This is a genomic window from Deinococcus psychrotolerans, from assembly GCF_003860465.1.
GTDB lineage: Bacteria > Deinococcota > Deinococci > Deinococcales > Deinococcaceae > Deinococcus > Deinococcus psychrotolerans.
This window is the reverse complement of sequence record NZ_CP034183.1, coordinates 1,072,254-1,296,332: the sequence shown is the minus strand read 5'-3', so window position 1 is coordinate 1,296,332 and position 224,079 is coordinate 1,072,254. Positions and strand designations below refer to the sequence as shown.

Below are 224,079 nucleotides of genomic sequence, written 5' to 3'. Positions count from 1 at the left end.
GAAAATGCCCAGCGCCGAGCAAGCTTTATCGGCTTACGGCGGTGAGTTCAGAAGCGTACCTGCGCTGAGCGTACTGGGGGCGCTGCGTCAGGAAACGGGGCGGCCCAACGTGCTGCACTGTTCCAGCGGCCTTGTTTTTGCCCTTTATCAGCAGCCTGAGCAACTGGTGCTGATCTTGGGCGGCACCAACACCAGCCACTCCGACTCGCAGCTCCACACCTTTCCCGCCGAGGCCAAGCAATTTCGTGCCGACGTGCTCAACGTGCTGGGCCGTTTGCCCCGCCTCTTCTCGGTGGCCGCTGAATTCACCCAGCTCCTGCTCGCCGAGCGTGGCCGCGCTCTCCCCGACTTGCCGCTGACGGTGGCCGGGCACTCGCTGGGCGGCGGGCTGGCGCAGTACGCGGCGGGCCTGTGTGGTGTGCCGGGAGTGGCTTTTAGTCCGACTGCGCTGGGCCGAGCAGTGGCCGCTGCGCTGCCCAGCGCTCCCGAGGTGCTGTGCTTGTCGCTGCACGGCGACCCGATTCCCCTGATCGGCACTCAGCATTTGCAGGCGCGGCTGTTGGGCCATCATCTGCGCTTGCCACTGCACCCCAGCGTGCCGCCCGCCCGCCACATCACCAGTCACGGCCAGATTTATTTGCATTTGCTGGCGTGGCTGCGTGAGGCCTGGCCGGAGTTGCCCAGCGCTCTGGAGTCGTGAGGGCCAAACGGGCCGGATGTCTCGTTACCACCCCACAGGTGGCCCCTCGCCTCTCATGCAGCCGCTGCCACAGGCTGAATTGCTCTTGCTACACTACCCCCCGTGTTCAAGATCGCCGCTCTTTGTAAACTCCACTTTGACTTCAAGTCGGCGCTCAAGCCCGCATGAGAGGTCTTTTTTCACGCTATTTGTTTAAGGAAATCGCGCCGCTCTACGCGGGGGGCGTGCTGCTGTTTTTGTTTTTGAAGATGACCGACATTATCAGTGGCACGGTGGGGGCGATGCTGTCGTACCACACCAGCCTGCTTAGTGCACTGACGCTGCTGAGTTACCAATTGCCGCTGGTGCTCAATATCTGCTTGGTGGTGTCGGTGCCGTTCGCAGTGCTGATGGCCTTTGGGCGGCTGGCTAAAGACAGCGAAGTCAAGGCGGCCTACGCGGGCGGGGTGCGCCCCCTGAGTATGCTGTGGCCGCTGCTGCTTCCAGCGCTGGTGGTGGGCGCGGCGGTGTATTTCAACGCGGCTTACCTGACGCCCAGTGGCAACCAGAAGTACATCAAGTATTTTTACACCGATATTTATAAACTGGCCGTGCCGACGCCCACCACCCAGAACTACGCCCACGCGGAAGGCGGTAATTTTTTTACGGCGGGGCGGATTGACAGTTTGGGCAATGGCAGCCCCAAAACTTTATCCTCGCTGACTGGCGTGGTGGTGCAGACCCCGCAGGGCACCTACAGCGCCAGCGGCGGGCGCTGGGACGCGGCGGCCAAAACGTGGACGCTTTTCGGCGGCTACCGAGTCGACCCTCAGGGCGTGATCACGGCGCTGAGTGCGCCCATCACCTTTGCCCAAACCGACGTGGTGGCACGCCCGCCGCCGCCCACCGATCAGAGCACCACTCCGCAGCTTCGCGCCCAGCTCGCAACGCTCACCCCCAACACCGAGGATTATCGCCGCGCCGCTTACGAACTCAGCCGCCGGGTGGCCGATTCGTTTACGCCGCTGATCTTTGTGCTGGCCGCCGGAACGCTGGGGCTGGCGCTGACCAACCGGGCCTGGGCGGTGGGAGCGGTGATTCTCTTTCTGGTGACGTTTTACGCTCTGTGGAACACCGCGCCGCAACTGGCCGCCGTGGGTGCGCTGCCTCACCTGCTGGCCGCTTGGCTGCCCAATCTGGTGTTCGCGCTGTTCGGCCTGCTGATGGCCTGGAGGCTGCGGTGAGTCGGGCCAGCCGCCCAGCTGCCGCGCCGGCGGGCTTGTTCTCAGGGCGTCTCAACCGCTATTTGCTGGAAGAAATCTTGCCGTTTTTGTTCGCGGGGCTGGCGGTCACCATTTTGCTGCTGCTGCTGGGAGCGCTTCAGGCCATTATCGCGCCGCTGCTGGCCAAGGGAGCCAATCCCGCACTGGTCGCCAAATTGGTGGCCCTGCAACTGCCCGACGCGGTGGCGCGGGGCCTGCCGATTGCGCTGCTGTTTGCCACTTTGCTGGGGCTGTCGCGCCTCTCCGCCGATTCGGAAATCAAGGCGATGCAGGCCGGGGGAATCTCGCCCACCAAGTTGTTCGGGCCGGTGATGGGGCTGGGCCTTGCCGTCACGCTGCTGAGCTTCGCGGTGGGCGAAACCCTGACTCCACGTGCCAAGGTGCAGTCGCTGAGTGTGCAGCGCGAGATCGTCCTCGACAATCCGAGGGTCGCCGGGCTCGGTGTGGCGGGCGGCAAAGCACTGGTGCTGCGCGACGCTTTCGGGCGGGCCATCAGCATCGCCTCGGTGGAGTCCGGCGGTGAGTTGCGCGGCCTGAGCATCGCCACCCTCAGAAACGGCGACGTGGCCCGCGAGATCATCACGGCTCAGCGTGGGCGGCTGAGTGCGGGCAGCAACGTCCTCGAACTGTTTGACGGCCAGCGCATCACCTACCAAAACGAAAAGCCCTCCACCGTGCTGAGTTTTGAGCGCGGCACCTTGCCGGTGCAGGATTTGCAGGCCAGCTTCGAGGGCGGCGACGAACTCAAACCGGTGTATTTGCCGCTGCGTGACCTGTGGCAAAAAGTTCGCGAGTACAAAGCCCAGAACATCAACGCCCCGCAGGAATTTACCGCCTTGCAGCGCAAGTTTGCCGAGCCGTTCGCCGCGCTGTGCATGGCTTTTTTTGCTGCCGCACTGGCAATTTTCTCGTTCAGAAGCAACCTTAATATTGGGCTGGTGTGGGTGCTGCTGCTGACTTTCTTGTATTACGCCACCTGGAGTGTATTCAGGGTGATGGGCGAAAACGGAGCGCTCTCGCCGCTGCTCTCGGCTTGGACGCCCGATGCGCTGTATGTCGTGGCGGGAGCGGCGCTGCTGTGGGTGGCAGCGCGGCGGTAAGCGCGGGTTCGTGGGAAAGCTGGGAGCATGATCAGCCCAGCACGGTGGGTAAAGCTCCGCAGAAATAAGCAAGAAGCGGGCTGACCATCTCCAGAAACAAATCCAAGTTCGTTGCCATCGCTCTCCACTGCTCTTAGGCTTGCGTTAAGAAAAAGCGGGCTGCCTTGCCGTTTGGCCTGCGCGTATGATGCCAAAGAATGAAGCTTCAGCCGGAGGGCGTACGTACTCGGTGCCAGTGTCCGGAAGAATTTCGAGCAAAGAACTTTGAACAAGCATAAGGAGATCACATGAAAATAGGCATGATCGGTTTGGGCAAAATGGGCGGCAACATGGTGGCGCGTTTGCTGCAAGGCGGACAGGAAGTGGTGGCCTACGACCTCAGCGAAGACAACATCAAGCTGGCTGAGGGGCGCGGAGCCGAGGGAGCCCGCACGCTTGAGGAATTGATCGCCAAGCTGCCTACCCCCCGCGCCGTGTGGGTGATGGTGCCGAGCGGGGCCGCCACCGAGAGCACCGTGATGAAGCTGGCCGACCAGATGCAGAAGGGCGACATCATCATCGACGGCGGCAACAGCAATTACAAAGACAGCCAGCGCCGCGCTAAAACGCTGGCCGAGCGCGGCATCGACTTTGTGGACGTGGGCACCTCAGGCGGCGTCTGGGGCCTTAAGGAAGGCTACGCCATGATGGTCGGCGGCGAAAAGGCGGCGGTAGACAGCCTGACGCCGATTCTGGAAGTGTTGGCCCCCGCGCCCACCCAGGGCTGGGGCCGGATGGGGCCAGCCGGCAGCGGCCACTACGTCAAGATGGTTCACAACGGCATTGAGTACGGCATGATGCAGGCCTACGCCGAGGGCTTCGAGCTGATGCATGCCAAAACGGAAATGCAGCTCGACATGGCCCAGATCGCTGAGCTGTGGCGGCACGGCAGCGTGATCCGCTCGTGGCTGCTTGATTTGACCGCCGACGCCCTGAGCGGCGATCCGGAATTCAGCGACCTCTCGGACTACGTGGCCGACTCCGGTGAGGGCCGCTGGACAGTGGTGGACGCCCTCAACGAAGGCATTCCGGCTCCAGTCATTACCCTGAGTGTGCAGATGCGCCTGCGCAGCCAGCAAAAGAGCAGTTACGCCGGCAAAATGCTCTCGGCCATGCGCCGCGCCTTTGGCGGTCACGCCGTCAAGAAAGTGGAGACGGAGGCCGAGGAAAGCATCGTGCCCGAAGCCCACACCCCAGAAGATGCCAGGCCGCAGAACATTCCGGCGTCGGGTACCAAAGCTGCCGGCGCTCAAAGTGACGGTGACACGGCCCGCCAACTCGGTGAAAGCGGCAAAGCCCCCGTCAACCCCAACCCTGAAGACACCGGGAACAAGGCGGCGGGCAACAAGAACGAAGGCCAGTCGTAATGGCAATCAAGAAAACGCCAGCGGCCAAGCCAGCAGCCAGATCAGCAACCAAAACCGCTCAGTCCAAAGCGGACGCCAAGCCGCCCAAGGCCAGCGCCACCGCCAAAAAAGTCACCCAAAAGCCCCAGCCAGTCAGTGCGCTGCCGATTGACAGCAGTGACGTGTTGCCGGGCGCGGCGGGCCACCAAAGCGCGGCAGTTCCAGCATCCAAGAAAGTGGGTTCCAAAGCGGCAGCATCTAAAGGGGCTGTGCCTAAAACGGCTGTGTCCAAGACGGCAGCATCCAAAGCGCCTGTATCTAAACCGGCCCCATCCAAAACGGCTGCTCCCAAAACAGCGGCAACCAAAAAACCAGCCACTACCAAGCCGGTGCAGGGCAAGGCTGCCGATCCCCTGCTGACGCCCGCTGAGGCCAGTGCGCCCAATGCCGCTATGGCCGCCGAACTGGCCGCCAACGTCAATCCATTCCGGGCTGGAATGCGCCGCAGCCGCGCTCCTGAACCGGCCACTCTGGTCATTTTCGGCGCGACGGGCGACCTGGCCAAGCGCAAATTGCTGCCCGCCGTGTTCGGTCTGTGGCAAGACGGCCTGCTCGGCAGCGCCTTTAACATCGTCGGGGTGGGCCGTCAGGAGATGACCGACGAGCAGTTCAAGGACTACGCCATCGAAGCGCTTAAAACCAGCAAGGAAACCGACACCCCGCAGCCCGGAGCGCTGGAAAAGTTCCGCGAGCTGCTGTATTACGAATTCGGTGACTTCGGGGCCGACGAGGTCTACGGCAAAGTCAAAGCGCAGCTCAACGAAGCGGAGGACGCGCACGGCGGGCGCAAGAACGCGCTGTTTTACCTGTCCACCCCGCCGAGCTTGTTTGAGCCGATCAGCAACGGATTGGGCCGACTGGGCCTACAAGACCAGACGGAGGGTTGGCGGCGCATCATCGTCGAAAAACCGTTCGGAACGGATCTGGCCTCGGCGCGGCACCTCAATGACACCCTTCACGGCGTCTGGAACGAGTCGCAGGTCTACCGTATCGACCATTATCTCGGCAAAGAAACCGTGCAGAACTTGATGGCGATCCGCTTTGGCAACGCCATCTTCGAGCCGCTGTGGAACCGCTCGTTCGTCGATCATATCCAGATCACCAACGCCGAGGACTTGGGCCTCGAAGGCCGCGCCGGGTACTACGAGGAAGCCGGTGTGGTGCGCGACATGCTGCAAAACCACCTCATGCAAGTGGTGGCGCTGACCGCCATGGAGCCGCCCGCCGCTTTTGACGCCGACGCCATCCGCGACGAAAAGGTCAAGGCGCTGCGGGCCATTCGCCGCATCCCGGTCGAGCGCGTCTCCGAAGTGGCGGTGCGCGGGCAGTACGGCCCCGGCACCCTCGACGGCGAACACGTGCCCGGCTACCGCGAAGAACCCAACGTGCAGGAAGGCTCCGGCACCCCGACTTACGTGGCCGTCAAGTACGAGATCGACAACTGGCGCTGGCAGGGCGTGCCGTTTTATGTCCGCAGCGGTAAGCGGCTGCCCAAAAAAGTCACCGAGATCGCGGTGGTGTTCAAGCGCCCGCCTTTGGGCCTGTTTCCGGGCGGCCTCGAGCGCAACGTCTTGGCCTTCCGCATCCAGCCGGACGAAGGCGTGAGCCTCAAGTTTTCGAGCAAAACCCCCGGACAAGAAAACGTGCTGCGTGAAGTGGTGATGGATTTCCGCTACGACGCTTTCGGCGCTCAACTCGAAAGCCCCTACTCACGCTTACTCCTCGACGCGATGGTGGGCGACGCGACCCTGTTTCCGCGTGAGGACGAAGTGGATCAGGCTTGGCAGATCGTTTCGGGCATTCTGGAAGCCTGGGATCCCGCCTCGCCGCATTACGTACCGCCCACCGATTTCCCCAACTACGACGCCGGAACGTGGGGGCCGGACGAAGCCGACCAGCTGATCGGCCCGGATCGGCGCTGGCGGCGCTTGTGACGGCCCGGCTCAGTCTCGCTCCGCTTGGCCCGCTGCCCACCAACGTGCGGGGAGCGCAGCGCACCTTAGACGAGCTGTGGGCGCAGACCGACATCGAAACGCGGGCGTACACCGGCAACATCATCGCCCTGACCACGCCCAACTACCAGGGCCGCGTTCAGGAAGCCCTGACCGGCTTGGAGGGCCGCTACGCCGGACGCCAGATCATCGCGGTGATGGAGCCGGCGGCCTCGGGGCGCATGAGCATTGACGCCCAACTGGTGCCGCAGCAAGGGCTGTACATCGAGCGCCTGACGTTGCTGGCCAACCCCGGCCAACTGCGAGGAGCGATTTTGCCACTGCTGCGCCCCGCCACCGTCAACCACGTGTGGTGGGCCTCTGACGATCCGCCCGGCGGGCCGCTGCTGCGCGAACTCACCGACGTGGCCGATCAGGTGATTGCCGACAGCCTGCGCCTCGATATTCCGCCGGCCCGCAACTACGCGCTGGCCGACCTGGGGTGGTCGCGCTCGGCGGCGTGGCGCGAGGGGCTGGCCCAACTGTTTGACAGCAGAGACGCCGCCGGAATGCTGGGCCACGTCAACCGCCTCAAAATCTGGTCGGGCGGCAGAAATGACCGCGCGGCGCGGCTGTTCGCTTCTTGGGTGGCCACCACCCTCGGCTGGAAAGACCTCAGCCCGGTGACCTTTGTGAGAGGCGACTGCCAGCGTCAGCACGGCGATTTGTGCGGCGTGGAGCTGGCTGGAAAGGGGGTGAGCTTCCTGCTCAAATCCATTGGCCCGGAACTGGTGCAGTCCAGCGTCAAGTTTGACAAAGTCAACCGCAAAACCACCTTGATGGTGCCGAGCATGACTTTGGCCGAGGGGCTGGCCCGCGTGATGGCCCGCCCTGAGCGCGGCAGCGAATTCGAGGCGGCTTGGAAACTGGCCCGCGCCAGCATGGACGAAGCGGCACCCGCTCAAGCCGGCTCCTTATGAAACTTCAGGGCGAAATCCAGATTTATCCGACGCCGCAGGCCACCGCGCAGGCCGCCGCTGAAGCCTTCGCGCGGGCCGCTCAGGAGGCCGTCGGTCGGCGCGGGGCGTTTCATGTCGCGCTTTCCGGCGGCAGCACGCCCAAGCTGATGTACGCCGCTCTGCGGGGCCTCGAAGTCCCTTGGCCGCAAGTTCACATCTACTTCAGCGACGAGCGCACGGTGGGGCCACAAGATCCGCAGAGCAATTACCACACCGCCAAAGTGGGCCTGCTCGACTTCGTGCCTCTTCTGGCTGGGCAAATTCACCGAATGGAAGGTGAGCGCGACCCCGCGCAGGCGGCTGCCGATTACGCGGCGCTGCTGCCCGCCCAGCTCGATCTGGTCTTGCTCGGCATGGGCGACGACGGCCACACCGCCAGCCTCTTCCCGGGTACGGCGGGCCTGAGTCTGGGCGGGCGGGTGATTGCCAATCAAGTGCCGCAGCAAGGCACCTGGCGGATCAGTTTTACCTTCAGCGAAATCAACGCTGCCCGTGAGCGCTGGCTCCTCGTCACGGGCGCGGCCAAAGCGCCGGTACTGGCGCAACTCCGGCGCGGTGAGGGCGAGTATCCGGTGAGCCAAGTCAGCGATCCGGTTTGGTACTTGGACGAGGCAGCAGCGGCGGATTTACCGAGCAACTTGGACTCGGCTGGCTCTTGACGCCCGCTTCCGATTCCAAAATGGAGTTGCAAGAATGACCGGAGTTCGTATGGAAGCTAACTGATCTGCGCTATGACACGGTTTTTGCCGCTGGTTTTGGCGTGATAAAGTCCGATGTCGGCGCGGCGCACCAGTTCCTGAACATCGTCTTTGGGCATGCGGCTAGACACGCCGATACTGATGGTGACTGAGCCGGACGGCAAGGCGAGTTCCTCCACCGCTGCCCGCAGCGCTTCGGCCTCGCGCAGAGCGTGGGTGAGGGTAATGCCGCTGAGCAGCACCAAAAATTCTTCGCCGCCCCAGCGCACCAGCACGCCGGATGTGCCGAGGGTTCGCTGCACGGCGGCGGCAATGGCCTGCAGCGCCGCGTCGCCCGCTTCATGGCCGTGGCTGTCGTTGATGCGCTTGAAGTTGTCGATATCCAGCAGCAGCACGCTGACAGGCGTTTGAGCGCCGCGCATCGCTTTTTCAAAATAGCGGTAAGCCGCGCGGCGATTGGGCAGGCCGATCAGATCGTCGGTGTGGGCCATATCGCGCATGGCTTTGGCGCTGTCGTAAGCTCCGCGCCAAGCGCTGCGGTGATTGCCCAACAAGACAATCAGCAGCAGCGTAGCCAAAAAGACTGAATCGCGGGTCAACTGCGTTCCGAGACTCAACCAATTCGGCTCAAGCAGCAGCGGCTCCCATCGGCTGATGAAATGTCCGGCCAGCACGGCGGTCAACCAGTACTTGGCCCGGTGCAGCGGCAAAAAGACGTAAACCCCCGCCGCCAAGGCCAGCGCTCCCAACTCGTTCAGGCCCGCGTTGTCGAGGCGCTGAGGGCCGCCGAAAAGCGGCTGTAAGGTGAAGGTGAGATAGAGGCCGACACACACCAGCAGTACGGTTTTCTCAATAAGCGGAAGGGCCAAGTTTTTCTGTCTCAATGCCCAGATGGTCCAAAAAGACAGCAGCAGCAGCAAGGTACTGAGCGCCACACCGAGCGGGTTGAGCGGCCCCACCGCCAAGAGCGTCGCCAAGCGCACGCTGCTGAACAAAAGTAAGCAGCAAGCGGTGGCCAAATACGTCGAGCGTTTCGGGCCGTCAAGTGAAGTGGGCTTTGGAAGAGGAGTGGGCATCAGAAAGTTCACTTCAGAGTCTGACAGGTTTGCCTGACAAACCTCTGAATTCATTTAAGATGAACTTAAAAAATGCAGGAAATATCAGCGAATAGCTTTACTCCATCAAGCGGTAGACGCTGCGGGCATTGGCGTCGGTCTGCTGCTGCATGGCTTCCTCGCTGAGGCCGCGCAACTTGGCCAAAAACTGCAAGGTGTAGCGCACGTAGCCGGGCCGGTTGGGCTTGCCGCGTTTGGGAACAGGAGCCAGGAACGGAGCGTCGGTTTCGACGAGCAGGCGCTCAAGTGGTACATAGCAGGCGGCTTCCTGAATGGCGTGGGCGTTTTTGTAGGTGAGATTGCCCGCGAACGAAACGTGCCAGCCCGCATCCAGCGCGGCCCTGAGCAGTCCGGCGTGGCCGTTGCAGCAGTGCAAAATGCCTTTGCTCCAACCTGAGGCCGCGATGATCTCGGCGCAGCCCAAACTGGCCCGCTCGCCGCCCGCCGCGTCGCGGGTGTGCACGATGACCGGCATATCGCGCCGCCGCGCCAAGTCGAGTTGCCACTCGAACGCTGAGCGCTGCACCTCCAGTTGGTCGTGTGCCCAGTAATCGTCCAGGCCGGTTTCGCCGATGGCCACGACTTTGGGCATCAAGCTGAGGGCTTCTAGGTCGGCTCTGGTTTCGGGGCTGTCTTCCTGCGCCACATCGGTGGGATGCAGGCCGACGCTGGCCCATACTTCGGGGTACTGCTCGGCCAACGCAAGGGCGCTGCGGGCGTGCTGCACATTTGCGCCGACGCAGATCATGGCGCTCAGGCCCAGCTCAAAGCGGGCCGATGCGGGGTCTTCGAGGTAATCGAGGTGGCAGTGGGTGTCAATCATGCTGCTCAGGGTAGCGTTCAAGCGGCCCTAATCTGACGCCCACCCTCATCTGCGCCGCTTGTCATCACACCGCCCTAAGCACTCTCATGAGCCGTGGCGGCTATCATGCCAGCGTGTTACGAAGCGTTGGGGTTCAAGATTTGGGCGCAGGCCTGGCCAAAAGGCGGCTTTATGCTGCGCTTTAGTGCGGCGGCTTTGCTGGCGCTGGTGCTGTTTGGCCTGATCTTCGCGCTGCTGCCCGCCGCTTCCAGCGTGCGCGGCTCCGGCGTCAAGTTAGAGGGCGTCAAGTTGCGGTTGTATCCGGCGCAGGATCCCAAAGCCGAGTGGCGATTTGCAGCGGGGGAGATCAGCGTCGATCCTGAGAAAGGCGAAACGGCGCTCGATCAACTCGGTCAGGGCGAACGCTGGGCGCAGGACGCGGCAGGCAACCTGCAAAAGGACATGACCATCAAGGCCACCAATCTGGTGATTGACGGCCAAGACAACTTGCACGCCAAGCAAGCCGAACTCTATACCTTGGCGGATTGCAGCACCTTTACGTTGTCCTCAACGGGCAACAAAGAAGTGGTCATCAATCAGCAAGGTGGCTACAGCGCTCCTGCGGGTGAACTCAACTCACCTATTACCAAGGGAAGGTTCATCAACATCACCGCCAATTTTGATTTCAGTAACTTTCAAGCTGAGCAGCCCAAAAGCCGCCAAGATGAAGGACTGCACACTTACCCATCGACTCGCTGTGTCAACGGAAAAGTGGAGCCGCGCTGAAGAGGGTTCACTTCGATGTTTATTCCAACAATCAAATGCACACTGTTTTCAAGGAGATCTAATGAAACGTCCTGCTCTTTTTTTGACCGCTGCACTTCTGACTTCCGCCTTCGCCGCTCAAGTTGACCGCGTGTTGCGCTTTGATACGGCGGCGATGGTGCAAGGCAACTTGCGAAACGGCCCGATCAATTACACCGGTAAAAATGGTGGGTCGGTCAAGGCCAGCGTCAATAGCATCAACATTTCAGCGAACTCGGCTGTGCTCACCGCTCCGGCGAGCAGCACGTTGGCTGAATCCGAGGGCAAGCGCACCGCGACCTTTAGCGGCGGCGGCGCGGATGTGAGCGTGGTGCGGGGCCGTTTGACGGCCAAGGGCGGACAACTCGCCTACAGCGAAGCGACCGGTCAGGGTGTGCTGACCGGCACGCCCAGCGCCATATTCGTGCCGGAGAAAAAAGACGACGGCGATCCGGTGAATATCAAAGCCGCCCAGATGAGTTTGGATGTGGACAACAACATCAGCACTTCGACCGGAAATGTGCAACTCGTCAGCGGCACGCAAACCGGCAAAGCCGACAAGCTGGTGTTTGACGAAGACAAGGAAGTGGGCCTCTTGACTGGCGATCCTAGCCTCAGCCGCGCCGCGACCGCCAAGCAAAAAGAACTCAACATCATGGGCGACGTGGCCCGCCTCGCCACCAAGGGCAAGCTGCTGTATGTCAAAGGAAATGTCAAACTGACGCAGGGAACGAGCACCACCACCGGCGACGCGGTGTATTACGACGATAAAAACAACGTGGCCTACGTGGTGGGCAATGCCGTGAGCGTGGACAGCAAGAGTGGCACCAAAGTAAAGGCCCTGCCCAACGGCTACTTGGAGCAGCGCACCGATTTGGGCCGTGTGCGGGCGCTGAGTAAGCCTTACGTAATTCCGGCTGAGCGCTTTAAGCTGACCGGCGAGAAGTAACGGCTCAAATGAAGGATGCGGACGTGAAGGCGTGAACAAGCGGGGTCTGATACTGGGGGCGCTGTTGCTGAGTCTGGCGGGTGTGGCGGATCTGCCAAATTTGGCCTTGGCGCAGAGCCAGCCGCCGAGCAGTCCGGCCCTGACCAGTCCTACACCGCCGAGTGCACCCCCGCCTCCAGCACGGCTACCCGCGCAGACGCCACCTACGCAGACGACGCCCGCTGATCCCGCTTTTCCAGCCGAAGAGGGGAGTCCAGAACTGACAGCTTCGGACTCGGCCAATCCGGACACGCCCCCCCCCGACCCTGCTTCTCTTGATGGGCCGGACTCGGTAGACAGCGTGAATTCAACTTCAACGGATTCAACGCCAGCCGACCCAAGCCCAGCCGCCGATCAGGAAGGAGCCAGCGTCACCCTGACCCGCAAAGCCAAGGACGGCAAGCAGCGGGTCATCAAAATTGTCCGCACCGGCCTGACCGACGACACCGGCATTTTTGCGTCCTGCACGCCGCAAGACAGCGACCCGCCGGGGAGTCCCACAGAATCGGTCTTTTCGGAGACGGGGCCGGGCGGCATTCAGGTCACGGTGGACAAAAATCTGATCCGCGCTCCGCTGGCCCTGGTGACCCAGCAAGAAGGCGGCGACGGTCACATCGAAATGAGCGCCGGAACCGCTCAGTTTTTGGACGAGCCGCCGCAGGGCAAAACAGACCGTCTCAGCCGCTGCGCCGTACAGGCGGATTCCAAACCCGCGCCCGATACGGTCTTCGTCAATCAGGGCCGCACCAATTTGAAAGGCAAAACGCTGGTTTACGACGAATCCGACGGTGTAGCCCGCATCGACGGCCCAATCACCTTTGACCGCGCTCCCGCTGCGGGCAAGTCCGAAACCGAGCGGCTGACCGGCACCAGCGAGCGCATAGATGTGAATGTGGACAACGAAACCACGACTTTGGTGGGAACAGTGGTGCTGAAAAATGCTGGGCGGGTCAGTAAGGCGGCGCGGGTAGATTACGACGACGCCGCCAATGTCGCCATTTTGCGCGGCAGCCCCGACAAACTTGCCGAGTCGGTCAACGGTGAGGAAGTGATTTGCGCTTTGGTGATCCGCTACAACCTCGACCTCAATACCGTACTGGCGGAAGGACAGATCGGCGGTCAATTTCCTGATGATGGGGGCAGCGCCAGTAGTTCCAGCAGCCTGAGCGGCAATCCCACCCCTGTTCCGGCTTCTCCTGCCAATTCGGGAACGTCAGCGTTGGGCTGCTCTGGTCAGTAAAAACGCCACAGCACCCTAAGCCAATTGGCAGGGCAGTGGGTTAGCATAGACTTTATGCGCTTCCTGCCTCTTTTTCTTCTGCCTGCCCTGCTCCTGAGCGCTTGCTCGACGCCCACACCGCCCGCCGCTCCTGATCCGCAAAAAGAACTGCGCGGCACGGTGACAGATTGGAAGGGCGGAGCCAGCACCGTGACTTTGCTGGTGGGCGACCAAAGCCTTGCCAGCACGCCGCTGAGTGTGGGCGGCACATTTGCCTTGACCTTGCCGCCAAGCGCGGCCCTCGCTGGACTGGGCGTCAAGGCCAGCAGCTACCCGGCCTTTAGCGCTGGCTGCACCCGTGACCTTCAAGTGAGTGCCCCTGACGCCAGTCTGGTGGTCGTCAGCAGCTTGCAAGTCAAGACCGCTTCTGGTACGCAAACCATCTCACGTTTTGAGCGCAGTTATGACTCGGTATTAGACGCCAGTAACAGCGCCCAAGATGTGCTGGTCTACGCTTCGGCAGACACCCAGATTTACGGCGAAGTAAGCTGCTCGGATGCCAGCAAACGCGCCAGCTATAACGTGCTGCTGCGCCTGAATGCGGGCTGGAACACCGTGCGGCTGACCCAAAGCATTTTGCCCAGCCCTGCCATTACCCGCGCCGTGACCCAGTTTGTCAGCGTGCCGATCACTGTCGATTCCATTTGGAAAGTCGGCAGCCTGCAAGCCCTGTCCCGCTAGAGACAGCGGCAAAAGAGCAGAGCGGTGCCGCTGGGGGCTACCTTTTTTGCGGTCGATCTGTTATGTTATTTGCGTAAGGCGCTGGCCCCTACACCTTCAGATACCCGCTGCTACGCCTCTTTTCAAGGAGCCATTATGTCCATTCAGATTCACCTCGTGGGGCCGCTGGGCACCAACATCACCATCGAAGTTCAAGAAGAGCGCGAAATCTTTCCGACGCTGCGCAAGTACGGCAAATCCGGCTGGAGCAGCGGCGACTTACCCGCAGGCGGCGTGTCGTTGCCGCTGGCGATGGCCGATATTTTTGATTGGAGCCTGATCGGCGCACGCCCCTACACCAATGCCGACGGCGAGCAGGCCGTGATGTACAGAGGCCAGAGCTACAAGCGCCGCGAGCTGGAAGAAGTCGACACCAAAAAACTCAAGCTGCCCAAAATCGTCAAGTATTCGCGCGGCGCACGCCCCACCGATTTGCCGCACCTCAAAGAAGGCGAGGACGGCGGCGTGCAGTACATTACCCTGATTTCTTTCAGGGGCGGCGGCAAAGTGCTGGACGCTTATGTCGATGCGGCGAAGGCGGCGGGAACGGCAGGATAAAGAAGCTTGTGGCCTGTGAGCAGGGAAGCGGGCGCTGAAGAGGGCCGCGCTTCCCTGCTTTTTTGACTCAGCTTTTTATCTCAGCGCTCCCAGCAAAAACGCGTACACGTCTGCCTTCTCCTCAATGACCAATTTGGTGGGCTTGCCCGCGCCGTGTCCGGCTCTGGTCTGAACCCTCAACAAAATCGGAGCGCCGCCCTGCTGGACGTGTTGCAGCTCGGCGGCGAATTTGTAGCTGTGGGCCGGAACCACCCGGTCATCGTGGTCGCCGGTGGTCAGCAGGGTTGGCGGATAGGCCCGCTGCATCAGGTTGTGAAGCGGACTGTAGGCCCGCAGCACGGCAAAGTCTTCGGCGTTGTCGCTGCTACCGTAATCGCTGACCCAGGCCCAGCCAATCGTGAAGTTCTGGAATCTCAGCATATCCATCACGCCGACGTGACCCACCGCCGCGCCGATCAGTTCTGGATGCTGAGTCAAGGTCGCGCCCACCAGTAGGCCCCCGTTGCTGCCGCCCTCGATGCCCAGATGCTGCGGTGAGGTGTACCCGCGCTGGGCCAAATGGCGGGCGCAGGCGGTGAAGTCGTCAAAAACGTTTTGTTTGTTGGCCTTCATCCCGGCCTGGTGCCAGCTCTCGCCGTACTCGCCGCCGCCGCGCAAGTTGGCCACCGCCAGCACCCCGCCCGCTTCCAGCCAGGCCAGCCGCGAGACTTCAAAGCTGGGGGTCAGCGAGATGTCAAAGCCGCCGTACCCGTAGAGAAGCGCCGGGTTGGAGCCGTCCAGCACCACGTTTGACTGACTGACGATAAACATGGGCACTTTGGTGCCGTCCTGACTTTCGGCAAATTCTTGGCGCACCTCGTAGCCACTCAAATCGGCGCTCAGATCGGGCGACCAAAGCACCGTCAGCTCGCCGTTCTCGGTGTTCAGCTGATAACTTGCCGCCGGACTCAGGAAGCTGGTGAACACCAAAAACACTTCGCTTTGATCGGTGTGTCCGCTGAGGCTGCCCACCGTGCCGAGGCCGGGCAACGTGACTGGCTGGGCGTTCTGGCCTTGCCGATCGACCACGCTCAGGCGGCTGGAAGCGTCCGCCAGGGTATGCAGCACGAAGCCGCCCTCCACCATCAGGACTTCGAGTAAGCGGTGTTGGCTTTCAGCGACGATCTCACGGCGCTCGCCCGTTTCCAAATGATGCGAAATCAGGCGGCCCATCGGAGCCGCGTCGTCGGTCAGGAAGTAAAACACGGGGCCGTCGTTGCCGATCACCTGATAACTGGCTTCAAAGTCGGCCACCACTTCGGTGAAGGGGCCGCGCTCTTCTAACGGCCGCACCCAGATCAGGTTTTGGCGGGCGGTGCCTTTCCAGACGTTGACGATCAGGTAGTGCCCGTCCTCGCTGACCATGCCGCCAAACCCCCATTCCGGCTGGTCGGGGCGCTCCAAAATCAGTTCGTCTTCGGCTTGCTCGCTGCCGATGCGGTGGCGGTACAAGCGCTGATTGAGGTTCGCGCTGCTGAGTTGCTGGCCTTCGGGCGGGCGGTCATAGCGGCCATACAAAAAGCTGTTGCCGTCAGGGAGCCAACCCGCGCCGCTGAACTTGCTGTCGCCGACGGTGTCGGGTAGGTCGTGCCCGCTGACGATGTCGCGCACCCGCCAGTCACGCCAGTCGCTGCCGCCCTGCGAGAGCGAGTAGGCCAGCAAGCTGGCGTCCTGACTGATGGCCAGTTCGCCCAGCGAAACCGTGCCGTCGTCGGAAAAGCTGTTGGGGTCGAGCAAAATCCGGCCCTCGTCGGCGGGCGAGTCCATCACGTACAGCACGAATTGGCTTTGCAGGCCGCTGTTGCGCATCTGAAAGTATTTGCCCCCTTCTTGCCAAACCCCGCCGCGCCGCGCATAGTCCCACAGCTCGGTCAAGCGGCTGCGGAGTTGCTCGCGCTCCGGCAAGGCGTCCAGTACTGTGCGGGTCAGCTCGTTTTGAGCGTCCACAAAGGCCTTGGTTTCGGCGCTGTTAGCATCTTCTAGCCAGCGGTAGGGATCGGCAATGATCTCGCCGTGATAAGTGTCGGTGTGGTCGCTGCGGCGGGTTTCGGGCGCGGACTTGGGAGAAATCAGGGGCATACTGCTAGGCTACCCGCTCAATACGTTTTGCCTTGTAGCCGGGAACAGAGCCTTAAGATCAAATGAGGACGACGGCCTTTTGAGGGCTGCTGAGGCGGGTAATTTTATGGGTATTGATAGCGCAGCAGTTTGTGTGGTGGATGCGGCCCATACGCCCTGCGTTGCGGGTAGACTGAACTCAGTCCAAAATCCCTGCTCTTACCTGTCACCCGCCTTTGGAGGTTTTATGACCGCGTCCCTCACGCCCACCGACGGTACTTATTTCCGAGCTTGTAACCTTTGCGAAGCCATCTGCGGCCTGCAACTCACCGTCAGAGGCGGCGCAGTGGTGGACGTGCGCGGTGACCCCGATGATCCGCTGAGTCGTGGCCACATCTGCCCTAAAGGCGCGGTGATTGCCGACATTCACACCGACCCTGACCGCCTCAAGCGCCCACTGCGGCGCGACGGCGAAACTTGGACAGAACTCGGCTGGGACGAAGCGCTGGACTACGTGGCCGCCCGCTTGCGCGAAGTGCAGGCCAAGCACGGCCCCGACAGTGTGGCGGTGTATCAGGGCAACCCCAGCGTTCACAACTCCGGCACGCTGCTCTCGGCGGGCGGCTTCGTGCGCTCTCTGGGCAGCCGCAGTCGGTACTCGGCCACCAGCATGGATCAGTTGCCGCACCACTTCGCCGCCGCCGAGATGTTCGGCCACCCGCTGCTGCTGCCGATTCCCGATGTGGATCGCACCGATTATTTTTTGATGCTGGGCGCAAATCCGCTGGCCTCCAACGGCAGCATCATGACCGCGCCAGGGATGGCGGGCCGCCTCAAGGCCGTTCGGGCACGCGGCGGCAAGGTGGTGCTGCTTGACCCACGCCGCACCGAAAGCGCCGCCGCTGCCGACGAGCATCACTTTATCCGGCCCGGCAGGGACGCTTTGTTTTTGCTGGCCCTGCTGAACGTGATTTTCGCGGAGGACTTGGCCGAGGTGGGGCGCTTGGCCGAATTCACTGACGGCTTAGACGAACTCAGAGCCGCCGCCGAGCCGTTTACGCCGCAGCGGGTCGCCGCCGCGACGGGTGTGGACGCCGCCACCATTCAGCGCCTCGCCCGTGAGTTGGCTGGAGCTGAGCGCGGTGTGATTTACGGGCGCATCGGCCTGAGCTTGCAGGCGTTTGGCGGGCTGTGCCAGTGGCTCCTTAATGCACTTAACTTGGTGACGGGCAACCTCGACAGGGAGGGCGGCGCGATGTGGCCGCTTCCGGCCTTTGATCTGCTGGGCCGTGCCAAGAAAGGTCAGAGCTATCACCACCGCTTCTTCTCACGGGTACGCGGCCTCCCCGAGTTTGACGGTGAGTTGCCAGTGGCGGCCCTCGCGGAGGAGTTTCAGACGCAGGGCGAAGGTCAACTCAAGGCTTTCGTGACCATCGCGGGCAATCCGGTGCTGAGCACTCCCAACGGCGAAGCGCTGGACGAAGCACTGGCAAGCGCCGAATTTATGGTCAGCATCGACCCGTACCTGAACGCCACCACCCGCCGCGCCGAGGTGATTTTGCCGCCTGCTGTGGGTTTGGAAACTCAGCATTATGACGTGGTCTTTCACCATTTCGCAGTTCGCAATACGGCCCGCATCAGTGACCCCATTTTCCCGATTGCCGAAGATCAGCGCTTTGACTATCAAATTTTTGAAGGGCTGCGCCAGCGTCTCAGCGGTGAAATGGGCAGCTCACCGGACGAGCGGTTGGAGCTTGGCCTCAAGCACGGCCCGCGCCGCACCAGTTTGGCCGAGCTGAGGGCCGCCCCGCACGGCAGCGATTACGGGCCCATGCAGCCCTGCTTGCCGGATCGCCTGCTGACGGCCAGTGGCCGAATCAACGCCGCGCCCGCCGTGATGCTGGCCGATTTGCCGCGCCTGGAAAAAGTCCTGAATGCCCAAGTCCCCGAATTGGTGCTGATCGGGCGGCGGCAACTCAGGAGCAACAATTCGTGGATGCACAATGTCCCCCGCTTGATGCGCGGCGCGAACAGATGCACCCTGATGCTCAGCGGCGCGGATGCGGCTCGCCTCGGCATTACGGACGGGCAGAGCGTGGAAGTCCGCTCACGGGTCGGCGCGGTGACGGTGCCTGCCGAAATCACCGACACCTTGATGGCGGGCGTGGTCAGCCTTCCGCACGGCTTCGGGCACGGCAAGGCGGGCGTGCGCTTGGGAGTCGCTATCGCCCACGCTGGAGCCAGCCTCAACGACTTAACCGACCCCGAATACTTGGACGAACTCACCGGCAACACGGCGGCAAGCGGGGTTGCGGTGACGGTGAAAGCGACTGGCGCAGTGGGGGAGAGCGCGGCAGACTGAGTTTTAGGTGTCTCTCTTTTTCCTTACTACGCTACACTAAAAAGTAAGGAATCTAGGGAGCCTGAGATGAAAAGTACCGTCACGAGCAAAGGACAAACCACCATTCCCAAGTTCATACGCGAGCAACTGCGCTTACGTATCGGCAGCGAAATTGATTGGCAGTTGGAAGGCGGCACCTTAACAGTGCGTTTGGCTGAGCCATCGAACCTGACCAACCCATACCATCGCTTCCTTGGCGCGTTCCGATTGCCCGAAGGACAAACCACAGCTGACGTTTTGTGCGAACTGCGCGGAGAGCCAGAGATTTACGCGCAACAGGGTGAGGGCGCAAAGATCATGACGTTGGAAGATGTTTTGGCTGAGCAAGCTTGATCATCGCGCTTGACACCAACATTTTGGTTGATTTGTGGGCCGCCACGCCGCAGGGTCAGCTCGGCGCTCAGCAGATTGGCAGCCAGCGGGCATAGCTTCGTGGTTTGCGGAGTGGTTTATGCCGAACTCCACGCGGTTCCCACTATCACCAAAGTGGCGCTTGACCAAGCCCTTTTGCAAATGCTGATCAGTGTCGATTCCAGCAGCACGCTCAGAATGTGGGAAGAAACCGGGCGGGTTCACGCTTTGATTTGCCAGCGCCGCCGCTCGGCTGGTGCTGTGGGTAACCGCAGACCATTGGCTGATCATTTGATTGGTGCCCATGCACTTTGCCGCACGGACGCTTTACTAACCCACAATGCCCGCGATTTCAGTGATTTTACGACGCTCAACATTATTGGTATTTGACTTTCAGCCCATCCCCTCGCCAACTGAAAGCCGAAAATTCAGACTTTGGAGATGAGCCAAATTCAACTGGATAGCCTGCAAATGAACGACCTCGCTGCCGCCCGTGCCCTCAGGCAAGACAGCAAATTCCTGGCACACTTTATCGTGCCGCTTTCGCCCAGCGAAGTGGCCCCACGCCTCGGCATGGCGGCCAATCTCGCCCACCACCACGCCCGCAAATTGGTGGATGTAGGCCTGCTGTTCGAGCAGAGCCGTGAAGGTGGCAAAGTCTTATATCAACTCGCGGCCCGTGAATTCCGCGTTTCTTCCGATCTTCTGCCTCCCGAAGACGAAGCGGGCAACGGCAGCGCCAACATGCGCGGGCTGTCCGCCGGATTTTTGCAAGCCTACGAGCGTTCTTGGCGCAACATGAACGAAGGTCAAGAAGATGTCTACGGCTTCGGCACCACTGAGCGGCCCGCTCACCTCAATCAGCTTTCATATCCAGTTTCGGACGAAGCTTACCCGACCCACTCCGACACGCTCACCCTGCGCTTGACGCCGGAGCGCTTTCAACAACTGGCCCGCTCACTGAGTGCCCTGCTGGACGAAGCCCAGGCCGAGGGCGTACGCGAGGAAGGTACGGCTTGCACGTTGGCAGTGCTGGTCTTCCAAGCCGAGCCGTCTCAGCCCGAGCAGCTCAGCCGCAACCAAGACAGCTTTTTGGGGTGGCCCCCGGTGAAAGCTCGGCGGTCTTGATGTGCCATGACGCTGAGGGGCTCTACACCAGCAATTCTTCTTGGTGCTTGTCCGGTGTGCGCCTGCTCTGCCAGGTCGCTCCAACACTCGCGCCGATCACGCAGACAATCGCCAGCCACTGCGTCAGGCTGAGGGATTCGTGCAAGATCAGCCACCCCAGCAGCGCGGCGGCGGCAGGTTCCAAGCTCATCATGATGGAAAACAGTTGGCGCGGCAGTTGCCGCAGCGCGATCATTTCTAAGCTGTACGGCAAAGCGCTCGACAAAATCGCCACGCCGAGGCCGAACAGCAGCAGGTGAGGCGTGATCTGCGAAGGTGAAAACCCCAGCGGTGCAGCGCAGAGCATCACCGTGATGGCGGCGCAAATCATGCCGACGCTGACGCCCTGCGTGCCGCTGAAATGGCGGGCCATCCTTGCCCCGATGATGATGTACCCACCCCACAGCGCTCCGGCAACGGCGGCCAGCGCCACACCGATGGGCGAAATCGGCGTGTTTCCACCCAGCGGCGAAATCAGCACGATGCCCAGCAGTGCCAGCCCTGCCCAAATCAGATCGGCGGCCCGCCGACTGGTCGCCACCGCCACCGCCAGCGGCCCCAAAAACTCCAGCGTGACCGCCAAGCCCAGTGGAATGTAGAGAATGGCGTAGTAAAAGCTCAGGTTCATCAGGCCCAGTGTCGCGCCGTAAATGGCGGCGGCTCGCCACTGCCGCAGCGTCAGGCTCAACAGATTGGGCCGGAAAATTGCCAGTAAAATGATGGCGCTCAGGCCCACCCGCATGACTGTCACCCCGGCTGGCCCCAGCACCGGAAACAAGCTCTTGGCGATTGCCGCGCCGCCCTGAATGCTGAGCATACTCAGCATCAAGGCGGGAATAGGTGGCAGACGCAGGCGGGGGAGAGGCAGCAGACGGCTCATGGGGCAGAGTCTAGCGCCCGCATGCCAAAATGCTTCATGCAGCCGACCCCCGCCGCCGTTTCCGCTTCCAACACCCAAGCGTCGGGTTGGTGGTGGGCTGGACTGGGCATGTTGTGTTTCAGCTTTACCTTGCCGGCCACTCGCCTCGCCGTGCCGGAATTTGGAAGTTACCTGGTCGGGTTTGGCCGCTCGGCGCTGGCTGGGGTGCTGGCTTTGGGGCTGCTCTTGCTGCTCAAAGAAAAGCGGCCAGAGCGCCGTCACTGGCTGGGGCTGGGGGTCGTGGCGTTGGGTACGGTCTTCGGCTTTTCGGTGTTCAGTGCGCTGGCGCTGCGGAGCGTGCCTTCCTCGCATGGCGCGGTGGTGGTGGGCCTGCTGCCTGCGGCCACTGCCATTGCCGCCGTGCTGCTGACGCGAGAACGGCCCCGAGCCGCATTCTGGGTGGTGTGCGCCCTGGGCGTGGTGGCGGTGCTGGTTTTTGCGGTGGTTCAGGGCGCTGGGCAGGTCGCGGCTGGCGACATTTATCTGCTCCTGGCCGTCATCTTTGCGGCGGCGGGCTACGCCGAGGGTGGACGGTTGGCCCGCGAGATGGGCGGCTGGCGGGTGGTGAGCTGGGCGCTGGCCTTCTCGCTGCCGATCACTTTAATAGCCACTTGGCTTTCACCCTGGCCCACTCAGATGCCTTCGGTCACAGCTTGGGCGGCGTTCGGCTACGTGTCGGTCTTCAGCGTCTTTCTGGGCTTTTTTGCTTGGTACAAGGGGCTGGCGCTCGGCGGCGTCGCCCGCGCCGGACAAGTCCAACTGCTTCAGCCCGTCCTGACGGTGGCGTGGTCGGCGCTGCTGCTGGGCGAACACATCGGCGTAGCTACAGTCGTGGCGGCTGTATTTGTGGTGGGCATCGCGCTGCTCAGCCGCCTGACGCGCTGAACGTCAGCTCCAAACCTGCTTTACGGGTGGATGGACGAATGCCACAGAAGGTAAGTCATCAGCAGCAGAGCGCTCAGCAACAGGACAAGGTGAATCAGACGGTAGTTGAGAGATCGGGGCAGGGCAGCTTGCCTCGGTCTACGCCACACCAAGCTGCCCTGCCTCGCTTCATAAGGGGAAGCGGGTAAATCGCGGCGGTAACAAGGCGAAGTCGCCCAAACATTCGGCGGCGGCTCCACTTGCCTGTCCCATGAAGTCAAAGCTGGTATGGGGAAATCCAGCGCTGCCACACGCCGAAGGAGTTGTGCGCCGTTGAGAGGCCCAGCCAGTGCAAAGCGCTTGGTGTCGGAAACTTGTAGAGGATTGCTCTTCATACCTTTTCTTGACGGTAACGCACTGAAGTGTGCGGCAAGATGAAGCCATTACGAGACTGGGGCGGTTGCCGGCCCGGTCTCCGCGCTGAAGCGGTTAAACGGCCAACGGGAAGTGAGGTCGCCGCCCCACGCCCAAACCCACTACAGTAACCTCCGTGAAACGCTCTCTGTCTTTTTGGCTGCTCGGCACGCTGCTGGGTGGTTTCCTCCTAGCGGCGCTGCGCTGGCTCTCGCCGCTCCCGCCGCCGCCGAGTCCGGCTTTGCCCGCGCCGACTTTGCTGGTACTGGGCGCTTCTCAGGTGGCAGGTTTGCCGTCTCCCGCGTTTCGGCGGCGGCTGGATGAGGCATTCAGGCTTTACCAGCAGGGCGGCGTCATGCGCATCATCGTGTCCGGCGGTGTGGGTGAAGGTGATTTGTTTAGCGAGGGAGAAATCGGCGTACGTTACCTCCGCGCTCAGGGCGTGCCAGTCGGAATTTTGCGGGCCGAGGAACAGAGCCGCACCACTTACCAGAACCTCCGCAACAGCCGCCCGCTTATTGCTGGACGCGTCACCTTGGTCACGGACAGCGTTCACGCCCGCCGCGCCCTGTCGCTGGCGCTGGCCGAGGGGCTGAGCGCCGATGTCAGCAGTGTCAGCTTCAAGGCGGCCCCGCGTTATCTGCTGCGCGAAACGGCGGCGCTGCTGATGTGGCGGCTGTTTGGGTATACGGGTGGCCGCCCGGCTCCTCGCGCCCACCCCGGAGCATAAAGTGGGCCTTCCTGCGCTAGATGAGCTGACCCCTGACCAACAGGAATGGTGTGGCGGTCGTGTAAACTGAGCGCCATGAATGTGATTGGCAAAGTGACTGTCCTGCCGCGCCTGCCCAAAGCCCTGGCACGCTTAGAAGAACTCGCTTACAACCTGTACTGGTCTTGGACGCCCAAAGCCCAGGCGCTTTACCAAACGCTCGACCCTGCCAACTGGGAGCGCTTCCAACACAACCCCGTCCAGACGCTGTTGGAGACGCCTTCAGCGCGTTTAGAGTCGCTGGCTGCCGATCCTGATTATTTGGGCAATTACCACGCTGTTCTGGCCGATTTCGACGCTTACATGAACAAGGGCGCGTGGGGCAAAGGTGAGGTGTGGGCCGCCACCAATGCCGCCGAGTTGCCGCCCGTCGCTTATTTCAGCATGGAGTACGGCTTCCACGAATCGCTGCCGATTTATTCCGGCGGCCTCGGCGTGCTGGCGGGCGATCACTGCAAAAGTGCGTCTGATTTGGGCCTGCCCTTCACGGCAGTCGGGATGCTGTTTCATCAGGGCTACTTCCGCCAACTGTTCAACAAAGACGGCTGGCAAGAAGAAGCTTACGACGAACTCAACCTGACCACCTTGCCGATTCGCCCGGCGCTGACCAAATCTGGCGAAGTCGCCAAAGTCAGCGTTCGGGTGGCGGGCCGCGACGTCGTGATGCAGGTCTGGAGCTTACGGATTGGCCGCATTCAGGTGCTGCTGCTCGACGCCAACGTGCCGGAAAACAGCGAGGATGACCGCAAGATGACGGCCCGCCTCTACGGCGGCAACCAAGAACTCCGCATCCAGCAGTACGTGCTTTTGGGCGTCGGCGGCATTCGCGCCCTGCGTGCTTTGGATGTTCCGGCCAGCGTCTACCACATGAACGAAGGCCACGCCGCGCTGATGGGTTTAGAGCGGATGCGCGAGTACGTCGCGCAGGGCCTGGACTTCCGCACCGCCTTGGAGGCCACCGCCAGCAGCACGCTGTTTACCACCCACACGCCGGTTGCGGCAGGCAACGACGCCTTCGCTTACGAGATGATGGACAGGTATATCGGTGATTGGCCCGCGCAACTGGCCACCAGCCGCAGCGAACTCTACGACCTTGCCGAACACGCCCAGAACTGGGACGGCCACTTGGTGCCGACTTTTTCGATGACGGTCTTCGCGCTGCGGATGTCGCGGATGGCCAACGGCGTCTCGGAACTGCACGGCGAGGTCAGCCGGGGCATGTGGAATTTCCTCTATGAAGGTGCGGACGAAGAAGAAGTGCCGATCGGTCACGTCACCAACGGCGCACACAATTTAACCTTTCTCGCTCAGCAGTTCCGCGACCTCTACTCCACCGTGTTGCCCGGTAACTGGATCGAGCGCCTCGAAGACAAGCAGATGTGGGACGATATCAACACCATCCCCGACGCGCAGCTCTCGGCCACCCAGCACGAACTCAAAGAAGAGATGATCGCCTTCGTGCGTGTCCGGCTCCAAGAGCAGCTTCGCCGCACCGGAGCGCCCGCCGCCGAGGTGGCCGCCGCTGGCGAAACCCTGAGCGCCGATGCCCTAACCATCGGCTTTGCGCGGCGCTTTGCCACCTACAAACGGGCCACTTTGCTGTTCCGTGACCGCGAGCGCCTCAGCAAAATCGTCAACAACCCTGAGCGCCCGGTGCAGTTTATTTTCGCGGGCAAGGCCCACCCCGCCGACAACCCCGGCAAGGCCTTTATTCAGGAAATCTACAAGCTCTCGCGTGATCCCGAATTCGCCGGAAAAATCATCATCGTCGAAAACTACGATATGAACGTGGCCCGCCACCTCGTGCAGGGCGTGGACATCTGGCTCAACAACCCGCGCCGCCCTCTGGAGGCCTCCGGCACTTCCGGCATGAAGGCCAGCTTCAACGGTGCGCCCAACTTCAGCATTCTCGACGGCTGGTGGCGCGAGGGCTACGACACCACCAACGGCTGGCCGATTGGCGAGGAGCGCGAATACACCGATCTCAACATTCAGGACGACGCTGACAGCTTCAGCATGTACGAAACGCTGGAAAATACCATCGTGCCGCTGTATTACGGCAAAGATGCACAGGGCCAGAATCACGGCTGGCTCAAAACCGTGCGCCGCGCCATCATCACGGTTAATCCTGAGTTTGCCATGCAGCGTCAGGTCATCGACTATGTGCAGCAATTTTACTTGCCACTGGCTCAGCGTGCGGCCAAAGTGGATGCCAACAACTTTGAGAAGGCCCGTACGCTGGGCAGCTGGAAAAGCTGGGTGCGTCAGCAGTGGCAACACGTCCAGATTCACGCCACCGCGCAGCTTCCCGCCACCGTGCAGCCCGGCGAGGAAGTCAAGGTCAGCGCTCAGGTCACTCCGGCAGGTATTCAGGAAAGTGAGCTGCATGTAGAAGCCGTTCTCAAGCACGGCGAAGACACCCTGCACGTGCCGATGAAGGCGACGGGCGGCGGCAATTATGAAGTCAGTATTCCCCTCACCGACAGCGGCCTCTACAGCGTCGGCGTGCGGGCTATGCCTTACTCGGCGGACTTGAGCAACCCGATTGAGCTGGGCCTGATTAAGTGGGCCTGATTAAGTGGGCCTGAGCAGGAACTGAAGGTGTTAAGCCAGAAATAAAAAGAGCGGCTTTCGGGCCGCTTTTTCTATACTGCGTGATTGTTGGTCTTGGAGGCCAGCAATACCGATTACTGCCACTACGCGTCTTCCGCCTTACTCTGCATTCCCCGTTAAAGCATTCAGCAATCTCAACGCTTCATTGAGGCGGTGGGCCTGCACGCGGGCGGCGAGGCGGGCCTGCTCGGCATCAAAAGCATGGCGGGCCAATGTCAGAGCGTCGGCCCCTGAGCGGCTGAGTTGGGCGTGGCCCAGCTGGGCGTCGTGGAAACGGTTCATCAATTGCTGAAAAGCGGCTTGGTGGGCGCGGGCGGCTCCCAACGTGTTTTCGGTTTGAGCAGTGGCCTCGCGCTCGGCCTGAACAAGGGCGGCGCGGGCGTTTTGCACCCTGCCGTCATTGACGCCTCCGGCTTGCCACTCGGCGTAATTGAGTTGGTGGCGGGCCCGCAGCACGTTGGGGTGCATCGGCACGGCCAGCGCAAAGCGTGAGGAATCCAAATTGATGTTGGGGGCCTTGGGGTCTTCTGCGGCTACAGTTTCGTCAATCAGCGGCGCGAAGGCGTCCAAAAAGGCGTCTGTTTGCGAGAGCATCAATTTGTTGTGGGCCATTTGCGGCCCGACTTTGCGCCCTGCTCTGGCCTCGCCCTCGACTTCTTCGACTGTCAGGCGCAGCACCTCGCGCTGAGAGCGGGCGCTGCGAACCTGGTCGGCCACCTCGACGCGGGCGTGATCGGCCCGCAAATTGCTGAGCAGTTCCTCGGTTTCCCAGCGCCGCACCTCGGCTTGGGTGGCCTGCACGTCCCATTCAGCGGCGCGTTCCAAGTTCTTCAAATCAGGATTGGCCCGAATGCCCTCCAAACTCCGAACCGCGATTTCGGCGTGGGCGCGGGCCAGCAGCAGCGGCAGATCGTGGGCACGCCGTCCCCAGCGCACTGGCCCCGGCGCGGGCGCGATGGTGCCGGTGCTGGCCGGAGCGGGACTGGGCGTTGATTCGGCAAACGAGGCCAGCGCGGTGGTCGCGCCTTCCAGCCAGCGGTCGGCGCGGGCGTCACCCATGGTATTGCGGAAGCTGGTGTACACGTCTTGCAATACCGCGACCACGTCCCGCGATCCCAGCGGACGCATGGCAGGCCAGCCCCGGCGCACGATAGAGCTTTCAATCGTCTGCTCAGCCTCACGCACGCCGACTTCGGCGGCCAGTTGCAGCCTGAGCCATTCACGGTAAGAGTCGGTCATGGTCGGGCCTTATGGAGCAGGCGAGGAGAGAGAAAAAAACGAGAGAAAGTCAGCATTGGTGCGGTTATTCTAGCGGCTGGCGGCCTGCGCGTTGACGCAAAGCTTCATACAGCACCAACGCCCCCGCGGTGGCTACATTCAGGCTGTCGGCCTGACCCAGCATCGGGATAGAGAGGTGAAGGTCGGCGGCTTCTTGCCAAAAGGCGCTGAGTCCGGCGTGTTCGGTGCCCAGCAGCAGCGCCACCCGGCCTGAGAGCGGCGCGTCCCAATAGTTCTGGGCGGCATGCGGGGTGCAGGCCAGCAAGGTAAAGCCGCGCTCCCGCAGCCAGTTCAGCGCGTCTGCCTGACTCAGCGCGGCGGTAGGCTGAGTAAACACGCTCCCCTGAGAAGCGCGGATCAAATTGGGGTTGCCCAAGTCTAAGCCGTCTCCGACCAGCAAGGTGGCGTGCGCTCCCGCGCCGTCGGCGGTTCGCAGCAGCGCACCGACGTTGCCGGGTTTCTCCAAGCCGTCCAAGACCAGCACGGCGGTGCTCCCAAGCGGTTCGGGCAGGGGGCGCGGCTCGCTGCGGGCCACCGCCAACACCCCGTCTGGGCCTTCTCGTCCACTGACTTTTTCAAACGCGGCCCGGCTGAGTTCTGTGGCGGGTTCGCTGACTGGCAAGCTGGCCCAGGGCAACTCGCGGGCCTCGGGGCTGTGGAGTTCGGGACAGATAAAAACCTGTTCGAGCGGCACACCTGCTTGGAGGGCGCGGCTGAGTTCGCGTGCGCCCTCGATCAGAAAAACGCCTTCTCTGAGCCGTTCGCGCCGGTCTCGCAGCCGCACGAGGCGCTTGAGCTGCGGGTTTTGCAAGGAAGCAATCAGCGCGGGCGTCACAGCTCGGCGCTTTTGCCCATCGCCAGCAAGGTGGCTTTGACGGCCTGCCAAATTTGCTGCTCCAAGATGTCGGCACTCTGGGCGGCGTCCAGCACCAAAAAGCGCTCCGGCGCGTTGGCGGCGATATTCAAAAAGCCCTGTCTGACCCGCACGTGGAATGCCAAGTCGGCACGCTCCAAGCGGTCAGGCTGCCCCCGCGCCGCCGCCCGCCCAAGGCCCACCGCCGAATCGAGGTCGAGCAGCACGGTGATGTGAGGCAGCAGTCCTCCGGTGACTTCCCAAGTCACGTCCCCGACCAAGCGGGGATCTAAGCCGCGCCCCGCGCCCTGATAAGCGGCGCTGCTGTCGGCGTAGCGGTCGCAGATCACCACCTCGCCGAGTTGCAAACAGGGCCGAATTACGTCCTGCACCAGTTGGGCGCGGCTGGCGCTGTAGAGCAGAAATTCGGAGAGCGGATTGACGTCCAAATCGGGGTCGAGCAGCACGATCTCGCGGATGCGGCTGCCCAGCGGCGTGCCGCCCGGTTCGCGGGTGAGCGTGTGGCTGACCCCCGCCGCTTCCAGTCTGGCCGCTAGGCGGGTGATCTGGGTGGATTTGCCGGAGCCTTCGGGGCCTTCAAAGCTGATGAAAAGGCCCGTCATTGCGTTCCTGCGAAGGGAGAGAGGGAGTTGAGTTCCGCTTCTAAAACGTCAACCGCCAGCTGTTTTTCCACTCTCAAAGCCCCGTTGGAAGGTGCAAGAACTGCCACGGAATCCCAAATTCGTCTTCAATTTTGGCGGCCAAGGCCCGCACCCCGAAGACTTCAGTTTCGTAGTGTCCGGCATACAGCACGTTCACGCCGTACTCGAAGCCGTCGTGGAAGTATTTGTGTTCGGGTTCGCCGGTCAGCACGGTGTCTAAGCCCATCGCGGCGGCCTCGGCAATACTTCCGGCTCCGCTGCCGCTGAGAATGCCCAGCCGCTCCACGTTGGGCGAGCCGCCGCCGTGAACGAGGCAGATTTCGCCGGTCAGCTTTTGCACCCGGTCAGCGAAGTCTTGCAGGGTCTGGGTAAACGGCAAGTCGCCGGCCAGCCCGATTTTGCCGCCGGCCCACTCGCCGAACGGCTCCAAATTTTGCACGCTCAGGGCGCTCGCGATCATGGCGTTGTTGCCGACTTCGGGGTGGGCGTCCAGCGGAATATGCGCGGCGTAGAGATTGAGCCCCGCACTCAGGGCAATCTGGAGGCGGCGGGCGTGCGGGCCGGTCACGGCGAGCGGCTGGCCCCAAAACAGGCCGTGATGCACCAGCAGCAGGTCGGCTCCGCTGTCGGCGGCGTCTTGCAGGCTGCGGGCGCTGGTGTCCACGCTGGCGGCAATCCGGCGAATCATGGGCGCACCTTCAATTTGCAGGCCGTTTAAGCTGGGGTCTTTGAAAGCGCTGATCTGGAGGTAATCGCCCAGCCAGGCCACCAATTCGTCGCGGCTGATCTCGCGGGGTTTATTGGGTTGTTCGGATAAAGTCATGCCGAGCATTCTAAAGCGCTCGGCTCAGCCGCTTTGTCGGTTGGGTGGCTCTGCGCTCAGGTGGGCCGCTCCACCACTTCCAAGCGGTTGCCCCAAGGATCGGTCAAAAAGACCCGCCGCAGCGGAGCCAGTTCGGTGTCGGTCTGAACCGGGACACCGAACGCTGTCGCCTGCCGCGTGAAAGTGTCCAAGTCGGTGCAGCGCAGAGCGGGGTGGCCTTTTTCCCGCGCCACAAAGTCCTTCGTCACGCCGATATGCAGTTGCCGTCCGTCGGGCAAGGCGAACCAGACGCCGCCGCGTGCGGCCAATACGGGGGGCTTTTGCAGTTCCGGCAAGCCCAGAAATCCGCCGAAAAAAGTGCGGGCGGCGTCCTCGCAGCCAGCCGGCGCTTCAATCTGGATGTGGTCAAGGCCAGTGATAAGCGTCATGGCCTGAGGATAAGTCTCCGATTCGGGGTGTTCCCACCGCAGTCACCAAAAAGCGCGGCCCGCCATCCATCTGGGGCGGGCCACGCTTTTTTCAGAACAGATTCAGGGGAAGTTGATGACCATGCTGGGGGTTCCGGCAGGCTTGCCGGTGGCGGCGTCGCCAGTCACGGGATCGCCCATCTGGTTAACCACGTGGTCGATGATGCCCATGCCTTTGTTGAGCTGCACCGTCAGGAGGCTGTGGAGCTTGACGCCGGCACTGAGCGGCACACTGAAGGCGGTGCTGGCGTGAACGCTGGGATCGACATTCATGAAAATGTAGCTGCCCATGCCCCAGCCTTCGTGGTTTTGCACTGAGTCGGCCACTTTGTAGGCGGCGTAGCCCAGCGCGGGGCCATTTTTCCAAGCGGCCTGATTGGGTGGGTCATACGGCATTTCGTTTTGGAAGAAAATGGTCTTGCCGCGCTCACCGTTCCAGAGGACTTCTTCTTTCTGGAAATGCTCGACAAATAAGCCGGTGGCGGTGACATCGTTGCCGTTGACGATCACGCCGTGGTCGGCGGTGTTGCTGTCCCAGCCCACGCCCGTACCGTGATCGGCCCGCCAGACCCACAGGTGATCGAGCAGCGTACCGGAGCGGTTGACTTCTAGGCTGTTGCTGGCCTTGCCGAGGTGCGGCCCGCCGATGCGGAAGAACACATCGTGCAGCGCCACCGGATTGGTGATCGAGCCACCCGTGCTGGTGGTGCCGATTTTGAGCAGCGTGGGCGAGTTCACAGCTCCGGCGTCAAAGGTCAGTCCGGCAATGTCAACACCGTCCACGTCAGCGACCCTCATCGGCACGGCTCCGTTTTGGGTCGTCAGGGTGGCGAGGCCCAGTCCCAGCACGACGGTATTGGCCTTGGTGATTTGAATGCTCTGGCTGACGGTATAGATGCCCGGTGTAAACAGCACATTGCGCCCGCCCGACAGCGCCGCGTTGATCGCCGCCGCGCTGTCGGTGGGCCGGGCGATGAAGAAGGAAGTCAGCGGCAGGCTGCGCCCATCACTTTCCGCGCCGCTGCCCCAGCTCACGCCGCTGGTGTTTTGCCGGGTGGCCGGCACGTACACCTGATACGCCCCACTGCTGTCCAGGTACAAGTACGGCTTCTCCCGCGAGACGGGCGTACTGAGCAGCGTGGTGTAGGTGCCCAGCGTTTTGCCGTCGCTGGAAAGCGTGCCGAAATTGGTGGTGGGCGCTCCCGTGACGCCGGAAAACACCTGATTCCAAACGCCGTTCGACCAGCCGGGAACTTCGCTGTTGCGGATATAGAACTGCTGCTGTGAGCCGTTGACCACCGCGTCAGTTCCGCTGAATCTGGAATCGGCAATAAAGCCGCCGCTGGCGTACTGCGGGCCAGCCGAGCAGTAATCCATGAGGCTGAATTTGCCCACCACATTCATGCGCCGCAGCGGAGCGGCCTGCGAGACTGCCCAGAAATTGGTGGCCGCCTGACAGCCTTCGCCGCCCGCCACCTTGATGGTCATGTTGGACGCTGAGCGCCAGAAGTTGTCTAAAGCGATGCAGTTGCTGGGGTTGCCGTCAGTGCCGGTCTCCAAGCAGCGGTTGTAGACATTGACGTGGCCGTTGATGACCACGTCATTCGGCGTGCGGCCCAGGCCCACGACCTCGGTGTAGTAACCGACATCGATGAGCAGCGGCTTGTCGGGCGTGCCGTAAGTGCCGGGCTTGAAAAACAGGGCGTAGCGGCCATTGCCAAACTCGGCGTTGAGCTGCTGGGCCTTGACAGCGTCCACCGCCGCCTGAATGTCGGCGGTGGACATGCTGGGATCAAAGACCTTGACGTTCTCGCCCAGTTCGCGGTTTTCCGGCTTGGGGTCGGTGCCGGGGCCGGGCTGGGCACAAGCTCCCAGTGCGAGCGCCAGACCTATAAAGAGCGCCTTGGCAGGCCGTGCAGTCCTCCGCCCAGATTCGAAAGAAACGCCGCTTGATGTCCGCCGTTCGTTCATGTATTCCCCCCTGCCAACTTCCGGTACGCCGAAACGGCAAGCCCACCAAAAAGCAGTGGTCAGCCGCGCTGAGACGTTGGGTTGACTTTGTTCCTCAGGTATCCTAGCGGCTCAGCGGGAAAAGTCCAGTGCGGCGCTCAACCGTCCACTGAACCCAAAATCGCCGCCACGATCTGCTCGCCGTAAGCGTCGATGCGCTTTTCGCCCATGCCTGCTAGGCCGTGGAGTTCGGCCACGCTGCGCGGCTGGCGCTCGGCCAGTACGTCCAGCGTGGCATTCGGAAAAATCAAAAAGGCGCTGATGTCACGCTCCTTGGCCAGTGTGCGCCGCAGTTCGCGCAGCCGCTCGGCCACGCCTGAGTCGGGAGTATTTCCTGCTACCGTCTGCGAGAACAAGCGGCCCGCAGGCAGGGCGGCGCTCGGCCCAGTTTCACTGTCTGGCTTGCGGTTCAAAATACTCAGCAAGGCATTGTTCTGCTTCGCGCCCAGTTCTTCAACGGGCGCAACATCGCTGCGCAGCACCTCCAAGAACGCCTCACCGTACTGCGTCAGTTTGCGGGTGCCGACACCGCCGATGGTGCCCAGCACCGCCAGCGAAGTCGGGCGGCGCTCGGCCATTTCTCTGAGGGTGGCGTCGTGAAAAATCACGTAGGGCGGCACCTCGCCTTCGCGGGAGAGCTTGAGACGCAGCGCACGCAGCGCTTCAAACAAGCCGCCGACTCCAGCACTGACGGGCGCAGAGTTGCGGCGATCCTTCTTTGCTTTGCTGGGTGTGGTCAGCATTTCTTCGCGCAGCCACAAGGTCTGCTCGCCTTTCAGCAGGGGACGCGACTTGCCTGAGGCGATCAGTGAGCCGTGGCCGGCGGCGTCGGTGGTGAGGTAGCCCAGCGCCACCAATTGCCGGATGATGTTGCGCCAGGCCCGCTCCGGCAGCGCTTTGCCGACGCCGAAAGTGGGCAACTGGTGGTGGCCCAGCCCGCTGACCCGCTCGGTGAGATTGCCCAGCAGCACGTCAGTCAGGTGCGCCGCGCCGAAGCGGTTGCCGGTGCGGATCGCCGCCGAGAGCGCCATCTGCGCGGGCTTGGTGGCGTCAAAGGTCTGAGGTGGGCTCAGGCAGGTGTCGCAGTTGCCGCACGGCTCGGCCAAGTCTTCGCCAAAATAGGTCAGCAGCACCTGTCGGCGGCACGTTGCGGTTTCACAGTAAGCCAACAGCGCGTCGAGTTTGCTGGCCTCCACCCGCTTGATGTGCTCCGGCGCGTCGCTCTGGGCCAGCATCCGGCGCACGTTGACCACGTCCGCCAGGCCGTAGGTCATCCAAGCGGTGCTGGGCAGGCCGTCGCGTCCGGCGCGTCCGGTTTCCTGGTAGTAGCCTTCCATGCTTTTGGGCAAATCGAGGTGCGCCACGAAGCGCACATTGGATTTGTCGATACCCATCCCGAAGGCGACGGTGGCGACCACGATCAGGCCTTCTTCTTGCAGGAACCTTTCCTGAGCCGAGTTGCGCTCACGCGGCGCGAGTCCGGCGTGGTACGGCAAGGCTTCGACTCCTTGCCTGCTCAGCCACTCGGCGGTTTCTTCCACACTTTTGCGCGACAGGCAGTAGACGATGCCCGCTTCCTTGGGGTGCTCGGCCTGAATGAAGGCCAGCAATTCAGACTTGGGGCCAGCCTTGCCCACTCCTTTTTGCTGAATGCGGTACTGGATATTGGGCCGGTCGAAGCTGCTGACAAACAGGTGGGCACCTTGCAGGCCCAGCACCTGAATGATATCGGCGCGGGTGCGCTCGTCGGCGGTGGCGGTCAGGGCCAGACGCGGCAGTGCCGGGAAGCGCTCTTGCAGCACGCCCAACCCCTGATATTCGGGCCGGAAATCGTGCCCCCACTGACTGACACAGTGCGCCTCGTCAACGGCAAAGAGAGCGACTTCTGCTTGTTCGAGCAGCTCCAGCATGCGCGGCATCAGCAGGCGCTCCGGCGCGACATACAGCAAATCAAGCTCGCCGGCCATCAGCGCGGCTTCCACCTCGCGCACGCCCTGCAAGCTCAGGCTGCTGTTGAGGTAAGCGGCCCGCACTCCGTTTTGGCGCAGGGCGTCTACCTGGTCTTTCATCAGGGCGATCAGCGGGCTCACCACCACGCCCACCCCGCGCCGCAGCAAGCTCGGCACCTGATAGCACAAGCTCTTGCCGCCACCGGTGGGCATCAGCACCAGCGCGTTTTCGCCGTTGGTCACCGCCCGCACGATGTCGGCCTGCACGCCCCGGAACTGATCGTAGCCCCACACCGATTTGAGAAGGCTGAGTGCGGTGGCGTTGGCTGGTTGAGCGGCGGTCATGGCCCGATGATAGCGCTTATGTTGGAGGCGTAATGGAAAGCGCGGCGGTTCCCAAACCGGTGCTGTGTTTGGAGGGTTTTCCCTGCGCCTGAATCTGCTGGCAGGCGGCCGCTTCAGTGACGAGGTTGCGCTCGAAGGTGGGACGGCTCAAACCGTAGCCCTGCCCCAAATCGGCTCCCAGTGCAGTAGCGGCGGCGAGTTCGGCGGCGGTTTCCAGTCCCTCGGCCACCACCTGCACGCCGAGTTCGTGGGCGTAGCGAATCAGCGCTCCCACCAAAGCCGTGCGTGGGTCGTCGGACGTAATGCCGATCATCAGGCTTTTATCAAGTTTAACGATGTCGGGGCGCAAAGCTTCCAGATAGACCAAACTGCTTTGCCCCGCACCTAGGTCGTCGAGGGCCACCTGCATTCCCTCGCGGCGGTAGCGTCCCAGCACACTGCGGAGCAAGTCCAAATCGGGGAAATGCTCGGTTTCCACCACTTCAAAAATGAGCCGCGCCGGATCAATGCCGCTTTCCCGGCAAACGGCGAAGGTGGTGTTCAAACAAACTTCGGGGTCATACACCACGCCCGGCATAAAGTTGATCAGCAGGTGGCCGCTCTGAGTCAGCGCCGCGCCTTGCCGAATCGCCGCTTGCCGGGCCTGCCGGTCAAACAGGTGCAGGCCGCCGTGCGCTGGGGCCGCGCCCAGGAGTTCTCCCGCGCCGTAAAGCTGCTGCCCGACTTGGGCGCGAATCAGGGCTTCAAATCCGAAGACTGCGCCGCTCCTGAGATCAAATACCGGCTGAAAAGCCACCTTCAGGTGAGAGAGAGCTTCTGGAAACCAAGTGGTTTGAGCACGTGTCAGCCACTTCGGCAACGTCATGGCTTGCCAGTAAACGGGCTGACCATCCCGCACCGGCAAGACTTGTACCTGCGCCCATTCGCTGGATTTGAGCGCTTCCAAGATGGCCCCGAATCGGGCGCTCAACTGCTCGGCGCTGCCTGTGAAGTGCCAACCGGGGCCGCTGGTGTGCCGCTGGGCCGCCCCGCACAACCAAGTCAGCCGCCTGGTGACGTGCCCGGACGAGCTGAACTACAGCCAATCGCCGCTGAGGGCAGCAGAATCGAGGTGTTCGCAGTCGCAGCTAAAGGTCATCTTGAGATGCAGTTTAAATTGGCTCCCTTTCCAGAGCCTTACAAATCAGCGGAGAATGATCAGTCTTCACTCAGTCCATAGCGCTGAGCAACGGTTCGGGCTCAAACACCGCCTTCAGAAAAGCTTAAGGGCCGGGACATCTCGGCAAGTTGTCTGGACGGCGCAGCGGCCATCTTCACACCACTACTGGACTCACAGTGAGTAAGGTGTGTAAGATGCAACAGGGAAATGCGGACGGAGCAAACTCAAGATTGCTTTCCTTCTTTCTCTGCGCCGCTTCAAGCTCGACTTTACCCTGACTTATCTCCGGCCCCTGCGCCGTCAAAAAGGACACATCCATGCTGCAAGTAACTCCTCTGCATATCACCGGTGGCCGCACCCTCAGCGGCGAATTCGCGGTTCAACCCAGCAAAAATGCAGCGCTGCCGATTATCGTCGCGGCGCTGCTGAGCCGTGAACCGGTGACGTTGCACGGGATTCCGCGCCTTTCTGATATCTACACCATCTTGGATATCGTGGGCCACCTCGGCGCTCAGCACGCTTGGGTCGGCCCCAACAGCGTGACCTTGCACACCCCCGAAATTCTCAACACCACCGCGCCTTACGCGCTGGTCAGCAAAATGCGGGCCAGCTTCATCGTGATGGGTTCACTCATTGCCCGCGCTGGAGAAGCCACCGTAAGTATGCCCGGCGGCTGCGCCTTCGGCTACCGGCCAGTCGATCAGCACGTCAAAGCCTTTCGGGCGCTGGGCATCGAGATGGACGAAGAGGGCGGCAATTTCGCGGCGCTGCGAACCCGTCCGCTGAGCGGCTCCTACGTCTTCGAGATGCTGACGGTGGGCGCGACCCAAAACGCCATTTTGGCGGGGGTGCTGGGCAGCGGCCAAATCATCTTGGAAAATGCCAGCATCGACACCGATGTGGTGGACATGATCAATTTCCTCAACTCGCTGGGCGCGGACATTCGCGGCGCGGGCACCAACACCATCACCGTGCAGGGCGTCGGCTCGCTGCGCGGCGGCGAATACACCATCATTCCTGACCGCATCGAGGCCGGGACCATCATGCTGGCCGCCGCCGCCACCCGCAGCCACATCACCCTGACTGGCGTGCGGCCTGCCCACCTGCGGGCCGTCAGCATGAAACTCACGGAGATGGGCGTCAGCATTTTGGAATCCGGCGATTTTATTACCGTGGACGCCACCCGCGCCGCCTTAAAGCCCATCAGCGTCACCGCCCTTGAGTTTCCGGGCTTTCCCACCGACGTGCAGCCGCAGATGAGCGCCCTGCTGGCCACCGTGCCCGGCACCAGCATCGTCGTGGACAAAATTTATCCTGACCGCCTGACGCACGTGGTCGAGCTCAACCGGATGGGCGCACGGATTCAGGTCAGCGAACACACCCAGATTATTCAGGGCGGGCGGGTTCATGGCGCACCGGTCAAGGCCGCCGACATCCGTGCGGGCGGGGCGCTCATCGTGGCCGCACTCGCCGCCGAGGGCGACACCATCATCGACGGGATGCAGTACATCAACCGGGGCTATGAGCGCTTCGCTGAGCGCCTGCGGGGCCTCGGCGCGGACGTAACGCAGTCGGAGTTGTCGCTCGCCACCGCGATGGACTGAATCCGCTCCATCAACAAGCGCCCCAGTCTGCTGCAATGGACTGGGGCGCTGTGTTGGCAACCGGATTCAAGTTAGCCTGAGGAGATGCCCCATTCTCCCGATTTGTCGCCCGCGCTCCAAAGTCTGCTGAGTTACTTCCGTCCGCTGGCCCTGTATTCGCATGGCTGGCCCGCAGGGGAGTCGCTGTTGTCGCCGAGCGTGAATCTGCTCGGCGCGAACGCTTTGTATGCGGCAGACGACTTGGACGAAGTGACGCTCAGCGCCGCCCGCACTTGGGCCAGCGAATACGGCGTGCCTGCGCTGCGGGCTGTGCGGGGAGACAGCGGCGAAGCGGGGCATCTGCGGGTAGGCACTTTTCAGGTGCTGCCTGTGCCCAGCGCCATTCAGGTCGAGCAAACCTCGCGCCTGCACCTGCCGCGCTGGGCGGCGGTACTGGCCGAAGCGCACGGACAACCGGAGTGGGCCACCCCGATCTCGCGGCATCTGGCGGCGCGGTTAGAAAGCTCACCTGAGGCTGTGTTGTTGCTGGCTTACGCGGGCAGTGAGGCGGTGGGAGCACTGCTGTGGCAAGCCGGCGCAGCACATTTGTGGGGCACACTGGACGAAGCGGTGGACGCTCCGCTGCTGAGCGCCGCCGCCGAGCTGAGCGGGGGAGAAGTGGTGGTCAGCTTGCCGGATTCCTCGCCGCTGACGGTTTACGGTGGGCAGGCTGTCAGCTTCGTTCACCTAGACTGGCCACATGATCTTTGATGCAGTTCTTTTTGATATGGATGGTGTGTTGGTCGACAGCGAAGTGGTTTCGGGGCAGGTCTGGGTGCAAACCCTCGGTGATTACGGCCTCACTCTGGATCACGGCGATTACATGGCGCGGGCGGTCGGCCACACGGCGTCCAACCTCTACGCCAGTTTGGAGCGCGATCACGCTTGGAAGCGCACTCCCGAATTCGAGCATGCCCTGACCCAGCGGCTGGCCGAAGCGTTTGCGAAGGTGGAGGAAGTGCCCGGCGCACAGCAGATTTTGAAAGCCCTGAAAGCGGCGGGCGTGCCGTTCGCGGTGGCCAGCAACAGCACCCGCGACAAGTTGCAACTCAAGCTGAAGGCCACTGGCTTGGCGGAGTTGCTCGGCGCTCACGCTTACGACCCGTCCACTGTCAGTGGGCTGGGCAAGCCGTTGCCGGATCTGTACTTGCACGCCGCTGAGCAACTGGGCGTCGACATTCAGCGCTGCGTCGTGGTGGAAGATAGCTTGTCGGGCCTGGCAGCGGGCCTCAGCGCGGGCGCAACCGGCTGGGGCTTCGCGGGCGGCGGGCATCAAGTGGATGCCGATGCCCTGCTGGAAGCTGGAGCCGAGCGCGTGGTCAACTCGCACGCCGAACTCAGGCAACTGCTGGGGATTTAAGAGCGCCGTAACATAGAGCGCCTTGAGTGCCCTCTGCCTACTTCCCTTCCATCCTCGCCGTAACCGCCAAGCCCGTCGGCGTTTGCGCCAGCCCACCTTCCGCTGTTTCGCGCAACTCCAAAGGCATCATCCGCCCGACCTGCGCCATTGCCGAGATCACTTCGTCGGGTGGAATAAAGCTCTCTAAGTTGCTGAGCGCCAACTGCGCCGAGCTGACCGCGTGAACGGCAAAAAAGGCGTTGCGCGACACACACGGCACCTCCACATAGCCGCCCACCGGATCGCAGACCAGCCCGATGGTGTTCATCAAGGCCATCGCCGCCGCGTGGACGCAGGCGCGTGAAGACCCGCCCAGCAGCTCGGTGACGGCCGCCGCCGCCATGGCCGCGCTCGAACCGATTTCCGCTTGACAGCCGCCCGCCGCGCCGCTGATAAACATCTGCTTGCTGATGGCTTTGCCCACGCCCGCCGCCAGCACCATCGGCATCACCAAGTCGTCATCCGAAATCTTTAAATGATCGGCCACGCCCAGCAGCGCCCCCGGAATGGTTCCGGCGCTGCCCGCTGTCGGCGCGGCGACAATCCGGCCCATTCGGGCATTTTCCTCGTTGACGGCCATCGCGTAAGCCTGCACCCGCCTCAGCAGCGGCGCTTGCAGCACGTCCGGCGCGTCCCACAGCCCCTTGGCGTTCCAGCCGACCATGCCGGTGATGCTCGGCGCGGCGGAGGCCAGCCCGCGCTCCACGCTGTCGCGCATCTCGGCAATCCGCGAGCGCATGGCTTCTTTGACGATGGCCGGACTCAGGCCGTTCTCGGCGCAGTCACTGTCCAGCACCCACTGTGAGGCGGGCGAAGGCGCATTCAGAATCTCGTCTAAGGTCACGCTGTCGTCCCCAGCAGCACGGGCGCAACGATCCCGGCGTCCATCACTGGCCGCACCATCCGCACCCAGTCCATCCCCGGCCAGCTCAGCAGAAATTTTTGCGCCGCCTCACCCAACGACTGATCGAGCTCCACGCACAGCATGGCGTTGCCGCCGCGTTTGTCGCGGTCACAGGTCAGCGCGGCGATGTTGACCTGGTCGGCGGCCAGCAGCCCCGCGATTTTGGCGATCACGCCCACCGCGTCGTGGTAGCGGGTCAGCAGGGTAAAGGCCCCGCCGGAAAAGCTGACCTTAAAGCCGTCCACCCGGACAATCTCAATCACGCCGCCCCCAGTGCTGGAGCCGAGTACCGTCACCGTCTGGCCGTTGCCGCTGACGGTGATCCGCGCCGAGTTGGGATGCACGTCGCCCAGATCCGCCGTTTCAAAGTTGAAAACCAGATCGGCGCTGGCGGCTTCCTCAAAGGCACGCGGCAAACGGGCGTCGTCCGGCGCGTAGCCGAGCAGCCCGGCGATCAGGGCGAAGTGGGTGCCGTGCCCTTTGCCGGTTTTGGCGAAACTGGCATGCAGGCCGATTTCGGCGTGTGTGGGAATTTGGCCCAGCAGTTGCCGCGCCACTTGCCCAATTCGGCAAGCTCCGGCGGTGTGGCTGCTGCTCGGCCCGATCATCACCGGCCCGATCATGTCAAGGAGGGTCATTAGAGCAGTATAGGCGGGGACTGGGGAAGCGTCAGTGATGGGTGGTCTTTAGCGCAGACAGCAAAGCGCCGCTGTGCGAAATACTCCACTTCAGCGGCTCAGTCGGTCTTTTGCTGTCTTATTTTGAGAAATGCGAACCTGATTCAACCCGCGCAGGGCGTCTTGATCACTTCTTCGCTGAGATGTGCTTCTGCCCAGTTGCCGATGGCGTCAATGACTTGCTGCAACTCTTGGCCCGCTGGAGTGAGGGTGTAAATGCTGCGGGCGAGTTTGCCCTGCGCTTCTTGGTCGGTGGCTTTGCTGATGATGCCCAGATGCTCCAGACCTTCCAAGCGCTGCGTCAGCGTGGCGCTGTTGCAACCGCCGATGGCCCGCGACAGCTCGTTAAAGCCTTTGGGGCCGCCCAGCAGTGAGCGCACGATATGCAGCACCCACTTTTCTTGCAACACGCCGATGGCCCGGTAGACCGGACAAAACGTACCGTGCTGTTCTTGTATCATACTCAGAAGTATACACGCCTTCTGGCAGCAAATTGGTAGGCACTCCACAGTGCTTGACTTTTCAAACTGGTTGATCTAATGTAGCGTCATGACCGCAACCATGACTCAGCCCGCCAGCATCAAAGCCTCTACTCTTAAAGAAGCCATCGAAACCCGCCGCAGCATCCGCAAGTTCGTGCAGGAGCCGATGGATCAAGGTGATTTGCACGAAATTATTCGCCTGGCCACTCTCGCGCCGAGCGCCTGGAATGTGCAGACCTGGCGCTTTGCGGTGGTGCAGACGCCGGAACTCAAAGAGCAGTTGCAGGCCGCCGCCTACGGACAACCGCAGGTGACCAACGCGCCCGCCGTGATCGTGGTCTACAGCGATATGGAAAACACCATGAACACCGCCGAGGAAACCGCCCATCCCGGTATGGGTGAAGAGGGGCGTGCGGGCCAGCGCAAGACGCTCGACGGCGCGTTCGGGAGCCAGGATACGGCCCAGCGCGGTCAGTGGGGCCTGTCGCAGGCCAACATCGCCTTCGGCTTCCTGATGCTGGCGGCCCGCAGCCTCGGCTACGACACCGTGCCGATGCTCGGTTTCCAGCCCGATAAGGTCAAGGAACTGCTGGGCCTGCCGGAGCATGTGCAGTTTGCCGGACTGCTGCCCATCGGCAAACGCGCCGAAGACGGCTTCCCGCACCACCGCCACAGCGTCGAGCGCGTCGCCAAGTTTTACTGAGCTAAAAACTGTCTTTTCTGGCCCTGCCCGTGTGGTGGGGCTTTTTTTGATTTACGCCGCCCGGTGCTTAGGTCTGGTCATCCGTCTCGGCTCCGTCAGCGGCCCGCGTCACTGCGGCCATGCCTTCTTGCGCGGCACTGTCAGATGAGTAATGCTCGCCCACGCCAATGACCTGCCCGTTGGCGGCCTTCAGCACGAAATACGGCTCTTTGCTGCCCTGACGCAACTCAAAGCGCTCAGGGTGGGCAGCATTGGCCTTGACCGACTCGATGCCGCCGACGGCGCTGGCTTTGGCCTCGTAGCGCTCACTGGTCAGCACCACTTGGCCGTTTCCGGCCTGCAAGTTGAACATGAAGCCGTCACTGGCCGCGCCCGAACGTTTCAACACAAACTTTCCCGCCATGTTGGCCCTCCTGAATTGTGAAGCTGAGTGCAGTCTAGCTCACGGAGTTGCAGAGCGTAGTGAGCCGCCTAAACCACTCACTCTGTGCTTTCAGACACCGCGCTTTGACGGTCAGACTTACTGCCCTTCCGCTACCGCATAGTCTTGGTCGGCGCTTTCCAAGCTCAGCATCACATCCAGGTTCTGCGCCGCCGCGCCGCTGGCTCCCTTGCCGAGGTTGTCCAAGCGCGAAACCAGCAGCGCCTGAGTGCCGTCTGGGTTGGCATACACGAACAGCTCCATTTTATTGGTGCCGTTGAGGACTTGCGGATCGAGAATGGCCGGGTTCTGGTCTTCGGGAACCACCGAGACGAACCGCTGCCCGGCGTAATGCTTACTGAGTGCGTCTCTGAGTTGATCAGTGCTGACGCCCAGAGCGCCCAAATGCAGCGGAATTTGCAGCAACATTCCCTGCCGCCAGCCGCCGACATGGGGGGTAAACAGCGGCGCGGCACTCAGGCCGCCGTACTCGGCCATTTCCGACAAATGCTTGTGGCTGAGGTTCAGCGCGTAGCTCTTGAATGGCCCGGCCATCGGATGCTCGCTGCCCTGCTCGTTGGCGTCCACCAAAGCCCGCCCACCGCCGCTGTAGCCAGAAAAGCCCTGCACGCTCACCGGGTACTCGGGCGGTAGAAGTCCCACGTCGGTCAGCGGGCGCAATAGGGCGATGGCAGCGCTGGCGTAGCAGCCCACATTGCTGACCAAGCGGGCCTCGCGAATAGCCTCCGGCTGCCCAGCCGTCAGCTCGGGAAAGCCGTAGACCCAGCCTTTCGTGACGCGGTGAGCGCTGGAAGCGTCCAGCACCCGCGTGTGGGGGTTGTCGATCAGGGCCACCGCTTCGCGGGCCAGATCGTCGTGGAGGCACAGCACCGCCACGTCGGCGGCGTTGAGCAGTTCGCGGCGGGCCTCGGGGTCTTTGCGGCGGGCTGGATCGATGCTCAGCAGCTCCAGATCATGGCGGCCCTCCAAGCGGGCGCGGATTTGTAGGCCAGTGGTGCCCGCCTCGCCGTCAATGAAGATGCGGGGTTTAGTCATGATCGGGGTGCTCCTGCTGGGTGTGCCATTCACTTTGCAGCATGGCGTAATGGGCGTCATCTGTCCAGCTTTGGCGGTGCCAGTAAGCCGCGAGGCTGCACCCTTCAAACCTGAAGTTGGCCCGTGTAAGGAGTGCGGCGCTGCGGGCATTGCGCGGGTCGAGGCTGGCGTGAACGCGGTGAAGGTCGGCCCCACCTGCGCTTTTGTCTTCAAACAGCCAACCCAGCAGCGCGGTGAGCCCCTCATGAGCGTAGCCGCGCCCCCACTCAGCACGGGCCAAAGTAAAGCCGACTTCCGCCGTGCGGTGCGAAGTACGGCGCACACTGAGATTGCCCAGCACCACCCCGCCTTCTCCCTCAAGTGTCAGCGTGGCCCACTCGGAAGTCAGCACCTGTATCTCTCGGGCCAGCGCCTCGGCCCTCGCCAGCGGGTAAGGCATGTCCCAACTCTGGTACAGCGCCACTTCGGGGTCATTGTGGTAGGCGGTGAAGGCAGGCACGTCCGCCAAGTTCAGCGGGCGCACCGTCAGGCGGGCAGTGTGGAGCGTGGGCAGCGTCAAGCTCATGGCTTTTCCTCTAGGAGCAAGTCCTTTGGTGGCAAGTGCGGCATCAAGAAGTTTTGCCGAGCGGCCGCCGAGCCGAGTTCAGAGAGGTCGTAAAAAGGGCCAAGAAACCTTTCCCGCTGCTGCCAGTCCAGCAAATCAGAATGTTGGGCGGCGAAGTCTGTCCACGTTTGGCCTGCCACGCGGCGCTCCAGCACCAGAAAAAAGAAGGCGGTGGTCAGGGTGGCGTTGTATTTGTCGGTGAGCTTCAGCGACTGCGCCAGTGCCAGCAGTCCGGCGTTGAAGGCGGCCAGCGCTCCGAGCGCTCCGGTTTCTTCTAGCAGCAGCCAGGCCAGATGCAGGTGGGCGGGGTGCCCGAAACGCCCATGCTCGGCCACCACCTGCTTAAAGAGGGCGTCAAAGCGGGGATTCATTGCTGATGACCTTAGCGCTTTCGTCTTTGCAGAGTTCGTCTCTGCCCGTTTCATCTTTCAACTGCACCCCGCTGAGCTGCCGGCGCAAGCTCTCCCGCAGCAAAAAAGCGATCTTATGTGCCGCCGCGCCCATGCTCAGGCCGCCGGGCCGGATGTTGGAAACACAATTGCGCTCGCTGTCCTGCCGCCCAAGGCGGGGTGCGAAGGTCAGGTATGCGCCTAGGCTGTCGGCGCTGCTCAGGCCGGGCCGCTCGCCCAGAATCATCAAACTGCATCCCGACCCCAGCAATTCGCCCGCTTCGTCGGCCAGAGCGACGCGGCATTGGTGGGCCAGCAGCAAACGGGTCGGTAAACCACCCAGCAACGGCAGGAGGGCGCTCAGCAGTGCGGGAGCATGTTCCAGTGCGGCAGCGCTCAGCCCGTCGCCTACTACGATGAGCACCTCCGGCGTAGGTGGTCCGAGGGCTTGCAAAACAGCTTTGGAATGAGGGTGGAGAGCCCTTCCTAAATCTGGGCGGCGCAAATACTCGGCGCGGTTTGAGGCTTGTGACCGAATTTCTAGTGCGTCAGGCCACTGAGAGTGCAGCGGCGCAAAGTCGGCCTCCGTCCACACCGCGTCACGGGCGGCGGCGTGCGCCTGATTAAACTTCAGGACTTCGCGGGTCGGCAATGATGTTCCGGCACGGCCCAAAGCGATGCGGGCTTCGGTAAAAGCGCGGAGGGCTTGCCAGGGGGTCTGCTCGGTCAGGTCGTTGCTCACGCACCCAACTCATGCAGAGCGGCCCGCAGCGGTGTTCCGGCTCTGGGCAAGCTGAGCTGGCCGCGCTCGGTCAGGCCCATCTGCTCCAGCCAAGCGGCGAACTCCGGCGCGGGCGGGCGGCCCAGCAGTGAGCGCACATACCAGGCGTCGTGAAAGCTGGTGCTCTGGTAATTGAGCATGATGTCGTCGCCTCCCGGCACGCCCATCACGAAGTTGACGCCTGACGCGGCCAGCAAGGTCAGCAGCACATCCATGTCGTCCTGATCGGCCTCGGCGTGGTTGGTGTAACACACGTCGCAGCCCATCGGTAGGCCCATCAGCTTGCCCGCGCAGTGGTCTTCCAGGCCCGCACGGATGATCTGCTTGCCGTCGTAGAGGTATTCGGGGCCGATAAAGCCCACCACCGTATTGACCAGCAGCGGCGCGTACCGCCTCGCCACCGCGTAAGCACGCACCTCGCAAGTCTGCTGATCGAGGCCGTGATGCGCTCCTGCGCTGAGCGCACTGCCCTGTCCGGTTTCAAAGTACATGACATTTTGGCCCCGACTTCCGTTTGCAAACACGCTGCCGCGCCCCAGACTCAGGGCGGCGGCGTGCGCTTCGTCCAGCAGGGCCAGATCAATCCCAAAGCCCTTGTTGGCCGCCTGCGTTCCGGCGATGCTCTGAAACACCAAGTCCACCGGAGCGCCGCGCTCGATGGCCTGCAAGGTGTTGGTGACGTGGGTCAGCACGCAGGTCTGGGTGGGAATACCCAGCGTCTGGCGCAGTTCATCGAGCAGGTGCAGCAGGGTCGTGCAGGCGTCCACGTTGTCGAGCGCGGGGTTGATGCCGATCACCGCGTCGCCCGCGCCGAACATCAAGCCGTCGAGGGTAGACGCCAGCACGCCTCTGGGGTCATCGGTGGGGTGGTTGGGTTGCAGCCGCGTCGAAAAGTGGCCGCGCAAACCGAGGGTGTTGCGGAAACGGGTCACGACCTCGCAGCGGCTGGCAACGAGCATCAGATCCTGATTCCGCATCAGTTTGCAGACTGCCGAGACCATCTCGGGCGTCAGGCCGCCGCGCAACGATATGAGTTGCTTGGGTGTGGCCGACAGCAGCCAGTCGCGCAACTCGCCAACGCTCAGGCCCGCGATGGGCGCGAAGGCGAGGGCGTCGTGGCTGTCCACAATCAAGCGGGTGATTTCATCGCTTTCGTAGGGAATCAGCGGCTCGTTCAGCAAGGCCAGCAGCGGCACATCGACCAGCAGAGCGCGGGCGGCTTCGCGTTCCTGAGCGTTGCGGGCCGCCAACCCCGCCAACTCGTCGCCGGATTTCTGCGCCGAAGCGCGGCCCAGCAGTTCGCGGGTGTCGGCAAAGGCAAAATGGGTATGACTGAGACGGGTTTGGAACATGCTGCCTAGAGTCTAAGCCCAGAGATTGAGCTGGAGCGGCTGTTCACTTTTTCAACAGACAAGCCCCGTTCATGAACTCGGCTACCCTTCAGATTGCCGCCGCGTGGCACAATTTTGGGCATGAAGCCAGACATTCACAACACCCAAAACTCTCTGATTGACGTTGCCATTGTGGGCGCAGGGCCGGTCGGCCTGGCCGCCGCTATCGCCTGCAAGCGGGCTGGACTCAGTTACGTCGTGCTGGACAAAGGCTGCGTGGTCAACGCCATTTTTGATTACCCCACCTACATGACTTTTTTTACCACTGCTCCTGAACTGGAGATCGGCGGACACCCGATGGTCACGGGCCACGACAAGCCTGACCGCAAAGACGCGCTGATGTATTACCGCCTGGTCGCCCAGCGCGAGAACTTGAATATCCGCCAGTACAGCGAAGTGGTCAAAGTGCACGCCGCGCCCGCCGGATTCACGCTGGAAGTGGAAAATCAAGATGGTGACATGAATCTGCTGGAAGCCCGGCGCGTCATCGTTGCCACCGGCTACTACGACAACCCGCTGCACCTCGGCATTGCGGGTGAGGACGCCGAGAATGTCAGCCACTACTACACCGAGGGCCACCCCTTTTGGAAGCTGAACGTCACCGTGATTGGCGCGGGCAACAGCGCCGCCGACGCCGCCCTCGATTTGTGGCGCAACGGCGCGAACGTGACGATAGTGGTGCGTGCTCCCGAACTCAAAAGCACCATCAAATACTGGGTGCGCCCCGACCTCGAAAACCGCATCAAAGCCGGCAGCATCGCCGCTCAGTTCAATTCGCAGGTGGTGGAAATTCACCCCGACTATGTGCTGGTGCAGCACCAGAACGGCACCACCGAGCAGCTTGCGACCCATTTCACCTTCGCCCTGACCGGCTACCGCCCCAAGCTGGCTTTCTTGGAAGACCTCGACTTGGCGACCCAGCCTGATCAGTGCTTGGTGTTGAGCGGGCAGCACGAGAGCAGCGTGGCGGGCCTGTTCGTGGCGGGTTCGGCGGGCTACGCGGGCAAAACCAATCAGGTGTTTATTGAAAACGGGCGTATTCATGCCGAGCAGGCGGTGGCGGAGATTGCGCGGCAGTTGGCGGAGCGGGAAGCGGCTTTGGTTTAAGGCTGGTTTAGTTCGTCGCCAACTTCACGTCAAAGCGCTGTTTGCCGTTCCTGCCTTTGGCGGGCCTTGCTTTGAGCTGCAAGATGCCTTGCAAGTTTTTGCCTTTGAAGGTCAGCCGAAAGAGGGCCAAGCGCTCCTCGCCGCCTGCGGCTGAAGGGTTGGCGACTTGGCCGGTCAGCGTCCAACCCGCTGCTCTCAGGGCCGTAACGTAGTGGCTGAACAGCGCTTCGGTCGTCTGCGGCGCGTAGAGGGTCGCGACTACACTGCTTTCGCTGCCGCCGTAGCTGGTATTGATTTGCTCCACTTCGGTCTTGGGGAGTGGGGCGAGTTCGGGCAGCGACCAACTGGTTTCGGCAGGAGCATAGCTGTCTTGGCGGCTATAAAAATTGTCTGGAGTAGAGGAGCTGCCTTGTGGGCAACTGCCGTTGTTGTAGTCGGAGCCAAAGATCAAGCTGATACTTACCTCTGATCCCGCGCTGTAAGCGTTGATGTTCAAATTTCCTTTCACTTCCGGCTTGCAATAGGGTACACCGCCAAAAAAGCTCGTGTCGGTACTACTTGGAGCGTCGCTGACAAAGGCTTGGAGATTGGGGCCGCTCGGATATTTTTTGATCCAGCCTTGCTGTTTAAGCGCTGCGCTCAAACGGTCGCGCACCTCCAGAAAAGGCCCGCCACTTTTCAAATACACCTGAATGTCTTGTGGGCCGCGCACGATGCTGCCCACGATGCGTTGACTGGGTAAGGTAGGCAAAGTAAACGGCAGTTTTGGCGTCAATTGCCCGGGCAAAAATCCTGAGTCGTCACCCAGATTGGCCGAAGACAGCAGGAGTTCGCGCTCGTTGGGGGTGAGCTGCTGCAAGACTTTTCCTGCTTGCTGCGGCTGCACGACAGGAGCGGGTGTGGCGGCGCTTCCGGCCAGCGCAGAGGATGTGAGCAGGCTGAGCAGAAGAACCATTTTGTAAGAGTGCACCGCCAGAGTGTAACCGAAGTCTGGTTGTGCAGCCATGAGTTTTGGTGCTGTGCGGCCCGCTTTGCTCCTGCCCCAGTCTTTATACTCAGCCCATGTACCAAACCGTCATCGGCTTAGAAGTTCACCTGCATCTGAACACCCGCACCAAGATTTTTAGTGCGTGCAGCACCGACTACTTCGGCAAAGACCCCAACACTTTCATTGATCCCTTTACGCTGGGGCTGCCCGGCACGCTACCAACCCTCAACCGTGAGGCGGTCAACCTGGCGATCATGTTCGGGCTGGCGCTGGGCTGCGACGTGTCGGGCTTTACCCAGTTTCACCGCAAAAACTACTTTTATCCTGACGCCCCCAAAAATTTCCAGCTCTCGCAGTATGACCGCCCGATTGCCCGCGACGGCTTTTTAGACGTGAATGGAAAGCGCATCCGTATCAACCGCGCCCACCTCGAAGACGACGCCGGAAAGCTGATGCACCCGGCCTACGCGCCGTACAGCCTGCTTGACCTCAACCGCGCCGGAATGCCGCTGATCGAAATGGTCACGGAAGCCGACCTCACCACCCCCGAACAGGCCCGCGAATTTCTGAACCAGATTCGGGCAATTGCCCAGTCGCTCGGCGTCAGCGAGGCCAACCCCGAGGAAGGCAAGATGCGCTGCGACGTGAACGTGAGCCTTCACAAAGCCGGTGAGCCGTGGGGCACCAAAGTGGAAGTCAAGAACCTCAACTCGTTTCGGAGTGTGCAGCGCTCGCTGGAGTACGAAATTGCTCGCCAAACGCGGGTGCTCAGCGGTGGCGGCACCATCACCCAAGACACCATGGGCTGGGATGAGGGCGGCCAGAAAACCTTCGTGATGCGAACCAAAGAGGGGGAGGCCGATTACCGCTACTTCCCCGAGCCGGATCTACCACCGCTCAACATCACGCCCGAAATGATCGAGGCGGTGCGCTCAAGAATGCCGGAACTCCCCGCGCAGAAGTTGGAGCGCTATTTGGCGCTGGGCATCCGTACTGCCGACGCTGAGCTGCTGAGCATGGACGCGGCGCAGAGCCGCTTTCTGGACGAAGCGCTCAAGCCAGGAGCCGACGCCCAACCCTTGGATGCACAAAAGCTCACCAACTGGCTGTTGACAGACGTGGCCGGATACTTGGCCGCCCGTGAGCAGAGCCTCAAAGACACGCCGCTGCAACCCGCTCACCTCGCGTCACTGGTTGGCTTGATCGACGCCGGAACCCTCAGCGGCAAAATGGCCAAAGATCTGCTGCCCGACGTGATGACTGGCCTTGACCCCGCTGCGCTGGTGCAGGAGCGCGGGCTGATAGTCGTGTCGGATACCGGCGCAATTGAAGCGGCCATCGACGCCGCCATGCAGGCCGACCCCGCCACCGTCGCCAAGGTGAAGGCCGGGAATGCCAAAGCCATGAATGCCTTGTTCGGCCCCGTGATGAAAGCGTTGGGCGGTCAGGCCAAACCGGACGTAGTGCGTCAACTGCTCCAACAAAAACTCGGCGTGTGAAAGCTGTCAATGCGCCCACCGCTCGCCGCGCTGCCCTCACCGCGCTGTGGCTGCAAGTCGTCACCTTGGTTATCTACGGCATTTACGACGCTTTTCGCAAAACTGGCGCAGATCTGCTGCTCGGCTCGCTGGACGTGGTGCTGGCCACTATCAGCCTGGCCCTCTGGACGGTGCTCTTGGGCAACTTTCTGCGCGGCGAAACAGCCAAGCTCACCGACGCCCGCCTGCGCGTGTTCCGCCTGACCTATCCGTGGCTGATTGCGCTGCGGGCCGCCGTGTGGCTGCTCACTGTGGTGGCGATTTTGAGCGGCGCAGGAGATACGGCCAACCCAATTGCTGTGCTGCTGCTGTTCGTGGTTTGGGGCGGTGGCATCGCGGCGGGGCTGGCACTCTACACTGTCAGCGCGGTGCTGTTCGCGAGTCCTGCCGACACCACCGGCCGCGCCCGTTTGATGACGTGGCTCAACTTGTCGGCCATGCTCGGCGTCGCCATCACCGTCACGAATATCTGGCCGCCGACGGGCTTTGTGCCGATGCCCAAGTTTTCCGATCAACTGATCTGGGCGGGGCTGGGACTCGAAGATTTGGTGGCGACCTTGCTGGCGTTGTGGGCCGTGCGGCTGATGGGTGGGGCGCTGGTGGAAGGGGAGAAGGTGTGAGCTGTATCTGCATTTAATTTTGCTTACGGAGTTGTACCCGAGGAGCTAAGAGCAAAACAAATACCGCCTTCCAACTCACCCATTATGGACAGGTCTTTTTTGCATTGCCCACAATACCAACGCCCGACGGTCTGGAAAATTAGCGCAAACGGCCCCCCCGAAACGCCGGAAGTTCCATGCCGAGCGCGGCGACCTACTCGCTGGGGTGGGGAAGGCCAATGCGAAGGCAGAAAGCTAAAGCGTGAAAATTCTCTTCTACCTCAGCTGAACTCCTCAGCCCCCCTTGAGCTGCTCCACCAGCGCCACATACTCGCCCTGCGCTTCAGCCTGCGGCTTGCCTTTCAGCGCCGCCCAAGCGTCATATTTGGCTGCCCCGACGAAATCAAAGCCGCCGGGCCGCTCGGCCGTCACGTCGCCTTCACTGCCCTGCTTATAAAGCGAGTAGAGCTTCAGCAGCGTCATGTTGTCCGGTTTACTGGGCAGAGACTGAGATTCGGCGCGGGCCCGCTCGAACGCGGACTGATCTGAAATGGTCATACAAAATTATACCAAGTGCAAACATATCGTAGAAGTGTACTCATCTAAGTAAATTACACATCTTGAGTGTATTACTCATAAGCTGTCGTCTACAATTGGAGGCAGATCTACAAAATCAGCACCAATAAGTCGGTAGAGCGGGTCAGGAGAATGTATGGTTCAAGTGGCGTTGGATTCGTTCTGGTCGTTGTTTTCCGGTTGGCACAGTCTGTTTTGGCTGGTGCTGCTGGTGGCCCTTTTCGGGGCGCTGACGCTGCTGACCTTGCGGCTGCGTGACCGCCCGAGTTATCTGTTGTCCACCACTTGGCTGCGCGAGGTGGGTACGCCGGTGGGGGCGTGGGCCGCCGCACTGCTGCTATTGGCGTTCACTTTCGCGGCGCTGGACGTGCTAGGCAGCTTGGTAGTCAGCCGCGTCAGTGTGGGCCAAAATGCACGGGCTGGCAATGGCGCAGACCTTGACGCCGCGCCCACCACCCAAGACTCTCCCACCATTACTTACCTGACCCAGAGCACCTACACCCGCACGCTGATCGTGCCGCCGAGCCTGCTCAAACGGGTCGGCGAGCAGGGCGTGGGCGCACTCGCGCCTTACCTGACCGACCCGACCAGCGAGAACGTCATCAAGTTGGTGGACAAGTTTCGCCGCAGCGGGCAGGACGTGATTTTTACCCGTCAGGCTACACTCACCACCGAGTCACCGATCAAGCTCGACACCTCGCGGGTCAAGGTCAATCTGGATTTCGTGACGCCAGCACGGGGAGCCAAGCGCACCTATTACGACGCCACTTTCGCCGCCGAATACGCTTTTACCAACCCGCTCGACCGCCCCGTGTTCGCCCGCTTTCAGTTTCCCTTGCCCAACGGCAGCGGCACACTCTCAGGCTTCAAGGTGCTGGTGGACGGCAAAGAGCTGACCGCCGCCGATTTGAGTAACGGCAGCCGCTGGCAAGCCCAGATTCAGCCGAAGCAGACGGTCAAGGTGCAAGTCACCTACGCCCACCAAGGCGCACGCGGCTGGAGTTATCTGCTGGCCAGCCGCCGCGAGCCGATCAAGGATTTCGAGCTGAGCGTCAAGACCAATGAGGCCGCCAAGTTTGCCCGCTACAGCTTGCCGCCCACCCAAACCGCCCGCAGCCTCGGCGGCAGCACTTTGACTTGGAATCTCAAGGATGTGATCACCGCTCAGGACGTGTCGATGACCTTCAGCAGCGCCAGTTTGCGCGAAACCCTGAGCAAGCTCTACAGCTTCGCGCCGCTGGCTTTGCTGTTGGCCGTACTCTTCGGAGCGCTATGGGCGTGGCTGCGCGGACTGCGAACCACTCCGGCGCAGGTGGCGCTCGCTTCGCTGGCGGTGCTGGTCGGCCTGACCTTCGGCGGCGTGCTGATGAGCTACCTGCCGATGGTCTGGGCGGGACTGCTCGGCAGCGTGGTGGCAACTGTGCTGGCCCTGCGGGCGATTGGGACTGCCTTCTGGCCCCCGGTGCTGATCGCCACCGCTCTGCCGCTGGCCTTTTTATTGGTGGGCAACGCCGGACTGGTAATTATTTTGGCCGGTGTACTGGCGCTGGGCGCTCTGATCTGGGGCCGGACGGGCCGCTTGGCGCTCGCTAAGCCAATCCGCTGATTTGCTGCCTGCTTCGTTGCGCTAAATTGGGAGCATGATCCGCCGCCGCGACGTACAACTGATGCGAATGCCCCCGCGCTAGCTGCCGAAGGGGCAATGCGAGCGGGGCTTTTTCCGAGAAGGTTGGAAAAGGCCCCGCTTTTTATTTTCGTCTACAAGCTATTCTGTTGAAGTTGCGCCCCGACTGTGTATTCAAGACTGTACCCTCAAGTCGGCGGCGATTAAGGAGCCTTTCCCATGTCCGACACCCCTAAAGACCCCAGCGCCAAACAGCCCTTCTACATCACCACCGCTATTGACTACGCCAACGGAGCGCCGCACATCGGCCACGTCTACGAAAAAATCCTGACCGACGCGATTGCCCGCTATCACCGCCTCGCCGGCTACGACGTGTATTTTGTGACCGGCACTGATGAACACGGCGAAAAGATCAGCAAAGCCGCTGCCAAAGCCGGACGCACCCCGCAGAGCTTTGTGGACGACCTCGCTCAGCGGGCTTTCAAGGGCCTATGGGATCGGCTCAATATCAGCTACGACGACTTTATCCGCACCACCGAGTCTCGGCACAAGAAGTATGTGCAGGGCGTCTTGCAGCGCGTCTATGAAGCGGGTGACATCTACTTTGCCGAATACGAGGGCCTGTACTCGGTGGGAGCCGAGCGCTACGTGACCGACAAGGAACTGGTGCCGGGAGCAGACGGCGTCAAGCGTTTTCCCGGCGACAAAGACCCACCGGAACTGCGCCGCGAGGCCAATTACTTTTTCAACATGGAGAAGTATCAGGCGTGGCTGCTCGACCATATCCAGACCCACCCCGAGTTCATTCAGCCGGTGGGTTACCGCAATGAAGTCATTGAGATGCTGCGCGAACCGATTGGGCCGCTCAGCATCTCCAGGCCCAAGAGCCGGGTGCCGTGGGGCATCGAGCTGCCCTGGGACGCCGATCACGTCACTTACGTCTGGTTTGACGCGCTGCTCAACTACCTCTCCGCGCCGAGCAGCAAGGGCCATCCCGAATGGTTTGACTACGCCTGGCACGTGGTGGGCAAAGACATTCTCAAGCCGCACGCGATTTTCTGGCCCACCATGCTGAAGGCGGCGGGCGTGGCCCCTTACCAAAAATTAGTCGTTCACGCGCACATTCTGGCTGAGGACGGGCGCAAGATGGGCAAGTCGCTGGGCAATGCCATCGATCCGGTGGAACTGATCGAAACCTACGGGGTGGACGCGGTGCGCTACACCCTGCTGCGCGAGGCGACCCTCAGCGCCGACAGCCCTTACGGCGCGGGCATTTTGATCAACCGCCAGAACGCCGACCTCGCCAACGACTTGGGGAATTTGCTCTCGCGCACCGTCAGCATGATTCAAAAGTACCGGGACGGCATTTTGCCGGCGTCTGGGCCGCTGGGCGTGCGCGAGGAAGGCATCCGGGCGGCGGCACTGGCTTTGCCTGACCGGATTATGGTGCTGGTGCGCGATCTCAAGGTGAATATGGCGCTGGAAGCGGCGATGGAATTCGTGCGCGATCTCAACCGCTACATTGCCGAGAGTGCGCCGTGGGCGCTGGCCAAAAATCCTGACGACGCGGCCAAACTCGACACTGTGCTGTACACCGCCGCCGAGGGATTGCGGGTGGCGAGCGTGGCCCTAGAAGCCGCCATTCCCAGTAAATCCCGCGCTCTGCGGGAGCAACTCGGCCTCGGCGGGCAAAGCTACCCTCTGACGCCCGCCTGGGGGTTGATCGCCGGAGGAACGCGGGTGTTGGGCGGGCCGGTGTTGTTTCCGAAGCCGGAACAGCTCAAAGAAGGTGGAGCCGACGCTGCGCCCGCCGCCCAACCTCAGCCGACCCAAGAGAAGAAAGGCAAAACCATGACTGTACAAGCTCCTGCCCAAGAAACGCCCGCCAAACCCGCCGAGGCTGCGCCCGCGCCCGAACCCCAGACCGAAACCGACCACCTGATCAGTATTGACGACTTCGCCAAAATCGATCTGCGTATCGTGGAAGTCATTGCCGCCGAAGCGGTGGCCAAGGCAGACAAGCTGCTCAAACTGACGGTCAAGATGGGCCATGCCGATGGAACCTCGGAGGAGCGCACGGTGGTGAGCGGCATTCGCCAGTGGTTTGCGCCGGAAGACTTGGTGGGCCGCAAAGTGGTGCTGGTCGCCAATCTGAAGCCCGCTAAGCTGCGCGGCATTCAGTCGCAGGGCATGATCTTGGCCGCCGAGGACGCCGAGGGCAATTTGGATTTGCTGGGCACGGGGCTGGACTTGCCGAGCGGCACGCGGGTGCGCTGAACCGTGCCCAATCTGGGTTGGCCGGAAATTATTCTGCTCATCGTTGTCGTCGTGCCCACGCTGATTCTCTTCGGCTTGGTGGTGCGCGTGTTGTGGCGGCTGGGCAGCAAAAAATAGTGGTGTGACTGGCCGTCCGGCGAACACGCCGCTAATACATTTGGCTTACTGCCGCCCAACCCTGAGCGTGTTAGCTTAAAGCTGAAAGTTCTTAGACTTGAAAGCAGCGAACACGGGTGAGGTCAGCATGAGTACGGGAACGGTGACGGTACGCACTTTTCAAGGTGGCGCGGCGATTGCGACGGCAGTGACGCTGGGCCACCTCATCAACGACGCTTACGGAGCCATTCTTACCCCGCTGGGGCCGGAATTGCAGACCAAATTTGGGGTGAGCATCGCGGCGATCACGCTGCTTTCCAGCATTTTTTCGCTGACCAGCAGCGTGTTGCAGCCGCTCCTGGGGGTCATCGGCGAGCGGCTCGGCAGCCGCGCGATGGCCGCTTTCGGGCCAGTCTTTACCGGACTGGGCCTGACCCTGATCGGCTTCATGCCCTGGTTCGGGATGTTGGTGCTGCTGGTGGCCGTCGCGGGTTTGGGCAGCGGCTTTTTTCATCCGGCGGGCGCGGCTTATGTGGCGCGTTCCAGTCCCCAGGCCAAGCGGGGTTTGTGGGCCAGCTTGTTTAGCGCGGGCGGCACGGCGGGCATGGCGCTGGGCCCAGTGTTTGCCAGCGTGGGCCTGGCGAACCTGCACTGGTTCGGTTTGATCGGGCTGGTGATTGGCGCTGTCAGTTACGCCATTACGCCGGACTATCGTCCGACCGCCAAGCGGCTGACCGTCAAAGCCTACCTCGGCATTTTCAAAGGCCCGATGGTGACGCTGTGGGGCATGGCGGTGCTGCGGAGCTTTGCCAGCATCGGTTACAACGCCATGTTGCCGTTTATTTTGGTGGCACGCGGCTACGGCCTGCGCGAAGTGGCCATCACACTGGCGATTTTTGCGGTGGCCTCAGCGGTGGGCGGCATCGTGGGTGGGCGTATTTCCGACCAGATCGGGCGGGTGCCGGTGCTCAAGTCCGCGATTTTGGCAACTTTGCCGCTGTTCGCCATCCTGATTTACTCCAACCCCGGCCAGTGGTGGTTTTACCCCCTGACCTTTTTGGTGGGCGCTGCGGTCAATTCCAGCGTTCCAGTGGGCATCGTCACCGCGCAGGAATACGCGCCGGAGCACGTGGCCGTAGCCAGCAGCATCATGATGGGCTTTTCGTGGGGCGTGGCGGGCCTGCTGATCTTTTTGGTGGGGTTCTTAGCCGACGCCACCACGCCGACGACCGCCGCGCTGGTCTCCATACTGCTGCTGCTGCCCAGCGTTTACTTGGCCTATAAACTGCCGGAGCCGCCCAAGCAGAGTTTTGCTTGACGGCGGCTGAGTAGGGCGCTTAACTTAGTTTTTCTGTAAGTAAGACTTGAAAAAGTTTTGGACGCTGTAATGGAAAAGTAATGCTGGGATGCCGCTTCAACTCACTCCATCCCAACCTTTCCCTTCGCTGTGACCTGTATCAGTCAAGGGGGAGGGACAAAAAACCTGACCCGAATACCGCTTTCCCACTCGCCCATTATGGGCAGGTCTTGTGCACAGCGCCCATGACTTAACCGCCCGACAGTCTGGAGAGTTGGCGCACGCGGCCTGTCAGAACGCTGGAAGCTCCATGCCGAGCGCAGCGACTAGCTCCCTCGCCCCATTGGGGCGGGGGCTGGGGGGTGGGGAAAAAGCCAAGAGCGAAAGCCTCCAAGCCTCCTCATCTCCACTCAACTGCATTACAGTGGGCCATGCCCGACCCCAGCCTGAGCCCAAGCCCTGAAACCACTCTGCGTCAGCGCCTCGTGCGCGTCGCGCTGCGCCAAGAACCCGCCGACTTGGTGATCCGGAACGCCCAGATCGTTAGTGTGACAACCCGCGAACTGCTCAGCGGCGACGTGGCGATTGCGGGCGGTTACGTCGCCGCCATCGGCCCCGATTATCAGGCTCCAGAACTTGTGGACGCGGGTGGAAAATACCTCGCGCCGGGCTTGATTGACGGCCACATTCACATCGAATCGAGCATGTTGACACCTGCCAGCTTTGCCCGCGCCGTGCGGCCACGCGGCACCACCGGAGTCGTGGCTGAGCCGCACGAAATTGTCAATGTGCTGGGTGAAGTGGGCCTGCGCTGGATACTGGAAGCGGGCGAGAAAAGTGGGCTGAGGGTGTGGGGCTCGCAGCCCTCGTGCGTGCCTGCCAGTTCATTTGAAGAGGGCGGCACTCAGCTTGGGGCCGCCGACATCGCACGCGGCTTAGCAGTGCCGGGCGTGCTGGGCCTCGCCGAGATGATGAATTATCCGGGCGTCCTGAGCGCTGCCCCCGAAGTGTGGGCCACCTTGCAAGCGGCGCGGGGTGGGCGTATCGACGGCCACGCGGCGGGCCTGTCGGGTGACGCCCTGCAAGCCTATGCGGCGGCGGGCATTCACTCCGACCACGAAGCGACCACTGAGGCCGAGGCACGCGAGCGGGTACGGGCCGGGCTGTGGTTGATGGTGCGCGAAGGCTCCGCCGCCCGCAATTTGGAGGCTCTGATTCCCGTGCTGCGCAGCCAACCCCGCCGCGCCCTGCTGGTCAGCGACGACATCAGCGCTGACTGGCTCCTTGAAAAGGGCCACTTGGACAATCAGCTGCGCCGCTTGGTCGCCTCCGGCATCGATCCCCTCTATGCGCTGAGCTTGGCGACTTGCAACGCCGCCGAGTACTGGAACTTGATGGATGTCGGCGTGGTGGCGGCAGGCTTCCGCGCTGATCTGGTGCTGTTTGAGGATCTCCAAGATTTCAAGGTGGCCGAGTGCTGGCTGGGCGGGCAGCCGCTCGCCAGTTTGGACGCGCCCGTGACTACCCCCGCGTTGCTGGGCGGCGGCGTTGACGCGGCGGGGCTGGCTGAGGCCGATCTCAGCGTGCCTGCCCACTGGCCCGTGATTGGCGTGCGGCCTGACCAAATTGAAACATACATCGCGCCTGTTGGCAGCGGCGACACCAAGTTAGTGGTGGCCGACCGCTACGGGCGCGGTTTGGTGAGCGCCGCCCTAACCAGCGGCATCGGGCTTCAGCGGGGCGCGGTGGCCCTCAGCGTGCTGCACGACGCGCACCATCTGGTCATCGCCGGAGCTTTGGGGCCAGGTGGCGACGCTGATATCAGAGCGGCAGGGCTGGAAGTTCAGCGGCTCGGCGGCGGTGTGGTGGTCGTGGACGGCGGGCAAGTGGTGGTGAGCTTGCCGCTGCCTTACGGCGGCCTGATGAGCGACTGGCCGCCCGCCGAAGTCGCCGCCCGTGTTCGCGCCATCCAATTGGCGTTGCACCAGCGCGGCTGCCCGCTCCCCGAAGCCCTGACCACCCTCAGCTTTCTGGGCCTCAGCGTCATTCCCGATCTCAAGCTGACGCCGCGCGGCTTGCTGGACGTGCGGGCGTGGAAGCTGGTGTAGTGTTAGAGGGCACTTAGAGGGATGGACGGCTGAGTATACTTTTTGCTCAGCCGTCCATCCCTCCAAACCCTTCACTACTATTGGTCGGTCGGAAGGAAGCTTCTTTTTTGACCAATCCCCTAAGCTGCCGCGACTTCCCCTGCGGTGATTCGGTCAATCTCGCTCAAATCTTCGGCGCTCAGTTGCCAATCTGCCGCCGCCACGTTCTGCTCGATCTGCTCCGGGCGGGTGGCTCCGGCGATGACGCTACTGACCACCGGCTGAGCGGCCAGCCAACTGAAGGCCAATTCCAGCAGCGTGTGGTCTCTGGCGGTGGCAAAGGCCTGTAGCGCCTGCACCTTGGCCCAGTTTTCCGGCGTCATGTAGCGGTCTTGTGCCCCTTTTGAGGACGCAAAGCGCGTCCCGGCAGGCAAGATACCCGGCTGATATTTGCCGGTCAACAGGCCACTGGCCAGCGGAAAATACGGCAGCAGGCCCATCTCCAAATCCGTCAGCGCTGGAATCAGGTCGTGCTCAATGCCGCGCACCAGCAAGCTGTATTCGTCCTGAGCGCAGATGAACGCCGTCTGCTGCTTTGCCTTGGCGATTTGGGCGGCTTCGTATACCTGCGCCGCCGGAAGATTGGAGCAACCCACCGCTCGCACCTTGCCTTCCTTGACGAGTTCGTCGAGCGTGCCGAGGGTGTCGGCCAGCGGCGTGAGCGGGTCGGGGGTGTGAAGCTGGTACAAATCCAAGTAATCGGTGCCGAGGCGCTTGAGGCTGGCGTCCAGCGCTCTGCGGATGTAAGCGGGATCGGCTCCCTTGCCGTCTGCTCCCATATCGTGCCCAAATTTGCTGGCCAATATAATGGCCCCGCGCTCTTTGCCCAGCGCCTTGCCCAGCATTTCTTCCGAGCCGCCCTGATTGCCGTACACGTCGGCGGTGTCAAACAAAGTGATGCCCTGTGAGAGTGCTGCACTGACCACCGCGTTGGTCGCATTTTGATCGAGTCGCCCGCCGAAGTTGTTGCAGCCGAGGCCGACGGAAGAGACTTTCGGGCCGCCGATACCGAGTTGACGTTGTTCCATGCCCTATGGTCGTGCGCGGTGATGCGCTGAGTGTGAGCAGGTTCTAAACCGCTGGGGAGAGTTCAGCGGGGGTAGAGGTCGCTGAAATACCTTCCTTTCTCCTCGGCGAGTGGGCGCAGTTGGCCGTAGCCCAGCGTGACCGTTTCGGCACAGGCGGCGGCGACATGCGGCAAAAAGGTAGGCACCACACTCAGACCTTTAGGCGTCAGCCAAGCCGCGAACTGGGGATCACTGCTGGACGGCTCGGCGGACGACTGAATGAGGCTGGAGCACTCGGGATCGCCGCCGTCGCTGGGGTAGGCCGCCAAATACAGCGCCAGTTGCTTGGCCCCACTCAGCCCCGGCCACAGCGCCGTTACCTTGACGCTTTGCCCGCTGACGCGGCTGAGGATCACGCCCTCATCGAAATTGTCGGGGTGTGCGCCGCCGCAGTAGTAGGCAGCGCTCTCGTGGAGGCTGACCAGCTTGGGCGTCAGGCGGGTCACTTGCGCTTCCAGCGTGAAGCCGTCGCCCTTGCCTGCGCTGTCCCCGAGTTGGGCTTGGCACTCCAAAGCGCTCTGGGCCGCCGCCAGTTGCCGGTCTTGCAGCGCTCCGGCCAGCGCCGCCGAAGCGCCTGCCACACGCGGATAAACGATGCCGGTCAGCGGTTCCTCGACGCTGCCTTCTGCATCTGCCCGTTTGGGCCAAGCCGTGTTGAGCTTAAGGAAATCCAGCGGCTGCTCGGCCCGCAGTTTCCTGACTTGCGCGGTATCGAGGAGCTTGAGCGGCACAGCGGCCAGCTTCAGCGGCTTGAGACTGACCGCGAGGCGCTTACCCGCCGGACTTTTCCACGTTCCCGTCAGCGAGTCGCCAACACGGGTCAGCGCCAAGCAGCCGCTGGTTTGCAGCCCCTTTTCCGGCCCGCTCCAGACTTCCTCGGCCAGAATCAGGGCTTTGCCTCTGCGGCTGCCGTGCAGCGTCAGATCAATTTGACGCGATTGATAAAAATACGCGCCCACTTCGTCGTTGTTCTCAGCGGGCCGCTTGAGTTGCAACGTGATCGGCTGGCCGCCGAGCGTTCCTTGATAGACCCCCGCCGCGAACCAACTCGGCAAGCCCGCTTTCCCGCCGCATGGAGAAGCGGGCGCAGCGGACTGTGCAAGTCCAGCGCTGGTGAACGCGGCGGCGCAGAGCGCACCAATCAACACCGTTTTCTTGGGCATCTGCTTAGTTTACGGCCCGCCTGCCGTCAGTGCCGCTTCGCCGCGAACGGTCATCTCGCCGCTTTCCAGCAGCGCCGCTTGGCCCTTACCGAAAGGGCTGTGCTCAGCGGCCCAGTGCGTCGCCGCCGCGATAGCGTAAGGGACAGCGCGGAAGTCGGCTGTCCAGCGCCCGCTTCGCCGCTCCAGCAGTGTCCAGCGGGCGCGGGGATCGCCGTCGACCTGATCGGAAACCGAGCCGGCATTGACCACCAGCGTGTCGCCCACCCGCGTGCTGCCCGCCCGGTGGGTGTGGCCGCAAACCACCACGCCCGCCGAGAGCGGTTCCAGCATCCGGCGAAGTTCGCGGGGATCACGGCTGCGGTAAAAGCCGCCCTGGCTCGTAGATTCCCAGACCCACAGCAAGCTGTCCCAGGCTGAAGTCGGCGTGCCGTGACAGGCCAGCACGTCTTCGACCCGCGCTGTCAGCGGCAGGGCAGCGAGGCGGGCGAGCGCTTCAGGGCTCAGTTGCTGCTCCAGCCAAGCGCCGTATTTTTGGCTGAGCGGGTTGCGCCGTCCGTTCGGCCACAGCTTTTCTTCGTTGTTGCCGCGCACTTCCACTGCGCCGAGCTTGACCTGCAACTGATACGCCAAAGCAGGATTGGCCGCCCCCTCGACTTGATCACCGAGGTTGCACACGACGTCGGGGGCGGCGTCTCGCAGGTCGTCAAGTACGGCCCCAAGAGCAAAAGCGTTGCCGTGAACATCGCTGATGACGGCCACGCGCAGGGGAGAGGACGGACGGGAAAATGGAGCCGGCACGCCCCCCAGCTTAACCCAGACAGCGAGAGGCGGGGCCGCCCGCTTCCCTGCCCGCTAGACTGCCGGACATGAGTATTCTTCCCGATTGGCGGATCCGTGAGCTGGCGCAAAAAGGCATGATCGAACCGTTTGAAGACCGCTTGGTGCGAACCACCGAAAACCAGCACGTCATCAGCTACGGCCTGAGCAGTTTCGGCTACGACCTGCGCTGCGCCGACGAGTGGAAAATTTTCACCAATGTCAACAGCGCCATCGTCGATCCCAAACACTTTGACGAGCGCAGCTTTGTTGACGTTCGGGCCAAGGAGATTATCATTCCGCCCAACTCTTTTGCCCTGGCTCGGAGTTTGGAATATCTGCAAATTCCCGACAATGTCATGGTGGTGGCGCTAGGAAAATCGACGTATGCACGTTGCGGACTCGTCGCAAATGTAACGCCTTTAGAACCCGGCTGGGAAGGCCATGTCACCTTGGAGTTTTCCAACACCACGCCTTTGCCGGCCAAGATGTACGCCTTTGAAGGCTGTGTCCAGCTCCTTTTCTTTGAAGGCGAGCGCCCTGAAGTGACTTACCGCGACAGAGCGGGCAAGTATCAGGGGCAGCGTGGCGTGACCTTGCCCAAATTGTGAAACAGCGCGGACTTATAGAAACTTTAATTTCTGAAGGGGTCTTATGGGTGGTGTCAGCCCACTCCGCGCTCAGTCCCTCAAACTGCTGCTATGCCTGACAAAGACGATAAGAACAAGGGCCACACCAGTTTGCCCGATCAGTACGACCGCAACGAAAAAGAAGTCCACGAAATTGCGGACGGTCACAAGCCTTCGTTCAAGTCGGCCAATGACCGTGAAGCTGAAGCGCCGCGCAACAACGAGCACGAGGGCGTCAAAAAGCAAAAAGATCTCGAAGAAGCCCGCAGCGTTCCCTCCAGCAAGCAGGGCTAAGCACCAAATCTCAACTTCGGTGTGCGTCCCCGTTCTCATCGAGCGGGGGCGTTTTTTGTGGTCTCTTTACTCAACCGGCGTGATGCTCAGCGCTCCGCTCGCCGCCTCGCCTTCGATGCTGATGACTTGCAGCAAGCACGGCAAATCGTCGCGCCCGTGCTCTCGAATCAGGTAACTTAGTGCTGAACGCTGCATCAGTTCTAATTTGCGCGGCGTGACGCTCTCGAGGGCACTGCCATACTTGGCGCTGCGGCGCTGGCGCACTTCGCTGAACACGAACACCCCGCCGTGCATCGTCACCAGATCGATCTCGCCGCCCCGCATGCGGTAATTGCGGGCCAGCAAGGTGTGGCCGAGGGCCAAGAGTTCACTCAGGGCGCGGTCTTCGGCGTCGGCTCCTTTCATGGCCCTGAGTATGACAAACCGGGGCAGGGCAAAACTCTCGCCGCGAAGCAGGGGCGTCGATTAGGAAAGTGAAGGCTTGGCGTCAAGGCGACTTGGGCGGCCCAAACGGTCAGAATGGCCCGCCCAAGCCGCGCCTGCCTCTGCTCACTGCACCATCAGTTGCACTGGCCCACGACAGATCAATGATTCGTCTGCTGCCGCGCTGATCTCGGATCACGGCAAACTTGGCATCCTTGGGAGCCTGCGCCGTGAGAAGATTCACCCGAACGCTTGAGGCGGCGGGGTCAGCTTTCTGTTTTTGGTCTTGCCGATTAGGCGGCGTCCGCTTGACTGTGTTGATGAGCTGGCCCTCCTTGCTTCACTGCTGGAGGTGGGAGCGCGAAGGCCCAGCGCAGGCGGCGCTCAGGTTTGGCAGAGAGCAGGGGCGCTGACCTTCACAAGTTGGCCTTTACAATCTCAGTTGCAAATGCAGCTCAGTGAGCGCCGCTTCACCCTGACGTAGGGCATTTGCCTGCACGCCCCAAAGTTCAAAGCCCAGCTTCTCGTAAAGTCGGCGGGCGGCCACTTGCGTTTCGGTGACGCTCAGGCCCAGAACTTCCAGTCCCTTTTGCTGCCGTGCTTGATCAATCAAGCTCTGTATCAACTCGGCGGCCACGCCTTGTCCCCGCGCTTCTGGAGCTACATACACGCTCACCACATCGGCACGGTGACGCTGCTTGCGGCGCTCCAGCCGTATCAGGGTCGCCATTCCAATGAGTTCAGTCTTCAAAAAAGCGCCCAGTGTAAAGGCCTGCTCGGTCGCCCCGAGGCGGGCGGCAATCTCGTCTGGTGAGCGCTGGGCATACTCCTCAGCGCTGGTGAGATACGCGGCGGGGTCTTCGGTGAGGGCACGCAGGCGCAACGCGCGGTAAGGGGCGGCGTCTCCAACTTGGAGCAAGCGGATGATGGGCGGCATAGGTTGAGTTTGGCATACCTCTAGACTGCTGCTATGGCCTCTCCCGAATCTCAACCCGACGTTGCCGCCCGCAGTGGCAAGCACCAAATCGCCCTGATCGCCCACGACAAAAAAAAGCTGGAACTGGCGCTGTTCGCTCTGGCCCACCGCGAGCTGCTTTCCCAATTTCATTTGGTCGCCACCGGCACCACCGGCAGCATTTTGCAAAAGCAAACCGGCCTCAACGTCGAGCGGGTGCTGTCGGGGCCGCTGGGCGGCGATCAGCAGATCGGAGCGCGGATTGCCTTAGAGCAGGTGCGGGCGGTGTTTTTCTTCCGTGATCCACTGACCGCCCAGCCGCATGAACCGGATGTCAGCGCTCTGGTGCGGCTGTGCGACGTTCACGACATTCCGCTGGCCACTAATCCTGCCAGCGCCGAGGCTCTGGTGCTGTGGCTGCAAAAAGAGGAGGCCGCCGCGACGCGCGTCTAGAAAAGCCCACTTATACCTCTATAAAGAATGTGAGGATGGATGCTAAGTTTTGCTCTAAGCTGCCGCTGTGAACGCTCTCAAATCGCTACTGATTGGTCTCTCTTTCGCCGCCCTCTCCAGCGCCGCCGCCCAGACTGCGCCGCAGACGTATTTTGGCCTTTACACGCAGGCCAGTTCCGTCGGCGGCGCGGATGTGGGATTGGGCGTTCAAGGTACTTACGACACTGACCGTTACGCCCTGCGGTTGGGAGTCAATGTGCAGAGCATCTTGGGCTACACGCTCGGCTTCGGCGGCGATCTGAGCGTGTCGTATCCGGTTTACGGCGACCTTCGATCACCTGTTCGCGCCGCTGTTGGTGCGGGCCTGGATCTCAGCTCCCACAACGGCGGCGCGTTTGTTTTTGTGCGGCCCTATCTGTCGGCCAGTGCCGAGGCCAGGATTGCCCGTTTCAGCACCGTGTTTGTGGAGGGCAGCTTGGGGTACACCCTCGGCAACTCCATCTCACCCGGCGTCAAATTGGGCCTGAACTTCCGCTAAGTGAAGTCTCAAACTCCCAGATAAGCGCTGCGCACGCGGTCGTCGTTCATCAGCATGTCGCGCGAGCCTTCCAAGGTGACTTGGCCGCTTTCCATCACGTAACCCCGGTGGGCAATCGCCAGAGCGGCGTAGGCGTTTTGCTCGGCCAGCAGCACACTGACGCCGCTCTCATTGACCCGCTCGATGGCTCCGAAGACCTGCTCGACCACCAGCGGCGCGAGGCCCAGACTCGGCTCATCCAGCAGCAGCAAGCTGGGGCGGGCCATCAGCGCTCTGCCCACCGCCACCATCTGCTGCTGCCCACCCGATAAGCTGCCTGCTGCGTCAGGGGCTTTTTTGATCAGGTCTGGGAACAACTCATAGACCCGTTTGAGCTGTTTTTCGTTGCCGCTGGCGTCCTTGCGGTGAGGAAACGCGCCCAGCCGCAGGTTTTTCTCCACGCTCAGCGCCGGAAAGAGCAGCCTGCCTTCCGGACACAGGGCCACGCCCAGCGCCACGCACTGTTCTGGCCTGCCGCCCGTGAGACTCGCGCCGTAAGTGGCCGTGCCACTGGCCGGACGCTGCAAACCCGCCAGCGTGCGGAAGAGGGTGCTTTTGCCCGCGCCGTTTGCGCCCAGCAGCACCACGATCTCGCCGGGAGCCACGTTCATGCTGACGTGTTGCAGGGCCGCGTACGCGCCGTAGCGGACTTCTAGGTTTTGAATGTCTAAGGGGGGGCGGGAAGCGGTCATGCGGCTCCGTTTTGATTGTTATTTGGTGGGTTGTTGGTGGGTGGGTTGCCCGCTTGGGCCTGCTGGCCGTGTTGCCCGCCGCTGCCGTGCGTGCCGAGGTAAGCGGTAATCACCGCCGGGTTCTGGCTGACCTGTGCGGGCGTGCCCTCGGCGATGAGTTGCCCGTGATGCAGCACCATGATGTGATCGGCCAGCCCCATCACGAGGCTCATTTTGTGTTCGATCAGCGCCACCGTCAGTCCGCCTGTCACCAGCTCGCGGATCAGGCGCATCAGTTTGGCGGTTTCTTCGGGGTTCAGGCCCCCGGCGGGTTCATCGAGCAGCAAGATGCTGGGATTGGTCGCCAGAGCGCTGGCAATCGAGACCCGTTTTTGTTCTTCTTGAGACAGCGAACCGGCGATCAGGTGGGCTTTGTGATCTAGACCCACCCGCGTCAGGGCGTAGTGGGCGGCCTTGATGCTCACACTTTCGTCGTGCTGCTCACGGCCTGACCTCAACAGCGCGTCCCACAGTCCGGCGCGGGTGCGGACGCGGTGGCCCAGCACGGCATTTTCCAGTGCCGAGAGGTTTTTGTAGAGGGTGGTGGTCTGAAAAGTGCGTGCCACGCCGCGCCCGACGACTTCGTGGGTAGGCCGCCCGCTGATCGGCTGGTCGTCCAGCGTCACCACGCCCGAGGTCGGTTTGTAAAAGCCTGAGAGCATGTTGAAAAAAGTCGTCTTGCCCGCGCCGTTGGGGCCGATGATGGCGGTGATCTTACCGGGAGCCAGCGAGCCGCTGACATTGTCCACCGCTTGATTGCCGCCGAAGCGAATTCCTAAATTCTTAAACGCCAGCATCGGTCGCCTCCTGCTGTGAGCGGTCTGCGGGGGGCGGGGGTTTCTGGCGGGCGAACATCGTTTTGCTCCACAGGCCCGCGATGCCGCCGGGGGCGAACATCACCATCAAAATCAGCAGCGGCCCGAAGACGATGAACTGATAATCGCCAAAGTTTTTGAGTTGCTCGCCCAAAAAGAACATCAGCGCCGTGCCGATGAGTGGCCCCGCCAGCGTGCCGACGCCGCCGACCAGCAAGTACAGCAGCACCACGAAAGTCTGTGCCACGCCGGTAATCGCTGCGCCCATAAAGCCGATATACACCGCGTAAAAGCCGCCCGCCAGTCCGGCGATTGCGGTGGAGAGCATCATCACCCGCAGTTGGTGGCTGAACACGTTGATGCCCAGCGTGCGGGCCAAGTCCTCACTGCCCTGAATGGCGATCAAGGAGCGGCCGAACATCGACGACCTGACCCGCGCCACCAGAAAGATCACCAATCCCAAAGTAATCAGGCCCAAGTAAAAGAAAGCCGCGCCGCGTCCAAAATCGATACTGCCGAGTTTGGGAGCCTGAATGCCGTTGAGGCCGTCGTTGCCGCCGGTCAGCGCGTCCCATTTGTTGATGACCTGGGTGATGATGACGCCCACCCCCAGCGTGAAGATTGGAAAGGTTTCGCGCCCGGTGCGGAAGGCCACCAAGCCCAGCAGCAAACCCAGCACCGCGCAGAGCGCGACCCCGGCGGGCCAGGCCAGCCAGAAACTCCAGCCCGCCTTAAGCGTCAAAATGCCCACTGTGTACGCGCCTATGCCAAAAAATCCGGCGTGGGCGAGTTGCAAGATGCCCGCGTAGCCCAGCATCACGTTGAGGCCGTAAGCGGCAATCGTCCAGATCATGATGTTGACGGCAACGTCCAGAATGTAGCGGTTGCTGGTGAACACGGGAATCAGGGCCGCCAGCGCGAACACGATCAGCCAGGGCAGGGCCGACTTGAAAGTAATTTGCGGGGTCATGCGCCGCTCCGAAACAGGCCCTGCGGCCTGAACGCCAGCACCAAGACCAGCAGGGCAAAGCCCACGATGTCGGCAAAATCAGCGCCGACGATCACGCCGCCGAAGACCTCAGCCAGCGCCAGCAAAAATGCGCCGACCACTGCGCCCGGCACGCTGCCCATTCCGCCGAGGATGATGATGGCAAAGACTTTGAGGTTCATCACCTCGCCCATTGAAGGCGAGATCAGCGCGGTGGGCGCGTAGAGCGTGGAGGCGACGGCGGCCAGCAAACCCGAAATGCCGAAGGTCAGCATCGCCACGCCGTTGACGTTGATGCCCATGAGGCGTGCGCCCTCGCGGTTTTGGGCCATCGCCTCGATGGTGGTGCCGACCAGGGTGCGCTTGAGGAAAAAGTAGAGCAGGCCCATGATGACCACCGACGCTCCGATAATCAGCAGCCGCTGGGCGGTGATGGTCACGCCGCCGAAACTCACGATGCCGCTCAGGGGTGAGGGCAACTGCAAAAAGTCAGAGCCGAACACGAACGGCAGCCGGATGACGGCCTCGATAAAAAACAGCACCCCGACTGCCGCGATCATGGTGTGAACGTGCGAGGCGTGGCGCAGCGGATGAAACACCACCCGCTCCAGCACGGCTGAGAGCAGCCCCAGCACCACTCCGCTGAGGCCCAGCGCCAGAAAATACGGCAGCCCCAGACTGGTCAGCGCGGCGTAGCTGATATACGCGCCGAGCATGTAAAGCGCCCCGTGAGAGAAGTTGGGAATTTTCATGACGCCGTAAACCAGTGTCAGACCCAGCGCTACCAAGCTGTAGACGCCACCGAGGGCCAGCGCATTGAGCAGTTGCTGAAAAAAGAGAGTGATGGTCATGGGCCTCCGGGGATGAACCGTGAATGAAGTGGTGAATGAAAAGCCGAGGGCCGCTTGGTTGGGGAGCGGATCGGAGCAGTTGCTTTGTGGAGTACGCGGCCATGTTGTCAAAGTGTTGGCAGGCTGTCAATCAAAATTTGCATTCGGGCGGCTTCATGGATTTTTTCTTGCACAATAAGCACTTTATTTCGTCTGGGAGCGCAAAAAAAGAAGGCAAGCCGCGACTCGCCTTTGCCTGTGCTGGGTTTTGTTTTGGTGGGGTCTTAGCCGTCTTCGTTGTCCGGCTCATGGCGCTTGCGGGCTTCGGGATCGTCTAAGCCGCGCAGCCGGGCGCTCATTTCGGTGGGTGATTCGTTGGCACTTTTTTCGGGGCCAGTGTCCACGCCGCTGATCAGGATTTCGCCTTCCCTCTGCCGGGGTTCATCTGGCTGTGTCATGCCTTACTGTACGCCTTGAGGCGGGTTAGGATGCCCTGAATGGAGAAAGTCTTCAGGGCCACCACCTCCGCGCAGGCCAGGTTGCTGCTCTCGCTGAGGGCCGCCTCGGTGCTTGGGGCGCTGCTAGGCGAATCAGAGGGCCAGACCGCCGCCGAAATTGCCTGCAAGATTGAGCAGCCCCTATCCGGCGTTCACCGAATACTGGGGCAACTGCTGGCCGCCGAATTGATCACGGTGATGGGCACCCGTCCCCGCGCTGGGCGGCCCTGCAAGCTCTACGCGGCGCGGGCCGCTGGCTACGAAGTGCCGTTTGCGCTCTCTGACGCGGCCACCCTACACGAGATGATGGGGGCGCACTACCGGCCCTTTTTTGAAGCGTTCCTTCACCACCAGGCGCGGCTCCTGACCCAGCAGAGGCGCGACATGTTGCGGCTGGGGATGCGAGATGGACAACTGAACTACAGTTTCGTGGAGCCGGACTTTGACCGGTTCAGGAGCGAGATTTACGGTCTGTTCGCGGCCATGAGCCTCAGCGCCGAACAAGCCGACACGCTGCAAGCCGAGTTGCGCTCACTCGGTGAGAAGTACAGCCGCCACGACGCGCAGGGAAAGCCTTACTTGCTGGGGCTGCTGTTTTCGCCGGGCACACTGGAAAGCTGAGGGCGGCTCAGCGCCCAGTGCCACACCGCCGCCGCCAGCAGCGTCACCGTGCCGGAAGCGGACAACATCGTCCAGAACGGAACATGGTCGGCCCCCGGAGCGAGCAGCAGCAGCGACAGCGGCATTCCCGCCGTGCCGATCATGTTGAGCAGGCTGCCGACCCGCCCGAAGTAAGCCGAATCAACCCAGCTCATAAACAGCAAGCTGATGGCGCTGTTGTTGACGGCCAGCACCGCGCCCAGCCCCAAAGCCACCGTGTACATCTGCGTGGGCGTGCGGGTGAAGGCCAGGAGCAGCAGGAGAACGGCCACCCCGCCCAGCGCCGCCGCGCTGATCCGTCTGGGTTTGAACCGATCGCCCAGCGCCACCACCGCCAGACTGCCCAGCACCTCGCCGCCCACCACCATCCCGAAAAACAGGCCGTAACCCGCTGCGCCCGCACCGAGCGTCAGCATTCGGGGAGCCACCATCATTTCCATCGGGGCCAGCATCGCGTTGATAAAAAACCCCAGCAGTGGCAACAAGGTCAGCACTAGGCTGCTCCGCACGTAATGCAGCCCGCCTATAAACTCGTCCCAGAAGGTGCCGGGTGTGGTGGGTAAGCGGGCCGGAAACGCAACGAGCAGCAGCAGGCCCGCCATGACCATGAAGCTCACCCCATCAGCGATCAATGTCGCCGCGCTGCCAAACGCGCCCACCAGCACGCCGCCGCCAACCAGGCCCAGTAAGCTCATGCTCTGTGAAGTGCCCTGCATCAGGCCGGTGGCGCGGGGTAAATCGGCTTTGGCCACCAATCTGGGCAACACGCCCATGCCTGCCGGAGCGTAAAATGCGCCCACCAGGCCCGTCAGCAAAGCCAGCACGTGCAGAACTTCCACGCTGATTTGCCCGCGTAAGGCCAGCCCGCCCGCTGTGAGCTGAAACGCGCCGCGCAGCAAATTGCCTGTTATCAGCGGCAACTTGAGCGGCAGCCGGTCAATCAGTGTGCCCATCAGCGGCGAGAGCAGGCCCGGCAGCAAGGACAGCGCCAGATTGATTCCGAGCGCTCCCGCCGAGCCGCTGAGTTTGAGCACGAGCAGGGCCAGCGCGACGCTGGACAATGAGCTGCCCACTGCACTCTGGGCCGAGCCGAGCCACCACAGCCAGAAACTGGTGTTGCGCTTCAGGGGCTGCTGGGCTGGATGAGGGGCGGTCATGAACGCAGTCTGCAAGGCGGTCTACTTGCCACGAAAGGGGTTTACACGAGTAGCCAAAGTGTGAAGAGGGTCACATGCTTTCCCCCAAAGTCTTGTGATACACCCCCCCAACAAGCTAGGCTAAGCCCATTCATGCGCCGCTCACTTTGGATTTTGCCTCTTCTCTGCGCCGGAGCGCTGAGCGCCTGCGGCACGTCAAGCGGTGTCAGCGGCACTCCCCAGAATGTGGCGGCGCAAATTGGCGGCTTCTGGGGGCAGGTCGCTCCTCTCAAAGCGGCGGTGCAGGCCGAGTTGTCGGGCCAAGCCAGTGCCAGCCAGTCCAGCACACTCAGCGCGGGCAGTCTGGCTCAACTCAGCGCACTGAAAGCCAAATTGGGCGATAAAGTGCGGAAAGTGCAGGTGGCCGAGTCGGCGCAGCTCGTCACGCCCGACCAAGTCCAGAATGTCACGGCCGATTTGCGCGGCGTGCTGGTGCTGAGTTTGCCTGCCGACACCTCCACCGGCTCGACGTGGGCCGCCACCCTGACGCTGGATGTCAAGGCGGGCAGCGTCCTGGCCAGCGTCGTGAATACCGATCTGGGTCAGCCGTATCACCCCGCCAGCCAAAGTTACGCGGCCCAGTCGGGCGCTGCGCCGCTGCTGCGGTTTGTGGCCGGAACGCTGGGAGTCTATCCGCCGCGTATTTCGCTCGGCACGCTCAGCGGCGCAGTGACGGCCTCGGCGATGCCTGCTTTGGCCGCCAGCGACACGGCGACGGTGGCTGAATACTCGCCTACGGGCCTGCTGCTGAGCGTCAAGTAAGCCCTAGACTAGGGTATGTCCCTTTTCCCGCTGACCCCTTCCGGCGTGCTGTTCGACATGGACGGCGTGCTGATGAGCAACAACGCTTTTCACCGCAAAGCTTGGCAGGAAGTCGCTCTCACACACCTGAATCTGAGCTTGACCGAGCACGACCTCGACACCAAAGTGGACGGCGGGCGCAACCCCGAAATCATGCATCGCCTGACTGGACGCGTTCCGACGCCAAGTGAAGCCCTGACCTTTCACAACGTCAAAGAAGAGCGTTACCGCGCTCTGGCACGCGGCGCACTGCGCGAAGTCGCGGGCCTGAGCGCTTATCTGGACGCCCTGACAGAGCGCCAGATTCCTTATGTTCTGGTGACCAGCGCCGATAAAGTCAATGTGGAGTTTGGGCTGGAAGCTTTGGGGCTGACTGAGCGCTTTCCACTCAGAATCATGGGCGAGGACGTGACGCGGGGCAAGCCGCATCCTGAGCCGTTTGAACGCGGCGCGGCGCTGCTGGGTCTGAGCGCCGACGCCTGCCTCGCCCACGAAGACGCGGTCAATGGCGTGCTGAGCGCGACGGGTGCGGGCTGCACGGTGGTGGCCCTCAGCACCAGCCAGACGGAGGCGGCGTTGCTCTCGGCAGGAGCGGCGCGGGTGGTGCCCGACTTCACCGACTGGGCAAGCTGGCTGGTCTAAGCACGCCAACATTTATCTGTAGAGAAATTGAGCGGAGCGGGCAGGCCCCATACGGGCGCCGCTTTGCCCAAGACAGCGGGCAGGCCCGGTAGGTGCGGCTAAGCGTCATCATCGGCGCTGCTCTGATCAAGAAGCCGCTTCGCCCAAGACATGAAATCCCGAGACGGTAATCTCGCCGTACATAGCAACTGGGTTCGGCAAGGGCGCTAAAAGTAGTCTAGCCCACCCCGCATTTGCCGCCGCGAAGCGGGCGTACAGTAGCGCTATGTCCAGCAGCGGCACTTCCTTTTTCAATGGATTCGGCTTTTTTTATTGGTTCGGAGTTTTCCGGGCTTAAGTCGCGTTGTCGCCGCGCCCCGCCCGGAAATTCGTACCGGACGGGGTTTTTTCGTTGAGAAGCCCTTAAATTAGCACCCGAAGAAGTCCCGAGGAGAGCCATGTCAGATTCAGCAAATACAACCGCTTCAACCGCCGCGCAGCCTATCGCCAACACCCACGTCACCCGCTTTGAGCCGCTCACCTCGCCGCGTGATCTCAAGGCCGAGCAGCCGCTGAGCGCCGCCGCCGAGGCGACCGTCACTGCGTCCCGCGCCAGCGTGGAGCGCATTGTCAACAAGCAAGACCCCCGCTTGCTGCTGATCGTAGGGCCATGCAGCATTCACGACGAAGCGCAGGCGCTGGATTATGCTGGCCGCCTCGCTGCACTCCGCACCCAGTACGCCGACCGCTTGGAAATCGTGATGCGCGTCTACATGGACAAGCCGCGCACCACCGTCGGCTGGCGCGGCTACCTCAACGACCCGCATATGGACGGCAAAAACGACTTCAACCTGGGTCTCAGCAAAACCCGCCGCTTGATGCTCAAGATCAATGAACTCGGCATGCCGGTGGGCACCGAACTGCTCGATCCGTTCGTGCCGCAGTACATCGACGATCAGCTCAGCTGGGCCGCCATCGGCGCACGCACCACCGAGTCGCAGACGCACCGGGCGATGGTCAGCGGAATCTCGACGCCAGTCGGCTTCAAAAACGGCACGGGCGGCAATATCAAGCTGGCGGTGGACGCCATTGTCAGTGCAGGCAAACCGCATACTTTTCTGGGCATTACCGACGAAGGGCAAGCGGCAGTCGTTTCGACCAAAGGCAACCCCGACGGCCACGTGATTTTGCGCGGCGGGCGGTTTGGCCCCAACTACGCCGCCGAGCACGTGCAGGAAACGCTGGGCCTGCTGACTGACGCCGGGGTCACGGCGGGCATCGTGGTGGACTGCTCGCACCACAACAGCAGTTACCAATTTGAAAAGCAGCTCGGCGCTTGGAATGACGTGATTGCTCAGCGGGTGGCGGGCAACGACGCGCTGGTCGGCCTGATGCTGGAAAGCAACTTGATCGAGGGCAAGCAGAGCATTCCCGCCGATCCTGCCGACCTCAAGTACGGCGTGTCGGTGACGGACGCCTGTGTGGGCTGGCAAACCACCGAGGAGCTGCTCAAGTGGGCCTACGACCAGATGGGCGCGGTGATGGGCCAAGCTGCACCAGATCAGGAAGCCGTCAAGAGCTGAGGATTGGAAATGAAAACGAAAGCGGCCCGCCGAGTTACGAGACTTGAGCGGGCCGCTTTTCTGTCTAGAATACTTTTACTCCACCAACGGCACGCCCTCCAACTCCAAGCTTTTACCGCGCTTGACCGGCGTAAAAGCCGTGTAGCTGTATTCCGAGCAGCCTTCCAGCACGAACGGGTCATCTTTAAACAGAGCTTCGAGTTCGGCTTGAGTTTCAGCTTTGGCCAGCAGCACGCCGCCCGCGCCGCTGGGCATCCGGCCGGAGACTAAAAAAGTGCCGGAGCGGTAATGCTGGTCGAGCCAGGTGCGGTGGCGCGGCGTGATTTCAGCAATCAGCTCGGCGGGCTTGAGGTAGCGGCTGGTAATCACGAACAGGGTCGGGGCGCTCATGCCCCTGAGTTTAGCACCCGCTTATTTCCGGTCTCGTGTTCTCTGCTCAGCGCTAGACTGCCCGCATGACCACCCCCCAAATGCCCGATTCACTGCCGCGCTGGCGCACCGATGACCTCTTTGCTTCCGCCGACGATCCCAAGTTGCTCTCGGCGTTCGGGGCGCTGCGTGAAGCACTGACCCGGCTCGGCCAGCACTTTGAGGCGCTGGGGGTGCGGGCTGCGGGCATTGTTACGCCCGACGCTTATGATCAGGCCACTGCCCTCCTCAACGACCTGCTGCGCCAAGCACGCCCGCCCAGCGCGTTTTTGCAGGCGCTGGTCACCACCGACAGCCACAACGACGCGGCGCAGGCCCGCCAGAGTGAGCTGAGTACCCTGCTGCTGCCGCTGCAAAATTTATCGACCCGCTACAAGGCTTGGCTGGGCGGCGCGAATCTGGAAACGCTGCTGGCCGACTCGGAAACCGCCCGCCAGCACGCTTACTCTCTTCAACGGGCGGTGGAAGAAGCCCGTTACTTGCTGCCCGAAGGCGAGGAGGAACTCGCCAGCGCCCTGCACCCGGCCAGTGGCGGCGCGTGGAACAAGCTGCACGGCAACCTGACCAGCCAGATGCAGGTGCCGTTTGGCGGCCAAACTTTGCCGATGACCGCCATTCGCAACCTCGCCAGCGACGCTGATGAGCAGGTCAGGCGAAAGGCTTATGACGCTGAGCTGGCCGCTTGGAAAGCCGCAGAAGTGCCGCTGGCTGCCGCCATGAACGGCGTGAAAGGTGAGGCGAGCGTGCTCAACTTGCGGCGGGGCCACGCCAGTGCCCTCGACGCCAGCTTGCTGATTCACGGCATCGACCGCGCCACGCTCGACGCCATGACCGCCGCCATCAAGGAAAGCCTGCCTGATTTTCAGGCTTACTTTTTGTCCAAAGCGCGGCGTTTGGGTCACCAAAAACTGGACTGGCACAACTTGCTCGCGCCGCAGGGCGAAGCAGGGCGCGAGTGGAGCTACGCGGCGGGCGCGGCCTTCATAGAAAAGCAGTTTCGCAGCTACTCCGACAAGCTGGGTGATTTTGCCGCCCGCGCCTTCAATGAAAACTGGCTGGATGCTGGCCCGCGTGACGGCAAGCGCGGCGGGGCTTTTTGCATGACCTGGAAGCCGGAGGTCGGTGAAAGCCGGGTGCTGCTCAACTACGGCGGCACCCTCGATGCGGTGTCTACTGTGGCCCACGAACTCGGCCACGCTTACCACAACTTCTGCTTGATGCACCGCACTCCGGTGCAGAGCCGCACGCCGATGACCTTGGCCGAAACCGCCAGCATTTTCTGCGAAACTATCATTCAGGAAGCGGCTCTGAGTGAGGCGGTGGGGCGTGAAGCGGGTGAACAGGCAGCGGACAACGCCGCCGAGCAACTTTACATTCTGGAAACGCAACTGATGGGACACGCGCAGGTGGTGGTGGATATTCACTCGCGCTTTTTGTTCGAGCAAGCGGTGTTTGCCCGCCGCGCCGAGCGTGATCTATCGTCTGCCGAGCTGTGCACTTTGATGGAGCAGGCCCAGCGCACCGCTTACGGAGAAGCGCTGGGACAGGCTCACCCCTACATGTGGGCGGTCAAGCCGCACTACTACAGTCTGGCCTTTTACAATTACCCCTACACCTTCGGCTTGCTGTTCAGCTTGGGCCTCTACGCCCGTTACCAAGCCGAACCAGAGACGTTCCGCGCCGCCTACGATGAGCTGCTGGCCTCCACCGGACTGAGCAGCCCACAGGAACTGGCGGGCCGCTTTGGGATGAACCTGCACGACGTGGGTTTTTGGCGCAGCAGCTTGGACGTGATTCGGCGGCAAATCGCGGTGTACTGCGCTCTCGATTAAACTTCCAGCGGCACGTCCACGCCCAATTCGGCCAGCACCGTGCGAATGGCCTGCGCGTCCATGCCCGACAGCGCGTGAACCCGCTCCACGCTGGCGTGTTCCTGAAACTCGTCGGGCACGCCCAGCACCCGCACCGGCACACTGAGATTCAGGCGGCTGAGTTCTTCGAGCACCGCCGAGCCGAAGCCGCCGACGACGCTGTTGTCTTCCACCGTCACGATGGCGCGGGCCGAAGCGGCCACTTCGCGCAGCATGGCGGTGTCGAGCGGCTTGACGAAGCGGGCGTTGATCAAGCCCACTTCCGGCAAGTCCTTGAGGGCGCTTTGGGCGTATTCCAGCGCTTTGCCCGCTGCCAGCACCACCACGCCGCCTACGTTACTGCCGCCTTGCAGCCGCTCCCAAGTGCCCCACGTCAAGTCGGGCCAGGTGCCTTCCGGCACGCGGGGAGTGTTGCCCCTCGGATAGCGGATAGCCACCGGGCCGCCGAGCCGCACCGCTTCTTTGAGCATCCCACGCAGCTCGTAGGCGTCTTTGGGCAGGCCGATTTTCATGCCCGGCACGCTGCGCAGAAACGACAGATCGAACACCCCATTGTGGGTGGCTCCGTCTGCGCCGACCACGCCCGCTCTATCGATGGCGAAGATGACCGGCACGTGCTCAATCGCCACGTCATGCACCACCTGATCGTAGGCCCGCTGGAGGAAGCTGGAATAGATCGCCACGATGGGCCGTAGGCCTTGCAGCCCCATGCCTGCCGCTGCCGTGACCGCCACTTCCTCGGCAATGCCGACGTCGAGGTAGCGTGTGGGGTGCGCTTTGCTGTACTCCACCAAGCCCGAGCCTTCGCGCATGGCGGGGGTAATCACGAAGATGCGGGGGTCCTGGGCGGCGAGTTCGCTGGCGGCGTCGCCAAAAGCGTTGCTCCACGAATAGGTCTGCTTGCCCGCCGCGAACACGTGCGTCACCGGATCGAACTTGGCCGGGCCGTGCCACTTGATCGGGTCGGCCTCGGCGGTGTCTAAGCCCTTGCCTTTTTTGGTCACGACATGCAGCAGGGTGGGGCCGTCCAGATCCAGCAGTTTTTCCATCAGCCAGGCCATCTCGATCACGTCGTGGCCGTCCACTGGCCCCACATAGCGCAGGCCCATCGCCGCGAACGGATTGATGCTGGCCGGATCGAAGAAGTGGCGGGTGCTGCTCTTGGCGCGGCTCATCAGCTCGGCCAGCGGCTTGCTGAAGGCGCTGACGGCCTTTTTACCGGCTCCCTCGCCTTCCTGAAACCACTTCTGGACTTGCAGGCCGCGCATGAAGCGGTTCATGGCCCCGACATTTTCCGAAATGCTCATCTCGTTGTCGTTGAGCACGATCAGCATGTTGGGCTGCTTGTCGCCGATGGTGTTGAGTGCCGCCAAGGCCATCCCGCCGGTCAGTGCGCCGTCCCCGATCACGGCGGCCACTTTGTAATCTTGTCCCAGCGCGTCACGGGCCATTGCCATGCCCAGCGCATTGGCCAGAGAAGTGCTGGCGTGGCCCACCGTGATGGCGTCGTGCGGCGACTCGGAAACGCGGGTAAAGCCCGATAAGCCGCCTTCTTTTTTGAGGGTGGTCATCAGGTGCCGCCGTCCGGTCAAGATTTTGTGGGCGTAGGCTTGGTGGCCCACATCAAAGAGAATCTTGTCGCTCGGCGAGTTGAGCACGTAATGCAGCGCCACAATGAGGTCGGTGGCTCCCAGTGAGGAAGCCAGGTGCAGCCCGCCCACGCTGCACACCCGCACGATTTCGTCCCTGAGTTCTGCTGTGAGCTCCGGCAACTGATCCATGTTGAGGTGCTTGAGATCGTCAGGCGAGTCGATCCGGTCGAGCAGCGGCGTGGTGCTGACCGGTTGAGCCGGCATGGACAGGGCCTTGACGGACTGAGCAGCCGTTTTCGGAGGAGGCCGGAGTGATTCCAGTCTGGGTAACTCTGATCTGAGCAGCTCTGGCCTGGACAGTTCTGGTCTGGGCAACTCCTTTTGAAGCGGTTGAAGTGGGGTCTTTTTGGCGCTCATGTCGGCTCCTGTGGTGGTGGGCGAAAAGGGGAGATGGGGCTTGGGTCAGCTGCTTTTTAGTTACTCTTGAAATTGCGCCCGATCAGCAGCAGCGCCTCGGCAGTTCGCACTTCGCCCACGTAGGGAGCAAACCAGATCGTCTCGGACGCCGGAAAGAGGCCGCCGAGGGTGTCGGTGAGCTGGCGGTTGATGACCCAGACGTGGTAAGTCTGGTTCGCCACTGTAACCTGGCGCTGCTCCAAGACGTTGTAGCGGTAAGTGATGGTGCCGGACTGATCGACTTGGCCGTCATCCGAGCGCAGGCGGGCGCTGCTCTGGCCGCTCCAAGTCAGCCCCGCCTTCCAAGCGTTCTCGGCAGGCCATTCTTGCCAGGCCGGGCTCAGCGTCACGCTCAGGCCGGGTTTGCGGAAGCCCAGCAGGCGCTGGCCGCCGGCGTCGATCTGGCGGTAGGAGGTCTGGTCTGCGCCGCGTCCGGTCAGCTGAAAGGCCGACACCTGCGCGTCTCCAAACACGGTGGGGCCGAGCGCTTTGAGCGAGTACGGCACTCCAGTGCTCTCGCCTTCGGGCGCGTAGTTCCACAGCAGGCCGGTTTCTTTGGGATAAAACGACACCGCGCTGACCGGCGTTTGGGCAGTGATCGGTGTGGGCGTGGCCGTCACGCGCGGCGCACAACTCGCCAGCAGCGTCAGCGGCACGAGTGAGAAGAGCATCCGGCGCATCATGCTCTTTATCTTAGCGGGGCGGCGGGCAGCAATTTGTCAGGGTTGTTGATGTTTGGTTGGGTCTTTTGCTTCTGGGCCGCTGAGCAAATGGCTCTTTAAGCAGGTGGTTTGAGCAAGTGCTCAGGCAAAGCGGGCCAGTCTAGGGTCTGATCGGCCTGATCGGCCCAGTTCTCTTTGCCGCTCCAGCGCTCAATGGACAGTGAGTAGACACTGGTGCGGCTCAGTTGCTCATCACTGATCGGCTGCATTTCGGTACCGGGCCTGATGTCGGGAAAAATGTGGGCGCACAGCCTATACAGCGCCCGGCGGGCTTCTTCGCCTTCCAGCAGCCGCGACAGCCCGAACGCCACCACGCTGCGGTACTGCACGCTGAATTCCAGCGGATCGTTGCTCGGCAAAAAGCGGCCCATCTCGCTGGCTTCAAAGGTGGTTCGCTGGCTGTTTTCGGTGTTGGCCCTGAGCCGCCCAGCCAAGTTGGAATGGTAGATGAGGTCGTGCGTCTCTGGCCGGTAGACGAAGCTGGTCGGGTTGATGAACGGAAAGGCCTCCCCGTCCTCGCCTTGCCACAACGTGCTGATGCGGCAAATTTGAAGGCGGCCCAGCAGGTCACGTATCCATTCATCGTCTCGGCGGTTGAGCGGGCGGCGGCTGGTGGCGGGGTTGCGGGCGCGTGGGTCGTAGTAAGTCACCGCAAACTCTTGGCAAAATGGTGAGCCGTGATGTCCATCCCCGCTTTGAGGTACAGCCGGTGCGCTCCAAAACGCTGCACGCCCGAATCGAGGTGTAGACTCTCGCAGTCCAGCCGCCCCGCTTCGGCCTCGGCCCAGTCGAGCAGGGCGCGGGCGTGGCCTCTTGCGCGAGCCTGGGGCAGGGTAGAGAGGTCGTCGATGTAGAGCTGACGGCCCGAATACAAAAAGTTCAGCACCCGAAAGCCGCAGACGGCCTGAGCCTCTGCTGCTTTCGCTTCAAAAGTGGCGGCGAGCCGGTAGCCCTGCGCCGCTTGCTGCGTGACCCAACGCTGAAACGCTTCCGGTGAAGCCAGTGGCGGGCGCTGGCCCCGCAATTCAAACATGGCGGCGTAGCTCAGTTGGATATCTTGTCCGGTCAACTCCCGAATAGTCATGCTGACTCCTTGTGCGGCTGGCCCAAAACGGTGCGGTTGTCTGGTTGCTCGCTGACCAAGGTATAGCTTCAATTTGCAGATGGGGCGATTAATGCCTTGCGGAGTGCACGGCTCGGCCCTCAGCGTCCTGAGTGTCAAGGCTTCGGCAAACGGTTGGAGTGTGGCGCGGAGCATCTGTCGGGCCTGTGCGAGTGAAACGCTGTGAATCACGCTTTCAAAGTAGAGCGTCGGTGGTCGCTCGGCCAGTCCTGCCGCGACTCAACCGCCCTTCTCCCCACACATCGCCTGCGCCCGTATCAGCCATCATGAACTATGTCTTTATCCGTGCGTTCAACGCTCAGCGCCAACGTCGTGGGCAGCGGCCCCAACGGGCTGGCCGCCGCTATCGTGCTGGCAAGGGCCGGCCTACGCGTGCGCCTGTGGGAAGGCCAAGACGCGGCAGGCGGGGCGACCCGCAGCGGCCCGCTCACCTTGCCGGGCTTCGTCCACGACCTTGGCAGCGCTATTCACCCGCTGGCCATCAGCAGTCCCTTTTTCCGAGAGTTACCGCTGCACGCTTTTGGCCTGCGCTGGATTCAGCCGGACGTGCCGCTGGCCCACCCTCTGCCCGGTGGAGCGACCCTGCTTCACCGCAGCCTCGACGAAACTGCCGACGGCCTGGGCGAAGACGGCCCGCTGTACCGCCGCTTGATGGCCCCGCTGGTCGAGAACTGGGATGATTTGATGGGCGAATTTCTCAGGCCGCTGCTGCATCTTCCGGCGCATCCCATTTTGCTGGCCCGCTTCGGGATTCGCGCTCTGCCGCCCGTCACGTTGCTGGCCAAGCTCTTCCGCACCGAAAAAGCCCGCGCTCTGCTGGGAGGTTTGGCGGCCCACAGCACCCTGCCGCTGACCAGTCCGGCCACCACCGCCTTTGGGTTGATGCTCGGCGGCGCGGCCCACGCACGTGGCTGGCCGTTTCCGCAGGGCGGCGCGGGCGAGTTGGCGGCGGCGCTGGTGGGCTACTTCAAGTTTCTGGGGGGCGAAATCACGCTGGGCCAGCCTGTTCAGCATCTGCGCGAATTGCCCACCGCCGACATCACTTTGCTGGACGTGGGGCCGCCCGCGCTGCTCAAGCTGGCTGAGGGACAATTGCCGGAGCGCTACGCCGCGCAGCTTCGCCGCTTCCAGTACGGCCCCGGGGCCTTCAAAGTGGACTACGCCCTCAGCGGCCCGTTGCCGTGGGCAGATTCGCAGGTGGCCCGCGCCGGAACGGTGCATCTGGGCGGCGATTTGGCGAGCCTGACCCGCGCCGAGGCCGCCCCAGCCCACGGCAAAGTCGATCAGCGGCCCTACGTCCTGCTGGCCCAGCACACCCTCTTTGATCCCAGCCGCGCTCCAGCGGGCCAGCACACCGTCTGGGCGTATACCCACGTTCCCAACGCAAGTTCGCAGGACGCCCTGCCCGAGTTGGAAGCGCAGATCGAGCGCTCGGCTCCCGGTTTCTCGACGTTGATTTTGCAGTGCTCGGTCAGCACGCCGGCCACTTTGCAAGCGTGGAATCCAAATCTGGTCGGCGGCGACGTGGGCGGCGGGGCCAATAGCTTAGGGCAACTGCTCTCGCGCCCGGTGCTCAGCGCTCAGCCGTACCGCACGCCCGTGAAAGGGGTGTACTTGTGCAGTGCCAGTACGCCGCCGGGCGGAGGCGTTCACGGCATGGCGGGCTACTGGGCTGCGCGGCTGGCGCTGCGGGAACTGCGTTCCTAAGTGGGGCGCGGCGATCACCGAAAATGCGTTCTAGGCGTCTTGTCACAACCTTTATAGATTGGTTATACTGCTGTTGTCCGCAAAGGCCACAACGGAAGCAATAAGCACTCTTTTCATGTACCCCAATTCGCTGAGGATACTCACGGCGAAGAGACGGGGCTAAAGGTAGGCGCAATCATGGCAGATGTCATTCTGGAACACGTATACAAGCGCTACGGCAAAGACAGCGTCGCCGTTTCCGACTTCAACCTCAATGTGGTTGACGGCGAGTTTATGGTGTTCGTCGGGCCGTCAGGCTGCGGTAAATCCACCACCCTGCGAATGATTGCCGGGCTCGAAGACATCTCTGACGGCATCCTGAAAATCGGTGACCGGGTGGTCAACGACGTGCCGCCCAAAGACCGCGACATCGCCATGGTGTTTCAGAACTACGCGCTCTACCCCCACATGAACGTCTACGAGAACATGGCTTTCGGCCTCAAGCTCCGCAAGACCCCCAAAGACGAAATCGAGAAGCGGGTGCGTGACGCCGCCAAGATTTTGCAAATCGAGCATTTGCTGGGCCGCAAGCCCAAAGAACTCTCCGGTGGTCAGCGTCAGCGCGTGGCGATGGGACGCGCCATCGTGCGCGAGCCGAAAGTCTTCCTCATGGACGAGCCGCTTTCCAACCTCGATGCCAAGTTGCGCGTCGAAGTGCGCTCGCAGATCAGCCAGATTCACCAACGCCTCGGCACCACCATCATTTACGTGACCCACGATCAGGTCGAGGCCATGACGCTGGGCAACCGCATCGTGGTCATGAAAGACGGCGTGATGATGCAAGTCGATTCGCCGCTCAACCTCTACGATTACCCCCAGAACAAGTTCGTGGCCGGCTTCATCGGCAGCCCTTCGATGAACTTCCTGACTGCACGCGTCCAAAACGGGCAATTCGTGGTGGGCAATTCCAAAGTCTCGCCGCGTGGCCCGCTGGCCCAGAGCATCAAGGCTTACGAAGGCAAGGAAGTCTTCATGGGCATTCGCCCGGAGCATATCGGCGTGCGCGGCATGACCAACATTCCCGAGGGCGAAAACTTCCTTCAAGGCAAGGTGTTGGTCGTTGAGCCGCTGGGCGCACAGACCGACTTCATGCTGGAAGTCAACGGCCAGACCATGGTCGCCAAAGTCGAGGGCCACGCCCACATCAAGCCCGGCGACGTGGTCGACGTGGTGGTCGACAATGTCCGCCTCCACGCTTTCGATACTGTCACCGAGATGGCGATTGACCGTGGTCAGCCGATGGGTACCCGTGGTCAGGCCGACAGCAACGAAGGCGTTGCAGGCCGTGCAGGCAACCAAACCAATATGGCCAACCAGACCAGCCTCACCAAAGAAGTCATCGTCGCTTCAACCGACTAATAGCGTAATTTGCCGCGCAAACGGCAAAAGGAAGCTGGCCCCCGCGTGGGGTCGGCTTTTTTGAGCTTGAGGTGGGCACATGCGGCGCGGAGCGCTGATGCCCAGCTGATGTGCGGCGCTGTTTTCTGCTCACTGCTATGCGCTAAATTGACGGCGTAACCATTTCTGAGCCGCTCTCCCAAGACGGGGAAGTCGGCTTGGCCCGAATCAGGAGGCCCACTATGAAACGAACCATCCTTGCCCTCACCGCGCTGACCCTACTCGCATCCGCCGCGCAGGCCCGTACTTGGGATCAGATCAAGGCAGCTGGCACCATCAAAATTGCCACCGAGGGAGCCTTTAAGCCGTTTAACTACTTTGAAGGCAAGAAGCTGACCGGCTTTGAAATAGATTTGGCCGACGCGATTGCCAAACAGCTCGGCCTCAAAGTCGAGTGGATCACCCAGCCGTTCGACAACTTGCTGATCGGCCTCGGCCAAGACCGCTACGACTTCGTGATCGCCTCGCACGGCATTTCTCCTGAGCGGGCCAAAGCAGTGGACTTTTCCGATCCGCATTACTGCACCGGCGGCGCGATAGTCAGCAAGCCCGGCGGCCCCAAGTCGGCTGCCGATCTGGTGGGCAAAACGGTAGTGGTGCAAGTCGGCACGACTTACCTCGACAATGTCAAGAAGATCAAAGGCATTAAAGATGTCAAGACCTTCCAAAAAGACACCGACGCTCAGGCCGCACTGATGTCGGGCCGCGCCGACGCTTGGGTCAGTGACAAGTTTTTGGGTCTGGACGCCATCAAGTCCGTGCCGGGCAAGCTGGTGCAGGGCGACCTGTTGTTTCAAGAAAAGATTGCGATGGCCGTTAAGAAGGGCAATACGAGCCTCACCAAAGAACTCAACGCCAGCCTTTCCAAGCTTGAAAACAACGGCGTTTATGCCAAGCTTAGCAACCAATACTTCGGTCAAGATATTCGCTGCAAGTAAAGTCGACGGCACAAGGCTTATCAATTGAAAAGTCGGCGTCTGTTTTCCTTTGTGGAAACGGGCGCTTTTCATTTTTCGCCTAGCGCCTGTGAGATACTGAGCTGAATGAAGAACCACTCATCTCGCGGGAAGCTGTTGTGAGCGCTCCGTCCCCCAGGCCCGCTGCGCCCCGCTCAACGCCCCTCGCCGGCTGGACGTTGGGCGCTTGGCTGCTCGGCGCAGCGGCGGCTTTTTACTTGTTGTTTTTGCTGATCAGCGTGGTGCTCAAGCTGATGCCGGAGCCGATTGGCTCACGCGCAAGTTTGTTTGTGGACGGTGCACGCATCACCTTGCTGCTGACGGTGGTTTCGGGCGTCATTGGCCTCATGATCGGCTTGTTGGCTGGACTGATGAAAACCAGCTCGCTGTGGGTGACCCGCGCACCAGCAGGCTTTTTCGTCTGGCTGGTGCGCGGCACGCCGCTGCTGGTTCAGATTTTGTTTGTCTACAATGCTTTGCCGCCCTTGCTGCAAAAGATCGGTATCAATGTGCAGCTCGACGAATTCTGGTCGGCGGTGGTGGCCCTCTCGCTCAACGTTGGGGCTTACAACGCTGAAGTCATCCGGGCGGGCATTCAGGCCATTCCCAGGGGACAGGGTGAGGCGGCCCGCAGCTTGGGCCTCAGTGGAGCGCAGACCATGACCAGCATCATCTTGCCGCAGGCGCTCAGGGTCGTGGTGCCGCCGCTGGTCAACAACTTGGTGGCGCTGCTCAAAGACTCCTCGCTGGCCTCAGCCATCGCGCTGGTCGAACTCACGCTGTCGGGGCAGCGGGTCAGCAGCGAAACCTTCCAGCCGATTCCAGTGCTGACCACGGTGGCTGCCGTTTACCTCGCCCTGACCACCGTCATGACCACCTTCACCGATCAGCTTGAGCGGCGCATCAAGATCGCCGGCCGGTGAAAACGGCTGACAATTTTTAGATTTTGAGCGGTGGAGCGGGGCAAGGCGGGGGCTACACACCCTGCCTTGCCTTTATACTTTCCTGCGATGCCCGATCCTAGCGTTCTTCTCTACGGCCTGCCGCTGGCCTTCCTTGCCGGATTTATCGACGCGGTGGCGGGCGGCGGCGGCACCATCACGCTGCCCACTTTGATTTTTATGGGCCTGCCGCCTGCTCAGGCGGTGGCGACCAACAAGCTGCTGGCCATTTTCGGCTCCGCCAGCTCCACTTGGCAGTACGGGCGCTCTGGGCATATCGAGTGGCCGCTGGTACTGCGATTGGTGCCGCTGGCCCTGATCGGCAGCGCCATAGGCGCGTATTTGGTGCATTTCGTCGACCCCAACATCTTCAAGAATCTGGTGGCAGTGATCATTTTGGGCGTCGGGGCGCTGGTTTTGACCAGCAAAAAATTCGGCGTCACCGACAAGTATCCGGGCCTGACCACTCGGGTCTTGGCCCTCATCTTGCCCGGCACCCTGGTGGTCAGCCTCTACGACGGCTTTATCGGCCCCGGCACCGGCACTTTCTTGATGTTTCTTTTTGCGCTTTCCGGCTTCAACTTGGTGCGGTCATCCGGCAACGCCAGAGCCATCAACTTGGCCACCAACGCGGGCGCGTTCATCTTCTTTTTAATCGGCGGAAAAATGATCTTCTGGATCGGCCTGCCGATGGGCGCGGCCAACGCGTTGGGCGCTTATGTGGGCGCAAAAATGGCGATGTTGCGCGGCAGCGCTTTTATCAAGGTGGTTTACGCTTTTATCGTGTTGGTGGTGGCGGCGCGGCTACTTATTCACTGAGTGTTGATCCACTGATTTGTAGTTCACTACTTTGTTTAATTTGCCGCGTCTTCCCTCAGCCAGCGTGCCGCGTCCAGCGCGTGATAGGTCATGATGGCATCGGCTCCGGCGCGGCGAAAAGCGATCAATGTTTCGAGCACCGTGCGTTTCTCGTCGAGCATTCCGGCGGCAGCGGCGGCTTTGAGCATGGCGTATTCGCCGCTGACGTTGTACGCCACCAGCGGCAAGTTAAAGGCGTCGCGCACCACCCGCAGCACGTCCAGGTAAGCCAGTGCGGGCTTAACCATCAAGTAGTCCGCGCCCTGCTCCACGTCCAAGCGGGCTTCGCGCAGCGCTTCACGGTAGCCGCCCGCCGGATCCATTTGGTAGCTGGCCCTGTTGCCAACGCTGGGGGTGCTGCCCGCCGCCTCGCGGAAGGGGCCGTAATAGCCGCTGGCATACTTGACGGCGTAAGCCATCACCGGAACGTGTTCAAAACCTGCGGCGTCTAGGGCCGCGCGAATCGCGCCCACCTGACCGTCCATCATGGCGCTCGGCGCAACGATATCGGCTCCGGCCCGCGCCTGCGACACGGCCGTTTGGGCCAGCAACGGCAAGGCGGCGTCGTTGTCGACAGTCCAGCCACCCTGACCGTCCGGCACCAGCGGCCCGCAGTGGCCGTGTTCGGTGTATTCGCAAAGGCAAGTATCGGCTATCACGGTCATCTCTGGAAACTTGGCCTTTATTTCCCGTATAGCACGCTGAACAATGCCTTGCTCGGCGTGGGCTCCTGAACCAAGAGCGTCTTTATGTGCGGGTATTCCGAACAAGACGATACTCTGGATGCCAAGTTCCCAGGCTTCTTTGGCACGGTTCAAGAGGCCCGCCAAATCGTGACGTAGAACGCCTGGCATGGTCTGAATCACCTGATCGCCCTGCCCGTCATGAACGAACAGTGGCAAGATGAATTGCTCGGCGCTGAGATGAATTTCGCGTGTCAGGGCGCGGAGAGCGGCTGTGCGGCGCAGGCGGCGAGGACGCTGAAATGGAGAAGGTGCAGACATGGTTGTTAAGGTAGCGTGCTGGTACGTCGGTGGCGTGAGGCGGTTTACGTTGTTGTCAGTTAAATGAAGATGACCACTCAAACAATTAAGAAGGGCAAAGCCATTGGGGGTGTAAGTGACAACGCTGTGAAGCATTCGTCTTTATACTCCTACAAATGTCTGCTTTGTCTCGCCGTTCGTCTGTCATTACGCCCACCATCACCGTCGCCAATCCGGCTGTACTGGGAATGCGCGGCGGTGTGCGGCTGGAACGTGGGCACTGGCAGGGGCATGAGGTGTTCATCAAAGCGCTGAGCAGCAGCGATCCAGACTTCCGGGTGCGGTTTCACCATGAGGGCCGGGTGGTGCAGCGTTTGACGCATCCGGCGATTGTGCCGCTCTTGGCGCACACCCAAGAACAACTGGTGTTTCCCTTCATTGAAGGGTGCAGTCTGCGCGAGCTGCTCGATTCGCGCCGCTTGAGTGTGGCCGAAGCAGTCGCCGTGACCCAAGGCGTCTTGACGGCCGTCCGGTTTTTTCACGCGCAGGGCGTGACCCACCATGATCTCAAGCCGGAAAACGTGATGCTGCTGGGCGGCTTGGCCAGTGCCGAGAGTGTGCGCGTCGCTGACTTCGGTATGGCCCACGACAAGCGCCTCAAAGAAGATCTTCACGCGGGCACCCGCATGGGCACGCCGCAGTTTATGGCCCCCGAGCAGTTTCAGGGCGTGCGCGGCGACCCCCGCAGCGACCTTTACGCGGTGGGCGGCCTGCTCTTTGATTGCCTGGCCGGTGAGCCGCCGCACCCCGACGCGCTCGGCTGGCTGGTGGGCTTGTCGAGTGAGAGGTTGCCGCTGCCCGGCCCAAATGAGCTGCATCCGGTGATTGAACGGGCTTTGCAGCGCGACCCTGCTCAGCGCCCACAAACTGCTCAGCAGATGGCAGCGCTGCTCTCGGAAGCTTGGGCAGCTATCTGCTCGCCGAGCACTCTGCGCCGTGAACAGCGCCGCCTCAAGAAAACCCACGCATGATCCTGGCGTTTTCGGGCAACCGTTTTTTGATTGAGGAAGCTGCCCGCGAGTCTCTTGCTCAGCGCGGCCTGCATCTGCGCGATTTGCCGCGCCTCAGCGGTGAAGACGTGACCCCGCCGCAGCTCGCATCGCTGCTGGCTCCCAGTTTGTTTGGTGAATCGGCGGCACTGGTGGATTTGGAAGGCGTGCGCCCCGATAAAGCGCTGCTGGAATCTCTAGCCACGCCCGGCGCGTTGGTAATCATTCTTGACCCGCTGGGCGCGGCGACCCGCGTCAAGCATTACCAGCAGCACGGCGAACACGTCGCGGTGCCTTCACCCAGCAAAACCGGCGAGGTGGCCGGCTGGGTCGCTTCTCGGGCCAAAGCCAGCAACCTCAAACTTGCCAAAGAAGCGGCGCTGTATCTGGCCGAGGTCTTCGGAACGGATCTGGCGGGTATCGCCGCCGAACTCAACAAGTTGGCTTTCCTCGCGGGGCCGCCCAATGGCTCACTTGGCCGTGAGCTGGTGCAGCAGGTGGTGGGCCGCGAGACGCCCGGCGATTCGTTTGTCATGCTGGGGGCGGCTACGGCTGGGCGGCCCGCTGAGGCGCTCGGCCAGCTCCGCCGACTCCTCTCCAGCGGTGAAGACCCTTTCAAGCTGATGGGCGCGGTGGTGTGGCAATACAGCTTGGTGGCCCGCAGCGCGGCCTTACTACAAGAAGGTGGGCGAGTCTCCGAGACGGAAGCGGCCCAGCGGTTGGGCGTCAAGCCTTATCCAGCCAAGAAAGCCTTGGAAGTTGCCCGCAAGCTCACCGAGGGCCAAGTCAGGTCACACCTCAGCCGAATTTTAGAAGCTGACCTTGCCATGAAGCGCGGGATGGACGTAGAAGCGGTGATGGAGCGGTTGTTGGTGGAGCTGAGTCTTTAGGATTAAAGTCTCATCCAACTCCTCAAGCGCTCAGCCGTCTCGCGCCGCTGCCGGGTTTACCGCGCTGGGCAAAAGCGGCGGTCAACAGCACCACCACCCCCAGTACCAAGCCCAGCGTGACCGTCAACTCCTGTGGGCGGGCCAGATACACGCCGTAGTAAGCCCACAAAATCACGCCCATCACGGCAAAGTCGCGGTTGGCCCGCAGCAAAAAGGCCCCCACTCCTGAAGCCACCACGACCAAAATTGCTGACCATAGCGGGCCGCTTATCCCGGCCAAGCCTGCCGTAAACCCGAGGCTGACTAGCCAGGCCGTAACGTTGGCGATGGTGGCCACCGCGATCCAGCCCAGATACAAACTGGTGGGAAGGCCCAGTGCCAGCGCCTCTGTACCTTTTAAGTCCAACTGCTTGAGGCGCAGATACAACCAGATCAGCGACCCCAGCAGCGCCAGCATCACGACTACGCTTAGCCCGAAGTGAAGGCTCTGAAAGGCCACCAGCCAGCCGACATTCAGCAGATTGGCCAGCAGATAAGGCCAAAACAGCGCGTCGTAACGCGGGCCACGTTGCCCCGGCAGCGCTTGGTAGACGGCGAAGGCCAGCAGCCCCAAAAAGATCACTCCCCAAATAGCAAACGTTAGCCCTGCTGGAGTAAAAGCGTTAGGAAGCAGATCGGAGATCTCACCGTTGCTGTTGCCAAACAGGGGCAGCGCATTCGAGAGATAATTCATCAGGAGGGTGAGTAAAGTGGCCAGCACCAAAGTGATTTGTCTGCGGATGCCTATCATACCTAAGTGTAGTGTAGAGACATCGCCAAGACTGCTGTAAAAGTTGCCGAATCAGCGGTTTTTCTGCCTTGCGAGTTCATTGCCTGGAGTTTCTTCGAGCTACCTTTTTCAGCGCTTCAAGGCTCGCCTTGCCCCCACAGTGACACAAGCAGCGGCCAGTGGAGCGAGCGCCAAAGTTTCGCGCCTTAAAAGGGCCAGCCCTAGCGTGCCAAGGCTGAGCAGGCGGGCCGCCCGCACCCGCTGTGATGAAACGATCGTGGGAACTTCGTCACAGTGGCTGTTGATGCGTTCAGGGGCGGTGAGTTGTGCGCCGAGCCCGAGCGCCGCGAGGCTCAGGAGATCACTGAGAATGCTGCTGCCCGCTCCGGTTGCTGAGGTGGGCAGCGCTCCAGCAGCCGCCACCGCCACACCCGACAGTGGAGGGGCGCTGAAGTCGTCCTCAAATTCACTTGACCAGGTCAGCGCCGCACTCGGCATCAAGCTGGCGATGTGGCCGCTGCTCAGGGCGCTGAGTGCCGCTTGAACACCCAGTGCGGCGGCGTCTTGCGGACTGGTCTTGACGCCCACAGTGGCGGCCAGTGTCCGCGTGCTGCTGAGGGCGGTGAAGGCGGGCAACGCGTGGCGCAGACTGCTCAGCGGCTCAGATTGGTGGGCTTCGGTACTGCTGGGCCGCGCCAGCAAAGCCAAGAAAGCGAGCGGCATGGCGGCCAGCGCCGTGTCTGAAACGTCGGGGTCGAGTTCGCGGGCAATCGCCCAACTGCTGAACGTTCCTAGTCCAATGCGGAGGCTGCCCGGCCAGGAGTGCCCCAGCACTTTGGCGGTCAGGATGCTGAGGCCAAGGCCTACCGCCGCCCAGCGGTTGGACGAGTAGGCGAAGTCGAGGGGGCGGGGGAGGGCAGAGGCTAGAGGCTGCTGAGATGAAGCTTGAGACATAACCTAACCTACTCCCCTAAATGGGTGTTTTTTCGTAAGACCTCTTGCGGCATAGTTAAGTCTATGAAGGGAAAAAGACGGGAAGAGGGTGCCACGCTGGTGGTGCTGGTTTTGATGGTCATGGTGATTCTCGCTGGAGTGATCGTGGTGAGTGCCAATTTGGCAGTGAATAGTCGCAGGAACACGACTGACCAGCGTGCGTTACTCCAAGCCCAGTACCGTGCGGAATCTGGTGTCTCACAAGCTCAGGCGCAATTGGATTTTTTCAACCTCTTGACAGATAATCTCAAGCCTGCCAATTCTATCTACCGCAATAACATGCAGGATATGTTCGTCAATATATGTAATGAGGCAGGCGCTCCATCAAATATCAATACAGCCTCTAACTTGCCGTCTTTTGTTACGTTAGATAGTACGCATCCTATAAAAAATCTGAACGGTCTAGTTTTCTGCGATCTAACGAACAAGCCTGCTCCTGCTGTAGCTCTATCAGCTTTGTTCAAAAATTATTTTAATACCACGAATCCGACGATTACCTTGTCTGCTATGGGGCTTAATGGAACGAAGCTCGATAGTTATATGGCATCAGTTTTCAAACAGGGAACACTTAATAGTGATGGCACTTTGTCTACGCCATCAAACAGCACAAGTAACCCTCTTTCTTTCGGAATTATTCCTATTGCAGTCACGCGTCCCGGGCTAGATGTCTTCAATTTCGTATTCATGGTGAGTGACCTCAAAAGTACCGGAAACCAGAGCAATGGAATGAGAAGTATCCGATCAGATGCTACAGATTTCTCTAAACGTCAGGTTTATACATTAACCATTGCAAAGCCAAGTTTTGCTAAATATGCTCTATTTACGAACCATCATTATTCTAATTTATCTGATAGCTCGACTCTCTGGTTTACCAAAGATACTCAGTTTAGTGGGCCTGTCCATACCAATCAGAATTTTAATTTTAGTTCTACGCCTTACTTTGGAGGAAAGATTACCTCAGCAGGGTGTCCTGCAGGTCAAATTAAGACAGACGCTGCAGGAGCTGATTACTGTGCAATTTCTCAAGTGTCTGGTGCTCGTTTCTATAATAACAGTCAAACAAATATTCAGAACGTTGGTTCAATCAACTCTACAACAAAAAATGTCAACGGAAAATCTTTAAAAGAGCTTTCAACCACAGGGAATACATCAGACAAACCGATTGTTGGTGATGCAAAATGGAACAGTGATTTTGTTCAGCTCCCTGAGAATGGACAAAGCCAGATCGACGACTCAAAAAACATAACCAATATTAATGGGATTAATCAGACTGGTATCTATCTAGGCAGCGCCATAAAAAAAATAAGCTATGGAATATCTAATGCAGGATCTGTCAAATACCAGACCATAAATTATACGAAATCAGACTCTAAAGAAGTATATTTGCGCTTTGATGAGAATAGAACGGTTCAGATCAACACTGGTACAGTGAGTGCTCCAATTTGGACTAATGCTAGTAAAAATCTATCGACTGGTGAATGGCAGGCTGCGACGCTGCCGGGAGGTAGTCCTGCTAAATTCAATGGGGTTATTTATTCTAAAGGTGGCATCAAAAGTGTTTATGGGAATACAGATCCTGCTGTTGCGAGTTTTGCTCAGATGACTCTTGCTTCTGATCAGGATATTGTTCTGACTGGAAACTTAAAATATGAACAATCTCCCTGTGACTCTGGAACAGCCAAAACAGCTAATTGCTCCAGTTTTGATAGTAATGGCAATATCATTCAAAACGTTCTTGGAATCTACTCTTCCAACGGTGATATTGAAATTGCAAACAATAACACAACGACCAATTCAAACAATACGACGCAGAACACTGACCCGGATAAAGGATCGTTGAATGCTCCTAATGATCTCACGGTTCAGGCGGTGCTTATGGCTTCAAAAGGTGCTGTCCAAGTTCAGAATTATAATAGTGGTAAAGGTGGACGTGGTTCTTTTAACCTGACTGGTGGAGTCATCGAAAATGTTTATGGAGCTTTTTTCACATTCAATGGAACTACAGGTGCTCAATCAACAGGATTCAATCGTAACTTTGTCTACGATCCCCGTATGGATATCGGTTTTTCTCCCCCGAGCTTCCCTACTCAGAAGAACTGGGATATAAGTCTGAAATATAACCTCACGGCCGGCGATAAAGACAGTGCCGATGCCTCAAAAATCTTGCTGACTGGTAATATAAGACAGGCAGCACCATGAGAGAAAAAGAGAGTGGATTTACGTTACTTGAACTTCTGATTGTTATGGTGATTATAGGAATACTGGCAACTATCTTGTTCTTTAATTTTACTGCACAATTCCAAAAAACGCGCCTTCGAAATGCCGTGACAATGCTTTCGAGTGACTTAGAGCGTGCGCGTAGTGCATCTTGGCGCTCAGGTCAAAATACCAAAATTCAATTACTCGGCAATGGTTCAGGCTATACCTATCAACAGGGGGTCTCGACCTCCACTGTCGTTTTCCCTGACGGAGTGACCGCTTCTCTAGCTCCAGCGAGTTTGGCGAATTCTATATCATATACTGCTCCTTTTGCTGACACGGGAGCTATAAGTGGAACTTTTACCCTAAGAGGGGTAAATCCGAGTTATACTGACGCAATCAGGATTATCGGAGTTACTGGAAAGGTCATAAGATGAGAAGAGATCATTTATCTCAAGGATTTACAATTATAGAAATTCTGGTGGCTATTGTTCTGTTGGGAATTGTTATCATTATTACGGCACAGCCTCTCATTAATAGTCTTAGGCTTAGCGCAACATCAGAGAATACGTTGAGTGGAACCCAAGAAGCTCAAGATGTTTTAGAACGTGCTCGTGCTTTGGTTGTAGCTGATTATGGAACTCCACAAGCTGACCTTAATAATATGGTCAAACCTTCAACTTCGACAATTCTGTGTCAAGATGTGGCTCCTGATCTAACGATTAGTGCAACCTGTGCAGATACTACAGGTGATACTCCATTCTTGCGCCGTTTGACCGTCACTACTACAGTCGTTAGTCAGGCCCCAGTAGTTCTCAGCTTGGATGTAAGACCATGAGAGAGCAAAACGGATTCACCTTACTAGAGCTTCTAATCGGTTTAGCGATCACGGGTATAATTCTAGCTGTCACTACGAGTCTTTTTACGACTACGCTTTTTTCGTCTACAGATATCAATTCCCGTAATGATCTGATTAGTGAAGTCCAACTTGCCCAACAGGTCATTGCTGGTCGAACGAATGACGCCATTTATGTCTACCCGGTAGGCAGTGTTTTGACGTTGAATACGAGTGGTGCCAGTACACTCAATACCCTTATCACACCTAGCTCTCAAACGTGGAAGGTCGGGACACAACCATTTCTGGCAATGATCTTACCGCCTTCTGTACCTACAGCAGATTGCCAAGGAGCCACTCCTAGTACAGGAATTGTTACTGCTGGCTGCTATCGTTTTTTTGCTTACTATCCTATGCTTCGCTCTGCTTTGTTGAGTAGCACTTTGGTAGATGTACCCAAGGCTGATGCTAATAATGCCAGTCAATGGGTTATTATGGAATACAGACAGAACATGTTTTCAGGTGGCGTCGCTTGGAGTCCAGGAGCGGTACTGTCGAGCGATTCTGTCAAGACTCTCTCAAGTGCTCCGACTTATTACATGGGTGGAGTGGGAAGAATTCTAGCTGATTACATTCAGCCTAGTCTTGCTAATGTGAAATTCGATGTTGCTGCTCCTGCTGGTATAACTCCCGGTAGAGTGTCTATTACCTTGACGGGGCAAAGATTTAGAGTGGCTTCTACGCAATCTTCGTTAATCGGACCTCAGACTGTGAATGTCTATCCACGCAACTGGAACCCATAATCCTTCCTCTGTGCTACTCTGAAATCCCGGAAGCCACTGCGCTCCGGATTTCTTTTTTTGGTCTCACAACTAGGCCGGGCGCAGGAAGCAAAGGGAGAAGCAATGCACACCAAATACATCTTCGTGACTGGCGGCGTGGTATCGAGCTTAGGCAAGGGGGTGGCTACCGCCTCGCTCGGCGCACTGATGCGGGCACGCGGCTACAAAGTCACGGCCATCAAAATTGATCCTTACATCAATATCGACGCGGGCACCATGCGGCCTTACGAGCACGGCGAAGTCTTTGTGACGGCTTCGGGCGCGGAAACCGACCTCGACTTGGGCAACTATGAGCGTTTCCTCGACCTCGACGTTCCGGCGGGCAGCAACATCACCACCGGACAGGTGTACCTCGAAGTGATTCGCAAGGAGCGGGCGGGCGATTACCTGTCTCAGACGGTGCAGGTCATTCCGCACGTGACCGACGAGATCAAACGCCGTATCACCGAGGCGGGTGAGCGGGCCGGAGCCGATATCGTGCTGATCGAAGTCGGCGGCACGGTGGGCGACATCGAATCGTTGCCGTTTCTGGAAGCCATTCGCCAGTTCCGTTTCGATGTCGGCGACGAACACACCCTTTATTTGCATCTGACGTTGGTGCCGTATTTGGGCACCTCCAACGAATTCAAAACCAAGCCGACCCAGCACTCGGTGGCTACGCTGCGCTCGGTAGGCATCAGCCCAGACATCGTGATGGTCAGAAGTAAAGAGAAGCTGCCGGAAGACATCACCAAGAAAATTGCCCTGTTCACCAGCGTTAGGGCCAACCGCGTGTTCTCGTCTTTTGACGTGCCGCATGTCTATGAGATTCCGCTGGCCTTAGAAGAACAGGGACTGGGCAAAGCGGTGGAGAGCTTGCTGCAGTTGGAACACATCCACCCCAATCTGGGCGTCTGGCAAAACGCGGTGCGGGTCATCAAAGCGCCGCAGCGGGAAGTCAGCATTGCGCTGGCCGGCAAGTACACCGCCATGCCCGACGCCTACCTCTCGATGATGGAGGCCTTGCTGCACGCTGGAATTGCCAACGACGCCCGCGTCAACATCAAATGGGTCAACACCGAAGCGCTCGAAGAGGGTGGACAGATCGAGGAGCAGCTTGGCGACGTGGACGGTATTTTGGTGCCGGGCGGCTTCGGCGTGCGCGGTATTGAGGGCAAAATCAAGGCCGCCGAGTACGCCCGTACCAACGGCGTGCCGTATCTGGGAATCTGTCTGGGGATGCAGGTGGCGGTGCTGGAATACGCCCGCAATGTGGTGGGCCTCGCGGAAGCCAACTCCACCGAGTTTGATCCGTATGCCCCTTACAAGGTGATCGACTTGATGCCCGAACAGCTCGAAACGGCCGATCTGGGCGGCACCATGCGTCTCGGTGACTGGCCAATGGACTTGGCGGGGGGAACCAAGCTGGCGCAGCTTTACGGTGTTCCGCAGGGCGGCGAGGTGCAGGAGAGGCACCGTCACCGCTATGAAGTCAATCCGGTGTACGTACAACAACTTAAAGACGCGGGCCTGTGCATCAGTGGCGTGACCCCCGGCATGGCCGGACGCGGCGCGGGCTTGGTGGAGAGCATCGAACTGCCCGACCATCCCTTCTTCGTGGGCCTGCAAGCCCACCCCGAATTCAAATCGCGCCCGATGCGCCCCAGCCCGCCGTTCGCCGGATTTATCGCGGCGGCGTTGGAGCGAAAAGGAGTATTGCCCAAGCCGCCAGCGTAACCTTAAGCGGTCAGGATCAGTGGCACGTCCCCAGTAATCATGATGGTGTGTTCAAAATGGGCGGCCGGCCCGCCGTCACGGGTGCAAATTGTCCAGCCGTCGCGTTTGGTTTTGGTTCGCCAGGCTCGGCCGCTGGACAGCATCGGTTCAACAGCCAGCACCAAGCCTTCATGCAGGGGTGCGCTGAGGGCCGGGTGAAAAAAGTTCGGCACATTGGGCTTCTCGTGAATGGCCCTTCCTACCCCGTGGCCTTGCAGTTCGCGCAGCAGGGTAAAGCCGTGCTGCGCGGCTTCTTGCTGAATGGCGTGTCCGATGCGGTTGAGTGGTTGACCGAGCCGAGCGACTTTGATGGCCTCGGCCAAAGCTGCTTCGGTGCAGGCCAGTAAGCGCATCACCACAGGCGAAGCGGGCGGGAGAGCCAAACTGATGGCCGCATCGGCCACGTAGCCCTGCACGTTGGGCGTCACGTCGATGCTAATCAGATCGCCCGCTGCCAACGGCTTGTGGGTGGGTAAGCCGTGAACGATGTCGTCGTTGACGCTGATGAAAACATTGACGGGTGCGCCGTATTCGAGGCGTGGTGCAGATTGAGCGCCGTGAGCCTCAAAGACTTTCCCGGCCAGAGCGTCGAGTTCAAAAGGGGTGATGCCGGGTTCTACAGCGGCTTTGATGGCAGCAAGTGTTTTGGCCACGACCTGTCCGGCCCGTTTCATCCCACGTAAATCGCGTTCGTTGGTGACGGTCATGAGTCAGTTTAGCCGCTAGGGGACTGACCTTTTCCTGCAGGCCACTTTCCAGAGTCCAAAAAGCGACGCCCAGTCTTTTTCTGGGCGTCGCTTTTTTTGGCACGGGAAGGGAGTAAGCCGGGTTCTGTTCTTCCTTACGGAAGCCACGATCATCTCTCTGCGAAGGCGCGTCGCCGCGCTCCTGAAGCGACCATCCTGAGCATCAACGGGCGGGCCGCCCTCCGCTGCTGTCGGGTCTTGCACCGGATGGGGTTTACCAGTCACCGCTTATCTCTAAGCGGTCTGGTGCGCTCTTACCGCACCGTTTCACCCTGACTTGCTGCGCCGTGAGAGCGGCCTTGGTGAGCAAGCGGTCTGGTTTCTGTGGCACTGTCCGTCGGCTTCGCGCCTTCCCGTGCGCCTGCTCACGCACAGCGGTTCGCTCGCCGCCCAGCCGTTAGCTGGCATCCTGCCCTGCGGTGCCCGGACTTTCCTCACCTTTTTGCAAAGGCGCGACCGTGTTCCTTCCCGCGCCCGTGAGTATACACGGCCCCGTATCCAGTGCTCCATGCCCCGCGCCGAGCCGTTAAGCTGCGCTCTATGAATGTGCTGTCGTTTCTGGTGATTTTGACGATTGTTTTGCAGGTCAGCGTGTTGGTGTGGGTCAACCGCTCCAGTTTGACGGGCGAACAGATGACGCGCTCGCTGATTCTCATCTGGGTGGCCCTAATCCTGACCGTGGCCCTCAGCGCCTTTTATATCGTCGCTTTTTTGCATCTGCCGCGTCTCAGTCCGGGCCTGATTTTGTTTGTGCTGAGCTTGCTGGGCGCGGGCTTTCAGCTTTCGGCCATGGCCACCCGAACGTACAGCGCCCGCCCCATTCGTTTGGGCGCTGGAATTGTGGTGGGCTGCTTCCTGATTTTCTACTTGCTTAACACCTTTTCGGCTTGAGGGAAGCGGTGAAGAGTCGTCCTGCTTTCAGCACCTCCCTTAAGCGTTGCTTGCTATCCCCAGCGCTCCCGCGTCAAGCCTTCTTTGCGGTCCCAGACATGTTCGGGTGTCTTATCAGGATTCTCCAAATCGAACAGGTCGCGGCTGTCGAGTTCACGCCACTCGCCCGGCACCAGATCTTCCAGCCACAGCCCGCCGAGTCGCACCCGCACCAAGCGCGTCACCGGGTGGCCCACCGCTTCGAGCATCCGCCGGACTTGGCGGTTTTTGCCTTCGCGCAAAGTTACGTAAACACCTTTTCCGGCGCGGTCAACCCGCGAGGGCGCGGTGAAGCCGTCCTCCAGCTCAATGCCGTCTTCCAAGGCGTCCAGCGTGTCGTTCTCAGGAATGCCGCCGTCAATCCAAGCCCGGTACACCTTGTCGTGGCCGTAGCGGGGGTGGGTCAGGCGCAGGGTCAGCTCGCCGTCGGTGGTCAGCAGCAGCAGCCCTTCCGAGTCGCGGTCGAGCCTTCCCACCGGGTGCAGGCCAGGAATGTTTGGCATGTTGTCCATCACGGCGGGGCGGCCCTTTTCATCGTGGGTGGTGACGATAATCCCCCGGCGCTTGTACATGGCGAAAGTCCGCTGCTCGGTGGGGGCGGCGTCCAGCGCCAGCTCGTCCACCTCGACCAAGTCGTCTTCGCTGACCGATTGGCCGAGCGTGGCCACCGCACCATTCACGGTCACGCGGCCCGCTTTGATCAGTTCCTCGGCGGCGCGGCGTGAAGCGACTCCGGCGCGGGCGAGGCGCTTTTGCAGGCGCTCAGTGGTTTTGTTGTCAGTGAGCTTAGTTTCAGTGGAACCGAGTTCTTCAGGCACGCCGACCACCTCCGATTAAAGCTAAGATTCCGGCCACGCCCAGCACGGCTGAGACGCTCAGCACCAAGCCGCCGACTGTTCCTACTGAGCCCTTCAGCGCCGCCGGAACCAGTGTGGCGACGGCCAGCAAGTTGGCGGCGGCCACACCGTAGCGGGTCACGCTGTCCGGGTGAAACGCGGCGGCAATCAGCAGGCCGCCCCAAGCGGTCAGCAGCGCCCCGCTGAGACGGGCCAGCCAGAGGGGACTCAGGCTGAGCAGTTGGCTGAGGCTGCTCGGGAAAAAGTACAGCAGCACCCCCAGCGGCAGATAAATCACGGCAGAAAGCCAATACGCGGCACGTAACACGCTCAGCAGTCTACCCCGACTTCCCCAAAGGAGGCGAGGGCTACGCTAGCCGAGTGGGCGCAGGCGTGCTAAACTCCTTGGTTGGGTGCCCCCGCGTTCCCATCCGCCGCGCTCGAGCGTCGCAGCGGAGACTGAGGCGAGTTTTATTTTCATAAACACACCGCCCCGGCACGCAGACGGCAAACTTTATTTTGAAACGCTCAGGAGAAGACATGTCTTATATCGGTATGAAGCAGTTACTTGAAGCGGGCGTCCACTTCGGCCACGAAACCAAGCGTTGGAACCCCAAGTTCAAGCGGTTTATTTTCGCTGAGCGCAACGGTATTTTCATCATCGACTTGCAAAAAACCCTCAAGCAGATCGACCGCAGCTTCGATTTCATCAAAGACCTCTCGGAGCGCGGCGGCACCATCTTGTTTGTCGGCACCAAAAAGCAGGCCCAAGAAATCGTGGAACTCGAAGCCCGCCGCAGCGGCATGCCCTACGTGACCAGCCGCTGGCTCGGCGGCATGATGACCAACTTCCGCACCATCCGCACCCGCATCGACCGCCTAGCCGAACTCGACGAGCTGTTCGAGTCGGGCCGCATCAACGACCGCCCCAAAGCCGAGCGCATTCAACTCGGCTCCGAGCGCGACCGTTTGCTGCGCTACGTGGGCGGCATCCGCAAGATGACCCGTTTGCCCGACGCTCTGTTTGTCGTTGACCCCACCAAGGAAGTCATCGCCGTTCAGGAAGCCAACAAGCTGGGCATTCCGGTTATCGCTTTGGCCGACACCGACTCCGACCCCGACGTGATCGATTACATCGTGCCGGGCAACGACGACGCCATCCGCAGCATTCAGCTGATCACCCACCGCATCGGCGACCTCATCGTTGAGGCGCGTGGCGGCGGCGAGGATGTCAGCAGCGAGCGCGTCAGCGAAGACAACGCCGACATTGACGCGGCAGAAGCGCCGATCAGCGACGACGTGGCGATGTTCACCACCCAGGGCGGCATCGGCGGCGAAATGAGCCAGAACGACACCCAGGGCCAGCAAATCGCTTCCGGCGCAGCCGCGGCGATGGACAACGAAATCAAGGGCTAATCGCTGAAGCAAAGAAATGGTGCGGCGGCCCTGAGCGAAATGCTTCAGCGCCCCGCATTTTTCAAGCACCACCCGAACACCCCCTAAATTAATTTCTCTGAACGGAGGCATCAACGATGTTGGAATCAATTAAAAAGCTGCGTGAACTGACCGGCGCGGGCATGATGGACGTTAAAAAGGCGCTCTCTGACGCGGGCAACGACGAAGACAAAGCGGTGGCCCTGCTGCGTGAGCGCGGCATCGTCAAGGCGGCCAAGAAAGCCGACCGCGAAGCCAAAGAAGGCTTGGTGCGCTTCGTGGTCAGCGGCAACAACGCCGCGATGGTAGAAGTCAACAGCGAGACCGATTTCGTGGCCCGCAACGCTGACTTTCAGGCGCTGGTTGAGAGCTTGGCCCAAGCCGCCCTTAAAGCCAAGACCAATGATCTGGCCGAGTTCAAGCAGTTCAAGCTTGACAGCGGCGACAGCGTGGAAACTGCTGTAGCGGCGGCGGCCGGCACCATTGGTGAAAACCTGGTGCTCAACCGCGTGGCTTACGTGGAAGGCCAGAACGTGGCCGGATATGTTCACAGCAACGGCAAGATCGGCGTGCTGGTGGACTTGGCCGGTGGGCAGGAGCAGCAGGCCAAAGACGTGGCCCTGCACGTCGCCGCCGAGCGCCCCCAGTACCTCAGCCGCGACGAAGTCAACGCCGAGGACATCGAAAAAGAGCGCGAAATCCTGACCAACAAAGCCATCAACGAAGGCAAGAACCCTGACCTCGCCGCCAAGATCGTGGGCGGTCAGATCGGCAAGTTCTACGAGGAGCGGGTGCTGCCGGAGCAAAAGTTCGTCAAGGACAACAGCCTGACCGTCGGCAAGTACCTCGGCGACACCGCCATTTCGCGCTTCGTGCGTTTCGAGATCGGCGCATAAGGAAGGGGGCAAGTGGCCTGCCGCTTGTGGCGTGTGGAAACAGCCGTGATCTGGAGTGTTGACGGCTCTGTTTGTTTCCAAGCGTCATTGCTGAACTCAGAGCCGCAGGCCCCTTTTGCCCAGTAACCTACCCACGGTTGCTGGGTCTTTTTTCTGCTTTCTTTTTGAAGCTTCCCTACCCAAATTCCAAGAAATAAGATTTTTGCGCTCATTCTCATCAACAAGTTTCAGGCCAGAGACGAGGTCAACTATGTATAAACGGGTTTTGCTCAAACTCTCCGGCGAATTTTTATCGGGCGAACAAGGTTTTGGGATCGTGCCGGAAGCCACCGACAAGTTGGCCCACGACATCGTTTCGGCGCTGGAAGGCACCGACGTGGAGCTGTCCATCGTGATCGGCGGCGGCAACTTCTGGCGCGGGGCTCGCAACGGTCAGGGCATGGATCCGGCCACGGCGGACTATATCGGGATGCTTGGCACTGTCATGAACGCCATGGCCCTGCAAGACTCGATGGAGCGGGCCGGAAAGCCCACCCGCGTGATGAGTGCCATTCAGATGGCGGCGGTGGCCGAGCCGTACATTCGCCGCCGCGCCATGCGCCACATGGAAAAGGGCCGGGTGGTGATTTTCGGCGGCGGCAACGGAGCGCCGTTTTTCACGACCGACACCACCGCCACCTTGCGGGCGCTGGAAGTCGGCGCAGAAGTGGTGCTGTACGCCAAAAACAAAGTGGACGGCGTCTACGATTCTGACCCGCAGAAAAACCCGGACGCGGTGCGCTACGATCAGCTCAGCCACATGGACGTGGTGGAAAAGCGCCTTGCGGTGATGGACGCCACTGCCATTACCCTGTGCATGGATAAAGGCCTGCCGCTGGTGGTCTTTGATATTTTTCAGGAAGGCAATTTGCGCCGCCTGTTCGCGGGCGAGCGGGTCGGAACGCTGATTACTTCGTAGCTTTTAAAATCAGCAACCACACACAAGACCAAAGGAGTGAATGCTCATGGATATGAAACAACTTCAAACTGAATCGCGCAGCAAAATGCTCAAGGCCATTGAAGCGCTCGATCACAGCCTGTCGGTGCTCCGCACGGGCCGCGCCAATCCGGGCATTCTCAAAAAAGTACAGGTGAACTATTACGGCTCCACCATGCCGATCGACCAGGTCGCCAGCATCAGCACGCCGGACGCCCGTACCTTGGTCATCACTCCCTGGGACAGAGGAGCGCTCAACCCGATCGAAAAGGCCATTCGTGATTCGGATTTGGGCCTCAATCCCAACAACAAAGGCGACACCATCTTTATCAGCTTGCCGATGCTCACCGAGGAGCGCCGCAAAGACCTGATCAAAAATGCCCGCAACTACGGCGAGGATGCCAAAGTCGCGGTTCGCAGCTTACGCAAGCACGCCTTAGACGACCTCAAGAAAGTCGAGGGCGTGGGCGAAGACGAGATCAAGCGCGGGGAAGCCGACGTCCAGAAGCTGACCGACGAATTTATCAAGCGGGTTGATGATACGGTCAGCGCCAAGGAGCAGGACATCTTAGGGTGAGCAAGGCCCCAGCCACCCCGCCGCCCGCGCCAAAGCGGATGGAATCGCTCAGCACCCGCTTTACCACCTCGGTGGTGGGCTTTGCTTTGGTGTGTGTGGCGGTGTATTTCGGCTGGGTCACCCTGCTGCCGTTTTTGCTGCTGATCGGCTTTTTGGCCCTGCGCGAATACATCCACATGGTCGACCGGCGCGACATCGATGTGCGGCGCACTGGGCTGTACCTGTTCGGCGCGGCCATCGTGGTGGCCAGTTATCCGGGCTGGCCTGCGCCCTGGGCGGGCGGCTCGTGGCGCGAGGTGGTGCTGACCGCTGCCACTGGGTACCTGCTGGTGGCAGAAGTCATGCAGCCCGGTGAACGCCCCCTTGAGCGCGTGGTCTACAGCTTGTTTGGCCTGTTGTATATCCCGTGGTTGCTCGGCTACTTTCTGATGCTGCGCTACAGCCCCGACGCGGAGGGCGGCCTGCTGTTCTTCGCCCTGCCGCTGCTGGCCACTTTTGCCGCAGACACCGGCGGCTATTTTTTCGGTTATTTCTTTGGCAAGCGCAAATTGGCTCCCGAAGTTAGCCCCGGTAAAACGGTGGAAGGTGCGCTGGGCGGGTTGCTGGTCAGCTTCTTGGTGGTGGTCATCGTGACCCGCCTCGCCAACATCTGGAGTCTGCCCGACGCCTTTTTGTACGCGGTGATGGTGGCCAGCGCTTCGCAGCTCGGCGACCTCAGCGAGAGTTTGATTAAACGCTCGCTGGGTGCCAAAGACAGCGGCAACACCCTACCGGGTCACGGCGGCATTTTAGACCGCTTGGATTCGTTGCTGTTCGCTGTGCCGATCACCTATGTGTTTTTAAATATCAATGTGTTTTGAAGGCAGTTGACGTTAGAGAATAAGAAGAAGGCCCTGAGATTTACTTCAGGGCCTTCTTCTTATTCCTTCTTATCTTTGGGTGTTTCAATCACCGAAAGGCATATGGCGGCTAAGGAGTTGAGTTGGGCGCAGAGGCCAGCCACGTTGCGTTTGACTTTACTCCCTTTCTGCGCCCGCTTATGGGCCAATTGGTCTTATTTGAAGTTGGCGTTGTAATCGGCGATGGCGGCGTCGGCCTTGGTTTTGGCTTCAGCGAGCGCGGCGTCAACTGGCGTACCGCTCAGCACCCTTTGCAAGCCTTCTTCCACCGCACGCCGAACTTGCGGGCTTGCGCCGTTGAGGGCTCCGGCGGTGGCGGGGCTGGGAACGGTGTTGGTCTGCTGATTGAAGGCGACGAGTTGCAGCGGCGCTTGCTTGAACCAGCCTTCTTTCCTGAGCAGGGCAATACTGCTCTGGCGCACTGGATAGTAGCCGGTCAGCTTGTGCCAGTCGGCCATGTTCTGGGTGTTGGTCAGGTAGAGGGTAAAATCCAGCGCGGCCTCGGCCTCAGCCTTGCTGATATTTTTGGCCAGCCAGATGCTCGCGCCGCCCAAAACTACGCCGTTGCGCTTGCTGCCTGTGGGAATCGGCAATTTGCCCACACCCATCTGAAAGCCCGCCCGCTTGGCACCGTCGCCGTTGTTGCCGATTTTGGAAGTTGAGGTGATGTGAAACACCACTTTTTGATTGGTGAAGATGGCGTCACTGCCGTCAAAGTCTTCAAGTCTGCCGGTATAAGAGAAGTATTTGTTGTCTTGCATCGTCTTAAAGAATTGGAAGATGGTCTTGGCGGCGGGGCTGTCCAAGTTCGTGGCAGTGGCACGCCCACTTCTGCCGTTGTCGTTGTTGAGAAACGGCACGCCTTGCTCGGCCATCCAGTTTTCAAAAAACCAGCCGTTGAGACTCATCCCGAAGCAGGTTACGCCGAGATTGGCCGCTTCGATCTTTTTGCAGTCGGCCAGCAAACCCCCGAATGTGGTGGGCGGTTGTTTGGGATTCAGACCGGCTTTTTGCATCAAGTCCTTGTTGTAATACAGCACCGGGCTGCTGGAGTTAAATGGTAAGCTGTTGACCTTACCGCCGATGGTGTAGTAATTGATGACTGGCTTGATGTAATCGCTGAAGTCCACATTCTTGACGGCGCTGACCGGCTGAAAAATGCCGCTGTCTAAGGCGAGCTGGCTGCCACCTTCAAAAATTTGTGCCAAAGCGGGTGGATTGCCCTGCCTTGCGGCCAGAATGGTGGCCGTGATCAGTTCGCTGTCGTTTCCTTTGGCTACAGGCTTGACCATCGTTCCGGGGTGCATTTTGTTGTAGTCATCGGCACGGGACTGAATCCAATTCCCGCGTTTAGGATCTCCAAAGGTGTGCCAGAATTCAATATTGGTTTGAGCGGCGGCTGTTCCCAGCAAAGCGAGTGTCAACATGATTTTTCTCATTGAGTTAAGGTAATTGGTTGGCTGCTCGATATTATGTAAGCCGGGATAAGATGCACAAAAATGGTGAGGTTTTGGGCCCCCTGACTTCATTAAGGCCAGGCTGATTTCGCTTGTACCCTTGATTCTTGCAAATGAAGAAGCGTGCCGAACCTCAATACGAGGTTCAGCACGCTTCTTCCAGCGTTCAGAGGGAAAAGACTACTTGTCCTGTCCGAGGGCAAAGCCTTTGCTGAACTGCTCTTGCAGCAAGGTGAACACCAGCAGTGGCGGCACCAGAGTGATTAAGGCTCCGGCCATCACCGCGCCCCAGTCGGTTTGACCGCCCACGTCGATCAAGCGGCGTAGACCCACCTGCACCACCTGTTTGTCGTCAGACTGCATAATCACCAGCGGCCAGAGGTACTGATCCCAGGCTCCCACAAACTGAATGACCGCCAGCGCCCCGATGGTGTTCCAGCTCATCGGGATCAGGATTTTGCTGAGGAAGGTCATCGGGCCGCAGCCGTCGATGCGGGCGGCGTCGGCCAGCGACAGCGGAATATTCATGAAATGCTGCCGGAACAAAAAGGTGCCGGTGGCTGAGGCCAAAAACGGCACGATGATGGCCGCGTAGCTGTCAGACCATTTGAGGGTGCCCGACACCAGATCAAACAGCGCCACGATCAGCAGCTCGGTGGGCAACATCAGCGTGAAGAGCACCAGCGCAAACGCCACGCTTTTGAGAGGGAAGCGGAAGTAGACGAAGGCGAGTGCGGCCAGCAGCGACAAGATGGTTTTGCCCACCGTGACGCAGATGGTGACGACAAACGAGTTGAACATGAAGCGGCCGAGGTGGGCGTCGCCCCAGACGCTGGCGAGGTTGTGAAAAAACTGGGTGCCCGGCAAGAGACTCGGCCCGATCACCTGATCGCTGGACTGGGTCGCCTTGATCAGCGCGAACACCAGCGGCGAGGCGATGACAATGATGGCAATAATCAAGACCACATGAACCCACAGGTGGCGGATTGGCGGCTTACTGGAGCGGGGCTTGGCCGTTTGCGGTAATGAAACGGCTTTAGGCGCCATAGTGCACTCTCCGGTTGCCGTATCTGAACTGCATGACGGTAATCACCCCGACCATGACCAGCATCAGCACTGCTTGGGTGGCGGCCACGCCGGTTTTGAAATTGCGGAAGCCGTCTTCGTAGAGCTGATAAATCAAGAAGGTGGTGATACCGGTTTGGCCGTAGACGGGCCCGCCGCGCGTCAGGATATCGACCAAGCCGAAGCTGTCAAACAGCGCGTAGACCAAATTGGTAAACACCAAGAAGAAGGTCATGGGGGAGAGCAGCGGAAAGGTGACTTTCCAAAACGATTGCCAACCGCTCGCGCCGTCGATGGCCGCCGCTTCCGAAACCTCGCCAGGAATGTTTTGGAGGGCGGCCAGATAAAAGACCACGTTGTAGCCCAGCCCTTTCCAGACGGCGGCCAAGACCACCAAGCCGAAGGCCAAGAGTGGGTTGTCCAGCCAACGCGGACGCACGCCGACCAGGGAGGACAGCACGCTGTTGACCACACCGATTTCAGGATTGAACAAAAACAGCCAGATGGTGCCCGCGATGGCCGGAGACAGCGCGTAAGGATAAATCAGCATGAGGCGGTAAAACTTGGCTCCGGCAATCGGGCGGCTGGCCAGCCACGCCAGGCCCATCGCTGAAAATAAGCCCAAAAAGATGACCAGAGCGCAGTAAATGAGGGTCTGCAAGATGACTTGGTGGTACACCGGACTGGACAGCAGCTCGGCAAATTGCGCCAGACCCACGAAACTTTCGTTGCCCAAAATGATGTTGGAGCGGAACAAACTCAGCCGCAAGGTTCGGAGCGCTGGGTAATAGAGAAAGATCGCCAGAATGATGAAGGTGGGCAGCAAAAAAAGCCAGGGCAGCACAGGGTTGCGGAAGGTGGCCCGCTCTTCTGGGGCGCTGCTCACCTTGCCTGCTTTGGGTACGCGGCGTTTAGACGTCAGGCTCAAGGGAAACTCCTCCGGCAGGGCGAGTACGAAAGTGGAACTGAGGGGCCATAAAAAAATTTGGCCCAAGCCGACTCAACCTTACACTTGGGCCAATACTATTGATTTTTGTTTAATGTGGAAGTACAAAAATAACCTTTCGGCTGGCGGCTCTGCCCTCTCCCGGAGTATGGAGAAGAGAGGCGAGCGGATTCGAGATTCGGAGCTGCGGCTTGGTGCAGGTGCTAGGGCAGAGAGCAGCCCCCCGTATGGTGGCGGGGGGAGTAGAGAGCAAACTCAGCGCGAAACCGGGCCGTTGAGCCGTAAAGCAGCGGTTATTTGAAGTTTTTGTTGTAGTCGGTCAGGGCGGCGTTGATCTGGTTGGCGGTGTCGGCCAGCGTAGCATCGACGCTCTGTCCACCCAGGACTTTCTGGAGGCCCTGCTCCATGATGGTGCGGGTCTGGATCGCCACGCCGTTGAGGCCGCCCGCGCTGGCGGTGTTGTTCTTGGTGGCCAGCAACTGATTAAAGGCGGTGATTTGCAGCGGCGAGCCGCTAAACCAGCCCTGGCTGCGCAGCGAAGTGATGCTGCTGTTGCGCACCGGGTAGTAGCCGGTCAGCTTGTGCCAGTCGGCCATGTTTTTGGTGTTGGTCATGTAGAGGGCAAAGTCGAGCGCCGCATCGGCCTGGGGCTTGGTGATGCTCTTGGAAATCCACAGTGAAGCGCCGCCGATGACCACGCCGTTGCGCTTGGTGCCGTCGGGAATGGGCAGCACGCCGACGCCGATTTTGAAGCCTGCCGTCTTGGCCGAGGCGATCTGATTGCCCAAGTCCGCCGTGCTGTTGATGGTAAAGGCGGCCCGCTGGTTGCTGAAAATGGCGTTGGTGCCGTCGGTGTCGGCCAGCTTGCCGGTGTTGGTGATATAGCCCTTGTCCTGAAGGTCTTTAAAGAATTGGAAAATCTTTTTGCCTGCCGGGCCGTTGAGGGTGGTGGCGGTGGCGCGGGCGGTGCGTCCGTTGCCGTTGTTGAACAAGTCGGCGTTTTGCTCGGACATCCACTGCTCCACAAACCAGCCGTAAAGCGCTAAGCTCATGCACTTGGTGTCGGGCAGCGCCACTTTGAGCTTGTCGCAGGCCTTAAGGATTCCGCCGAAGGTGGTGGGCGGCGCGGCAGGATTGAGGCCCGCTTTGGTCAGCATGTCTTTGTTGAAATACAGCACTGGAGACGAGCTGTTAAACGGCAAGCTGTTGACCTTGCCGTTGATGGTGTAGTAATTGATGACGGGTTTGATGTAATCGCTGAAATCCACATTTTTAACGGAGCTGACCGGCTGAAACACCCCGGAGTCGAGGGCCAACTGGCTGCCGACTTCAAAGATTTGTACCAGGGCCGGGGCTTTGTTCTGGCGGGCGGCCAAAATGGTGGCCTGCAAGGAGTCGTTGTAGCCTCCTTTGTAGCTGGGCACCACCGTCACGCTGGGGTGGGCTTTGTTGTATTCGTCAGCGCGGGCTTTGATCCAGTCTGCCCGCTTGGCGTCGCCGAAAGAGTGCCAAAATTCGACGGTCGTTTGGGCCGCCGCCATTTGAAAAGCGGTGCCGCCGAGGGCCAGCATCAACATGATTCGTTTCATGAAACTCCTTTTACACTTGAAGCAGGGTCTGCCCACTGACGCGCCCTGGCCCAGACCATAAACGTCTCAGAGCCTAAGGAGATTTCGTCAAGTGGTTGTCATCTATTCTAACCTGACATTGACCTGACACAGCTGTTAACAGAGCCGCTCTATACAGCCGCTCTATACAGCCGCTCTATACAGCCGCTTGGTTGCTCATACGCCCGCTCTGGCGCTCAGCAACTCCTCCGGCACGTCACCGATCAGGCCCGCGACGCCCAGAGCCAGCAGCTCACGTCCCTGCGCCGCCTCATTGATCGTCCAGGTGTTGACCCGCCAGCCTTCCCGAGCTGCCATTTCCATCAGCTCCGGCGTGATGAGTCTGAAGTGCGGGTGGAGGGCCGCCACTTCCAAGCGCCGCGCCACTTCCGGCACCAAATCACAGCCGATATGGTACGTCCGGTGGTACAAAAAGCCGCGCTCGATTTGCGGCGCGTGCTGCTGGGCGGCCAGCAGTTGCAGCGGGCTGAACGAACTGACAAGCACCTGACTTGTCAGGCCGTAGGCCCGCACCAAATCCAACGTTTCCTCGGTGCGCCCGTCCCCCTTGCCCACTTCCGGCTTGATTTCCAAATTGAGGTACGCGCCGGTCTCTGCCGCCCACGCCAGCACCTCCGGCAGCAGCGGCATGTAAGCGGGCAGATCAGCGCGGCTGAGGGCACTGAGTTTGCGCCCGTCTTTGAGCTGGGCGTCATGGCAAATCACCAAACCGCCGTCGCCCAGCCGCCGAATGTCAGTTTCCACGCCGTCCAGGCCCGCGTCGAGAGCGGCTTGAAATCCGGCGAGCGAGTTTTCGGGGTGCAGGCGGGGTGCGCCTCGGTGGCCGAGCAGCAGGGGAGAAGTCATCTTCCTAGCCTAGCGAAACCCGCCCCAGAAATGGGGGAGAGCCGGGTGAGGCACACAAAAAAAACGGCCACCTCCCAGTTGGAAAGGTGGCCGCCCACATCTTGAAGCTCAGTCCAAAAAGTCGCGCAGCTTGCGGGTGCGACTCTCGTGGTACTTGAGCTTACGCAGCGCCTTGTTTTCAATCTGGCGAATGCGTTCACGGGTGACGTTAAAGCGCTGGCCGACTTCTTCGAGCGTATGCTCGCGCCCGTCCACCAGGCCCTTGCGGAATTTGAGCACCATCGCCTCGCGCTCGGTCAGTTTGCCCAGCGCTTTTTCGAGTTCCTCGGAAAGCAGGGTCTTGGCGGCGTTCTCGACTGGGCTGTCCAGGTTTTCGTCGGGAATGAAGTCGCCGTAAAAGCTGTCTTTCTCGTCGCCAATCGGCGTTTCCAGTGACACTGGTTCTTGAGAGACCTTCTGGACTTCTTCGACTTTGGGCGCGTCCCAGCCCGGCCCCATCGCCTCGGCGATTTCTTCGTAAGTGGGTTCGCGGCTGAGTTCTTGCTGAAGCTGCCTGGCCGTGCGGGTCAGCTTGTTGATGGTTTCGACCATGTGCACCGGAATGCGGATGGTGCGGGCCTGGTCGGCGATGGCCCTGTTGATGGCCTGCCGAATCCACCACGTCGCGTAGGTAGAGAACTTGTAGCGGCGGCGGTACTCGAACTTCTCCACCGCCCGGATCAGGCCCTGGTTGCCTTCCTGAATCAAATCGAGGAAACCCAGACCGCGCCCGGTGTACTTCTTGGCGATGCTGACCACCAGGCGCAAGTTGGCTTCGATCAAGCCCTGGCGGGCCGCCGCGCCGTCTTCCATCTGGCGCTTGAGGCGGCGCTGGGCACGTTCTTCGAGTTCCGGCTCTTCCTCGTGCGATTTGCGGGCTTCCTCCCCTTCTTCGATGCGGCGGGCCAGCGCAATTTCTTCTTCCAAGGTCAGCAGCGGAACCCGGCCAATTTCGTGCAGGTACTGGCGTACCGGGTCATTGCTGACGGCGCGGGGCATGTCGTCGAAGTATTTCTCTTCGTCGTCAGCTTCCTCTTTTTCCTTTTCCTCGCCCTCGGCGTCTTCTTCTTCCTCGTCTTCGTCGAGGTCTTGAATTTCGATGTGTTGGCTCTGGATGTAGAGCTGCAAATCTTCAAAGGCGTCGGCGGTTTCGGGGTCGAGGCCGCCCGCTTCCAGAGCGGTGGTCAGGGCGGTGGCAATTTCTTCCGCCGTCAGCGTGCCCGCCACTTTGCCGGTTTTGAGCAACTCCTGAATGCTGGCGTGCTGGTAATACGGCTTTTCTTGGGCAGCGCTGGCCGATTTGCTGGCTTTCTTGCTCGGCTTGTCGGCGGCTTCACCCGATTTGCCAGCAGCTTTGCCTTTGCTAGCCGAATCCGGCTGCGCGGCGTCGGCTTTCTTGGTGCTGGCCTTTTTGGCAGGCGCTTTTTTGGTCGCGGCCTTTGCGGCGGGCGCGGCTTTGGCCGTCTCCGCTTTGGTGGTGTCGGCTTTGACAGCGGCGGCAGTGCTTTGAGTGACGGCAGATTTTGCGTCAGCAGATTCGGCTCGCTCGCTGAGCTCCAGCGCCGTGGGTTTTTTGACCCGCGATTTGGGCGCAGTTTTGGCGGGCGCTTTGGCCGGTTCGGAAGCCTGCTCAACGGGTGCGGCGGGCGGTTGAATCTTTTTGCGGCGGGCAGTGGGTTGTTCAGCCATGTTTGCTCCAAAGTGACCTCAACGAACAGGCCAGAGGTGGGGCTTGTTGCGGCGAGGAGTGTGACGTAGTCCGGGAAGTGTAGATCAGAAAAGGGGGCGAAAAATAAGAAATTTCAAATTCCTCTTTCTCACTTAACGGGTTAGTCTAGCAGTTGATTCTAGAAAAGCTTCCGTGAGCCTTACCTTTGCGGCGGCGCGGAAAGGCAAACGGGTGAGTTTCGCTGAATTGGGGCCGCCCCAGCCAAGCGAGCGCCCCGGGCATGTCCGCTTCCTGTTCGGGCGAAAATGAAGTTTAACAGTTTTTTAACGCCCTCTAATTTAGGGTGCAGTGACACGCCGTCTTAAGCGCCGGTGAAGGGGCAGCCCGCCTCTGGATGCCGGACGCTGGGTGCTTGACGTGTGGAGAGGGGAAAAGATGAAAAGCAAACTCACCAAGGTCTTACTTGTGGGCACGTTGCTCAGCATGGTGCTGGCGAGCTGTGGGGGGAACGGTGATCCCAAACCCAAGCCGCCGCCCGATGCGTCTTTGTTTACGGCGGCCAATGCATGGGACGGCAGCGCCCCCAGCGACGCCACCACACTCACGCCCGACGAGTTTCAGGCCAAAGTTAAAAGCGGCGAGATTGAGCTGATCACTGCCCAAGACCTCAAAGGTCAGGAGCAGACCTGGCGCGATCAGTACGTCCAAGACCAAGCCTTCCTCAAGGCCATCCCCGCCGATCAGCGTAGCCCAGACGTGGAAGCGCTGCTGAACCAGACCCCCGACTTGCCGATGACCCCTGGCGGCGATTACATCATCACCGTTAAAAACAATGACGGCACCACCTTCAATACCATCACCTTGGGCAAGCAAAGCCAGATGCGCCAGATCGTCGAGAGCTTTAAGCAGGCCAGCAGTTCTGAAAACGCGCTCGCGGCTTATCAAGCGGCCTATGACGCTTCGCCCGCCGACATTCAGGGCAAAATCAGCGCTCCCAGCCGCTTGAGCGGCCAGCCTGTGAGCACGATCATGAACGCGCTGGACAATTTGGATGACGCCCTTGCCAGTGTGGCAAATTTGGACAACACCCGCATAGAGCCCCAGTCGCTGACGCCTCAGAGCGGCCCCGGTAACGGCGTGGACACGGCTGGCATCTGCACGCCGTCGAATGCGGGCATCACCAAGAATTTCTGGTGGCCGCTCAAACGCTTTACCACGCCGGTCAAGCAGCAAGGCATGCGCGGCAGTTGCTGGGGCTTTGCGGCGGTAGCGGCGCTGGAAAGCCGCGAGATGGTGGTGCATGATCAGACGCTCAACCTCAGCGAGCAGTACATCGTCAATAAAAACAAGCGCAATTATGCGCCCAGCGATTTCTCGGACGGCTACAGCGCGGCAGCGGCCCTTAACAACATGCTCAACCACAACGACAAGATCCCCAGTGAGGGCGCGTGGACGTACAACCAATCCTACGGACGCCCCAGCACCGCCTTTGACGCCGGTGTGGCAGGCACCGCCGCTTCGTACAAGAATGCTTGCAGCAACTACAGCGGCTACTGTTCGGAAACCGCTCACCAAAGCCCGCGCTCCTGCACCAGTTTCTTGTTTATTACCTACTGCGCCTATAACACCGTTACAAACGTAGGCGGCGGAGTGGACGGCAGCGCCACCACGGAAGTGTGGAATAACGCGTGGTCAACTTCCAGTGCCCATACCCGGCGCAGCCATTTCCCCGTCAACACCATTCGGGTTTTGCTCGCCAGCGGCCAACCCCTGCTGGCATCGTTTGGCGTGTTTCCCGGCTGGGACGGTGCAGGTGCTAGCGGCTTTGTCACCAACTACAGTTCTACTGGTGGGCGCGGCGGCCACGTCGTCTTGATGACCGGCTTTATTTCCAACGCCACTTTGGCCCAGCGCTTGCCGTCTGCGCCGGCTGGAGCGGGCGGCGGCTACTTCATCATCAAAAACTCGTGGGGCTGCGGAGCGGCCGACGCGGGCTACTACTACGTGCCAGTTGATTACGTGACCAAGTTCTTCTCCAATCTCACGCGCATGAACATGACCACTTCGCGCTCAGCACGCTGGAACACCGAAGTGGTGCAGGGCAAAGGCAGCGCCGGCCCGCAGGTCAGCTTGACTGCGCCGTTCACTTTTTCTGGCGGCTTCCACCAGCCTTTCTACTTCAATTTCCAAAAACTCCAGACGTTCAGCGCCCGCGTCAATGACGCCACCGACGGTCAGGACTGCTGCTCCAGCAGCCTCGAATGGTTCTCGGCCAAAGCAGGCGCGAATAAAATCGCCAGCGGTAAAACCGTCAACTTGAATTTGGCGGGCAGCGGCGCGAGCGATACCATCACCACCAAAGCCAAAGACTCGGACGGCAATGTAGGCCAGATCAGTTTTATGGTGTACGACGGCGGCTATCCCATAGTGACCGTTCTCTATCCGCAGCAAGGATCGACCTTGCCGCTCAAGACTCCCACCCTTTTGCAGGCGAACGCCGTGCAGTTTCTGGGCGGCGGTAACCTGGACACGGCTCTGAACTGTGCCGGCATGACCTGGAAGAGCAGCAAAGCCGGTGAAGGCCCGTGGACGGGATGCACGCCCAGCGTGAGCTTCGCCACGTCCGGCCCGCGCACCCTGACCGCCAGTCAGACTTACGATGGCCGCACAGACAGCAAAACCGTGAGCGTCACGGTGGCGGAAGCGCCGACCCCGCCGACGCCCACCGTGGTGGTGACGATCACCGCGCCCAAACTGCCGTATTCAGTCGGAACGTACGGCTCCAGCGTTCTTGTTGACTTCGCGGGCAGCGTGACGCTCAACGGCGTGAGCGCGTCGTGCGCGACGCTGACTTGGAAGGCAGTCAGTGCGACCAAGACCTACACCGGCACAGGCTGCGCTCCCAAAATCGATTTGAATATCGGTGTCTATACCGTGACCGTCACTTACACCAACGGCTCGGGCCAAGGGTCGGCCAGCGGAACCGTGACTATCGTTCAGAAAATAGTTGGTTAAGTAAGCCAATGTTTATCTTTAGATAAATCGAGCGAAGCGAGAGATGGGAAAAGTACGGCGAGATGGGAGTGGAGGGATGGAGCGCTCTCTGCGGAATCCCGAAACGGTAATCTTGCTGTACTTAGCGCTTAGCACCCGCTGTACTGGCCCGCTTTCCCGACTTGGGGGAGCGGGCTTGCTTAACTACAATCTGATCTGCACCCAGCCGCCCACGTCCACCCGCCCGGCCCGCGTCGCCGCTGTGATCGCGCCCCTATTCTCGGCGTGAATGATGCCGATCAGCACGCGGCTTTGATCCGGCAAAGCGCGGGCCAGCAGCGTGCTGAGAAATGTGCCGTAGCCCTTGCCGCGAAACGGCGGGGCCAGAATCAATTCCTGCACCACATAAGCATCCAGGCCCAGCGTATCGGCTGCGAAGTTTTCGGTGCTCCCGACGTATCCGGCCCACTCGCCGTTAACCAGCACATCGAACAGGGTTCCCACTTCGATCAACTCCTGCAAGGTTTCTTCACTTTCGATTTGGGCTTGCTGTGGGTGGTCGGGATGCCGAGCGTCCACGCTGGCGTAGGCGGCCTGCGCGTCTGGGTAATGCTGCAAATCTGGGGTGGGCCGGGTATTGAGTTCGGGCGGCACATCCACTTTTCTGAGCTCCACAATCGGCGCGGCCAGAAAGCGCTTGTCGGGTGAGGTTTCTGGAAAATGTCCGGCAGGCGCGGCGCTCCAGAGCCTCAAATACAGCGGCTTGAACGTTCCGTAGATCTCGCGGGCGACTTCAGCCAGGGCGGGCAAATCCAGCTCAGTCAGCGGGCGGCTGAGCAGACTGGCGTCCACAAAGGGTTTGGCTCTGTCCAGTCCCTCGAAGCGGATGCTCAGCATGGCGTGGAGGTCAGGCGGCACGTTGACCCAGCGGTTGAGAAACGCCTGTGCGCCCTGGCCCACGTCCAGAAACTCGGCCCGCTTGGCAGCCAAGTCGAGATCGTGAGCGAGTTGTAAATCAAACCCGTAAATCTCCGCGAGGCGCTCCAGACGTGTCTCGTCAGCTTGCCAAGCGCGGGTCAGCGGGTGCTGGGCAGCTAAACCGAAGTGGGCCAGCTCTAAAGCTGCCGGTAAAGAGGAGGTCATGCTCTGAATGGTAGCGCGGCAACGTTTGCCCTTTTCGGTGCGTACTGTCTGTCATGTTTCGGGCCCTGCTGCTTCAAGTCTGAGATGTTCGCAAAATCTTCGGCGGTAAAGTGGCTGCAGAAAACCTGGGCCTGGAAGTGCGGGCTGGGGAGGTTTACGCCCTTTTGGGCAGTAATGCTGGCTTACGGCCTCGCCATCATCACTACCAACGCCTACGGACTTGTTGCTGAGTAGTCCGATCAAATTGGCGAGATTGCGCTGGCTCAAGGCCTTAGCAGCGGCGTTGCCCGTCATCGGAATCTGGGCGGTGCTGGGCGTGCTGTGCCTCGCTCTGTTGCCCAGCCTCAAAGCGGAGCTGGCTTTGGGTTTGGGCCTGTGCAGCATGCCGATCGTGGTGTCCCGGCCCCTGAGCCTGCGCCGCAGTGATTTGATGCAGCGCAAACAAAAAAGTGACTTGCTGGCCGCGTTCAGGCAATTCGGCATGGAAGCGCTACTGCTGGGCACACTCTCTTGGCTACCGGCAACCGGTGGGGTGGTGGCGCTGAGCTTCATGTGGACGGCGCGGCAGCGAGCGCTGAACGGAAGGAGCGCCGCTCTGCGTTTTGCTCTCATCTTCTGGGCATTACACTGGATTATGTCCCTGAGAGCGAATTGGCTGGTCGCCCTGCGTGCCGGGCTGGCGCTGTTGTTTCCCTTTTTCTTCCGCGTGGGCGACGTGCCGGGCCTGTGGTGGTCGCTGGGCCTGCTGGCCTTGATGGGCCTGAGTGACGTGCTGGACGGCTGGGTGGCCCGCCGCAGCGGCAAGGCCAGTCGGGTGGGTGAACTCTTGGACAGCATGGCCGACGGGCTGGCCCGCATCACCGCGCTGATCGTGTTCGTGGCCGCCGACGTGTTGCCGCTGTGGATGGTGCTGCTGCTGGTTTGGCGCGACCTCATTTCGTGGTCGCTGCGCTTCATGGATCTCGGCATGGGTAAGGACGAAGTCCACAAGCGCTTGTCGGGCAAGCTCAACGGCGCGGCCCAGAGCTTGCTGGTCGGCGGCGTGGTGGTCGCTCTGCTCACAGCGGCCATTCGGGACATGCCGGAGCCGCTGAACCTCATCTGGTGGCTGGGTCTGCTCAGCGCCGCGACTGCCGCTTGGAGTACCCTCGATTTGGTCGTGACCTACCGCCAGACCATCCGCCGCTTTCTGGGACTGGCCCAAGCGTAGAGCGCCTGGGCACAGACGCGGCAATCAGCGCCTGCGCCGCAGCCGGTAGGCCGCCAATTGCTGAAACATTTCCAAACGGGCACGTAGCCCCGCCGCCAAGCCCAATTTGTCTTCTTTGGTGCGGTGGCCCACGCCCCGCAGCAGCACATACTTGGGCCGAATGTCCGAGCGCTTGAGACGGTCTTCGATCATCAGTTCGATGGCGTAACGCTGCCCGGCGGCGTCCAGCTCCGTGAGGAGTTCACGCTTCATGGCCCGTTGTCCGCTCCAGCGCCGGGTCAGCCAACTGGCCAGGGTGGTATGGGCGGCCCCAGCGACAAACAGGCCGACGGTGGCGGCAGCTTCGCCACTGATAACAGGGCCAGCCAAAGCGTGAAGGTGTTCGGCCCTTACGCCGATCAAGTCGGCGTCGAGCAGCAGCACGATCTCGCCGGAGGTGGCTGCGACTCCGGCCAGCAGCGCACCCGCCTTGCCCCGGTTGGGTTGCAATTCCAGCACTTCTGCTCCAGCCCGGCGGGCTTCGGCGGCAGTGTCGTCGGTGCTGCCGTCACTGACCACCAGCACTTCCAGTGGCCCGGCAGCCCAAGCGGCCCGCACGGTGGCGGCCACCGTCTGGGCTTCGTTGTAAGCCGGAATGACGACGCTGACCCGCCGCAGGTTGGAGGGGTCAGGCACCCGGCGCGAGTTCCACCTTCACCGCTCCGCTGCGCTCCAGAGCGCTGACCACCGTCAGCAGTTTTTCGTCGCTGAGTGCGGGGGCAATCAGTTGGATGCCCAGCGGTAAGCGCTTGCCGTCAACCGTCTCGAATCCGGCAGGCACGCTCAGTGCGGGCAATCCGGCCAGGCTGATCGCCACCGTGTCCACGTCAGCGGCGTACATGGCCACCGGATCGCTGACTTTCTCGCCGCGCTTAAAGGCCGGAAAGGGGCTGGTGGGCGTGATCAGAATGTCGAACTGTCCAAAGGCCCGGTTGAAGTCGTCGGCGATCAGGCGGCGCACTTTCATGGCTTTGCTGTAATAAGCGTCGTAATACCCGCTCGACAGCGCGTAGGTGCCGATCAGAATGCGGCGTTTGACCTCGCGCCCGAAACCCTGCCCCCGCGCCCGACTCATAGACGTGTTCACATCGCCCGCGTCTACCCGAGTGCCGTAGACCATGCCGTCGTAGCGGGCAAGGTTGCTGCTGGCTTCCGGCGTGGAGATCAAGTAGTAAGCGGCCACCGCGTGCTGGAGGGTCGGCAAGCTGATGTCACTGACCGTCGCGCCCAAGTCTTTGAGGGCGTCCAGCATGTGCTTCAAAGCTGCTTCCACGCCCGCCGTGTTGCCGCCCAGCGACTCGCTAATCACGCCGACCCGTAGCCCTTTGATCTCTGCGCCGAGGGACGCCGCGAAGTTGGGCGCGGCCTCCAAGCTGGTGGCGTCCCTCGGGTCGTGTCCGCTGATGGCGTCCAGCATCAGGGCCAAATCTTGGGCTGAGGTAGCAAACGGCCCGATCTGATCGAGGCTGCTGGCGTGCGCCACCAAACCGTAGCGGCTGACGCGCCCATACGTCGGCTTGAAGCCGTAAACCCCGGTGAATCCGGCGGGCTGGCGCACTGAGCCGCCGGTATCCGAGCCGAGCGAGAGTGCCACCATGCCCGAAGCTACCGCCGCCGCGCTGCCGCCGGAGGTGCCGCCGGGTACGCGGGAGGTGTCCCAAGGGTTCTGCGTAGCCCCAAACGCGCCGGTTTCGGTGCTCGACCCCATCGCAAACTCGTCCATGTTGGCCTTGCCCACGATGACGGCCCCGGCCCGCTGCACCTTTTGCACGGCGGTGGCGGTATAAGGGCTGACATAGCCCGCCAGCATCCGGCTACCGCAGGTGGTGGCGGTGCCGATCAGGTTCAGGTTGTCTTTGATGACGATGGGCACGCCGGCCAGTGGCAAGGTTTCGCCAGCCGCCAAGCGGCGCGAAATGTCAGTGGCTTGGGCGTCTACCTGTTCGGCACTCAGTACGCTGATCAGCGAACCAAATGAATCGGCCTCAGCGCGGGCGCGGGCGTCTTGGGCAAAGCGCTGGGGACTTTGACCGCCCTGAACGGCGGCGGCAATCTGGGCGGCGGTGAGCTGGGGGTCGGGAGACATGGGACGTAGTTTAGGGCTTTGAGGGGGCTAGGGGGTTTTGAGTGCAGGCTACCTGAAACTCGGTGACACGCTCAAAACCGCCAGCGGAGGCAGCGGCCAAGTCGTGTTGGTGCAAACCATCCCAGATACCTAGCAGATGTACAATCCCACCGTTGATACTGCCCACACCTCCTATATCGGGCAGCAAGGGTGGTTGTGACGGTTGGACGATACATTGGCTGTTTAAGCGAAGCAAGTAGGCATTGAACTAAGGCGGTAGTATGCTTCATCCAATAGTAGCTGTCATTTGGTCAACATACTCAATCGATTGGACTCTCGGATACAAGCCCTTGGGAGACAATCCAAAATCTCTCATCCCGCTGGCTACATGGCGGTTCTCACGGGATGAAACTAACTATGAAGAGATTCTGATAGCTGTACGAGACATACTAAGTTGTAGTAAAGCCTTGTCTTGTGAATGGTTTCTGTCTCAGGATAAACTTAATACTCTTAGATATACGTTGCAACCTAAAAATTTATATTCTCTGCGAGAATTTATACCAGAAATAGAGAATGATGAGGCCTCTGCAATGGCCATCAAGGAACTTCAGGTCAGTCTCGCAGAATTATATAATGACGCTGAGAAAATTGCCTCCAATCTGGAAATAAAATTAGGCATCCCGCCTCAGATTTAACTCCCGCCCCAAGCCAACGCGGGGTGCTTCTTGGGCGCAGGCAAGGGTTTGCAACGCCGAGTTGAGCGCCGCTGCTTCCAGTGCAGCGGGCATCTCAGACCACCGTCAAGCTTTGGTGTGGGTTGGCTTCAACCTTTACTTGTCCTCAAAACAGCGTATAGCCCCCGTCCATCACCAGCACCGAGCCGGTCATAAACGAAGAGGCCTCACTCGCCAGAAACACCACCGCTGGCCCCAATTCTTCCGGCAGGGCGGCCCGCTGCTGCGGCGCGTCGTCGATCCAGCGCTGCTTGAACTGAGGGTCGTCCACCGGAGCCATATCGGTTTTGACGTAGCCGGGGGCCAGCGCATTGACCCGCACATTGTGGGGTGCCCACTCCGCCGCGAGGCTCTTGGTGAGCTGATGCACGGCGGCTTTGGACGCGTTGTAGCCAGGCTGCCACTGCGGGCGGTTGACGATCTGCGCCGAGATCGAGCCGATGTTGACGATGTTGCCGCCGCCCTGCGCCACCATCTGCCGCCCGAACACCTGCGAGGCGATCCACAGCGCGTCCACATTGACGCTCATGACCTGCCGCCACTCGTCGTCGGTCACGTCCAGCGCCGGGCAGTGAATGCAGGTTCCGGCGTTGTTGACTAGAATATCGGCGCGGCCAAAGCGCTCCAGCGTGGCCGCCAGCAGGCGTTCGACTTCACTTCTCTCGGTGATCTCAGCCATGACAATCAGCGTCTGGGTGCCGAGTTCACTCAGTTCGGCTTCCACCTCGCGGGCTGCCGCTTCGTCGCGCCCCACAATCACGATGTTGCCTCCTGCTTCGGCCAGTGCGCGGGCCAGAGCGCGGCCAATACCCCGCGTGGCTCCGGTGACGACGGCGGTTTTGCCGTCCAAGCGAAACTTAGAGAGGACACCGGCAGCGCGGGCGGATGAATCGGTCATGGTGCGACTGTAAGCCCGGTGAGGCGGGGGCGTCAATGCATCAAGGTGATACTCGCCCCCAGCGTTTTGCTCACCCTCCGTCACTCAATTCCTAGAGCAGCTCTTTGTTGGCTTTGTTGATCTTCAAAAACACTGGATTGAAATCTTGTTTCGGCTTGGTCAGGCCCGCCGCTGCGCCCTGCTCCACCACGTCCAGAATCTCCTTGACGCTGATGGTAAAGACCCCGGCTTCCTGGCGAATAAACGCCTCACGCCATGTCTCGTAGCCGCTGAAATCATCCGGCACGAAGGCTTGCTCGGCGCGGAACGTCACACTTTTTTCAAGGGCCTCGGCGCTGATCGGCGTGTGGCCTAGAACGGTCTGAATGCCTTTCTCGGCGCGTGGGTTGGGCAAAATGATGTCCTCGATGCGGATGTGCAGCAGCACCCGCCCGCTGTTGACTTCGCGCCGCAAAATGCCCAAAGTGGACTGCTCTTCGCCCTCACGGGTGTGGTAGTGCCAACGCTGACCGGCTTCAAAGTCCATCATTTTTCTCCTTGGGTTGGTTCTTGCAAAATGGCCCGTGCTGCTCTTTCCAAATCCCCGCTGCCGGCCAAACTGCTGCCCACCAACACGGCGTCAGCGCTGCGGCGAATGGTGCTGATATCGGCGGGCATCGCGTAGCCGCTTTCGGCCACGAGCAAGCCTTCGTACCCGGCGGCGCGGGCGTGGGCGATCATGCGGGGGCTGTTGTGCAAATCGATTTTGAGGGTCGTCAAATCGCGGTTGTTGACGCCGATGATCTCTGCGCCCGCCGCGAGCGCCACTTCCAGCTCGGCCTCGTCGTGAACCTCCACCAAAGCGTCCAGGCCCAAGTGGTGCGCCAGTTGCAGGTACTCGCCCACGTCCGGCCCCAGGATGCTGACCATCAAGAGGGCGGCGGACGCGCCCCAATCGGCGGCCTCCTGAAGCATTTTGGGATGAATCACAAAGTCTTTTCGCAGCACCGGCACTTTCACGGCCAAATTGCCCAGCGCCGCCACCACTTGACGCAGCGCCTCGGCTGAACCGTCAAAGTGCCTCGGCTCGGTCAGTACGCTGAGGCAGCTGGCCCCACCGCGCACGTAGCTCAGGGCCGCCGCTGCCGGATCGAGCTTGGCAATCGCGCCCTGACTGGGGCTGGCTCCCTTGACTTCGGCGATCAGTTGCAGGCCCGCAGCTGCCAGAGCGGTGTGAAAGTGCCGGGCGCGTGGCCGGGCTGCGCCGAGCGTGAAGGACGCGCCCGCGTAATCTTGCGTGCGTTCCGAGACGATGCGGCCCAGCACGCCGGGAGCGGTGTAGGCCTTGGAGCGGGGAGAAGAGAGGTCAGCGGGCGTCATGAACGGAGTATAGGAGGTCGGCATCACCGCAGAAAAGCATTCGCGCCCTGTTCCAAGCTCTGCCGCCTCACCGTCTGCTAGGCTGGGGCGCATGACCGTGTTTCAACAAAAGCAGCTTCGGCCCAGTGACGGCCCCGTGCAGATCAGCGAAGAGCAGTTGATGGCCCGCGTACGCGAACTCGCTGCCCAGATTCGCCAAGACTACGCCGGACACAATCCGCACCTGATTTGTCTGCTCAACGGCGCGTTTCTCTTTCACGCCGACTTGGTGAGGCTGCTCGATATTCCGCTGACCATCGATTTTATGCAGACCAGCAGCTACGGCGACGCCAAGCAGAGCAGCGGCGAAGTCAAACTGGTCAAAGACCTCAGCTTCCCGATTTCGGGCCGCCACGTGCTGCTGGTCGAAGACATCATCGACACCGGCAGTACCATGGATTACATCCTGCGCTACCTCGGTGAGCGCGGCCCAGCGAGCCTGAAGGTCGCCTCGCTGCTGAGCAAACCCAGCCGCCGCAAAGTGGAAGTGCCGGTGGATTACCTCGGCTTTACCATCCCCGACGCCTTCGTGTTCGGCTACGGCCTAGACCGGGCGCAGCAAGACCGCAATTTGAGTTTCATCACCTCGCAGAAATAAGCGGCAGCTTGGCTCCCTCCGCCCGCCCAATTCCATTCCTTCACACTTTGAATCTGAGTGTGCTTGTATAAGATTTTGTAATGCAAGATTCTCAGAACCAAAGCTCATACATTCTGCGCGGCACGGCGGCGGGCGGCACGCTGCGGGTGGTTGCCATCGACGCCACTCAAATCGTGGAAGAAGCCCGTGTGCGTCACCACCTCAGCAAAACGGCGACGGCGGCGCTGGGCCGCGCCCTGAGCGCGTCGGCGCTGCTGGCCATCATTTTGGGCAAAAAAGTAGACAGCCGGGTCAACCTCCGCATTCAGGGTGACGGGCCGCTGGGGTGGCTGGTGGCCGAGGGCAGCGCCGACGGTTCGGTGCGCGGCTACGTGCGCGAGCCGGAAGCCGATCTGCCGCTGCGGGAGAGCGACGGCAAATTGGATGTCAGCGGTTTGGTCGGTACAAAAGGCGAACTGGCCGTCACCCGCCTCCTCGACAATGCCGAGCCGTGGACAGGCAGCGTGCAGCTCATTAGCGGCGAAATTGCTGAAGACGTGGCGTACTATCTGGCGTCCAGCGAACAAATTCCCAGCGCGGTGCAGCTCGGCGTCTACGAAGAAGGCGGGCGGGTGGCCAGAGCAGGCGGCCTGATCGTGCAGGCCATGCCGGGAGTGAGCGACGAAACCTTGCAGGCTTTAGAGCAAAACATCGCGGCGATGGGCAGTTTTACCGACAACCTGCGGCGCGTCTCGCTGTTGGAGGTCATGGAAAAGGCGACGGCGGGCCTGAATCTGGTGGCGGCTCCGCAGGCTCAAGCGGCCCGCTTTCAGTGCCGCTGCTCACGCGAACGGGCAGTGGCGTCACTGGCCTTTTTCGATATGAGCGAGCGCCAAAACATGATCGAAGACGGCGGACAAGAAGTGGTCTGTCACTGGTGCAACGAGCATTACCATTTTTCCGTCAGTGAAATTGCCGCGCTAGACGCCGCAGAAGTCCACGCGCGAGCTTAAATGTCAGCTCAGTCTCTAGGAGTTTAGTTTTCTGGGGTCAGCAGCATGTCGCGAGTGATGTGGCGGGCCAATTGCTGACCTTTATCCGGACAGATGCGCTAAACGGTGGCGGGCGTCACTTCATTTAATAAAGCGGGGAGTACAATCCAAGTATGACTCAAACCGATCAAACTCAAGCTGCTCAAGCCCAAGTGTTGGTGGCGCTGACCACCCCCGAAGAAGTCGACACCTTTTTGGCGCAGTACCCCCAGGCCGCCGTCTTCAAGGCCGGAACCTGCCACAAAACCATGCAGGGCTTTGGCGTCTTAGAAACCTACCTCGCCAAGCACGACCTTCCGGTGGGCTTTATTCGGGTGGTGGACTGGCGTCCGGCCAGCAACCATGTGGCCGACCTCAGCGGTATTCAGCACCAATCGCCGCAGTTTATTTTGTTTGATCAGGCCAAACCCACCTTTGAAGTCAACAACTGGGACATCAGCCCCGAGCAACTCGGGCCGGTTTTTGAAAGCAAGGTTCCCAAGCGGGACGGCGCGGCGGGGGTGGCCGAGGGCGCAGTGATCGAGGGTAACGTCGCGCCCTACAAGCACTTGATGCAGGACTATGTGGACGGCAAGTTGCCCGATTGGCAATTTCAGGAGCGCTACGTCAACATGTTCCGCGACGACGCCAGCCTGCGCAGCCAGCGCGAATTTGAACTGCTCTCCAAGCTGTTCGGCGACCCCGACGCTTATCACGGCGGCCTGCACCAACTCGGCGAGCCGCAGGCCAGAGGCGATCTCAAGGCCCGCGTTCAGGAATTGCTGAGCCAGCTTTAAGCCTTAACCAAGTTGTTTGCCCCGCCCAGCGCTTAAGCTGCTCGGCAGGGCTTTTTTGTGGAAAGCCAAGAAATATGGCATAAAAAAATCCGCCTTCGCGGGCGGCTGCTTTCTTTCGATTGATAGGGAAACTATAGCGCGGTATTGAGCCAAAGTCAAGTTTATGCACTGGGAGTTTGCTTGCTCCACCTCTCCGTTCTGTCCAAAGCAAAATGGGAGCGCTACACTCCTGCTATGGTATTAACTTCCGCTCAGCTCCGCGCCGCTGCTTTGGGTACGCTGGTCGCGCAGCCGAGCCTTCAGGCGGCACTTGACCGAATGGGCTTTTTGCAGGCCGACCCCATCCGTGCGCCTGCCCGCGCTCAAGACTTGACGCTGATGCAGCGGGTCTCGGGCTACCGAGCGGGCGATTTGGAGCGGCTTTATCCTGCGCTGGACGCTGAGGAAGACATGCTGCCCAATTACGGTTTCGTGCCGAGGCGGGTGCAGGCGCTACTGCATCCGCGCCGGGTGGGGGCGCTCAAAATAGAAACGCAAGCGCCGGGCCTGCTGGCCGAGGTGTTGGCGTTCGTGGAGGCGCACCCCAGCGCTGAAGTACATCCCCGAGAAGTGCAGGCAGCGTTCGGATCGGTGCGGGTCGGTAACGCTTGGGGCGGCCAGAGCAGCGCCAGCACCCGCGCCCTCGACGGCCTGCACTATCAGGGCCTGCTGAGAATCTCGCGGCGCGTTAGCGGTGTGCGGCTCTACAGCCCCGCGCCGCATTTGACTGAGCTGCGGGCCTCGCCCCAAGCCGAGAGCGAGCGTGCCCGCGCTGTCGTTCGTTTGCTGGCGCAGCTCTACGGGCCACTGCCGCAGACCAGCCTCAGTTATTTGCTCAGTCTTAGCGGCTACGGCCTGCCCCACCTGCGAACCGAACTGCGGGCGGCACTCAAATCGGCTCTGGATGAAGAACTGAGCAGCGCCAGCGTCGACGGCCTCAAGTACGTCTGGCTTGCCGGCACGGATTTAGAAGCGTGCGTGCCCAGCGGCGTGCGAATGGTCGGCCCGTTTGATCCGTTGGTGTGGGATCGCCGCCGCTTTGCCCACCTTCACGGCTGGACTTACAAGCTCGAAGCTTACACGCCGCCGGCCAAACGGGTGCTGGGCTATTACGCTCTGCCGCTGTTTTGGAATGAGCGGGCGGTGGGCTGGGCCAACCTCAAGGTGGAGCAAGGCGAACTGAAAAGTGAACTCCATTTCGTGAGCGGCGTGCGGCAAACGGCGGCGCTGAAAAGGGGAGTGGCGGCAGAGTTGGAGCGCTACCGGGCCTTTTTGGGTCTAGGAATGTAGAACCAAAAAGGAATTTTCATCAGCCATTTCAGCCTTCCGCTTTTTTGAAATACATCTGCGTGCTGGTGTGGCGCGATCCGTTCTTGGCGAAGACGCGGCGCATAGCGTGGTTGTCCGCTTCAGTGCCGCCGCCATGATGGCTGTACTGCTCTGCCGCCGCGCCCAGCAGATGAGCATGTAAGCGCGTTCCCAGACCTTGCCCACGTGCCTGAGACTGCACACCGATCAAGTTGATGCTGGCCCAGCTCGGGCGTCCGCTGGGGCCTACCGCGCCGAGAGCGGCCAGTGAGCCGCTGGCGTTCGGTAGGCCAATCAGCGTCCAGCCTTCAGCGAGCTTTAACTCTGCTTGTCCCAACACGCCGAGCAAGTCGCGGACATCGGGGTGATCAGCGTCCACCACCTGCGCCAGCGGATCGGGCGGGGAGGGGCGGGCAAATAGATCGGTTTCGTAGATCACCTGATAATCGTCTAGCAGCCACCCGGCAGCCTCCACTGGAGCTGGTTGGAGCGGCGCGAAAGTATCATCCAGCAAAAGGAGTTGCTGCGGGGCGGCCCGCTCATGAAGGGCGCGGGCTAGGGCAGTCACGGCTTCCGGCGACGTGTCTGCCCGGTAGGTCGGTATGAGGGGAATGCGGGAATTGCTTGGCAGAATTATGCTGCCCTCCACACCATGCTCCGAGCGCAGCAGCAAGGTCTGCTATAGGGTCAGCTGCCCACTGGCAAGGCGTTCTTTCAAAGCGGTCAGTCGCGTTGCGGCGTCCACTCGGTCGGGCAGCAGAGCCAGCAAATCCGGCAACGTCTCGAGGGTGGCGGGCTGAAGGGTGAATGTGTACAAGTCGAAACCTCCCCATTGTTTCACCTGTCAACTGGGGCCAAGCTGAGTGAGGTTGGCGGGAGTGTATCAGCAACAGAAGGTCTAGTTCTTTAACCCGCTTTTGACAGCATTTTGACGCCCTTCCCACTAGCCTGCGCCGTGAGGTGAGGGCGTGAACGCAGCTGTCTGGCCGTACTGGTCTTGGGTCTTGCCGATTTTGGGCGTCACGGCGCTGTGGGCCAGCGGCTCGGGCAAGCGCTGGGGCTGGTTGGTGGGGTTCACCGGTCAACTGCTGTGGGTGGTGTACGCCCTCGCCAGCCGTCAGTACGGTTTTTGCTGAGCGCCCTAGCTTTTGCCGCCATCTACGCCCGCAATTACTTGCACTGGCGCGGCGACATTCCCGCCCGGAGGCTGAGCGGCCAGCCCTGTTTAACTGCTCAACCTGCTGACTTGCCCGTCACCGCCGCCACGTCCTTAAAGCCCCCCACGAACAAAGCCACCCGCAACTCGTGAATGAACTTCTCCAGCCACGCCTCCACCGCTTCGGCGCTGACGAGGGCAGGCTCTAGGAGAGGCCGCGCCACCGCCACCACGTCTGCGCCGAGCATCAGGGCTTTGGCAGCGTCGAGTCCGCTGCGGATGCCGCCCGAAGCAATCAGCGGGATCTGCGGCGCGGCGGCGCGAACTTCACGCAGCGCCTGAGCCGTTGGAATGCCGATCTCGCACAAATCCGGCGTACGCACCTCGCCGCAGCGCACCAGTTCTTCTACCCTCGCCCAACTGGTGCCGCCCGCGCCCGCCACGTCCAGCGCCGCCAGTCCTGCGCCCAGCGCCATTCGGGCCACCTCGGCGCTCAGCCCGTGCCCGACTTCTTTGAGCAGCAGCGGATACGGCACGCCCCCCACCACCTCGCTCAGCCGCGCCGCGATTCCGGCCCAGTGGGTATCGCCGCCGAGTTGCAGGGCTTCTTGTAAGGGGTTGGCGTGAATGGCCAGTGCGTCCGCACCGATCAGCTCAATGGCACGCGTGATCTGATCCGCGCCGTAACCTTTAAGGAGTTGCGCCGCCCCCAAATTGCCGATCAGCAGGATGTCGGGGGCAAATGGCCGCACTTCAAAGCTGCTCAGCGCGGTGGGGTGTTCCAGCATCACCCGCTGACTGCCCAGCATCAGCCCGACGCCGAGGCGCTGTGCGGCCTGCGCCAGATGCCGGTTGATCAGCGCCGCTTTCTCGGCTCCGCCGGTCATCGCGCCGATCAGCAGGGGCGCTCGTAGGGCCTTCCCCAAAAAAGTAGTGGACAGGTCAACCGCGTTCATGTCCAGTTCCGGCAGCGCCCGATAAGGCCACACCACATTTTCTAGCCCGGTCGTGACCCGCTGATACTGGCTCTCTGGGCGCAGGCAGGCTTCGATGTGTCGCAGCTTGCGGGCTTCGAGGGTGCTCACTGGCTCGGCTCCGACTGGGCTGGCCTGAGCTGAACTTGCTCCGGTTCAATCCGGCGGGCAGATTTGATTGTGGGGAGCTGAACATCACGCCTCAGCAGCCAAGCGTGATCGGTGATCGGTGTGCCGAATGGGTTGTTGAGATCCGTGATGAGCATGGTCAGTTCTGGGCCCTCGTTGCCCCATTTGCCGCCGCAGCGCTTAAAAGTTCCGGAGAAGCTGCCCCGCCGTCCAATTGGCCGCCATAAGGTTCGCCTATCCTTAGCCCAAACACCCCGCTCAGCGCGGCTTGGACGCCCGAATGGCCTGCATCAAGCGCTGCAAGGCGTCGGCGACATGCACGGCTTCCTCGCGGACTTTAGGGTCTTTGCTCAGTGCGCCGAGGCGGGCGGTGGCCACTTTCGCCAGTTCCAGCACGGCGGCGGTGGGCAGCTTCAGCGGTTTACGGGTCATGCCCGCTATTTTGCCGCTAAATACATTGAGAAATGCGAGTCGTCCCCACCGTTGCTCCCGCGCTTCAAGTATAGGAACCAAAAAAACGCGCCCAAAGTTGGACGCGCTCATGGCGTTGGGCTTGCCCTCAGTGCGCTTGCTCGATCAGCCAGTAGGCCCCGTAAGGCTCCAGAGCGACTTCTTCATTGGTGAGGTTCCACTCATGCCCGCTGATGGCGTCGCGGGGATAAGCGCCGACCACCTCGCGCAGTACCCAGGCCGGCAGCGCCTGAAATTCATTTGTAAAGTTGTAGACGGCCAGCATGTTGCCTTGCGGATGGGTGCGGCGCAGCAGCAAGGTGTGCTCGTTGGGGCTTCTCATCACCCGCGACTCGATGCTGGCGTGCAGGTGCGGCAAGTGCTGGCGGGCCTGAATCAGGCTTCGCAGCGCGGCGTACATCTTTCCGGCGCTCGTCTGGGGGTCGCGGCGCTCCTCGGCCTTGTCCCAGTCCATCTGCGGACGGTGCATCCAGCGGTTGTCCAGGGCGTGTTCGGGGGCGCTCGCGTAGCTGTAATCGTTGGTTAGCGCTAGCTCGTCGCCCATATACAGCAGCGGCACGCCGCCGTAGCCGATGGTGACGGCGTGCAGCAGGCGCAGACGCCTCAGTGCCGATTCCACCTCGGCCCCGGTTTCAGCGGCTTCCAAGCCCGCCAAGCTGGCCGCTGAGCCGCTGATGCGCCTGTCTCCGGTGCGCGGATTGGCCTGAAAAACCTGCCCGCGTGCGAAGCTGCCCGGTGCCGCGCCGCTGTAAAAGTCGCTCAGGAAAGCGCGGTGGCCCCAGCCGACCGTTCCGGCCATGCCCGCGTCGTGGTCGCTGATGGCCCAGCCGATGTCGTCGTGGCAGCGCACATACATGCCCCAGGTGGTGTTGGTCGGTTTGGGCGGAAAGGCGAGTAGGGCCTGCTCAAACAGCCGGGTGCTGCGGCTCGCTAAGCTGCTCCAGAGCTGCACCATTAGCGAGTTGTGGTAAGCCATATCCGAGACTTTGCCGTGGTGGTCGCGCTGCCCCAAATAAGCGATCAGGTCGCCGGGAGCCACAATCGCCTCGGCCTTGAACGCCACCGCCGGGGCCACGATCCGGGCGGCGGCCCTGAGTGCGCGGGTCAGGTCATGCACTTCGGGCTGGTTTTGCGAGTCGGTCCACATCCGCTTCCAGATAAAAGCAATCGCGTCGAGTCTAAAGATTTCCACGCCCTGATTGGCCAGATGCAAGATGATGTCCACGAATTCCAAAAAGATGTTCGGGTTGGCCCAATTCAGGTCCCACTGGTAGCTGTTGAAAGTCGTCCAAACCCAACTGCGGGCCGCTGCGTTCCAGGTGAAATTGCCGGGCGCAAAGTCGGGAAAGACTTCGGGGAGGGTGCGCTCGTAAAGGTCGGGCTGCTCCCGGTTTGGGAACATCAAAAAGTAATCGCGGTAATTGCCGTAGCCCGCCTTGGCTTTCACGGCCCAGTCGTGTTCCTCGGCCACGTGGTTGATCACCAAGTCGAGTTCCAAGCTGATGCCCCTGGCCCGCAGCTCACCGGCCAGGGAGCGCAGATCCGCCATGCTGCCCAAATCTTCGCGCACCGCTTTGTAATCCTGCACGGCGTATCCACCGTCATTTTCTCCAGCTCTGGGCTTCAGGAGCGGCATCAGGTGCAGGTACTTGATGCCCAATTCTTCAAGGTAACTCAGGTGCTCGGAGACACCTTTCAGCGTTCCGGCGAAGCGGTCGGTGTAGGCCACGTAACCGATCATCTCCGGCGCTTGCAGCCAATCGGGGCGCAGCAAGCGGGCTTCGTCCAAGCGCCGGAGTTCGGTGGGGCGCTCGCCAAAAGAGCGTTTCAGCAGCGCTTCGAGGCGCGGCCAGATGGCGTCGACCTGATCGCCGTAGACCCGCCGCAAGCTGCCTTCGAGGTCACTGCGGTAGCGCTCCATGCGGATGTCAAAGGTTTGCTGTTCCGCTTCGCTGAGCACGGGCTGGGGGGTTGGACGCCCACTACCGGTCTCCTCAGCTTCTTGAGTGGGTTGCGGAGCTGCTTTTGCCTTGGCCTTTTTAGGCTTGGCTTTGGGCTTTTGCGGTTGGGCCTCTGCGGTCAGCGGGTCAGGGGAGAGGTCGCCCGTTGCTTCCTCAGGCTCAGGGAGAGCTTCGGTCAGAGGGAGCTCAGCAGTGGTGCGGCGCGGCTTGGCGGCTTTGGCCGGTGCCTTAACTTTCTTGGCTTTGACCGGCTTGGCTTGGGGAGTCACCTCGGAGGGCTGGGCTTCAAGCGTCGGCGTGGTCGCTGGCTGGTCGGCAGGAGTCGGAGCAGACAAAAGAGCATCGCGTTCAGGCGGCTTGGTCATTCTTCCAGCATAACGGCAGGCGGTGGGAACGGTTCCAATCTGAGCGGTGCGCCTTAAGTGTAGGCCGCTTCCCTGTTTCGCCTTTACCCACTGGGTCAGTGCCAAAGTCCTTAACCTGCTTTCACCTTGCCGTGTTCCGGGCGCTTGAGATTTGGCGCTAGGCTAGGGCGTCCCTCTTTTTGTTCTCTTCCATCCCGTCCGAGTTTTGGAGGCTTCATGAAACGAGTTCTGAGTGCAACCTTTGCCCTGAGCGCCGCCCTCGCCACTTCCACGGTGCTGGCCGCCGTCGTGGGCGGCAGCAGCACACCTGTCACCGCCGCGCCCAAGCCTGCTCCGATTATGGCGGCAGGAGGCGATTTCAGCCTGACCCGCGACGTGAGGCGCACGGTGCTGAGCAACGGCCTGACCGTGCTGACCAAAGAAGTGCGCGGCGCTCCGGTGGTCAGCGTGCAGGTCTTTTATAAAATCGGCTCGCGCAACGAAGCTCCCGGCGTCAACGGCATTGCCCACCAACTCGAACACTTGATGTTCAAGGGCACCACCGACAGGCCGGTGCAGTTTGGCCGCCTGCTCGGCGCACTCGGAGCCGATTTTAACGCCTTTACCTACTACGACCAGACCGCTTATCACGAAGTGGTGGAGCGCGAAAAAGCCGGCGCGGCGCTGCAACTCGAAGCCGACCGGATGGTCAACGCCAAAATCGATCCGGCGGCGCTGAACAGTGAGCGCAATGTGGTGCTCTCCGAAATTGAAGGCGACGAAAACGACCCGGCTTACCGCTTGGAAAGTGCCGTGCAGGCCGCCGCCTTTCCCGGTTCTCCTTATGGCCTGACGGTGGGCGGCACCCGCAAAGATATCGAGGGCTTTACCGCTGAGGAAGTGCGCTCGTATTACCAAAAATACTACTCGCCGGAATACGCCACCCTCATCGTGGTGGGTGATTTCAGCACCCCGCAGATGATGCAGCAAATCACGGCAGCGTTCAGCAAACTCGGCAAGGCGGGCACGGCTCCGGTGGCGTCCAGCGCTCCACTGGTGCCCGGTGGCAGCGAGGCCACCCTCGGCAAGACGCCGCCCAAAGCGCCGATTGTCCTCAAGGAAGCGGGCTCCACGCCGCTGCTCAACGCCGTTTATCCGCTGCCCGACGTGAACAGCCCCGACGCTCCGGCCCTCAAGGTGCTGGATTATGTGCTGCTGTCGGGGCGCACCAGCAAGCTGTATCAAGCGCTGTTCGAGTCGGGGTTGGCCGCAGACGGCGGAACCGCGCCGTATCAGTTTTTGCGCGGCGGCTGGTACTCGTTCAATTTCACGCCTACGCCCAATACCGAGCTGGCCAAGTTGGACGCCGCCCTGCTGTCCACGCTGGCGGATGTCCGCAACACCCCTGTCAGCGCCGAGGAAATTGCGCGGGCCAAAACCAGCATCAGCACCAGCACTCTGCTGGATACCCGCTCGATCGACGCGCAGGCCACCAGCCTCGGTATGGACGCCACCACCGCCGGCGATTACCAGTACACCGACAAATTCCTCTCGGCGCTGCAAAAAGTCACGCCTGCCGATGTGCAGCGGGTGGCCCAGAAGTACTTGCAAGAAGCCAGCCGCACAGTGGGTTACTTTGAGCCGACCAAAGCCGAAGCGGGTGCGGGCGGCGGCGCGAGTGCGGGCGGAGCTACCCAGGAAGCCTTCAACGCTGGGCCGCCGGTCGACCCCGCCGAAGTCGCCAAGTATTTGCCGGCCTTTGCGCCCTCGGGTCAGGCCCAAATCACTCTGCCGGAAAAAATCACCCTCGCCAACGGCATGACCGTGATGCTGCTGCGCGACACCTCCACGCCCACCGTCAGCTTGTCGGCCAGTGTCAAGGCGGGCCGCGAGTTCGACACCGACGCCAAAGCCGGACTGGTGGACTTGGTGGCGGGTAATCTGCTCTCCGGCACCAAATCCCGCGACGAACTGACGCTGGCCAAGCTGCTCGACGACGTGGGCGCTCAACTCGCTCCGGCGGCCAACCGCTTTGGGGTGCAAATCGGCGGGGCCAGCCGCGACAAGGATTTGCCGGTGCTGCTCACCGCGCTCTCCGACATCCTGCAAAACGCCACTTTCCCTGCCGATCAATTCAAGCGCTCACAGGCCCGCGCCGTGCAGGGAGCGGTGCAGGCCAACGACGACCCCGGTAGCGTCGCCATCAAAATTTTCCGCAAAACGCTGTATCCGGCGGGCAATCCCTGGCAGGTGTTCAGCAGCCCTGAGAGCATCGGCGCACTGACCCAGCAAGACGCCACCGCCTTTTACAAAACCTACTACCGCCCCGACGCCACGGTGCTGACTCTGGTGGGCAACTTCGATCCGTCGAGTGTCAAGACCCTGCTGAACCAGAAGTTTGGCAACTGGAAAGCGGCTGGCCCCGCGCCCAAAGTGGTGTACTCGGTCATCGGCAAACCTGCTGGCATCGTCACGGCGGGCGGCGACTTGCCCGGCAAAACGCAGTCGGTGACCTATCTGGGCTACCAGAGCATTGCCCGTTCCGACCCGCGCTACTACGCTTCGCTGGTGCTCAACGACGTGCTGGGCGGCAGTACCCTGTCCAGCCGCCTCGGCACCGAGCTGCGCGACAAAGAGGGGCTGACCTACGGTGTAAGCAGCGGCTTTGCGGCGCTTCAGCAGCCCGGCGCGTTCTCAATCTCGCTGCAAACCAATCCCAAAGACACCGGCAAGGCCATTCAGGGAGCGCTCAATATCCTCAGAGATATCCGCGACAACGGCCTGAGCACCACCGAAGTGGCCACTTCCAAAAACGGCTTGCTGAGCAGTTACATCGTCGGCCTGTCCAATCCCGCCGCGCTGGCCTCCACCTTCACCGGCCTCGTTTCAGACGGGTTGCCGCTGAGCGAACTGACCGACTATCAAGCCAAAATCAACGCGGTCACGCCCGCAGCGGTCAATCAGGCGGCCAAAGAGTTGCTCGACCCCGACAATATCGTGGAAGTCACGGCGGGGCCGGGGGCTGGGAAGTAACGCTCAATCTGCACTAGAAAAGTGAAAAAGCAGGCCACCCTCATCAAACGGGTGGCCTGCTTTTGTTGAGAGGTCAGCTTAAAAATTTGCAGCGCCGTGCGCCCCTCAGTACACCTTGAGCAACTGCGGCAGGTCGCTAGCCAATTCGCCGCTGCCCAGCGATTCGCTGTTGTAGACCCGCCGGAAGCGGCCCTGACGGTCGAGCACGGCCACCTGATCGCCGTGCAAGATATTGCCGCTGTCGGTGCGGGTGCTGAGAACGTAAAAGGCGTCGGCAGCGGCTTTGGCCTGCGCGGGCGTGCCGGTCAGGCCGCGAAAACTGGCGTCGAAGTTGTCGAGGTAATGGCGCATCACTTTGGGCGAGTCGTTCTGCGGATCGACGCTGATGAGTTCCACTTGGAGTTTGCGCTGCTGCTCGGGGCTGAGCTGTCCATACAGCTTGGAGAGCCGTCCCAGCGTCAGCGGGCAGACATCGGGGCAGCGGGTGAAGCCGAAAAAGACCAGCCGGACTTGCTCGGCGGGGCCGCCCAGATCGGCGGGCTGGCCGTTGTCGCCGAGCATTGGTATGGCTTTGATGCTCGGCGACGGGTCGAGGGCGGTGCCGCCCAGAGCTTCGGCAGTGTTGCCGCGCACGAGCAGCAAGCCGCCCAGCACAGCGGCGACGGAAAGGAGAGCAGCAGTTAACCACTTCATGAAGCCTTACTCTATGCCTGCGGCGTGGGATGGGTGTCCCCAGCGCTCCCGCTGCTCCTCCACAGTTTCAGTCGGCGGTTTCAGGGTAGCGCGTGACGACCAAACCGATGCGCAGCTTGGCCATCAACACCAGCAATTCCGGCGGAAAATAACTGGTTTGGGTTTCATCTTTTTTCCAGTGCAGCGGGCAGTCTTCGATACCGAAATCCAGCAAAATCGCTTCCACGCCCGGGCAATCGGCCAGCGCCGAGAGGGCCGCTTCGTGCCGCCGCAGGAAAAAAGTCGCGTCGCTGACTTGCTGCGCTGTCTTGCGGAACGAGGCTGCACTGGCCAGCGCCGCGAAGCCGGATTGCCCGTGCTTTGGGGAGGCTGCCTCGGTTTCGTCGGCGGATTTGGCGCTGATCCGGTCGCCGCGCCGCCAGACTTTCAGCGGTGAAAATCGGCTGCGCCGCAAAAAAGCGTCGACTTCAAATTCGGCTCCAACAGCCCTCAAGACACATGACACGCCCAGCAGTGTAGCGCCGAACATCTGCCACAACCCTGACTGGAGCAGACATCTCGGGCTTGTCTCTCGGTCAGTCTAAGGGCAAACTGGTCGTGCTCTTTTCATGCTTGACGATGATGGTGCTGTTGGTGTTTCTGACGCCCGGAATGGCCGCCAGCACGTCCACCAAAAAGCGCTGGTAAGCGTCCAGATCCGGTACGCAGACTTTTAAGAGAAAGTCGCTCTCGCCCAAGCAGAGGTAGCATTCCAGCACTTCGGGGCGGCGGCTCATGTGTTCGGCAAACGTCTGAAAGCCGGGCTTGGTTTGCTTGTCGAGGCTGACATTCACGAATACCGTCAAATCGCGGCCGACTTTTTTGGGGTCAAGCAGGGCCACGTAGCGCCGGATGATGCCTTCTTCCTCCAGCCTGCGTACCCGCCGCAGCGTGGGCGCGGGCGTCAGGCCCACCTCGTCGGCGAGTTCGGTGTTGGCGATGCGCCCGTCGCGCTGCAAAATACCCAAAATGCGGCGGTCTACGGCGTCGAGTTCGACTTGAGACATTTTTGAAGTCTAGCGCTTATTTTGGCGCAATGATATTGCCAGAACGTCTGATTTCTGGGCTATCTTCGGCAATCTTCGGAGCGCTGAGAAGATTAGTATAAGGGCGCATTCAAGTCGAAATCTGTAGAGCCACTGCTAAGGAGCGTCATGAAAATAGGTCTTCCCAAGGAAATTAAGGTTAAAGAAAACCGCGTGGCCCTCACCCCCGGCGGCGTGGGCATGCTGGTGCGGCGCGGCCACCAGGTCACCGTGGAGCGCGGCGCGGGCGTGGGCAGCGGTATCCAAGACCAAGACTACCGTGATGCGGGCGCGGAACTCGGCAGCGCGGCTGAAGCGTGGGCCGCCGAGATGGTGGTCAAAGTCAAGGAGCCAATTGAAGCCGAGTACGGCTACCTGCGCCCCGATTTGCTGCTGTTTACATACCTGCACCTTGCCGCTGACCGCGCCCTCACCGAAGCGCTGCTGTCTTCCGGCACCACCGGAATCGCTTATGAAACTGTGCAGAGCAGCGACGGCAGCTTGCCGCTGCTGACGCCGATGAGCGAAGTCGCCGGACGCCTCAGCGTTCAGGCTGGAGCCTACCACCTCCAAAAGCCGCAGGGCGGGCGCGGCGTGTTGCTCGGCGGCGTGCCGGGCGTGCAGGCGGGCCACGTGGTCATCATCGGCGGCGGCGTGGTTGGCACCAACGCGGCCAAAATGGCGATGGGACTCGGCGCGAAAGTCACCATTTTGGATGTCTCGCACCGCCGCCTAACCTACTTAGACGACGTGTTCTTCGGCAAACTCACCACCATGATGAGCAGTGAAGCCAATATCCGCGCCCTGCTGCCCGAAACCGATTTGCTGATCGGCGGGGTGCTGATTCCCGGTGCCCGCGCTCCGCACCTCGTCACCCGCGACATGTTGCCGCTGATGCAAGAAGGCAGCGTCATTGTGGACGTGGCCGTCGATCAGGGCGGCTGTGTGGAAACCATTCGCCCCACCACTTACGACGATCCGGTGTACTTGGTAGAAGGCATCATTCACTACGGCGTGGCCAACATGCCCGGCGGCGTGCCGCGCACCAGCACCTTCGCGCTGACCAACCAGACTTTGCCGTTTGCGCTGCAACTGGCCGATCACGGCGTGAGTGCGCTGCTGGGCAACGAAGCCCTGAAAAAAGGCCTGAACACCATGAACGGCAAGCTGACTTTTCAGGGCGTGGCCGACGCGTTGGAATTGCCGTACACCCCACCGGAAGACGCGCTGCGGATGCCGGCCAACTCGGCTTGATTCTTTTTTAAATCCTCCGACTTTTTCTTCTAAATCGTTTTCATAAACCGTGCGCCGCCCAATTTTACGGGCGGCGCACGGTTGCCTTCTCATTCTTTTTGTTTTTCCAGCAAGCTCTGGAGCTGTCCGAAAGCGGCCACCACACGCGGAAAGCCCAGGTACGGAATCATAAACAGCAGCGCTTCACGCACTTCGGTTTCACTCGCCCCGGCCCGCAACGCGCCGCGCAGATGGGTTTTGAGTTCGCTCTGTGCGCCCAGACCAATCAGCAGGGAGCAGGCCAGCAGCTCTTTGGTCTTGAGATCGAGTCCGGCCCGCTGATACACCGTGTCGTAGGCAAATTCGCGGACATAGCGGGCCAAGTCGGGATCGAGCCCCTCTAAACGCTCCTGAATGCGGTCGTGCTGCTCACCGAAGATGAGGTGCCGGGCCAATGGAATGCCAGTTTCGAGCGTTTCAAGTTCCGTTTGATCCGGTTCAGTCATACCGTCAGTATAAAAAACGCCCCGCCTTCCAGCAAAAAAGGAAGGCGGGCGAGCGAAGAACGCCTCTATTTTTTGAGTGCTTTTTGAGCTGCCGCTGTCAGGTCTGTGGTTTGGCTGTTGGCATAGATGATGACGCCGCTGGCCGCCGCCTTACGCTTATCGAGCACCACCGTGTAGCCCTGCGCTTTGGCCGCCGCCGCCACCGCCGCGTTCACCGCCGGGGCAATCGGGGCGAAGGCTTTTTGGCGCTGAGCATCGTAGGTTTTGCTGGCGGTTTGGTAAGTGGTTTGGGCTTTGCTGAGCGCCTGCACATCGGCGGCGCTGGCTTTGCCGCTGCTGATCTTGTTTTGCAGCGTTTGAATGGTCTTGACCTGAATCGCCAGGGCCGAGTCGGCTTTTTTGTTGATGGCCGTAAAATCCGCGCTGCCTTTGCTGCTGGCAATCACTTGCTGCACGTCAACCAGCCCCAACTTGCCCGCTTTGATGGTGGCCGCGCCCGCCAGTCCGGTAATGAGGACGGCGGCCAGCATGGTGGTTTGTTTGGCGCTCAAATTCAACTCTACCTTCACGTCTCATCTCCCTGCTCTGAATAGTGGATAGAAAGCTCAGCAACTTCTCCACCCAAAAGGCGGCTCAAACACTGTTTGTCGGGCCGCCCTTTGGGTGGTTGGAACATTAAAGTGCTGAATGGAAGTCGAACCCGGCTGGGCTGCGCGGCCTTACTTCTTGGCGACTATGGTCTTGACCGCGTCGGTCAAATCGGTGCTGGGATCGGCGAAAACCACCAAGCCCTGAGCCGTCGCCGCGTCCATCACCACGGCCACGCCGTTGGCTTTGGCAGCCGTGCTCACGGCGGTGTCGACCGCTTCGGTAATGGGCTTGACTTTAACCTGAATTTGGTTGTCGTAGTCTTTGGCTTTGCTGCTGATGGTGGCGCTGAGCTGGGCCAGCTTGTCTTTGTCGGCGGCGCTGATTTTGCTTCCCTGGGCCTGAAGCGCCTGAATCTGGTCGCTCAGCGGCTTGAGTTCGGCGTCGGCCTTGGCTTTGAGCGCCACTACGGCGGCGTTATCGGGGTGGGCCTTGAGGACTTGCGACACATCGACAAAAGCGATTTTTTGCGGCGCAGTTTGGGCGTGGGGCGTGAGGCTGCCGAGAGCGAAACCGCCGACAAGGAGGGCGGGAGCGAGCAGACTGAGCTTGAGGGTGCGCTTCATGAACAGCAAGCTAGCATGGTCATTTTTGAGCTTCGTGAAGGTGTTAGTCAGCCCAGCGTCACTCGATCGGCCCGCCCTCTAGAATGCTGGGTATGTTGGTGCGCGATTGGATGACCCCCGACCCCTTCACCGTGCTGCCCACCACCCCGGTGATGGAAGCCCTCAATTCGCTGAGCCAGCGCGGCTTTCGGCGGCTGCCGGTGGTGGATGAAAGCGGCGGTCTGATCGGCATCACCACCCGCAAAGACCTCAGGGACGCGGTGCCCAGCAAGGCCGCCACCCTCAGCATTTGGGAGATCAATTTTTTGCTCAGCAAACTGACGGTAGGCGAGATGATGGCCAAGCCCGTTTTGACGGCCCAAGTCGGCGAATATATGGAAGACGCCGCCCTGCGGATGCGTCAGTGCGGCGTCGGCGGCTTGCCCGTCTTGGACGACCGGCAGCGGCTGTGCGGCATCCTGACGGTGGGCGACGTGCTCGAGGCCTTTACTCACACGCTCGGCCAAGACGAAGGCGGTCAGCGGCTGTATTTGCGCTTACCGGACGTGCCCGGCAGTTTGGAGCAGGCTGCCCGGGCGGTGCAGCCCAGCAACATCATCTCGCTGGCCACCAGTGGAGCCGCACAGGGCCAGCGCGAATTTGTGATGCGGGTGGTGGGTGAAGCAGCCAGCAGTGCGGGCCAGCGCCTGCGGGATGCAGGCTTTGAGGTGGAGTGAGGGCCGCAGCTTGTGGGACAATGGCGAGGTCAATTGATCTCGCCATTGTCTTACACTGCCCATCCATCAAACGCTGTATTCAATTGAGGTTTATTCTTTTTGTACGTCCTTACTCTTTTTTGCCCGCCCCTGATGCTGCTCTGCCAGATGCACGTAGCCTTCGATCAAATGCACGATCACCGGATTATGGGTGTGAACGCCGTGCGCCTCACCGATTTCGCCGTCTTCAATGAAGTGGGCGATGATGGCCGCTTCACCGTCGCGGGCCAGCAAGAAGGCGCTCTGCCCGGCAGCGGCCACGCTCGGCAGGCCCACCAGTGACGCTTGACTGACCTTGACACCGCGCGGAGTCAGGCGCTCTAAACGCTCCAGCAGCGCCGCGCTGCCCGCCATGATGACGCTGGCGCGGGCGTTGAGGGTCAGGTCTTCGCAGATGGCGGTAATCGCCGCTTCGCCGTAGAGGTGATAGACCGCTTCGGGGGCGGGGTCGGGCGCGAGGCGCGAGAGGTCGCGGTCGAGTGCGCCGAGCCGGTCATCAAACGAGCGGCGGGCGCGGGCCAGATACTCGCGGGCCGAGAGGGGCGCGTATTCCAGCGGGTTTTGCCCGACTTTGGTGGCCAGGCCGCGCCCTTCTAAGCGCTCCAAGGTTTCGTAAATCTTGGGCCTCGGAATACCGGCCTGCCGGGCCACGCGGGCAGGCACCGCCCGGCCAAGCGCCAGCAGCGCAGTGTAGGCGCGGGCCTCGTATTCGGTCAGGCCCAACGCTTGCAAGTGAATAACGGCGCTCATGTGCCGCTCAGTGTACGTGATTTTGCGCCGCACAGCAGCGGGCCGCTCAAAATGAAGCGCCGCCCCGTGATGTGGGGGCGGCGCTTATTGCTGGGCTGAGCTTGATGGAGAGGAAAAGAGCCAAATAAAGATTTTCTCTGGGCTCTCTTCTTTACTTAAACTGCTTGAGTGCCGCTGCCAGTTCGGCATCCTTGGCCGGATCGACCACCGCCACGCCCTGATCGGCGCTGCGGGTCTGCGGAGCAGGCGGGGCGATGTAGGTAAACTTGCCGTCTTTGTCGGCCACCACGTCCACCGGCTTGCCGCTGACATTCAGCGTCAGCTTGGTGCCGGCCTTGACGCCACTGCCAGTAAAGTTGAGCGGAATGGGGCGGCGGTTGTCGTCCACTTTGATGTCCGGCGTGATGCCTTTTTTCTGAATCTGGCGGCCATTGGGGGTCAGCCACTCGTTGGCCACGATCCTGACCTCCGCGCCGTTGACCAGTTGCACCGGGGTCTGGGCCACGCCCTTGCCGAAGCTGGTTTCACCGACGATGGTGGCCCGCTTGGTGTCCTGCAAGGCTCCGGCCACGATCTCACTGGCCGAGGCGCTGTTTTTGTTGATCAGCAGCACCAGTTGGCCGGTGTAATCGGTGGACTGGGCCTTGGCCGTGTCGTAGACGGTGGTTTTGCCTTTGCTGTCACGCAGCGAGACAATCGGGCCTTTTTGCAGGAACTGGTCGGCCACGAACACGCCCGACGAGAGCAGCCCGCCGCCGTTGTCGCGCAAATCGAGAATCAGTTTCTTGACGCCTTTTTTATTCATGCTCTGCACCGCTGCCGAGAACTGCTCGTTGACCTTCTCGCTGAAAAAGGTGTTGAGCGCGATGTAGCCGACGTTGTTCGGCAGCATGGTCTGCTCCACGCTGATAATCGTGACCGGCTGACGCTCCAGCGCCACGGCGTAAGTGGATTTGCCGCGCCCGAAGGTGATGTTGACTTTGGTGCCCTTTTCGCCGCGTACCAGCCTGACCACATCGTTGAGGCTCATGGCCGTCACGTCTTTGTCGCCAATTTTGAGGAAGATGTCGCCGGTCTGCACCCCGCCCTGAATGGCCGATCCGGTTTTGAAGACGGTATCAACTTTGGCTCCGGTGCCGTCGGTGTTGGCGGCCGTCAGCTGAATGCCGATCCCAAAAAACTCGCCGCTGAGGTTTTCCTGACTGGTCTTGTTGTCCTGCGGCTCTTCGTAGTAGGTAAATTCATCGTTCAGCGAGGCGATCATGCCTTTGATGGCTCCGCTCATCAGTTTGCCGTCGTCCAGCGGCCTGAGATACAGCTGGTGGAGTGCGCCAAACAGTTGCACGAAGGCTTTGCCGTCGGTGGTTTTGGTAATGTCGGCGGTGGTGTAGGTCGCAAACTGCGCGTAGCCCACGGCGGCGGTGGCGGCAAGTGCGCCTGAGACGAGTAAAATTCGTTTTCTCACCCACTCAGCATAGCGGCGGCAGGTGAAGTTTGGCTAAGCTAAAGGTGACATTGATGCTGGGTTTGGAGGGGCTCTGTAGCCTGCACTGGTATTGGCGGCGCGGCTGCCCGGCGCTCTCATGAGCCGCGTTTCGGTCACATTCATCTGCTCTTAAGCTATGCTGGGCGCGTTTATGATCCTTCCTCCACTCAAGTGCTTCACGCCTGACTTCACCGCTGGGCGGCCCGTTTTCCGATGATTGAATTTCGCAGCGTCAGTTTGGAATACCCCGTGACCCGCACGCTGGCGCTCGACGACGTGCACCTGTTTGTGGGCAAAGGTGAGTTCGTCTATCTGGTCGGGCAAAGCGGCGCGGGCAAGAGCAGCTTTATGAACCTGATTATCAAGCGCCATTTGCCCACACGCGGCGAGGTCTTGGTGGCGGGCGAGGCCCTCAACCGCTACAAGGGCGGGCGTACCTCCACCCTGCGCCGCCGTATCGGGATGGTCTTCCAAGACAATTTGCTGCTGCCGCATCTGAGCGCCCAAGACAACGTGGCGTTCGCCCTGCGCGTCACCGGAGTGCCGAGGCGCGAGTGGGCCACGCGGGTCGGCGGAGCGCTCAGGACGGTGGGTCTTGAACACAAAAAGCACGCCCTGCCGGTGCAACTCTCGCAAGGTGAGCAGCAGCGCGTCGCGATTGCCCGCGCCATTGTCGGCGACCCGCCGCTGCTCTTGGCCGACGAGCCCACCGGCAACCTCGACCCCGACAACAGCCGTGAAGTGCTCAAGGTCTTGCAAAATGTCAATTTGCGCGGCACGACGGTGCTGGTCGCCACCCACGCCCGCGACCTCGTGGAAACTTTTCGCCACCGCACCCTGACCCTGCGCAGAGGCAAACTGGTGCGTGACGACCCTTACGGCGGCTACGCGCTATGAGCTTTCATTTGCGCGAGGCCCTGCTGCAAATGCGCGGCAACTTCACCGCCACCCTCTCCACCCTGATCACCATGACCCTGACGCTGCTGATGCTGGGCTTCGTGGTGCTGCTGACCCTCAACGTCGACCGCACGCTGGCACAGCTCGAATCGCAAGTGGAAATCGCCGCCTTCCTGAGTGACGGAGCCGACACCGCCGCGCTGACCAAAGCCGTGCGCGATCAGCCGCAAGTCACCGAGGTGCAGCTCGTCAGCAAAGCCAAAGTGCTGAGCGAAATGAGCCGCGACTACCCGTATGCGGAGGAAGCCGCGACGCTGGCGGGCAATCCATTTCCCGATACCTTGCGGCTCCGGGTTGCCCGAGTCGAAGACTCGCGGGCGGTGGCCGAGCAAGTTCGCGCTCTGCCGGGGGTCGTGGACGTGGAATACGGCGCGGGTTACGTGGATCAAACGGTCAAGACGCTCAGCGCCGTGCGCGGGGCTGGATACACCTTGGTGGGCCTGCTGCTGATCGGTACCCTTTTCAATATCCTCAGCGCCGTGCGGGTCGCCATCTATGCCCGCCGCAGCGAAATCTTCGTGATGCGCCTCTTGGGAGCCACCCGCGCTTTCATCCGCGCTCCGCACTTGATCGAGGGCGTGCTGCTGGGCTTGCTGGCGGGCCTAATCGCCTCGGCGCTGCTGGCCCCCAGCTACTTGCAACTTTCTCTGCGGGTGCAGGAGCTGGTGCCGGTGCTGCCGATCATCACCGATCTGCCCACCGTTTCGCCGGTGCTGATCGGCCTGCTGCTGCTGGGCGTGCTGGTCGGGCTGGCAGGCAGCGTGTTTGCCACGCAGCGCTACCTGCGGGAATTGGAATGAGCAACCGGCCCGCCGCCTTTGCTGCGCTGCTGACTGGCTTGGTTTTGGTCCAAGCTGGGCTGAGTCAGGGCACGGCAAAGAACAGTCCGGCGGCGAAAAACAGCCTCGGTTCGCCTGCTGCTGTCCAGCCGTCACCGCTACTCTCTGTCCAGCCGCTGCCTACCCTGCCCGATCCCTACAACTTGGGCCTGTCCACCACCAGCCAAAAGTTGCAGCGTCTTCAGCAGCAGCTTTCCGGCCAAAAGCAGCTCAGCGCCGATCAGAAAAAGCAGCTCGAAAGCCTGCGCCAAAACATCGCCTCGCTCAGCGCTCAGCAAAAAGACGTGCTGGGCCAAATTGACCGCCTAGAAAACCAAATCGCGGGGCTGCAAAACCAGAAACTCAAGCTGGAACAAACCATCCGGGCGGCCATTGCTGACTTGACGCAAACCAAAACGCAGGTTTCGCGGACTTCTGGGCAGGTGGCCCGCTTGCAAGCCGATGTGCGCCAGCTCCTTGAGCTGCTTTACCGCGAGCGCAGCGGCCAGTATTTGCGTTTGATCAACCAAGCCAACAGCTTGTCAGATCTGGTGATTCGCGCCCGTTACGCCAATATGAGCGGCCAGCACAACGTGGCAGTAATTGAAGAACTCAGAAGCCAGCGCCTGAGCCTGCAAGCCCAGCAAGCCCAGCAAACCGCCCAAACCGCCCAACTGCAAGATTTACGCGCTCAGCAACTCGCTCAGCTCACCAAGTTGCGTGACGCCCGGAACCAGCAGCAAGCTCTGGTGGCGCGGCTGCAACAAACGCAGGCGGGCAAGCAGGCGCTGGCGCTGCAAACGCAGGCCCAACAAGCCCTCACCGCCCAGAGCATCAACAGTTTGGTGGGCAACATCGTCTCGGAGCGCAGCCGCATCGAGCAAGATCGGCGGCGGCGCATCGAAGCCGAGCGCGTGCGCCGCGCCGAGGAGCTGCGCCGCATCCGTGAAGCGCAGGAACGTGCCCGTCAGGAAGCCGCCCGCCTCGCCGCTATCCGTGAAGCCCAGAGGCAAGAAGCCCTGCGCCAAGCTGCTCTCCAGCGTGCCCAGGCCCAAGCGGCGGCGCAGGCCTCAGCCGCCGCCGAGCAGCGGGCCAGTCAGCAGCGGGCGGCGGCCAACGCGCAGGAGCAAGCCAGCCTGCGAACCCGGGCCAGCCAGATTCAGGCGCAGCAGCAGCAGGCCAGTATTGAACTCGCGCCGCTGCCGCCCGCCAGTGGGCCGCTGGGCTTTCCGCTTCCGGGCGGGGTCGTGGTGGCCAACTTCTCCGCCTCGGTGCCGTGGACAGTCATCAGCGCTCCGGAAGGCAGTCAGGCGGTGGCGGCGCAGGGCGGCAACGTGCTGGCCGTTACCAATTACGCCAGCCTCGGCTGGGTGGTGCTGATCGAGCACAGTGCCAGCTTGGCCACCGCTTACATCGGCCTCGACGCTCCCAGCGTGGACGTTGGCGCGAGGGTCGTGCGCGGGCAAGCACTGGGCACCATCGGCGGATCGCCGGTTTTCGGCGCGGGCCGGATGGCCTTTCAGGTCAACCGCATCGCCGCAGACAACAGCCGTCAGGCCGTGCCGCCAACGTTCTGAAAAAGTTTACGCCTGGATTCTCCGCTCAGCTTTTTGTGCCCACATGGATGGCCGCGATGCCCCCGCTGAGCAGGCGGTAGTGTACCCGGAAGCCGGTGGCATGCATCAGCCGCGCCAAGTGGGGCGGGTCGGGAAAAGCCAGTACGCTTTCGGGCAAGTAGGTGTACGCGCCGCCGTTGCCGCTGACCACTGCTCCGATGCGCGGCAAGATGTGCTGGAAGTAAAAGCGGAAAGCCGATCCGAACAGCCCCTCGGCAGGTGGCGGAAACTCCAGAATCACCAATCTGCCGCCGGGCTTAAGAACCCGCCAAAACTCCGCGAGGCCGCGCTGATAATCGGCGAAGTTGCGGAAGCCGAAGGCGCAGGTCAGGCTCTCGAAGCTGGCATCGGGGTAGGGGAGATGGAGAGCGTCACCTTCCTCAAAGTGGATCTCGAGGTGCTGGCTGCCCGCTTTTTTGCGTCCGATCTCCAGCATTTGCGGCACGAAATCTGAGGCGATCACCTCGGTGTGCGGCGAGCGGCGCTTGAGCTCCAAGGCGAAGTCGCCGGTTCCGGTGGCCACGTCGAGCAGCCGCGCCGGACGGAGCAGCAAAGCCTCGCTGGCCGCCGCCCGCCGCCAGCTTTTGTCGACGCCCAAACTCAGCACGCGGTTGAGCAGGTCGTAGCGCGGAGCGATGTCGGCAAACATCCGCTGCACGTCGGCGGCTTTGTCCTGCTTGTCACCGACAAGGGGGATTTCGGTGTTCGGGCGGTTGGGGCGTAAGCGGGCCGCAGCGAAGTCGGAGTCAGCAGGCGTCATGGCCGCATGATAGCGGGCGGCCACCGGGCAGCACCGGCTGATCTACAGCAAAGCCCGGTTCGTGTGCAAGTTGTGTAACGCTCGGCGGGGGGGCAGCCTCAATCCGTACTAGACTGCTCTCTGAGTCCGGTTCCCTTTTTCTTTGGACTCGCTTTTCTCAAACCAGTTTAAGGCGCTCTTTGCCGGAGCTGACCGCTTGTTCAGGGAAGGCAGCAGTGAGAAGCGCCGCAGGAATGTCTTCGGTGGGTTTGTCCACTTCGCCGCTCAAATTTCGCTTCTTTCCACTCATGACTTCGTTAAAAGAGGGGTCGGTGGGCCGCGCAGTTGAATGCAGGAGGAAGGCCGAAAAACCCGCCGCAAGGCAGCAAGGCAAAATCCCAAAGGAGCCAGTATGACCTTGATGTATGTCATTCTCGGTGTCTTGGTGGGTTTGTTTGGCGGCTACGTGATTGGATTTCCGCGTGGTCGGCAGCAGCGTCAGGCGCTTGATAACAGCGCCGTGCAAGAAGCCAAGGTAGAGGCCGAGCGCGTTCGCAGCGCGACACTGGCCGAAACCGGACGCCTGCGCCAAGACGCCGAGGCCGAGGCCGCCCGCAGCCGACAAGACGCCGAGCGCCAGCGCAGCGACGCCAGCAAAGACGCCAGCAAACTCGTTCAAGACGCCTCTGACCGCGCCGCGCAGATGGTGGCTCAGGCCACGACCCAGCGCGATCAACTCATTCAGGACGCCGCCCGCGAGCGTGAAAGCCTCAAAGTCGAGCGGGCCGACACCCGCCGCGAGCGCGAGGACTTGGGCCGCGAAATCGAGCGGCTCAACCGCCGCGCCGAGCAACTCGACGCACGCGGCGACAAACTCGATCAGCACGAAGAGCGGCTCGAACACCACCAGCAGCGCCTCGACGCCGACGAAGCGGCCCTCCAAGACAAAATCAGGCACGCCGAGCTCAAGCTCTACGAGGTCGCGGGTCTCAGCGAGGAGCAGGCCAGAGAGCAAATTCTCACGCACCTCGACGCAGAGTTGGAAGAAGAAAAAGCCATCCGGGTCAAGGCCATGACCGAGCGGGCCAGCTTGGACGCCAAGCGCACCGCCCGCCACGTCATCGCGCAGGCCATTCAGCGCAGCGCCTCCGAGACTTCGGCGGCCATGAGCGTCAGTGTGGTGCCGATTCCGTCAGACGCCATGAAGGGCCGCATCATCGGGCGCGAAGGACGCAATATTCGCGCCTTTGAAAGTCTGACCGGCGTAGACCTGATCATTGACGACACCCCCGAAGCGGTGATTCTCAGTTCGTTCAACCCGGTGCGCCGCGAAGTCGCCAAGCACGTCCTCGAAGGCTTGGTGCAAGACGGGCGGATTCACCCGACCCGTATTGAAGAGATGGTGCATAAAGCTCAAGATGAAATGAAAGCCTTTATTCACACCCAAGGCGAAGAAGCGGCCATCGAAGCGGGTGTGGTCGGCCTCAAGCCCGGCATCATGCAGCTGCTCGGGCGGATGTATTTCCGCACCAGTTATGGCCAGAATGTGCTGAAGCACTCGGTGCAGGTGGCGCACCTGACCGGCATCATGGCTGCCGAGCTGGGCTTAGACGCGGCCCTGGCCCGCCGCGCCGGACTGATGCACGATGTGGGCAAAAGCATCGACCGCGAGATCGAGGGCACCCACGTCGAGATCGGCGTCAACTTGGGTCGCCGATTCTCGGAGCCTTTGGAAGTCATCGACGCGATTGCCCACCACCACGACCCGGAAAACGGCGAGACGCTTTATTCGGTGCTCGTCGCCGCCGCCGACGCCATCAGCGCGGCCCGGCCCGGTGCGAGGCGCGAGGAGTTGGAGAGCTACATCAAGCGGCTTGAAGCCTTGGAGCAGATCGCCGTGTCGTTTCCCGGAGTCAATTCCGCCTACGCCATTCAAGCTGGGCGTGAGGTGCGCGTGATCGTCGAACCAGACCGCGTGTCGGATGCCCAAGCCGTCTTGCTGGCCCGCGAGATTGCCGGGCGGGTCGAGCAGGATATGGAATATCCAGGTCAAGTTCAGGTGACGGTGGTCAGAGAATTGCGGGCCACTGAGTACGCCAAATAAGCTCAAAATAAATGAGCTTGACCAGCAGAGCCTGCCACCTCGGTAGGCTCTTTTGCTGCGTTGGACTTATTTATTTTGAGTATCGCACTCATCATACTCAAGTGAGTATCTTGCTACTCTAAAGGCGTGCTGAGCCAAGAGGAGAAGCGGCAAATTCTAGCGGAGGAAACGGCCTTGGCTGACGCCGAGCGGTCTGAGCAGCGGCGCGTGGCCCACCAGCAAGCACAGGCGGCTTACCGCGCCGAAGTGCGGGCGGCTCAGCGGGCAGGGCCGACGCGCTGGGGCTGGCTGCTGGCGGGGCTGGTCGTGTGGGCGGGAGCATCAGCAGTCTTCTTGGTCTTTCGGCAACCCGCTGCCCCCGATGATCTGTCGGGCGGCGTCGCCTCCAGCGCCTTGATTGAGCGCTGCAAACACGAGTTGCTCAACCAACTCGGCCAACTCGCCGCCCAGTTTCCCGCCGACGCCGAAGCAGCCCAGCAAATCACCGCCAACACCGACGGCAAACGCTGGGACGGCTGGGTGGAGTCCAGCTCCAATTTCTCTGGCCGCGCCGAGTTCAGTTGTCAGTACAACCCACCCACCGACACGGTAGAAGCCCAAATCATTCGCTAGCAGTTAGCCACAGTCCACTTTCTGAACACCGAGGAGTGCCATGAATAAACCCGCTCGTCTTTGGCTGGCCCCGTTGCTGCTCACGCTCCTGCCTAACTCGGCCCAAGCCGCCACCTTCACGGTGCCCCGCGAAAAAATCAGCTTGGTGTGTACCGACAGCTATTTCAAGGCAATTCGGGTGGATTTCGTGCTGCCCGACGAACAGTACAGCCAGTGTAAATTGCTGCTGCCGCTGGCGCTGCGTGAGCGCTGGCCGGGCCGCAGAACTTTTTTTGTGATTCCCCGCGTCTCGGCCAGTTTGTTTGTCAAGGAAGCGGGCGTGAAGGACGGCGGCAAAACCCAGTGGCTGCCGCTCGCGCCGCTGGTCAATCCTGGCGCTGACCCGCTGCATTTGGCCGTGGATTCAAAAGGCTACGGCCACCTCGAATTGGTGGCCAAGTTCGGCAAGCTCTCCAATCTGGCCGGTGAGAAGGTGCCTGATACCCTCGGCGCAGGCGGCAAGCTGACCGTCTGCGCCGCGCCCATCTACGCGGGTGAAGCGGCCTGCGCCACCTTTGATCTCACCGCCCGTTTCAAAGTCTACAAGCGCTGAACTGCCCAACCACTGCCCAAATACTCCTCTTACTCAGTTGCTGGTAGTGGTGTCGGTATCATTGCCCGCAACCAGCACCGGGGCGGTTTTGATGGTCTGGGCGGCGGCACTAAGCAAGGTATCGCTGCCTCTACTCAGCGCCGTGAGATCAGTGCTGCCGCTCACATCAGGCTTGACCCGCACTGGATACGGCGTGCCGTCGGGCTTGGTGTAGTTGAGGATGGTCAGTTGCAGGCCCGCGCCGCTGCCCAAAGGAAAAACGCGGGTGGCGGTGTTGCCCACGCCCGCCGTCGCTTCACCGATGATGGTGGCCCGCTTGGCGTACTGCATCTCGTAAGCAAAAAATTCGCTGCACGACGCGCTGCCGCTGTCGACCATCACGGTCAGCGGGCCAGTCCACAGCGCCGGACTCTGCACGCTGCTGCGGATGCGGCCGTCGTCTAGGCGTGCTCCGCCGCGCACCACCGTGCGGCTCGAACCCTGCGCCAGCTTGGCGAGGCGGGTAAAGGTCGGGACGAAGGCGCTCACCGAGCCGTCGCACTCACTGAGGTCGCCTCCAGTGTTGCCGCGCAAATCCACGATGATTCCGGCTGCTTTTTTGGCCTGCGCCGCCCGCACCTCGTCGTGAACGGTCTGGGCCACGTTGCCGCCCGACAAAAAGGTGGGAATTCTCAGCAGGGCGATCTGGCCGCTTTGGCCTTCTGGAGCGGGCAGGTAGCTCAGGCGCGGCAAATCGCGTGAGCTGCTTTCACGCGAGGTCAGCGTAACGGTCACCGGCTGGCCCAGCCGCTCCAGGTTCAGGGTGGTCGGCTTGCCCGCTTCCTTGGCGGCTTTCAGGCCCGCGAAGGTGTACGGCTGACCGTCGATGGTCTTGAGCACGTCGCCGCGCATCAGGCCCGCGTCCTGGCTGGCGCTGCCAGGAATCACGTCCAGCACCAAGCGGCTCTCGCCGTCGAGGGTGGCCAGACGCACCCCGAACTGCAAGCGGTTGCCGCCGGTCGCGCTGGTCACGAAGTCACCGAAGTCTTCGGGGGTTTCAAAAAAGCTGTGTTCGTCGCCCAGTGCATTGACTTCTGCCGACAGCACCGGAAAGGCTTTCTCGGCAGCGCAGCTTCGCGGATCAGGAGCGCAGACGGCTTCCAAGCGCAGCTGGTACTCGGCAGTGAGGGCCGGGCGGTCTACGGTGCTGAGGCCGCCGTACTGCTGCTGAATCAGGTCGTTGACGTCGTTGAACAGGTTTTGGGCCTCTGAGGGCGCATCGGCGTGTCCCGCTGCTTTGGGCGTCGATACGTCGCGGCTGGACGGACTCAGTGACGCCGCCGGGTGCGCCGTAGATTGCGAGAGCGCCACCGAGGAAGCACTTAGGGCCAGAGCCAACAGCAGCAAGCGGGTTTTCATTGCCGACATTCTGCGCTGTTCGTGTGCAGAATTGATGTGGGTTTTATGTTGTCTGGCACATCAAAAAACCCCCCTGAGTTGGGGGGATTAGTGACAATCTTGGGGGAGCGGTTTGGGCGCTTTCTTCAGCGGGTGCGCGGGTCAAAAGCGTCGCGCACCGCGTCACCGAAGAGGTTCCAGCCGAGGCTGAACAAAATGATGAACACGGCGGGCAGCACGGTCACGTACCAGTATTGGTTGTCCATCCACGCCCGGGCAAAGCTCATGAACTGGCCCCAGTCGGTGTAGCCGATCGGTAGCCCGATGCCCAGAAAGGACAGCGCAGCGATGCTGAGCGGAATGGTGCCCAAGTCCAAAATGGCAATGGTGAGCACCGAAGCCAGCGAGTTGGGCAGCACATGTTTGAAGATCAGCCGGAAGTCGCGTGCGCCCAAGCTGCGGGCAGCGTCTACGAATTCGAGGTTGCGCGTTCTGAGAATGTCGCCGCGCACGATGCGGGCGTACTGGGTCCAGCCGGTGAGGCAAAACGCCAGAATAATGCTGCTGATGCTGGCCCCCAGTACGGTGATCAGCACGATGGTGAGCACCAAAGACGGCAGCGAGAGCATCACGTCGATGAAGCGCTGCACCACGTTGTCGATCCAGCCGCCGTAATAGCCGCTGATCGATCCCACGATGATGCCGGTGATCAGGGTAATCGCCACGATGACCAGGCCCATCTTCATCATTACGCGGGTGCCCCAGATCATGCCGTAAAAGATGTCGTAGCCCTGCGAAGTGCCGAAGTAGGCTTCCTTGCTCGGCGGCGTGGGAATCGGCGAAAAGCTCTCGCGCTCGGTGTGGTAGCAGCTGTCCGGCGCGGCGAACAAGATCTTCCAGAAAGCCCCGCCCGCCGGATTGTAGATTTGCTTGGTCTGTGAGATGCCCAAGTCTCTTAGACAGTTGCCGCCCGCCGCTTGGCTGGGCGCAGCGATAAACGGCGCAAACAAGGCCACCATCAGAAAAATAAAAGTCATGATCAAGCCGACGACGGCCAGCTTGTTGCGCCGGAGCTTGACGACTGGGCGTGAAGTAAAAAACGACTTGAGGCGGCCCGGCGTGGCTGCGGGTTTGGGCGCGGGGATGGTTGTCATAGAGTTGCCGCCTTACAGAAGTTCGGGTGGGTTGGCTTTAAGGAGAGCAGCTTAGTCAAAGCGCACACGCGGATCCACCACCCCGTAAAAGAGATCGGTGAGGGTGCTGATGACCACCACGATCACAGCGGAGAGCAGCGCGAAGCCCATCACCGCAGAGATGTCGAGGTTGCGGGCGGCGTCCCCGACCCACTGCCCCACACCGGGATAAGCGAAGATCGTTTCGGTGATGATCGCGCCGGCCAGCAAGTTGATGGCCACGAAGCCGGTCAGCGTCACGATGGGCAGGAGCGCATTGCGCCGGGCGTGCTTGAGGTTGACTGCTTTGCTGCCCAGTCCCTTGGCGCGGGCAGTCCTGACATAATCGCTGGTCAGGGTTTCGAGCATCTGCGCCCGCATCACCTTGAGTATATTGGCGCTGAAGATAATCACCAGCGTCAGCACCGGCATCACCAAGTGCCTGAGCACGTCGCCCGCCACGGCCCAGCGGCCATTGAGCATGGCGTCGATGCTGAGCATGCCGGTGTAGTGCTTGAAGGTCGGGTCGAGCACAGCGAACTGGTTGAGCACGTCTACCTGTCCCGGCCCCGGCAGCCAGCCCAAAGAACCGTACAAAAATTTAAGCAGCACGATGCCCAGCACGAAACTCGGTAAGCTGGTGCCCAACACGGCGATGACCCGCAGAAACTGATCGACGAAGCGGTCTTTGTTGAGCGCCGAGAGGGTGCCCAGCCAAATGCCCAGCAGCACAATCGGAATGCCGGCGTAGAGTGAGAGCTCAATGGTGCTGGGCAGCCGCTCTTTGATGGTGTCGAGAACCGGCTTGCTGCTGGTGCGTGAGAAGCCCAGGTCGCCCTGCACGGTTGAGGCCAGCCATTTGCTGTACTGGATTGGAAAGGGCTTGTCGAGTCCGCGCTGGCGGATGATGGAGTCCATCTGCGCGGCTTGCTGCTCGCTGCGGATGTAGCCTGCCGCCCGCTGCTCGGGAGTGAGCTGAAAGATAATCACGAACAGCAGCAGTGAGAGGGCCAGCATTACCAAAGGGATCTGAGCGACGCGCCGAATAATGAAATTAAGCACCGCTGCTCCTTAAGCCGGTCGGCTTTTTTGAGAAATCATCCATAATTGCTCCCTAACGTACGCCTATTTGCTCAATGTGCATAGAAGAACACGGGAAACTCACGCCGATGTGAAGGCCACACCGTCTACGCCTCGTGCCGTTTCACGCACCAAAAAGAGTCATACACCAAAAAGGAGGAGCGGCGGCTCTTCACCGTCCGCTCCCCTTTAACCTTAAAAATCTAAAAGAGAGACTTACTTCTTGCTGAGAACTTTCCAGGGCGAGCCGTTGTAAAGGGAGCTGGAACCGAGCATTGGGTTGTAGTTGGCTGCCGTTGCGCCGACGAGGTTGTCGCGCACCGCGAAGACATTGACGCCTGCGGGCACCAGCAAGTAGGGGGCCTGCTCATAGGCGCGGTTGGCGACCTGCGAGTAGAGCTTGTTGCGCTCGGCGGTGTTGACAGTGGCGCGGGCCTGATCGAGCCACTTGTCCACAGCGGCGTCTTTCCAGTTGCTGCGCGGGAAGTAGTAGCCGTTGCTGGAGTAGAAGGTGTACATGAAGTTATCGGCGTCGGCGTAATCCGGTGCCCAACCGATAATGATCATCGGCTCTTTACCCTGCTTGGAATCGTTGAGCATTTCCGACCACTGCTTGGCCTTGATGTTGATCTTGAACTTGGGGTTGAGCGCTTCCACGTTCTTCTTGAGGATTTCCATGGCCGTTTGTGCGGCCACGCTTCCGGCGCGGTAATCGGCGTTCAGGGTAAAGCCGGTCTTCCAGACATTGCCGCCCCAAGCTTTTTGGAAGTAGCTCTTGGCTTTGGCCGCGTCGTAGCTGTAGGTTTTGATTTTGGCGTCGTAGCCGGGGAACGAATCGGGGAGCAACATGGTGCGCTGCTTGCCCTTGCCCTGCTGCACGTCTTGGATGTACTGAGCGTAGTTAAACGAGTTGGCAAAGCCCCGGCGCAAGTTGGCGTCGCTGAAGAAGTTGGCGGGAATGCCGTTGCCGTCGAGCTTGCCGCTGCCCAGCGCGTCGCTGGCTTTGATGTTCTCGTTCATGAAGATGCCGGTGGCGCTGGTGTTGGGCAGGCCGTCCACGATGACCACACCGGGCTTGCCTTTGAGCTGCTCTTCGATGTTGGCACGGCTGCCGGCTTCGATCAAATCGGCGTCGCCGCGCAGGAAGGCCTGCTGGCGAGCGGCGAGTTCAGGAATCTTTTGCACGATCACGTTTTGGATGGCGGGCTTGCCACCCCAGTACCCGGCGAAGGCCTTGAACAGCAGGGCGTTGGCGTCACGGTTGACCAGCTGGTAAGGGCCGGTGCCGCTAGGGTTTTTGGAGAGGTTGCTGCCCTGAACGTCCTTGCCGACCCAGTCTTTCCAGGTCTTCTCGGTGCCGTCCCATTCGCCCTGCTTGATGGCCCACTGCTTATCGAGGATGCTCTGACCCGAGAAGGCCAGCTTGGCGAGGAAGGCGGGGTCGGCTTTGGGCAAGGTGAAGACCAATTGGCCTTTGCTGTTGCAAGTGACCGATTTGTTGATCTTGTCCCAGGTCACGGTCTTGTCGTCGTTGGCGTTGGCCTGCGTGCCGGTCAGCGCCTCGGCCAGAAACCAGTTGCCGGATTCGGCGCTGTTGGTCACCAAGTTGCGCTCGAAGGTGTACTGAGCGTCGTCGCAACTAAAAGCGTTGCCGGAGTGAAACTTGACATTCTTGCGCAGATCAACCGTCAGCGTTTTGCCGCCGTTGGTAAAGCTGGGCACTTTGGTGGCCAGCAGCGGCGTGAATTCGCGCAGGCTGTTGCCTTTGTAGGTCCAGAGGGTTTCGTACATGTTCTCGATCATGTTGGCGCTGCCGGTGTCGTAATTGGCCGTCGGATCGAGCGTAGGGGTGTCGTTGGACTGCTGGAGTACCAGCGTGTCTTTGGGCGTGGCGGCAAAAGCAGCCGAGCCGAGCATCAGGGCAGTAAGCAACGTGGCGTGTTTAAATTTCATTCGTTCTCCTCCGAAATAGGGGCTGATCTCTCCTTTGATTCACCGCAGTGAGTGACCGAGGTGAGGAGTGAAGATCATGTGTAGACCCGCGCATCATAACCCAACATCTAGACGAATGCATGATGGTGAACTCAGTCCAAGATGAGAAAGTCTGCCGAACGCTGATGCCTGCCTGACACGTCCGCAGCCCGTGTCACGATTGGCATGTGTGTCATGAGTATGAGGAGTATGATACACACGATAAGCTCAGACGAAACCTTGCTCAGTTGATGTCGGCACGCCGCCGCGCTGCTGGGCGGCTCCAAACTGGCATACTGCCGGGCGTGAGTGTGCCTCCCTTTTCCCCCCAACCCGAAATCACTGCCCCCCAAAAGACCCGCGTTCTGCTGCTGTGCGGCGGCCAAAGTGGTGAACATGCCGTCAGCTTGATGAGTGCCCAGAGTGTACTGGCCGCTTTGCCAGCGTCACACTTTGAAGTGACGCCGCTGGTCATTGACGCGGCAGGCCGCTGGCTGGGGCGGGCAGACACGGCGCGGGTGTTGGGCGGCGCTCAGGACTCGGCGGCTCCCGTTTCGAGTGAGCTGCGCCCCTACGAAGTGGCCGGCTTTGATGTGATCTGGCCGCTGCTGCACGGCCCCAACGGCGAGGACGGGACGGTGCAGGGCTTTTTGACGTTGACTGGCGCGGCCTACGTGGGCTCGGGCGTGCTGGGCAGCGCCGCCAGCATGGACAAGGTGATGACCAAACAGGTGCTGGCTTCGGTGGGCGTGCCGCAGGTGGAGTACCGCTTGGTGACCCGTCAGGCGTGGCGCAGCGCTCCCGAAAGTGTGCGGATCGCCGCAGGGTCGTTGGGCTACCCCCAATTCGTGAAGCCCGCCAACTTGGGCAGTTCGGTGGGCATCAGCCGCGCCGCTGGCCCGGAGGACCTGGAAGCGGCCCTCGATCTGGCTTTTTCCTTGGATCGCCGGGTGATTTTGGAAGCCGCCGCCTCCCACAAGCCGCGTGAACTGGAAGTGGGCATCTTGGGCAATGACGCTCCGCAGGCCAGCCCAGTCGGGGAGCTGCGCTTCGAAGCGCTCTTTTACGATTACACCACCAAATACACCGAGGGGCAGGCCAGTATGCACATCCCCGCTCCAGTGCCTGCCGAAGTCGCTATCCGCGTGCGTGAGTTGGCTCTCACCGCGTTCAAAGCACTCGACTGTGCCGGACTGGCCCGCATCGACTTTTTCTACGTCGAAGAAACTGGGGAGCTGTACCTCAACGAAGTCAACACCATGCCGGGCTTTACCACCACCAGCATGTATCCCAAGCTGTGGGAAGCGGCGGGCCTGAGCTACGCCGAGTTGGTGACGCGCTTGGTGGAGTTGGCGCAAGAAGAGCGCTGAAGGAATCGGGGGCGCTGAGGCTGAGGCGGTGGACACCCGTACCCCACCCGCCGCGCTAGCCTAAGCCTTATGACTTCGCTGCGCCCGCCCCGCCCGTCTTACCAGCTCACGCTGGCCGGATTTTTGCTCGGTTCACTGCTGTATTTGGTGGTGAGGACGGTTGGATACGCGCTGCTGCCGGCCTGCGAGGGCCATACCGTGCTGGCGCTGTTGCCGCCGCTCATTTTGGGGCCGGGGGGCATTGCGCTGGCAGCGCAGCAGATCAGCCGTCAGCGGCGTCCGGCATTGGGGTTGGGGCTGGCGATTTCTTCGCTGTTTCCGGCGTTGGGGCTGGGGGTGCGCGATATCAGCGAACTGCGTACCGTGGGCTGCGCGGGCGGTTATGTGGTGTTCGGCACGCCGTCGGGCGGCAGACTTCCGGAAGTGACGCTACGGCCCGGCCAAACCATTGAAGTGACGGTGCGGCCCGGCGGTTTTCAAGCGGAGCTCGGCCCCGTCAAACTCAGTGCCCAGTTGCTGCCCAGCGTGCTGAGCGCCGTCATCGCGCCGCAGGAAGTGGTGGCCAACACCACCGCCATCATGCGGCTCAGCGCTGCGGCCAACACGCCCACGCAGCAGTACACCGTGGACGTGTTGGCCCAGCAAGGCAAACGCGGTGCAGACGGCCAGCTGACGGTGACGGTGCATCCGTGAGTGCGGTGTTGTTAAGTTTTGGGCAGGTACGCTGAAACTGTTTGGCCCGCTTTACCGCTTGACTCCTTTGGCCCTTTAAGCTGAAGCATGATTCGCGCCGCCGCTTTGCTCTACTTGTCTGTCGCCACTTTGTCTCTGCCCGTTGCCCTCGCCGCGCCTGCTCACGAGCTGTCGGTGGCGGGCTGGGCCTCTGCGCGGGCCACCCACCTCAGCATTCAGGTGGACGCTTACGACGCTTGGCGCGGGAGTGGGCCAGCCGTGCTGCAAAACATCGCCCGTTTGCTGCCGCAGGGCGCGGCGGGGATAGGCGTGGTGTGTCAGGTGGGCGAGCAAAGCATTGACGTGATCACCGATCAGGGCGGCCACGCCCGCTGTGAACTGAAGACAACCGGAGCCGTCAAAGTCAGCTTGGTGAGTGGAGAAGAGGTGAGGCCCAATATTCCCAGTTTGCCCGACGCGCCTGTGACGGTGATCAGCGACCTGGACGACACGGTGCTGATCACTGGAGCAGGGAAGCGAAGTTCAGTCTCCACTTTTCTCGGAGCTACCGTCAGCAACCGGGCAGCTTTTCCCGACATCGCCCCGCTTTACAACAGTTTTGCGGCGCGGGGCTACCCTCTCGTTTACCTCTCCAACAGCCCTCTGGGCCTCAGCGATTTTTTGCGCTCGGTGCTGCCGGCGCGTGGGATTGCCAACGGGCCGCTGCTGCTGAGGGCGCTGGACGCTCAGACCTTGCTGCACTCCACCCAACACAAAATCCAGTCGCTGAATGAGTTGGCCGCCGACTTGCCCGGCCAGTTCTTGCTGATCGGCGACACCGCCCAGAAAGACCCCGAAGTCTATACCGCCTTTGCCCAGTCGCACCCCGGCAAGGTGCTGGGCATCGCCATTCGGGACGTGTCGGGGCCGCCACGCAGCCAAGACGTCGCCACACTGCTTTACACAGCGGGTGTGCCGGTGATCATCAGTGCCGACGCGGCGGCGTTCGCCTCACTCGTCCGCTGAATCTGGCGGGGTTGCCTCAGCAGTCTGCGCCCGCAAGATGGCTTGCCGCAGCAGGCGGATCTGGCCTCTGTCGCTGAGTTCTTCTTCCAACACGTGAAACCAGACCCAGTGGTGGTTCATATCGGTCATTTCAGGCAAATTCAGGCGCTGACCCAGCCACGCGTCATCCCGCTTGCCCAGCTCGCGCAGGGTTTCGGCGCGAACCTCGGCCAGTTCATCCAACAGCTCTTTGAGCTGAAAGCGCCGCACCGCTAGGCCGTGCTCGCCAAACGTCATCGCGCCGAGGTAGCGGTCATAAGCCGGTACGTCGCCTGCGAAAGGGTCCAGATTCTCGAAGCTGATGTACTGGTAGGCCCGCTCCACGGCGGCCAGGTGGCCGAGCAGCATGGCGATCGAGTGCGGGAAGTCGTCGTAAGTGGTGTCCAAATCTTGCTTGTCTAGGCCCTCCACCGCTTGCAGGGTAGTCAGGCGGGTGTAACTCAGCATTTCGACCAACGCTCCGATGTGCGGTGTGGAGGGCGGCTGCGGGTCAATTCTCAGGGCGCGTGCCCAAGCCTCGGGCGTCAGGGCGATTTCGGGGGTCATGGCAGCAGTTTAGCGGCCCTCTGGCCAGCCGACAAAAAAAGAGCAACGACTCGCGCCGCTGCCCTCTTCCTCCAATTTTTTACCCGGCCACTGCTTTTACGGTGCGGCCGTTTTTACTCTGCCACTGCCAATTCTGCTTCCGGTGCGGCAGGCTTGGCGACTTCTTTGGTATTGCCCGCTTTAATGGCCGCCGTTACGCGCTCACGGATTTCTTTTTCGAGTTCAGGGCGCTCGGCAATGTAAGCAATGGCTTTTTCCTTGCCCTGCCCGATGCGCTCTTCGTTGTAACTGTAAAAGCTGCCCGCCTTTTTCACGATGTCCATGTCGGCGGCCAAGGTAATGAGGTCGGTGAGCTGGTCAAAGCCTTTGCCGTACACCAGCGACAACTCCACTTCCTTAAACGGCGCGGCGACTTTGTTCTTGACGGTCTTGATTTTGACGGTGTTGGCCACCGCGTCGTTGCCGACTTTAGTGGGCTGGCCGATCTTGCGGACATCCAAGCGCACCGAGGAATAAAACTTGAGCGCCCGCCCGCCAGTGGTGGTTTCCGGGTTGCCGTACATCACGCCGATCTTCTCGCGCACCTGATTGATGAAGATGGCGGCGGTGCCGGTCTTGGACAAAATGGCCGTCAGTTTGCGCAGTGCCTGCGACATCAATCTTGCTTGCAGGCCGGGCAGAGAGTCGCCCATGTCGCCCTCGATTTCGGCGCGGGGGGTCAGCGCGGCCACCGAGTCCACCACGACCACGTCGATCGCTCCCGAGCGTACCAGCAGTTCCATGATTTCCAGTGCCTGCTCGCCATTATCGGGCTGCGATACCAGCAGAGCGTCGGTGTCTACGCCCAGCGCACGGGCGTACACCGGATCGAGGGCGTGTTCGGCGTCAATGAAGGCCGCTGTGCCGCCGGCTTTTTGGGCCTGCGCAATGATCGCCAGCGCCAAAGTGGTTTTGCCGCCGGACTCGGGGCCGTAAATCTCGGTGACGCGCCCACGCGGAATGCCCCCCACGCCCAGCGCCAAGTCCAAGCTGAGGCTGCCGGTGCTGATGACCTGGATGTCCAGCTTGGTGTTGGCTCCCAGCCGCACGATGCTGCCCTTGCCGAACTGCTTTTCGATCTGGCTCATGGCGGTGTCGATGGCTTTGGTGCGCTCGGCTTCGTTGTTGGGGGCGGAAGTCTCTTTGGGGTTTTCTTTGCTCATGGGGTGTCCTCCGGGGACAGATCGGTTGGCAGATCGAGTTGGCTTGGTGCAGATGCAATGTCGGCGGTTATGTCTGGAGTAGATTCAGCACTGGACATAATGGTAGCACGAAATTCGCCGCGCAACTTAAACATCGCCAAGTTCTCATAGATCGGCCCGGTCTTCTGGAGGTGGCTGCGGTAAAGCGTGACCGCGCCCGCATCCCAGCCGAGGTCAAAAATTTTGGGCGGCAAACGGGGAGCCGCGCCCTTTTTGCGGGCCAAGGTAATGTGGGCTTTGAAAGCGAGGTTGTCGGTGTCCACGCCCAGTTCTGTAAGGCCTAGACGCAACGCAGCGGCCAATTCTTCCAGCCCCTCAGCTTCCACCTTTACGAACCAGACGCGGGGGCTGCCTTCGTTGGGAAAATATCCGGTGCCGCGCAGCTTGAGGCTCAGCGGCGCGGTTTGTGCGGCCACTTGCTCGCCCAGTTTCTTGAGGGCGTCTATTTTGGCCGGATCAACGCCGGGCAGATACGCCAGCGTTACATGCAACTGATCGGCCCGCACCGAGCGCCAATTACCGCGCAAGTTCTTTTGGGCCGCGCCAAGCTGTTCGGCGACTTCTGGCGGCACTTTGAGGGCGAAAAAGAGGCGCAGGTTGGCTTGGTGGGTGTCGTAAACGGGCGCGTCCCGAGTTGGTTTGCTGCGAGGCCGCTTATCGTCGGTGGGCCCGGTTGGACGCGGTTTCTGGGATGCTGGGCGCTCACTTCGTTCACTGCGCTGGGGTGGGCGGCTGGGCTGGCCTTGTTGAGGCTCGGGCAGCGTCTCTTGATACGCGCTTGGTTCAGCGGCTGGAGATGCATTGGCTTGGGACGGATTGGGCTCGGCTGGGCGTTCAGTGGGGCGGCGTGGCGCGGCTCTCAGCTTCAGCGGCTGGCCTTTTTTCTGCGGCTTGCTCATCGCTGACCCGCCTGAGTCTGGTTGACTTGGGTTTGGCCCGCTTGCGTCTGATCGGCTTCGGCTGCACTCAGCGCCCGAAATGCCAAGTTCAGCGCGGTGCTGGCGGCCCGCTCGCGGACTTGCCCGGCGTCGCCCGGCCAGTTGACCGAGGCGACGCGCTCTAAGCCCTCGCCCACGATAGCAATCGCCACTTGGCCTTGCTGCTCACCCTCGGCGGCGGCGCAGACGCTCAGGCCCACTCCGGTTCCAAACCGTTCGCGTGCGCCGTGAGCGAGTTCCAGTGCGGCGACTTCGCTACACACTCCGTCTCTGGAGAGGGTGATTGGCGTCAGGCCGAGCGTCAGCAAAGTGGCGTGGTCGTCCGAGATGGCGGCTCCTTTAAGAGCAGCAGCGCCGGCAAATTGAAGGGCCAAAGTGCCGCCGCTGCCTGCTTCGACCAACCCGAGGCTCCGTCCAGCCAGCAGCTTGATGACTGCGCCTGCGAGGGTGGCCGGCGCGTCGCCAGTTTTTTCTTCCGCCCAAATGTAGCGGCCCAAAGCGGTGCGGGCCTGCTCTAAGACAGGTTCTGCCAGCTGCCGCGCTTCTTCGGCGCTCTTGGCACTGGCGGCCACCCGCACGTCGGTTCCGGTTTTTCGGGCGTAGGTGGCCACACTCGGGTTGGCTATTTTGGTCAGGTCGCCCAAATGGGTGGCCACGTCGCTCTCACCGATGCCCGACGTGTGCAGCGTGACCGCGTAGAAGGCCCAAGCGGGAAGGTTGAGGCGGGGCAGCAGTTCTTCTCTGAACATGCGGTTCATTTCGCGGGGCGGGCCGGGCAGGGCGGCAATCCGTTTTCCGGCAAATTCGTGGCCGTCCGGCAGAGTCACAAACCAGCCCGGCGCGGTGCCGAGTGGGTTGGGCAGCGCCGAGGCCGAGGGAATCAGCCAGGCCTGCTTTCTATTGATCGGGGCCATCGTGCGTCCGCGCGAAGTAAACAAACCGCTCAGCCACGCCAGCAACTCACGATCTTCGGCGGGCGTCTCGCGGGCGACTGCGGCAATGCCTTCACGGGTCAGGTCGTCGTCGGTGGGGCCGAGGCCGCCGCCCAAAATCACCAAGTCGGCGCGGGAAAGCGATTCGCGGATGAGACCGCTGATGCGCTCCAAGTTGTCACCGACGGTGGCTTTGCGCTGCAAGGTCACGCCGCGCAGCGACAGTTCGCGGGCCACGAACGCCGCGTTGGTGTCCACGATTTCACCGAGCAGCAACTCGGTGCCGACGCTGATGATCTCAGCTTTCACAGTGACCACAGGCGGAAAAAAAGAAGGGCAAGATGTTGAAGAGGCATACCCTACAGCATAGAGAAGCGCGGCGCGGCGCGTGCGGGTGTTGGTTTGTATTGCATTTGGGCAGGCATTTGAGGGTTTTTAGACGGCCAGATCACTCCGTCTGGTGAGGTAAGTAGGCCTATCGGTACTCAAACCACTTCCCAACTCCCGTCCTCAGCCTTGATTCAATTTCTCGCCGCCCGCCGCCTCAAACCCGCTGCTGCGGTGGGAGCCGTCGCAAAACGGTTTGTTGTGGCTCGCCCCGCAGCGGCACAGGGCCATGCGGGTGTCGTGGACGCTGCCCTGTGGCGCGGCCATCTCCAGATCACCGCGCACGAACAGCGGGCCGTTTTCGCAAACTTGAATGGTGGTGTTTTCCGGTTGCTCGGCGGGGCCACTGGCCAGGGCGTAGTGCAGCGCTCCGGTGGGGCATCGGCGCACCACTTCGGCGAGTGCCTCGGCGGGCGCGGCGTTGGGCTGAATCCAGGGGCGGGCGTCGGTATTGAACACCTGCGGCAAACCGCGAATACAGGCGGCGAAATGAATGCAGCGTGCTTTGTCAAAGTAAACAGTGATGTCCGGCGCGGTGTAGGCGCGGCCCCACTCAGGCGCGGCTGGAGTCGTCGGAACTGGTGGATTTGCATCGCTCTCTCGGGTCATTGGCGGCTCCTTTGAACTTTGGGGAGCTCAACCCTGACAAGCGGCGGCCCCGCTGCATCTTCTCACGGGGCCGCCCTTTTGAACTAAAAAACGAATTTAGCCGGCTCTATCCAGCCCGCCTGCCCAAGTCTGGCGTTCGCGCCCAGCAACTTTGCGGTGGAGTTCCAAAATAGCGTCGTTGCCCTGAACAGTGCCCCCTTCCAGCGCGGCGGCAGTGGCGGCGTCGAGGTATGACAACCGGCGCAGCTCGTCGGTGCCCAGGCCGTCGCGGGTCTGTTTGACGCCGCGCTCACGGCGCAGGGTGGCGCTGTCTTTACCCAGCACGCTGCGGTTACTCACGCTGCCGAGCTGTCCAAAAATCGGGCCGTGTCCGCCGTGCTTGGCAGCGGCGCTCATTAGGGTGCGGCGGGCGTCTTGGGATTCCAAGCGGGCGTGCAGCCAACTGCGGGCCAGCGGTTCTGAGCTGCGCTCGGCCACCTCGGCGGCCAGCCGGATATCGCCCACCAGACTGCGGGCGAAAGTGTCGGCCATCTTGCGCTGAAGGCGGCGGGCGGAAGTGGTTTGCGTCTGGGCGGCCAAGGCCACGAACTCGGCCACGCTGAGGGTCGGCTCCGGCCCCGCGCCGAAGTCGCCCAAATCGCGGCTGAGGTTGTGCATCTGTTCAAAAGCTTTCCAGTGCGGGCTTTCCCAGTCTTGCTGCGCCCACACCGCTGCTTGGCTGAGGCCCAAAAAACTCAGGGCGCTGGCGGCGTGCAGGCGTCCGGCGTCACTCAGCGGCAATCGGGCGCTGCCGATGGAAAGGGTCGGGGCCACTGTTTTAAGCGCCGTCTCGATAGTCGCATTCATAGAAGTATTGTAGCATAATTCTGTTAATGACGTAATATATGAGCCAAGATGGACAAGGAGTAAAGACTCTGTTTTGGCTGTCTGTATGCGGCTTGATCGGCTCGGGGTTGGCACGCGGCGCGGCAAAGTTCTATACTGCCGGACGCAGGATTTCACCGCTCCCGCACTCGTAGCTCAGTCGGATAGAGCGGCCCCCTCCTAAGGGGCAGGCCACTGGTTCGATTCCAGTCGAGTGCACCACATCCAGCACAGCAAAAACCCCTACCTGAGTGGTGGGGGTTTTGTGCTTCCAGTGGAGTAGGGATCAAATTAGTCTCTCAGTTCAACACCACTGGAGTTGGGAAAAGATCAATCACGGTGCCCCTGAATCCATCATCCAAAACATGCCGGTAGCTCGTGAGAGTAATCGCCGGACTACCGTGCCCGAGGTTTCTCGATACCACTTTCGCACATGACGTCCGCTCAGCACTATCACGCTCATATCACGCTCCTGCATTTAAGGTCACCGTGCGGAGGTGAATGTGAAATCGGAGTGTGGACATTTTGGAGGGCAGTCACAGCAAAACGGCGGGCCGGAGCAGCCTGGGATTTGCAGACATTCAGCGGTGAGCGGAGCATGACGGCCCGGCGACGGAGACGGGTTTCCCTGTTCCTGGCCTGCGCTTTAGTCGGTACGGCGCGGGCCGAGGGCAGCTTTCAGGTGAGGTACTTTCTGCCCGCCACGCCGTTTTGGAATGGCCTGAGCTTCGACGGTGACTGGAGCGGCGAAGCGCTTGGCGGGCAACTCTCAGCCAGTGCCAGTTGGGCCGGGCCAGAACACCAGAGCTTCAGCGTGACCTCTACCCAGGGGCAGCGGACGCTTTACAGCCAGTACGACGCCTCAAGAACCCTGACCACCGGGTCGCGGACAGCGGTGCTCCTGGCACAGCAGGGCTTTACTGCGCCCACGCGGGGGCTTCGCAGCATTACTTCAACGCTGGTGTACGCCGACGGCGACTCGTCAGGCACCACTTACCGGGTGGTGAGCGGCGACCTGTCGGCCAGCGGGGCATTCTCGCCGACCTGGATCTGGACGGCGGGCACGGGCGGCACCCTGACCAATGTCAGCGCCGATGTGGAAGGGGGCACCACCTTCAGCGTGCGCAATCTGGCGGTGCGGGCCAGAATATCGGTTGCCGGGCAATTCGGAGGGCCGAGACCCGGCAATGTCACGCTGGGGGCCACCGCCGACCACACCGAAACGCTGCGGCTTTCGCTGGGTAAGGTGACCCCGGCGAGCACCCGTTATGGCCTCAACGCCAGCGGTACCACCAGCCTGAGCGCCGCCGAGAAACTCACGGCTGCGGCCAAACTCGACAGTGCGGGCAGTTACTCCCTCGACAGCGGCCTCACGACCACCCGCTTCCCGGACTGGACAGGCGAGGTGGGCGTGACCGTTGCAGGCAAGGCCGCCTTCGGCGTCAGTGTCGCGACCCCGGCGGCGCTGGCCTGGCGGGCCAATCTCAGCCGGACGGGTACGCCCTGGTCAGAGCAGGTGGGCTATACCGGCAGCGGCGGCCTGACGCCTGCCCATACCCTGAACGCCAGTCTGTCCTACGCGCCGCCGCGTCCGACTGGCCAGGCGCTAACCATTCAGGCGGGTGCGGGAGCCACCTGGCAGCGCCAGAGCGTCACCGCACAGGGCGGTCAGGTGGTGCCCGCCTGGCTGGCCAGCTACCGCTCCAGCCTGGGCCTGAGCCTGAGCAGCGAGGCCTGGAATAGCCAGTTGCAACTCTCACTCAACGCCGCCCCTTTCCCGGACTCTGCTGGAACGCAGCAGTTAGGGGTGGGCGGCAGCTTGAGCGGCACCGTCGGCTACACCCGTGACCCACTCACCGTGAGCCTGAACAGCAACCTGAACTATGCCCCCTCCGGCAGTGAACGCTGGACGGGGGACATCAGCGTGCAGACGCTCTACAAGGTGTCAGCGCCGCTTCAGGCGTCAGGCAACCTGCGATTCAGGCCCGGTACCGTCAACTCTTACCAGGCGGGCGTCGGCCTGCGGTTCAACTTCTGATGGGCGGGCCAGCGCTTATTGCGCCCGCGACGGGGAGGGTATACATGAAATTCGTTCTCCGGCTGCTTGCCTTCGTGGCGGCGCTGCTGTGTCTGGGGGGCTTAGCCTCAGCTGTCAACAATCATTTCTATTCTCTGAAACTTTCTCCCCCCACCGTCAGAGTGGGACAGACCGTGACCGCCACAGTGAGTGAAGCAGATGGAATCATTAGCTGGGGTGACGGCACAACCAGCCCAGTCACCGGTACGGCAGTCACCCACGTCTACTCGGCGGCGGGCGGCTACGGGGTCGTCTGGTCTTGTGAGAAAACCACCGGGAAGGGCAATGAGCAATGCGATGAAGATAAAATCAAAGTTACTCCTCCTCCCCCTACTCTGGATGTCTCTCCCAGCGCCGTGCAGGTGGGTGAGAAGGTTACGGCGACCCTGACGGAGTTCCAGACAAGCTATGCGCTTGATTGGGGGGACGGCACAGTCAATTCGGCAGTGAGCACCCTCAGTCACGAATACACCAAGTCCGGAACATACAAGGTGCGGCTGATGGACGCGAAGGTCAACGGAAAACCCATCGCCGAAGTCGCGCCCATCCTTGTCGTGGTCAGCCGACCCACCCCGACGCTGAGCGTCTCGCCGAACGCTGTCCTGGTGGGTGAGAAGGTGACAGCGACTTTGACCAACCTAGACCTGACAACCTGTACTTCTTGTGTGGCTGTGCTGTATTACACAGTGGACTGGGGCGACGGCACGGTTGTAGCCGCCGCCGCGAGCCTCACACACACTTACGGCAAAGCGGGAACGTTCATTGTGCGTCTGCTGCTTGGTGGGAAGCCCGACGCCGGAGTTGCACCTGTACCCGTCGTGGTCAGCTTGCCTATCCCAACCCTGAGTGTTTCGCCCAGTGCCGTACAGACCGGCGAAAATGTAACAGCGCTCCTGACCAATCTCCAGACCGGCGATCAGCTCGACTGGGGTGACGGCGCGGTGGTTGCGGCGGCTCCAAGCCTAAATCATGCATACGCCAAAGCTGGAGTGTTCACCGTACGGCTGCTAAGAGTAGGCACGCCTCTGTCTGGTCTGCCGCCCGCCATCGTTACGGTCACGGCCCCGCTGCCCACTCCGACGCTGAATGTCTCTCCCAGCGCTGTACAGACCGGCGAGAAAGTCACGGCGACCCTGACGGGCTTCCAGCCGGGCGATCAGCTCGACTGGGGTGACGGAACGAAGGTGCCAGTGGCGGCCAACCTCAGCCACCTTTACGGCAAGGCTGGAACATTCGTAGTGCGTCTGCTGGACGCCAATGCCAGGCCCTATCCGGCCACCGCGCCCGTGCCGGTGGTGGTCAGCCTGCCCATCCCAACTCTGAGCGTTGCTCCCAATGCCGTGCAAGTCGGCGAAAAAGTCATGGCAACCCTCACGGACTTTCAGCCCGGCGACCAGATCGACTGGGGTGACGGCGCGGTGGTGCCAGCAGAAACAAGCCTTCAGCACGCTTACAACAAGGCTGGAACGTTCGCTGTGCGCTTGTTGCGCGGTGGGCAACCCGTAGCGGGTGTTACACCTGTGCCAGTGGTGGTCAGCTTACCTATACCGACCCTGAGCGTTGCTCCCAATGCCGTGCAGGTCGGCGAGAAAGTCACGGCGACCTTGACCAATTTCCAGCCTAGCGATCAGCTCGACTGGGGTGACGGTACGGTGGTGCCAGCGGCAGCGAGTCTCCAGCACGCTTACAGCAAGGCGGGAACAGTCGCTGTGCGCGTGTTGCGTGGCGGGCAACCCGTCGCGGGTGTCGCACCTGCGCCAGTAGTGGTCAGTCTCCCCATCCCAACTCTGGGCGTTGCTCCAAATACCGTGCAAATCGGGGAGAAGGTCACAGCAACTCTCACGGACTTTCAGACCGGCGATCAGCTCGACTGGGGTGACAACGCCACCGTTCAAGCGGCAGCCAGCCTCAATCATTCCTATAACAGAGCTGGAACGTTTGCCGTCCGCCTGCTGCGGGGTGGAAAACCAGTGACCGGAGTCGCGCCGGTTCCCGTAGTGGTGAGTCTGCCCATCCCGACCCTGAGCGTTGCTCCCAACGCCGTGCAGGTCGGAGAGAAGGTCATGGCAACCCTCACGGACTTTCAGCCCGGCGATCAGCTCGACTGGGGCGACACTTCGGTGGTTTCGGCGGCGGCCAGCCTGAGCCACAGTTACAGCAAAGCCGAAGTTTACATCGTCCGCCTGCTACGCGGCGGCGCACCGGTCAGCGGTATTGCGCCTGTGCCGGTCACCGTGACCGCACTGCCCGTTATCTGCTCAGTAGAGGTGCTGACGGTTTCACCCCTCCTCTCGAAGCCGGTGAGCATCAAAGTGAATGGCCTGCCCGCCAATCTGGCTTACAGCCTCGATTGGGGCGACGGCACCACCACTTCCGGAGTGTCCAGCGCCGTGACCAACACAGGTGACGGGGCGAAAGCCAATCTTCAGCAGCACAGTTACGCCAAAGTCGGCACCTTCGTCATCAAGGGTTCAGCGCAGGGTGTGACGTGCGTGCAGCCCATCACGGTGACCCTCGGCAACGTCGCCCTCGCTGTTGACCCGGCCAATCCGGTGGTGGATCAGCTGGTGACGCTCAGCGTAGGCGATTTGAATACCGGAACGGCATTGAAAGTCGACTGGGGCGACGGCACCGTTCAGACTCTCAATGTAAGCGGCGCTGTTAAGGATGGTAACTCACCGCTGGGCACACACGCCTACCTCAAGGACGCCACCTTCATCGTCAAGGTCAGTCTGGCCCAGACGGGTGAGCCGCTCGGAATTTTGCCCGTGGTGGTTGGCGTGCCGCTGCCCACCCTCTCGGTGACCCCGGCCCGTGCTGGAACGCCCAGCACCGTCAACGTGGGCAACATCCAGAGCTACCCGCAGTACGTCTACAGCCTCGATTTCGGGGACGGCACACCCAAACAGAGCGTCAAGACCGACGCCGATATTCCGCATGTCTTCGCTGTCAGCGGGGTCTACACCGTCAAGCTGACGCTCAGAGCAGATCAGGCCGCCGAGCGAACCGTGGTGGTCGTCGCCGTGATTGACGCCGCTGTGGGAATCGAAGATTTCGGCACTGAGGTTCGGCCTCAGGCCAAGGCGGCCATTCCTGCTCCCACGCCCGCCGAGTTTCAGGTCGGGACGCCCGCCGATTCGGTGGCTCTGCTCAACGTGACTGGCAGCGGCACCGTGAACTTACGCTGGACTTGGACGCCACTGAACGTGAAGGATCAGCCCGATGGCCAGCCGCTGACCCTGGAAACCCGGCAAGTGCCGCTGCAAGTCGGCCAGAACAGCGCTGCGCTGAAACTGCCCACCGGCAAGAGCGGGCGCTACCTGCTGCGCGTCGAGGTGCTGGGCGTCACTGGCGACAGCAAGGCCGCCTTTCCCGGTCAGATCAGCCTCCAGACCGTTAACCTGATTGAACCCGGCCTGCCCAAGTTTCTGGTGGTCGGCGAGGGCGAGGATCAATTCAGGTTCGAGATCACCGGAGCCAACAAGCCGCGAACTGGCCCGCAATTCAATCCTGACCATTTCTCGCCCTTCTTGAAAGTTGCTGCTGACTCTCCCTTTGTCGTCGGGCTGACCCCGGTGGCGCTGCGACCGATTACGGCGTCTGACCTCAAGGTCAAGGTGGACGGCGACACCGCCTACCTGCTGTCGGGCAGTTTTACGGCCCAGCCGAAGACCGCCAACGACAGTCCCTACGTACTCTCCACCGTCTATACCGAATTCCCCGCCTTTTCGCCCATGCGGCTGCGTGTGGGCCGGGTGACCTTCTCAACCAGCGGCGCAGTGCTGAACGGAGCCGTGGTCACCTCGCCGGACCTTGAACAGGTGACGGTCTTCAAAAAGCCGCCGAACTACACTACACCAGGCGTCCCTGGCCCCAAAGGCCCGCAGGAAATCGTGAATGAGCTGATCAATCAGATTTTCGATCCGGCTATCAGCCTGACGGTGACTCCAGGGGGCATTCCCGTCGCCACCCCGGTCAACAACCAGCGTCTGGGGATGCTCAGCACCGTGTACGCCCAGGGCCGGAGCAAGGACGGAAGCGTCAGCGACGTGAGTGCGCCCAGCCCGTTCCTGAAATACACCCAGACGGGGCAACTGCCCACCAGCACCGGCGCAGGCGTCGGGTACGTCACTCAGGAAGGCCGGACGATACTCGAACAGGCGGCCAGCGAAGGCATTTATACAGGTAACGGCGTTGGCAATCTGGCTTTCGCTGCTCCGCTTGTGCCGGTGGTCACTGCAAAAACTGTCGAGCAGCTTCAGGAAATATTATCGAATAAGCAGGTTGATTTCCTGGTCTTCCCAGAGCTGTACCTCAGTAACAACGGCGACGTCGTCTCAGCGCGGACCGTGGGCGGCAAGAGCGTGGCCTCCTTCCCAAGTGCAGCGACCAGCAAGTCAGCACTTCTGGATGTTCTCGGAGGCGTTCTGAAACTGGGTGACTCGGGCGTGTCCATGGAAGTCTTAGGCATGCAGACGGTCTATCTGGACCTCAGCAGCTCGCGTAGTGTGGAACCCGATGGATACGCTGCGAACGGTTCTCAGGGCGCAGCACAAAACTCACCAGTGAGCTTGACCGAGGCCAAGCGAGGCCTGTTGCCCGCCGTGAACCCCTCGGTAGCTTCACAGGCCGAGTTGCTGCGAACAACTTACGGCGGAGCGCCCAGCGCCGTGCTGGTGCCGGACGTGGGGCCGAAGTGGCAGGGGCTGCTGTGGCTGTCCAACCAGCTCACCATCGACACCGTGGCGCAGTACGACGCCACCAAAGGTGACAGCGAGGAGGATGTCGGAAAAGAGCAGAAACTATCGGTGCAACTGGTCAAGAAGGTGCCAGTCAGCTACGGCACACGCGGCTGGAACCTGGACATTGAGGGGCCGAACGGCAAGGTAGTGCCCGGCTCGACCCGGCTCTCAGGCGGCATTCCCATGGACGCCAGTGAAGTCGTGGTGGTCATGGTCAAGACCCACCTGATCCGCAGTCTGGTGACCGGTGCCTTCGGGCCACTGCCTTTCGTGGGCGGCGGCAAGTTGACCGGAAGCTGGGACATGAATCCCAGCGGAACCGGAACAGTGACCCTTGATAAAACGGGCCTAACCCGTGCCTACGGCCCCGACGGCAGTTTCACGGCCAAAGAGGTGACTGGAGGCTTCATCCCAGTGAATGGTAGGGAAGGCTTCCTGAGCTTCACCCTACTTGGAAGTACCTTCGATCTGTCGCGCGTCGGCAGCGGCCTCAAGGTGAACTGCTCGCCGCTACTGATCGACGGTGGGCTGGCCCAGTTGTCTCTTAGCACCTGCGCCTCGATTCAGGGCCCGAGTCCCACCGTCGCGGGCACGCCCCTCACCCTGGACAGCGTGACATTCAAGGGTGGAAGCCCCGCAGACGGGCAGATGATTTTGTCAGGTTCAGTGGCGCTGGGCAACGCCGACGAGAACAGCAATAACATCACCGCCCCGGCACGTTTCGTCCTGAGCGCCGATGCGCAGACCTACAGCCTGAAGCTGAAGGTAGACGACATGGCGCAGCAAATCAGCTCGACAACAGGCAATCCGATCGATATCACCCTCAAAGGCAGCCAGACCAATCTGACCGGCGTGGGCGCACAAGCCTTTGGCGCAGGCCCGGCAGGCAGCGCGTCTCAGGAAATCAGCTTCGACAGCGGCACCGTGGGCGTCAGCGACAAGCTGTCCATGCAGGTCAAGGGGCTGTTTGGGCATAAGGGCAGTAAGAGCTACTGGTATCTGCTGGCCACCGGCAAGGCCGCCGACGGCATTCCGCTGTCCTTTATCAAGATCTACCAGATCACCGGTGGGCTGGCCTACAACATGCAGTGGGGCCAGGGCCAGATCTATTTCAGTGACCTGAACAAGCGCCCGAACGACGGCAAGGGCCTGCACCTGACAGCGGGCGTGGTGGCCTCGTTCACCGGTGTGAAGGGTATGGACGACACCATTCTGCACGCCGCCATCGTCGCGGAAATAGGCACCGACAAACCGCAACTGCGCTTCGGCGGAGACGGTTACCTGCTGACCGGGGGCATCAACTCGGCTGGGGGCTACTTCGGTGGCGGCCATCCCCAGGCCCGCTTCGCTGCAACGGTGAACGCAAGCGGCCTGTTCGCGGACCTGTGCGTCGGGCCAGCCGAAGTGGGCGACCTGAGATGCTCTGACCTCAAGCCGCTGTCACTGGCGGGCGGCGTGGTCACGGTTCAGGGGGCGGCCAGTATCGAGTTGTCCAAGACCCCGCATGTTTACATCGGCACTTTCCGGCCCAAGAGCCAGAGTGGCGCGGCGTATTGTAACCCCACCACCGAAACTTGGTGCGCCGCGCTGTACCGCACCGGGCGCGTGTCGGTCACGGTGGACCTGGCGATCATCAAGTCCACCATCGACGGCTACGTGATGACCGGCATTCTGGATGGCCGCGCCCCCAGCTTCGTGGATCCTGGCTCGTTCGGTCTGGCGGCTGGGGCGTCCATCGAGAACATTTACCATGCCGGAGACAGCGGCAGTCTGCTATGTCACTACAGTTGGAGCTTCGACGCCCGGCTGTTTGCCGCCGTGGACGGCGCAATCGTCTTGCTTCCCAACCCATACATTCACGGGCATGTGGGCCTCTATGCCGGGGCCTCGGTCAGCGCCCACCTCTGCGTCTTTGGTGGCTCCATCAGCGCCTCAGTCAGCTTAGACGCCAACTTCCAGCTCGGCAACGGCAGCAACGTAGACGGCACAGCCCATGTCCAGATCGCGCTGCCCGGCCTACCAGACGTGGACTTCAAGACACACGTTCACCTCGGCCTCTAGACCCACAGCACCGGGCCTCTGGATCAAGTCAGACCAGAGGCCCGCACAAGGAGCGCCATGAAGACCTTGAGCCATCCTGAACTGCGCCGCGACGCTGTTCCCTCACTAAAAACCCGTCACCTGCTGGCCGCCTCACTCCTCCTGCTGGGAGCCGCCAGTGCCCAGACCGTCACCGGATCAAAAGGCGGCCTCGCTCCCGACCCGGCCAAAACCGGCGTGGCAGCCCTTCCCCAGCCCGGCGGCACACTGCTGCGCTGGACGTTGCCCGGCGATCAGTTGCCCGACGCTTACCGCCTGACCCGTGAGGGCGGCGGCGGCAAAGTCAGCCGCGAGTTGCCCGGCATCGCTCCCAAAGCCGACGCCCTCAAAAACGACTGGGTCACGGCCCAGCAGTACGACTTCCTGAAAGCTAAGTTCGGCACTCCAGTCAGCGATCCCTTTGAAAAGCTGGCCCTGCAACTCCAGACGCTTTCCAGTCCCGGCATCGCTCGCACCCTCAACCTGCTCGTCACCGAAACGGGCCTCAAGAACGGTACCAATTACACTTACCGCGTCGTGGCTCTGCGCAGCGGCAAGGAAACACTGGTCGGCACCGCCAGCGTGACCCCCGGTGCGCCGCCCGCCGTGACGCCGCCGGGCAAGCTGAGTGCCACACCGGAGCGCACCCGCGTCACCGTGGCTTGGCAGCGCTCCGGTGGGCAGGTCATGGCCTACCGCGTTTACCGCGCTGAGAACGGCGCAGCGGCGCAACTGCTGCAACCCTCGCCTTACTTTCCCACCAAAGATCCGACCCAGCCCGACCGCGTGACCTTCAAAGACGACGCCCTGCCCCTCAAGCCCAAAACCAAATACAGCTATCAGGTGGCCGCACTCGATCTGTTCGGACGCGAGAGCGCCCGAACGGCAGTGCTGGTGGCCGATACCGGCGACGCCGAACCGTTCCCGCGTGCCAGTCTGGTGGAGCCCGTCATCACCTTCAGCGCGGACGGACGAGGCAGCGTGAAACTGAGCTGGAACGCCGTCAACGATCCCCGCATCCTGGGCCTGGTGGTGTACCGGGGCAGCTCGCCCGACACCCTGGGGCCGGTAGGCGAGGTGGCAGCGGGCAGCAGCAGCTACACCGACACCACCACCGAGGAAGCCAAAAGCTACGTGTACGGCCTGGGCTACAAGCTGGCCGCTGGCATGACCGGGCCGCTGAGCATCCGGGGAGCGCAGCCGCTCAATCCCGCCGTGCCCGCGCCGCCCACCGGACTGAGCGCCAAATTGGAAGACGCCAACACCCTGACCCTCAGCTGGAAACCCGCAGCGGGACGGCCCATCGGCTACCTGGTGGTGCGCGGCGCGGCGGCGGATACGCCCAGCGAGCAACTGGTCAGCGTCACGCCCCGGCCTATCAGCGCCACCACCCTCAAACTGCGACTGGACGCCTCGCCTGGCACCGGCATGACCTTCCGGGTCATCACGGTCAGCGCTTCAGGAGTCAGTGGCAAACCCGGCGAACCGGTGGCGGTGATCACCCCGCGCATTGGCGGCGACGCGCCCACCCTGCTGGGCGTGGAAGCCCAGAACAGCGCCTTGAAAGTCAGCTGGACCTACTCGGACGCCGTTCCGGCGCAGGTAGAAGTCTTCCGGCAGAATCCAAAAGGTGATCTGGTGCTGGTGGCCCGGCTGCCCGGCGCGACCAAAACGTTCACCGACCGCAACGTGGCGGCCCCCTTCGCCTACGCTTACCTCGTGGCCGCGCTGGACGCGAAGGGCAAGCGCAGCGATCCGTCCAATGTGGCCGGGGGTGTGCCGCTGAATATCACGGCCACGCCGCAGGTGCAGGCTCTGACCGTCAGTGGGGGCAGCGCGGGGAGTGGGGGCGCGGTGTTGAGCTGGAAAGCGGATAAAGGCGCGGCCTCCTACGCGGTGTACCGCACGCGCGGGAACCGGCAAGAACGCCTGAGTGTGGTGACCTCACCGGCGTACACCGACACGCAGGCCAAGGCTGGAGATCTGTACCGGGTCGTTCCTTTGGAGGGCAGCGGTATTGAGGGTGAGGAAGCGAGCATCACCTTCAAATAGCTTAGGCATGACAGGTGGGGAGGCAGCCAGACAATCATGTCGGCTGCCTCCATTGCTTGTGCTGTGTTCGGCGGACTTTACCTGAGTCCTGCTCCCTTGCGTGAGTGCTGGGACGGAGCCAGGTCGCGCTCAATGTAATCGAAGGCCAGCAGCAGGCTGGAAAAGATGTGTTCGGCGTCGCCGGGTTCAGCGCTCACCCGCACCGTGAGGCGTCCTGCCTGGGTACAAACGCTCAGGTGATACTGCGTGTCAGTGTGGACCTCCACAGATTGGGAACTGCTGGACTCGTCTGCTAAAGACATGGTTCACCTCTTTGCCGAAGGGTAACGCCACAGGCGTGGCAAGGGCGTGATAAGGCCGGGCCGCCGAGGTGAGGGCGCATACTGAAACCAGATCACCACGCGACCCTGGACAAATTCTCATGAAGCGGAGGCTCCTGAATGCTGGAACTGACCTTGCTGGGCAGGCCGCGCGTCACGGTAGACGGGCAAGCCGTCAAACTTGCCACCCACAAGAGCTTGCTGCTGCTGGCACGGATAGGACTGGAAGGCCGAACGACCCGCGCCGAACTGGCCTCGCTGCTGTGGCCTCTATCGGACTCTTCCACGGCCCGCCAGAACCTGCGGGTAGAACTCTACCGGCTAAACCACACGGCTGCTGGCGCGTACCTGCACCTGGAGCGCAGCGCCGTCGAGCAAACCGGAATATGGCAGATCGATGTGCTCGATCCGGCACACGACCTGAATGGAGCTGAAATGCTGTCCGGTGAGGTGGCCGAGTCGGACGAACTGGGTGAGTGGCTGGAGAGCATTCGGGAAACCCGCCGAACGGCGGTCCGCTTTCGCCTGAGCGCCTCAGTCAGCCAACATGAGGCCGAGGGTGATCTGAAGGGCGCAGCGCGGGCGGCGCAGGCCATCACCGAACTGGACCCGCTGGATGAAGCTGCCCAGGCCCAGTGGCTGCGGCTGCTGGTCCAGGCAGGTGAAACACAGATGGCCCGCGCCACTTACCAGGCTTACGCCGAGCGGCTGCGCCGGGAGCTGGAGGCTGAACCAAGTGCAGAGGTGCGCCGCTGGACCGAGGTGTCAACACAGACCTCGGAACAAACCTTGCAGGCCCCGCTGATCGGACGCGAGGCCCTGTGGCGAGAACTGCGGAGCAGCCACCTTCCGGCGCTGCTGCTGGGCGAACCGGGGGTGGGCAAATCGCGCCTGGCGGACGAGTTCAGCGCTCAGCACCGCCCGCGCCTGATCGTGCGCGGGCTTGCCGAAGCGCGGTGGTGGCCGCTGGGGGCGGTGACGGCGGCGCTCCGCTCACTCTCGGAGCGGGGCCGCCTGCCCACGTTGGCCCAAACGGATCAAGCGTTACTCTCGCGGCTGATTCCCGAGCTGCATGCTGATTCCGCAGCGGCCTCCTCACTGACCGGAGCCAGCCCAGAGCAGCGTCAAGCTCTTTTCGCAGCGCTGTCACGGGCCGTCCTGCCGGGTCTGAGGCGCGGTCTGTTGGTGCTCGATGACCTGCACGATTTCGATGATCTGAGCCTGGAAGCGGTTCGGTATTTGCTGGCCGAGCTGCTCCGGGTACCGCCCGGCGACCGCGCCCGCGTGCTGCTGAGCGCCCGCGCCCCGGAACTGGCCCACAATGCGGCGGCGACGGCTCTGGTGGATGAACTTGAAGGGCGCGGCGAACTGCGCCGATTGACGGTGGCCCCCCTGCTGGAAACCGACGTGCTGGCGCTGGTCAGAACGCTGGGACGAACTAGGGGCGGCACCCGTTTTGCGGCGCGGCTGCACGCGGCCACGGCGGGCAATCCGCTGTTTGTCCTCGAAACCTTGCGTCACCTGCGCGAGAGGGGCGATCTGACCGATGACGCCGGGGGCCAGTGGCAGACCCGTCATGACGAGCACACCGAGTTCTACGCCGAACTGGACTTGCCCGGCAGCGTGCTGAGCGCCGTGAAAGCGCGAGTCAAACTGCTGGGTGACGGAGCGCAGCGGGTGTTGGAAGCGCTGGCGATCATGGCCCGTCCGGTGCCGCTGGATATGCTGGAAATGCTGACCGGGCTGGACGCGTGGTTGCTGGCCTCGGCTATCGGCGCGGCCAGGGAGGCCTCTTTGATGGTGCTGCGTTCCGGGGGGTATGCCCTGGCCCACGATCTCTACCGGGTCGGTGTCGCGGCGGGCCTGACTGCCGAGCGCCAGCAACTTCTGCACCGCCAGGCCGCGCTCATGCTGGCCGAAGCTCCGGCGGCGGCGCGTGAGGTGGCCGGACATTGGCTGGCGGCCGGGCAGCCCCAGCAAGCAGGTGAGTGGCTGCTGCGGGCAGCCAGGGAAGCGGAGTCGATTGCCGCGCACACCGAAGGGCTGGGCTTTTTGGATGAGGCGCTGGCCCTGCAACTGACCAAGGAAGTGCAGGCACGCGCCCACGCCCTGGCGTTTCAGCTTCACTTGGGCCTGGGGAACCTGGTAGAAGCTGAATCTCACCTGGACACCCTGCGGCGACTGGCCGATCAGCAACGCGACGAGGCCCTTGAACTCGAGACCGAAGTGCATCTCGCCGCGCTGAACATCCAGAAAAGCGAGTTCCAGCAAGTGATTGCCATCACCGACCGGCTGCTAGACGCGCCGTTGCCAGGATCGCTGGGCGCACAGATGCACCTGGTACGGGGGATGTCCCTGATTCGCCTGGCCCGTTTCACGGAGGCTGAGATGCATCTGCAAGAGGTCTTGCGCCTGGGCACCTTGCAGCGTACCCGCTGGAGCTTCCAGGTGCATTTCACATTGACCCAACTCTACTTTCCACAGGGGCGTTTCAGTGAGGCCGAATATCATGCGGGTCAGGCTGAGGCCGTTGCCCGTGTGCTGGGCGATCCCCAGACCATTGCGCGGGGTCTGCTGGGCCGGGGCGTGGCCGCCATTGCCCACAGCAAACCCGCCGAGGCCGTGCCGCTGCTGCGAGAAGCCCAGCAGCTTGCCAGACTGTACAGTCCACTGAGCGTGGCCGACATGATCACGCTCAATCTGGGAACGGCACTCTGGAAAATTCGGCACCGTGACGAGGCCAGTGAAGCCTTCAAAATTGCCGCCGCCAGCCAGCACCTTCCGCCGGAAATACATGAATCGGCAACCTGGAACCTGGGCGCGATCAGTCTGGACATAGGTGATCTGGGACAGGCGCTGACCTACTGTGAGCAGGCACTGGTCAGCGCCCAGAAGCGCGGTCTACCCAGCACGGTCTTGCGCCGCCGAGCTTTCCTGGCCAACATTCACTTGCTATGCGGCCAGCCAGTGGAAGCCGAAGAAGTAACGGCAATACAAATAGAAGCTGCACAACTCAACCTAGGTGAGCTGGAACATCTGCTGGCAACGGTGGCCCTGCGCCGGGCACTGCTGTGCGGGACGGGGGAGGAGATTGAGACGTACGCCCACGCCTTGATACAAACCTCAGGCCCGGACGACGAGCAAGAATCCCATGCCTTGCTCTTGGCGGAAGCCTGCTTTCACGCGGGCGATTTTGATGACGCGGCCCGCTGGATCGCTCAGGCCCCGCCCGGTGCTTGGCGCACTCGCCTGCGTCTGCGTTTGCTGAGAGAAATCGTTCCCTGTCAGAGTACCGATAAGGGCCGCGCCGAAGTGGTAGCCGATGCCCGTCACTGGCTGGTGGCCCCTGCGACCGTGGCCCTGGAAGCAGCGTTCCTTGCTGCCGAACTGGCCCGCAATGGGCAGCCGGACGATGTGAAGGAAGCCAAACGCCGCGCCGATCTGTTGCTGGGTAGTCTGGAAGGACGGCTTGAGCGCCTGAGTCTGAGCCACCTGCTGGCGTAGGGCTGTTGAATAGCAACGGTATTACGCTCCCCGTTCCCAGACGCCTTCCTGAAACTGCGTCAGGATCAATTGATAACGACTTGAGTCTGGATTGGTGTTGTTGTGACGTTCTACAGCATTTCTTTCCTACGCGGTAGCTGGCGGCTTTGGAACGGCTGACCTGAATCTAGATTGGCTCACGGCGGATTGGTTCGTCACGCGGCATCCTCTTCTGAATCCATGTTTCTTTCGGAGGAATTCATGACTGCCGCTGAATCCAGTCCTCAAACGCCGACCCCACATTTTGTGGACGTAGGCGGCGTTCGTACCCGTCACGTCATTGGCGGCGAGGGGCCACCCATCGTCTTGCTACACGGGATTGGCCGCAGTCTGGAGGATTTTGCGCCCACGGTGCAGGCTCTGTTCCCCGCGCACCGCGTTTACGCCCCGGACATGATCGGTTTTGGCTACACCGACAAGCCGGAAGTGAATTACAGCCTGCCGGGCCTGGCCCGTTTCGTGCGGCACTATCTGGACGCCGTAGGAGAAACGCGGCCCGTCACCCTGATCGGCAACTCGCTGGGCGGGGCGGTGGCGCAGACGTTCGCCGTGATGTATCCGCAGCGGGCGCGTGGGCTGGTGCTGGTCAACTCCGCCGGATTCGGGCGGGAGGTGGCCGTGGCCCTGCGCCTGTGTGCTGTGCCGGGACTGGGCGAACGGCTGCTGGTGGCCAGTCCTACTGGTGCGCGGCGTGTTACCCGCAGCTTATTTGTCTCAGCTGATTTCGTCACGCCGGAGCGAGTCGCGCATACGCTGAACTTGTCGAAACAGCCCGGCGCAGCGCGGGCGTTTTTGTCTGTGCTGCGCTCAATTGGTGATGTGCGCGGGGCGCGGACGCCGTGGCAAGTCAAACTGGCTCAGCAGCTCCCGGCCCTGAACCTGCCTACTTTAATCGTCTGGGGAGACCGCGACGAGATTCTCCCTGTGCGCCATCTGGAGGCCGCCCGCCGCACGCACCCGCATGCCACGGTTCACCTGTTCGAGGCGACAGGCCACGTCCCGCAGATCGAGCGGGAGGCAGAATTCACGGCCATACTCAATCAATTTCTGGAGCACAATACCTTATGACCCACCATCAAATCGCCGTTCTGGGCGCTGGCTTCGCGGGACTGGGAACGGCGCTGGAACTCAAGCGGCGCGGCGTTGACGACTTCGTGGTGTTCGAACGCGGTGCGGAGGTGGGCGGCACCTGGCGTGACAACACCTATCCCGGCTGCGCCTGCGACGTGAAGAGTGATTTGTATTCGTTCTCAGCCGTTCCCAACCCTGACTGGACCCACCGTTACGCCCGCCAGCCCGAGATTCTGGCCTACCTCAGAAAAACCGCCGACGAGCAGCGTCTGCGCCCGCACATTCACTTCAACACCGAGATGGAGGAAGCCCGCTGGGACGAAGGGGAAGGCCTGTGGCGCATCCGCACCAGCCGGGGTGAGTTCACGGCCCGCGTCCTGATCTCCGGTCACGGCCCCCTGATTGAGCCGAAATGGCCGGACATTCCGGGGCTGGAAGATTTTGAGGGCGAACGTTTTCACTCGGCGCAGTGGAACCACGCCGTGAACCTGAGCGGCAAACGGGTGGCGGTGATCGGCACCGGGGCCTCGGCCATTCAGTTCATCCCTGAAATTCGGCCGCTCGTGGAGCAGCTGAGCGTCTTTCAGCGCACGCCGCCGTGGGTGATGCCGCGCATGGACGAGGCCACCACGCCGCGCCGCCGCGAGTTGTTCCGGCGTTACCCAGTGTTGCAGCGCTTGGCGCGTCAGCGGGTGTTCCTGAACGCGGAGGTGAGGCATTTAGGGTTTTCCAACCAGAGGGTGGGCGCACTGATGGAGAAGTTCGGCCATCAGCACCTTGAGGCGCGGGTAGCAGATCCGGAGCTGCGCCGCAAACTGACGCCTGACTACCGCCTGGGCTGCAAACGTATCCTGGTCAGCGACGACTACTACCCGGCCATTCAGCAACCCAATGTGGAACTGGTGACGGAGATCATCACCGAGATTCGCGGCGATCAGATTCTGACTGCGGATGGCCAGATCCGCGCGTTCGACGTGCTGATCGGTGGCACCGGCTTCAACGCCACGCAGCCGCCGATGGCGCGTCGGATCTTTGGGCGCGGCGGCCAGCGTCTCGCGGACGCTTGGGACAGCCACATGGAGGCGCTGCACGGCACGGCAGTCGCTGGATTTCCGAACTTCTTTTTGCTGGTGGGGCCGAACACCGCGCTGGGCCACAACTCCATCGTGTACATCATTGAGGCGCAGATCGGGTACATTCTGCGGGCGCTGGAATACATGGACGCCGCGCACCTGCTGAGTCTGGAGCCGACGCCGGAGGCGCAGCGCGAGTACAGCGACGCCCTGCAAGACAAGCTGCGCGAGTCGGTGTGGGTGAAGGGAGGCTGCACCAGCTATTACCTGGACGCGGCGGGGCGCAACAGCACCCTGTGGCCAGAGCGGGCCGCCAACTTCCGGCGCACGCTGAGCCACTTTGATGCCGCGCTGTACAGCGCCCGCCTCAGCCCGCGTCTGCTGCCGCCGCTGCTGAGTGGGGGAGCAAACCATTAAACTTGCCCCTTCTGATCACGCGAGGAGTCTGATCACCTGGATAAAATGTAGATCAGCGTTGTCATCCTCCATCCCCAAGTCGCTCACCCCATGACTTGTCCCCAAACAACGTTTTTTCAACTCTCCCCAGTTGTCCCCCCGCCCGTACCTTCATGCTCCTGTCATGGCACGCAAGAAAAGAAGTCTGCAATGGTAGGGTTTTGTGCTTCCGGTGGAGCCGCTCATATTTCAGACCAACTCAAATCACTGAACCTGCTCGCTGGGGCATCTGTCCCCAACATAAGTGTCAATCTGACACTATCCCTGACAACTGAATAGCTCCAGACAACTCAATAACAAGACGCGCCCCAGGCTCCAAGCGGGGTGCGTTTTGCTGGCTGGCCTTACAATGGGGCCGGTAAGTTCTGCTGCCCTCCACCTTCTTGCAGAGGTACGGTTCATGGCCCTTGAGCTGCTGCTGCTCGGCACTCCCCTGATTCGCTTTCACGGTCAGCCACTCGAACTGCCGGTTCGCAAAGCGGCGGGCTTGCTGGCGTATCTGGCGCTCGAAGGCCCCACGCCGCGCAGCCGCCTCGCCGGACTGCTCTGGGATGACGGCGACGAAGCGCGGGCACGCACCAATTTGCGCCAATTGCTGCGCCGCGTACGCTCCGCCGTGCCGGAAGCCCTGATCGAAACGCAAGACGAACTGCTGTGCCTCAGTCCCGAGGTCGCGGTGGACGCTCTAGAATTTGCAGCGCTGCTGGACGTGGGTGAACGTGAAGCGGCGCTGGCCACCTACCGAGGCGACTTTTTGAGCCACACCGATTGGCCTGCCAGCCCCGACTTTGAAGACTGGGCGCAGGCACAGCGTGAGCAACTCTCGCTGCGCTGGCAAGCCGCCATGACGCAGCAAGCCGCCGACTGGGAAGCGCAGGGCGAGTATGCGCGGGCGCTGCAAGCCCACCTGCGCCTGCTGCAAACCGATGAGCTACAAGAAGCGCGGCACTGCGCCGTGATGCGCCTTTACAGCTTACTGGGCGAACGCGGCGCGGCCCTGAAGCAGTTTGAGCGCTGCCGTCAGGTGCTGAGCGCCGAACTCGGCCTGACGCCGCTGCCGCACACGCTCCAAATCGCTGAGCAGCTCCGGCGCGGTGACCTCGAACAAAGTCATCTGGCGCAGGCGCTCAGCCCGCCGCTGTCTGCTCCCTTGTCGGTGACGGCGCTCGAACTGCCGTTCGTCGCCCGTGAAGCGGCTTGGCGGGCCGTGACGCGGCTGCAAGTCCCGCTGGTGCTGCTCACTGGCGAGCCGGGGGTGGGCAAAACCCGTTTGCTGGAAGAACTGGCCCGCTCACGCGGTAGGTATTGGGTGGTTCACGCCCAAGAGCTGACCCAGTTCACCCCGCTCGCTCCGCTGCTGCCTTTGCTGCGCTCGCTTCTCGCGGAAAGTGGGTGGCCACTGAGCCAGGCCGCCCGCCGAGAACTCGCCCGCTTGTTGCCGGAAGTGTCCGGCGGGGCAACAACTCCTGCGGCCAGCGCCAGTTCTGCATCTCAGAGTAGTCCTCTCCTGAGTCAGCCTTTGCTCGATCCACTTGCACCCAGTCCACTTGCGCTCAGCCAAATTACGCCCAGTCAGATCGCGCCCAATGCCGCCGAGCGCACCCGCTTCGTGGAGGTCTTGAGCGAGGCCGTGCTGCTGCTGTTTGAATCTCCGCACCCCGCCAACCCGCTCATCACCTTACTGATTGACGACGCCCACTGGCTCGACGCCACCACTTTGGAAGTCATCGGCAATCTGGCGCAGCGGCTCAGGGATCAGCCGCTGCGGCTGCTTGTCTCGGCGCGGGCTTTTGAACTCTCCGAGCGTCCGCACGCCCACGCCGCTTTTGCTGCCCTTGAGAAATCGGGGCTGGCGCGGCAACTCCGGCTTGAACCCTGGAGCGAGACCGATTTGCTCTCGCTGATTCGCACCGTGTCGGGCAGCCGCCGGGGTGAGTATTTTACTCAGCGGCTGCATGAGGCGACGGGCGGCAACCCGCTGTTCGTGCAAGAAACGCTGCGCGGCCTGATTGAAGGCGGCAGCCTCTGGCAAGACGCGGCAGGCGGCTGGCACACGGTTTATGACAGCGTGAATCCCACCTACGAAGATATGCCGCTTTCAATCACGGTTCGGGGCGCACTGCTGGAGCGTTTGGAGCGCCTCGGCCCCTCGGCCCGCCGCCTGCTGGACGCGGCGAGTTTGGCGGGCGAGGTCTTTGCCGCCGAGGATTTGGCCCAAACCACCGCTTTGGACGAGTGGACAAGTTTAGAACTCCTCGAGCGGGCTGAGCAAGCCGGACTCTTGCGGGCCGACCCACTGGGCTACCGCTTTGGGCACGAGCTGGTGCGGCGCGTATTGGACGACGAGCTGAGGCCGTCCCGCCGCCGATTGCTGCACCGCCGCCTCGCCGCCACCTTGCAGCGGCGCGGCAGCCCGCCCGCCCGGATTGCCCAGCACCTTCAGGCCGCAGGTGAAAACCGCGAAGCGCTGGCGTGGTGGCGCACGGCAGCGGCGGACGCCAAGCGGGTCTACGCTTACCGAGAGGCGCTGACGCACTACGCGCAGGCCTTGGCCCTCACCAAGGATGCCCGAGAGCGCTGCGGCCTGCTCTCCGAGCGGATTACCCTGTGGCGCATTCTCAACGAGCAAGCGGGCTGGCAACAAGACGCAGGGGAGATGCTGCAACTCGCCGAGCGCTTGGGCGACCTGACGCTGCGGGCCGAGGCCGCCACCAAGTTGGCCCGCTTGACCTTCCGCACCGGCAACAACGCTGAGGCGGTGACCCGCATGGAAGAAGTCCTGAGCTGGGTCGGCGTGCCGGATGAGCTGCGGGCAGAGGCCTACCTGATCGCGGGCATGGCTGCTAAGCAGTGGGGGAGGCTGGCGTGGGCGCAGGAGCAACTCCACCTCGGCCTTGAGTGCAATCCGCCGAACGATCTGAGTCGGGCGGGCATTCTGCATCTCACTTTGGCCGAATGCCAAGCTGAGAGCGGTGATTTGCCCTCGGCCCGCGTCAGCATTCAGCAAAGCGTGGAGGTGATGACTCAGGCCAGCGATATAGACGGCCAAATTCGCGCCAAGTTTATTTTGGGCTGGATTCTGCGCTTGTCCGGCGAAACGCAGCAGGCGCTGACCGCCTGGAAATGGGTACGCACACAGGCCAGCGCGGTGGGCATGACCTTTATTCAGATTGAGGTCTTGTTACAATTGCTAGGGCTCTATTTACAAGAAGGGGAGGCAGAGTCGTCCTTAGAATTGTGGCAAGAGATAGAAAATTTCTCTAAGTTGACCGAACCACGTATTGCCGCTCGTAAAAAGTATTACTGGCATCTCTATTATTTGTTGATGGGTAATTTGGGAGAAGCGCTCCGAAATCTCTTACAGGCACTCGAATTGACCAATCAGGAAAACTTAAAAAGCCAAGCCGCGCATTTTAGCCTTGTTTTGAGTCAGTTCTGGTTAAGATTGGCAGATCTTGAGGCTGCTGAACAGAATTTAAGCTTGAACACTCAGCTTATAAAAAATCTCCAATTCGATTCATACAGACTGTTTGAGTATACGATTCAAGCCAAGCTGAATCTGTTTAGAGGAGACTCGACACAGGCACTCAGATGTCTTGAATCAGGTGAGCGTTGGCATTCTTTGGCTGAACGTTCCGAACAGACTCTGGCTGATCTCACACGTGGGGAGGTATTCTTTGCGCTGGGGCGCTTTTCAGAGGCCGAAGAAATCTTGGCCACTATCGGCCCAAGTACGGCACCATCCCTCAGAGCGGACGCGCTGGCTTTGCAACTTTGGCAGCCTGATCCTCCCGCTGCGCTGATACCGGAGGCGCAGGCCCTACTGTCTAGCCGGCGCTTGAACGCTTTAACGGCTTTACGCCTTCAATTCGCACTGGCCCGCTTGCCAGATGCCGCTCCTGAACTTCACCTCAGGGCGCGGGACAGTTTGGCAACGTTGGCCCAGACGCTCACGCCGACTCAGGCCCAGCGCTTCACGGCTTTTTATCTTGCTCAACTTCCACCCGAGTGAGGGCCGGTCACGCTCAGGTCACGCGGCCCGCCTTATGTTGCCCCTATAAAAATGTTCAAAAGGAGAACTATGAACAAGGTTCGTTGGCTGATTCCGGCTGTGTTTTGCTTATCTTCATCCGTGTTGGCTGAATCTGCGACGACAGGGAACGCGAATTTTACTCAAGGGTCAATTCCTTACAAAGTGACGCCTTGTCAAAATCGTGCAGACCCTAACTGTGGACGTAGTCTCAGATCGGTAGGTGAGGTTTGCGGAGGCTGTCATCTTGACATCCACACCATCGCCCTGCGCGGTTCAAATCCGCCTCTGACCGTCTGGATGAATCAAGCCGCTTGGAACGCGTTACCCCTCGACGGACAGATCACTCTCAAAGACGATTTCCTGTATATGGGCAATGCCAAATTCCCCGTCGAGTATCACAACGCGGCGGGCGAACGGGTAAATTTTAGCGGCACCATCAACATCACGCGCTCTCCGCAATTGCCAGCGGCGAAGTATCAATTTGAACAGCGCTGAGCGGTGAGATCCGTCTTTTCGCTGTCACGCCCGCGTCACGCCTGCCCCGCTATCCTTACCGGCAGGAGGCAAATGGCGTGTTACAAGAATCCCAGAGCGTGACCTTAATTGTCAGAATCTGGCCCGAAAGCCGTCTCAAATCGTGGCGGGCACAGGTGGAGTGGCCCCCCATCATGGGAAGCAGCGACAAAGGCAAACGCCTGTTTCTGCGCCCTGAAGACTTGCTGGATTTTTTGCGGCAAGCCGACGCTGAGCCGGAACAGGGCAACTTAAGCTAGAGCTGAGTCGGCTCAGAGTTTGACTTCGCCGTCATCCTCGCCGTCCCAGTAATGAATGCGGGTGGCGTCTACCTGAATCATCACCAGTCCTTCAGAATCGATTCCATCTTTGAACCAGCGATCGAGATCAGGCGTCCAATGTTTTTTCATTTCAATTTTGTCTTGTATAAGTAAAGCTTTACCCTCGACGGCCACCAAAAAAGCCTTCGTGCCCTGAAAAGCCAGCGAGACTTTGGCATTCTTCCGAATGTCTGCTACTGTGCGCGACTTGTCGTAGGTAAAGTAATACGAAGTGCCGTCGTATTCCACTTGGCCGTTGTTGCTCATGGGGCGTCCAGCAATCTCGCCGCCTGTGGTGTGCGTTGAGATCATAGCGATGTCAATGTCTTTCATAGATTTGGCGAGGTCGGCTAAGGTTTTAGTAGGCATCTGAACTCCAAAGTAATGTGTTGAGCGGCTGAGTATTTCAGAACGAACGAGCCTATTCTGCAAAATAGGGGAAGTGCTTAAGAGCAGATTTAGGTAAATTCTTTTTTAGAAGTGATCCGGAAATTCCAGTTTGGTACGTGAAGGCTTGAAATACTTGCGGGATGCGATTGACGGACGAACAGTGGGCCGTTCTCGGCCCACTCATTCCACCCCCGGAGAAGAAGACGCTGCGTGGACGACCCAGACGACCAGACCGCGAAGTGTTTGAGGGCATCCTCTGGGTGCTTCATACGGGTGCCCAATGGAATCAGCTCCCTACGACGTACCCGCCGAAGTCCACCTGCTTTGAGCGTTTTCAAGAATGGAATAACAGAAATGTCTTCCCGGCGCTGCTTGAGGCCCTGTACGAACAGCTTGCCGATCAAGGCTTGCTCGATCTCCGCGAAAGCTTTATTGACGGCACTTTCAGTGCCGCCAAAAAGGGGGCTTTGATGTCGGCAAAACCAAGAAAGGCAAAGGCACCAAAGTCATGCTGATGGTCGAGGCCAGTGGCGTGCCCATCAGCGTCTTCACGACCAGTGCCAGTCCAAGTGAGGTCACGCTCGTTCAGGACACACTGGACAGCATGTTCGGTTGGGATTACCCGGAACGGCTTATTGGTGACAAGGCCTATGACAGTGACGGTTTGGACAGCGAGATGACACACCGTGGCATCGAGATGATTGCGCCGAATCGGCGCAACCGTCGTCAAACCCAGGATGGTCGCCCACTGCGGCGATATCGCAAACGTTGGAAAGTGGAGCGAACCATTGCTTGGCTTCAGAATTTTAGACGAATTGTGACCCGATATGAACGTCTTGCCGAGCACTTCCTGAGCTTCGTTCAGCTCGCCTGCGTCCTCCTGCTCCTTCGCAGAATTTCCGGATAAGCTCTAGATTCCTGAAAAAGGGTAAGCAGTGCCACATAAAATGTCTGTCTACTGGCTTAATCAATTGTTGAATATCTTCTATGTTTTCTTGATTTGATTGCCGCGCCGCCAAAGAGTTCTTGAGTCAGGCGTAATCCGTCCTGCTCCGGCAAAAGTTCGCTAGACTGCTGAGTATGAAAAAGTTCTCTTTGGTGTCGGTACTCAGCCTGACGGCGACGCTGAGCTTGATTTCAGTGGGCGGGGCGCTCACCGCCAAGACCCTTGTTGCGAATGCACCGCTTAACGGCTGCGCGGGGCAGTCGCTCGCCAACGGCGTGTGGAGCTTTAAAGTCACCGGACAGCAAGCGGGCGTCGGCAACCGCGAAGGCTTTTGGTTGGTCAACTTTGAGGCCACCAATCTCACCAAGCAGGTGCAGGACAGCGTCAATATCATCGACGAGAGCCGCGTGAGCGTGACCGACGGCGCAGGCAAGCTGGTCAAAGACGGCGCAATCGTCGCTATCGGTGGGAACGCCGATCAGTTGAGGCTGGCCCCCGGCGCAACCGGAAGCTTCACGCTGATGTCGCGGGTCAATGATGCTCAAACCCCCTGGTCAAAAATTTTCGTGCCGATGAAGTCGGGCAATCCCAATTTGATGTTCGTGGCGTCACCGGATTTGACGTTTGATCTGACTTGTCCGTGAGTGCTATTAGGTTGTAGATGATGCAAACGGTGCTGGAAACTGACTGACGCCACAAGAAAGCGGGCCGCCTCCAATTTGGAAAGCGGCCCGCTGAACGTTGACTAAACTTTACTGCTCGACTTCCACCATTTCGCTGGCTTCAATGATGTCGCCGATGATGACTTCATTCCAGTCGAGGTTGATACCGCACTCGTAGCCCTGCTGCACTTCGCGCACATCGTCCTTGAAGCGCTTGAGGCCCACGATGGTGCCTTCGTACACGACTTGCTTGCCGCGCGTGACTTTGGCTTTGGCGTTGCGCTTGAACGAGCCGTCGGTGATGTACGACCCGGCGATGTTGCCGCTGCGGGGGTGGCTGATGACCATCCGCACTTCGGCGCGGCCCAGATATTTCTCCTCGAAGACCGGTTCGACGTTGCCTTTGATCAGGCGATCCACTTCGTCGATCAATTCGTAAATAATCCGGAAGCTCTTGAGGTCGACGCTCTTTTGATCCGCCACTTTCTTGACGCTGCCCGACGGCACCACGCTGAAGCACAAAATGGTCGCCTCGGCAGTGGAGGCCAGCAGCACGTCGCCTTCGGTGGGCGCACCGATGCCCGAGAGCATCACGTTGATCTTGACGTCATCGCTTTCCTTGCGGGCCAAAATGCCCTGCAAAGCTTCCAAGCTGCCCTGGGTGTCGGCCCGCAAAATCAAGTTGACGGTGCGGATCTCGCCGAGCGGCCCCATCATTTCTTCAAGGGTCATCTTGCGGCGCTTGCCCTGCTCTTCTTCGTCGCGGCGCTTTTGCACGCGGGCGGCGATGATCTCGCGGGCCTGATGCTCGTTCTTGGCGCTCTGCACCTTGTCGCCGCTGCTGGGGTTGTCGGAAAAGCCCAGCACCTGCACCGGCGTCGAGGGCCCGGCTTCCTTGATGCGCCCGCCGACCGTATCGGTCATGGCCTTGATCTTGCCGTAGTTCTCGCCCACCACCAAGAAGTCGCTGACGTGCAGCGTGCCTTCCTGAACCATCACGGTGGCCAGCACGCCGGCCTGCTTATCGACCTTGCTCTCGATGATGACGCCTGCAAACTCGCCTTTGGGATCGGCCCGCAGGTCTTCGAGTTCGGCTGTCAGGCTGATGTATTCCAGCAAGTCTTCGATGCCCTCACCGGTCTTGGCGCTCACCGGCACGACCACCGTGTCGCCGCCGTATTCTTCCGGCACCAGGTTGAGCTGGGTCAGATCGGTCTTGACCCGTTCCACATCGGCCTGCGGCAAGTCCATTTTGTTGATGGCCACGATCAGGGGAATCTTGGCTGCCTGGGCGTGCGCCACGGCCTCGCGGGTCTGCGGCATGATCGAGTCGTCGGCGGCCACCACGATGATGGCGATGTCGGCGACGTTGGCCCCGCGGGCGCGGATGGTCGTGAAGGCTTCGTGACCCGGCGTGTCGATAAAGACGATCTTGCCTTTGCTGGTCTGGGCCTCGAACGCTCCGACGTGCTGGGTGATGCCGCCGGCTTCTTTGGCCGCCACCTTGGTCTTGCGGATGTAGTCGAGTAGAGAAGTCTTGCCGTGATCCACGTGGCCCATGATGGTCACCACAGGTGCGCGGGTGGGAAGGCCAGTCTGAGCAGCTGAGCCGCTCTCGGCGGGCCGCTCAGCGACGGCCACCGCTGCTGTGGGCGCTGCCGCTTCAGCTTGAGACGCGGTTTTTTCGGAAGCAGGCTCGCCGCTGGCATTCTCAGTGGTTGGTGCGCTTTCGCTCTGCTCTGCGGCCACCAAGCCTTTAATCGTTTCCACGATGTCTTCTTCGAGGGTGCTGCTGACGCTCTTGTACTGCACGCCTAAGTCATCGAGCATGGCCAGCATTTTGTTGTTGTCCACGCTGAGGTCTTTGGCAAGGGTATAAATTCGGACTTTTGACATAGCCTCACCTCCGGGTGAGTTGACTGCCTGCACGGTTGATTCAGAGATGGGCAGGGCAGCAAAAAGAAAAGGAAGGGGTATTAATTCATAGATTCGCTGGGTGGAGTTCTTGAGCTTGAGGATGGGATTGGGTTTGAAGGAGGAGGCTGAGGCTGGCTGCTTGAGCGCCGAAGGCCCGCCTCAGCCGCTTCTCGGCCCAGCAGCCCGGCGTATCCGCGCAGACGTAAGCGCCCCGGCCGGATAGAAGCTGGCCTGCTTTGTGCTTGCCCGCCAGCGTCCAGCCTGCCCCCGCGTGAATCAGCCGCACGAACTCGCCCTGAGGGCGCTTTTTGCGGCAGGCCACGCAACTGCGCTCCGGCACGTGCCGGGCGACTGATGGAGCGGTGGTGAATTGGACGCTGGCGGGCACGTTCACTCGGCTTACTCCTGTCCGCCCTCGTCGTCGGGCGAGGCGGTGGCCACCGAGCGGCTGTCACGAAACAGCGCGTCGAAGGCGGCTTGCTGGCTGCTGCTGACCTCGCGGCCCGCCTCGCCTTCTTGCATGGCCTGCTGCATGGCCGCGTCGAGGTCGCTGATCGCCTGCGTTTCGCGCAGATCAATTTTGTAACCGGTCAGTTTGGCGGCCAGCCGAACATTTTGCCCACCCTTACCGATTGCCAGCGAGAGCTGATCCGGCGTGACGGTTACAGTGGCCTCGCTGCGGTCATTGCTGACCTCGATCAGGCCCACTTTGGCCGGGGAGAGCGCATTCCGGATAAATTCGCGGGTGTTGGCGTCCCACAAAATCACGTCCACCCGCTCGCGGCCCAACTCGCCGGTGACCGCCTGAATGCGGTTGCCCCGGTGCCCGATGCAGGCCCCGATCGGATCAACGTTGGAATTGTTGCTGTAAACCGCCACTTTGCTGCGCTGACCGGCTTCGCGGGCAATCGCTTTGACTTCCACGACATTGTTGGCAATCTCGGGGATTTCTTGGCGCAGCAGGTAATCGAGCAGTCTCTCGTCGGCGCGGCTGGCCAAGATGGTGGGGCCTTTGGGCGTCTTGCGGACTTCTTTGAGGTAGACCTTGACGCGGTTGCCGTTGAGCAGCCGCTCGCCGGGAATCTGCTCGCGGGGCGGCATAATCGCTTCGCCGGAACCGAGTTCGACGAAGTAATTTTGCTTGTTGTCCATTCGGACCACCGTCGCGTTGATAACCTGGCCTTCTTTGTCTTTGTATTCGTTGTAGACCACGTTGCGCTCGGTTTCGCGCATTTTCTGGGTCAGGGTCTGCTTGGCGGCTTGCAGGGCGATGCGGCTGAACTGATCGCTGCTGACCGGAAACTCCATTTCCATGCCGAGTTCCACGTCAGGGTCGAGTTCTAGGGCGTCGGCCAAAGAAATCTGGAGGTTTTCGTCGTCCACTTTCTCGACGACTTCGCGCACGACCAACACTTCGAGGTCGCCCGTGTCGGGATCGAGGTGAACTTCAATGCGCTTATCGGGTTCGACGTTGCGCTTGTAAGCCTGGGCCAGCGATTCTTCAAAGGCCTCGATCAGTTGCAGCTCGTTGATATTGCGGGCCGCCGCCACGTCGCGCAGCGCTTCGGCAAAATTCACTTCTGGTTGGGTCATCTCACTTCCTTCTTTCTTCTTTTCTTTCGTTGAAATTGACTTTGTTCTGGGCCGCAGGTGCTAAGACTTAGCGGTGTTCGGCTGGAAACTCGGCCAAGTTGGCCTGAAAGGTTCCGGCGCTCAGCGTCACGTCTTGGCCCAGCACGTCAAAGGTGACTTGGTCGCCGTTCACCGCCTTGATCGCCGCGGTAAAAGCGTGGCCGTCGCCGCGCACGCGGGTCAGCAGGCCCAGCATCCGCTCAAAGTGGCGGGCACGAAGCAGCGGGCGCTTCGAGCCGGGCGATTCCAGTTCCAAGCGGTACTCGTCTTTGATCGGATCGAGTTCGTCGAGCGCCGCGCCGATGGTGCGGCTGCCTAACGTCAAGTCTTCTACTGACACCGGTTGCTCGTCTAGACGGTCAATTCGGATCAGCAAAATGGGACTGCGCCCCGAGGCATTTTGAAGTTGGACTTCCAGCACTTCCAGCCCCAGTGGGCTGAGGGCCTGCTCGGCGATGCGCGTTAGGTTGTCGGACTGGGTTTTACTGGGCTGGGTTGTTATTCGTGTTGTCATAAGTTGTATTCCCGCGCTTTTGCGGGCGTCTCACCACCTCCCTCATCAAGAGAGGGTGGGTCACCTCACCCACCCCCGCCAACGAGGACTTTCTGAGGGCAGTATAACTCAAGGTCGCCAAAAGGGCATGGTGCGGCGTTACCTTCGCCAGATAGGCCGCCGGCGGCCCGTAAGCCCTCCTGCCATTTGCCCTGCCCCAAGCGCTCTAAACTGAGTGCATGACGCTTTCTTCTCCCAAACGCCGCCGTACCGTCACCGCCAACGTGGGCGGCGTGCTGATCGGCTCTGAGCATCCGGTGGCGGTGCAGAGCATGACCAACACCGACACCGCCAACGCCGAGGCCACCGCCATTCAAGTCGCCCAACTCGCCCGCGCCGGGTCTGAGTTGGTGCGCGTGACGGTCAACACCCGCGAGGCCGCCGCCGCCGTGCCGGAAGTGATCTCGCGCCTCTCGGAAGTGGGCCTGAGCGTGCCGATTGTCGGCGACTTTCATTACAACGGCCATATTCTGCTGCGCGAGTTTCCTGAAACGGCGCGGCTGCTGTCCAAGTACCGCATCAACCCCGGCAACGTCGGCGCGGGCCAGCACCACGACGCCAATTTTGCCACCATGATCGAAGTCGCCAAGGAATTTGATAAGCCGGTTCGTATCGGCGTCAACTGGGGCAGCCTTGATCAGCAGGTGTTGGCCCGCTTGATGGACGCCAATGCCAGCAAAGGCAGTCCCAAATCCGGCACCGACGTGATGATCGACGCGATGGTGGTGTCGGCTTTGGAGAGCGCCCACTACGCCGAGGAACTGGGGTTGGCCCACGACAAGATCCTGATTTCGGTCAAGGTGTCCAGCGCTCCTGAGCTGTGGCAAGTTTACCGGCAGCTCGCCGCCGAGTGCGATTACCCGCTGCATCTGGGCCTGACCGAAGCGGGCATGGGCATGAAGGGCATCGTGGCGTCCAGTGTGGCCCTTGCGCCGCTGCTGACGGAAGGCATCGGCGACACCATCCGGGTCAGCCTGACGCCCGAACCTGGAGCCAGCCGCAAGCTGGAAGTCGAAGTGGCCCAGCAGATTTTGCAGAGTTTGGGGATTCGGCAGTTTTTGCCGCAGGTGACGAGTTGCCCCGGCTGCGGGCGCACCACGTCTATTTTCTTTCAGGAACTGGCCCAGAAGATTCAGGACTACATCCGCGACACCATGCCAACTTGGAAGACCAAATATGCCGGCGTCGAAGAGATGCAGGTGGCGGTGATGGGCTGCATCGTCAACGGCCCCGGCGAAAGCAAGCACGCCAATATCGGCATCTCGCTGCCCGGCACCGGCGAAGATCCCCGCGCTCCGGTGTATCAGGACGGCAAACTGCTGACCACTCTGCGGGGCCCCCGTATCGCTGAGGAGTTTCAGGAACTGATGGAAGCGTATGTCGAGCAGCGGTACGGAGTGAGCGAAAAAGCGGGCGTATAACCAAATAACACTCCACACCTGTATATAAACTTGTGCCGATTGACTTCGCCCATCAGAAGCTAAAGCTCATCAGGTGTGCGCCGTGATCTGACTCAATAAACAAAAACAGATACAAATACGGCTTGTTCTCATGTTGTCTCTCTTAGGCTGAGTTTCATCACCTTTGCTCAGGGAGGACATTATGAACCGTTTGATTCTGCTCGCTGCTGTCGCCGCGTTGGCAACTTCTGTCGGGAGCGCTCAATGTGTTGCTCGGCCCTCGCTCAGTTTTAATGGACAGGTCAAAATTTCTTATCCAAAAGGTGGCGGCGGCGCTTCTGTCGTTCAGTTTTGCGACGCTGCCGCACAACGCTTCAAACAGGATTTTCTGATTCAAAGTAAAAAAGCTGGATACAATGTAAAATGGGTCGAGTATTACCGGGTGGCCAACTGGGTTTCGACGTTTCACGACAGTATTTACCAGACCCGCGCTTTGGGTTTTCAGCAGCAAAACTTCAAGCAGTTCACGGTTCAAAACTGGCGCGATATGGAAACCGTGGTCTACGGCAACAGCAGCGGCAAATACGTCGGGATGATTTCAAGAACGGTGCCGGGTACCAAGAACACCAGTGAATTCGTGCTTTACGGGAACTGATCTGGGCTGTGACCAACTTACCGGCGACTTGCGTTAACCTTACCGCATGAACACTTGGGGAACTGCCGCCTTCGACAACGACGCGGCCAAAATGTTTATCGGGGAAGTTTTGGAAGACGGCACGTTTGCGCTTCAGGAAGCTTACGAAGTCGTTCTCGACCCCGACACCGACTTCGTGGCCGAGGAAGAAGGTGCGAGGGCCGTCGCCGCCGCCGAGACTCTGGCCGCCCACCTCAGCGGCGACACGGCCACCATCTTCGACGCTGCTCTGCGCGACTGGCTTTCGGGCTTGCAGACCGGTGAGCTAGAGCCGATGCGCGAGCTGGCCGGTGAAGCGCTGGGCCGTGTGGCTGGCCCCGACTCGGATTTGTCGGAATTCTGGACGAACACCGAAGGGGGCGAAGTTTGGTTTGGAAACGTGGCGCGGCTGCGGGAAGTGCTGGGGTAATACGGATTCCGGTTGAACAGTTATGCAATAACTGCGAAACCCGACCAGCGGTCAGGCCCGAGAGGTGCCGCTCTGACCAAGACAGCGGGAGTAGGAAAAAGTACGTATTCCAGAATGGAGTTAGCTTTCGGTGTTTTTTCGAAAGATAACGGAATGGCCGGAATACGTATAAGGGGCCCGTGGGAACATCAACAACAAAAGTGGCGCAAGCTTTCGCCCACGCCGCCTACCCGAACTTCAGTTTCAGGGTGTCGCCGTTTTCCCCGCGCCGCCGGCTTTCTTCTTACTCCTGAAGTCCTTGAAAATGACCCGAAGCGCCAGCAGCATGGCCGCCACCAAGCCGTAAATCAGCGGCTCGGTGTGGTCTTTCTTGACGCCCCACCAGTAATGCACCACCCCCAGTGCCACCACGAAATACACCAGTTTGTGCAGCGTCGTCCAGCGGGCAAAGCCGAGCTTCTTGACTGAATCCTTGAAACTGGTCAGTGCCAGGGGAATCAGCAGCAGCCACGCCGCAAAGCCCACCGTGATAAAGGGTCGCTTCAATACGTCGTCCACGACGGTGGCGATGCCAAAACTGCCATTGAGAATGCCCTTGTCCACCAGATACACCAGCACGTGTAAAGTGGCGTACAAAAAGGCCAGCAGCCCCAGCGCTTTGCGGACGCGGGCGGGCCATGTCCAGCCGGTGACGAGCCTTAGCGGAGTGGCAGCCAGCGAGAGAATCAGCAGCACCAGCGAGAGCACGCCGGTTTGCAGTTGTAAGCGCTGCACCGGATTGGCTCCCAGCGCTCCGGTCTGGGCGTCCCAGAGCATCACTGCCATCGGCACCAGGCCGCCCACCACGATACCGGGGCCGAGGCCGCCGAATTTACTGACTTTGCGGCGTGGCACGGGTCTGGCCGCAGTGGCCGCGCCGGAATTGGTGGGGGAGGGAGTGGCTTTTGACATGACGCTAGAAGTTCTTCTTCAAGTCGAGGCCCGAATACAGCGAGGCGACTTGATCGGCGTAGCCGTTAAACGGCAGGGTGGGGCGGCGGCCCAGTTCACCGATGCGGCGCTCGGTGGCCTGACTCCAGCGTGGGTGATCCACTTTGGGATTGACGTTGGCGTAAAAGCCGTACTCGTCGGGCGCGGCGATGCTCCAGGTGGTTTTGGGCTGCTTTTCGGTGAGGGTAATCCGCACGACAGACTTGATGCTTTTGAAGCCGTATTTCCACGGCACCACCAGCCGCAGCGGAGCGCCGTTTTGACCGGGCAAGGCCCGACCGTTCAGGCCCACCGCCATAAACGCCAGCGGGTTGAGGGCTTCGTCAATCCGCAAAGCTTCCACGTAAGGCCAGGTCAGCACGCTGGAGCGCTGGCCCGGAAACTGCTTGGTGTCGAGCAGTGAAGTGAACTGCACATACTTGGCTTTGCCAGTAGGATCCATCCGGCGAATCAGGCCAGCCAGCGGAAAGCCCAACCAAGGCATCACCATTGACCAGCCTTCCACGCAGCGCATCCGGTAAATCCGGTCTTCCAAGGGAAACCACGACTGCAAGGTGTCGATGTCTACTGTCTGCGCTTTCTTGACTTCGCCGTCGAGTTTGACGGTCCAGGGGCGGGTCTTAAGGCTGGCGGCCATGCGGGCGGGGTCGGCTTTGTCGGTGCCGAACTCGTAGAAGTTGTTGTAGGTAGTGGCCTGCTCGTAAGGCGTCACCGCGTCTTTGGTGTCGTACGGCCCCAGCGGGCGCTTGGCCTGGCCGATCAAATCAGGCAACGCCTGAGCTTCCGCGCCGGGCTTGCGGCTGAGAAGTTCCAAGCCGCCGCCGAGGGCCGCTACCGTGCCGGTAAACAGGCCAGCGCTGCGCAGAAATTCGCGGCGGGGATTGGGGGTCTTTTCGCTCTCAGCGCTTTTGGGGGTCTGTTCGGGGGGCAATTTGGTCATGATCTCTCCTCGTTCGGTCTAGCCAGTGGGTCAAGCGCTCTTCTCTAGATATACGCAGTCCGTAGTGGCTTTGGATTTACTTTGCGGCTGTACTCCTATTCTGGGTTACTGCTCCGGCTCTTACGCTCGTCTTTCCGAGTCTAAACTCACGCGGCACCGTGCACGTTTGCAAGCCTTACGGTTGATTCGGTAACTTTGGCGGTTGCCAAGCCCAAATCAAAGGTGAAGAGGGCCGCGCCGAGCCTTGGGGAGCGTGCTAACTTGATCCGTTATGAGCAAAGTTGCCCTCAAATCCGCCCGCGAAATAGAACTGATGCGCCGCGCGGGGGCGCTCGTCGCGGAGACGTTCCGAGTATTGGAGCCTTACGTGGTGCCGGGTGCCAGCCTCCAAGACCTCGACAAGATGGCTGAGGACTTCATCCGGTCACATGGAGCTATACCGGCGTATGTCGGCTACGGCCCGCGCAACAATCCGTTTCCCGGTACCATCTGCGCTTCAGTCAACGAGGTGATCTGTCACGGGATTCCCACGCCGCGCAAGCTGCGAGAGGGCGACATCATCGGCGTTGATATCGGCGTCAAGATGAATGGAGTCTACGGCGACGCCTGCTACACCTACACGGTGGGCGCGGTGGCCCCCAATGTTCAAAAGCTGGTGGACGCCACCAGAGCCAGCCTCAGCGCGGCGCTGGAAGTGGTCAAGCCCGGCGCACGGCTCGGCGACATCGGCGCGATGATTCAGGCCACCGCCGAGCCGCGCGGCTTCTCGGTGGTGCGCGAGTACACCGGCCACGGCGTCGGCTACCGACTGCATGAAGACCCCACCGTGCCGCATGTGGGCCGCGCCGGAACCGGTATGAAAATCAGCGCCGGAATGGTGTTTACCATCGAGCCGATGATCAATATGGGCCGCCCCGAAACCAAACTGCTGGCCGACGGCTGGACAGTGGTGACGGCAGACGGTAAGCCCAGCGCTCAATTCGAACACACCTTGGTGGTCACGCCGACCGGCTACGACGTGCTAACACTCTAAAGCGCTGACCTTCTCAGCGTCTCAGCCGCTTGTCGCTTGGGGAGACGGCGAAGGTGCCGCCCCAAGGCCGGTAAGTGCTTCTGAGGACATCGGTTTGTTCGGCCTTACCTGTGTCTTTACCTATGCGCGTAATCGTCCGTACAATAGCCACCCGTACGCCCGAAGCGGGCAGGTCAACGCGTTCAATCTCACCAGCTTTGAGCTTGGGATCGGCCATGTAGGTTGGGTTGCTGGCCGGTTTGCGGTCGCTCAGCTTGGGCGCGGACACCTGCACGCGGCGGTCTGGGGCCGCTCCGAAGAAATCAAAGCGCAGCGTCTGGGCCTTGAGATCCCAGCTCGCCTGAATCAGCAGCGGGGCGGCGGTGTCGTTGCGAAAACGCAGATTCTTGGACGGAGCATAGACGGTGGCTTCAAACCCCGGTGGATCGTAATAAGCGACTTGGTGCGAGTGGGCGTGCCGCTCCACCAGAGGCAGACCCGCCAAATATGCCGCCCGAAAGAGGGTGGTGCTGATCTGGCACACGCCGCCGCCGTCTTCCAGCGCCAGACTGCCGCCGGAAATGATGTAGCCGGGCACAAAGCCGCTGGCCGATGAAATGTTGCCCAGCTTGGCATTGAAGTTGAAAACAGCGCCTCGCTCCAGCCAACTGCCATTGAGTTTGGCACTGCCCACCCGGATATTGTGAACGCGGAAGTCGGGGCTGCCCACAAAGCTGGAGGTGCCTGTCACCACATGCGCCACCACTCCGCGCTCTTGCAGCACCCTCACACTGCGCGGGGGAGCTTGAAGGGTCAGTGAGACGGGCACGTTTGATTGCCGCTGCTGAGCCGCTTTTTGAAGAGCTCTTTGGGTCGCTGTGCGCTCCACTTGCCAGCCGGTCTGGCCTTGCGCCGCCCACTTGCCGCCCACCTGTTGGAAAAAGGCATTTTTGGGCGTGCGGGTTTCGATCTGCCGGTAGACCTTCTTGAGGGCTGCGCTGGACAATTCGCCTTTTCGCAGAGCCGCCACCTGCTCGGCACTGAGGCGCAGTTCAAAGGCGCGGTTCACCAGGGGCCGCGTAACTTGACCACCCACCAGCAGCGGTTCGGGAGCGGTGACTTGGAGTTGAAAAATCTGCCCAGACTGTCCCGCGCTCGGAGCGCTCAGCGCCAAGCTCAAGCCGAACACGCCGAGCGCGGTGAGTGGCCAGGCGGCGAATGGTTTTTTCACATGTTTTCCTCTGCGGGTGGCTCAACCTCAACGAAAAGCGGGAAAAGCAGAGGCGATTTCGCCCCCCTTCTCCCGCAAGTATGTTGCCCGTCTTACTTGGGCAGCAACACCGTATCGATGACGTGAATCACGCCGTTGCTGGCCATGATGTCGGTCTTGGTCACGGTGGCGTCGTTGACCATCACCGTGCCGCCGTTCACCATGATCTTGAGGCTGGATCCTTCAGCGGTGGGTGCACTGGTCATTTTAATCACTTGCGAGGCCATCACGCGGCCTGGCACGACGTGATAGAGCAGCACGGCCTTGAGCTTGGCCGGATCGTTGAGCAGGGCATTGAGCTGATCGGCGGGCACTTTGGCGAAAGCCGCGTTGGTCGGCGCGAACACCGTGAACGGCCCGCCGGTGCTGAGCGTCTGGGTCAAGCCCGCCGCCTGTACCGCCGCCAGCAGCGTGCTGAAGTTGGGATCGTTGGCCACGATGCCAGCAATGCTGTTTCGGGGCGGCATTCCCGCGCCGCCGCCAGCGAGAGCGGAAGGAATCAGCAGCAGGGCAGACGTCAGTAGTGCAGTTCTTTTCAACATGAGAAACTCCTTTGATGTAAAAGCGGCGTCTCGTTGCCGAAGCTGGCTAAGTCATAGATATAGGCCAAACAAACGACGACTTGACGTAAGAAGAACCTCTGGCTCTCCGATGGAACTTCTCTTTGGCTTTTACTGGCCCGAGCTTAATAAACTAGGCCCGACTCCTAAGTACGCCGCCATACAATGAGTCCGTTGTGAACAGAGGCTGAAGAGGATTATTGTGGGTAGAAAATAAAAAATCTCCCCAAATTATAAGGGGAGAAGTAGAGTTTAACGTTTTTTGTTAGAGTGAAGTCGCCGGTTTGTCTATCGACTTATTTCAGCTTAGCCTGAATCCATCCTGCCAGCTCACTGATCTTGAGCCGTTCTTGCTGCAAGGTGTCGCGGTCACGCACGGTTACGGTGTCTTTCAAACTGATATCTGAATCCTCATTGCTTTGGCCCAGAGTATCGAAGTCCACGGTGATGCAGTACGGCGTGCCGACTTCATCGTGGCGGCGGTAAGCCTTGCCGATGTTGCCGCTGTCTTCAAGAAGAATCCGGCCCAGGCCCAATTTCTGGAGATCGTTTTTAATTTGGCGGGCCAGTTCGACCAATTCGGGTTTGTTGCGGGCCAATGGAATGACGGCCACTTTAATCGGTGCGAGGTGCGGCTTGAACTTCAGCACGATGCGTTCATTGCCGTTCTCAAGCGTTTCTTTGGTGAACGCCTCGCTCAGAACTGCCAAGAGCGCACGGTCAACACCTGCCGACGGCTCAATCACAAACGGCACAACGGGTTTGTTGGTTTCTGGGTGTGGAATGGTCAATTTGGCAATAGAATCGTTGTTCTCAGAGACGCTGGCCACCAAATTCAGTTCGGCCTGTGATTTGGTGTGGCTGCCTAAATCGTAATCGGAGCGATTGGCAATGCCTTCAATCTCTTCGTGGCCCAACGTCGGGTAATCGTACATCAAGTCATAAGTGCGCTTGGAGTAGTGGGCCAGGTCTTCTTTAGGCACGTCCAGAATCTCAATTTTGCTGCGCGGAACACCCTGCGCTTCCCACCAACTCAGGCGTTTTTCGAGCCAATGGGCGTGCCAGTCTTCATCGGTGCCGGGGGTACAAAAGAATTCAATCTCCATTTGTTCGAGTTCGCGCACCCGAAAGATAAAGTTGCGCGGCGTGATTTCGTTTCTGAAGGCCTTACCGATCTGGGCAATGCCGAACGGCAAGCGGCGCGAGGTGGAGTCCACCACGTTTTTGAAGTTGGTAAAAATGCCCTGTGCGGTTTCGGGGCGCAGGTAGCCGTAGCTTTCCTCGTCGGCCACCGGCCCGATGGTGGTTTTGAACATCATGTTAAAGGGCTTGGGTTCCGTCCAGTCGCCCACCTCGCCAGAAAAAGCGTCGCGCACGCCTGATGTGCGCAGGGCTTCGCTGGCCTTGGCGGGTTCGGCGTTCAGTGCGGCGACCAATGCGGGGAAGTTCTCGGGGTCTACGCCCATGTGCGCGGCGACCTTTGCCTGCACTTCGGCTTTCTGGTCTTTGACGAGGTGGTCGAGGCGGTAGCGCTTGTTGTTCTTTTTGTTGTCGACCATCGGGTCGCTAAAAGTGGCTTCGTGGCCGGAGTGGCGCAGCACCAAGCGGTGCATGATGATGCTGGAATCCAGGCCCTCCATGTCATCGCGTTCGTAGACGTTGCTTCTCCACCACGCCGCTTTGATGTTGTTCTTGAGTTCCACGCCGAGCGGGCCGTAATCGTAAAAGCCTTGCAGGCCGCCATAGATTTCCGAGCCTTGAAAAATAAAGCCCCGGCGTTTGCACAAGCTGACCAGTTCTTCCATTGAGGTTGCGGGCATACGTTCTCCTTTTTGAACTGAGTGTTAGTAAGCCAAAACAGCGCCCCCAGACGGCGGCAGCTTGGGCCTGTCTCCGTCTGGGGGCGCAAGTTGGGTCTGCGCGGTTCCACCCCAGTTCCCTGCGGAGTCCTCGTGAACGGACTCGCCTAGGCAAGCCACTCTTCCTCAGGGCACTTCATTGAAGTTGTCGGGCTTGGTGTGCCCGCGCTCCCCGCCTGCCTTTCGTACCGCGCTTGCCCGCCTGACTTTCACCGTCTCAGGCTCGCTCTTGGGTCAAGTTTCCCGGCCTACTCTTGGCGGATCAACGCTAAGGGGTAGTTTGACGCAGACGGGCGGGGGGGTCAAGGGGCGGCGCTGGAGCGTGAACCAAAATCACACTGTAAGGCGGCTGACGGGCGGCGCGGCTTGGGAGCGGCAGGCTTGGGAAATGGACATCTTGAAGGCGGTGGCGCTGAGTGTTGCGGCGTCCGGTGCAGCGGCGGCAGCGCCCGCTTTCGTGCTGCAAGACGCGGCGGGCCAGCTCTGGGCGCTCAAAGACCATCTCGGCCGCGAGCGCTTGTTGATCGTATCGCAGCCGTCTGCGGCGTATTTGGCTGAAGTTCGGCGGCAAAATGTGGCGCTTCAAGTCCGTGATCTGCGGGTGGTGGCGCTGCTGACCTCAGGTGACGCCCGCTTGAACGGCCCACAGGCGTTGACCCTGACGCTGCTGGCCGACCTCACCGGCACAGTCGCCCAGCAGTACGGCCCCGATGCCCTGATCGGTAAAGACGGCGGCGTCAAAGCCCGTTACGCTGCGCCGCCCGCCCTCAAAACGGTGCTGGCTTTGGTGGACACCATGCCGATGCGTCAGCAGGAGCGGCGGCTGCGGGGGAGATAAGAGCGGTTTGCCGTGTGCGCGAAAGGCAACGCGGTGGATTTAAGCTGAGCAGATGCGTTTTGAATTTGTGCCGATCCTGCCCATCTTGCGCTGGGTGTACCGGATTCCACTTGGCCCGGAGCGGTTTCAGGCGTACCTGAGCGCGGTGGTGGCCGGTGCCCAAAACGCAGTAGAGGTCGCTTTACCGCCGCTGGTGAGTGCCAATCCGGTAGCGAGGGAAGCAGTTCTGGCGGTGCTGGAAGAATGGCTGGCCCTCGGCGCGGAAGATGCGGCCCGCGCAGAACTGGTCGTTGCCAACGCCCGCTTTGAGGCCATACCTTTCCCTCGGTCTGTCAAAGTTGGGCTGGCTTTGCTCGACGATCTGGGCGGCGGCTGGACGAACCGTGTCATCAACGACGCGGCGCGGTTTGAAGTGGGCCGCACGCTTGCCAAAACGGGTTGGCTGAGCATCCAAATGTGGGCCAGCGACGCGCCGAATCTGACGACCTTGCGCCGCCTCGTTGCCGAAGCTGCCCACCGCGCCGTCTACGTTGCCCAGCACGGCGACCCGCTCAACCTGGCCGAGATGCTGCGCCAAGAAGGGAGAGTCGCGGCGGCGGCTGGGCGCACCCTCACCCTTGACCTGAGCGACCTCGCCTACTCCCACGCCGTGCTTGCGCCGCACCTTGCCAGCACCCATCAACCCACCTGTTTGGCCTGCTTTTACGGTGACGCCGCCGCCCGTGAGTGGGGGTATCCGCCGCTGGGCTTGTCTGCTAATGCCGGATTTGAAGTGGGCTTGGCCGAGGCGCTGGACTATGGGCATTCCTAATACGAAGCTAAGCCATGTGGCCTACTTGCACCGGACGTAACGGCAGGTTTTAGGCTTGTTTTGGGAGGAGATTCTGTTACGAGATAAGCAAGTGCAACTCAAAATCGGTGAACTCGCCAAGGCCACAGGGCTGACCATCCGGACGCTGCGCCACTATGACGCGGTGGGTTTACTCTCGCCCAGCCAGCGCACCGAGAGTGAGCACCGCTTGTACTCCCAGACTGACTTTGCCCGCTTGCTTCAAATTCAAAGTCTCAAGGCCTTGGGGCTGAGTTTGGCTGATATTCGGGTGATCTTGGATGATCCGGCGCAGAAAGCAGATTCGCGGACGCCGCAACTCATTATCGAGCGCCATATCCGCTTCATGGAGCGGCAACTCAGCGAACAGACCCGCTTGCTGGGGCGGTTGAGGCAACTCACCGATTTGCAGCACACGAGCGGCGCACAACTTCTAGAGGTGATTAAAATGACTGAAGACATCAAGCAAAAAGTAGATCAAATGATGGACGTCGCTCGCGGATTGGGCGGTGATAAAGAAGTTCCATTTGACGCCGAGCAGGTGGCCTACATCAAAGAGAGGGCCGAGATCGTTGGCAAGGAGCGCATCGGAGAAGTCGAAAACGCTTGGCCCGAACTGATGAGCTCTGTCTTGGTGGAAATGGAAAAAGGCACCGATCCGAGCGATCCCAAAGTCAAAGCCTTGGCTGAGCATTGGCAAGGTTTGGTGGCCGAGTTCACCGGAGGCCGCCAAGACATCAAGAGCAACCTCAATGCTGCCTATCAGCGTCAGATGCCACCTGAAATGAAAGCGATGTGGGATTACATCGGCAAAGCCATGAAGTAAGATGGCTTGTGGTTCTTCAAAAAGGGGAAGGCCAGCATTTAAATGTGCTGGCCTTCCCCTTTTTACTTTGTTCTCAAGTTACAGGCCTTCTTTTCTCCGAAATGGCAAGGCCAGCAAAAATGTCAAGGTATTGACCAAAACGATAGTCGGCCCCGGCGCGGTGTCTAAAAAGTACGACAGATACAAGCCCAGCGTGCCGCAGAGTGCGCCAATGACGGCGGCGGCCAGCATCATGCCGCGCAAACTGCGCGAACGCAGGCGGGCGGTGGCCGATGAAGTAATCAGCAAGCTGACGCTGAGCGTGGTGCCGACCAGTTGCACCGTCAGGACGACCACCAGGCCGATCAGAATCAGCAGCAAGTTATTCAGCCGACCCACCGGCAGGCCCACCGCCCGCGCTTCGGTGGGGTCAAAGCTGACCAGCAGCAGTTCTTTTTGAATGAAGGTCAGCACGCCTCCCACCACTAAGGTGGCAATCAGGGTGCTCCACAAGTCGCTGGCCGTGACGCCCAGCGGGTTGCCGATCAGGAAATTGGCGAGATCGTTGGTGTACGTTGGCGCACGCGAGAGCATCACCAAGCCCAGCGCGAACATGCCCACAAACACGATCCCGATGGCGCTGTCTTGTTTGAGGCCGCTTCTGCGCCCGACCGCGCCAATGCCCAGCGCCGTGATGATGGCGGCGGCGAGTGCGCCCAGCAGCAAGTTGCCCCGCAGCAAAAACGCGCCCACGATGCCCGGCAGTACCGCGTGGCTCATGGCGTCGCCGATGTACGACAGCCCGCGCAAGACCACCCAGGTGCCGATCATGGCGCACAGCACGCTGACCAGCGCCACGCCGAGCAGGCCGCGCAAAAAGAAGGCGTAGTGGAAGGGTTCTAGAAAGTCCATCTGAATGGCTTAGGCGTGGGCATGGGTGTGTCCCAGATGACTGCTGCTGAAGGTCGCTTCCACATTCTGCGGAGTGTAAACCACTTCGGGCCTGCCCTGCGCCACCACCCGGCGGTTGACCAGCACCAGGTGATCGCAGGCGGCGGCAGCGGCCTCCAAATCGTGCGTGACCATCACCACGGCGCGGCCTTCGTCGGCCTGCACCCTCAGCAGCGCCATGATCCGTTCTTGCGTCGCGGCGTCCACGCCGGTCAGCGGCTCGTCAAGCAGCAGCAAACGGGCGTCGCGGGTCAGCATTCTCGCCAGCAAAACCCTTTGGCGCTGCCCGCCCGACAGCGCCCCGATGTGCCGGTCTTTAAGATCGTAGACGCCCGCCTTTTGCAGCGCCTCACTCACCCGCTCGCGGTCGGCGCGGCCCGGCCAGCGGCCCCAGCCCAACCGGGCGGTGCGGCCCATCATGGCGGTGTCCCAGACCGTTACCGGAAAGCCCCAGTCCAGCGTTTGCTGCTGCGGCACGTAAGCGACGGCAGTTTGCGGGCGGCCCAACTCCGGCGCAAAAGTAATGGTGCCCGAACTCGGCGCGGCGAGGCCCACCAGCGCCTTGAGCAGGCTGCTCTTGCCCGCTCCGTTTGGCCCGATGATGGCGGTGAACTCGCCTGCCCGAATGCTCAGGCTGGCGTCTTCGAGGGCGATTTGGGAGCCGTAACTGAGCGTCAGGTGGCTGACCTGAACGAGGGGAGAGCGCGCTTCTGGTTGCTGGTTTGTGACTTGCGGAAAGGGAAGCGGGCCGCTGTTCATCGGCTCAGTTCACCCTCGCTTCTTGGTGGATGGGCAAGGCAAATGCTCCGTTCAGTGTCCGCCCTCTGTCCTCCACAGTACTCACTTCAAAGCCCCCACAATCACCCTGACATTTTGCTTGAACGCCTTCAAATAGGTTTCGCCCGCGCTGCCTTTTGGCCCCAGCGCGTCGGTATACAGCGGCGGGGCAATTTTGACGCCGGTTTCCCCGCTGATGGTCTGGGCCAGGCGCGGATTGACGGTGTTTTCGGTGAAGATGGCCGGTGCGCCGCTCCTGCGGATGCCGTCCACCAGTCCAGCAAGTTCCTTGGCGCTGGGCTGGCGCTCGCTGCTGAGGCCCGGAATGACGTTGCCGACAATTTTGAGGCCATACCGGTCTGCGAGGTAGCCCTGCGAATCGTGGTTGGTCACCAAGATGCGCCTCGCGGCAGGCAAGCTGGCAAACTGCTGCTTGGCGTAAGCGTCCAGCGCGGTGAGTTGCTGCTGGTAAGCGCTCAGGTTTTTGGCGTAGACGGTTTTGCCCGCCGGATCAAGCTGAGTCAGCGTGGCGGCGATCAATTTGACAAACTGCTCCACGTTCGCCGGATTCCACCACATATGCGGGTCAGTCCCGCCGTCGGCTTGCCGCAACTTGACGCCGCTGGCTTTGGCGAGTTCGACCACCTTCACTCCGCTGGCCGCGCCGCGCAGTTTGGGCAGCCACTGTTCCAAGCCCGCTCCGCTGACAAACAGGGTTTTACTGCTGCTCAGTGCGGCGATGTCGCGGGTACTGGGCTGGTACTCGTGCGGGTCGGCGTTGGCCGGAATCAGGGTGTTGATGCTGAGCCGATCGCCGCCGATGGCCCCCACCCAATCGGCGACCAAGGTATTGCTGGCGCTGACTTGCAGGGGCGCAGCCTGAGCGCCACTGAACAGCGTCACCGCCAAACCAGAAGTCAAAAGAGTCGAGCGGAGGTTTATCACTCGCAAATGATAATCCATTATCAAATAATTGGCAAGCACATTCCCGCCTTCTTTTCCATCGGGCTGCCGACCACCTGCTAAAGGCTGTTCTTGGCGCACTCTGGGCAAACACCGTAGAGCGTCACTTCATGCGCTTCCACCACGAAGCCGCCGGGGTAGATCGTGCCTGCGGGCAAGGCGACGGGGCAGGTGTGCAGGGTAAAGACCCGCTGACAGGCCCGGCACGAAAAATGGTGGTGGTGGCCGCGCCCGCTGGCTTCATACAGGTTTTCGCCGTCCAGCGTGACCATGTGCGCCGCGCCCTGTTCTTGCAGCAGCTTAAGGGTACGGTACACAGTGGCGACGCCGAGTTTGGGCAGCTCGCCGAGCGCCCGGCGGTGCAGCTCCGGCACGTCCAGCGGGCCTTCGGCGGCCTGCAGCAAGCGGCCAATCACCTCGCGTTGACGGGTACCACGCGGGGGGAGGGAGGAAGCGGGCGCGGCACTCATGAACTTCAGCGTAGCAAATTGGCAAGCGGGAATTGAGAGAGGGTTCTCAGAGGGTGGCGGGGAAACTCGGGCTACACTCTGCTCAATGAAGCGCGTACTTCTGGCCGTTTTGGGATTGTGTTCAAGCTGGGCGGTGGCCGGCGGAGGGGGACAGCCGCCGGCACCTCACGCTTCCCCGCGCACCGTGCCGGTCTTGATCTTCAACTTCACGCCGGGTAACGAGACCACCAACGGCCCCTTTCTGTGCGCGGACGGTCAGGCTGTTTTCGCACAAGTCCTTCCCGACGCCCTGCGCCTGACCCGGCGCGGTGAGGTCTTTGTCTTGCCCAAACTCACCAAGCCCGACCAGTACGGCCAAGACGGCGTTTCGTGGGTCAAAACGGGGCAGGACTCGGCAGAGCTGACGCTGGGACGCACCCAGCCGGTTGGGTGCCGTGCGCCGCAGTCGGGTGCCGAGTTGGCCCAGCGCTTCAAAGCGGGCGCGGCTCAGCTGTATCGGTGCGCGGGAGAGAGCGAGCTATGGGTGATTCCCTTCCGGAATGACATGCTGAAGATGGTGGTCGTGGTCAGCCAAAGTCACAGCGGTCAAGCGCCCGTGACCACCACCCTGCTGCCGCAGGTGCGCTCGGCCAGCGGGATCAAGTACCAGAGCAGCCAGTGGACTTGGCTGACCAACGGGCGAGAAGGCCGGCTGGAGTGGCAAGGCAAAGTGGCCGCTCAGCAGTGCCAGACCGAGATCAAGTGAGCCGCATTCCCGCGAGCGCTTGCAAAAAATTTCACATTTTGATGAAGATGGGCTTGGGCCGCGCTGGCTGGGCTTCCAGCAAAAAAAGCCCCACCAGCACAGCGTTTTCCCGCTCTTTACTGTTTGGCCGCGCTGGAGTAAACTAACGTTCTAACGGCCTCCAAGCAGCTCCATTCGCGGGTACTTGTCTTGAGGCAGTGTTGGTCAATCGCCGCTTGAACGTGACGGCGCTGGACACCCGGTCTGGCGCTGGCTTGTTTTGGCGCGGGCACAACCAAAAGCCAAAAGGAGGTGAGGAAACATCGGAACCAAAGAAGAAGTCCGCGAGCGGCTGAGCATCGCCGAAGTGGTGGGTCAGTATGTCAGCCTCACCCCTGCCGGGAAGGGAAGATTGAAAGGCCTATGCCCCTTTCACAATGAAAAGACTCCCAGTTTTCAAGTCGACACCGAGCAAGGCTATTATTACTGCTTTGGGTGTAAAGCGGGCGGCGACCTCTTTTCATTCGTGCAGCGTACTGAGAACCTGAGCTTTGGTGACGCGCTCCGCAAACTGGCCGAGCAAGCCGGCGTCACCGTCGAAACGCGTTACGGCGAAAAGTCCAGCCGCGATATTTATGAAGTCAACGCCTTTGCGCTCGAATACTTCCGCAACTCGCTAAGCGGAGTGGGCCTAGATTACTTTCACGCACGCGGCCTGACCGAAGAAACCATCGCCAAATTTGAACTTGGTTACGCCCCCGACGGCTGGGACGGTCTGCTGAGCCTTGCCAAGAGTCGCGGCCTGAATGAGCGGCAACTGCTGGAAGCGGGCCTGCTGTCGGAAAATACCCAGACCGGACGGGTTTACGACCGCTTCCGGGGGCGGGTGATGTTTCCGATTCGCGACCATCTCAGCCGCTTGGTGGGCTTTGGCGGGCGGGTGCTGGGCGACGAAAAGCCCAAGTACCTCAACACGCCGGAAACTGAAGCCTTCAAAAAAGGTGAACTGCTCTACGGCCTCAACTTTGCCCGCAGCGCCGCGCAGAATGCCAGTCCGGACGGCGGCGGCGAACTGATCGTGGTGGAAGGCTACATGGACGTGATCGCGCTGCACCAAGCTGGATTCGAAACGGCGGCAGCGACGCTGGGCACGGCACTCACCGCTGATCACGCCACCTTGCTGGCCCGACTCGACGTTCAAAAACTGGCCCTGATGTTTGACCGCGATGAAGCGGGCCTCAAAGCCACGTTGTCGGGTCTCGATCAGGTGGTGGGCAGCAAACTGAGGGTGCGGGCCACCCGCGTACCCAGTGGCAAAGACCCTGCCGACGCGGTGATGGCTGGAGAGTTGCACGCCATCCGGCAGGCGCTGGCCAGCGGCCTGGACGAAGTGCACTACCGGGTGGAAGCGGCTATTCAGAAGTACGGCGTGAGCACCACTGAGGGCAAACGCCGAATTTTGATGGAACTCTTGCCGAGAATGCAAAACCTCGATCCGTTCGATGAAAGCGCCAAGGAGATGCGGCGGCTGGCCTGCGACCCGCTGGGCCTCAAGCCTGAAGCTTTAAACGACTGGATTGCCAACAAAGCCAAGCGCAAAACCCTGACCGATACCCACTTGGCGGGCATGTCCAGCCAGCACAGCGGCGATCACGAGCTGGCCTTGCTTCGCCAGATTTTGCTGGCCCCGGCGCTGCTTGCCAAGCTGGACGGGCAGACGCCCTGGCAAAACGAAACCGTCAAAAAAGTCATGCTGGCCGCACGCGGAGCCAAGAGCAGCGAGGAGATTTTGGAGGTCTTCAGGGGCCAGCCCGAGGAGCAGCTGCTGATCCGCCTGCTGTTTGAAGGCCGCGACCCACGCTCACACAGCCGCGCCAACGCCGAGCAGTTTGAGCAAAAAGTGGGCGCGTACGCCGCCGCCGCCGTGGACGATATTCAGTCGGGCCTGAGCATCGACTCGCTGCGAACCGAAAAAGACTTGCTGGCGCGGCAGATGGCGAGCGCTTCCCCCGAAGAAAAGCGGGCGCTGCTGACTCAGATTTCAGAGTTGCAGCGGGCCATCGAAGCGGAAAAACGGGTGCGGCGGATGCAGGCCTGAGAGAATAGGCAGGTTGTGGGGCAACATTACTGCTCCCTTAACCACTCGTCAGCAGCGCCGCGCCGGTCAGCGCCAGCGCCACGCCGCCCCACTGGGCAGGCCGCAGCTTTTCTTTGAGCACTGCGACGGCCAGCAAGGTGGTAAACGCCGGATACAGACTGGTCAGCAGCGCTCCAATCGCCAGTCCGCCGCCCTGCACCGCCAGCAGATAAAACACATTGCCGAGCGTGTCGCCGGGAGCCGAAGCCAATAAGAGGCCAAGTTTTTGGGAACGCAGGCCCACGGTCAGGGCGGTCAGCGGCACGATCACCAGACTGCTGGCCACGCGGGCGGCGCTCAGCGTCCAAAGAGCGCCTGCCGAGTCGTGGGCCTGACCGAGCATGACAAAGTAAAAGCCGAAGCCCACCCCAGCCAGTAAGCCCAGCAGCACGCCGCTGCTTGCCTTGCTCCCGGTTTGCGGCGTAAAACTCAGCAGCGCGGTGCCGAGCAGCACGCACAGCGCTCCTGCCCAGCCCCAAATGCCCAGCAGTTCGCCGCCCGCGACACCCACCGCCACCGGCACCGCCGCCGAGAGTGCGCCCGCGCCCACCGACACCGCGCCTATTGGCCCCAGCGCCAGCGCTTTGTAAAACGCCAGCACTGCTCCCAAACCCACCACGCCCGCTGCCGCTCCCCACCACAAGTCCGCTGCGGGCGGCAGCGGTTGGCGCAGCAGCACAGCCAAAGTCAGCAAGATCAGCGCCGCTGGGGGGTGGGTGAGCGCGGCGACCCGGAACGGCGAATTGTAGCGGCTGGCGACGCCCGCCAAGAAATCGCCCACGCCGTAGCTGAGCGCGGAGAGGAGGCCGAGGAGAGCAGGATTCATGCTGGGCAGTGTAGAGCAGTGTGCTGGACTACGGGTGGTAAGCCTTGCAGGGGCTGGCCTTCAAACTTTTCCCCGAAGCTGCCCGCCGCAGGCCCCCTTCCCTTTGACCTATCAGACAGGCTAAAGTACCCAAACCCCATGAGCCAACTGCTGCTGATCCGTCACGGGCAGGCCACCCCCTTTGAGGCCGACACTGACCGCTTAAGCGAGTTGGGCGAGCGGCAGGCCCGCCAGATCGGCAAGGCGCTGCACGCCGAACACCTCGGCGTTACCCACCTGATCCACGGCCCGTTGGTCAGGCAACGCCGCACAGCGCTGCTGGCCGCTGAGGGCCTGAATTGGCCGACGCCACAAGAAGATGACCGCCTGGCCGAGTACGACGGCGACGGCCTGCTGCGATGGCTTGCGCCGCTGCTGGCTGAGCGTGACGCCGAGTTTGCGGAGCGCGTCCAGAAGTTTGAGCGCGAGAAGAACGGCCCGCAGCGCAACAAGTACCTGCAAGCCGTGTTCGAGCCGCTGACGGACGCTTACCTGCGCGGTGAATTGCAACACCCGGAAGTCGAAAGCTGGGCCGAATTTGGTGCGCGGGTGCAATCGGCCATGCGCGACGTGCTGCGGCTCCCAGGCGCAACCGTACTGGTGTTTACCTCTGGCGGCGTGATCGGCAGTGTGGTGGCGGGCGTGCTCAAGGCCCCGCCTGAAACGGCGCTGGCGCTCAACTGGCGCATTAAAAACGGCTCGATCACCCGCTTGACTTACGGCGGCGGGCGGGTCAGCTTAGACAGCTTCAACGAAACGGCGCATCTGGGCGAGTTACAGAGTTGGCGGTAAGCGCCGCAGAATCTGCTCTCATCACAGGCCATACCTCACATCCAAAGGAGCCACACCATGCAAGCCTTCCAATGTACCCACCTCGGCCCACCTGACGAACTTGAACTCAACACCTTGCCCGACCCCACACCCGCTGCGGGTGAGGTCATCATCGAAGTCCACGCCGCCCCGCTCAACTTCCCTGATGTGCTGATGATTGAAGGCAAATACCAGATGCGCCCCGAGTTGCCCTTCACCCCCGGCGCGGAAGTGGCCGGAATCGTTACGGCGGTGGGGGAGGGCGTGACGCACCTCAAGGTCGGTGACCGGGTGGCCTCGTTCGTGCAACTCGGCGGCTTTGCCCAGCAGGCCGTAGCGCCCGCCAACGCCACCTTTCCGCTGCCCAACGGTGTGGACTTTGCCGAAGGTGCGGCGCTGCCGCTGGCTTACGGCACCTCGGCCCACGCGCTGCTTGACCGTGCTGAACTCAAAGCGGGTCAGACTTTACTCGTGCTGGGCGCGGCGGGCGGGGTGGGCCTCGCGGCGGTGCAAATTGGCAAGGCGCTCGGAGCGCGGGTCATCGCGGCGGCTTCCACCGACGAAAAGCTGGAACTCTGCCGCCAAAATGGAGCCGACGACACCATCAACTACTCCACGCAGGACTTGCGCTCAGCCCTCAAGGAGCTGACCGGCGGCAAAGGCCCAGACGTGATTTACGACCCCGTGGGCGGCAAACTGGCCGAGCCAGCCTTCCGGTCTATCGCTTGGGGCGGCAAATACCTGGTGGTGGGCTTTGCCGAGGGTGAGATTCCTGCGTTGCCACTCAACCTGGCGCTGCTCAAAGGCGCGTCTATCGTCGGCGTGTTCTGGGGCGAATTTGCCAAGCGCGACCCCAAAAAGAACCTCGCCAATCTGCACCAACTGCTGACGTGGATGGGCGAGGGCAAAGTCAAGCCGTATATCTCGGCCCGCTACGCGCTGGCGGATGTGCCGCAGGCACTCAAGGACATGGCCGGGCGCAAAGTGACGGGCAAAGCGGTGATTGAGCCGCAGCGGTGAGGCTGGCTTACGCTTAGCTTACTGTTACCGGTAACCCAGCCAAACGCCTGCCCACATTCCTGCACCGCACCGCGCTTTGTAGGGATACTTGGCAGGGGTCGTCCAGTGACTCAGGAGAGCGTTCGGGCCGTCAGGGTCTGCCTGTGCGGCTGCTGCGAAGCAAGCGGATAGACCTGACGTGGCAAAATGCCGTCCACTGAGCGCTTCAAGGAAGGTGCGGGCCAACGTCAGCCGTTCCGCTGTGAGTTTTGGCGAGCCGAACATCAGCCGGGCATTGGTGACGACTCGGCTGTGTGGATGGAGATCAAATTCTGCGAAATCCCCGTTGTTCAAGCTAAATCTTTGGGTAAGGAGACTGGCCATAAATGGGCCTTCACGCTCCAAACGGCAGCCGTTGGTCAAGCAAAATGCACTTTGAGCAGGCGTCTGGACGGTGCCGAGGAGAGCTGGCTCACGGTCAAGTCCTCCCGCTGCTGCCGTACCGAGAAGACTCAAGAGCAAAAAAAGTTTCACCCGATAAACGCCTTCCCACCCATAAACGGCTGCAAGGCCGCCGGAATCCGAATGCGTCCATCAGCCTGTTGGTGGTTCTCTAAAAACGGCACCAGCACACGCGGCACGGCGATTCCGGTGTTGTTCAGCGTGTGGGCAAAGTGCGGTTTGCCGCCCTCACCCTTGTAGCGCAGACCGGTGCGTCGGGCTTGCCAGTCTCCGAGATAGCTGCATGAATGCGTTTCGCGGTAAAGCTGTTCAGACGGCACCCACGCTTCAATGTCGTACATCAGCGCCTTGCCCGCGCCCATGTCGCCGGTACAGTTCTGGACGACGCGGTAAGGCAACTCTAAGGCTTGCAAAATGCCCTCAGCGTTGGCCAGCAAAGTGTCAAACCATTGCAGAGCTTCTTCCTGATCGGCCCTGCAAATCACGTACTGCTCCACTTTGCGGAACTCGTGAACCCGGATCAGTCCGCGCACGTCGCGCCCCGCCGAACCCGCTTCGCTCCTGAAGGCGGCGGAAATGGCGGCAAAGCGGATCGGCAAGTCTTCTTCCGGCAAAATCTCGCCAGCATACAGGCTGTTGACCGGCACTTCGGCGGTTCCGGCCAGCATCAAATCCAGCCCCTCGATTTTGTAGACCTGATCTTCGCCGCCCGGAAAATGCCCGGTCGCCACCAAGGTTTCAGGCCGCACCAGCGCGGTGGTGGACAGCGGCGTAAAGTCTTTATCGGCCAGATAGGTCAGCGCGAACGTCAAAATAGCTTGTTCTAGGAGCGCCGCTTCGCCTTTGAGCAAATAGCTGCGGCTGCCCGAAACGCGGGCCACCCGCTCGGCGTCGGCCCAGTGGTGCTTGTCGAGCAAAGCCACATGGTCAAGCGGGGTGAAGTCGAAAGTGGGCAACTCGCCTTCGCGGCGCAGTTCCACATTGTCCGCGTCGTCCACGCCTTCTGGCACGCCTGCCAGCGGGATATTCGGCACCCGCAGCAGCAACTGCTTGAGGGCATCTTCATGGGCACGCAGAGCGGGTTCCAGTTCTTTGAGTTCCTCGCCGAGCGCTTTGCCTTTTTCAATCAGTGCGGGTTTTTCTTCTTTGGAAACTTTAGGCACCGCTTTGGCATTGGCGTTGCGCTCGGCTTGCAAGGCTTCGACCCGCTGCTTGAGTTCGAGGAGTTCGCGGTCAACTTGCAGCAATTCATCTAAGTCAAGGCCGATTCGTTTGACTTGAATGGCGTGCTTAATAAGGCCGGGGTTATCGCGTATAAATTTGAGATCAAGCATGCAGTTCCTTTGAAGTCAATAAATGGTTGGTGGGTTGTGGAAAAAGTACAAGCTTATTCCGCATCCACTGTGCGCGGCACTTTCACGAAGCCATCCTGCATTGCGGGAGCCAAGTGCTCTAACGCCGAGTGTGGCATCAGTTCAGCGGGCACATCGTCGCGCATCACGTTGACGAGGGCCACCGGGCGCTGCATTTCTTCTACGCCGTCGGTGTTGACGGCCTGAAGCTGCTCGAAGTAGCCCAAAATGGCGCTCAGTTCGCCGCGCATCTGTTCGGCTTCGTCCGCGCCCAACTCCAAGCGGGCAAGGTTCATCAGGTGGCTGAGTTCGGCAGCGTCAATCATGGGCGCTATTGTAGAGGAAAAGCGGGTTGAGCCGTTTAGGCTTGCTGCGCCCGGTATTCTTCGCTCGCCAACTTGATGCACAGCGCCACTGCCTGCATCGCTTCGCGCACCTCGGCAACGGGCGGGCGGCTCGGCGACAAGCGGATATTGCGGTTGTGTGGGTCTTTGCCGCCCGGATAGGTGGCCCCGGCGGGCGTAAGACTGACTCCAGCTTGCTCGGCCAATTCCACCACGCGCTCAGCCACCGGCAGGGCCGTATCGAGGCTGACGAAATAGCCGCCTTTGGGTGATTTCCAAGACGCATACTGGCCGCCCTCACCGAGTTCGGCACTCAGGACGTCATGCACCGCTTGAAATTTGGGCGCGAGCAGGGCGGCGTGGCGGCGCATCAGTCCCTCTACGCCGCCCGGATACTGCTCAAAAAACTTGACGTGACGTAGTTGCTCAACTTTATTCGGCCCGATGCTCTGGGCGTTGAGCAGCTTGCTCAGGTAAGTGATATTGGCTTCGCTGCTGGCCATGAATCCCAGACCCGCGCCCGCCAGGGTAATTTTGCTGGTGGAGGCGAACACCACCGCGCGGTCAGGGTGTCCGGCCTCGGCGCAGAGTTGCACCAAATTGACCGGTAGGTCGCGGTCATCTTCAAACAGGTGGTGAACGCGGTAAGCGTCGTCGGCGAAGATGGTGAAGTCGGGCGCTGCGGCTTTCAGGCCTGCGAGGCGCTGCGCTTTGGCCGCGCTGATGCTTTCGCCGCCGGGGTTGCTATAGGTCGGCACAAACAAGAGGCCCTTGACGAGTTCGTCGCTGACCAGTTTTTCGATGGCGTCCACGTCAGGGCCGTCGTCTTGCATCTCTACCGTCAGCAGCTCGAAGCCCAGCGTTTCCAGCAGCAAAAAGTGGCGATCATAACCCGGCACCGTCACGATCATTTTGGGCTTGCCCTCTAACCTGATCCAGGGCTTGGGGCTCCCCTTCAGGCCGTGCAGCAAAGCGGCGGTCAGCACGAAGCCTTGCAGCTCCAAGCTGGCATTGTTCCAAACGATGGTGTTGGCGGCCTTCACGTCCAGGTACTTGCCAAACAGTTCGCGGGCTTCGGGAAGGCCCTGCACGCCGCCGGGGTAATTGCGGGTATCCAGCTTGCCCGCCATGTACTCACCCTCGCCCAAAATAGTCAGGAGGCCGTTACTGAGGTCAAAATCTGCGTCGCTGGGCTGGCCGCGCTGCATGTTGAGCTTCAAGTTTTTGGCTTTGAGGGCGTCGTACTGTGCTTGCGTAGAGTTGCCTGTGGGGTGAGAAGTGGTCATGCCCTCAGCTTAACGGATGGGCGGTGCCCTGATCTTTGCCCACACTCTACAAGCTCTTGGCCGCCCACAGCAGCAGCGGAGCCACCAGCAGAGCAGGTAAAAAGCTGGCGACCCGCACCCGCTTGTCGTCTTCAAAGCCCAGCCCCGCCAGCATCAGGTTCCAAGCGATGCCCGCGATCATCAGCCCGCCCGCGCCGGTAATCAGCAGCACATACGGATTGCTGTTCAGCGTGCTGGGATCGGCCCCACCCAGCAGCGCACTGGCCAGCCCCCCAGACGCCAGCGCGATGCCGCCCTGAATGACCAGCACGGCGGCGGCGCTGAGCAGCACCCCGACGCCGTAAATGCTGGCCAGCGCGATAGAGGAAATGCCGTCCAGTGTGGCCTTGAGAATGTAAGAGCTGTTGTCACCGGTCAGGCCGTTTTGGATGCCGCCCACCAAGGTCAGCGGTCCGACGCAAAAGAGCAGGGCCGCCGCCACGAAGCCTTCTGTAAATTGCCCCTCGCCTTTCAAGCGGCGCTTGAGGGTGTCGCCGAGAGTGGACAGACGCTCTTCCAATTTCAGTGCTTCACCGATCACCGCGCCGAGCGCCAGCCCCACCAAAGCCAAAATCACCCCCGGAATAGAGCCGGCCTTGACGCTGTTTAAGCTGCCCGCCATGCCGAAGGCGATATAGAGCGTCACCAAACTCAGCACTTGCAGCAAGGTGCGCTGGGTGCGTGGCGGCAAGCGGCTGCCCAAGAACAGACCGATGCTGGAGCCGATCAGCACAGTGGCGGTGTTGATCAAGGTGCCGGAAAGCTGCGTGAGAAGAGACATGAGCGCCATGCTAGCGTGGCAGTGGGGCCGCTCTTCAGCAGGGGCTACCCGCCAGCGTTCTTCGAGGCGGGCAAAGCGCTTCTGCTGGCGCTCACTTGAGGTGAGGCGGAGTCGGGAGCTGTTGAGGGGTGCGCCCCCACTTCTTTAATTTATCTCATTTAAATTGCCTCAAGAACAAGCTGAAAGTGCCTTGACATTCGCTGCTATAGTGAAGGGCAAGTTGAATACGTTGACTGGGTTTCAACCACTTCTGCTCCCTCAGCGGCCTGCGTTTAGCGGGTCAAGTGGGCCGGGAGGCCAAGCTGGGCTGCGGGCCGTTTGGCGCGGCGTGAATGTTTTGCCCTGCTTGAGCGCACAACTGAACTTACCAAATCTGAGGCCCCCTTCTGGCGGCCTTTTTTCGTCTTTGTCGGCTTATCCGTGGTGGTTAGCTCTTTGGGCGGCTTTTGCCTGCCCTAACTCGGAGGAACAGATGACCCTAAGCGAACAGTTCCAGACCCTGCCCAAGCTCCTGAAAGTCAGCGAAGTGGCCGATTTTACCGGCACCCACGAGCGCACCGTGCGCCGCTGGATCAGAGATGGCCGAATGCCTGCCGTGGAAAGTCCCGCCGGCATCCGCGTGCCGCGCCGTACGCTCTGGCGCTTTTTGGGTCTGGACTTGGCTGTTTCGCCGGCTGCCTGAAATTGCCTGCACCCTGCCCCGCTCCCGCTTCGGCGGGGGTTTTTGCTGAGTCGGTCAGGGGTTGGCGAGTTGTTTCTCTAAGCGTAGTGCCAAGCCCAACAGCTCGGCGTCTTGTTGCCAAGCGGTCACCAGTTGTACACCCACGCTCAAGCCACCCGCAGGGCGGGGGAGGGCCAGCGTCGGCGCGCCCAGCAAACTAAACGGCACGGTCAAGCGCAAAACGGCCACCCGCAGCGGCGTTTGACCCTCGGGCAAAGTCAGATGGTCTTGGCCGATGAGCGGCGCGGCGCTCGGCACGGCGGGAGCCAGCAGCACGTCAAAGCGCTCAAACAGGGCGGCGAGTTGGTCGCGGTAAATCTGGCGCTTGTCAAAGGCCGCTTGAACGTCTTTGGCCGTTCGGGCTGCTCCCAGACGCAGCAGTGCTTCGGTGCCAGCACTAAAGCCCGTCGGTGAGTCTTTCAGCGCCGAGGCGTGGACAGCCGCCGCCTCGCTCTGCACGATGGGGCTGTAAGCGTCCAGCATATCGGGCAATTCAATTTCGCTGAGCTGTGCGCCAAGCACCTTGAGCTGCGCCGCCGTTTCGTCCAGCGCGGCGAGCGCTCCGGCTTGTAACCAATCGGCGGGCCGCCACAGTCCCACTTTCTTTCCAGCCCAGCTCTGGGCTTCCACCGTTTCGCCGCTCAGCACGGCGTGGAGCCGGGCCGCCAGCGCCATATCACGGGTCAGCGGCCCGGTGTGGTCGCAGGTGAGGCTCAGTGGCAGCACGCCCAGAGTCGGCCAAGCCGGATGCCCCTTGGTCGGCTTGAACCCCACCACCCCGCACCACGCCGCCGGAACGCGCAGGCTGCCGCCGGTATCGGTGCCCAAAGCGAAATCCACTTCGCCCCGCGCCACCGTGATGGCCGCGCCGCTGCTGGAGCCGCCGGGCATCCGGGAGGAATCAAGCGGATTGCGCCCCGGCGTCACCGGATTCGCGCCGCTGATGCCGAGGGCGATTTCGTGCAGGTGGGTTTTGCCCAGCAGGGTCGCGCCCAGTTCGAGCAGGCGGCTCACTAACGGGCTGGGCGGCAAGCTCGGCAGCGCCGCGTGGGTGGAGGCCCGCAGCGGCCAGCCTTCCACCTCAAACAGGTCTTTGGCGCTGAAGGTCAGGCCAGAAAGTGGCCCGCCCGCCGCGCCTGTCAGCGGCTCATCCGGCAGGTAAGCCCACGCGCCCCAGTCGTTTTCGGCGCTCACGGTAAGATGGCGGGCTGCTGAAATAAGCCCTGCGTCAGCGTGTACGGCCCGAAGCTCGGTTTGCCCAGCGCTCCGAGGTCGGCGGTGAAGGTGCCGTCTAAGCGGTAGGGCATCTCGCGCCCCCGCGCCACTTGCAGCCAAATGGCGGTGTTCTGAAAGCTGACTGGAATCTCCAAAAAGGCGTCCTGATCGGCGCTGCCACGCGGAGGCAAATTGACATTCGGCAAATCCACTGCTCCGACGTCGCTGCCGTTGAGATAAAAGTGCGCGTTGATGTTGGCCAGCCGCGCCGGAACCGGATTGGGGTTGTCGATGCGGAGTTTGAGCGTCACGCGGGCAATGGCCGGTGAGCCGAGACTCAGCCCCGTTAAGCGGGTTTGCACGACGCTGAAAGTGGGCACTTTGATGACTTGTTGCAGTGCGGGCGCACAACTGCTCAGGCCCAGCACGGCGGCTGTCAGAAGGGCGCAGAGCGCGAAACGGGTGGGCAGGATCATGGCTCAGAGTCTATCCCCAGATTCGAGTGGAAGTCGGCTCCGGTCAGCCCCCGCTCCAGCGCTGCCGCTAGACTGCGGTCATGACGCCTCGCCTTTTTTCCCGCTCCTTGCTCAAGCTCAACTCGCTCGGTTTGCCTCTTCTTGCCTCCGCTCTCCTGGGTTCGGCTCAGGCCGTGACCTACGACTTCGGCGCTTCGCTGGCGTCTTCCAATCTGGCGGTATCCGGTGCGCGGGCCTTCAGTGTTCGGGCGGGCGTCTCGGACGTGCTGCTGGGTCAAAACCGCTTTTCCCTGGCCCTCTCCAACCGCGCCGCCGAAGTGGGCGTGCAGCGTAACCAGGCTCTGTTCACCATCGGCACGGTGCGTTTGGCGGCCAGCGGCGCACTGGTGTATGCAGGGCCAGTCGGCACACGTCTGAAGGCCGAGGCCAGCGGCAGTCTGGGGCCGGTGGCGCTGAGCGCGTCGGGGCAGCTCTGGAACTCGTCTGCTGCGGCGCTCGACCCGCTCTCGGTCTGGAGCCAGATGCCGGTCAATGTCAACGCTTCAAGCTTGCAGGCCAATCTGGAAGCCAAATACCGCCCCTCACGCGACTTGATTTTGATGTTTGCCGGTGAACTGGGCAGCCAAAGCCTCGCCTCGCTGACGGGCGAGTGGCGGGCCGACGCCATGAGCTACCGCTTGGGAGCCAGCGCCGGAAAAGGCGTCTTGGGCGCACTGGCGGGCGTGACTTACCGCGCCGAGAACTTTACTGTGGGTGCCGACGCGCTGGTGGGCCGCGCCGCAGCGGGCCAAGTGACTTTTGGCGGCGCACTCAGTTTGGACGCTCCAGCGGCGCTGCCCCTCAACGATGCCCAAGCCATCGGCCTGAGCGCTTACCTCAAGTACGAGCCTTGGCGCACGGCCGCTTTGCCGCTTCGGTACGGCGTAGATGTGGGCGTGCCGCTGGGCGAGGTAGTCGACGGCCAGTTCAATCTCGGACTGCGCGGCGGCAGCGGCGGCTTCGGGGTGCGGGCAGGCTACACCTTTACGCCGGGGGCGGGAACTTCTGGGCCGTGAGCGGCGCGTCCTCCTAACCCTTCGTCAGCCGATCTCCGGTCTTCTCATGAGAGCCGGCGCGATACTTTGCCTATGCGTAAACACTCCCTCGCCGTGCTGAGTTTGCTCGGCGCGTTTTCATTGGCTCAAGTCTCTTCCGCTTCTGCCCAAACGGCTGACGCCATCCTCAACAACATTGCCAGCGCCCAGAAGTCGGTCAAAGACATCAGCTTCCGGGTGTCGGGCACGGCAGATCAGGGCGGCGGCGTCCAGAAGCTCGACCTCAACGTGCAGACTATTCCGGCGTCCAGCTTGGCCCGCGTGGTCTTCAACGCGCCCGACGCGCTGGCCGACAACATCGTGATCGTCAGCAGCCAAGAAATCCGCAATTACTTGTACCTCACCAACCAGATCACTGTCACCAGCCTCAAAAAAGCCCTGAACGGTCAGGATTTGGGCGGTCTGGATCTGTCGCAGCTCAGCAATCTGGTGTCGGCCCTCAAAACCCGCTACGACGTCAAAGTGCTCGGCACCACCGGCGCGGCCCCCAACCGTATCTACGAACTGGAAGCCGATCCCAAAACCGGCGTGCAGGGCGGCTCCACCCATATTTTTGTCAGCGAAAACGGCTGGCGGCCCACCCGCTTTCAGGCGATCGATCCCAAAGGCAAAGTGGTGGCCGATCTGGTGGTCAGCAACTACAAAACCAACTCCGGCCTGAGCGCCGCCAAGCTGACGCAGCTTCCCAAAGACGCCGAAGTGATCAAGCAGTAAGGCCCTGACCTTCCCAATGTTTCAGACGGGCCGCCCAGCCAAGGCGCGGCCCGTTTGCTTTACTCTAAGCAGATGCCAGACTTGCCGCTCGGCTTTCGCGATATCTCCCGCGCCCTGCCCAATCACCATCCGACTTGGCCGGGCGATCCGCCGCTCATCTTTGCTCCGGCGGCCAGAATTGCCGGCGGCGACAGCGTGAACACCAGCTCTATCAGCACCAGCACCCACACCGGTACCCACGTGGACGCGCCCTGGCACTACGGCGACGCCGCTCCCAAGCTCGACGAAGTGCCGCTGGAGCGCTACCTCGGCGCGTGCTTGGTGGTGCATGTGCCGCCCGGCGACTTGGTGGGCGCTGAAGTGCTGAGCAGCTTGTCCGATCCCTTGCCGCCGCGTCTGCTGCTCTCTACTGGTCAGAGCGCCGAGTGGCTGACGTTCCCAACCGACTTTAGGGCACTCGATCCAGCTTTCGTGCGGGAAGCGGCGCGGCGCGGCGTGCGCCTGATCGGCACCGACAGCCCCAGCATCGACCCGCTGACCAGCAAAACGCTGGACGCCCACCAAGTTTGTTTGGAAGAAGGCATCTTGATTGTCGAGGGACTGGATTTATCCGGCGTGGAAGCGGGCGAATACACACTGATCTGCTTGCCGCTGCCGCTGACCGGCGCGGACGGCGCACCCGCCCGCGCCGTGCTGCTGCCAGCGGGGTTGCTGCCATGACCCAGCCGCGCCGATCTTCACACTGGCCGCGCCGCGAGCTGTTCGCCCTTCCCAAAGGCATTTACCTCGATGGCAACAGCCTCGGCCTGATGCCCCTGAGCGCCCATCAAGCGGTGGTGCGGCGGCTCGGCGAGTGGCAAACCCAGGCCGTATCCGGTTGGGATGAGTGGTTCGGGATGGCCGAGAGTCTGTCGCCCGCGCTGGCCCGCTTGGTGGGCGCTTCTCCGCGTGAAGTGATCGCCACTGGCAGCATCACCAGCAACTTGCACGCGCTGCTTGCCACCCTTTACCGCCCCCAGGGCGAGCGCAAACACCTGCTCGCCACCGCGCTCGACTTTCCCACCGACCTCTACGCCCTGCAAAGCTGGGCTGAACTGCGTGGAGCCGAGGTGCGCCTGATTCCCAGCCGCGACGGGCAAACCATTCACGAAGATGACCTGCGTCAGGCGCTGGGGCCAGATATCGCCTTGGTGCTGCTGCCCACCGTGCTTTACCGCAGCGGGCAGCTCTTGGACGTCGCCAAGCTGACGGCGATTGCCCACCGAAGCGGAGCGCTAATCGGTTGGGACGCGGCCCACAGCATCGGGGCCATGCAGCACGCCTTCCACGACGCGGGAGCCGATTTCGCGGTGTGGTGCAGCTACAAGTACCTCAATGCTGGCCCGGGTGCGCCCGGCGGGCTGTTTTTGCATCAGCGCCACCATCACCTCGCGCCCGCGCTGCGCGGTTGGTGGGGCAACGAAAAAGAAAGTCAATTTGAAATGACGACCAAGTTTCGCCCAGCTCCCGGCGCAGCGGCTTATCAGCAGGGCACGCCGCCGATTTTGGCGCTGGCGGCCCTTGAAGGCGCTTTGGAAGTCTACGAGCAGACCGACTTGGCCGCGCTGCGGGCCCGCAGTTTGGCGCTTACCGACTTACTGATGGAGTTGGCCGATCTGCATCTCCACGACATGCGGGTGCTCACGCCGCGCGACCATGCCCGGCGCGGCGGTCACGTTTCGCTTTCGCACCCGCACGCCCGCGCTCTGTCGGTGGCCCTGCGCCAGCGCCAGATCATTCCGGATTACCGCTCCCCCGACGTGCTGAGGCTGGCCCCGATTGCCTTTTACAACACCGAAGACGAAATTCGTGAAGTGGTGCGGGTGCTCAGGGAACTCCTCGACAGTGGCAGCTATAAAGATGTGACGGAAGTGGGAGCGGTGACTTAAGGACAGTCTCTGAAAGCATAAAAACGGGCGCTTCTTGTCAGAGCAGAAGCGCCCGTTTGAGCTGGAGAGCAGAAAATGAAAGTCAGCGCACCAATTTGGCGTCGTCTTGCTCGGACATCATTCGCAGGAAAGCGTCCATAAATTGCGGGTCGAACTGGCTGCCGGTTTGGCTGCGCAGCTCTTGGAGGGCGCGTTCACGGCTCCAAGCAGGCTTGTAGGGGCGGGCGTTGACCAGCGCGTCGTACACGTCGATGATCGAAAACAGCCGGGCGGTGTCGGGGATGTCCTGACCGCGTAGGCCGCTGGGATACCCGCCGCCGTCCCAGCGCTCGTGGTGGTGGCGCACCAGATCGAGTGTCTCAGCAGGCAGGAAGTGAAGGTCTTGCAGCATGTCGTAGCCGAGGGTGGCGTGGCGCTGCATCGAGGCCCGCTCGTTGGCGTCCAGCGGCCCGCGTTTGTGCAAAATCGAATCCGGCACGGCGATTTTGCCCAGATCGTGCAGATACGCGCCCCAGCGCACTGCTTTGAGGCGCTCGTCATCCCAGCCGAGGCGGGCCGCGAGGCGCAGCGACAAGGTCATCACCCGCTGGGTGTGGCCGCCGGTATCGTCGTCACGGCGCTCAAGCGCAGAGCCTAGAGCTTTGAGGGTCAAGTCGTTGGCGTCGCGCAGTTCGCGGATAGCGTAGACCTGACCGAGCTGTGCGCCCAGAAAGCGGGCAAACGATTCGACCACTGACTTTTCGTCGGCTTCGAACTCGCGGTCTTCTCGGGTCAGCAAAATGAGGCCGAGGTGCTGGGTGGCGCGGCCATAAATGTTGACCACCAACTGCGTTTTGCGCTGCGGGCGCTTGAGCAGGGCCAGCACTTCCTCGGCGACCCAGTGATCGGCCTGCACGCTGCGGCTGTCGTTGTCGCTCGGCACAATCGGCTGCTCGATAAACGGCTCGAAGGCTCCCCGCGCCGCCAAAATCATCGGGGTGCCGCGCCGGTACGCCACCACCGCAAAGTGAGGAGCCACCCGCAGGTTTTGCAAAATGGCGATGCCCGCCCGAATAATGGCTTCGGCGTCTCTGGCCTCGCCCAACTTGACGCTGCCTTCTTCCAGCGCTTTGACGGTGTTGTGCAGCCACTCGGTTTCCCGGGCCGTGGAGCTTTCGCGAATCGAGAGCAGACCGAGGCCCAAGATGAGCGCCAGTGCGCCGACTAAGCTCCACGGCCCAGGCGCGGTGTTGTAGAAAATGAGAGAAGCGGTAAAGGCCAGCGCATAGATGACAATCGGCATCCAGCGCCACAGGCCGCCCAGACGCTGAGTCAGGGCCGCACACAGCACCGTCATCCCGACGATCACCGAAGTGTTTTGCAGCACGACGCCGTAAGCGACCAGGCCCGCCGCAATGAAAGCCGCCGAGAGGATAGGCACAGAAAACGCTGGAGGAGCAGAAGTGGAAACCGCAGACGGAGCAGACACAGCTTAGAGTTTAGCACCCCTTCAGCAAAAGTTCAGATTGGCATTCTGCCGAACGGTGCTGACCCTTCCAAGGATGAGCCGCGCCGTCCGGAGAAGCCGTTATTTTGGAGAGCGTGCTGAGCGGAACTCGCGAAAAGAGGTCTTGAGCAGCCGCGCCGCTTGAGAAGCCCGCACGCCCGGCGTCACCGCGAGGGTGTGGCCCCAAGTCTGGGCCAACACGTCGCAGACTCCCCCCAGTGCTCCGGCACGCGGGTTGCTGGCGGCGTAGACCACCCGCCCCAGCCGGGCCTCCAGCATTGCGCCGAGGCACATCGGGCAGGGCTCCAAGGTGACGTACAAGGTGCAGGCAGTTAAATACGGCCCCACCACCTGAGCCGCCAGCCGCAAAGCGTCCAGCTCGGCGTGGCGGGTCATGTCGCCGAGTTCGCGGCTGCGGTTGGCCGCACGCGCGATAGTGGCCCCGCCGCTGACCACCACCGCGCCCACCGGCACTTCGCCCGCCTCGGCAGCGGCGCGGGCGAGTTCAAGTGCCTCGCCCATGAAGTAAGTATCGGGATCTGAATCGGGAGCAAAGTCAGCGGGGTCAAGAACTTGAACCTGCTCCCGAGCGCCCTGTGCCCACAGCGGCGGCAGCGTGCCGAGCCACTGCACGCCGTCCTCGTCGGCCAGCAGCCACACCGCGCCGCGCTCGGCTCTGGGAACTTTCAAATCGGTCAAGATGTCGCTGAGTTTGCGGGTGCCGCCTTCAAGGCGCATTCGGTCTGCGGTTTGACGGTGGCGTAGCGTCCAACTCGGCGGCGGGGTGAAGCTCGGCTGCGGCCACGGTTGAAGTGAATTGGGGAGCTGTAACGTCGGAAAAGGCCCGCCTGTGACGCTCGCAGCCCGGCCTCCGGGCAAGGTGAGATGCTGGGTGTCTCCGGCGCTCAGCGCGGCGGCGAGCTGCTCCAGATGTTCAGCGTGAAAGGTCAGGCCAGCCGCTTGCAATTCGCGGCGCACGGCCCGCCGCAGCAGGGCCGGCGGCTGGCCCCGCTGCGGCGCGTGCGAGCTGAACCGTGAGGCGGCTTGTAAGGCGTCGTCGTCTTGGGCCTGAAAGCGGGCCAAGCGGCTGAGGCTGGCGTCCAGTGCCGAAAAGCGGGAGCGCAG

General features: G+C 61.3%; 212 protein-coding genes, 1 tRNA gene, 1 other RNA gene and 2 pseudogenes (2 of these 216 running past the window's edge). 105 read left to right on the top strand and 111 right to left on the bottom strand.

Annotated features, from left to right (window positions below):
• The 7 genes from EHF33_RS06335 to pgl form a co-directional block, all read left to right on the top strand.
• A protein-coding gene (locus EHF33_RS06335; RefSeq protein WP_124868966.1) for a Tle-like phospholipase domain-containing protein crosses the window boundary here: on the top strand, positions 1-700 show its 3' portion. It extends 212 nt beyond the left edge of the window; the window shows 700 of its 912 coding nt (coding positions 213-912); its start codon lies off the left edge, out of view; the stop codon is at positions 698-700.
• A 164-nt stretch (positions 701-864) separates the two neighbouring features.
• Complete coding sequence (locus EHF33_RS06330; RefSeq protein ID WP_124868963.1) at positions 865-1,923, top strand: LptF/LptG family permease; 1,059 nt, start codon at positions 865-867, stop codon at positions 1,921-1,923.
• Positions 1,920-3,062: an LptF/LptG family permease gene (locus EHF33_RS06325; protein WP_241191291.1), complete on the top strand. Its 1,143-nt coding sequence runs from the start codon at positions 1,920-1,922 to the stop codon at positions 3,060-3,062. The genes EHF33_RS06330 and EHF33_RS06325 overlap by 4 nt, the downstream gene beginning before the upstream one ends.
• Before the next feature lie 287 nt (positions 3,063-3,349).
• Positions 3,350-4,468 carry a phosphogluconate dehydrogenase (NAD(+)-dependent, decarboxylating) gene (gene gnd, locus EHF33_RS06320; protein WP_124868960.1) on the top strand — a complete coding sequence of 373 codons (1,119 nt, stop codon included), beginning with the start codon at positions 3,350-3,352 and terminating at the stop codon, positions 4,466-4,468.
• A 431-nt stretch (positions 4,469-4,899) separates the two neighbouring features.
• A complete protein-coding gene (gene zwf / locus EHF33_RS06315) occupies positions 4,900-6,441 on the top strand; it encodes a glucose-6-phosphate dehydrogenase (protein WP_241191315.1) in 1,542 nt (513 codons plus the stop codon).
• Positions 6,438-7,418 (top strand): glucose-6-phosphate dehydrogenase assembly protein OpcA, encoded by a 981-nt coding sequence (locus EHF33_RS06310; protein WP_124868957.1) that lies wholly within the window; start codon positions 6,438-6,440, stop codon positions 7,416-7,418. Before zwf ends, EHF33_RS06310 begins: the two co-directional genes overlap by 4 nt.
• Positions 7,415-8,116, top strand: coding sequence for a 6-phosphogluconolactonase (gene pgl / locus EHF33_RS06305; RefSeq protein ID WP_124868954.1), 702 nt, complete (start codon positions 7,415-7,417; stop codon positions 8,114-8,116). Before EHF33_RS06310 ends, pgl begins: the two co-directional genes overlap by 4 nt.
• Positions 8,117-8,172: 56 nt before the next feature.
• Here the strand turns inward: pgl and EHF33_RS06300 are convergent, their stop codons facing one another.
• On the bottom strand, positions 8,173-9,243 hold the full coding sequence (locus EHF33_RS06300) for a GGDEF domain-containing protein (protein WP_164473425.1): 1,071 nt from the start codon (positions 9,241-9,243) through the stop codon (positions 8,173-8,175).
• Positions 9,244-9,328: 85 nt separating this feature from the next.
• The gene (locus EHF33_RS06295) at positions 9,329-10,093 is read right to left on the bottom strand and encodes a TatD family hydrolase (RefSeq protein ID WP_124868947.1); all 765 of its coding nucleotides are present in this window, start codon (positions 10,091-10,093) and stop codon (positions 9,329-9,331) included.
• Between the two features lie 93 nt (positions 10,094-10,186).
• Here EHF33_RS06295 and EHF33_RS06290 point away from each other — a divergent pair, with 93 nt between their 5' ends.
• The 5 genes from EHF33_RS06290 to EHF33_RS06270 all read left to right on the top strand — a co-directional run bounded on the left by EHF33_RS06290 (position 10,187) and on the right by EHF33_RS06270 (position 14,421).
• Positions 10,187-10,858, top strand: coding sequence for a hypothetical protein (locus EHF33_RS06290; RefSeq protein WP_124868945.1), 672 nt, complete (start codon positions 10,187-10,189; stop codon positions 10,856-10,858).
• A 61-nt stretch (positions 10,859-10,919) separates the two neighbouring features.
• On the top strand, positions 10,920-11,825 hold the full coding sequence (locus EHF33_RS06285) for an LptA/OstA family protein (protein WP_124868942.1): 906 nt from the start codon (positions 10,920-10,922) through the stop codon (positions 11,823-11,825).
• 31 nt (positions 11,826-11,856) lie between these two features.
• Positions 11,857-13,104, top strand: a complete 1,248-nt coding sequence (locus tag EHF33_RS21300; RefSeq protein WP_206431609.1) for an LptA/OstA family protein — start codon at positions 11,857-11,859, stop codon at positions 13,102-13,104.
• 54 nt (positions 13,105-13,158) lie between these two features.
• Positions 13,159-13,824 carry a hypothetical protein gene (locus EHF33_RS06275; protein WP_124868938.1) on the top strand — a complete coding sequence of 222 codons (666 nt, stop codon included), beginning with the start codon at positions 13,159-13,161 and terminating at the stop codon, positions 13,822-13,824.
• Positions 13,825-13,959: 135 nt separating this feature from the next.
• The gene (locus tag EHF33_RS06270; protein ID WP_124868935.1) at positions 13,960-14,421 is read left to right on the top strand and encodes a single-stranded DNA-binding protein; all 462 of its coding nucleotides are present in this window, start codon (positions 13,960-13,962) and stop codon (positions 14,419-14,421) included.
• Positions 14,422-14,496: 75 nt separating this feature from the next.
• Here EHF33_RS06270 and EHF33_RS06265 read toward each other — a convergent pair whose 3' ends face one another.
• Positions 14,497-16,539, bottom strand: a complete 2,043-nt coding sequence (locus tag EHF33_RS06265) for a prolyl oligopeptidase family serine peptidase (protein ID WP_124868932.1) — start codon at positions 16,537-16,539, stop codon at positions 14,497-14,499.
• Positions 16,540-16,765: 226 nt separating this feature from the next.
• Between EHF33_RS06265 and EHF33_RS06260 the strand changes: the two genes are divergently transcribed.
• From EHF33_RS06260 to EHF33_RS06245, 4 genes are all read left to right on the top strand, one after another.
• Complete coding sequence (locus tag EHF33_RS06260) at positions 16,766-18,880, top strand: molybdopterin-dependent oxidoreductase (RefSeq protein WP_124868929.1); 2,115 nt, start codon at positions 16,766-16,768, stop codon at positions 18,878-18,880.
• A gap of 66 nt (positions 18,881-18,946) precedes the next feature.
• On the top strand, positions 18,947-19,252 hold the full coding sequence (locus EHF33_RS06255) for an AbrB/MazE/SpoVT family DNA-binding domain-containing protein (protein WP_124868926.1): 306 nt from the start codon (positions 18,947-18,949) through the stop codon (positions 19,250-19,252).
• A 111-nt stretch (positions 19,253-19,363) separates the two neighbouring features.
• Positions 19,364-19,660 carry a type II toxin-antitoxin system VapC family toxin gene (locus EHF33_RS06250; RefSeq protein WP_124868923.1) on the top strand — a complete coding sequence of 99 codons (297 nt, stop codon included), beginning with the start codon at positions 19,364-19,366 and terminating at the stop codon, positions 19,658-19,660.
• 51 nt (positions 19,661-19,711) lie between these two features.
• Positions 19,712-20,398 (top strand): winged helix-turn-helix domain-containing protein, encoded by a 687-nt coding sequence (locus tag EHF33_RS06245; protein ID WP_124868920.1) that lies wholly within the window; start codon positions 19,712-19,714, stop codon positions 20,396-20,398.
• A gap of 22 nt (positions 20,399-20,420) precedes the next feature.
• Here EHF33_RS06245 and EHF33_RS06240 read toward each other — a convergent pair whose 3' ends face one another.
• Positions 20,421-21,317: an EamA family transporter gene (locus EHF33_RS06240; RefSeq protein WP_241191290.1), complete on the bottom strand. Its 897-nt coding sequence runs from the start codon at positions 21,315-21,317 to the stop codon at positions 20,421-20,423.
• Positions 21,318-21,353: 36 nt separating this feature from the next.
• Here EHF33_RS06240 and EHF33_RS06235 point away from each other — a divergent pair, with 36 nt between their 5' ends.
• Positions 21,354-22,241, top strand: a complete 888-nt coding sequence (locus EHF33_RS06235) for a DMT family transporter (protein ID WP_124868917.1) — start codon at positions 21,354-21,356, stop codon at positions 22,239-22,241.
• A gap of 20 nt (positions 22,242-22,261) precedes the next feature.
• On the opposite strand, the gene EHF33_RS06230 is transcribed toward EHF33_RS06235, so the two are convergent.
• Positions 22,262-22,615, bottom strand: coding sequence for a hypothetical protein (locus EHF33_RS06230; protein ID WP_124868915.1), 354 nt, complete (start codon positions 22,613-22,615; stop codon positions 22,262-22,264).
• A 155-nt stretch (positions 22,616-22,770) separates the two neighbouring features.
• Between EHF33_RS06230 and EHF33_RS06225 the strand changes: the two genes are divergently transcribed.
• Complete coding sequence (locus EHF33_RS06225; RefSeq protein WP_124868913.1) at positions 22,771-23,364, top strand: YdcF family protein; 594 nt, start codon at positions 22,771-22,773, stop codon at positions 23,362-23,364.
• A 75-nt stretch (positions 23,365-23,439) separates the two neighbouring features.
• Entirely contained in the window at positions 23,440-25,977 is a 2,538-nt protein-coding gene (glgP, locus tag EHF33_RS06220) for an alpha-glucan family phosphorylase (RefSeq protein ID WP_124868909.1), read from the top strand.
• Between the two features lie 138 nt (positions 25,978-26,115).
• Here glgP and EHF33_RS06215 read toward each other — a convergent pair whose 3' ends face one another.
• From EHF33_RS06215 to EHF33_RS06180, 8 genes are all read right to left on the bottom strand, one after another.
• Complete coding sequence (locus tag EHF33_RS06215; protein ID WP_124868907.1) at positions 26,116-27,255, bottom strand: hypothetical protein; 1,140 nt, start codon at positions 27,253-27,255, stop codon at positions 26,116-26,118.
• A 64-nt stretch (positions 27,256-27,319) separates the two neighbouring features.
• Positions 27,320-28,180 carry a TrmH family RNA methyltransferase gene (locus EHF33_RS06210; protein ID WP_241191289.1) on the bottom strand — a complete coding sequence of 287 codons (861 nt, stop codon included), beginning with the start codon at positions 28,178-28,180 and terminating at the stop codon, positions 27,320-27,322.
• Complete coding sequence (gene tmk, locus EHF33_RS06205; protein WP_124868904.1) at positions 28,126-28,770, bottom strand: dTMP kinase; 645 nt, start codon at positions 28,768-28,770, stop codon at positions 28,126-28,128. Before tmk ends, EHF33_RS06210 begins: the two co-directional genes overlap by 55 nt.
• Before the next feature lie 73 nt (positions 28,771-28,843).
• Entirely contained in the window at positions 28,844-29,632 is a 789-nt protein-coding gene (locus EHF33_RS06200; protein ID WP_241191288.1) for a Nif3-like dinuclear metal center hexameric protein, read from the bottom strand.
• A gap of 56 nt (positions 29,633-29,688) precedes the next feature.
• The gene (locus tag EHF33_RS06195; protein WP_124868897.1) at positions 29,689-30,060 is read right to left on the bottom strand and encodes a VOC family protein; all 372 of its coding nucleotides are present in this window, start codon (positions 30,058-30,060) and stop codon (positions 29,689-29,691) included.
• Between the two features lie 102 nt (positions 30,061-30,162).
• Complete coding sequence (locus EHF33_RS06190; RefSeq protein ID WP_124868894.1) at positions 30,163-32,070, bottom strand: glycosyl hydrolase family 28-related protein; 1,908 nt, start codon at positions 32,068-32,070, stop codon at positions 30,163-30,165.
• A gap of 137 nt (positions 32,071-32,207) precedes the next feature.
• A complete protein-coding gene (gene recQ / locus EHF33_RS06185; RefSeq protein ID WP_124868891.1) occupies positions 32,208-34,403 on the bottom strand; it encodes a DNA helicase RecQ in 2,196 nt (731 codons plus the stop codon).
• A 16-nt stretch (positions 34,404-34,419) separates the two neighbouring features.
• Positions 34,420-35,439, bottom strand: coding sequence for an EAL domain-containing protein (locus EHF33_RS06180; RefSeq protein ID WP_241191287.1), 1,020 nt, complete (start codon positions 35,437-35,439; stop codon positions 34,420-34,422).
• Positions 35,440-35,882: 443 nt separating this feature from the next.
• On the opposite strand from EHF33_RS06180, the gene murA reads away from it, so the two are divergent.
• From murA to EHF33_RS06165, 3 genes are all read left to right on the top strand, one after another.
• The gene (gene murA / locus EHF33_RS06175) at positions 35,883-37,166 is read left to right on the top strand and encodes a UDP-N-acetylglucosamine 1-carboxyvinyltransferase (protein ID WP_124872897.1); all 1,284 of its coding nucleotides are present in this window, start codon (positions 35,883-35,885) and stop codon (positions 37,164-37,166) included.
• Positions 37,167-37,250: 84 nt separating this feature from the next.
• On the top strand, positions 37,251-37,916 hold the full coding sequence (locus tag EHF33_RS06170) for a hypothetical protein (protein WP_124868887.1): 666 nt from the start codon (positions 37,251-37,253) through the stop codon (positions 37,914-37,916).
• A complete protein-coding gene (locus EHF33_RS06165) occupies positions 37,906-38,565 on the top strand; it encodes an HAD family hydrolase (protein ID WP_124868884.1) in 660 nt (219 codons plus the stop codon). Before EHF33_RS06170 ends, EHF33_RS06165 begins: the two co-directional genes overlap by 11 nt.
• A gap of 37 nt (positions 38,566-38,602) precedes the next feature.
• Here EHF33_RS06165 and EHF33_RS06160 read toward each other — a convergent pair whose 3' ends face one another.
• From EHF33_RS06160 to EHF33_RS06150, 3 genes are all read right to left on the bottom strand, one after another.
• A complete protein-coding gene (locus EHF33_RS06160) occupies positions 38,603-39,448 on the bottom strand; it encodes an L-serine ammonia-lyase, iron-sulfur-dependent, subunit alpha (RefSeq protein WP_164473424.1) in 846 nt (281 codons plus the stop codon).
• Positions 39,445-40,146: an L-serine ammonia-lyase, iron-sulfur-dependent subunit beta gene (gene sdaAB, locus EHF33_RS06155; protein WP_124868879.1), complete on the bottom strand. Its 702-nt coding sequence runs from the start codon at positions 40,144-40,146 to the stop codon at positions 39,445-39,447. Before sdaAB ends, EHF33_RS06160 begins: the two co-directional genes overlap by 4 nt.
• Before the next feature lie 143 nt (positions 40,147-40,289).
• Positions 40,290-40,646 (bottom strand): winged helix-turn-helix transcriptional regulator, encoded by a 357-nt coding sequence (locus EHF33_RS06150; RefSeq protein WP_124868877.1) that lies wholly within the window; start codon positions 40,644-40,646, stop codon positions 40,290-40,292.
• 88 nt (positions 40,647-40,734) lie between these two features.
• Here EHF33_RS06150 and EHF33_RS06145 point away from each other — a divergent pair, with 88 nt between their 5' ends.
• On the top strand, positions 40,735-41,370 hold the full coding sequence (locus EHF33_RS06145; RefSeq protein ID WP_124868873.1) for a nitroreductase family protein: 636 nt from the start codon (positions 40,735-40,737) through the stop codon (positions 41,368-41,370).
• 67 nt (positions 41,371-41,437) lie between these two features.
• Here EHF33_RS06145 and EHF33_RS06140 read toward each other — a convergent pair whose 3' ends face one another.
• From EHF33_RS06140 to EHF33_RS06115, 6 genes are all read right to left on the bottom strand, one after another.
• Positions 41,438-41,773: a YegP family protein gene (locus EHF33_RS06140; protein WP_124868870.1), complete on the bottom strand. Its 336-nt coding sequence runs from the start codon at positions 41,771-41,773 to the stop codon at positions 41,438-41,440.
• A gap of 117 nt (positions 41,774-41,890) precedes the next feature.
• Positions 41,891-42,847 (bottom strand): N-acetyl-gamma-glutamyl-phosphate reductase, encoded by a 957-nt coding sequence (gene argC, locus EHF33_RS06135; RefSeq protein WP_124868867.1) that lies wholly within the window; start codon positions 42,845-42,847, stop codon positions 41,891-41,893.
• The gene (locus EHF33_RS06130; protein ID WP_124868865.1) at positions 42,840-43,412 is read right to left on the bottom strand and encodes a GNAT family N-acetyltransferase; all 573 of its coding nucleotides are present in this window, start codon (positions 43,410-43,412) and stop codon (positions 42,840-42,842) included. The genes argC and EHF33_RS06130 overlap by 8 nt, the downstream gene beginning before the upstream one ends.
• Positions 43,409-43,822 (bottom strand): hypothetical protein, encoded by a 414-nt coding sequence (locus EHF33_RS06125; RefSeq protein WP_124868861.1) that lies wholly within the window; start codon positions 43,820-43,822, stop codon positions 43,409-43,411. The genes EHF33_RS06130 and EHF33_RS06125 overlap by 4 nt, the downstream gene beginning before the upstream one ends.
• Complete coding sequence (eutC, locus tag EHF33_RS06120) at positions 43,806-44,582, bottom strand: ethanolamine ammonia-lyase subunit EutC (protein ID WP_124868857.1); 777 nt, start codon at positions 44,580-44,582, stop codon at positions 43,806-43,808. The genes EHF33_RS06125 and eutC overlap by 17 nt, the downstream gene beginning before the upstream one ends.
• Positions 44,579-45,973: an ethanolamine ammonia-lyase subunit EutB gene (locus EHF33_RS06115; protein ID WP_124868854.1), complete on the bottom strand. Its 1,395-nt coding sequence runs from the start codon at positions 45,971-45,973 to the stop codon at positions 44,579-44,581. The genes eutC and EHF33_RS06115 overlap by 4 nt, the downstream gene beginning before the upstream one ends.
• Before the next feature lie 120 nt (positions 45,974-46,093).
• On the opposite strand from EHF33_RS06115, the gene EHF33_RS06110 reads away from it, so the two are divergent.
• Entirely contained in the window at positions 46,094-47,119 is a 1,026-nt protein-coding gene (locus tag EHF33_RS06110; RefSeq protein WP_124868851.1) for a YpdA family putative bacillithiol disulfide reductase, read from the top strand.
• Between the two features lie 7 nt (positions 47,120-47,126).
• On the opposite strand, the gene EHF33_RS06105 is transcribed toward EHF33_RS06110, so the two are convergent.
• Complete coding sequence (locus tag EHF33_RS06105) at positions 47,127-48,089, bottom strand: hypothetical protein (RefSeq protein WP_124868848.1); 963 nt, start codon at positions 48,087-48,089, stop codon at positions 47,127-47,129.
• Positions 48,090-48,181: 92 nt separating this feature from the next.
• Between EHF33_RS06105 and gatB the strand changes: the two genes are divergently transcribed.
• Both gatB and EHF33_RS06095 read left to right on the top strand, forming a co-directional pair.
• Entirely contained in the window at positions 48,182-49,606 is a 1,425-nt protein-coding gene (gene gatB / locus EHF33_RS06100) for an Asp-tRNA(Asn)/Glu-tRNA(Gln) amidotransferase subunit GatB (RefSeq protein WP_124868845.1), read from the top strand.
• Positions 49,603-50,265, top strand: a complete 663-nt coding sequence (locus EHF33_RS06095) for a hypothetical protein (protein WP_124868842.1) — start codon at positions 49,603-49,605, stop codon at positions 50,263-50,265. The genes gatB and EHF33_RS06095 overlap by 4 nt, the downstream gene beginning before the upstream one ends.
• 273 nt (positions 50,266-50,538) lie before the next feature.
• Here EHF33_RS06095 and EHF33_RS06090 read toward each other — a convergent pair whose 3' ends face one another.
• Positions 50,539-50,802, bottom strand: coding sequence for an acyl-CoA-binding protein (locus EHF33_RS06090; protein ID WP_164473423.1), 264 nt, complete (start codon positions 50,800-50,802; stop codon positions 50,539-50,541).
• Positions 50,803-50,956: 154 nt separating this feature from the next.
• Between EHF33_RS06090 and EHF33_RS06085 the strand changes: the two genes are divergently transcribed.
• The 4 genes from EHF33_RS06085 (at position 50,957) to EHF33_RS06070 (ending at position 58,222) form a co-directional block, all read left to right on the top strand.
• Positions 50,957-52,426, top strand: a complete 1,470-nt coding sequence (locus tag EHF33_RS06085; protein ID WP_124868839.1) for a hypothetical protein — start codon at positions 50,957-50,959, stop codon at positions 52,424-52,426.
• A 237-nt stretch (positions 52,427-52,663) separates the two neighbouring features.
• Entirely contained in the window at positions 52,664-54,721 is a 2,058-nt protein-coding gene (gene metG, locus EHF33_RS06080) for a methionine--tRNA ligase (RefSeq protein WP_124868835.1), read from the top strand.
• A 244-nt stretch (positions 54,722-54,965) separates the two neighbouring features.
• The gene (locus tag EHF33_RS06075; protein ID WP_124868832.1) at positions 54,966-56,135 is read left to right on the top strand and encodes an MFS transporter; all 1,170 of its coding nucleotides are present in this window, start codon (positions 54,966-54,968) and stop codon (positions 56,133-56,135) included.
• A 410-nt stretch (positions 56,136-56,545) separates the two neighbouring features.
• Positions 56,546-58,222: an adenine deaminase gene (locus tag EHF33_RS06070; RefSeq protein WP_124868829.1), complete on the top strand. Its 1,677-nt coding sequence runs from the start codon at positions 56,546-56,548 to the stop codon at positions 58,220-58,222.
• Positions 58,223-58,341: 119 nt separating this feature from the next.
• Here the strand turns inward: EHF33_RS06070 and EHF33_RS06065 are convergent, their stop codons facing one another.
• From EHF33_RS06065 to EHF33_RS06055, 3 genes are all read right to left on the bottom strand, one after another.
• The gene (locus tag EHF33_RS06065; RefSeq protein WP_124868826.1) at positions 58,342-59,289 is read right to left on the bottom strand and encodes an aldo/keto reductase; all 948 of its coding nucleotides are present in this window, start codon (positions 59,287-59,289) and stop codon (positions 58,342-58,344) included.
• Positions 59,290-59,351: 62 nt separating this feature from the next.
• Positions 59,352-60,491, bottom strand: a complete 1,140-nt coding sequence (locus tag EHF33_RS06060) for a hypothetical protein (RefSeq protein ID WP_241191286.1) — start codon at positions 60,489-60,491, stop codon at positions 59,352-59,354.
• Positions 60,492-60,500: 9 nt separating this feature from the next.
• Entirely contained in the window at positions 60,501-61,256 is a 756-nt protein-coding gene (locus EHF33_RS06055; RefSeq protein ID WP_124872892.1) for a metallophosphoesterase family protein, read from the bottom strand.
• Positions 61,257-61,357: 101 nt separating this feature from the next.
• Between EHF33_RS06055 and dcd the strand changes: the two genes are divergently transcribed.
• Positions 61,358-61,918, top strand: coding sequence for a dCTP deaminase (dcd, locus tag EHF33_RS06050; protein WP_124868823.1), 561 nt, complete (start codon positions 61,358-61,360; stop codon positions 61,916-61,918).
• Positions 61,919-62,008: 90 nt separating this feature from the next.
• Positions 62,009-62,230, top strand: a complete 222-nt coding sequence (locus EHF33_RS06045; RefSeq protein ID WP_124868819.1) for a hypothetical protein — start codon at positions 62,009-62,011, stop codon at positions 62,228-62,230.
• A gap of 66 nt (positions 62,231-62,296) precedes the next feature.
• On the opposite strand, the gene EHF33_RS06040 is transcribed toward EHF33_RS06045, so the two are convergent.
• Together EHF33_RS06040 and EHF33_RS06035 are read right to left on the bottom strand one after the other, a co-directional pair.
• Positions 62,297-62,635, bottom strand: a complete 339-nt coding sequence (locus EHF33_RS06040; protein WP_124868816.1) for a YraN family protein — start codon at positions 62,633-62,635, stop codon at positions 62,297-62,299.
• Between the two features lie 448 nt (positions 62,636-63,083).
• A complete protein-coding gene (locus EHF33_RS06035; protein WP_164473422.1) occupies positions 63,084-63,590 on the bottom strand; it encodes a GNAT family N-acetyltransferase in 507 nt (168 codons plus the stop codon).
• A 33-nt stretch (positions 63,591-63,623) separates the two neighbouring features.
• Here EHF33_RS06035 and mgsA point away from each other — a divergent pair, with 33 nt between their 5' ends.
• Both mgsA and EHF33_RS06025 read left to right on the top strand, forming a co-directional pair.
• A complete protein-coding gene (gene mgsA / locus EHF33_RS06030) occupies positions 63,624-64,061 on the top strand; it encodes a methylglyoxal synthase (RefSeq protein ID WP_124868811.1) in 438 nt (145 codons plus the stop codon).
• 67 nt (positions 64,062-64,128) lie between these two features.
• Positions 64,129-64,599 carry a hypothetical protein gene (locus EHF33_RS06025; RefSeq protein ID WP_124868808.1) on the top strand — a complete coding sequence of 157 codons (471 nt, stop codon included), beginning with the start codon at positions 64,129-64,131 and terminating at the stop codon, positions 64,597-64,599.
• Positions 64,600-64,607: 8 nt separating this feature from the next.
• Here the strand turns inward: EHF33_RS06025 and EHF33_RS06020 are convergent, their stop codons facing one another.
• From EHF33_RS06020 to EHF33_RS21060, 5 genes are all read right to left on the bottom strand, one after another.
• Entirely contained in the window at positions 64,608-65,330 is a 723-nt protein-coding gene (locus EHF33_RS06020) for an ABC transporter ATP-binding protein (RefSeq protein ID WP_124868805.1), read from the bottom strand.
• Positions 65,327-66,166 (bottom strand): ABC transporter ATP-binding protein, encoded by an 840-nt coding sequence (locus EHF33_RS06015; protein ID WP_124868802.1) that lies wholly within the window; start codon positions 66,164-66,166, stop codon positions 65,327-65,329. The genes EHF33_RS06020 and EHF33_RS06015 overlap by 4 nt, the downstream gene beginning before the upstream one ends.
• Complete coding sequence (locus EHF33_RS06010; protein WP_124868798.1) at positions 66,153-67,154, bottom strand: branched-chain amino acid ABC transporter permease; 1,002 nt, start codon at positions 67,152-67,154, stop codon at positions 66,153-66,155. Before EHF33_RS06010 ends, EHF33_RS06015 begins: the two co-directional genes overlap by 14 nt.
• On the bottom strand, positions 67,151-68,017 hold the full coding sequence (locus EHF33_RS06005) for a branched-chain amino acid ABC transporter permease (RefSeq protein WP_124872890.1): 867 nt from the start codon (positions 68,015-68,017) through the stop codon (positions 67,151-67,153). Before EHF33_RS06005 ends, EHF33_RS06010 begins: the two co-directional genes overlap by 4 nt.
• Positions 68,018-68,286: 269 nt before the next feature.
• Positions 68,287-68,460: a hypothetical protein gene (locus EHF33_RS21060; RefSeq protein WP_164473421.1), complete on the bottom strand. Its 174-nt coding sequence runs from the start codon at positions 68,458-68,460 to the stop codon at positions 68,287-68,289.
• 39 nt (positions 68,461-68,499) lie between these two features.
• Between EHF33_RS21060 and EHF33_RS06000 the strand changes: the two genes are divergently transcribed.
• Positions 68,500-69,120, top strand: a complete 621-nt coding sequence (locus EHF33_RS06000; protein WP_124868794.1) for a helix-turn-helix domain-containing protein — start codon at positions 68,500-68,502, stop codon at positions 69,118-69,120.
• On the opposite strand, the gene EHF33_RS05995 is transcribed toward EHF33_RS06000, so the two are convergent.
• Positions 69,075-70,316 carry an MFS transporter gene (locus EHF33_RS05995; RefSeq protein WP_124868791.1) on the bottom strand — a complete coding sequence of 414 codons (1,242 nt, stop codon included), beginning with the start codon at positions 70,314-70,316 and terminating at the stop codon, positions 69,075-69,077. The genes EHF33_RS06000 and EHF33_RS05995 overlap by 46 nt on opposite strands.
• A 132-nt stretch (positions 70,317-70,448) precedes the next feature.
• On the opposite strand from EHF33_RS05995, the gene EHF33_RS05990 reads away from it, so the two are divergent.
• From EHF33_RS05990 to EHF33_RS05980, 3 genes are all read left to right on the top strand, one after another.
• Positions 70,449-71,117 (top strand): hypothetical protein, encoded by a 669-nt coding sequence (locus tag EHF33_RS05990; RefSeq protein ID WP_124868788.1) that lies wholly within the window; start codon positions 70,449-70,451, stop codon positions 71,115-71,117.
• A 15-nt stretch (positions 71,118-71,132) separates the two neighbouring features.
• Positions 71,133-71,798 (top strand): HAD family hydrolase, encoded by a 666-nt coding sequence (locus EHF33_RS05985; RefSeq protein ID WP_124868784.1) that lies wholly within the window; start codon positions 71,133-71,135, stop codon positions 71,796-71,798.
• 437 nt (positions 71,799-72,235) lie between these two features.
• The gene (locus EHF33_RS05980) at positions 72,236-73,360 is read left to right on the top strand and encodes a 3-deoxy-7-phosphoheptulonate synthase (protein WP_124868781.1); all 1,125 of its coding nucleotides are present in this window, start codon (positions 72,236-72,238) and stop codon (positions 73,358-73,360) included.
• A gap of 75 nt (positions 73,361-73,435) precedes the next feature.
• On the opposite strand, the gene EHF33_RS05975 is transcribed toward EHF33_RS05980, so the two are convergent.
• Positions 73,436-73,750, bottom strand: coding sequence for a YciI family protein (locus EHF33_RS05975; protein ID WP_124868779.1), 315 nt, complete (start codon positions 73,748-73,750; stop codon positions 73,436-73,438).
• Between the two features lie 65 nt (positions 73,751-73,815).
• Between EHF33_RS05975 and EHF33_RS05970 the strand changes: the two genes are divergently transcribed.
• Positions 73,816-75,621: a M3 family oligoendopeptidase gene (locus EHF33_RS05970; RefSeq protein WP_124868777.1), complete on the top strand. Its 1,806-nt coding sequence runs from the start codon at positions 73,816-73,818 to the stop codon at positions 75,619-75,621.
• On the opposite strand, the gene dxs is transcribed toward EHF33_RS05970, so the two are convergent.
• The 4 genes from dxs to EHF33_RS05950 all read right to left on the bottom strand — a co-directional run bounded on the left by dxs (position 75,618) and on the right by EHF33_RS05950 (position 79,514).
• Positions 75,618-77,516 (bottom strand): 1-deoxy-D-xylulose-5-phosphate synthase, encoded by a 1,899-nt coding sequence (gene dxs, locus EHF33_RS05965; RefSeq protein ID WP_124868775.1) that lies wholly within the window; start codon positions 77,514-77,516, stop codon positions 75,618-75,620. The two genes, EHF33_RS05970 and dxs, sit on opposite strands and share 4 nt — an antisense overlap.
• Positions 77,517-77,725: 209 nt before the next feature.
• The gene (locus tag EHF33_RS05960) at positions 77,726-78,391 is read right to left on the bottom strand and encodes a hypothetical protein (protein WP_124868773.1); all 666 of its coding nucleotides are present in this window, start codon (positions 78,389-78,391) and stop codon (positions 77,726-77,728) included.
• 95 nt (positions 78,392-78,486) lie between these two features.
• Positions 78,487-79,080 (bottom strand): pyridoxamine 5'-phosphate oxidase family protein, encoded by a 594-nt coding sequence (locus EHF33_RS05955; RefSeq protein ID WP_124868771.1) that lies wholly within the window; start codon positions 79,078-79,080, stop codon positions 78,487-78,489.
• Positions 79,077-79,514 carry a GNAT family N-acetyltransferase gene (locus EHF33_RS05950; protein ID WP_124868769.1) on the bottom strand — a complete coding sequence of 146 codons (438 nt, stop codon included), beginning with the start codon at positions 79,512-79,514 and terminating at the stop codon, positions 79,077-79,079. The genes EHF33_RS05955 and EHF33_RS05950 overlap by 4 nt, the downstream gene beginning before the upstream one ends.
• 312 nt (positions 79,515-79,826) lie before the next feature.
• Between EHF33_RS05950 and EHF33_RS05945 the strand changes: the two genes are divergently transcribed.
• Both EHF33_RS05945 and EHF33_RS05940 read left to right on the top strand, forming a co-directional pair.
• A complete protein-coding gene (locus tag EHF33_RS05945; RefSeq protein ID WP_124868768.1) occupies positions 79,827-81,260 on the top strand; it encodes a phytoene desaturase family protein in 1,434 nt (477 codons plus the stop codon).
• 177 nt (positions 81,261-81,437) lie between these two features.
• Positions 81,438-82,658, top strand: coding sequence for an ABC transporter ATP-binding protein (locus EHF33_RS05940; RefSeq protein WP_124868767.1), 1,221 nt, complete (start codon positions 81,438-81,440; stop codon positions 82,656-82,658).
• Between the two features lie 135 nt (positions 82,659-82,793).
• On the opposite strand, the pseudogene EHF33_RS22115 reads toward EHF33_RS05940, so the two are convergent.
• Positions 82,794-82,865: pseudogene (locus EHF33_RS22115) on the bottom strand (twin-arginine translocase TatA/TatE family subunit); the annotation flags it as partial.
• 14 nt (positions 82,866-82,879) lie between these two features.
• On the opposite strand from EHF33_RS22115, the gene EHF33_RS05935 reads away from it, so the two are divergent.
• From EHF33_RS05935 to EHF33_RS05925, 3 genes are all read left to right on the top strand, one after another.
• Positions 82,880-83,635 (top strand): ABC transporter substrate-binding protein, encoded by a 756-nt coding sequence (locus EHF33_RS05935; protein WP_124868766.1) that lies wholly within the window; start codon positions 82,880-82,882, stop codon positions 83,633-83,635.
• Positions 83,636-83,772: 137 nt separating this feature from the next.
• Positions 83,773-84,576, top strand: coding sequence for an amino acid ABC transporter permease (locus tag EHF33_RS05930; RefSeq protein WP_420889953.1), 804 nt, complete (start codon positions 83,773-83,775; stop codon positions 84,574-84,576).
• Between the two features lie 87 nt (positions 84,577-84,663).
• A complete protein-coding gene (locus tag EHF33_RS05925) occupies positions 84,664-85,413 on the top strand; it encodes a TSUP family transporter (RefSeq protein WP_124868758.1) in 750 nt (249 codons plus the stop codon).
• A 35-nt stretch (positions 85,414-85,448) separates the two neighbouring features.
• Here the strand turns inward: EHF33_RS05925 and hemB are convergent, their stop codons facing one another.
• The gene (hemB, locus tag EHF33_RS05920; protein WP_124868756.1) at positions 85,449-86,456 is read right to left on the bottom strand and encodes a porphobilinogen synthase; all 1,008 of its coding nucleotides are present in this window, start codon (positions 86,454-86,456) and stop codon (positions 85,449-85,451) included.
• Between the two features lie 155 nt (positions 86,457-86,611).
• On the opposite strand from hemB, the gene EHF33_RS05915 reads away from it, so the two are divergent.
• Positions 86,612-87,466 (top strand): serine/threonine-protein kinase, encoded by an 855-nt coding sequence (locus EHF33_RS05915; protein ID WP_124868754.1) that lies wholly within the window; start codon positions 86,612-86,614, stop codon positions 87,464-87,466.
• Positions 87,463-88,374, top strand: a complete 912-nt coding sequence (gene holA, locus EHF33_RS05910; RefSeq protein WP_124868752.1) for a DNA polymerase III subunit delta — start codon at positions 87,463-87,465, stop codon at positions 88,372-88,374. Before EHF33_RS05915 ends, holA begins: the two co-directional genes overlap by 4 nt.
• Before the next feature lie 22 nt (positions 88,375-88,396).
• On the opposite strand, the gene EHF33_RS05905 is transcribed toward holA, so the two are convergent.
• Together EHF33_RS05905 and EHF33_RS05900 are read right to left on the bottom strand one after the other, a co-directional pair.
• On the bottom strand, positions 88,397-89,164 hold the full coding sequence (locus EHF33_RS05905; RefSeq protein WP_124868750.1) for a TspO/MBR family protein: 768 nt from the start codon (positions 89,162-89,164) through the stop codon (positions 88,397-88,399).
• A gap of 108 nt (positions 89,165-89,272) precedes the next feature.
• Entirely contained in the window at positions 89,273-90,097 is an 825-nt protein-coding gene (locus tag EHF33_RS05900) for a hypothetical protein (protein ID WP_124868748.1), read from the bottom strand.
• A gap of 63 nt (positions 90,098-90,160) precedes the next feature.
• On the opposite strand from EHF33_RS05900, the gene EHF33_RS05895 reads away from it, so the two are divergent.
• The 5 genes from EHF33_RS05895 to EHF33_RS05875 all read left to right on the top strand — a co-directional run bounded on the left by EHF33_RS05895 (position 90,161) and on the right by EHF33_RS05875 (position 95,728).
• Positions 90,161-92,335, top strand: coding sequence for a DUF4900 domain-containing protein (locus EHF33_RS05895; RefSeq protein WP_124868746.1), 2,175 nt, complete (start codon positions 90,161-90,163; stop codon positions 92,333-92,335).
• Positions 92,332-92,772, top strand: coding sequence for a pilus assembly FimT family protein (locus EHF33_RS05890; protein WP_124868744.1), 441 nt, complete (start codon positions 92,332-92,334; stop codon positions 92,770-92,772). The genes EHF33_RS05895 and EHF33_RS05890 overlap by 4 nt, the downstream gene beginning before the upstream one ends.
• The gene (locus EHF33_RS05885; RefSeq protein ID WP_124868742.1) at positions 92,769-93,173 is read left to right on the top strand and encodes a prepilin-type N-terminal cleavage/methylation domain-containing protein; all 405 of its coding nucleotides are present in this window, start codon (positions 92,769-92,771) and stop codon (positions 93,171-93,173) included. Before EHF33_RS05890 ends, EHF33_RS05885 begins: the two co-directional genes overlap by 4 nt.
• Positions 93,170-93,973 (top strand): PulJ/GspJ family protein, encoded by an 804-nt coding sequence (locus tag EHF33_RS05880; RefSeq protein ID WP_124868740.1) that lies wholly within the window; start codon positions 93,170-93,172, stop codon positions 93,971-93,973. Before EHF33_RS05885 ends, EHF33_RS05880 begins: the two co-directional genes overlap by 4 nt.
• A 102-nt stretch (positions 93,974-94,075) precedes the next feature.
• Positions 94,076-95,728 carry a CTP synthase gene (locus EHF33_RS05875; protein WP_124868738.1) on the top strand — a complete coding sequence of 551 codons (1,653 nt, stop codon included), beginning with the start codon at positions 94,076-94,078 and terminating at the stop codon, positions 95,726-95,728.
• A 2-nt stretch (positions 95,729-95,730) separates the two neighbouring features.
• Here EHF33_RS05875 and map (EHF33_RS05870) read toward each other — a convergent pair whose 3' ends face one another.
• A complete protein-coding gene (map, locus tag EHF33_RS05870) occupies positions 95,731-96,474 on the bottom strand; it encodes a type I methionyl aminopeptidase (RefSeq protein ID WP_124868736.1) in 744 nt (247 codons plus the stop codon).
• 97 nt (positions 96,475-96,571) lie between these two features.
• Positions 96,572-96,985, bottom strand: an RNA gene (rnpB, locus tag EHF33_RS05865) — RNase P RNA component class A.
• Positions 96,986-97,053: 68 nt separating this feature from the next.
• Here rnpB and EHF33_RS05860 point away from each other — a divergent pair.
• Positions 97,054-97,404 (top strand): hypothetical protein, encoded by a 351-nt coding sequence (locus EHF33_RS05860; RefSeq protein WP_124868734.1) that lies wholly within the window; start codon positions 97,054-97,056, stop codon positions 97,402-97,404.
• A 53-nt stretch (positions 97,405-97,457) separates the two neighbouring features.
• On the opposite strand, the gene EHF33_RS05855 is transcribed toward EHF33_RS05860, so the two are convergent.
• Both EHF33_RS05855 and EHF33_RS05850 read right to left on the bottom strand, forming a co-directional pair.
• Entirely contained in the window at positions 97,458-98,261 is an 804-nt protein-coding gene (locus tag EHF33_RS05855; RefSeq protein ID WP_124868732.1) for a pseudouridine synthase, read from the bottom strand.
• On the bottom strand, positions 98,254-98,607 hold the full coding sequence (locus EHF33_RS05850) for a hypothetical protein (protein WP_124868730.1): 354 nt from the start codon (positions 98,605-98,607) through the stop codon (positions 98,254-98,256). The genes EHF33_RS05855 and EHF33_RS05850 overlap by 8 nt, the downstream gene beginning before the upstream one ends.
• Positions 98,608-98,819: 212 nt before the next feature.
• Between EHF33_RS05850 and rpsB the strand changes: the two genes are divergently transcribed.
• From rpsB to EHF33_RS05825, 5 genes are all read left to right on the top strand, one after another.
• A complete protein-coding gene (gene rpsB, locus EHF33_RS05845; protein WP_124868728.1) occupies positions 98,820-99,695 on the top strand; it encodes a 30S ribosomal protein S2 in 876 nt (291 codons plus the stop codon).
• Positions 99,696-99,811: 116 nt separating this feature from the next.
• The gene (gene tsf, locus EHF33_RS05840) at positions 99,812-100,609 is read left to right on the top strand and encodes a translation elongation factor Ts (RefSeq protein ID WP_124868726.1); all 798 of its coding nucleotides are present in this window, start codon (positions 99,812-99,814) and stop codon (positions 100,607-100,609) included.
• 250 nt (positions 100,610-100,859) lie between these two features.
• On the top strand, positions 100,860-101,567 hold the full coding sequence (gene pyrH / locus EHF33_RS05835; RefSeq protein ID WP_124868724.1) for a UMP kinase: 708 nt from the start codon (positions 100,860-100,862) through the stop codon (positions 101,565-101,567).
• Between the two features lie 52 nt (positions 101,568-101,619).
• Entirely contained in the window at positions 101,620-102,162 is a 543-nt protein-coding gene (gene frr / locus EHF33_RS05830; RefSeq protein ID WP_124868722.1) for a ribosome recycling factor, read from the top strand.
• A gap of 38 nt (positions 102,163-102,200) precedes the next feature.
• Entirely contained in the window at positions 102,201-103,022 is an 822-nt protein-coding gene (locus EHF33_RS05825; RefSeq protein WP_124872886.1) for a phosphatidate cytidylyltransferase, read from the top strand.
• Between the two features lie 194 nt (positions 103,023-103,216).
• On the opposite strand, the gene EHF33_RS05820 is transcribed toward EHF33_RS05825, so the two are convergent.
• The 6 genes from EHF33_RS05820 to rpoD all read right to left on the bottom strand — a co-directional run bounded on the left by EHF33_RS05820 (position 103,217) and on the right by rpoD (position 110,731).
• A complete protein-coding gene (locus EHF33_RS05820) occupies positions 103,217-104,488 on the bottom strand; it encodes an ABC transporter substrate-binding protein (protein ID WP_241191285.1) in 1,272 nt (423 codons plus the stop codon).
• 210 nt (positions 104,489-104,698) lie between these two features.
• The gene (locus EHF33_RS05815; protein WP_124868718.1) at positions 104,699-105,565 is read right to left on the bottom strand and encodes a carbohydrate ABC transporter permease; all 867 of its coding nucleotides are present in this window, start codon (positions 105,563-105,565) and stop codon (positions 104,699-104,701) included.
• Positions 105,555-106,511, bottom strand: coding sequence for a carbohydrate ABC transporter permease (locus EHF33_RS05810; protein ID WP_241191284.1), 957 nt, complete (start codon positions 106,509-106,511; stop codon positions 105,555-105,557). Before EHF33_RS05810 ends, EHF33_RS05815 begins: the two co-directional genes overlap by 11 nt.
• Before the next feature lie 311 nt (positions 106,512-106,822).
• Positions 106,823-108,118, bottom strand: a complete 1,296-nt coding sequence (locus EHF33_RS05805) for an ABC transporter substrate-binding protein (protein ID WP_241191283.1) — start codon at positions 108,116-108,118, stop codon at positions 106,823-106,825.
• A 195-nt stretch (positions 108,119-108,313) separates the two neighbouring features.
• The gene (locus EHF33_RS05800; RefSeq protein ID WP_124868716.1) at positions 108,314-109,003 is read right to left on the bottom strand and encodes a glycerophosphodiester phosphodiesterase; all 690 of its coding nucleotides are present in this window, start codon (positions 109,001-109,003) and stop codon (positions 108,314-108,316) included.
• Positions 109,004-109,111: 108 nt separating this feature from the next.
• Positions 109,112-110,731, bottom strand: a complete 1,620-nt coding sequence (gene rpoD / locus EHF33_RS05795) for an RNA polymerase sigma factor RpoD (protein WP_164473419.1) — start codon at positions 110,729-110,731, stop codon at positions 109,112-109,114.
• Between the two features lie 415 nt (positions 110,732-111,146).
• Here rpoD and EHF33_RS05790 point away from each other — a divergent pair, with 415 nt between their 5' ends.
• Positions 111,147-113,726: a C1 family peptidase gene (locus EHF33_RS05790; RefSeq protein ID WP_124868714.1), complete on the top strand. Its 2,580-nt coding sequence runs from the start codon at positions 111,147-111,149 to the stop codon at positions 113,724-113,726.
• 183 nt (positions 113,727-113,909) lie between these two features.
• On the opposite strand, the gene EHF33_RS05785 is transcribed toward EHF33_RS05790, so the two are convergent.
• Positions 113,910-114,848 (bottom strand): GNAT family N-acetyltransferase, encoded by a 939-nt coding sequence (locus EHF33_RS05785; RefSeq protein WP_124868712.1) that lies wholly within the window; start codon positions 114,846-114,848, stop codon positions 113,910-113,912.
• Positions 114,849-115,068: 220 nt separating this feature from the next.
• Between EHF33_RS05785 and EHF33_RS05780 the strand changes: the two genes are divergently transcribed.
• Complete coding sequence (locus tag EHF33_RS05780) at positions 115,069-116,058, top strand: CDP-alcohol phosphatidyltransferase family protein (protein ID WP_124868710.1); 990 nt, start codon at positions 115,069-115,071, stop codon at positions 116,056-116,058.
• 24 nt (positions 116,059-116,082) lie between these two features.
• Here EHF33_RS05780 and EHF33_RS05775 read toward each other — a convergent pair whose 3' ends face one another.
• Both EHF33_RS05775 and gatA read right to left on the bottom strand, forming a co-directional pair.
• Positions 116,083-116,733, bottom strand: coding sequence for a glycosyltransferase family 2 protein (locus EHF33_RS05775; protein WP_124868708.1), 651 nt, complete (start codon positions 116,731-116,733; stop codon positions 116,083-116,085).
• Positions 116,726-118,183 carry an Asp-tRNA(Asn)/Glu-tRNA(Gln) amidotransferase subunit GatA gene (gatA, locus tag EHF33_RS05770; protein ID WP_124868706.1) on the bottom strand — a complete coding sequence of 486 codons (1,458 nt, stop codon included), beginning with the start codon at positions 118,181-118,183 and terminating at the stop codon, positions 116,726-116,728. The genes EHF33_RS05775 and gatA overlap by 8 nt, the downstream gene beginning before the upstream one ends.
• A gap of 260 nt (positions 118,184-118,443) precedes the next feature.
• Between gatA and EHF33_RS05765 the strand changes: the two genes are divergently transcribed.
• Positions 118,444-118,857, top strand: coding sequence for a hypothetical protein (locus EHF33_RS05765; RefSeq protein ID WP_124868704.1), 414 nt, complete (start codon positions 118,444-118,446; stop codon positions 118,855-118,857).
• 145 nt (positions 118,858-119,002) lie between these two features.
• Here EHF33_RS05765 and EHF33_RS05760 read toward each other — a convergent pair whose 3' ends face one another.
• The 3 genes from EHF33_RS05760 to trpC form a co-directional block, all read right to left on the bottom strand.
• Entirely contained in the window at positions 119,003-119,794 is a 792-nt protein-coding gene (locus EHF33_RS05760) for an SDR family NAD(P)-dependent oxidoreductase (RefSeq protein ID WP_124868702.1), read from the bottom strand.
• A 91-nt stretch (positions 119,795-119,885) separates the two neighbouring features.
• Complete coding sequence (locus EHF33_RS05755) at positions 119,886-120,323, bottom strand: hypothetical protein (protein ID WP_124868700.1); 438 nt, start codon at positions 120,321-120,323, stop codon at positions 119,886-119,888.
• A complete protein-coding gene (gene trpC, locus EHF33_RS05750; protein ID WP_124868698.1) occupies positions 120,320-121,153 on the bottom strand; it encodes an indole-3-glycerol phosphate synthase TrpC in 834 nt (277 codons plus the stop codon). The genes EHF33_RS05755 and trpC overlap by 4 nt, the downstream gene beginning before the upstream one ends.
• A gap of 91 nt (positions 121,154-121,244) precedes the next feature.
• Between trpC and hpt the strand changes: the two genes are divergently transcribed.
• The 4 genes from hpt (at position 121,245) to EHF33_RS05730 (ending at position 124,926) form a co-directional block, all read left to right on the top strand.
• Positions 121,245-121,790 (top strand): hypoxanthine phosphoribosyltransferase, encoded by a 546-nt coding sequence (gene hpt / locus EHF33_RS05745; protein WP_124868696.1) that lies wholly within the window; start codon positions 121,245-121,247, stop codon positions 121,788-121,790.
• Between the two features lie 80 nt (positions 121,791-121,870).
• On the top strand, positions 121,871-122,782 hold the full coding sequence (gene hslO / locus EHF33_RS05740; RefSeq protein WP_124868694.1) for an Hsp33 family molecular chaperone HslO: 912 nt from the start codon (positions 121,871-121,873) through the stop codon (positions 122,780-122,782).
• A 152-nt stretch (positions 122,783-122,934) separates the two neighbouring features.
• Entirely contained in the window at positions 122,935-123,597 is a 663-nt protein-coding gene (gene abxC / locus EHF33_RS05735; protein ID WP_124868692.1) for a monothiol bacilliredoxin AbxC, read from the top strand.
• Positions 123,598-123,831: 234 nt separating this feature from the next.
• Positions 123,832-124,926, top strand: coding sequence for a DNA glycosylase AlkZ-like family protein (locus tag EHF33_RS05730; protein WP_164473418.1), 1,095 nt, complete (start codon positions 123,832-123,834; stop codon positions 124,924-124,926).
• A gap of 28 nt (positions 124,927-124,954) precedes the next feature.
• Here EHF33_RS05730 and EHF33_RS05725 read toward each other — a convergent pair whose 3' ends face one another.
• Positions 124,955-125,512, bottom strand: coding sequence for a GNAT family N-acetyltransferase (locus EHF33_RS05725; protein WP_241191282.1), 558 nt, complete (start codon positions 125,510-125,512; stop codon positions 124,955-124,957).
• Positions 125,513-125,623: 111 nt separating this feature from the next.
• On the bottom strand, positions 125,624-125,761 hold the full coding sequence (locus EHF33_RS21420) for a hypothetical protein (protein ID WP_241191281.1): 138 nt from the start codon (positions 125,759-125,761) through the stop codon (positions 125,624-125,626).
• Between the two features lie 151 nt (positions 125,762-125,912).
• Here EHF33_RS21420 and EHF33_RS21055 point away from each other — a divergent pair, with 151 nt between their 5' ends.
• On the top strand, positions 125,913-126,080 hold the full coding sequence (locus tag EHF33_RS21055) for a hypothetical protein (RefSeq protein WP_164473417.1): 168 nt from the start codon (positions 125,913-125,915) through the stop codon (positions 126,078-126,080).
• Positions 126,081-126,177: 97 nt separating this feature from the next.
• Here EHF33_RS21055 and fni read toward each other — a convergent pair whose 3' ends face one another.
• The 4 genes from fni to EHF33_RS05715 all read right to left on the bottom strand — a co-directional run bounded on the left by fni (position 126,178) and on the right by EHF33_RS05715 (position 130,000).
• Positions 126,178-127,185, bottom strand: coding sequence for a type 2 isopentenyl-diphosphate Delta-isomerase (gene fni / locus EHF33_RS05720; RefSeq protein ID WP_124868690.1), 1,008 nt, complete (start codon positions 127,183-127,185; stop codon positions 126,178-126,180).
• Positions 127,182-127,340 (bottom strand): hypothetical protein, encoded by a 159-nt coding sequence (locus tag EHF33_RS21050; protein WP_164473416.1) that lies wholly within the window; start codon positions 127,338-127,340, stop codon positions 127,182-127,184. Before EHF33_RS21050 ends, fni begins: the two co-directional genes overlap by 4 nt.
• Positions 127,341-127,461: 121 nt before the next feature.
• A complete protein-coding gene (locus EHF33_RS21045) occupies positions 127,462-127,635 on the bottom strand; it encodes a hypothetical protein (RefSeq protein WP_164473415.1) in 174 nt (57 codons plus the stop codon).
• A gap of 127 nt (positions 127,636-127,762) precedes the next feature.
• Positions 127,763-130,000 (bottom strand): alpha-amylase family glycosyl hydrolase, encoded by a 2,238-nt coding sequence (locus EHF33_RS05715; protein WP_241191280.1) that lies wholly within the window; start codon positions 129,998-130,000, stop codon positions 127,763-127,765.
• A 216-nt stretch (positions 130,001-130,216) separates the two neighbouring features.
• Between EHF33_RS05715 and EHF33_RS05710 the strand changes: the two genes are divergently transcribed.
• Complete coding sequence (locus EHF33_RS05710) at positions 130,217-133,012, top strand: M16 family metallopeptidase (RefSeq protein WP_241191279.1); 2,796 nt, start codon at positions 130,217-130,219, stop codon at positions 133,010-133,012.
• A gap of 105 nt (positions 133,013-133,117) precedes the next feature.
• Here the strand turns inward: EHF33_RS05710 and EHF33_RS05705 are convergent, their stop codons facing one another.
• From EHF33_RS05705 to EHF33_RS05695, 3 genes are all read right to left on the bottom strand, one after another.
• On the bottom strand, positions 133,118-133,705 hold the full coding sequence (locus EHF33_RS05705; protein WP_124868688.1) for an SCO family protein: 588 nt from the start codon (positions 133,703-133,705) through the stop codon (positions 133,118-133,120).
• A gap of 67 nt (positions 133,706-133,772) precedes the next feature.
• Entirely contained in the window at positions 133,773-134,210 is a 438-nt protein-coding gene (locus EHF33_RS05700; protein WP_124868686.1) for a hypothetical protein, read from the bottom strand.
• A 70-nt stretch (positions 134,211-134,280) separates the two neighbouring features.
• The gene (locus tag EHF33_RS05695) at positions 134,281-134,751 is read right to left on the bottom strand and encodes an Lrp/AsnC family transcriptional regulator (protein WP_124868684.1); all 471 of its coding nucleotides are present in this window, start codon (positions 134,749-134,751) and stop codon (positions 134,281-134,283) included.
• A gap of 147 nt (positions 134,752-134,898) precedes the next feature.
• Here EHF33_RS05695 and ald point away from each other — a divergent pair, with 147 nt between their 5' ends.
• Positions 134,899-136,023 carry an alanine dehydrogenase gene (gene ald, locus EHF33_RS05690; RefSeq protein ID WP_124868682.1) on the top strand — a complete coding sequence of 375 codons (1,125 nt, stop codon included), beginning with the start codon at positions 134,899-134,901 and terminating at the stop codon, positions 136,021-136,023.
• An 89-nt stretch (positions 136,024-136,112) separates the two neighbouring features.
• Here ald and EHF33_RS05685 read toward each other — a convergent pair whose 3' ends face one another.
• From EHF33_RS05685 to EHF33_RS05675, 3 genes are all read right to left on the bottom strand, one after another.
• Positions 136,113-136,508, bottom strand: a complete 396-nt coding sequence (locus EHF33_RS05685) for a carboxymuconolactone decarboxylase family protein (RefSeq protein ID WP_124868680.1) — start codon at positions 136,506-136,508, stop codon at positions 136,113-136,115.
• Between the two features lie 65 nt (positions 136,509-136,573).
• Positions 136,574-137,077: an OmpH family outer membrane protein gene (locus EHF33_RS05680; protein WP_124868678.1), complete on the bottom strand. Its 504-nt coding sequence runs from the start codon at positions 137,075-137,077 to the stop codon at positions 136,574-136,576.
• A 150-nt stretch (positions 137,078-137,227) separates the two neighbouring features.
• A complete protein-coding gene (locus EHF33_RS05675) occupies positions 137,228-137,722 on the bottom strand; it encodes an OmpH/Skp family outer membrane protein (protein WP_124868676.1) in 495 nt (164 codons plus the stop codon).
• Positions 137,723-137,814: 92 nt separating this feature from the next.
• Between EHF33_RS05675 and EHF33_RS05670 the strand changes: the two genes are divergently transcribed.
• Entirely contained in the window at positions 137,815-138,438 is a 624-nt protein-coding gene (locus tag EHF33_RS05670) for a CBS domain-containing protein (protein ID WP_124868674.1), read from the top strand.
• Positions 138,439-138,528: 90 nt separating this feature from the next.
• On the opposite strand, the gene EHF33_RS05665 is transcribed toward EHF33_RS05670, so the two are convergent.
• Together EHF33_RS05665 and EHF33_RS05660 are read right to left on the bottom strand one after the other, a co-directional pair.
• Positions 138,529-139,227: a TrmB family transcriptional regulator gene (locus EHF33_RS05665; protein ID WP_124868672.1), complete on the bottom strand. Its 699-nt coding sequence runs from the start codon at positions 139,225-139,227 to the stop codon at positions 138,529-138,531.
• 151 nt (positions 139,228-139,378) lie between these two features.
• The gene (locus tag EHF33_RS05660; RefSeq protein WP_241191278.1) at positions 139,379-140,692 is read right to left on the bottom strand and encodes a S41 family peptidase; all 1,314 of its coding nucleotides are present in this window, start codon (positions 140,690-140,692) and stop codon (positions 139,379-139,381) included.
• Between the two features lie 234 nt (positions 140,693-140,926).
• Between EHF33_RS05660 and ftsE the strand changes: the two genes are divergently transcribed.
• From ftsE to EHF33_RS05645, 3 genes are read left to right on the top strand one after another with little or no spacing between them, the layout of a single operon-like run.
• Positions 140,927-141,610 (top strand): cell division ATP-binding protein FtsE, encoded by a 684-nt coding sequence (gene ftsE, locus EHF33_RS05655; protein WP_124868670.1) that lies wholly within the window; start codon positions 140,927-140,929, stop codon positions 141,608-141,610.
• On the top strand, positions 141,607-142,470 hold the full coding sequence (locus EHF33_RS05650) for a cell division protein FtsX (RefSeq protein WP_124868668.1): 864 nt from the start codon (positions 141,607-141,609) through the stop codon (positions 142,468-142,470). Before ftsE ends, EHF33_RS05650 begins: the two co-directional genes overlap by 4 nt.
• On the top strand, positions 142,467-144,065 hold the full coding sequence (locus EHF33_RS05645; RefSeq protein ID WP_124868666.1) for a murein hydrolase activator EnvC family protein: 1,599 nt from the start codon (positions 142,467-142,469) through the stop codon (positions 144,063-144,065). The genes EHF33_RS05650 and EHF33_RS05645 overlap by 4 nt, the downstream gene beginning before the upstream one ends.
• Positions 144,066-144,090: 25 nt before the next feature.
• Here the strand turns inward: EHF33_RS05645 and ubiE are convergent, their stop codons facing one another.
• Together ubiE and EHF33_RS21735 are read right to left on the bottom strand one after the other, a co-directional pair.
• Positions 144,091-144,753: a bifunctional demethylmenaquinone methyltransferase/2-methoxy-6-polyprenyl-1,4-benzoquinol methylase UbiE gene (ubiE, locus tag EHF33_RS05640; RefSeq protein WP_241191312.1), complete on the bottom strand. Its 663-nt coding sequence runs from the start codon at positions 144,751-144,753 to the stop codon at positions 144,091-144,093.
• Positions 144,754-145,021: 268 nt separating this feature from the next.
• Complete coding sequence (locus EHF33_RS21735) at positions 145,022-145,153, bottom strand: hypothetical protein (protein WP_277425532.1); 132 nt, start codon at positions 145,151-145,153, stop codon at positions 145,022-145,024.
• Between the two features lie 102 nt (positions 145,154-145,255).
• On the opposite strand from EHF33_RS21735, the gene rny reads away from it, so the two are divergent.
• The 3 genes from rny (at position 145,256) to EHF33_RS05625 (ending at position 148,151) form a co-directional block, all read left to right on the top strand.
• Positions 145,256-146,947, top strand: coding sequence for a ribonuclease Y (rny, locus tag EHF33_RS05635; RefSeq protein WP_124868662.1), 1,692 nt, complete (start codon positions 145,256-145,258; stop codon positions 146,945-146,947).
• A gap of 126 nt (positions 146,948-147,073) precedes the next feature.
• The gene (locus tag EHF33_RS05630) at positions 147,074-147,559 is read left to right on the top strand and encodes a hypothetical protein (protein WP_124868660.1); all 486 of its coding nucleotides are present in this window, start codon (positions 147,074-147,076) and stop codon (positions 147,557-147,559) included.
• A 40-nt stretch (positions 147,560-147,599) separates the two neighbouring features.
• Positions 147,600-148,151, top strand: a complete 552-nt coding sequence (locus EHF33_RS05625) for a hypothetical protein (protein ID WP_124868658.1) — start codon at positions 147,600-147,602, stop codon at positions 148,149-148,151.
• A 33-nt stretch (positions 148,152-148,184) separates the two neighbouring features.
• On the opposite strand, the gene EHF33_RS21860 is transcribed toward EHF33_RS05625, so the two are convergent.
• The 4 genes from EHF33_RS21860 to EHF33_RS05605 all read right to left on the bottom strand — a co-directional run bounded on the left by EHF33_RS21860 (position 148,185) and on the right by EHF33_RS05605 (position 153,733).
• A complete protein-coding gene (locus EHF33_RS21860; protein ID WP_420889957.1) occupies positions 148,185-149,042 on the bottom strand; it encodes a S41 family peptidase in 858 nt (285 codons plus the stop codon).
• A 632-nt stretch (positions 149,043-149,674) separates the two neighbouring features.
• Complete coding sequence (locus EHF33_RS05615; protein ID WP_124868654.1) at positions 149,675-150,682, bottom strand: ABC transporter permease; 1,008 nt, start codon at positions 150,680-150,682, stop codon at positions 149,675-149,677.
• Between the two features lie 51 nt (positions 150,683-150,733).
• Positions 150,734-151,762, bottom strand: coding sequence for an ABC transporter permease (locus EHF33_RS05610; protein WP_124868652.1), 1,029 nt, complete (start codon positions 151,760-151,762; stop codon positions 150,734-150,736).
• A gap of 234 nt (positions 151,763-151,996) precedes the next feature.
• Positions 151,997-153,733 carry an ABC transporter substrate-binding protein gene (locus EHF33_RS05605; RefSeq protein ID WP_124868650.1) on the bottom strand — a complete coding sequence of 579 codons (1,737 nt, stop codon included), beginning with the start codon at positions 153,731-153,733 and terminating at the stop codon, positions 151,997-151,999.
• Positions 153,734-154,161: 428 nt separating this feature from the next.
• Between EHF33_RS05605 and EHF33_RS05600 the strand changes: the two genes are divergently transcribed.
• From EHF33_RS05600 to EHF33_RS05590, 3 genes are all read left to right on the top strand, one after another.
• The gene (locus tag EHF33_RS05600) at positions 154,162-155,121 is read left to right on the top strand and encodes a D-alanine--D-alanine ligase family protein (RefSeq protein ID WP_241191311.1); all 960 of its coding nucleotides are present in this window, start codon (positions 154,162-154,164) and stop codon (positions 155,119-155,121) included.
• Between the two features lie 69 nt (positions 155,122-155,190).
• Positions 155,191-155,814, top strand: coding sequence for a hypothetical protein (locus EHF33_RS05595; RefSeq protein WP_124868646.1), 624 nt, complete (start codon positions 155,191-155,193; stop codon positions 155,812-155,814).
• Positions 155,815-155,901: 87 nt separating this feature from the next.
• Positions 155,902-156,819: a phosphatase domain-containing protein gene (locus EHF33_RS05590; RefSeq protein WP_124868644.1), complete on the top strand. Its 918-nt coding sequence runs from the start codon at positions 155,902-155,904 to the stop codon at positions 156,817-156,819.
• Here the strand turns inward: EHF33_RS05590 and EHF33_RS05585 are convergent.
• From EHF33_RS05585 to ddrC, 6 genes are all read right to left on the bottom strand, one after another.
• Entirely contained in the window at positions 156,805-157,404 is a 600-nt protein-coding gene (locus tag EHF33_RS05585; RefSeq protein ID WP_124868642.1) for a mycothiol transferase, read from the bottom strand. The genes EHF33_RS05590 and EHF33_RS05585 overlap by 15 nt on opposite strands.
• A gap of 113 nt (positions 157,405-157,517) precedes the next feature.
• Positions 157,518-158,606: a recombinase RecA gene (gene recA, locus EHF33_RS05580; RefSeq protein ID WP_124868640.1), complete on the bottom strand. Its 1,089-nt coding sequence runs from the start codon at positions 158,604-158,606 to the stop codon at positions 157,518-157,520.
• Positions 158,603-159,544 (bottom strand): RNA 2',3'-cyclic phosphodiesterase, encoded by a 942-nt coding sequence (gene thpR / locus EHF33_RS05575; protein ID WP_124868638.1) that lies wholly within the window; start codon positions 159,542-159,544, stop codon positions 158,603-158,605. The genes recA and thpR overlap by 4 nt, the downstream gene beginning before the upstream one ends.
• A complete protein-coding gene (locus EHF33_RS05570; protein ID WP_241191277.1) occupies positions 159,541-160,824 on the bottom strand; it encodes a CinA family nicotinamide mononucleotide deamidase-related protein in 1,284 nt (427 codons plus the stop codon). The genes thpR and EHF33_RS05570 overlap by 4 nt, the downstream gene beginning before the upstream one ends.
• 201 nt (positions 160,825-161,025) lie before the next feature.
• Complete coding sequence (locus tag EHF33_RS05565) at positions 161,026-161,511, bottom strand: (4Fe-4S)-binding protein (RefSeq protein WP_124868636.1); 486 nt, start codon at positions 161,509-161,511, stop codon at positions 161,026-161,028.
• A gap of 96 nt (positions 161,512-161,607) precedes the next feature.
• Entirely contained in the window at positions 161,608-162,357 is a 750-nt protein-coding gene (gene ddrC, locus EHF33_RS05560; RefSeq protein WP_124868634.1) for a DNA damage response protein DdrC, read from the bottom strand.
• Positions 162,358-162,520: 163 nt separating this feature from the next.
• On the opposite strand from ddrC, the gene EHF33_RS05555 reads away from it, so the two are divergent.
• The 4 genes from EHF33_RS05555 (at position 162,521) to EHF33_RS05540 (ending at position 173,325) form a co-directional block, all read left to right on the top strand.
• Positions 162,521-162,597, top strand: a tRNA-Arg gene (locus EHF33_RS05555).
• A 376-nt stretch (positions 162,598-162,973) separates the two neighbouring features.
• Complete coding sequence (locus EHF33_RS05550) at positions 162,974-164,413, top strand: hypothetical protein (RefSeq protein ID WP_124868632.1); 1,440 nt, start codon at positions 162,974-162,976, stop codon at positions 164,411-164,413.
• A 44-nt stretch (positions 164,414-164,457) separates the two neighbouring features.
• Positions 164,458-171,255, top strand: a complete 6,798-nt coding sequence (locus EHF33_RS05545; RefSeq protein WP_124868630.1) for a PKD domain-containing protein — start codon at positions 164,458-164,460, stop codon at positions 171,253-171,255.
• 57 nt (positions 171,256-171,312) lie between these two features.
• The gene (locus tag EHF33_RS05540; RefSeq protein ID WP_124868628.1) at positions 171,313-173,325 is read left to right on the top strand and encodes a hypothetical protein; all 2,013 of its coding nucleotides are present in this window, start codon (positions 171,313-171,315) and stop codon (positions 173,323-173,325) included.
• A 77-nt stretch (positions 173,326-173,402) separates the two neighbouring features.
• Here EHF33_RS05540 and EHF33_RS05535 read toward each other — a convergent pair whose 3' ends face one another.
• On the bottom strand, positions 173,403-173,627 hold the full coding sequence (locus tag EHF33_RS05535) for a hypothetical protein (protein WP_124868626.1): 225 nt from the start codon (positions 173,625-173,627) through the stop codon (positions 173,403-173,405).
• Between the two features lie 138 nt (positions 173,628-173,765).
• On the opposite strand from EHF33_RS05535, the gene EHF33_RS05530 reads away from it, so the two are divergent.
• From EHF33_RS05530 to EHF33_RS05505, 6 genes are all read left to right on the top strand, one after another.
• Positions 173,766-177,149, top strand: coding sequence for an ATP-binding protein (locus tag EHF33_RS05530; RefSeq protein ID WP_124868624.1), 3,384 nt, complete (start codon positions 173,766-173,768; stop codon positions 177,147-177,149).
• 240 nt (positions 177,150-177,389) lie between these two features.
• The gene (locus EHF33_RS05525; RefSeq protein ID WP_124868622.1) at positions 177,390-178,256 is read left to right on the top strand and encodes an alpha/beta fold hydrolase; all 867 of its coding nucleotides are present in this window, start codon (positions 177,390-177,392) and stop codon (positions 178,254-178,256) included.
• Entirely contained in the window at positions 178,253-179,749 is a 1,497-nt protein-coding gene (locus tag EHF33_RS05520) for a flavin-containing monooxygenase (protein WP_124868620.1), read from the top strand. The genes EHF33_RS05525 and EHF33_RS05520 overlap by 4 nt, the downstream gene beginning before the upstream one ends.
• A gap of 439 nt (positions 179,750-180,188) precedes the next feature.
• Entirely contained in the window at positions 180,189-183,800 is a 3,612-nt protein-coding gene (locus tag EHF33_RS05515) for an ATP-binding protein (RefSeq protein ID WP_164473414.1), read from the top strand.
• Between the two features lie 69 nt (positions 183,801-183,869).
• On the top strand, positions 183,870-184,316 hold the full coding sequence (locus EHF33_RS05510) for a hypothetical protein (RefSeq protein ID WP_124868616.1): 447 nt from the start codon (positions 183,870-183,872) through the stop codon (positions 184,314-184,316).
• A 77-nt stretch (positions 184,317-184,393) separates the two neighbouring features.
• Positions 184,394-184,594: a hypothetical protein gene (locus tag EHF33_RS05505; protein ID WP_124868614.1), complete on the top strand. Its 201-nt coding sequence runs from the start codon at positions 184,394-184,396 to the stop codon at positions 184,592-184,594.
• 12 nt (positions 184,595-184,606) lie between these two features.
• Here the strand turns inward: EHF33_RS05505 and EHF33_RS05500 are convergent, their stop codons facing one another.
• Entirely contained in the window at positions 184,607-185,023 is a 417-nt protein-coding gene (locus tag EHF33_RS05500; protein WP_124868612.1) for a pyridoxamine 5'-phosphate oxidase family protein, read from the bottom strand.
• A 161-nt stretch (positions 185,024-185,184) separates the two neighbouring features.
• Between EHF33_RS05500 and EHF33_RS05495 the strand changes: the two are divergent.
• Positions 185,185-185,951, top strand: a pseudogene (locus tag EHF33_RS05495) (IS5 family transposase).
• Positions 185,952-186,124: 173 nt separating this feature from the next.
• The gene (locus tag EHF33_RS05490; RefSeq protein WP_124868610.1) at positions 186,125-186,634 is read left to right on the top strand and encodes a hypothetical protein; all 510 of its coding nucleotides are present in this window, start codon (positions 186,125-186,127) and stop codon (positions 186,632-186,634) included.
• Between the two features lie 108 nt (positions 186,635-186,742).
• Here EHF33_RS05490 and infB read toward each other — a convergent pair whose 3' ends face one another.
• From infB to rimP, 4 genes are all read right to left on the bottom strand, one after another.
• Positions 186,743-188,548 (bottom strand): translation initiation factor IF-2, encoded by a 1,806-nt coding sequence (infB, locus tag EHF33_RS05485; protein ID WP_124868608.1) that lies wholly within the window; start codon positions 188,546-188,548, stop codon positions 186,743-186,745.
• A gap of 85 nt (positions 188,549-188,633) precedes the next feature.
• A complete protein-coding gene (locus EHF33_RS05480) occupies positions 188,634-188,963 on the bottom strand; it encodes a YlxR family protein (RefSeq protein WP_241191276.1) in 330 nt (109 codons plus the stop codon).
• Between the two features lie 5 nt (positions 188,964-188,968).
• Positions 188,969-190,162 carry a transcription termination factor NusA gene (nusA, locus tag EHF33_RS05475; RefSeq protein WP_124868606.1) on the bottom strand — a complete coding sequence of 398 codons (1,194 nt, stop codon included), beginning with the start codon at positions 190,160-190,162 and terminating at the stop codon, positions 188,969-188,971.
• A 67-nt stretch (positions 190,163-190,229) separates the two neighbouring features.
• Positions 190,230-190,715, bottom strand: a complete 486-nt coding sequence (rimP, locus tag EHF33_RS05470; RefSeq protein ID WP_124868604.1) for a ribosome maturation factor RimP — start codon at positions 190,713-190,715, stop codon at positions 190,230-190,232.
• A 218-nt stretch (positions 190,716-190,933) separates the two neighbouring features.
• On the opposite strand from rimP, the gene ispG reads away from it, so the two are divergent.
• The 3 genes from ispG (at position 190,934) to EHF33_RS05455 (ending at position 193,257) form a co-directional block, all read left to right on the top strand.
• A complete protein-coding gene (gene ispG / locus EHF33_RS05465) occupies positions 190,934-192,175 on the top strand; it encodes a flavodoxin-dependent (E)-4-hydroxy-3-methylbut-2-enyl-diphosphate synthase (protein ID WP_124868602.1) in 1,242 nt (413 codons plus the stop codon).
• 190 nt (positions 192,176-192,365) lie between these two features.
• Positions 192,366-192,809: a hypothetical protein gene (locus EHF33_RS05460; RefSeq protein ID WP_124868600.1), complete on the top strand. Its 444-nt coding sequence runs from the start codon at positions 192,366-192,368 to the stop codon at positions 192,807-192,809.
• 46 nt (positions 192,810-192,855) lie between these two features.
• A complete protein-coding gene (locus EHF33_RS05455) occupies positions 192,856-193,257 on the top strand; it encodes a DUF4259 domain-containing protein (RefSeq protein WP_124868598.1) in 402 nt (133 codons plus the stop codon).
• A gap of 243 nt (positions 193,258-193,500) precedes the next feature.
• Here the strand turns inward: EHF33_RS05455 and EHF33_RS05450 are convergent, their stop codons facing one another.
• Both EHF33_RS05450 and msrP read right to left on the bottom strand, forming a co-directional pair.
• Positions 193,501-194,208, bottom strand: a complete 708-nt coding sequence (locus EHF33_RS05450; protein WP_124868596.1) for a protein-methionine-sulfoxide reductase heme-binding subunit MsrQ — start codon at positions 194,206-194,208, stop codon at positions 193,501-193,503.
• 4 nt (positions 194,209-194,212) lie between these two features.
• Positions 194,213-195,187, bottom strand: a complete 975-nt coding sequence (msrP, locus tag EHF33_RS05445; protein WP_124868594.1) for a protein-methionine-sulfoxide reductase catalytic subunit MsrP — start codon at positions 195,185-195,187, stop codon at positions 194,213-194,215.
• Positions 195,188-195,458: 271 nt separating this feature from the next.
• On the opposite strand from msrP, the gene map (EHF33_RS05440) reads away from it, so the two are divergent.
• Positions 195,459-196,220 (top strand): type I methionyl aminopeptidase, encoded by a 762-nt coding sequence (map, locus tag EHF33_RS05440; protein WP_124868592.1) that lies wholly within the window; start codon positions 195,459-195,461, stop codon positions 196,218-196,220.
• A gap of 13 nt (positions 196,221-196,233) precedes the next feature.
• Here map (EHF33_RS05440) and EHF33_RS05435 read toward each other — a convergent pair whose 3' ends face one another.
• From EHF33_RS05435 to EHF33_RS05425, 3 genes are all read right to left on the bottom strand, one after another.
• A complete protein-coding gene (locus tag EHF33_RS05435) occupies positions 196,234-197,430 on the bottom strand; it encodes a VanW family protein (RefSeq protein WP_241191275.1) in 1,197 nt (398 codons plus the stop codon).
• 92 nt (positions 197,431-197,522) lie between these two features.
• Positions 197,523-198,011 (bottom strand): fasciclin domain-containing protein, encoded by a 489-nt coding sequence (locus tag EHF33_RS05430; RefSeq protein WP_124868590.1) that lies wholly within the window; start codon positions 198,009-198,011, stop codon positions 197,523-197,525.
• Positions 198,012-198,325: 314 nt separating this feature from the next.
• Positions 198,326-199,849, bottom strand: a complete 1,524-nt coding sequence (locus tag EHF33_RS05425) for a glycine--tRNA ligase (protein ID WP_124868588.1) — start codon at positions 199,847-199,849, stop codon at positions 198,326-198,328.
• A 361-nt stretch (positions 199,850-200,210) separates the two neighbouring features.
• On the opposite strand from EHF33_RS05425, the gene EHF33_RS05420 reads away from it, so the two are divergent.
• The 3 genes from EHF33_RS05420 to EHF33_RS05410 all read left to right on the top strand — a co-directional run bounded on the left by EHF33_RS05420 (position 200,211) and on the right by EHF33_RS05410 (position 202,381).
• Entirely contained in the window at positions 200,211-200,726 is a 516-nt protein-coding gene (locus EHF33_RS05420; RefSeq protein WP_241191274.1) for a DUF4174 domain-containing protein, read from the top strand.
• A 52-nt stretch (positions 200,727-200,778) separates the two neighbouring features.
• The gene (locus EHF33_RS05415; protein WP_124868586.1) at positions 200,779-201,537 is read left to right on the top strand and encodes a hypothetical protein; all 759 of its coding nucleotides are present in this window, start codon (positions 200,779-200,781) and stop codon (positions 201,535-201,537) included.
• A 91-nt stretch (positions 201,538-201,628) separates the two neighbouring features.
• Positions 201,629-202,381 carry a MerR family transcriptional regulator gene (locus EHF33_RS05410; protein WP_164473413.1) on the top strand — a complete coding sequence of 251 codons (753 nt, stop codon included), beginning with the start codon at positions 201,629-201,631 and terminating at the stop codon, positions 202,379-202,381.
• Positions 202,382-202,459: 78 nt separating this feature from the next.
• Here EHF33_RS05410 and EHF33_RS05405 read toward each other — a convergent pair whose 3' ends face one another.
• The 4 genes from EHF33_RS05405 to EHF33_RS05390 all read right to left on the bottom strand — a co-directional run bounded on the left by EHF33_RS05405 (position 202,460) and on the right by EHF33_RS05390 (position 205,521).
• Positions 202,460-203,272: a metal ABC transporter permease gene (locus EHF33_RS05405; protein WP_124868582.1), complete on the bottom strand. Its 813-nt coding sequence runs from the start codon at positions 203,270-203,272 to the stop codon at positions 202,460-202,462.
• Between the two features lie 9 nt (positions 203,273-203,281).
• Entirely contained in the window at positions 203,282-204,070 is a 789-nt protein-coding gene (locus EHF33_RS05400) for a metal ABC transporter ATP-binding protein (RefSeq protein ID WP_124868580.1), read from the bottom strand.
• Between the two features lie 81 nt (positions 204,071-204,151).
• Positions 204,152-205,033, bottom strand: a complete 882-nt coding sequence (locus EHF33_RS05395) for a metal ABC transporter solute-binding protein, Zn/Mn family (protein WP_338135033.1) — start codon at positions 205,031-205,033, stop codon at positions 204,152-204,154.
• A gap of 77 nt (positions 205,034-205,110) precedes the next feature.
• Positions 205,111-205,521: a Fur family transcriptional regulator gene (locus EHF33_RS05390; RefSeq protein ID WP_124868576.1), complete on the bottom strand. Its 411-nt coding sequence runs from the start codon at positions 205,519-205,521 to the stop codon at positions 205,111-205,113.
• Between the two features lie 85 nt (positions 205,522-205,606).
• Here EHF33_RS05390 and EHF33_RS05385 point away from each other — a divergent pair, with 85 nt between their 5' ends.
• Positions 205,607-206,266: an MliC family protein gene (locus tag EHF33_RS05385; protein ID WP_164473412.1), complete on the top strand. Its 660-nt coding sequence runs from the start codon at positions 205,607-205,609 to the stop codon at positions 206,264-206,266.
• Positions 206,267-206,612: 346 nt separating this feature from the next.
• Entirely contained in the window at positions 206,613-208,343 is a 1,731-nt protein-coding gene (gene dnaG, locus EHF33_RS05380; RefSeq protein ID WP_241191273.1) for a DNA primase, read from the top strand.
• A gap of 37 nt (positions 208,344-208,380) precedes the next feature.
• Here dnaG and EHF33_RS05375 read toward each other — a convergent pair whose 3' ends face one another.
• On the bottom strand, positions 208,381-209,208 hold the full coding sequence (locus EHF33_RS05375) for a DMT family transporter (protein ID WP_124868570.1): 828 nt from the start codon (positions 209,206-209,208) through the stop codon (positions 208,381-208,383).
• Between the two features lie 138 nt (positions 209,209-209,346).
• Between EHF33_RS05375 and EHF33_RS05370 the strand changes: the two genes are divergently transcribed.
• A complete protein-coding gene (locus EHF33_RS05370) occupies positions 209,347-210,039 on the top strand; it encodes a histidine phosphatase family protein (RefSeq protein ID WP_124868568.1) in 693 nt (230 codons plus the stop codon).
• Positions 210,040-210,096: 57 nt separating this feature from the next.
• On the top strand, positions 210,097-211,077 hold the full coding sequence (locus EHF33_RS05365) for an NADPH:quinone oxidoreductase family protein (protein WP_124868566.1): 981 nt from the start codon (positions 210,097-210,099) through the stop codon (positions 211,075-211,077).
• Between the two features lie 24 nt (positions 211,078-211,101).
• Here the strand turns inward: EHF33_RS05365 and EHF33_RS05360 are convergent, their stop codons facing one another.
• The 5 genes from EHF33_RS05360 to EHF33_RS05340 all read right to left on the bottom strand — a co-directional run bounded on the left by EHF33_RS05360 (position 211,102) and on the right by EHF33_RS05340 (position 215,320).
• Positions 211,102-211,440: a hypothetical protein gene (locus EHF33_RS05360; RefSeq protein ID WP_164473411.1), complete on the bottom strand. Its 339-nt coding sequence runs from the start codon at positions 211,438-211,440 to the stop codon at positions 211,102-211,104.
• A gap of 146 nt (positions 211,441-211,586) precedes the next feature.
• Positions 211,587-212,852 (bottom strand): serine--tRNA ligase, encoded by a 1,266-nt coding sequence (gene serS / locus EHF33_RS05355; RefSeq protein ID WP_124868562.1) that lies wholly within the window; start codon positions 212,850-212,852, stop codon positions 211,587-211,589.
• Between the two features lie 53 nt (positions 212,853-212,905).
• Positions 212,906-213,196 carry an Asp-tRNA(Asn)/Glu-tRNA(Gln) amidotransferase subunit GatC gene (gene gatC, locus EHF33_RS05350; protein WP_124868560.1) on the bottom strand — a complete coding sequence of 97 codons (291 nt, stop codon included), beginning with the start codon at positions 213,194-213,196 and terminating at the stop codon, positions 212,906-212,908.
• Positions 213,197-213,231: 35 nt separating this feature from the next.
• Positions 213,232-214,500 carry an aspartate aminotransferase type Ic gene (locus EHF33_RS05345; protein WP_124868558.1) on the bottom strand — a complete coding sequence of 423 codons (1,269 nt, stop codon included), beginning with the start codon at positions 214,498-214,500 and terminating at the stop codon, positions 213,232-213,234.
• Between the two features lie 46 nt (positions 214,501-214,546).
• Positions 214,547-215,320, bottom strand: a complete 774-nt coding sequence (locus tag EHF33_RS05340) for a DUF554 domain-containing protein (protein WP_124868556.1) — start codon at positions 215,318-215,320, stop codon at positions 214,547-214,549.
• A gap of 472 nt (positions 215,321-215,792) precedes the next feature.
• Between EHF33_RS05340 and EHF33_RS05335 the strand changes: the two genes are divergently transcribed.
• Complete coding sequence (locus EHF33_RS05335; protein WP_124868554.1) at positions 215,793-216,002, top strand: helix-turn-helix domain-containing protein; 210 nt, start codon at positions 215,793-215,795, stop codon at positions 216,000-216,002.
• Positions 216,003-216,056: 54 nt separating this feature from the next.
• On the opposite strand, the gene EHF33_RS05330 is transcribed toward EHF33_RS05335, so the two are convergent.
• Positions 216,057-217,235: an amidase gene (locus EHF33_RS05330; RefSeq protein WP_124868552.1), complete on the bottom strand. Its 1,179-nt coding sequence runs from the start codon at positions 217,233-217,235 to the stop codon at positions 216,057-216,059.
• Entirely contained in the window at positions 217,232-217,732 is a 501-nt protein-coding gene (locus EHF33_RS05325; protein WP_124868550.1) for an LEA/WHy family protein, read from the bottom strand. The genes EHF33_RS05330 and EHF33_RS05325 overlap by 4 nt, the downstream gene beginning before the upstream one ends.
• Positions 217,733-217,812: 80 nt before the next feature.
• Between EHF33_RS05325 and EHF33_RS05320 the strand changes: the two genes are divergently transcribed.
• The 4 genes from EHF33_RS05320 to kynU all read left to right on the top strand — a co-directional run bounded on the left by EHF33_RS05320 (position 217,813) and on the right by kynU (position 221,468).
• Complete coding sequence (locus tag EHF33_RS05320; RefSeq protein ID WP_124868548.1) at positions 217,813-218,787, top strand: hypothetical protein; 975 nt, start codon at positions 217,813-217,815, stop codon at positions 218,785-218,787.
• Positions 218,788-218,859: 72 nt separating this feature from the next.
• Entirely contained in the window at positions 218,860-219,540 is a 681-nt protein-coding gene (locus tag EHF33_RS05315) for an outer membrane lipoprotein carrier protein LolA (RefSeq protein ID WP_124868546.1), read from the top strand.
• 72 nt (positions 219,541-219,612) lie between these two features.
• Entirely contained in the window at positions 219,613-220,260 is a 648-nt protein-coding gene (locus EHF33_RS05310; protein ID WP_124868544.1) for a cyclase family protein, read from the top strand.
• Positions 220,257-221,468 carry a kynureninase gene (gene kynU / locus EHF33_RS05305; protein WP_124868542.1) on the top strand — a complete coding sequence of 404 codons (1,212 nt, stop codon included), beginning with the start codon at positions 220,257-220,259 and terminating at the stop codon, positions 221,466-221,468. Before EHF33_RS05310 ends, kynU begins: the two co-directional genes overlap by 4 nt.
• Before the next feature lie 82 nt (positions 221,469-221,550).
• Here kynU and EHF33_RS05300 read toward each other — a convergent pair whose 3' ends face one another.
• Both EHF33_RS05300 and tilS read right to left on the bottom strand, forming a co-directional pair.
• Positions 221,551-222,936, bottom strand: a complete 1,386-nt coding sequence (locus EHF33_RS05300) for an HD-GYP domain-containing protein (RefSeq protein ID WP_241191272.1) — start codon at positions 222,934-222,936, stop codon at positions 221,551-221,553.
• 99 nt (positions 222,937-223,035) lie between these two features.
• A protein-coding gene (gene tilS / locus EHF33_RS05295) for a tRNA lysidine(34) synthetase TilS (protein ID WP_124868540.1) crosses the window boundary here: on the bottom strand, positions 223,036-224,079 show its 3' portion. It continues 603 nt past the right edge of the window; 1,044 of the gene's 1,647 nt are visible here — the last part of the coding sequence; its start codon lies beyond the right edge, outside the window; its stop codon occupies positions 223,036-223,038.

Excerpts from the sequence above, each read along its gene's own strand:
- EHF33_RS06330 (WP_124868963.1), top strand. The coding sequence starts at position 865 with ATGAGAGGTCTTTTTTCACGCTATTTGTTTAAGGAAATCGCGCCGCTC.
- gnd (WP_124868960.1), top strand. The coding sequence starts at position 3,350 with ATGAAAATAGGCATGATCGGTTTGGGCAAAATGGGCGGCAACATGGTG.
- zwf (WP_241191315.1), top strand. The coding sequence starts at position 4,900 with ATGGCCGCCGAACTGGCCGCCAACGTCAATCCATTCCGGGCTGGAATG.
- pgl (WP_124868954.1), top strand. The coding sequence starts at position 7,415 with ATGAAACTTCAGGGCGAAATCCAGATTTATCCGACGCCGCAGGCCACC.
- EHF33_RS06295 (WP_124868947.1), bottom strand. The coding sequence starts at position 10,093 with ATGATTGACACCCACTGCCACCTCGATTACCTCGAAGACCCCGCATCG.
- EHF33_RS06285 (WP_124868942.1), top strand. The coding sequence starts at position 10,920 with ATGAAACGTCCTGCTCTTTTTTTGACCGCTGCACTTCTGACTTCCGCC.
- EHF33_RS06275 (WP_124868938.1), top strand. The coding sequence starts at position 13,159 with ATGCGCTTCCTGCCTCTTTTTCTTCTGCCTGCCCTGCTCCTGAGCGCT.
- EHF33_RS06270 (WP_124868935.1), top strand. The coding sequence starts at position 13,960 with ATGTCCATTCAGATTCACCTCGTGGGGCCGCTGGGCACCAACATCACC.
- EHF33_RS06265 (WP_124868932.1), bottom strand. The coding sequence starts at position 16,539 with ATGCCCCTGATTTCTCCCAAGTCCGCGCCCGAAACCCGCCGCAGCGAC.
- EHF33_RS06260 (WP_124868929.1), top strand. The coding sequence starts at position 16,766 with ATGACCGCGTCCCTCACGCCCACCGACGGTACTTATTTCCGAGCTTGT.
- EHF33_RS06255 (WP_124868926.1), top strand. The coding sequence starts at position 18,947 with ATGAAAAGTACCGTCACGAGCAAAGGACAAACCACCATTCCCAAGTTC.
- EHF33_RS06245 (WP_124868920.1), top strand. The coding sequence starts at position 19,712 with ATGAGCCAAATTCAACTGGATAGCCTGCAAATGAACGACCTCGCTGCC.
- EHF33_RS06240 (WP_241191290.1), bottom strand. The coding sequence starts at position 21,317 with ATGAGCCGTCTGCTGCCTCTCCCCCGCCTGCGTCTGCCACCTATTCCC.
- EHF33_RS06235 (WP_124868917.1), top strand. The coding sequence starts at position 21,354 with ATGCAGCCGACCCCCGCCGCCGTTTCCGCTTCCAACACCCAAGCGTCG.
- EHF33_RS06230 (WP_124868915.1), bottom strand. The coding sequence starts at position 22,615 with ATGAAGAGCAATCCTCTACAAGTTTCCGACACCAAGCGCTTTGCACTG.
- glgP (WP_124868909.1), top strand. The coding sequence starts at position 23,440 with ATGAATGTGATTGGCAAAGTGACTGTCCTGCCGCGCCTGCCCAAAGCC.
- EHF33_RS06215 (WP_124868907.1), bottom strand. The coding sequence starts at position 27,255 with ATGACCGACTCTTACCGTGAATGGCTCAGGCTGCAACTGGCCGCCGAA.
- tmk (WP_124868904.1), bottom strand. The coding sequence starts at position 28,770 with ATGACGGGCCTTTTCATCAGCTTTGAAGGCCCCGAAGGCTCCGGCAAA.
- EHF33_RS06200 (WP_241191288.1), bottom strand. The coding sequence starts at position 29,632 with ATGACTTTATCCGAACAACCCAATAAACCCCGCGAGATCAGCCGCGAC.
- EHF33_RS06195 (WP_124868897.1), bottom strand. The coding sequence starts at position 30,060 with ATGACGCTTATCACTGGCCTTGACCACATCCAGATTGAAGCGCCGGCT.
- EHF33_RS06190 (WP_124868894.1), bottom strand. The coding sequence starts at position 32,070 with ATGAACGAACGGCGGACATCAAGCGGCGTTTCTTTCGAATCTGGGCGG.
- recQ (WP_124868891.1), bottom strand. The coding sequence starts at position 34,403 with ATGACCGCCGCTCAACCAGCCAACGCCACCGCACTCAGCCTTCTCAAA.
- EHF33_RS06170 (WP_124868887.1), top strand. The coding sequence starts at position 37,251 with ATGCCCCATTCTCCCGATTTGTCGCCCGCGCTCCAAAGTCTGCTGAGT.
- EHF33_RS06165 (WP_124868884.1), top strand. The coding sequence starts at position 37,906 with ATGATCTTTGATGCAGTTCTTTTTGATATGGATGGTGTGTTGGTCGAC.
- sdaAB (WP_124868879.1), bottom strand. The coding sequence starts at position 40,146 with ATGACCCTCCTTGACATGATCGGGCCGGTGATGATCGGGCCGAGCAGC.
- EHF33_RS06150 (WP_124868877.1), bottom strand. The coding sequence starts at position 40,646 with ATGATACAAGAACAGCACGGTACGTTTTGTCCGGTCTACCGGGCCATC.
- EHF33_RS06145 (WP_124868873.1), top strand. The coding sequence starts at position 40,735 with ATGACCGCAACCATGACTCAGCCCGCCAGCATCAAAGCCTCTACTCTT.
- EHF33_RS06140 (WP_124868870.1), bottom strand. The coding sequence starts at position 41,773 with ATGGCGGGAAAGTTTGTGTTGAAACGTTCGGGCGCGGCCAGTGACGGC.
- argC (WP_124868867.1), bottom strand. The coding sequence starts at position 42,847 with ATGACTAAACCCCGCATCTTCATTGACGGCGAGGCGGGCACCACTGGC.
- EHF33_RS06130 (WP_124868865.1), bottom strand. The coding sequence starts at position 43,412 with ATGAGCTTGACGCTGCCCACGCTCCACACTGCCCGCCTGACGGTGCGC.
- EHF33_RS06125 (WP_124868861.1), bottom strand. The coding sequence starts at position 43,822 with ATGAATCCCCGCTTTGACGCCCTCTTTAAGCAGGTGGTGGCCGAGCAT.
- EHF33_RS06115 (WP_124868854.1), bottom strand. The coding sequence starts at position 45,973 with ATGTTCCAAACCCGTCTCAGTCATACCCATTTTGCCTTTGCCGACACC.
- EHF33_RS06110 (WP_124868851.1), top strand. The coding sequence starts at position 46,094 with ATGAAGCCAGACATTCACAACACCCAAAACTCTCTGATTGACGTTGCC.
- gatB (WP_124868845.1), top strand. The coding sequence starts at position 48,182 with ATGTACCAAACCGTCATCGGCTTAGAAGTTCACCTGCATCTGAACACC.
- EHF33_RS06090 (WP_164473423.1), bottom strand. The coding sequence starts at position 50,802 with ATGACCATTTCAGATCAGTCCGCGTTCGAGCGGGCCCGCGCCGAATCT.
- EHF33_RS06085 (WP_124868839.1), top strand. The coding sequence starts at position 50,957 with ATGGTTCAAGTGGCGTTGGATTCGTTCTGGTCGTTGTTTTCCGGTTGG.
- metG (WP_124868835.1), top strand. The coding sequence starts at position 52,664 with ATGTCCGACACCCCTAAAGACCCCAGCGCCAAACAGCCCTTCTACATC.
- EHF33_RS06075 (WP_124868832.1), top strand. The coding sequence starts at position 54,966 with ATGAGTACGGGAACGGTGACGGTACGCACTTTTCAAGGTGGCGCGGCG.
- EHF33_RS06070 (WP_124868829.1), top strand. The coding sequence starts at position 56,546 with ATGCCCGACCCCAGCCTGAGCCCAAGCCCTGAAACCACTCTGCGTCAG.
- EHF33_RS06065 (WP_124868826.1), bottom strand. The coding sequence starts at position 59,289 with ATGGAACAACGTCAACTCGGTATCGGCGGCCCGAAAGTCTCTTCCGTC.
- EHF33_RS06060 (WP_241191286.1), bottom strand. The coding sequence starts at position 60,491 with ATGCCCAAGAAAACGGTGTTGATTGGTGCGCTCTGCGCCGCCGCGTTC.
- dcd (WP_124868823.1), top strand. The coding sequence starts at position 61,358 with ATGAGTATTCTTCCCGATTGGCGGATCCGTGAGCTGGCGCAAAAAGGC.
- EHF33_RS06045 (WP_124868819.1), top strand. The coding sequence starts at position 62,009 with ATGCCTGACAAAGACGATAAGAACAAGGGCCACACCAGTTTGCCCGAT.
- EHF33_RS06040 (WP_124868816.1), bottom strand. The coding sequence starts at position 62,635 with ATGAAAGGAGCCGACGCCGAAGACCGCGCCCTGAGTGAACTCTTGGCC.
- EHF33_RS06035 (WP_164473422.1), bottom strand. The coding sequence starts at position 63,590 with ATGCCGCCCATCATCCGCTTGCTCCAAGTTGGAGACGCCGCCCCTTAC.
- mgsA (WP_124868811.1), top strand. The coding sequence starts at position 63,624 with ATGGCCTCTCCCGAATCTCAACCCGACGTTGCCGCCCGCAGTGGCAAG.
- EHF33_RS06020 (WP_124868805.1), bottom strand. The coding sequence starts at position 65,330 with ATGACCGCTTCCCGCCCCCCCTTAGACATTCAAAACCTAGAAGTCCGC.
- EHF33_RS06015 (WP_124868802.1), bottom strand. The coding sequence starts at position 66,166 with ATGCTGGCGTTTAAGAATTTAGGAATTCGCTTCGGCGGCAATCAAGCG.
- EHF33_RS06010 (WP_124868798.1), bottom strand. The coding sequence starts at position 67,154 with ATGACCCCGCAAATTACTTTCAAGTCGGCCCTGCCCTGGCTGATCGTG.
- EHF33_RS21060 (WP_164473421.1), bottom strand. The coding sequence starts at position 68,460 with ATGACACAGCCAGATGAACCCCGGCAGAGGGAAGGCGAAATCCTGATC.
- EHF33_RS06000 (WP_124868794.1), top strand. The coding sequence starts at position 68,500 with ATGGAGAAAGTCTTCAGGGCCACCACCTCCGCGCAGGCCAGGTTGCTG.
- EHF33_RS05995 (WP_124868791.1), bottom strand. The coding sequence starts at position 70,316 with ATGACCGCCCCTCATCCAGCCCAGCAGCCCCTGAAGCGCAACACCAGT.
- EHF33_RS05990 (WP_124868788.1), top strand. The coding sequence starts at position 70,449 with ATGCGCCGCTCACTTTGGATTTTGCCTCTTCTCTGCGCCGGAGCGCTG.
- EHF33_RS05985 (WP_124868784.1), top strand. The coding sequence starts at position 71,133 with ATGTCCCTTTTCCCGCTGACCCCTTCCGGCGTGCTGTTCGACATGGAC.
- EHF33_RS05980 (WP_124868781.1), top strand. The coding sequence starts at position 72,236 with ATGTCAGATTCAGCAAATACAACCGCTTCAACCGCCGCGCAGCCTATC.
- EHF33_RS05975 (WP_124868779.1), bottom strand. The coding sequence starts at position 73,750 with ATGAGCGCCCCGACCCTGTTCGTGATTACCAGCCGCTACCTCAAGCCC.
- EHF33_RS05970 (WP_124868777.1), top strand. The coding sequence starts at position 73,816 with ATGACCACCCCCCAAATGCCCGATTCACTGCCGCGCTGGCGCACCGAT.
- dxs (WP_124868775.1), bottom strand. The coding sequence starts at position 77,516 with ATGCCGGCTCAACCGGTCAGCACCACGCCGCTGCTCGACCGGATCGAC.
- EHF33_RS05960 (WP_124868773.1), bottom strand. The coding sequence starts at position 78,391 with ATGATGCGCCGGATGCTCTTCTCACTCGTGCCGCTGACGCTGCTGGCG.
- EHF33_RS05950 (WP_124868769.1), bottom strand. The coding sequence starts at position 79,514 with ATGACTATTCGGGAGTTGACCGGACAAGATATCCAACTGAGCTACGCC.
- EHF33_RS05945 (WP_124868768.1), top strand. The coding sequence starts at position 79,827 with ATGTCTTTATCCGTGCGTTCAACGCTCAGCGCCAACGTCGTGGGCAGC.
- EHF33_RS05940 (WP_124868767.1), top strand. The coding sequence starts at position 81,438 with ATGGCAGATGTCATTCTGGAACACGTATACAAGCGCTACGGCAAAGAC.
- EHF33_RS05935 (WP_124868766.1), top strand. The coding sequence starts at position 82,880 with ATGAAACGAACCATCCTTGCCCTCACCGCGCTGACCCTACTCGCATCC.
- EHF33_RS05925 (WP_124868758.1), top strand. The coding sequence starts at position 84,664 with ATGCCCGATCCTAGCGTTCTTCTCTACGGCCTGCCGCTGGCCTTCCTT.
- hemB (WP_124868756.1), bottom strand. The coding sequence starts at position 86,456 with ATGTCTGCACCTTCTCCATTTCAGCGTCCTCGCCGCCTGCGCCGCACA.
- EHF33_RS05915 (WP_124868754.1), top strand. The coding sequence starts at position 86,612 with ATGTCTGCTTTGTCTCGCCGTTCGTCTGTCATTACGCCCACCATCACC.
- holA (WP_124868752.1), top strand. The coding sequence starts at position 87,463 with ATGATCCTGGCGTTTTCGGGCAACCGTTTTTTGATTGAGGAAGCTGCC.
- EHF33_RS05905 (WP_124868750.1), bottom strand. The coding sequence starts at position 89,164 with ATGATAGGCATCCGCAGACAAATCACTTTGGTGCTGGCCACTTTACTC.
- EHF33_RS05900 (WP_124868748.1), bottom strand. The coding sequence starts at position 90,097 with ATGTCTCAAGCTTCATCTCAGCAGCCTCTAGCCTCTGCCCTCCCCCGC.
- EHF33_RS05895 (WP_124868746.1), top strand. The coding sequence starts at position 90,161 with ATGAAGGGAAAAAGACGGGAAGAGGGTGCCACGCTGGTGGTGCTGGTT.
- EHF33_RS05890 (WP_124868744.1), top strand. The coding sequence starts at position 92,332 with ATGAGAGAAAAAGAGAGTGGATTTACGTTACTTGAACTTCTGATTGTT.
- EHF33_RS05885 (WP_124868742.1), top strand. The coding sequence starts at position 92,769 with ATGAGAAGAGATCATTTATCTCAAGGATTTACAATTATAGAAATTCTG.
- EHF33_RS05880 (WP_124868740.1), top strand. The coding sequence starts at position 93,170 with ATGAGAGAGCAAAACGGATTCACCTTACTAGAGCTTCTAATCGGTTTA.
- EHF33_RS05875 (WP_124868738.1), top strand. The coding sequence starts at position 94,076 with ATGCACACCAAATACATCTTCGTGACTGGCGGCGTGGTATCGAGCTTA.
- map (WP_124868736.1), bottom strand. The coding sequence starts at position 96,474 with ATGACCGTCACCAACGAACGCGATTTACGTGGGATGAAACGGGCCGGA.
- EHF33_RS05860 (WP_124868734.1), top strand. The coding sequence starts at position 97,054 with ATGAATGTGCTGTCGTTTCTGGTGATTTTGACGATTGTTTTGCAGGTC.
- rpsB (WP_124868728.1), top strand. The coding sequence starts at position 98,820 with ATGTCTTATATCGGTATGAAGCAGTTACTTGAAGCGGGCGTCCACTTC.
- tsf (WP_124868726.1), top strand. The coding sequence starts at position 99,812 with ATGTTGGAATCAATTAAAAAGCTGCGTGAACTGACCGGCGCGGGCATG.
- pyrH (WP_124868724.1), top strand. The coding sequence starts at position 100,860 with ATGTATAAACGGGTTTTGCTCAAACTCTCCGGCGAATTTTTATCGGGC.
- frr (WP_124868722.1), top strand. The coding sequence starts at position 101,620 with ATGAAACAACTTCAAACTGAATCGCGCAGCAAAATGCTCAAGGCCATT.
- EHF33_RS05825 (WP_124872886.1), top strand. The coding sequence starts at position 102,201 with ATGGAATCGCTCAGCACCCGCTTTACCACCTCGGTGGTGGGCTTTGCT.
- EHF33_RS05820 (WP_241191285.1), bottom strand. The coding sequence starts at position 104,488 with ATGTTGACACTCGCTTTGCTGGGAACAGCCGCCGCTCAAACCAATATT.
- EHF33_RS05815 (WP_124868718.1), bottom strand. The coding sequence starts at position 105,565 with ATGGCGCCTAAAGCCGTTTCATTACCGCAAACGGCCAAGCCCCGCTCC.
- EHF33_RS05805 (WP_241191283.1), bottom strand. The coding sequence starts at position 108,118 with ATGAAACGAATCATGTTGATGCTGGCCCTCGGCGGCACCGCTTTTCAA.
- EHF33_RS05800 (WP_124868716.1), bottom strand. The coding sequence starts at position 109,003 with ATGACTTCTCCCCTGCTGCTCGGCCACCGAGGCGCACCCCGCCTGCAC.
- rpoD (WP_164473419.1), bottom strand. The coding sequence starts at position 110,731 with ATGGCTGAACAACCCACTGCCCGCCGCAAAAAGATTCAACCGCCCGCC.
- EHF33_RS05790 (WP_124868714.1), top strand. The coding sequence starts at position 111,147 with ATGAAAAGCAAACTCACCAAGGTCTTACTTGTGGGCACGTTGCTCAGC.
- EHF33_RS05785 (WP_124868712.1), bottom strand. The coding sequence starts at position 114,848 with ATGACCTCCTCTTTACCGGCAGCTTTAGAGCTGGCCCACTTCGGTTTA.
- gatA (WP_124868706.1), bottom strand. The coding sequence starts at position 118,183 with ATGTCTCCCGACCCCCAGCTCACCGCCGCCCAGATTGCCGCCGCCGTT.
- EHF33_RS05765 (WP_124868704.1), top strand. The coding sequence starts at position 118,444 with ATGCTTCATCCAATAGTAGCTGTCATTTGGTCAACATACTCAATCGAT.
- EHF33_RS05760 (WP_124868702.1), bottom strand. The coding sequence starts at position 119,794 with ATGACCGATTCATCCGCCCGCGCTGCCGGTGTCCTCTCTAAGTTTCGC.
- EHF33_RS05755 (WP_124868700.1), bottom strand. The coding sequence starts at position 120,323 with ATGATGGACTTTGAAGCCGGTCAGCGTTGGCACTACCACACCCGTGAG.
- trpC (WP_124868698.1), bottom strand. The coding sequence starts at position 121,153 with ATGACGCCCGCTGACCTCTCTTCTCCCCGCTCCAAGGCCTACACCGCT.
- hpt (WP_124868696.1), top strand. The coding sequence starts at position 121,245 with ATGACCGTGTTTCAACAAAAGCAGCTTCGGCCCAGTGACGGCCCCGTG.
- hslO (WP_124868694.1), top strand. The coding sequence starts at position 121,871 with ATGCAAGATTCTCAGAACCAAAGCTCATACATTCTGCGCGGCACGGCG.
- abxC (WP_124868692.1), top strand. The coding sequence starts at position 122,935 with ATGACTCAAACCGATCAAACTCAAGCTGCTCAAGCCCAAGTGTTGGTG.
- EHF33_RS05730 (WP_164473418.1), top strand. The coding sequence starts at position 123,832 with ATGGTATTAACTTCCGCTCAGCTCCGCGCCGCTGCTTTGGGTACGCTG.
- EHF33_RS21050 (WP_164473416.1), bottom strand. The coding sequence starts at position 127,340 with ATGCTCATCACGGATCTCAACAACCCATTCGGCACACCGATCACCGAT.
- EHF33_RS21045 (WP_164473415.1), bottom strand. The coding sequence starts at position 127,635 with ATGACCCGTAAACCGCTGAAGCTGCCCACCGCCGCCGTGCTGGAACTG.
- EHF33_RS05715 (WP_241191280.1), bottom strand. The coding sequence starts at position 130,000 with ATGACCAAGCCGCCTGAACGCGATGCTCTTTTGTCTGCTCCGACTCCT.
- EHF33_RS05710 (WP_241191279.1), top strand. The coding sequence starts at position 130,217 with ATGAAACGAGTTCTGAGTGCAACCTTTGCCCTGAGCGCCGCCCTCGCC.
- EHF33_RS05705 (WP_124868688.1), bottom strand. The coding sequence starts at position 133,705 with ATGAAGTGGTTAACTGCTGCTCTCCTTTCCGTCGCCGCTGTGCTGGGC.
- EHF33_RS05695 (WP_124868684.1), bottom strand. The coding sequence starts at position 134,751 with ATGTCTCAAGTCGAACTCGACGCCGTAGACCGCCGCATTTTGGGTATT.
- ald (WP_124868682.1), top strand. The coding sequence starts at position 134,899 with ATGAAAATAGGTCTTCCCAAGGAAATTAAGGTTAAAGAAAACCGCGTG.
- EHF33_RS05685 (WP_124868680.1), bottom strand. The coding sequence starts at position 136,508 with ATGACTGAACCGGATCAAACGGAACTTGAAACGCTCGAAACTGGCATT.
- EHF33_RS05675 (WP_124868676.1), bottom strand. The coding sequence starts at position 137,722 with ATGAAGCGCACCCTCAAGCTCAGTCTGCTCGCTCCCGCCCTCCTTGTC.
- EHF33_RS05670 (WP_124868674.1), top strand. The coding sequence starts at position 137,815 with ATGTTGGTGCGCGATTGGATGACCCCCGACCCCTTCACCGTGCTGCCC.
- EHF33_RS05665 (WP_124868672.1), bottom strand. The coding sequence starts at position 139,227 with ATGAGCGCCGTTATTCACTTGCAAGCGTTGGGCCTGACCGAATACGAG.
- ftsE (WP_124868670.1), top strand. The coding sequence starts at position 140,927 with ATGATTGAATTTCGCAGCGTCAGTTTGGAATACCCCGTGACCCGCACG.
- EHF33_RS05650 (WP_124868668.1), top strand. The coding sequence starts at position 141,607 with ATGAGCTTTCATTTGCGCGAGGCCCTGCTGCAAATGCGCGGCAACTTC.
- EHF33_RS05645 (WP_124868666.1), top strand. The coding sequence starts at position 142,467 with ATGAGCAACCGGCCCGCCGCCTTTGCTGCGCTGCTGACTGGCTTGGTT.
- ubiE (WP_241191312.1), bottom strand. The coding sequence starts at position 144,753 with ATGTTTGCCGACATCGCTCCGCGCTACGACCTGCTCAACCGCGTGCTG.
- EHF33_RS21735 (WP_277425532.1), bottom strand. The coding sequence starts at position 145,153 with ATGAGTGGAAAGAAGCGAAATTTGAGCGGCGAAGTGGACAAACCCACC.
- rny (WP_124868662.1), top strand. The coding sequence starts at position 145,256 with ATGACCTTGATGTATGTCATTCTCGGTGTCTTGGTGGGTTTGTTTGGC.
- EHF33_RS05625 (WP_124868658.1), top strand. The coding sequence starts at position 147,600 with ATGAATAAACCCGCTCGTCTTTGGCTGGCCCCGTTGCTGCTCACGCTC.
- EHF33_RS21860 (WP_420889957.1), bottom strand. The coding sequence starts at position 149,042 with ATGCGCGGCGACGTGCTCAAGACCATCGACGGTCAGCCGTACACCTTC.
- EHF33_RS05615 (WP_124868654.1), bottom strand. The coding sequence starts at position 150,682 with ATGACAACCATCCCCGCGCCCAAACCCGCAGCCACGCCGGGCCGCCTC.
- EHF33_RS05605 (WP_124868650.1), bottom strand. The coding sequence starts at position 153,733 with ATGAAATTTAAACACGCCACGTTGCTTACTGCCCTGATGCTCGGCTCG.
- EHF33_RS05600 (WP_241191311.1), top strand. The coding sequence starts at position 154,162 with ATGAGTGCCCAGAGTGTACTGGCCGCTTTGCCAGCGTCACACTTTGAA.
- EHF33_RS05595 (WP_124868646.1), top strand. The coding sequence starts at position 155,191 with ATGACTTCGCTGCGCCCGCCCCGCCCGTCTTACCAGCTCACGCTGGCC.
- EHF33_RS05590 (WP_124868644.1), top strand. The coding sequence starts at position 155,902 with ATGATTCGCGCCGCCGCTTTGCTCTACTTGTCTGTCGCCACTTTGTCT.
- EHF33_RS05585 (WP_124868642.1), bottom strand. The coding sequence starts at position 157,404 with ATGACCCCCGAAATCGCCCTGACGCCCGAGGCTTGGGCACGCGCCCTG.
- recA (WP_124868640.1), bottom strand. The coding sequence starts at position 158,606 with ATGAGCAAAGAAAACCCCAAAGAGACTTCCGCCCCCAACAACGAAGCC.
- thpR (WP_124868638.1), bottom strand. The coding sequence starts at position 159,544 with ATGAGCAAGCCGCAGAAAAAAGGCCAGCCGCTGAAGCTGAGAGCCGCG.
- EHF33_RS05565 (WP_124868636.1), bottom strand. The coding sequence starts at position 161,511 with ATGACCCGAGAGAGCGATGCAAATCCACCAGTTCCGACGACTCCAGCC.
- ddrC (WP_124868634.1), bottom strand. The coding sequence starts at position 162,357 with ATGAATGCGACTATCGAGACGGCGCTTAAAACAGTGGCCCCGACCCTT.
- EHF33_RS05550 (WP_124868632.1), top strand. The coding sequence starts at position 162,974 with ATGACGGCCCGGCGACGGAGACGGGTTTCCCTGTTCCTGGCCTGCGCT.
- EHF33_RS05545 (WP_124868630.1), top strand. The coding sequence starts at position 164,458 with ATGAAATTCGTTCTCCGGCTGCTTGCCTTCGTGGCGGCGCTGCTGTGT.
- EHF33_RS05540 (WP_124868628.1), top strand. The coding sequence starts at position 171,313 with ATGAAGACCTTGAGCCATCCTGAACTGCGCCGCGACGCTGTTCCCTCA.
- EHF33_RS05535 (WP_124868626.1), bottom strand. The coding sequence starts at position 173,627 with ATGTCTTTAGCAGACGAGTCCAGCAGTTCCCAATCTGTGGAGGTCCAC.
- EHF33_RS05530 (WP_124868624.1), top strand. The coding sequence starts at position 173,766 with ATGCTGGAACTGACCTTGCTGGGCAGGCCGCGCGTCACGGTAGACGGG.
- EHF33_RS05525 (WP_124868622.1), top strand. The coding sequence starts at position 177,390 with ATGACTGCCGCTGAATCCAGTCCTCAAACGCCGACCCCACATTTTGTG.
- EHF33_RS05520 (WP_124868620.1), top strand. The coding sequence starts at position 178,253 with ATGACCCACCATCAAATCGCCGTTCTGGGCGCTGGCTTCGCGGGACTG.
- EHF33_RS05515 (WP_164473414.1), top strand. The coding sequence starts at position 180,189 with ATGGCCCTTGAGCTGCTGCTGCTCGGCACTCCCCTGATTCGCTTTCAC.
- EHF33_RS05510 (WP_124868616.1), top strand. The coding sequence starts at position 183,870 with ATGAACAAGGTTCGTTGGCTGATTCCGGCTGTGTTTTGCTTATCTTCA.
- EHF33_RS05500 (WP_124868612.1), bottom strand. The coding sequence starts at position 185,023 with ATGCCTACTAAAACCTTAGCCGACCTCGCCAAATCTATGAAAGACATT.
- EHF33_RS05490 (WP_124868610.1), top strand. The coding sequence starts at position 186,125 with ATGAAAAAGTTCTCTTTGGTGTCGGTACTCAGCCTGACGGCGACGCTG.
- infB (WP_124868608.1), bottom strand. The coding sequence starts at position 188,548 with ATGTCAAAAGTCCGAATTTATACCCTTGCCAAAGACCTCAGCGTGGAC.
- nusA (WP_124868606.1), bottom strand. The coding sequence starts at position 190,162 with ATGACCCAACCAGAAGTGAATTTTGCCGAAGCGCTGCGCGACGTGGCG.
- rimP (WP_124868604.1), bottom strand. The coding sequence starts at position 190,715 with ATGACAACACGAATAACAACCCAGCCCAGTAAAACCCAGTCCGACAAC.
- ispG (WP_124868602.1), top strand. The coding sequence starts at position 190,934 with ATGACGCTTTCTTCTCCCAAACGCCGCCGTACCGTCACCGCCAACGTG.
- EHF33_RS05455 (WP_124868598.1), top strand. The coding sequence starts at position 192,856 with ATGAACACTTGGGGAACTGCCGCCTTCGACAACGACGCGGCCAAAATG.
- EHF33_RS05450 (WP_124868596.1), bottom strand. The coding sequence starts at position 194,208 with ATGTCAAAAGCCACTCCCTCCCCCACCAATTCCGGCGCGGCCACTGCG.
- msrP (WP_124868594.1), bottom strand. The coding sequence starts at position 195,187 with ATGACCAAATTGCCCCCCGAACAGACCCCCAAAAGCGCTGAGAGCGAA.
- map (WP_124868592.1), top strand. The coding sequence starts at position 195,459 with ATGAGCAAAGTTGCCCTCAAATCCGCCCGCGAAATAGAACTGATGCGC.
- EHF33_RS05430 (WP_124868590.1), bottom strand. The coding sequence starts at position 198,011 with ATGTTGAAAAGAACTGCACTACTGACGTCTGCCCTGCTGCTGATTCCT.
- EHF33_RS05425 (WP_124868588.1), bottom strand. The coding sequence starts at position 199,849 with ATGCCCGCAACCTCAATGGAAGAACTGGTCAGCTTGTGCAAACGCCGG.
- EHF33_RS05415 (WP_124868586.1), top strand. The coding sequence starts at position 200,779 with ATGCGTTTTGAATTTGTGCCGATCCTGCCCATCTTGCGCTGGGTGTAC.
- EHF33_RS05405 (WP_124868582.1), bottom strand. The coding sequence starts at position 203,272 with ATGGACTTTCTAGAACCCTTCCACTACGCCTTCTTTTTGCGCGGCCTG.
- EHF33_RS05400 (WP_124868580.1), bottom strand. The coding sequence starts at position 204,070 with ATGAACAGCGGCCCGCTTCCCTTTCCGCAAGTCACAAACCAGCAACCA.
- EHF33_RS05390 (WP_124868576.1), bottom strand. The coding sequence starts at position 205,521 with ATGAGTGCCGCGCCCGCTTCCTCCCTCCCCCCGCGTGGTACCCGTCAA.
- EHF33_RS05385 (WP_164473412.1), top strand. The coding sequence starts at position 205,607 with ATGAAGCGCGTACTTCTGGCCGTTTTGGGATTGTGTTCAAGCTGGGCG.
- EHF33_RS05375 (WP_124868570.1), bottom strand. The coding sequence starts at position 209,208 with ATGAATCCTGCTCTCCTCGGCCTCCTCTCCGCGCTCAGCTACGGCGTG.
- EHF33_RS05370 (WP_124868568.1), top strand. The coding sequence starts at position 209,347 with ATGAGCCAACTGCTGCTGATCCGTCACGGGCAGGCCACCCCCTTTGAG.
- EHF33_RS05365 (WP_124868566.1), top strand. The coding sequence starts at position 210,097 with ATGCAAGCCTTCCAATGTACCCACCTCGGCCCACCTGACGAACTTGAA.
- EHF33_RS05360 (WP_164473411.1), bottom strand. The coding sequence starts at position 211,440 with ATGGCCAGTCTCCTTACCCAAAGATTTAGCTTGAACAACGGGGATTTC.
- serS (WP_124868562.1), bottom strand. The coding sequence starts at position 212,852 with ATGCTTGATCTCAAATTTATACGCGATAACCCCGGCCTTATTAAGCAC.
- gatC (WP_124868560.1), bottom strand. The coding sequence starts at position 213,196 with ATGATTGACGCTGCCGAACTCAGCCACCTGATGAACCTTGCCCGCTTG.
- EHF33_RS05345 (WP_124868558.1), bottom strand. The coding sequence starts at position 214,500 with ATGACCACTTCTCACCCCACAGGCAACTCTACGCAAGCACAGTACGAC.
- EHF33_RS05340 (WP_124868556.1), bottom strand. The coding sequence starts at position 215,320 with ATGTCTCTTCTCACGCAGCTTTCCGGCACCTTGATCAACACCGCCACT.
- EHF33_RS05335 (WP_124868554.1), top strand. The coding sequence starts at position 215,793 with ATGACCCTAAGCGAACAGTTCCAGACCCTGCCCAAGCTCCTGAAAGTC.
- EHF33_RS05325 (WP_124868550.1), bottom strand. The coding sequence starts at position 217,732 with ATGATCCTGCCCACCCGTTTCGCGCTCTGCGCCCTTCTGACAGCCGCC.
- EHF33_RS05320 (WP_124868548.1), top strand. The coding sequence starts at position 217,813 with ATGACGCCTCGCCTTTTTTCCCGCTCCTTGCTCAAGCTCAACTCGCTC.
- EHF33_RS05315 (WP_124868546.1), top strand. The coding sequence starts at position 218,860 with ATGCGTAAACACTCCCTCGCCGTGCTGAGTTTGCTCGGCGCGTTTTCA.
- EHF33_RS05310 (WP_124868544.1), top strand. The coding sequence starts at position 219,613 with ATGCCAGACTTGCCGCTCGGCTTTCGCGATATCTCCCGCGCCCTGCCC.
- kynU (WP_124868542.1), top strand. The coding sequence starts at position 220,257 with ATGACCCAGCCGCGCCGATCTTCACACTGGCCGCGCCGCGAGCTGTTC.